General features: G+C 66.7%; 158 protein-coding genes, 1 tRNA gene, 1 rRNA gene and 4 pseudogenes. 73 read left to right on the top strand and 91 right to left on the bottom strand.

The annotated features are described in order from the left end of the window. A pseudogene (locus ASF53_RS26105) lies at positions 1-88 on the top strand (IS5/IS1182 family transposase); the annotation flags it as partial. A gap of 47 nt (positions 89-135) precedes the next feature. After that, a complete protein-coding gene (locus ASF53_RS24580) occupies positions 136-1,248 on the top strand; it encodes a hypothetical protein (protein ID WP_056205275.1) in 1,113 nt (370 codons plus the stop codon). Between the two features lie 92 nt (positions 1,249-1,340). Here the strand turns inward: ASF53_RS24580 and ASF53_RS24575 are convergent, their stop codons facing one another. The 28 genes from ASF53_RS24575 to ASF53_RS24450 form a co-directional block, all read right to left on the bottom strand. After that, positions 1,341-3,608: an AAA family ATPase gene (locus ASF53_RS24575; protein WP_056205271.1), complete on the bottom strand. Its 2,268-nt coding sequence runs from the start codon at positions 3,606-3,608 to the stop codon at positions 1,341-1,343. Further along, entirely contained in the window at positions 3,605-4,072 is a 468-nt protein-coding gene (locus ASF53_RS24570; RefSeq protein ID WP_056205268.1) for a hypothetical protein, read from the bottom strand. Before ASF53_RS24570 ends, ASF53_RS24575 begins: the two co-directional genes overlap by 4 nt. Beyond that, the gene (locus ASF53_RS24565) at positions 4,072-4,494 is read right to left on the bottom strand and encodes a hypothetical protein (RefSeq protein WP_056205265.1); all 423 of its coding nucleotides are present in this window, start codon (positions 4,492-4,494) and stop codon (positions 4,072-4,074) included. The genes ASF53_RS24570 and ASF53_RS24565 overlap by 1 nt, the downstream gene beginning before the upstream one ends. A gap of 111 nt (positions 4,495-4,605) precedes the next feature. Then, on the bottom strand, positions 4,606-6,648 hold the full coding sequence (locus ASF53_RS24560; RefSeq protein ID WP_082483076.1) for a site-specific integrase: 2,043 nt from the start codon (positions 6,646-6,648) through the stop codon (positions 4,606-4,608). Beyond that, complete coding sequence (locus ASF53_RS24555; RefSeq protein ID WP_056205261.1) at positions 6,629-8,629, bottom strand: hypothetical protein; 2,001 nt, start codon at positions 8,627-8,629, stop codon at positions 6,629-6,631. The genes ASF53_RS24560 and ASF53_RS24555 overlap by 20 nt, the downstream gene beginning before the upstream one ends. After that, a complete protein-coding gene (locus tag ASF53_RS24550; protein ID WP_162242251.1) occupies positions 8,626-9,852 on the bottom strand; it encodes a site-specific integrase in 1,227 nt (408 codons plus the stop codon). The genes ASF53_RS24555 and ASF53_RS24550 overlap by 4 nt, the downstream gene beginning before the upstream one ends. A gap of 982 nt (positions 9,853-10,834) precedes the next feature. After that, positions 10,835-12,817 (bottom strand): AAA family ATPase, encoded by a 1,983-nt coding sequence (locus ASF53_RS24545; protein WP_056205254.1) that lies wholly within the window; start codon positions 12,815-12,817, stop codon positions 10,835-10,837. A gap of 396 nt (positions 12,818-13,213) precedes the next feature. After that, entirely contained in the window at positions 13,214-13,903 is a 690-nt protein-coding gene (locus ASF53_RS24540) for a HEPN family nuclease (RefSeq protein ID WP_162242250.1), read from the bottom strand. Next, on the bottom strand, positions 13,843-14,370 hold the full coding sequence (locus ASF53_RS24535) for a hypothetical protein (protein ID WP_056205248.1): 528 nt from the start codon (positions 14,368-14,370) through the stop codon (positions 13,843-13,845). The genes ASF53_RS24540 and ASF53_RS24535 overlap by 61 nt, the downstream gene beginning before the upstream one ends. 94 nt (positions 14,371-14,464) lie before the next feature. Further along, on the bottom strand, positions 14,465-15,283 hold the full coding sequence (locus ASF53_RS24530) for a metallophosphoesterase (protein ID WP_056205245.1): 819 nt from the start codon (positions 15,281-15,283) through the stop codon (positions 14,465-14,467). Further along, positions 15,280-15,831, bottom strand: a complete 552-nt coding sequence (locus ASF53_RS24525; protein WP_056205242.1) for a metallophosphoesterase — start codon at positions 15,829-15,831, stop codon at positions 15,280-15,282. Before ASF53_RS24525 ends, ASF53_RS24530 begins: the two co-directional genes overlap by 4 nt. A 238-nt stretch (positions 15,832-16,069) precedes the next feature. Continuing rightward, positions 16,070-17,608 carry an SAVED domain-containing protein gene (locus tag ASF53_RS24520; RefSeq protein ID WP_056205239.1) on the bottom strand — a complete coding sequence of 513 codons (1,539 nt, stop codon included), beginning with the start codon at positions 17,606-17,608 and terminating at the stop codon, positions 16,070-16,072. A gap of 144 nt (positions 17,609-17,752) precedes the next feature. Next, entirely contained in the window at positions 17,753-18,481 is a 729-nt protein-coding gene (locus ASF53_RS24515) for a DUF6602 domain-containing protein (RefSeq protein ID WP_056205236.1), read from the bottom strand. 48 nt (positions 18,482-18,529) lie between these two features. Then, complete coding sequence (locus tag ASF53_RS24510) at positions 18,530-19,429, bottom strand: CBASS oligonucleotide cyclase (RefSeq protein ID WP_056205233.1); 900 nt, start codon at positions 19,427-19,429, stop codon at positions 18,530-18,532. Further along, complete coding sequence (locus ASF53_RS24505) at positions 19,429-19,932, bottom strand: hypothetical protein (RefSeq protein ID WP_056205232.1); 504 nt, start codon at positions 19,930-19,932, stop codon at positions 19,429-19,431. The genes ASF53_RS24510 and ASF53_RS24505 overlap by 1 nt, the downstream gene beginning before the upstream one ends. Continuing rightward, positions 19,929-20,381: a CBASS system Cap8 protein gene (locus ASF53_RS24500; protein ID WP_286134709.1), complete on the bottom strand. Its 453-nt coding sequence runs from the start codon at positions 20,379-20,381 to the stop codon at positions 19,929-19,931. Before ASF53_RS24500 ends, ASF53_RS24505 begins: the two co-directional genes overlap by 4 nt. A gap of 11 nt (positions 20,382-20,392) precedes the next feature. Then, positions 20,393-21,277, bottom strand: a complete 885-nt coding sequence (locus ASF53_RS24495) for an AAA family ATPase (RefSeq protein ID WP_502690599.1) — start codon at positions 21,275-21,277, stop codon at positions 20,393-20,395. A gap of 589 nt (positions 21,278-21,866) precedes the next feature. Continuing rightward, a complete protein-coding gene (locus tag ASF53_RS24490; protein WP_056205216.1) occupies positions 21,867-23,711 on the bottom strand; it encodes a TniQ family protein in 1,845 nt (614 codons plus the stop codon). Next, positions 23,708-24,931 carry an ATP-binding protein gene (locus tag ASF53_RS24485; RefSeq protein WP_056205209.1) on the bottom strand — a complete coding sequence of 408 codons (1,224 nt, stop codon included), beginning with the start codon at positions 24,929-24,931 and terminating at the stop codon, positions 23,708-23,710. The genes ASF53_RS24490 and ASF53_RS24485 overlap by 4 nt, the downstream gene beginning before the upstream one ends. A 1-nt stretch (position 24,932) precedes the next feature. Beyond that, positions 24,933-27,302, bottom strand: coding sequence for a TnsB C-terminal domain-containing protein (locus ASF53_RS24480; RefSeq protein WP_056205205.1), 2,370 nt, complete (start codon positions 27,300-27,302; stop codon positions 24,933-24,935). After that, a complete protein-coding gene (locus ASF53_RS24475) occupies positions 27,302-28,048 on the bottom strand; it encodes a hypothetical protein (protein WP_056205202.1) in 747 nt (248 codons plus the stop codon). Before ASF53_RS24475 ends, ASF53_RS24480 begins: the two co-directional genes overlap by 1 nt. A 748-nt stretch (positions 28,049-28,796) precedes the next feature. Beyond that, entirely contained in the window at positions 28,797-29,264 is a 468-nt protein-coding gene (locus tag ASF53_RS24470; protein WP_056205200.1) for a hypothetical protein, read from the bottom strand. Positions 29,265-29,766: 502 nt separating this feature from the next. Further along, a complete protein-coding gene (locus ASF53_RS26100; RefSeq protein ID WP_156635808.1) occupies positions 29,767-30,087 on the bottom strand; it encodes a helix-turn-helix domain-containing protein in 321 nt (106 codons plus the stop codon). 650 nt (positions 30,088-30,737) lie between these two features. Further along, complete coding sequence (locus tag ASF53_RS24465) at positions 30,738-30,932, bottom strand: hypothetical protein (protein WP_056205197.1); 195 nt, start codon at positions 30,930-30,932, stop codon at positions 30,738-30,740. Continuing rightward, a complete protein-coding gene (locus tag ASF53_RS24460; protein WP_056205194.1) occupies positions 30,932-33,091 on the bottom strand; it encodes an AAA family ATPase in 2,160 nt (719 codons plus the stop codon). Before ASF53_RS24460 ends, ASF53_RS24465 begins: the two co-directional genes overlap by 1 nt. 512 nt (positions 33,092-33,603) lie before the next feature. Continuing rightward, positions 33,604-34,971, bottom strand: coding sequence for a TadE/TadG family type IV pilus assembly protein (locus ASF53_RS24455; protein ID WP_286134705.1), 1,368 nt, complete (start codon positions 34,969-34,971; stop codon positions 33,604-33,606). Between the two features lie 399 nt (positions 34,972-35,370). After that, entirely contained in the window at positions 35,371-35,547 is a 177-nt protein-coding gene (locus ASF53_RS26095; RefSeq protein WP_156635806.1) for a hypothetical protein, read from the bottom strand. Between the two features lie 108 nt (positions 35,548-35,655). Beyond that, positions 35,656-36,717 carry an HD-GYP domain-containing protein gene (locus ASF53_RS24450; protein ID WP_056205192.1) on the bottom strand — a complete coding sequence of 354 codons (1,062 nt, stop codon included), beginning with the start codon at positions 36,715-36,717 and terminating at the stop codon, positions 35,656-35,658. Positions 36,718-37,140: 423 nt separating this feature from the next. Here ASF53_RS24450 and ASF53_RS24445 point away from each other — a divergent pair, with 423 nt between their 5' ends. Further along, a complete protein-coding gene (locus ASF53_RS24445; RefSeq protein WP_056205188.1) occupies positions 37,141-37,821 on the top strand; it encodes a sigma-70 family RNA polymerase sigma factor in 681 nt (226 codons plus the stop codon). Positions 37,822-38,082: 261 nt separating this feature from the next. On the opposite strand, the gene ASF53_RS24440 is transcribed toward ASF53_RS24445, so the two are convergent. Both ASF53_RS24440 and ASF53_RS24435 read right to left on the bottom strand, forming a co-directional pair. Beyond that, the gene (locus ASF53_RS24440; RefSeq protein WP_056113476.1) at positions 38,083-40,632 is read right to left on the bottom strand and encodes an HWE histidine kinase domain-containing protein; all 2,550 of its coding nucleotides are present in this window, start codon (positions 40,630-40,632) and stop codon (positions 38,083-38,085) included. 103 nt (positions 40,633-40,735) lie between these two features. Continuing rightward, positions 40,736-41,152 carry a response regulator gene (locus tag ASF53_RS24435; RefSeq protein WP_056205185.1) on the bottom strand — a complete coding sequence of 139 codons (417 nt, stop codon included), beginning with the start codon at positions 41,150-41,152 and terminating at the stop codon, positions 40,736-40,738. Between the two features lie 679 nt (positions 41,153-41,831). Between ASF53_RS24435 and ASF53_RS24430 the strand changes: the two genes are divergently transcribed. From ASF53_RS24430 to ASF53_RS24410, 6 genes are all read left to right on the top strand, one after another. Beyond that, positions 41,832-42,086, top strand: a complete 255-nt coding sequence (locus tag ASF53_RS24430) for a hypothetical protein (protein WP_056113481.1) — start codon at positions 41,832-41,834, stop codon at positions 42,084-42,086. Continuing rightward, positions 42,083-42,349, top strand: a complete 267-nt coding sequence (locus tag ASF53_RS24425; RefSeq protein ID WP_056205182.1) for a hypothetical protein — start codon at positions 42,083-42,085, stop codon at positions 42,347-42,349. The genes ASF53_RS24430 and ASF53_RS24425 overlap by 4 nt, the downstream gene beginning before the upstream one ends. A 294-nt stretch (positions 42,350-42,643) precedes the next feature. Then, on the top strand, positions 42,644-43,327 hold the full coding sequence (locus tag ASF53_RS24420; RefSeq protein WP_056205178.1) for a thermonuclease family protein: 684 nt from the start codon (positions 42,644-42,646) through the stop codon (positions 43,325-43,327). A gap of 642 nt (positions 43,328-43,969) precedes the next feature. Beyond that, a complete protein-coding gene (locus ASF53_RS26090; RefSeq protein ID WP_156635805.1) occupies positions 43,970-44,215 on the top strand; it encodes a hypothetical protein in 246 nt (81 codons plus the stop codon). 213 nt (positions 44,216-44,428) lie between these two features. Then, positions 44,429-44,836, top strand: a complete 408-nt coding sequence (locus ASF53_RS24415) for a helix-turn-helix domain-containing protein (protein WP_056205175.1) — start codon at positions 44,429-44,431, stop codon at positions 44,834-44,836. Positions 44,837-45,151: 315 nt separating this feature from the next. Next, entirely contained in the window at positions 45,152-45,556 is a 405-nt protein-coding gene (locus ASF53_RS24410; protein WP_056205173.1) for a helix-turn-helix domain-containing protein, read from the top strand. Positions 45,557-45,644: 88 nt separating this feature from the next. On the opposite strand, the gene ASF53_RS24405 is transcribed toward ASF53_RS24410, so the two are convergent. After that, positions 45,645-45,884: a DUF6894 family protein gene (locus ASF53_RS24405; RefSeq protein WP_056113493.1), complete on the bottom strand. Its 240-nt coding sequence runs from the start codon at positions 45,882-45,884 to the stop codon at positions 45,645-45,647. Positions 45,885-46,529: 645 nt separating this feature from the next. On the opposite strand from ASF53_RS24405, the gene ASF53_RS24400 reads away from it, so the two are divergent. Next, positions 46,530-46,925 carry a hypothetical protein gene (locus ASF53_RS24400; protein ID WP_015823779.1) on the top strand — a complete coding sequence of 132 codons (396 nt, stop codon included), beginning with the start codon at positions 46,530-46,532 and terminating at the stop codon, positions 46,923-46,925. Then, a pseudogene (locus tag ASF53_RS24395) lies at positions 46,912-47,811 on the top strand (sigma-70 family RNA polymerase sigma factor). Before ASF53_RS24400 ends, ASF53_RS24395 begins: the two are co-directional and overlap by 14 nt. Positions 47,812-47,814: 3 nt before the next feature. On the opposite strand, the gene ASF53_RS24390 reads toward ASF53_RS24395, so the two are convergent. The 4 genes from ASF53_RS24390 to ASF53_RS26195 all read right to left on the bottom strand — a co-directional run bounded on the left by ASF53_RS24390 (position 47,815) and on the right by ASF53_RS26195 (position 51,712). Further along, the gene (locus ASF53_RS24390; RefSeq protein ID WP_056205169.1) at positions 47,815-48,255 is read right to left on the bottom strand and encodes a hypothetical protein; all 441 of its coding nucleotides are present in this window, start codon (positions 48,253-48,255) and stop codon (positions 47,815-47,817) included. A gap of 12 nt (positions 48,256-48,267) precedes the next feature. Then, complete coding sequence (locus tag ASF53_RS24385) at positions 48,268-49,026, bottom strand: SDR family oxidoreductase (RefSeq protein WP_056205166.1); 759 nt, start codon at positions 49,024-49,026, stop codon at positions 48,268-48,270. Between the two features lie 309 nt (positions 49,027-49,335). After that, positions 49,336-50,283 (bottom strand): MBL fold metallo-hydrolase, encoded by a 948-nt coding sequence (locus ASF53_RS24380; protein WP_056205162.1) that lies wholly within the window; start codon positions 50,281-50,283, stop codon positions 49,336-49,338. Between the two features lie 379 nt (positions 50,284-50,662). Then, entirely contained in the window at positions 50,663-51,712 is a 1,050-nt protein-coding gene (locus ASF53_RS26195) for an adenylate/guanylate cyclase domain-containing protein (RefSeq protein WP_162242249.1), read from the bottom strand. Between the two features lie 630 nt (positions 51,713-52,342). Between ASF53_RS26195 and ASF53_RS24370 the strand changes: the two genes are divergently transcribed. The 3 genes from ASF53_RS24370 to ASF53_RS25470 are packed head-to-tail and all read left to right on the top strand — an operon-like array spanning position 52,343 to position 54,481. Next, positions 52,343-53,107 (top strand): SDR family oxidoreductase, encoded by a 765-nt coding sequence (locus tag ASF53_RS24370; RefSeq protein WP_041358056.1) that lies wholly within the window; start codon positions 52,343-52,345, stop codon positions 53,105-53,107. Beyond that, entirely contained in the window at positions 53,107-53,532 is a 426-nt protein-coding gene (locus ASF53_RS24365; protein WP_056205156.1) for a hypothetical protein, read from the top strand. Before ASF53_RS24370 ends, ASF53_RS24365 begins: the two co-directional genes overlap by 1 nt. Positions 53,533-53,578: 46 nt before the next feature. Then, positions 53,579-54,481, top strand: coding sequence for a sigma-70 family RNA polymerase sigma factor (locus ASF53_RS25470; protein ID WP_200943336.1), 903 nt, complete (start codon positions 53,579-53,581; stop codon positions 54,479-54,481). A gap of 192 nt (positions 54,482-54,673) precedes the next feature. Here the strand turns inward: ASF53_RS25470 and ASF53_RS24355 are convergent, their stop codons facing one another. Then, a complete protein-coding gene (locus ASF53_RS24355; RefSeq protein ID WP_056205154.1) occupies positions 54,674-55,420 on the bottom strand; it encodes an SDR family NAD(P)-dependent oxidoreductase in 747 nt (248 codons plus the stop codon). A gap of 100 nt (positions 55,421-55,520) precedes the next feature. Between ASF53_RS24355 and ASF53_RS25465 the strand changes: the two genes are divergently transcribed. Beyond that, positions 55,521-56,426, top strand: a complete 906-nt coding sequence (locus tag ASF53_RS25465) for a LysR family transcriptional regulator (RefSeq protein ID WP_015823770.1) — start codon at positions 55,521-55,523, stop codon at positions 56,424-56,426. Positions 56,427-56,494: 68 nt separating this feature from the next. Here ASF53_RS25465 and ASF53_RS24350 read toward each other — a convergent pair whose 3' ends face one another. Both ASF53_RS24350 and ASF53_RS24340 read right to left on the bottom strand, forming a co-directional pair. Beyond that, the gene (locus tag ASF53_RS24350) at positions 56,495-57,325 is read right to left on the bottom strand and encodes an alpha/beta fold hydrolase (protein WP_015823769.1); all 831 of its coding nucleotides are present in this window, start codon (positions 57,323-57,325) and stop codon (positions 56,495-56,497) included. 904 nt (positions 57,326-58,229) lie between these two features. Then, positions 58,230-59,153 carry a helix-turn-helix domain-containing protein gene (locus ASF53_RS24340; protein ID WP_232631983.1) on the bottom strand — a complete coding sequence of 308 codons (924 nt, stop codon included), beginning with the start codon at positions 59,151-59,153 and terminating at the stop codon, positions 58,230-58,232. Positions 59,154-59,370: 217 nt separating this feature from the next. Here ASF53_RS24340 and ASF53_RS24335 point away from each other — a divergent pair, with 217 nt between their 5' ends. The 5 genes from ASF53_RS24335 to ASF53_RS24315 all read left to right on the top strand — a co-directional run bounded on the left by ASF53_RS24335 (position 59,371) and on the right by ASF53_RS24315 (position 65,145). Next, positions 59,371-60,135, top strand: coding sequence for an SDR family oxidoreductase (locus ASF53_RS24335; RefSeq protein ID WP_056205150.1), 765 nt, complete (start codon positions 59,371-59,373; stop codon positions 60,133-60,135). 34 nt (positions 60,136-60,169) lie between these two features. After that, positions 60,170-60,598, top strand: a complete 429-nt coding sequence (locus ASF53_RS24330; RefSeq protein ID WP_082483018.1) for a cupin domain-containing protein — start codon at positions 60,170-60,172, stop codon at positions 60,596-60,598. Positions 60,599-60,672: 74 nt separating this feature from the next. Continuing rightward, a complete protein-coding gene (locus ASF53_RS24325) occupies positions 60,673-61,803 on the top strand; it encodes an HlyD family secretion protein (protein ID WP_442919195.1) in 1,131 nt (376 codons plus the stop codon). Next, positions 61,803-63,374, top strand: a complete 1,572-nt coding sequence (locus tag ASF53_RS24320; RefSeq protein WP_056205146.1) for an MFS transporter — start codon at positions 61,803-61,805, stop codon at positions 63,372-63,374. The genes ASF53_RS24325 and ASF53_RS24320 overlap by 1 nt, the downstream gene beginning before the upstream one ends. 181 nt (positions 63,375-63,555) lie before the next feature. Then, entirely contained in the window at positions 63,556-65,145 is a 1,590-nt protein-coding gene (locus tag ASF53_RS24315) for a cation:proton antiporter (RefSeq protein ID WP_286134700.1), read from the top strand. 382 nt (positions 65,146-65,527) lie between these two features. Here the strand turns inward: ASF53_RS24315 and ASF53_RS24310 are convergent, their stop codons facing one another. Then, entirely contained in the window at positions 65,528-66,385 is an 858-nt protein-coding gene (locus ASF53_RS24310) for a sigma-70 family RNA polymerase sigma factor (protein WP_056205143.1), read from the bottom strand. Between the two features lie 209 nt (positions 66,386-66,594). Between ASF53_RS24310 and ASF53_RS24305 the strand changes: the two genes are divergently transcribed. Then, entirely contained in the window at positions 66,595-67,050 is a 456-nt protein-coding gene (locus ASF53_RS24305) for a carboxymuconolactone decarboxylase family protein (protein WP_056205141.1), read from the top strand. A 345-nt stretch (positions 67,051-67,395) separates the two neighbouring features. Here the strand turns inward: ASF53_RS24305 and ASF53_RS24300 are convergent, their stop codons facing one another. The 4 genes from ASF53_RS24300 to ASF53_RS24285 form a co-directional block, all read right to left on the bottom strand. Next, positions 67,396-68,703, bottom strand: coding sequence for a PQQ-dependent sugar dehydrogenase (locus tag ASF53_RS24300; RefSeq protein ID WP_200943334.1), 1,308 nt, complete (start codon positions 68,701-68,703; stop codon positions 67,396-67,398). Beyond that, positions 68,700-69,977, bottom strand: a complete 1,278-nt coding sequence (locus tag ASF53_RS24295; protein WP_082483016.1) for an MFS transporter — start codon at positions 69,975-69,977, stop codon at positions 68,700-68,702. The genes ASF53_RS24300 and ASF53_RS24295 overlap by 4 nt, the downstream gene beginning before the upstream one ends. 152 nt (positions 69,978-70,129) lie before the next feature. Next, entirely contained in the window at positions 70,130-70,525 is a 396-nt protein-coding gene (locus ASF53_RS24290; RefSeq protein WP_056205138.1) for a (R)-mandelonitrile lyase, read from the bottom strand. 183 nt (positions 70,526-70,708) lie between these two features. Further along, the gene (locus ASF53_RS24285) at positions 70,709-71,602 is read right to left on the bottom strand and encodes a LysR family transcriptional regulator (protein WP_056205135.1); all 894 of its coding nucleotides are present in this window, start codon (positions 71,600-71,602) and stop codon (positions 70,709-70,711) included. A gap of 102 nt (positions 71,603-71,704) precedes the next feature. Between ASF53_RS24285 and ASF53_RS24280 the strand changes: the two genes are divergently transcribed. From ASF53_RS24280 to ASF53_RS24265, 4 genes are all read left to right on the top strand, one after another. Then, the gene (locus tag ASF53_RS24280) at positions 71,705-72,766 is read left to right on the top strand and encodes an NAD(P)-dependent alcohol dehydrogenase (RefSeq protein ID WP_056205302.1); all 1,062 of its coding nucleotides are present in this window, start codon (positions 71,705-71,707) and stop codon (positions 72,764-72,766) included. A 38-nt stretch (positions 72,767-72,804) separates the two neighbouring features. Further along, the gene (locus tag ASF53_RS24275; protein ID WP_056205132.1) at positions 72,805-73,572 is read left to right on the top strand and encodes a glucose 1-dehydrogenase; all 768 of its coding nucleotides are present in this window, start codon (positions 72,805-72,807) and stop codon (positions 73,570-73,572) included. An 85-nt stretch (positions 73,573-73,657) separates the two neighbouring features. Further along, positions 73,658-74,098 (top strand): VOC family protein, encoded by a 441-nt coding sequence (locus ASF53_RS24270; protein WP_056205128.1) that lies wholly within the window; start codon positions 73,658-73,660, stop codon positions 74,096-74,098. Between the two features lie 86 nt (positions 74,099-74,184). Next, positions 74,185-74,742: a cupin domain-containing protein gene (locus ASF53_RS24265; protein ID WP_056205125.1), complete on the top strand. Its 558-nt coding sequence runs from the start codon at positions 74,185-74,187 to the stop codon at positions 74,740-74,742. 36 nt (positions 74,743-74,778) lie between these two features. Here ASF53_RS24265 and ASF53_RS24260 read toward each other — a convergent pair whose 3' ends face one another. Genes ASF53_RS24260 through ASF53_RS24250 form a run of 3 tightly spaced genes read right to left on the bottom strand, consistent with a single transcriptional unit; the run spans position 74,779 to position 76,357 of the window. Then, positions 74,779-75,177, bottom strand: a complete 399-nt coding sequence (locus tag ASF53_RS24260; RefSeq protein ID WP_056205122.1) for an MAPEG family protein — start codon at positions 75,175-75,177, stop codon at positions 74,779-74,781. A gap of 5 nt (positions 75,178-75,182) precedes the next feature. Beyond that, positions 75,183-75,926, bottom strand: coding sequence for an SDR family NAD(P)-dependent oxidoreductase (locus tag ASF53_RS24255; protein WP_056205119.1), 744 nt, complete (start codon positions 75,924-75,926; stop codon positions 75,183-75,185). A 41-nt stretch (positions 75,927-75,967) separates the two neighbouring features. Further along, positions 75,968-76,357, bottom strand: a complete 390-nt coding sequence (locus ASF53_RS24250) for a DoxX family protein (protein ID WP_056205115.1) — start codon at positions 76,355-76,357, stop codon at positions 75,968-75,970. A gap of 154 nt (positions 76,358-76,511) precedes the next feature. Here ASF53_RS24250 and ASF53_RS24245 point away from each other — a divergent pair, with 154 nt between their 5' ends. After that, positions 76,512-76,898, top strand: coding sequence for a winged helix-turn-helix transcriptional regulator (locus tag ASF53_RS24245; protein ID WP_056205113.1), 387 nt, complete (start codon positions 76,512-76,514; stop codon positions 76,896-76,898). Positions 76,899-76,901: 3 nt separating this feature from the next. On the opposite strand, the gene ASF53_RS26960 is transcribed toward ASF53_RS24245, so the two are convergent. Next, the gene (locus ASF53_RS26960; protein WP_056205110.1) at positions 76,902-77,159 is read right to left on the bottom strand and encodes an aspartate/glutamate racemase family protein; all 258 of its coding nucleotides are present in this window, start codon (positions 77,157-77,159) and stop codon (positions 76,902-76,904) included. Between the two features lie 83 nt (positions 77,160-77,242). Between ASF53_RS26960 and ASF53_RS26470 the strand changes: the two genes are divergently transcribed. The 3 genes and pseudogenes from ASF53_RS26470 to ASF53_RS26955 all read left to right on the top strand — a co-directional run. After that, complete coding sequence (locus tag ASF53_RS26470; RefSeq protein ID WP_210168544.1) at positions 77,243-77,587, top strand: hypothetical protein; 345 nt, start codon at positions 77,243-77,245, stop codon at positions 77,585-77,587. Between the two features lie 3 nt (positions 77,588-77,590). Then, positions 77,591-78,784 (top strand): annotated as a pseudogene (locus ASF53_RS24230) (putative bifunctional diguanylate cyclase/phosphodiesterase); the annotation flags it as partial. Positions 78,785-78,805: 21 nt separating this feature from the next. Beyond that, positions 78,806-78,949, top strand: a pseudogene (locus tag ASF53_RS26955) (integrase core domain-containing protein); the annotation flags it as partial. 366 nt (positions 78,950-79,315) lie between these two features. Here ASF53_RS26955 and ASF53_RS26950 read toward each other — a convergent pair. The 4 genes from ASF53_RS26950 to ASF53_RS24205 all read right to left on the bottom strand — a co-directional run bounded on the left by ASF53_RS26950 (position 79,316) and on the right by ASF53_RS24205 (position 88,116). Then, on the bottom strand, positions 79,316-81,139 hold the full coding sequence (locus ASF53_RS26950; RefSeq protein ID WP_286134699.1) for a ThiF family adenylyltransferase: 1,824 nt from the start codon (positions 81,137-81,139) through the stop codon (positions 79,316-79,318). Continuing rightward, positions 81,132-82,655 (bottom strand): adenylate/guanylate cyclase domain-containing protein, encoded by a 1,524-nt coding sequence (locus ASF53_RS24215; RefSeq protein WP_286134698.1) that lies wholly within the window; start codon positions 82,653-82,655, stop codon positions 81,132-81,134. The genes ASF53_RS26950 and ASF53_RS24215 overlap by 8 nt, the downstream gene beginning before the upstream one ends. A gap of 116 nt (positions 82,656-82,771) precedes the next feature. Beyond that, positions 82,772-83,857, bottom strand: a complete 1,086-nt coding sequence (locus ASF53_RS25455; RefSeq protein ID WP_245517605.1) for an adenylate/guanylate cyclase domain-containing protein — start codon at positions 83,855-83,857, stop codon at positions 82,772-82,774. Between the two features lie 527 nt (positions 83,858-84,384). Next, on the bottom strand, positions 84,385-88,116 hold the full coding sequence (locus ASF53_RS24205) for a vitamin B12-dependent ribonucleotide reductase (protein ID WP_056205293.1): 3,732 nt from the start codon (positions 88,114-88,116) through the stop codon (positions 84,385-84,387). A gap of 518 nt (positions 88,117-88,634) precedes the next feature. On the opposite strand from ASF53_RS24205, the gene ASF53_RS24200 reads away from it, so the two are divergent. Both ASF53_RS24200 and ASF53_RS24195 read left to right on the top strand, forming a co-directional pair. After that, entirely contained in the window at positions 88,635-89,051 is a 417-nt protein-coding gene (locus ASF53_RS24200; RefSeq protein WP_012752230.1) for an NADH:ubiquinone oxidoreductase subunit NDUFA12, read from the top strand. Between the two features lie 178 nt (positions 89,052-89,229). Beyond that, positions 89,230-89,889: a DUF2155 domain-containing protein gene (locus ASF53_RS24195; protein WP_056205103.1), complete on the top strand. Its 660-nt coding sequence runs from the start codon at positions 89,230-89,232 to the stop codon at positions 89,887-89,889. Positions 89,890-89,999: 110 nt separating this feature from the next. On the opposite strand, the gene ASF53_RS24190 is transcribed toward ASF53_RS24195, so the two are convergent. Further along, entirely contained in the window at positions 90,000-90,479 is a 480-nt protein-coding gene (locus tag ASF53_RS24190) for a DUF4188 domain-containing protein (RefSeq protein ID WP_056205100.1), read from the bottom strand. Positions 90,480-90,526: 47 nt separating this feature from the next. On the opposite strand from ASF53_RS24190, the gene ASF53_RS24185 reads away from it, so the two are divergent. Further along, the gene (locus tag ASF53_RS24185) at positions 90,527-91,135 is read left to right on the top strand and encodes a TetR/AcrR family transcriptional regulator (RefSeq protein ID WP_056205096.1); all 609 of its coding nucleotides are present in this window, start codon (positions 90,527-90,529) and stop codon (positions 91,133-91,135) included. Between the two features lie 115 nt (positions 91,136-91,250). On the opposite strand, the gene aat is transcribed toward ASF53_RS24185, so the two are convergent. The 10 genes from aat to carB form a co-directional block, all read right to left on the bottom strand. Continuing rightward, a complete protein-coding gene (gene aat / locus ASF53_RS24180; RefSeq protein WP_056205291.1) occupies positions 91,251-91,925 on the bottom strand; it encodes a leucyl/phenylalanyl-tRNA--protein transferase in 675 nt (224 codons plus the stop codon). A gap of 85 nt (positions 91,926-92,010) precedes the next feature. Next, positions 92,011-93,378, bottom strand: a complete 1,368-nt coding sequence (gene accC / locus ASF53_RS24175) for an acetyl-CoA carboxylase biotin carboxylase subunit (protein ID WP_056205092.1) — start codon at positions 93,376-93,378, stop codon at positions 92,011-92,013. A gap of 10 nt (positions 93,379-93,388) precedes the next feature. Then, on the bottom strand, positions 93,389-93,859 hold the full coding sequence (gene accB, locus ASF53_RS24170; protein ID WP_056205090.1) for an acetyl-CoA carboxylase biotin carboxyl carrier protein: 471 nt from the start codon (positions 93,857-93,859) through the stop codon (positions 93,389-93,391). Positions 93,860-93,877: 18 nt separating this feature from the next. Continuing rightward, on the bottom strand, positions 93,878-94,333 hold the full coding sequence (gene aroQ / locus ASF53_RS24165) for a type II 3-dehydroquinate dehydratase (protein ID WP_056205087.1): 456 nt from the start codon (positions 94,331-94,333) through the stop codon (positions 93,878-93,880). A 116-nt stretch (positions 94,334-94,449) separates the two neighbouring features. After that, a complete protein-coding gene (locus ASF53_RS24160) occupies positions 94,450-95,340 on the bottom strand; it encodes a LysR family transcriptional regulator (RefSeq protein WP_003598214.1) in 891 nt (296 codons plus the stop codon). A gap of 340 nt (positions 95,341-95,680) precedes the next feature. Beyond that, on the bottom strand, positions 95,681-96,655 hold the full coding sequence (gene trxB, locus ASF53_RS24155) for a thioredoxin-disulfide reductase (protein ID WP_056205084.1): 975 nt from the start codon (positions 96,653-96,655) through the stop codon (positions 95,681-95,683). A 137-nt stretch (positions 96,656-96,792) separates the two neighbouring features. Further along, on the bottom strand, positions 96,793-97,872 hold the full coding sequence (locus ASF53_RS24150; RefSeq protein ID WP_156635811.1) for a mitochondrial fission ELM1 family protein: 1,080 nt from the start codon (positions 97,870-97,872) through the stop codon (positions 96,793-96,795). Between the two features lie 33 nt (positions 97,873-97,905). Further along, complete coding sequence (locus ASF53_RS24145; RefSeq protein WP_056205072.1) at positions 97,906-98,406, bottom strand: hypothetical protein; 501 nt, start codon at positions 98,404-98,406, stop codon at positions 97,906-97,908. A gap of 5 nt (positions 98,407-98,411) precedes the next feature. Further along, positions 98,412-98,888 carry a transcription elongation factor GreA gene (gene greA, locus ASF53_RS24140; RefSeq protein ID WP_173390180.1) on the bottom strand — a complete coding sequence of 159 codons (477 nt, stop codon included), beginning with the start codon at positions 98,886-98,888 and terminating at the stop codon, positions 98,412-98,414. Positions 98,889-99,025: 137 nt separating this feature from the next. Continuing rightward, positions 99,026-102,499: a carbamoyl-phosphate synthase large subunit gene (gene carB, locus ASF53_RS24135; RefSeq protein WP_056205069.1), complete on the bottom strand. Its 3,474-nt coding sequence runs from the start codon at positions 102,497-102,499 to the stop codon at positions 99,026-99,028. Between the two features lie 295 nt (positions 102,500-102,794). On the opposite strand from carB, the gene ASF53_RS24130 reads away from it, so the two are divergent. After that, on the top strand, positions 102,795-103,229 hold the full coding sequence (locus tag ASF53_RS24130) for a pseudoazurin (protein ID WP_056205066.1): 435 nt from the start codon (positions 102,795-102,797) through the stop codon (positions 103,227-103,229). Between the two features lie 39 nt (positions 103,230-103,268). On the opposite strand, the gene ASF53_RS24125 is transcribed toward ASF53_RS24130, so the two are convergent. Then, entirely contained in the window at positions 103,269-103,757 is a 489-nt protein-coding gene (locus tag ASF53_RS24125; protein ID WP_056205063.1) for a CAP domain-containing protein, read from the bottom strand. A 211-nt stretch (positions 103,758-103,968) separates the two neighbouring features. After that, positions 103,969-104,045 (bottom strand) — tRNA-Asp (locus ASF53_RS24120). 530 nt (positions 104,046-104,575) lie between these two features. On the opposite strand from ASF53_RS24120, the gene ASF53_RS24115 reads away from it, so the two are divergent. From ASF53_RS24115 to ASF53_RS24015, 21 genes are all read left to right on the top strand, one after another. Next, complete coding sequence (locus ASF53_RS24115) at positions 104,576-104,941, top strand: NADH-quinone oxidoreductase subunit A (RefSeq protein ID WP_015821657.1); 366 nt, start codon at positions 104,576-104,578, stop codon at positions 104,939-104,941. Positions 104,942-104,993: 52 nt separating this feature from the next. Then, complete coding sequence (locus tag ASF53_RS24110; protein WP_003598199.1) at positions 104,994-105,581, top strand: NuoB/complex I 20 kDa subunit family protein; 588 nt, start codon at positions 104,994-104,996, stop codon at positions 105,579-105,581. A gap of 11 nt (positions 105,582-105,592) precedes the next feature. Further along, the gene (locus ASF53_RS24105) at positions 105,593-106,252 is read left to right on the top strand and encodes an NADH-quinone oxidoreductase subunit C (protein WP_056205059.1); all 660 of its coding nucleotides are present in this window, start codon (positions 105,593-105,595) and stop codon (positions 106,250-106,252) included. An 11-nt stretch (positions 106,253-106,263) separates the two neighbouring features. Beyond that, on the top strand, positions 106,264-107,454 hold the full coding sequence (locus ASF53_RS24100) for an NADH-quinone oxidoreductase subunit D (RefSeq protein ID WP_015950019.1): 1,191 nt from the start codon (positions 106,264-106,266) through the stop codon (positions 107,452-107,454). An 18-nt stretch (positions 107,455-107,472) separates the two neighbouring features. After that, complete coding sequence (gene nuoE, locus ASF53_RS24095; protein ID WP_056205057.1) at positions 107,473-108,705, top strand: NADH-quinone oxidoreductase subunit NuoE; 1,233 nt, start codon at positions 107,473-107,475, stop codon at positions 108,703-108,705. A gap of 10 nt (positions 108,706-108,715) precedes the next feature. Beyond that, complete coding sequence (nuoF, locus tag ASF53_RS24090; RefSeq protein ID WP_056205049.1) at positions 108,716-110,017, top strand: NADH-quinone oxidoreductase subunit NuoF; 1,302 nt, start codon at positions 108,716-108,718, stop codon at positions 110,015-110,017. Positions 110,018-110,051: 34 nt separating this feature from the next. After that, the gene (nuoG, locus tag ASF53_RS24085; protein ID WP_056205046.1) at positions 110,052-112,118 is read left to right on the top strand and encodes an NADH-quinone oxidoreductase subunit NuoG; all 2,067 of its coding nucleotides are present in this window, start codon (positions 110,052-110,054) and stop codon (positions 112,116-112,118) included. A 12-nt stretch (positions 112,119-112,130) separates the two neighbouring features. Next, positions 112,131-113,153, top strand: coding sequence for an NADH-quinone oxidoreductase subunit NuoH (gene nuoH, locus ASF53_RS24080; RefSeq protein ID WP_003598188.1), 1,023 nt, complete (start codon positions 112,131-112,133; stop codon positions 113,151-113,153). Between the two features lie 86 nt (positions 113,154-113,239). Further along, on the top strand, positions 113,240-113,728 hold the full coding sequence (gene nuoI / locus ASF53_RS24075; protein ID WP_056205043.1) for an NADH-quinone oxidoreductase subunit NuoI: 489 nt from the start codon (positions 113,240-113,242) through the stop codon (positions 113,726-113,728). A gap of 209 nt (positions 113,729-113,937) precedes the next feature. Next, positions 113,938-114,558, top strand: coding sequence for an NADH-quinone oxidoreductase subunit J (locus tag ASF53_RS24070; protein WP_056205041.1), 621 nt, complete (start codon positions 113,938-113,940; stop codon positions 114,556-114,558). A gap of 5 nt (positions 114,559-114,563) precedes the next feature. Continuing rightward, positions 114,564-114,869, top strand: a complete 306-nt coding sequence (gene nuoK / locus ASF53_RS24065) for an NADH-quinone oxidoreductase subunit NuoK (protein ID WP_003598182.1) — start codon at positions 114,564-114,566, stop codon at positions 114,867-114,869. Positions 114,870-114,927: 58 nt separating this feature from the next. Next, the gene (nuoL, locus tag ASF53_RS24060) at positions 114,928-117,018 is read left to right on the top strand and encodes an NADH-quinone oxidoreductase subunit L (RefSeq protein WP_056205038.1); all 2,091 of its coding nucleotides are present in this window, start codon (positions 114,928-114,930) and stop codon (positions 117,016-117,018) included. Beyond that, positions 117,018-118,601, top strand: a complete 1,584-nt coding sequence (locus ASF53_RS24055) for an NADH-quinone oxidoreductase subunit M (RefSeq protein ID WP_056205035.1) — start codon at positions 117,018-117,020, stop codon at positions 118,599-118,601. Before nuoL ends, ASF53_RS24055 begins: the two co-directional genes overlap by 1 nt. Continuing rightward, positions 118,598-120,037 carry an NADH-quinone oxidoreductase subunit NuoN gene (gene nuoN, locus ASF53_RS24050; RefSeq protein WP_056205033.1) on the top strand — a complete coding sequence of 480 codons (1,440 nt, stop codon included), beginning with the start codon at positions 118,598-118,600 and terminating at the stop codon, positions 120,035-120,037. The genes ASF53_RS24055 and nuoN overlap by 4 nt, the downstream gene beginning before the upstream one ends. Positions 120,038-120,056: 19 nt before the next feature. Further along, positions 120,057-120,896: a biotin--[acetyl-CoA-carboxylase] ligase gene (locus tag ASF53_RS24045; protein WP_056205031.1), complete on the top strand. Its 840-nt coding sequence runs from the start codon at positions 120,057-120,059 to the stop codon at positions 120,894-120,896. Between the two features lie 19 nt (positions 120,897-120,915). Next, positions 120,916-122,589 (top strand): ribonuclease J, encoded by a 1,674-nt coding sequence (locus tag ASF53_RS24040; RefSeq protein WP_056205022.1) that lies wholly within the window; start codon positions 120,916-120,918, stop codon positions 122,587-122,589. 146 nt (positions 122,590-122,735) lie between these two features. Beyond that, positions 122,736-123,140, top strand: a complete 405-nt coding sequence (mce, locus tag ASF53_RS24035) for a methylmalonyl-CoA epimerase (protein WP_003598176.1) — start codon at positions 122,736-122,738, stop codon at positions 123,138-123,140. Positions 123,141-123,212: 72 nt separating this feature from the next. Further along, positions 123,213-123,551, top strand: coding sequence for a DUF1467 family protein (locus ASF53_RS24030; protein ID WP_056205020.1), 339 nt, complete (start codon positions 123,213-123,215; stop codon positions 123,549-123,551). 468 nt (positions 123,552-124,019) lie between these two features. Continuing rightward, complete coding sequence (gene proS, locus ASF53_RS24025) at positions 124,020-125,345, top strand: proline--tRNA ligase (protein WP_056205017.1); 1,326 nt, start codon at positions 124,020-124,022, stop codon at positions 125,343-125,345. 12 nt (positions 125,346-125,357) lie between these two features. Then, the gene (locus tag ASF53_RS24020; RefSeq protein ID WP_056205014.1) at positions 125,358-126,677 is read left to right on the top strand and encodes a lipoprotein-releasing ABC transporter permease subunit; all 1,320 of its coding nucleotides are present in this window, start codon (positions 125,358-125,360) and stop codon (positions 126,675-126,677) included. A gap of 15 nt (positions 126,678-126,692) precedes the next feature. Further along, complete coding sequence (locus tag ASF53_RS24015; RefSeq protein ID WP_003598168.1) at positions 126,693-127,403, top strand: ABC transporter ATP-binding protein; 711 nt, start codon at positions 126,693-126,695, stop codon at positions 127,401-127,403. Positions 127,404-127,602: 199 nt separating this feature from the next. Here the strand turns inward: ASF53_RS24015 and ASF53_RS24010 are convergent, their stop codons facing one another. Then, complete coding sequence (locus ASF53_RS24010) at positions 127,603-128,235, bottom strand: exopolysaccharide biosynthesis protein (RefSeq protein ID WP_286134693.1); 633 nt, start codon at positions 128,233-128,235, stop codon at positions 127,603-127,605. A gap of 251 nt (positions 128,236-128,486) precedes the next feature. Here ASF53_RS24010 and bcsS point away from each other — a divergent pair, with 251 nt between their 5' ends. After that, on the top strand, positions 128,487-129,248 hold the full coding sequence (gene bcsS, locus ASF53_RS27055) for a cellulose biosynthesis protein BcsS (RefSeq protein WP_056205011.1): 762 nt from the start codon (positions 128,487-128,489) through the stop codon (positions 129,246-129,248). Positions 129,249-129,301: 53 nt separating this feature from the next. Here the strand turns inward: bcsS and ASF53_RS24000 are convergent, their stop codons facing one another. Next, complete coding sequence (locus ASF53_RS24000; RefSeq protein ID WP_056205008.1) at positions 129,302-130,036, bottom strand: SDR family NAD(P)-dependent oxidoreductase; 735 nt, start codon at positions 130,034-130,036, stop codon at positions 129,302-129,304. 154 nt (positions 130,037-130,190) lie between these two features. Between ASF53_RS24000 and ASF53_RS23995 the strand changes: the two genes are divergently transcribed. Both ASF53_RS23995 and ASF53_RS25450 read left to right on the top strand, forming a co-directional pair. Continuing rightward, complete coding sequence (locus ASF53_RS23995) at positions 130,191-131,057, top strand: methionyl-tRNA formyltransferase (protein ID WP_056205006.1); 867 nt, start codon at positions 130,191-130,193, stop codon at positions 131,055-131,057. Between the two features lie 103 nt (positions 131,058-131,160). After that, on the top strand, positions 131,161-131,322 hold the full coding sequence (locus ASF53_RS25450; protein WP_200943338.1) for a DUF2256 domain-containing protein: 162 nt from the start codon (positions 131,161-131,163) through the stop codon (positions 131,320-131,322). A gap of 1 nt (position 131,323) precedes the next feature. Here ASF53_RS25450 and ASF53_RS23990 read toward each other — a convergent pair whose 3' ends face one another. The 4 genes from ASF53_RS23990 to ASF53_RS23975 form a co-directional block, all read right to left on the bottom strand. Continuing rightward, positions 131,324-131,917 (bottom strand): nucleotidyltransferase family protein, encoded by a 594-nt coding sequence (locus tag ASF53_RS23990; RefSeq protein ID WP_056205003.1) that lies wholly within the window; start codon positions 131,915-131,917, stop codon positions 131,324-131,326. Then, on the bottom strand, positions 131,904-132,914 hold the full coding sequence (locus ASF53_RS23985; protein WP_056204999.1) for a molybdopterin-binding protein: 1,011 nt from the start codon (positions 132,912-132,914) through the stop codon (positions 131,904-131,906). The genes ASF53_RS23990 and ASF53_RS23985 overlap by 14 nt, the downstream gene beginning before the upstream one ends. A 4-nt stretch (positions 132,915-132,918) precedes the next feature. Then, positions 132,919-133,635 carry an XdhC family protein gene (locus ASF53_RS23980; protein ID WP_056204996.1) on the bottom strand — a complete coding sequence of 239 codons (717 nt, stop codon included), beginning with the start codon at positions 133,633-133,635 and terminating at the stop codon, positions 132,919-132,921. Between the two features lie 223 nt (positions 133,636-133,858). Then, positions 133,859-134,182 carry an XdhC family protein gene (locus ASF53_RS23975; RefSeq protein ID WP_056204992.1) on the bottom strand — a complete coding sequence of 108 codons (324 nt, stop codon included), beginning with the start codon at positions 134,180-134,182 and terminating at the stop codon, positions 133,859-133,861. A 169-nt stretch (positions 134,183-134,351) separates the two neighbouring features. Here ASF53_RS23975 and ASF53_RS23970 point away from each other — a divergent pair, with 169 nt between their 5' ends. After that, positions 134,352-135,464: a branched-chain amino acid ABC transporter substrate-binding protein gene (locus ASF53_RS23970; RefSeq protein ID WP_056204987.1), complete on the top strand. Its 1,113-nt coding sequence runs from the start codon at positions 134,352-134,354 to the stop codon at positions 135,462-135,464. 316 nt (positions 135,465-135,780) lie between these two features. Further along, on the top strand, positions 135,781-136,056 hold the full coding sequence (gene infA / locus ASF53_RS23965) for a translation initiation factor IF-1 (protein ID WP_003600463.1): 276 nt from the start codon (positions 135,781-135,783) through the stop codon (positions 136,054-136,056). Positions 136,057-136,132: 76 nt separating this feature from the next. Here infA and parC read toward each other — a convergent pair whose 3' ends face one another. Together parC and recO are read right to left on the bottom strand one after the other, a co-directional pair. Further along, positions 136,133-138,379 (bottom strand): DNA topoisomerase IV subunit A, encoded by a 2,247-nt coding sequence (gene parC / locus ASF53_RS23960; protein WP_056204984.1) that lies wholly within the window; start codon positions 138,377-138,379, stop codon positions 136,133-136,135. Positions 138,380-138,500: 121 nt separating this feature from the next. After that, on the bottom strand, positions 138,501-139,241 hold the full coding sequence (gene recO, locus ASF53_RS23955; protein ID WP_056204982.1) for a DNA repair protein RecO: 741 nt from the start codon (positions 139,239-139,241) through the stop codon (positions 138,501-138,503). Between the two features lie 130 nt (positions 139,242-139,371). Between recO and ASF53_RS23950 the strand changes: the two genes are divergently transcribed. The 4 genes from ASF53_RS23950 (at position 139,372) to ASF53_RS23935 (ending at position 142,608) form a co-directional block, all read left to right on the top strand. Beyond that, positions 139,372-139,767, top strand: coding sequence for a hypothetical protein (locus ASF53_RS23950; protein ID WP_056204979.1), 396 nt, complete (start codon positions 139,372-139,374; stop codon positions 139,765-139,767). Between the two features lie 210 nt (positions 139,768-139,977). Continuing rightward, positions 139,978-140,925 carry a peptidoglycan-binding domain-containing protein gene (locus ASF53_RS23945; protein WP_056204977.1) on the top strand — a complete coding sequence of 316 codons (948 nt, stop codon included), beginning with the start codon at positions 139,978-139,980 and terminating at the stop codon, positions 140,923-140,925. A gap of 65 nt (positions 140,926-140,990) precedes the next feature. Next, a protein-coding gene (locus ASF53_RS23940) for an IS5 family transposase (RefSeq protein WP_153876776.1) occupies positions 140,991-141,757 on the top strand; the annotation gives its coding sequence in 2 pieces (ribosomal slippage) (positions 140,991-141,306 and positions 141,306-141,757; 768 coding nt in all). A 155-nt stretch (positions 141,758-141,912) separates the two neighbouring features. Beyond that, on the top strand, positions 141,913-142,608 hold the full coding sequence (locus ASF53_RS23935) for a gamma-glutamylcyclotransferase (RefSeq protein WP_056204970.1): 696 nt from the start codon (positions 141,913-141,915) through the stop codon (positions 142,606-142,608). 110 nt (positions 142,609-142,718) lie between these two features. On the opposite strand, the gene ASF53_RS23930 is transcribed toward ASF53_RS23935, so the two are convergent. The 5 genes from ASF53_RS23930 to ASF53_RS26940 all read right to left on the bottom strand — a co-directional run bounded on the left by ASF53_RS23930 (position 142,719) and on the right by ASF53_RS26940 (position 149,775). Continuing rightward, positions 142,719-143,504, bottom strand: coding sequence for a lytic murein transglycosylase (locus tag ASF53_RS23930; protein WP_056204968.1), 786 nt, complete (start codon positions 143,502-143,504; stop codon positions 142,719-142,721). A 302-nt stretch (positions 143,505-143,806) separates the two neighbouring features. Next, positions 143,807-147,328, bottom strand: a complete 3,522-nt coding sequence (gene dnaE / locus ASF53_RS23925; RefSeq protein WP_056204965.1) for a DNA polymerase III subunit alpha — start codon at positions 147,326-147,328, stop codon at positions 143,807-143,809. A 544-nt stretch (positions 147,329-147,872) separates the two neighbouring features. Beyond that, the gene (locus ASF53_RS23920) at positions 147,873-148,760 is read right to left on the bottom strand and encodes a metal ABC transporter permease (RefSeq protein ID WP_186813007.1); all 888 of its coding nucleotides are present in this window, start codon (positions 148,758-148,760) and stop codon (positions 147,873-147,875) included. Further along, a complete protein-coding gene (aztA, locus tag ASF53_RS23915; RefSeq protein ID WP_056204962.1) occupies positions 148,757-149,647 on the bottom strand; it encodes a zinc ABC transporter ATP-binding protein AztA in 891 nt (296 codons plus the stop codon). Before aztA ends, ASF53_RS23920 begins: the two co-directional genes overlap by 4 nt. Then, entirely contained in the window at positions 149,644-149,775 is a 132-nt protein-coding gene (locus ASF53_RS26940) for a hypothetical protein (protein WP_286134691.1), read from the bottom strand. The genes aztA and ASF53_RS26940 overlap by 4 nt, the downstream gene beginning before the upstream one ends. Positions 149,776-150,006: 231 nt before the next feature. Between ASF53_RS26940 and ASF53_RS23910 the strand changes: the two genes are divergently transcribed. Continuing rightward, positions 150,007-150,576, top strand: a complete 570-nt coding sequence (locus tag ASF53_RS23910; RefSeq protein ID WP_056204961.1) for a Fur family transcriptional regulator — start codon at positions 150,007-150,009, stop codon at positions 150,574-150,576. A gap of 6 nt (positions 150,577-150,582) precedes the next feature. Here the strand turns inward: ASF53_RS23910 and ASF53_RS23905 are convergent, their stop codons facing one another. Continuing rightward, the gene (locus tag ASF53_RS23905) at positions 150,583-152,088 is read right to left on the bottom strand and encodes a sugar transferase (RefSeq protein ID WP_056204958.1); all 1,506 of its coding nucleotides are present in this window, start codon (positions 152,086-152,088) and stop codon (positions 150,583-150,585) included. Between the two features lie 406 nt (positions 152,089-152,494). Between ASF53_RS23905 and ASF53_RS23900 the strand changes: the two genes are divergently transcribed. Beyond that, positions 152,495-153,742 (top strand): MFS transporter, encoded by a 1,248-nt coding sequence (locus ASF53_RS23900; protein WP_056204954.1) that lies wholly within the window; start codon positions 152,495-152,497, stop codon positions 153,740-153,742. Positions 153,743-153,880: 138 nt separating this feature from the next. Here the strand turns inward: ASF53_RS23900 and hmuQ are convergent, their stop codons facing one another. Next, a complete protein-coding gene (gene hmuQ / locus ASF53_RS23895) occupies positions 153,881-154,216 on the bottom strand; it encodes a heme-degrading protein HmuQ (protein WP_056204951.1) in 336 nt (111 codons plus the stop codon). Between the two features lie 451 nt (positions 154,217-154,667). Between hmuQ and ASF53_RS23890 the strand changes: the two genes are divergently transcribed. Further along, positions 154,668-155,093: a helix-turn-helix domain-containing protein gene (locus tag ASF53_RS23890; protein WP_056204950.1), complete on the top strand. Its 426-nt coding sequence runs from the start codon at positions 154,668-154,670 to the stop codon at positions 155,091-155,093. Between the two features lie 170 nt (positions 155,094-155,263). Here the strand turns inward: ASF53_RS23890 and ASF53_RS23885 are convergent, their stop codons facing one another. From ASF53_RS23885 to ASF53_RS23875, 3 genes are all read right to left on the bottom strand, one after another. Next, a complete protein-coding gene (locus tag ASF53_RS23885) occupies positions 155,264-156,589 on the bottom strand; it encodes a cobyrinic acid a,c-diamide synthase CobB (RefSeq protein WP_056204946.1) in 1,326 nt (441 codons plus the stop codon). After that, positions 156,586-157,386, bottom strand: coding sequence for a precorrin-4 C(11)-methyltransferase (cobM, locus tag ASF53_RS23880; protein ID WP_056204944.1), 801 nt, complete (start codon positions 157,384-157,386; stop codon positions 156,586-156,588). The genes ASF53_RS23885 and cobM overlap by 4 nt, the downstream gene beginning before the upstream one ends. Before the next feature lie 77 nt (positions 157,387-157,463). Beyond that, positions 157,464-157,907 (bottom strand): PACE efflux transporter, encoded by a 444-nt coding sequence (locus ASF53_RS23875; RefSeq protein ID WP_056204941.1) that lies wholly within the window; start codon positions 157,905-157,907, stop codon positions 157,464-157,466. A gap of 89 nt (positions 157,908-157,996) precedes the next feature. On the opposite strand from ASF53_RS23875, the gene ASF53_RS23870 reads away from it, so the two are divergent. Then, positions 157,997-158,905 (top strand): LysR family transcriptional regulator, encoded by a 909-nt coding sequence (locus ASF53_RS23870; protein ID WP_056204938.1) that lies wholly within the window; start codon positions 157,997-157,999, stop codon positions 158,903-158,905. Positions 158,906-158,967: 62 nt separating this feature from the next. On the opposite strand, the gene ASF53_RS23865 is transcribed toward ASF53_RS23870, so the two are convergent. The 7 genes from ASF53_RS23865 to ASF53_RS23835 form a co-directional block, all read right to left on the bottom strand. Next, positions 158,968-160,059, bottom strand: coding sequence for a GGDEF domain-containing protein (locus ASF53_RS23865; protein ID WP_056204935.1), 1,092 nt, complete (start codon positions 160,057-160,059; stop codon positions 158,968-158,970). A gap of 87 nt (positions 160,060-160,146) precedes the next feature. Next, positions 160,147-160,572 carry a cobalamin biosynthesis protein gene (locus tag ASF53_RS23860; protein WP_056204931.1) on the bottom strand — a complete coding sequence of 142 codons (426 nt, stop codon included), beginning with the start codon at positions 160,570-160,572 and terminating at the stop codon, positions 160,147-160,149. Continuing rightward, a complete protein-coding gene (locus ASF53_RS23855; protein ID WP_056204930.1) occupies positions 160,551-161,786 on the bottom strand; it encodes a bifunctional cobalt-precorrin-7 (C(5))-methyltransferase/cobalt-precorrin-6B (C(15))-methyltransferase in 1,236 nt (411 codons plus the stop codon). Before ASF53_RS23855 ends, ASF53_RS23860 begins: the two co-directional genes overlap by 22 nt. Positions 161,787-161,906: 120 nt before the next feature. Further along, positions 161,907-163,199 (bottom strand): oxalate/formate MFS antiporter, encoded by a 1,293-nt coding sequence (oxlT, locus tag ASF53_RS23850; RefSeq protein ID WP_056205282.1) that lies wholly within the window; start codon positions 163,197-163,199, stop codon positions 161,907-161,909. A 54-nt stretch (positions 163,200-163,253) separates the two neighbouring features. After that, on the bottom strand, positions 163,254-164,099 hold the full coding sequence (locus tag ASF53_RS23845) for a class I SAM-dependent methyltransferase (RefSeq protein WP_056204920.1): 846 nt from the start codon (positions 164,097-164,099) through the stop codon (positions 163,254-163,256). Between the two features lie 11 nt (positions 164,100-164,110). Then, the gene (locus ASF53_RS23840; RefSeq protein WP_056204917.1) at positions 164,111-165,748 is read right to left on the bottom strand and encodes a dihydroxyacetone kinase subunit DhaK; all 1,638 of its coding nucleotides are present in this window, start codon (positions 165,746-165,748) and stop codon (positions 164,111-164,113) included. 89 nt (positions 165,749-165,837) lie between these two features. Then, positions 165,838-167,433: a gamma-glutamyltransferase family protein gene (locus ASF53_RS23835; protein ID WP_056204914.1), complete on the bottom strand. Its 1,596-nt coding sequence runs from the start codon at positions 167,431-167,433 to the stop codon at positions 165,838-165,840. A gap of 314 nt (positions 167,434-167,747) precedes the next feature. Between ASF53_RS23835 and ASF53_RS23830 the strand changes: the two genes are divergently transcribed. Together ASF53_RS23830 and htpG are read left to right on the top strand one after the other, a co-directional pair. Then, on the top strand, positions 167,748-168,062 hold the full coding sequence (locus tag ASF53_RS23830) for a hypothetical protein (RefSeq protein ID WP_056205278.1): 315 nt from the start codon (positions 167,748-167,750) through the stop codon (positions 168,060-168,062). Positions 168,063-168,216: 154 nt separating this feature from the next. Then, positions 168,217-170,097, top strand: coding sequence for a molecular chaperone HtpG (htpG, locus tag ASF53_RS23825; protein ID WP_056204912.1), 1,881 nt, complete (start codon positions 168,217-168,219; stop codon positions 170,095-170,097). Between the two features lie 22 nt (positions 170,098-170,119). On the opposite strand, the gene ASF53_RS23820 is transcribed toward htpG, so the two are convergent. Next, on the bottom strand, positions 170,120-170,338 hold the full coding sequence (locus ASF53_RS23820) for a hypothetical protein (RefSeq protein ID WP_056204910.1): 219 nt from the start codon (positions 170,336-170,338) through the stop codon (positions 170,120-170,122). Positions 170,339-170,556: 218 nt separating this feature from the next. Between ASF53_RS23820 and ASF53_RS23815 the strand changes: the two genes are divergently transcribed. The 3 genes from ASF53_RS23815 (at position 170,557) to ASF53_RS23805 (ending at position 172,374) form a co-directional block, all read left to right on the top strand. After that, a complete protein-coding gene (locus ASF53_RS23815; RefSeq protein WP_056204905.1) occupies positions 170,557-170,856 on the top strand; it encodes a hypothetical protein in 300 nt (99 codons plus the stop codon). 48 nt (positions 170,857-170,904) lie between these two features. Continuing rightward, positions 170,905-171,783 (top strand): tRNA glutamyl-Q(34) synthetase GluQRS, encoded by an 879-nt coding sequence (gene gluQRS / locus ASF53_RS23810; RefSeq protein WP_056204903.1) that lies wholly within the window; start codon positions 170,905-170,907, stop codon positions 171,781-171,783. 123 nt (positions 171,784-171,906) lie between these two features. Further along, on the top strand, positions 171,907-172,374 hold the full coding sequence (locus tag ASF53_RS23805) for a lysozyme inhibitor LprI family protein (protein WP_286134686.1): 468 nt from the start codon (positions 171,907-171,909) through the stop codon (positions 172,372-172,374). Between the two features lie 22 nt (positions 172,375-172,396). On the opposite strand, the gene ASF53_RS23800 is transcribed toward ASF53_RS23805, so the two are convergent. Next, positions 172,397-174,490 (bottom strand): M23 family metallopeptidase, encoded by a 2,094-nt coding sequence (locus ASF53_RS23800; RefSeq protein ID WP_056204898.1) that lies wholly within the window; start codon positions 174,488-174,490, stop codon positions 172,397-172,399. Positions 174,491-175,375: 885 nt separating this feature from the next. On the opposite strand from ASF53_RS23800, the gene ASF53_RS26390 reads away from it, so the two are divergent. After that, positions 175,376-175,609 (top strand): 16S ribosomal RNA (locus ASF53_RS26390); the annotation flags it as partial.

The following is a 175,609-nucleotide window of genomic DNA, read 5'->3' as shown; positions in this document are numbered from 1 at the left end:
CCCGGAGGCGACCCTCGCCTCGGCCCAGGCCTTCCTCTACGCCGCCGCCGTCATGATCCTCGTCCGAAGGCTCGGGCGAGCATCATGACTTATCGGACGGACTCTTAGCTTGATAGGTGAGCGGCGAGGGGAAGCGTGATCGGGGACCAACACACCACATGGGGAAACCTGGCCGGACGACCGGCGCGCTGGTCACATCCGGTACGGCATAGCGGCGTCAACCGGCGCGAATACGAAGGCTTCATCAAGCTGCGTCTCGCGCACAGCGAAGGCCGCAGCTACCTGATCCCCGACGTTCTGATCGCTGTCGGCGGCCTCCGGTACTTCCTGCCAAGCTTCTTCTCGCCTCCGAGCCTCGCCTTCGATGCCGAGCCCGGTACGCACGTCGCCCAGATCAGCATCGACGTCGGCGGAGCCCGCGCGACCCGCCTCGAACGCCTACTGGTGCGCGTCAGGTCCGACGAGCGCGTCCATGTCTATGAGGATGGGGCCCAGCTTTATCGGTGCAGGTTCGAGGGGCCGCGCGGCATCGCCGGGCTCGCGAAAGGCGAGTGCCGCAGGGATCCCTCCGGCGACTTCCTGCTCAGGGTCTATCACCATACGACGCCCGCCAACGCGAGCAGCATCCGGGCTGCCGGCGAACTCTGGTCCTCCGCCTGGAATCTCGCCGGCACGCGCCGGCTCACCAACGTCTCGTACGGATATTTCACAACCCTCCCGCGCATCCGAGACGAGGAGGACCTGCGCCTGGTCGCCATGGCGTCCGGCGAGTTCATCCACCTCCAAACCACCTCGGATAGGCCGCGGGAGGAGGTCGTGGCGCTCAAGGTTTACCGCGGCGACACGCGGGACCGCACCGCGGCGCTGGCCTTCGACGTCCCATGCGGGCTGATCGCGCCTACCCACCTCTACCTGCATCCGTTCGTGGGAATGCAGGCCGCCTATTTCGAGGTGGTCAGCCCAGAGATCATCCGCGTCGGCGTTGTGCCGGCGGCGAAGCTGCGGGTGATCCAGGCCGGGATTCACGTGGCGGATGCCGACCGCCGACACTTCGGCTACGTCATCATCGGCGACACCCAGACGCCGAGTGGCCTGGCGGCGCCCTACGAGGAAGAGGAAACGCGGCAGGTCACGCACCTGGAACCGCTCGATGCCGCCACGGACTTCTTCGCGTTCTGGCTCGCACACGCGAACACGGACCAGGTTTCGGGGCGCGCGATCGATCCGCGGGAGCTGGCGCCGGCCTAGACGCTCCGAAACGGCCGAGGCGACGCCGGAGCCAGCCGCGCACGTCATGGCGCCGGGGCTGGCCCGGCCTGCGCTTCCACAGTCGACGGCGCTTAAGGGACTTGCGGCGGGCTGGAGACGCGCCGTGCGTCCCGAACGGTTCGCCCAACGCCTGGCCATCGGAAGCCGGTGGCGCGTCGGTCGACCGCCCAGGGCTGCCGCAGCGCCTGCCCCAACGTTTCCGTGTCGCCAACGAGCACGACCTGCTGCTCGCCCCGCGTGAGGGCAGTGTAGACCCATGACGGATCGAGCAGGCGACAGGGAGTGAGCGCGATGATCACCCGGGCGGCCTGCGAGCCTTGGGCGCGGTGGCACGTTAATGCGTAGCCAAGCTCAAGGTCCAGCAGTTCCTCGCGTCCGAAGTGGTGCGCCGTGCCCTCGAACTGCGCCACCAGCCCGTCCCGCGCGACGGTGACCACCCGGCCGAGGCTGCCGTTGAACAGACCGCGGTTGTAGTCGGTGCGCGCATGGACCACCGGTTCTCCCGGCGAGAAGCGTTGCCCGAGGGGACCCGCGATCTCGTCGAGCCGGTCCGCCTCCACGTGGAGGTCGTGGAGCGCCTCGTTCAGTTCCCGGATCCCGGAAGGGCCGCCCTTGGTCGGGGCGACCACGAGCGGGTCGTCGGCGGCGAGATCCTGATACACCCGCAGGATGCGTTCCCGGATCGCCGCCGCGTCCTTCGCGGGAAGAAACGAGACGCCCTCCGCCAAGCCGCCGTAGGGCGTGAGCGGCGGGACCGTACGCTCGCGAAGGACCGAGGCGACGCGGGGGATGCCGCTGGTCTCCGTCTGCCGATGCACGACGGTCAGGCTTGCGGTGATGCCGGGATCCGTGACGAGGGCGTGGAAGATCACGCCGAAGCCTACCGGCGGCAGCTGACGCTCGTCGCCGACGAGGACAAGCCGCGCGCCGGCGGGCATGCGCCGGAGAAGGCCGTGCATGGAAGCGAGGTCGACCATCGAACTCTCGTCGACGATGACGAGGCTGTGCGGCGTCACCTCCGCCAACTGCGAGCGTCGGCCCAGCAGGATCACCTCCTCGTCGGCCTCGACGACTTCCAGCAGCCGTCGGTCGATCTCCGCGCGCTCGTCGAGCTCGCGGGTCAGGCGGAACAGCGTGCGCGCGAGCCGGCCGGCTCCCTTCGAGAGGCGGAGCGCGGCCTTGCCCGCGATCGCGGCCAAAATGACGTCGCCGCCGGTTCGGTCCCAAAGGTCGCAGAGCGTGCGCACGACGGTCGTTTTCCCGACCCCCGCCCCGCCACGCAGGCAGGCGAAGGGCGTCGACAGCACCTTCAGCACGGCCTCGCGCTGCTCCGGGTGGAGCGTCCGGGCGCCCGGGTAGGCGGCGAGCGCGCTGCGGAAATCGAGGGGCGTCGCCGACGTGCCCCTGACATGCCGCAGTGCGAGGATGTCGCCCAGCCGGTCGAGGACGGCCTGCTCTAGGACCGCGCAGCCGGGTGCCCGCCAGCGGCCGCCGGGAGCGGCGACCATGGCGCCGTTGCGCAGGCCCGCGGCCAGGGCCGCGGCGAGGCGAGGATGCGCCACCTCCACCGCGAGGCGGGACGCGACCGCGGCCCTGAGATTTCGGTCGCGGATCGCGGTCGCCCCCGAGGCGATTACGGCCTTCATCGTGGCGTCCACGGCGCCGACCAGCCGCTCGGGCGCGTCCTCGGGCCTGCGGCGCCCGGCTTGCGCGAGCAGGCGGCGGCCGAGCGCGTCCAGGCTCGTCCAGGGCAGGAAGGGCACCAGGATGAAGGGATTGCGTTCGAGTGTCTCGACCGCCTTGCCGCCGAGGATCGCCGCGATGCGGCGGGTCGCGCGGATGTCCGCGACGCCCTGTGCCTGGAGCCAGGCTACCAAGGCGGCCTCCTCCGCCGCGTCCTTCCAAGCGCGCACGGCCGCGGCGGCGATGCGGGGACCAAGGAGCGGGCGGTCGGGCGCGAGGGCGGCCGCGAGGGTGGCGACGTCACCCTCCAGGAGTGCGCGTGGCAGGTCTGTTCCGAAGGCCCGCCACAGGCGGTTGGCCCGCTCCCGTCCGATCCCCGGCACATGATCGGCCAGGTATTCGCGGATCAGCGCACCCTCGGGGAGCGCCCGGACGGCGCCGGTGGCATCGACCTGCCGTCCCCAACGCGTCGCCCGGGCCGGCCCGTCCACGGTCCAGGTCTCCCCGACCATCGGGTCCTCCCGCAGCAGCCGGCGCGGCACCCGCACGCGCAGCTCCGTTCCCGCCGGCGGTGGCCCCCCGTCGACGACAATGGCTGCCAGGATGACGCCGGCCGGCCGAACCGAGACGAGGGCGGTGACGCGCACGATCATCATCGCAAGTCCCCCCGCCGCAACACCATGCCCGTCTCCTCCAGCAGACGCATCTGCTCGCGCAAGGCGTGGTTCTCGCGGCGAAGCGCGTCGATCAGCCCCTCGCGCTCGACCAGGACCTGCCGCAGCCCGGAGGCTTCCCGCGCGACCCGTCCGAGACGCGTGCGCAGCGCGTCGTCCTCGGCGCCGGGCGCGCGGCTGCCGATCGGGGCGAGGCCCTGCTCCGCGGCGATCGCGTTGACCGCCGAGCGGAGGGCGGGCTTGTCGAAGAAGTGCTGCTCATGGCTCGGGCGCAGACGCCCATCGCGGCGGATGAGCTGCCTGACCACGGCGCGGACGTTGACCTTCCCATCCGTCGCCGGGAGGGTCGGCGCCGTGCGGCCCGCGGCGTTCCAGGTTCGGTGCAGCTCCTCCAGGTAGGGCTCCAGAACCGACAGGATGACGGGCTCGACGGAGGGCATCGGCATCAGGCGTCTCCCTGCGGGCGTTTGGCGAGGCGGACGACGTTTCGGCCCGCGAGCTCGGCCTTCAGCCGCTCGACCTCCCGCTCAAGCTCGGCGTTGCGGGCGGCGAGCTTCGCGACCTCGACGCGGCCCTCGACGTATTCGAGCTCGGCCTCCACGGCCGCCTGCCGGTAGGCGGCGAGGGCATCGTGGGCGGCGTCCACGCGCTCGGTGACCGAGCGCCTGATCGTGCGGGCCCCGCGGTCGACTCGCGCGGTCACCGCCGCGACCCAGGCCGCGACCTCCGCCTTCAGTTCCCTGTGCCGGGGCTTCTCTAGCGCGGCCGCGCTCAAGCCCGCGCGCCGCAGGACCTCCTGGAGGCTAATCCGGCCGGCGTTCTGGGGATAGATCCCGTGCGGCTCGTAAGCGCGCTCGATCTCCCGCATGGCCGCTTGGCATCGGTCCCGGGTCGACGGCGCCCGAGTGACCGACGGGCGCCCGTGCTGATCGGGCAACGAACGCGGGCGAGAGGGGGGTAGGGACCGCCTCGCCATGGGTCACCGCCCGGCCCAGAGAGCTGCGGCGAGAGGGCTGCGCGCCAGCCAGCGCGTCCGGACGGACTCCCAGCGGTGCAGCTGTGCCAGGACCTGACCGCACAAGTGTTCAGCGAGGAGGTCGGCCCCGTCCGCGACGGCGGCTTCCGCCTCGGCTAGCAAGCTGGCGATGGCCGTGTCGCATTCTGCCTCGGCGGCCCGCGTCTCCAGGCGATGGTCGCAGGTGGTGCGGCAGGCGCCTGGGTCGGGGCGGCCGACGGCGCGCGTGCAGGGGCCGGCCTCGCCTGGGCCCTTGGTGCAGATCACGCCGGGACGGACGAGATGCCACTGGCGGCCGCTCATCGTGAGGACCTCGGCGAGTTCCCGGAGGCTGTCGGCGCCGAACTCGGTCTCGCCCCGCCGCATGCGGGCCCACGCGACGCCGCGCGCCAGGGGAGCCGCCGCCGGGCCCTCCGTCGCCCCCGCGAGGGTGTCCGATACCGCCTCCGTCGCGAGGGCCACGGCGGCCTCCTCGGCAACCCGCACGGCCTCCTCGGCGATCCGCGGATCCGACAGCATGTACCTGAGGGTCATCTCGACGTCGGCATGGCCGAAGAGGTCGACGAGCACCGTCGGCGCTTGGATCACGGACAGGCACACGATGCGGCCGACGGTGTGCCGCCAGCGGTGGGCGTGCGGACGATCCGGACCGGCCAACGCGGTCAGGCCGAGATGACGGACGGCGTAGACGAGCGGTTCCGTGGGGTTGGAGAGCGGCGAGCCGAACGGGTTGGCACCCGCGTGGCCGGCCAAGACCCAAAGGTGCCGCGCGCCCGCCGGTCGGACCCGGCGGGCGAGGTCATGCTGGATGATTAGGGCCCGCGCGGCGGCCGGATGCAGCGGCCAATCCCGCTCCCGACCTTCGACCGCGTCGACGAGCTTGAAGGTCCGGGCCACGAGCCGGCCGGCGGCGAAGTCCGGCAGGGCATCGTCGGTGGCCGAGAGGATCTCGCTGACGCGCGCGCCGACGCAGAATGCGACCGTCGCGAAGTTGAGCGCCTGGAGCACGCCGACGAGGAGGTTTACCGTGCGCGCGTCGCCGGGCGGCCAGGTGGCGGTCGGCACGAACCTCGCCCCGACCCGTTGGGAGACCGCGAAGGGCAGCCTGCCGATCGGGCGGCTCTCCGCATCCCGCCACGCGGTGGCGGCTATCAGCCGACGTCGTTCCGCGATCACCGCCGGGTGGGCTGTGCCGCGTCCCCGGCTCGCGGCCCGGGCGGCGATCTCCTTCAGGCCCGACCAGCAGTCCAGGAGCTGGCCCGCTAGGTTTCGCTGCATCCATAGGGCCCGCCAGAGCAGCTCCGTGACGAACCGGTCATCGAACGGGACCCATGAGCGGTCCTCCCGCTTGGCCGCTTGGCGGAGCGGGGCACCCCTGTTCGACGCCTCGATCCCCGGTTCGGGCGTCGCCTCGGCCCTCGGCCATCGGGGATAGTCGCCTAGGATTCCACGCTCGCCGGCGGCTCGAAGGTCGCGGAACAGGTTGCGCACGTCGGCGCGGCGGCCGCCGTTAAGGCAGAGCTCGTCTTCCATCGCCCGGAGGTCCGGCAGGGTCAGATGCCGCCAAACGTTGCCGTCCCTGGAGGGGCGGCAACGCACCTGCCAGGCGACGGCGCGCAGCAGGCGTCGGGCGTGCTGCAGCCAGCTCGCCGGCTTGTAGGCCCGGATGCCGGTTCCGGTCCGCCGCGGAAGCCACAGGGCGAGCAAGGCACGGCGGACGCTCTCGTCGCGCATGGCCGCGTGACAGGTCTCGCCGACCGCGAGCTGGCCACCAAAGCTCGGGTCTAGTCTCCGGAAGGAGAGCCGGCGCACGGCTCCCGCCGGCAGCCAGGCCTCGGGCACGACCAGGACGGCATCGCCGAGCCGCACGCCCGGAAACAGCTCGATGCGGCGAACATCGTCCCAGGAGCGCATGGCGAGCTTGCCGTGCGCGGCATCCGCTTGCACCGCGTTGCGCCAAGTTTCGGCATCGGTCGTCCGGGCGGACCTAGAGCGGATAGGTGTCATGGACCGCGACCTCCCCCGTGCGAAGCTTGGCAGACCAAGCTTCAGTCTCGACGCGAACCTCCTCGGGGGCGAAGGTCTCCAGGGTCAGCTCGATGGACCGGAGCTCCTCGCCGAAGCTCGGCGACTGTGCCCAGACCGCGAAGGGCAGGGTGCGCTGGAGCTCCAGCAGTTCCGCCCGCCGGCGGGCGAGGGGGCCGAGGCTGTCCTGGAAAACGACCCCATGCCGGCATCCCGTGCACCGTTGGATCCGGCAGAGCGAACCCTCGCGGTGGTCGGGCGCCAGGTGGCGCGGTGGGTGAGTGGGATCGAGGCAGCCCATGCCCAAGCGGGTCCGCATCCGATGGTCGAGCAGCCGCTTCTCCTGGGTCGGCGTGATGCCACCGGCCTCGACCAAGAGGCGAAGCCGCGTCGGATCGAGCGGGCGTCGCGCTGCGATCTCTGAGAAGCTCGCGTCCTGGACCCGCCGCATCGTTCGTTCCGAGTGGGTGCGGTAGCGGCGGCGCCGAAGATAGTGGAGGAGGCTGCGGGCGTCGGCGTGCTGGCCGGCGAGCTGCGCCATGACCACGCTGTAGCCGGACTGGTCGTAGGCGTGCGCCATCCACCCGTCCCGGGCCACGGTGGTCGTCATCGCGGCCAGGGCGGGATGCCGCTCCATCAGGCCTGCCCGCTGCGCCACGATACGGGCGATCCGATTGAGCTTCGCGCTGTCCTCGCTCGCGAAGCAGTTGACGGCGCCCACCGCGTTGACGACGTGGTACAGCCACGGGCTGCGGAGCGCCTGGCGCAGGCGCTCGATCTCGGCCTGCGCGGCGGGCGACGGCGCGGTCGCGCAGCGCTCCTGCTCGGCCGCGAGGCGGTGACGGAGCGTCTCCCGCAGGGGCGCCGTGCGGGTGATCATGTACCGGACGATCCGGTACGGGTGGAACTCGGGCTCGGTGGCGCTGTAGGCGAACACCTTCCGGCCGGCCCGCGCCTTGAAGGCGTGAAGCAGCTTGGCCGCCGATTTGTAAGGGTGGTCGGAGACCCAGCCCGCGTCGTTGCTCACGTCGAGGGCGAGGCAGGTCGCGAGGTTCCAGCCGGTGCCGAGGACCACGAGCCACAAGTAGATCGCCGTGTCGTGATAGCTCGGGTGGAACCACCGCAACTTCCCGACGATGCCGTCCCGGCCCCGCTCGGTCATGCCCGGTGCGAGGTAGGCGGGCCCGAGCTGCCGCTGTTCGGGCCGGTTGGCTTGGTTTAGCCCTCGGCCCCCGCGCTTGAGGATCTCCGCCTTCGGGGGGAGCCGCTGACCGGTGAGGTGCTCCACCAGCCAGGCATGGTTCCGCCGATCGTCCCATGCCGACTCCGCCATGCCGGGCCCGAAGGGTGCGCCGCGCGGGTCCCGGCCGGACCTGGCCAGCCGCTCGCCTTCGGCGAACATTGCCTTGACGGCCCGGGCCTCGTGCCGGAAGGCGTGAAAGAGGCGGCGCAGGGCCGGTTGGTCGACATCGTCGAGCAGCGGCGGCACGTTGCGGCCGCGGGCTGGCCAGACCAGGGGCGGGCATCCTTCCAGCTCCCGCATCCGCCCGACCGCTGTCCGGACGCTGCCGTAGTAGTGCGAAGCCCCGGCCCCTTCCGTCCAGCGCAGGAACCCGACGCCGTGCGCATCGGTCAGGTGGCCGACCCCGGCCACGCCTCGATCCGTGACGTCGAGGAATCGGAGTAGGCACCGAAGCCCTGCGCGCAGGGTGCTCTCGCTGCTGGCCGACGGCGGCTCTAGGCGGAACAGCGTGGCGATCTGCGCGGCAAGGCAGGGCCGACCGCGGAAGTCGCCGCTCCAGCCTGCTTGCCCCGGGGCGCGCAGGTCCGCGCCGCGGCCGCCCTCCGCGAACTCGCGGAGGTCGACCTCGTAATGAAGCCCTCGGCCCGGCGCGACCCAGAACCGAAGCCCGGGCGAGGCGGGGGCCCGGCCGTCGTCGGGATTTTGCGGCCGGCTGGTCACTGGACCGGCTCCGCATCACCCGCTCCCCCATTCAGGGCCTCGTGCCAGCCAGAGGCGAGATCGGCGATGCCGACGGCGGAGGCGAGCCAGCGCAGGTACTGGCCGGTCGTCTCGACGCCCAGATGCCCGAGCTGCCGCCGGAGGATATCGAGCCAGAAGGATCCGCGGGCCCGCACCCAATCGGCGCCCATGGCGTCCAGGGGACGCGCCGCAGCCGCGGCGTCCTTCCGCATCGCGTGGAGGAGGAAGTTGCAGGCATAGGTGTGCCGCCCCAGGTGCGCCGACCACGCCGCCGTCCCGAGGGGCATCTCGCGAAAAAGACGCTGGACCGTATGGCGTTGCAGTGGGACGCCCTCGTGGCCGGGCGCGTCGGATATGAACAGGCGCTCGCCGGCCAAGTGCCCGGTGCGGTGCCTGTGCCGATGGGCGGCGACCAGCCGGCGCGTGTCGATCCAGAGCCGGATCTCGGCCGCGAGCGGCGCCGGCATGTCGATGGTGCGCGGCCTGCCGCCCTTCGTCACGCTCAGGTGGACCGGCGCCATGGCGCGACCCGAGGCCCGCAGGGCGGCCAGCGTCTCGGCCGAGGGGATCTGGTCGGTCGTCAGCGCGACGACTTCCTTGAGCCGGACCCCGGTCTGGAGGATCGTCGAGGCCAGCAGGGCCTTGGCGGATCCGCGACGTCGGCGGACTTGATCGAGCCACGCCGCTGTTTCCGCCGCAGAGGGGATGAGGAGCACGCGCCGAACATCGCCGGGACGCGCTTCCCGGGCCCGCCCCGCGCGCGCGACCGCGACGCAGGCCGATCCTCCCGAGGCAGTCACCGCTCGGCGCTTGGTCACGCGGGGGTACGGGAAGGGCTCGCGCAGGGCGCGGAAGGAGGCCCAGGCCAGGAAGTGGGTGGCCTCGTCGGCGCGCGCGTTCGCCGTGCCGGGCTGGAGCTTGCGGCCCTTTCGCGCCGACCAAAGGCCCTGGAGCTGTTCCCGCTGATAGCACAGGACGTCGTCGTAGCAGGCGGTGCGCCAGTCGAGCCCGCGAGCCTCGCCCCACGACAGGAAATGCGCCACGGCGTAGGCGATGTGCCGGAGGGTGGCGGGCGTCGGATAGTCACGGCCCCCGGAGCCGAGCTCGTTGCGCGAGGGGTGCCATTGAAGCGTCGCCCGCTCGCGGAGGTACCGGGACGGGTGCCGGAGGACGCGGCCGCGTCCGTCGAATAGGACGGGCACGGCGGCGACGCGCCCGAATCCGAGCTGGGCCAGACGCGCGGCGTCCGGGACGAAGACGACGGTGCGTCCCGGGCCGGGCCGCGCGTCGCGTCGAGGGCGTTCCGATGAGCCGGATCCGCGGAGCGGAGACCGCCGCCCAAGTGTAACGGTGCCCTCGCTCGGCGCCTGCTCGATGCACATGGAACGGCCGTCCTCTCCGTGGTCGCGGCACACGCCCGATCGTGCGTGCCGTCCGCCTTGACGCGCAGGTCTCCTATGCCTCTGATCCAGTCAGAAGCGTCTGCCGCGGAAGTCGCAGACGATGATCCGCCGTCAAAGGCGGTTAGGTCGTAGAATACAATGGTCTAGAAGCGGTCTTGGCGGTCGTAGAGATTGAGCATTTTCGAATAGCAGCCGCCATTCTCTCGCATTAACGGCTCATCTGCTTTCATACATCGCCGCCGGTACCGGATATTGACATACAGAGCTTCGCAATCCGTCGTCCAGAGGGGCGCGAACGTTGAAAGGCCCATTCCAAACTCTCTGTCGGCGACGGACTTGACTCGCGGATACGCCGGCCAAGTTCGCGCGATAACCCTGTTCTCCGACACGGTAGGCTCGGAATGGGTCTTCGGCGCGGGCTCCGATTCCGTTCCCGATATGCCTAATTTCCACCTTTGTTTAAGAATTGATTCCTCATTCATCTGGGAGAAAATATATTTTTTGGGGGACGACTAGGCGGCGCCAGGGGTGGGCCGGGTCTCATGGATCATCCTCCATCGGCTCACGCGGCCGCCGGGCCGGGAACGGTGTCACGCGCACGTCGGTCGGTCGGGGGCGGCCGCTCTCATCCAACGTCCTGGCTCGATGCTCCGCCTCGCGGAGGGCGGATGCGCCGAGCGCTTGCAAGAGGTCCCGTACCGTACGGTCATAGGAATTTTCACCAAGCTCGGAGCGTAGAAGGGCCAGGCGCCGGAAGATCTCTCCAAGCCGGGTATCGGCGTCATCGCGCATCGGACCCTCCCCGAACGGCGTGGGCGCCGCCCTGCCGGTGCACTCGGATCAGCGCGGCGATCGCATCGCCGGAGAGCGAGCGCTCGGAGACCAGTCGCTTCGCGACCGCCTCGACGAGGGGCCTATGCTGGCTCACGAAGGCCGAGGCCTGGACGAACAGGCGTTGCAGGTCCCGCTCGACGGTCCGCCTGAGCGCGGGATCCTCGCGCAGGAGGCGCGAGATCTCGTCGATTCCGCCCCGGTAGGAGAGGGTCTCGCCGAGGCCGAGCGACGCGTGCGCGGCGGCTATCGCCGCAGTCGCCCGGCCGAGGTCCGAGCGCGGGTCACCGCCGGCCCCGCTGTTCGGAGCTCCGCAGAGCGCGTCCATCGCGCGCCCAGCGAGGCAGACGAGCGCGTAGGCCTCGGTGTCAGCTCGGGTCATCAGGAGCTTGGGGGCCGCGGCGGCGCGGACGACGCCCGCGTTGGTGAGGCCGAGCGCGATCGAGACGCAGGACACGCGCGCCACGTCTAGGAGCTCGGCCGCGATCGCGTGTGCGGCCTCGTGGCGTGCACAGATAAGAATTTCTTCCTGAGTGCGGTCGTCAGGCGGCGCGAGTTGGAGGACGAGGTCGGCGAGGATCATGCGCCGACCCGCGGCGCGGGCGGCGGCGCGGGCGGCCTTGACCCAGGCCGTCACGTCGGCCCCGGTGCCGCCGGCGCCGAGCCGGGCCACCGGTGTCAGATCGATACCGGGCAGGTCAGCCCCGAGGTGCTGGCGCAGGATGCCGGCCAGGGCCGGCACGTCGGGAGGAGCGATGCGGATGATGGGGTGCAGCCGCCCCGGCCGGACCAGGGCCGCGTCTAGGGCCTCCGGGTGGTTCGTCGCACCGATCACGACGAGCCGCGACGTGGGTCCCGACGTGGTCGAGTCCAGGGCGGTGAGGATGCCGTTGACGACCGGGGTCCACCAGTCCCGGCCTCGGTTGTCCATCGTGGCCCGATTGGGAAGGGCGTCGATCTCGTCGAGGAACAGTAGGGCCGGGGCCTGGGCCGCCGCCCGCATCATCGTCTGCTCGGCGAAGCGCAGTACTGTATCGATGTGTCCCGAGGATCCCGTGAACCAATCGCCGACGCTGGTCGCCACGAGGGGGAGGCGCGCGGCCCGGGCGATCGCCCGGACCAGCGTGCTCTTGCCCAACCCGGGGGCACTCGCCAGGACGCAAGTTCGCGACAGGGCCTCCCAGGCCAGACGCCCCTCGCGCCAGGCGTCGAGATCTCGGACTAAATTCTGAGCCCAGGACATTGCGTCGCCGTAGCCGCACAACTCCTCCAGCGGGGGGACATCCGCCAGGCGCACGTCGTCGCCGCAGACGGCGCGCTGCGCGACCTGGAGCCGGTCGAGGCAGGCCCTCGGCGTACTCGCCAGCCGAATCGAGGCGGTGATCGCGTCGAAATCCAGGCCGGCCGCGGCCGCGGGCGGCATGCGACGCGGACGCTTGCCCGTCGCGGCGCGGATGACGGCGTTGATGATCCGGTTCGACGGCGGTCCGATCCGGACGAGGAGATCGGCGCCCGCCACGAGCGAGGCCGGCAGGTAGCGTTCCGGCGCCTGGGAAATCCCAAGCACCCGCGCGCCCTCGGCCAGCAGGCTGGCGGCCTTGTCGTTGCCCTCGCTGGGGCGGTCGAGATTGCGCTGGGAGCCGATCCGGACGAAGGCGTACGCGAATGCCGAGAACTCGCGGATGGCGAGATCAATGTGCGGCGCCCAGTCCGGCGAGGGAATTTGGACGACGACCGCGAGGCCGCCCGGCTCACGCAGGCGCCGGAGCCCGGCCGGGCCGAGCGCCTCCAGGAGGGCGGCAACCGGCAGGACGTCCCGGGCAGAGCGCAGGCCGGCCAGGGCGGCCCGCACATAGGCGTCGTCGGCGTGATCGGCCGGATGGTCGGCAGGGCCGTCGATGTCCGCCACGTCGTGGGGAGCGTCGACGGCCATCGTGGTCTTCCTAGCTGACATGGCTGCCTCCGCACGCGAGGCAGCCGGGCGCTCGCGGCGCCGGTCAGGCCTCGGGGGTAAGGGTCGGGACGGGACGGACGGGGTCGCCCCGGCCTATCGGGCAGGGCGGAACCACGGGCCAGCCGTAATACCGGCGCTGTGCCCGTTTTCGCGGGGGACGAGCTGTCATCACGGCTGCCTTATGGATTGGGGCCGCCCGAGCATCAGCTACGAGGGCGGGAGGTGTGGGGCGGTATCGAGACGCCTCGGAACGAATACAGAACAAGTCCGAATCGGCGTCAACTGGGCCGCCAGATTTTTTTTCGCAATTCGCCGCCGGCTGTGGACAACGCTGATCGGCCCGCCCGGCGCAGGTTCAACGGGAATCGTTCCGGATCAGCGATCCGGCCGCGCTGCCAGCGTTTCGGCCGCCCGTGTCAGGGCACGGTCCTTCTCGCGGTGCGCCCGATCCGCGTCCCCGCCGCAAGCCTCTACGAGCCGAGCCCAGATCGTATCGGAGATCCGCACCTGAGGCCGCCGACCGGTGGGCGACGGGTTCCCGGCTTCCAGACGCTCCAGTGGATCGACCGGGTTCTCGAAGCGTTCATCGTCGTCGGCCAGCTTGGTCAGCACGTGCTGCGCGAGGCGGCGTACCTCCCTGAAGTCGAGATCCGCCACGAAGGTGATGTGGCCGCGGTCCTCGTTCCACACACGGATCCCGGCGAAGCGGTCCCCGTCCGGAATTGGGAGGAGGTTGAAGTGCGCGAGGCCGTTCCGGAGCATGCGCGGGAGCATCTCGACATGCTCGGGATCGAGGTCCTCGGGCAATCCGCCCGGCGGCTTCAGATGATGAATGGTGACGGCGGTCGGCAGAGGCGCGTAGTCGCGCAGGATCTGGCCGAGAGCCTCGTCGGACCGCTGCTGCGGGAACACCAGGACGCCGAGAAGCGAAACCAGGAGCTGGGTCTCCGGGTACAGTCCCGGGGCGCCGTCCGCTCCGGCCGAGGCAAGCTCATCGATCCGGTTCAGGTTTGCCAGGATGCGCGGCGCGAGGGCGCGCAACAACGGTCCGTCCGGGTGGGCCATCCGTAAGTCTCCTTGTCCGGGTATCGGCGGCTCTCAGGTTGGAGCCCCGCCACTGCCGAAAGGCGATCGTTCAGCCCGCCGCCGCGTAGGTCGCTTTGTCGTCCGGTCCGGAGGCGTGATTGATCAGGCCGCAGGCGCTCGACAGCGCGAGCGCCGTCGACAGCCTGTCCGGGGTCGTGCAGTTCAGCCATGAGGGCGAAGATGTCCGCCTCTCCCGCGAGCCCGCAAGCGGCCGGCCATCCATGGCCGTCGGTCCGCGCCGTCACCAGGTCCAGATAGCTGCCTAGGGTCGCGGCGTCCGCTCCCTCTTCCGTCTCGCGCGCCGCCGCCTCGGCGTCGTCGGCCAAGCTCTCCGACGAGGCGCCGCCATCATCGATGCGCGTCTCGATCCAGCGCAGCAGGCTCTCCAGCGCCAAGCGCTGTAACTGGCGCGCCTGCATCGCAGCCCAGTGGAGCTGCGTCGGCACCAGGCTGCTCGGCAAGTCCAGGGTGTGCCGGCGGACACAATCGCATTTGCTGACACGCTGCTCTCCGCACGGAAAGCAGGGCGCCCCCTTCCCCCTAGTCGGGCGGCCCGAGGATGATCGTCTTGCACGGCTCGAAGTCGGTGCGCTCGCCGGCATGGCCGCGCGGGTTGCAGACAATGCGGGTGGGCCCGACCGTGTAGTCGACGGCGTGGTGGACGTGGCCGTGCACCCAGAGCTCGGGTCCCCGGGCGTGGAGGAGGTCGCGCAAGTCGGAGGCGTCGCACCAGCGCAGGTGGCCGTGCGGGTCGGGCAGGCTGCGGGGGTGCGGGGCGTGGTGGGTGACGACCACGGTCGGGCCGGCGTGTGGGGTCGCGAGGGTGGCGTCGAGGAAGGCCCGGGTGCGCCGGTGCCGGGCGAGGATCTCCTCCGGCTCGACGCGCTCGCGGGACCGGGGCCCCGTACGGATCCGGCGATAGTCGACCATGCCTTCGCGGCCCTGGGCAGAGCGCATGGCCTGGGTCAGGCTGGTCGAGCCGAGACGAAAGTCGGTCCAGAGCGTGCCGCCGGCGAAGCGGGTAACGCCGATCGTGACCGCGTCGTCCATGAGGAGGTGGATGCCGTGGCGTGCGGCGACCTCGCGGCCGCGGGCCGCTTGGTCCGCGAGGGTGTAACGCTCCTCACCGCGGTCCCACCAGAAGTCGTGGTTGCCCGGCACGTAGACGACCGGCACGCCTGGCAGACGCTCGGCCAGCCAGACGAGGGCGCGGGTGAGCGGCATGTGCACGTCCCCCGCAACGACGGCCACGTCGAACCCTCCCGTCGGCGCGTGCGCGGCCGGGTCCCAGGCGTTCTCAAGCCATTCCTGGTGCAGGTCGCTGAAAACCCATAGGAGTCGGGCCGGGGCAGCTGTCATGGCGCGCCTCCCTCACGGGCAGCGTTCTCGGCGAGGCGGACCAGGATCTCGGCGAGGGTGACCGGGCGGAAGTCGAAGCAGTCGACCCCGACGTCGGTGCTCCTGGCGGTGCCGGGCAGCGTGCCGTGCGAGTGGCCGAAAAGGTGCAGGTCACCCCGGTGCTGGCGCGGCCAAACGCGGTGGGCGTAGTGGCTGCACCACACGCCCGTAACGGTGCCGTCCGGGTTCGGGACGAGGACGTGGGCGACGTCGACGACGCCGTCCCAGGGCAGGCGCGCGCCGATGCGGTCGTGGTTGCCCCGGACGAGGAAGCGACGGCCGTTGAGGCGCGCGAAGATCGCGCGGGCACGGTCCTCGGGGCAGCGGTAGCAGAAGTCGCCAAGGTGCCAGACTGTGTCCTCGGGACGGACGACGGCGTTCCAGCGGGTGATGAGGGTTTCGTCGTGCGCCTCGATCGTGGCGAAGGGCCTGTTCAGGCCAAGGCGGGGGCCCAGCACGGCCTGGTGGGACCAGTGCGTGTCCGCGGTGAACAGAATTCGGGTGGGCATGCGAGCCTCGCGCGCGTTTGCGGAGGCTCGGGCGCGGGCCGCGGCGCTCCGGGGTCAGGCGAAGGGGGGCGGCGACAAGCGTTTCATGATGACCATCTCCTCCTGCGCGAGGATCCTCGCTCGGCGGTCCTATCGCAACTGGGCATCGCGGGCGGCTGTGCAAAGCGAGGATATCGACCCGGATGCGAGCGTGCTGAGTTCGGTCGAGCGGCAGCCGAACCAGCCGACCGGGGTCGATTCAGGCTCCCGCTCTGAGATCGGGAATGGGTAAGGTCAAGGCTGGAGCATAGGATCGGTCACGGCCTCCCTCAAAATCAAACTCATACAAGCAAACGCGCCCCAGGAGGGGCTGACGCTGACCCAAGAAAAAAGTGAAGGCATTTGGCGCCGCTACGAAGAGATGGATCATCGCCGATGCGGCGCCGCCGCGCTCGGTCCTAATCTGTGCTGCAAGGGCCGTAGCAAGTTCGCAGGCATGCCGTCCGCAGGCGACAGACTGCCAACCGGGCCCTGAGCTTGGCTTCACAGCCAGGATGCGACCGATGCTCGGAACTGCGCGCTCGACATAGCGCTGCACGTCTCGGAGAACTTCATGGGTCAGCCCGACGGCCACGGCCAAGTCCGGCTGGCCTGGAGCGACATCGACCACCTCCGACGTCAAGCCAGGCCACTTAGGGTCCGGAGGCAGATCGTCCGCCGACCAAATCCGTTTGTCGGCTGTCCTCTGCTCCAACTCCACCCGGCGTCCGGATTTGACGTTCAGGACGGACCCCGCCGCGAAGGCCAAGGTGACATGGGCGTCGAGTGCCAACCGCAGCGCCGATTGGCCGTTCGCGGCCTTCAGCAGAAATGCCCTCAACCGAGGGTAGAGGACACCGGTCCAGTCGCCATCGCAGCGGATGGAGCGCTCGTCGAATGCCGGAACGAGATTGAGCACGCTGGTGCAGCGATCTTCCAGCCGATCGATCGCGTGCTCGAAGGACTTCACTCCATAGATCAGGGGGCGCCCTTGACCTTGTCCAAGCAGGCCCTCCCTGGAACAGGCGGCTCTGAAGCTCTCCCGATCAAATACTAGGCTGTCTTGCCCCATCCATTGGTAGATGAGGTCGTCATATGGGAACGCGCTCTCGTTCGCACGGATCCGCCGCAATCCGACCAGGGCGAAGAGCGTATCGAGTCCCTCGCGAAGATCATCGAGATTGTCGGTCACCTCGCCGAACGCCAGGGTTCGTGCCAACACTCGAAGCTCGGCCTCGCTGATTTTGAGGTGCTCGCGCCAAGCCTTGCGGATCCCACCTGCCTTGCTGTTGTCCGTAGCGGTTTTGTAAAGGCGTTCAATCCGAAGTGCACCGGATCTGGTGCTCACCATTTCGCGCAGCGCGTCGGAACGATCGAGGCGCCAGTTGGTCAGAAGCTTGAAACGGACGCCATTGCCGTCCGGAGCATAAGCCCGCTGAGCGTCGAGCGCCCGTTGCAGTAGGGATCGCGCGTTCGCGTTGATGAATTCCGGATCGATGAGCTGCCTGAAACCATAATAATCGGGCGTCACGTGCCACTTGCATTGGATGTGGTCGCGACGAAGCGTGTTTCCATGTGAATCAGAGGCACTCCTGGTGAGGTCATACTCGACCCACATGTCGTCAAAACTCTTGGGGCCGCTTTCGAAGCCAACTCTTACAATCGGGCTTTCTGGATCGAGTAAACGTGCGGCGTGGCGCCAGAACATTCTAGCTTGGAAGGTATCGCCGTCGCGGCGAACTGTGACAGCCTGCGTCATCGATTGCCCGAGATGTTCCGCGTGAGACCCACGCAAGCGAAATAAATCCTGCAACCTTCATTAGAAATTCCTCCAGACCGGAATATGGTAAGTTCGATATAATTTTGAAATTCCATAAATAACCGGAGGAGTAGGTGCGGAATTTTAGCGCGGATCGTTGAGCCATTTCGCGTATGCCCGGATGTCGATCATCGGGACGGTAGCCGTGCTCTGCAGCCGCGCGATGAGCTCGAATAGGAAGGCCGTTGCTGGTCTGCCCTCCGAGGTCACAATGTAGTTCCCGGTCGCGTCATCTCTCGCGAAATGCCCATGAGCTGCGACGCATCCCAAATCCAGCCTGTTGTCGGGATCGCCCTTGGACAAAGCTTGCGTGAGTGGATCCCCCAACGCCGGAGCCCAGGCGCTTTCGAATGTGAGAAGACCGCCCATGATGTGGTGGGGCGGCTTCGGAGGATACGTTCCACCCGCATGCGGGATGGGCAGGCTCGTCCGGCGCAGCTTCCGCACGCTGGCGATTTTGGCTTGTGCGTAGGCGACTTGACCCGCGTCGATGGCCTGCTTCGCTTCGAAGACCGCGTAGACGCTTTCAGCGGGTATGACGGCGTGACCATCCTGCTTCAGGATGAAGGGAGTGTATTGGCGATCGAAAATAACGATATCAATCTGATCGCTGAAGTTGCCGTCGCTATCCACGACAAACGCGGTGTCTGATTGGTAGCGCGAGGGCAGGTACTTAAGCAGCTCAAGCCAGACGGTCTCGCTGGCCTCGCCTTTTGCGACAGGGTGGCCGTAAAGCTTTCGAGCACGCTCCAGCCGACCCTGGATGTCATCGTGCAGGCCTGCCAACAGCACAGGCAAAGACCACCCGCTCATCGATTTGCTCCTTTTTCGAAGGGGTGACGGACCAGTGGGCTGACCTGTTCAGGACAGCGGGAACTTCGGCCCGAATAGCGCTCGCCAGGCCTTCAGGGCCTCACCATTCTGGCCGCGCCGTGTCAGGTGTATTGCCGAACTGGCGTCTCGGCTCGCCTCGCGGAGAAGTCTCGCTGCCCTATCCTTGCGAGCGGTATCCATGCCGTCGCTGATCGGGGGGCCGAGGCCCGCGGGGTCCGGCCAGGTCTCGTGGATCCGGTCTGCCAGGGTCGAGAACAATCCCTGGATCTCCCGATCGAAGTTCCCGCCCCAGGGGGCGTGCAGGCACTGCAGGCTCATGACCTCCAGCAGGAAGGAGGGCTTTACCGGCTTCTCGCCATGCCTGGGGTTGTTGTTCCAATATTTGATCATCCTGACCAAGCCCTTCCATTCACAGGCAAAGGCTTGATGCGCTTCCACGGCTTTCTTTGCGTGGACCTGCGGATTTGTGCCGATCCACTTCCCGAGCGTGTCGTCGGGAATCTCAAAATTATCGTCCTTATCGAAAGCCGGGACGACATCGAGGCTGATGACTCGATAGTCGGTGTTGTCATCGGCATCGGCCTTTACGCCGAAATCTACGTTGATCGAGCGATTCTGCCGCTTGGCGTTGCTGCTGCCGTATTTATCGACCAGTGCGGAGTGAAAGTCATTAAGTACGACCGCCGGCGCCTTGTTGCGGTAGTGATTTTCCGACGGCTTCAGGACAAAGAAGATGTCGACATCCTTAAGCGGCTTGGTCTTCGTCCAACGCGCGTAGGAGCCCGTCAGGAAGCTGCGGTCGATCTTGAACTTGGTTTCAATGTATTCGCGAACCTCTTTCTGGCGGGCTGACGCGTTGGCTTGCTCTTTATCATTCAGCTCAAGCCGGCTTTTGAACTTGCGAAACGCCTCGTCGACGTTGAGCATCAGAGCTTCCTCCAATATGCGCTGTTCGCGCCCAGTCCGTAATGCTCAACGGTCGAGCCCAGGCTCTGGCGAACCATCCCGTCGGTGGACCTCATGCTGCACGACGACCACCCGATGACGTCGGGGCGGTTCGGCTTGCACCTGAGTATCAGCTCGTAGCTTGCGTTCTCGGGTGCGACGCCGGCCTTTTGGATCGCGTATTTCAGCTGTTCTGTGTCGGTCCAGAAGTTGCCTTCACCGCTCGACCAGCCGTAGACGATGTCGATGTCCCAACGGATAATCAGCGCTCCGGTGACCGGATTGTAGATTTCGAGGACGACTGTTTCGAGATCCTTGGTCTCCAACCAAGTCCGCAAACCCCGGCTATTGACCTCCCAGTTGTTGATAAAATTTTGCGGATTAAGCCCGCTCAAGCGAATGATGTCTTTGAGGGTTCTTTGGATGTTGTCGGCGACGTAGGTGACGGAATGCGTGTAGGTGTTGACTGTAACCGATGTCGTCATCCGAGGAGACCTTTCAGGTTCAGAACCAAGCTCTCGCTTGCCTCGGCCTTCTCGGCCGGTGCATCGTCGGCTTGGTTCCGGGCCGTGACCCGAGAGGTCTTCTCCTTGAGGGCTGTCTGGACCCAGGTCAGATCTTCCTCCTGACACGGGATCGAGACCCTCCAATCGCCTTTCGTCGCGTCATGCGACAGGCCGGACTCGTTGTAGGTATCGGCCTCCAGAGCATCGTCGTCGTACAGGCAGTAGAATCGTGTCCTGGGCCCGTCGCAGGTCGCGATGATCGGTGCGCCCTGCGGGCACTGATCCGCGATGACGCTCGCGACGATGCCAGTCACGGAGTTCATCTCGGTCCGGGCTTCCGGAGCGCCACCGGCGGTCAGGATGTTGACGATCGCCTCCCAGGTCTCTCGGGCGTCGCGGTAGGGGGTGCTGCGAATGGTGCGTCTCACCACCGAACTCATCACGCGCCTCCCTTCTTGCGATTGGCCTTGGCGGCCTTCAGGGCTTCGAGCAGCATGTCGGCCGACATCGAGTTCGGATTTGCCGCTGTCTCAACGGTAGCCGCCATGGCGTTGGCGACCGTCTTTCGAATGGCTCGACCGTCCAATCCGACGCATTCCGCGGCGCATCGGGAGAAGAGCGGGGAAGCGGCAATTGAGCCGATGGCCGGGTAAGCTTCGCCGATCCGCGTGAGGCAATCCTTCAGGATCTGCTTGCAGGCGTCCGCATTCGGGAGAGGCACCTCCAGGATGAGGTCGCACCGGGACGAGAAGGCGGCATCAACGGCATCCGGGAAGTTGCTCGTGGCGACGAAGAGGATGTCCGGGTACTTTTCTGCTAAGTCGTCAAGCTGGGTTAGCACCGCGTCGGTCGCCCGATGGATGTCGACCGGATTCGCATCCAGGCTGAGCTTGGTACGATCGGTTGCAAGGGTCTCGACCTCATCCAGCAGGACGATGATCGGACCTGCCATCGCGGCTTCTGCGATGGTTTGCGAGAACAGCTCAGAGACGGCCTTCTGCGTTTTGCCCATGGCCGAACTGCCGAGCACGTGCGGGTCGACCTCAAGCAGCCTGATCTTGGCGCCATCGAAAGACCGGGCGACGCGGTCGGCCAGACCTCTCGCCAGAGAGGTCTTGCCAGTACCCGGTGGTCCGACCAGGAAAATGATACCGTGCAGGGGGAGGACCGTGCGCGGGACCCTTTTCCTGACCGTGAAATTCAGGATGGCCTGGGCGTGCAGCTGCTTCTTCGTCTCGGCCTCGATGACAATCGAGTCCCAGAGTTGGCGGAGGGTCGCATCTGGCAGATTGCGTATCCGGTGAATGCCCTTGGGTGTATCCACGAATGTCTCCTCAAGGTTAAAAGATAACCTTACCATTAGGTTCGAAGGGCGAGTCGAAATCCCTCTCCAATCAGGAGTCGCCTTGAATGGACGCCTGATATTGAGTTCTGTTTGCTGGAAATTTTTCCCACAGCGGTTTCGCTCAGGCGAAATTATGGTCTTTGCTCTAATTCGACGATATTTATCCAAGAAGATCTTTTGGGGGGGCGCAGTATGAATCCTGGCAAACTGTGGCCTAATGGAAATTGAATCTTTCGGGGCGCCCTATGAGCAGAGCGCCCCGAACTTTAAGGTCGCCGACTTGGCTGGTTCACGACAGGCGAAGTCCGATTACGGAAAAACTTCGCCTACCGTTTCTGTGGCTTGAGGCAAAACATGGAATCTACGTAGCCGCTAAGTCATTGATTTGTTGAAATAATTTCGGAGATCGATCTGGAGAAACAACGAAAGATGCTCATTCCAGCACAATAAGATGCTCGGCAGGCCGGCCATTGGATCGCCGAAGGCCCACATGAATTACGATCGACGCGACGAAAAAGCCCCCGCGGATTTCTCGGCGGGGGCTTGTGAGCTCGTTCACGCGATCTCTTTAGATGCGCGCCAAGTCCGATCTTCGATAGAAGGCGGCCCCTACCTCCTCGCGCCGGATCCGTGGCTCGATGCCGAGTGCGGTCAGTCGCTTCTGGAGCTGTCGGAAGTGAGTTCCCGTCGTTGCCATCGCTTCGAACAGGGTGACGTGCTCCGCACGGAATGCCTCGAGGTCGGCTTCCCTGATCACGTTCACGGGGCATCGGTTCAAAGGACTGACGATCGTTGTCGTCTGGAGAAAGCCTAAATCGATCAGCTTGCGGACGACCGCGGAGCTCGTGCGCATCACCTTCTCAACCGCTCGGGCGGTCGTACAGCCGTCCATGGATCCCCGCGTCCGATCACGAACCTCGGACACCCGGACGAGCAGAGCCGAGAAGCCGTGAGCGTCTCTCTGTCGACCGACCCAGGCCAGCTTGCGCCCGAGGACGAGATCGAGGATCTCGGCGGTGCTGCAGCAGACTTTTTTCACCGCTCTCTGAATGTCGACCATGTCCTCGTCGGGCTCCGCGACGGGCACGGCATCGGCGAACAGCCTGGTCAGGAACGTGTCGAGGTCGCGGCGCCTGAATAGGTGATCGAGTTCCGGCCGCTTTGGGAACATGGGCTTGATGAACCCGCCGTCGACGAGCAGCTTCGTCTGGACGCGGCCAGCGCCGAGGTACTCCTTGACCTCCGTCATGAACAAGCCGTCGGCGGCGTCCGCGAGAGTCGGGGATGCTGCCACGGCGTCGAACAATGCACTACCGTTTGGAAGCTCAGCCTGCTCCTTCGTTAGGATGCCGGTCGCCTGGAGGATCTTTCGCAGACGTTTGGGATGTATCCGCAACTCCTGGGACGCGGTGTACACGGAGTGCAGGACGCGGCGCTGGACCGGCTTTCCGAAAATCGTGTCTCCCGGACCGAACGGCATCCTCTCGGCGATGAACTCCGCGACGAGATCCCGGACCACGTCGAAGTCGGGGTGCAACTTCTCGAATGACAGAACCTTGAACCACCGCCCGAGAACAGCCTGTGGTCCCTCGGTCGCGCTGCGGGTGTAGGGATAGGAGCAGACGAGCCCGTCCATGAACTCGCGGATGCCGGCCTCGCCCTTTTCCGCGATCGCGATACCCGTCGTTCCGGCTGCGCACCAGTCGTCGTCCGAGAGGGTGTTGAAACGGACGTCGCGGCCGAAGCGTGCAACGGCGCCGATGGTCTCACAAACCCCGATGCCGACATGCAGAGGCAGTGTGTCCAACCAGTGGCTGTTTCCGTGTCCTTCGTCGAGGCGGTCGAGCACATAGGTTTCGAGGCTCGAGGCGGTACGGCAGGTGGCCCTCTCGGAAAGCGCTCCGAGATCCGGCAGGTGTGGCTTCAGAAGCCTCGCGAAGTCGTGGTTTCGCGAGGTCTCCTGATGCTCGAGCTTGACCAGTGCCATGCCGTGTTTCTGGCAAGTCTTAATCGCTGCGATCGACCAGAGGGCTCGCCCATAGGCGGCGGTTTCGGGCTTCGACGCCTGGGCGCAGTCCTCGAGAAGGCAGGCCGGGCACACGCGTAGAGCCGTCCTGAGAAGGTGCCTGCCCGGGAAGAGCTCGGTTCTGAACGTCTGGCCGTCGGGTACTCGCCGGTAGGCATCCGCCGCGAGACGATCCGGATCAACGCCCGCGAGACTCGCGAGGGCATCCAAGGCATCCTGGTCTCCGTCGATGATGCCCCGGAAATCAAGCCCCATGTCCGCACAGAAGAACGGGGCACTCGCGTCCCGGCCGAGATGGAGCTGTGCCAGCCGCGAGACGAAGGAGGCCGGAGCCTCCCCCGCCAGATGCGGCAGCGACGGGCGAAGCCGTGCCTTGAGAAGTTTCATTTCGAGCCTTCAGCCGTCCTGCCTCCCCGTCCCCGCTTCGGCTTCGCCGCCTTGCGCGGCTTCGGCGCTGTGTTGGGCTTCGGCGCCATTTTCTGCGGATCGACGTCGGTGCGCGGGCGATCCAAGACCTGCGTGGGATCCGTATCGGTCCAGTGCTGGACCCGGAACGGGTTCATGGTATTCCGGCAACCAGTGCGCAACCAGAACGCGGTCGCGAAGTGGTCGGGGAGAAGGTGCGTATCTCCGAAGCGCAGCGCCTCCTCGATGGCCTCGCAGGTCAGCTCGATCGCGATGCCCAGCGCGTAGTTCGCCGCGTGCACGAGCCGGCCAGCCAGCTCGTCGGCAACCTTGGGTTCAATCGTAAGAGGCGTGAAGGCCACGAGATTCTCGATTGTCTCCGCGATAGGATCCGTCGACTCGGGAAGCGTCAGGCGCCCGAACTCCACGAACCTGCATCTCCTCATCACCTGCCTGTCGGTACGCAGGAAGTCCGCGAGGTCGCAGGTGCCGGAGAGAACGAGGATCATCGGATCGCGGCGACGCTGCACCAAGCTCTTGATTGTGTTGAGGATGCGCTTCTGCTGGTCGATGTTCGCGGTCTGCGTGACGTGCTGCATCTCGTCGATGTGCAGCACCCGCTTGTCCTCCGTCTCGAGCCGGCGCCTGACTTCCTCCCAGATCAGGTGCTCCTTCCTGTCGCGCTGGATCGGATACCCCAGCTGCGGAAGAAGCGTACGCCCGAGCTGCATAAGGGTGCAGGGCGACGGTGCGGTAATCGAAAGGAGCCGACCCCCGAGTTTGTCGTGGCGTTTACGGAATAGACGCTTGAGGGCACGCGTCTTACCTGCGCCGCTCTCACCAGTCAGCACCAGGATCCGGCCCTCCGGCATGAGAGCGTCGTCGTCCATGTCGTCGACATCGTCGATGAGCTGTCCGCCGAGGTCGTCGACCTCGTTGACAGGCTGCTCGTCGAGGTCCGCGGCGAGCCGACCCGTGCACTCGGTCGCGCCGCCGCCGTCCGTCGCGTCGGACAACGGTCCGTCGATTCCGTCAATCGCCGGGTCGAGGAGCTCGAGCATCCTGTCGAATTGCATCGATAGATGCTCGAAGGAGCTGGTCGTCAGGAATTGACGTCGCACGCCGGACATCAGGTCGCGGCGCAGGGCAGGGGACATCGGAGCGCTAGGGTTGTCGGCCAGGATATCGATTTCGGTGGACATGCTACTTCTCCAGTTTCCAGGTGGACTGCCTCCGGTGCGGCCGGGCGGGCTCGGTTGCATCCGAACGGCGCGCGGGCTGAGGTGTGGCGTCCTCGCCGGGCGTCGGGTCGTTCGGACCGCAGGGCTGAACGGGCGGAGCAGCCGGCCGGTCGGACACCGGAGCTTCAGCTGCGGGCGTTGCCCGGATTGGGGAATTGGGTTCAGGCCGCTGCACGGGGCTGGTTGCGCGCGGAGCGCCGGCGGCGAAGCTGCGGCTGCCCGGCAGCGCGAAGCTCGTGGGCAGCGTGCCCGTCCGAGCCGCAGGTGCCGCTAATCCGCCCGAAGTCGCCGATGACGCGTCGATGCCATCGTCGGTCGGCGGAACCGCGAAGCCGAGCCTAAGCTTGCGCTCGTGGAGTGCAATCTCATCGGCGTCGTACTGCTCGTCGCCGATCTGCGCGATCCCAACGGCATGCTTGTGTGTACGTTCGATTGCTTCGATCGCCGCGAGGGCGATCGGCCATCTCATCTGCGCGACATCATCAAACCGGCGCGCGAGTTCCTCGGAAGCCGAAAGCCAGTCGCGGAGACGGCGCCCCTCCATGAACCTGGTCCGGCACGGTACGGTCATCCAGTCCGTGCTTCTCGGATCGAAGCGGACGGAGATCGCGCCGAGGTTGTAGGGATCGAGCTTGATTTCGACCTCAGCATCGCCCTGCTTGCGGCACCGTGCCTGGAATTTCTCCGAGCTGTAATCCAAGCCCAGAATGCGGACGCCTGTCCTCCGCGTCGTTCTGGTGAGGTCGATCCCGAAGCTGATCCGCACCCGGTCGCGATCCGGTGCCGGTCCCGGCGGCATAAGCTTCGTGAGCCGAATCCATGCGTCGCGAGGCGTTTCGCCGCCCAGGCCTGCATGCCGCTTGTTGTGATAGACATCGACGCACCAGCGTACGAGTAGATCGGCGAACTGGTCGACCGTCAGCACAGCCCGCATCTGAGCTGGGTAGTCTCCAAGTTCCGCGACGCTTCCGCCGGTATTGCCCTCGAAGCGGCTTAGGAGACCCTCCTTCACCGTCCTGAAGAACCGTTCGACGAAAGCGCGGAGTTGCGGCTGCGCCGCCGGTGGATTGAAGACGTCCATGAGCAGCGACAGGGCGCGACTCTGGAAGAAGGTACTGACGAATGCCGAACCTTGATCCGTCGCCAACTGCCAGGGCGGCCCGTGCTGATCCCAGGGCGTGAGAGCACCGGCGGCATGGCCGATGCTGCTCTTGTCTTGGTAGATCATGCGCAACGTTTCGAGCGCGACCCTCGCGTCCTCCTGCTCCGCCAGCCTCATCGCGAGAACGCATCGCGTCGCTACGTCGAGTGCGACGCAGAGGTACCAGGAGCCGCGCTCGATCTGCGCGCGCAGCCGCGGCGACAGGCTTTGCCAGATCTTCGTGTCGGCGAAGACGACGTGCAAATCGACCTTGTAGAAGTCCATCTCGACGCGCTCGAGCGCGTGCGTGACGTCCTGTCCGATGCCGAGAATTTTCCACCTACGGTGGGCCTTGTCGCGCCCCAGACGCGCGAGATCGACCTCGAAACGATCGAGTTTCGCGACCTCCAAGCAGAATCGGGAAAAGCTCGGCTTGTGGTCGGGCTCGCGCCCCTCGCGCTTGAACCGTCTGTTCTGCCATCTGAACGCGATTTCGAAGCGTTCGTAGATCTCGCACCGGGTGGGGCGTTTCGCGCTGGCGAACTTGTGGGCGAACTTGTCCAGCAGATCGTAGGTCTCGTCCGTGAACCAGCCCTTCGTGTTGCCGGAGTTGTGCCTGCCGTCCCGGAGCGCCGTCAGGTCCCAGTCGCACGCCTCGAGCCGCTCGATCCAGCGCCGCAGCGACGATCCACTAGGGATGGCTTTGACGTTGTTTCGGCATCCACGTTTCTTGGGTGCTGGACTAGGATCGTTAACGTTCCAGTTGATGCGTGGTTTGACGAGCCCGAATTCGTCGGCGATGAGTTTGACGGCTAAGTCGAAGCCCTTCGTGCTCCGATCGGCCTGGCCATTTCTATACAACTCATAGAACTTTTGGATGCAGTAGATCTTGAAGATGACGTCGGCCTGATCCTGCTTGGGCAGATGGGCGATCGAGAGATGATGCTTCTTGCTGCGCTCAAGGACGCAGTCGATGCGGAAGAAATTGGGCTCGTAATGGAAGTCCGTCCGCTGCGCCTCCGTGTTGTAGTCGAGATGGGAGACGAACATCTTCGACGCGGGATCATATACCTGCGAGAGCAAATGACCTTTCGGCGTCGACCTACTCAGGCGCCATACGTCTCCGAAGCCGTGGATCCTGGCATCGAGATCGAGCCGGGTGATCTTCGCGAGCGGATTGCGGGCGGCCATCAGACGTCGGCCTCCGCCTCGCCGGGAGCAGGTTCCGCGACGCGGACACGGCTTCCGTATCCGATGCGGCCTTCGTCCAGGACGACGAGACGGCCACAGTCGACCAAGCGCAGGGCAGCGACGAAGGCGATCCCGTCGAGACCGCTCGATGCGACCAAGTCGCCGATCGTCGCGAAGCCGGAAGAGTTTTCTGCAAGGTCGAGGACAACGTTCTCCGCTTCAAGGGGGAAGCAACGGCGCACATGGCGTAGTAGCTTCGCATTCGCGATAGTGTCGGGGTGCAGTTCCGCGTCCGTCAGCAGCAGAACCTCGTCGACGTCGTCCGCCGACATCTGCGACGCGATCAGCTCGATGGTCGGTTCCCAGAGATGCCGTTCGACAATCTCCATCGGCTTGACTTGTATGTAGATCCGCCGTCCAGTACTCGTCAGCAAGAAGAAGTCGAAGGTGTGCTGGCGCAGCGTTCCATCGAAGTCGTAGAACTGTACCGTGTCCGGTTGCTCGACCAAGTACTGCGGATTCATCAGGCCGTCGATCACGACGGCCCAATTGTATTCGAGGCCGCTTTCGACATGCAGGATGCGGAGGACGTCTCCAGAGCCGACGGCCAGAGAAGCGCGAGCCGAGCCACGCGAGCGGGTGGAGGGGCGGCGGGATCCGTCGCTCGCGTCGGGATCGTTCCAGAAGGCCGGTGCGAAAGCCGGCAGGTACGCCGGTAGGGTCGAAATCGAGGTTTCGAGATCCATAAATCGGGTCAACTATGGCAAAGCCATCCCATCGACCGGGACTGAGAGGTCCGCTGGTCCGGATCGGGCTGTTCATCGATGCGGCGATTGTCGGCGCGGAGGCTGCCGCTTGAATGCGGCTGTGGATAGCGCTCGACCGTCACGGCGGCGGCTCTTGCAGGAGCCCTCGGCTGATGGCACCCTGAGGCGTGCTTGACGGCACGACTCTGCCTTCCTCGTCCCCGTAAGGGTTGAGGTTCGATGGGACATCAGATCCGAGAGGATCCTGCTGGTGGATGGAACAGTAGCCAGGGTTTCGTAGGCCGGTCGGCGACAGTTCCAATTCAAACGGGGTGCGGTGGTGACATCGCGCCCCCTTCATTTCTAGATTTTCATCTCGTTCTCCGTATCGGACAAGTTTTCATAGTTCGCGCACAGTGTATCCATGCAGATGCACTGTACTGCGAGGCTAATAATGCAGATTGAGATTTAAGAGCCCTGGTCCGGACCGAAGCGTGGCTGTTTGGCGACGCAGGTAGTCGGTCTCTGGCCGCAGGCCGCCGGGGCGGATGCGACTGCGTATCGCTGGGGAGTGGCAATCCCCATCCATCGCCCGAGTCCCAAAGGACGCACTCCCTACCAAGGAGTGATGACGGGCGACCGCATTGATCAGACAGCCAGGCTCGATTTCCTAAGACAAGAGGAAATCGGCGCGGCAGTAGGTTGTCCGCTTGGTTTCTGTGGACAACTGCAGGGCGGGATCAACCGTTCAAGGATGGGCGTCCACGTCAACTACGGGTCGCGCACGCCGTCTCCGCACCTTTGTATGCGGGCAGATGCCGTCCGAAAGCGAGACTGAGAGCTCGCCGGCGCAGGCCATGCCGAGGACGGTTTCGACACCGTCGGCGGGCTCCCTGACGAGGGCTGCCAGATCGCACAACTCCGCCTCCGAGACTCGGTCGAGGTGGGCCAGAATCCTGACGCGGTCGCTGGCGGCGATTGGACAATGTCGCGTCGCCCAGACCGCGCGGGCGTCGCTCAGGAAGGGCTCCATCAAGACAGTCGCCCTGCAGACGAGAACGGCCGGCTCCCGGGCGACGATCTCCGGTCGGGGCGAGCCGTCGTGGACGCCGACGACGAGCATCCGGCTGGACGCCCGTCGAACGACGAACGCGAGCGAGCCGGGAACGTCCAACTTGGCGGGCTCCATCGCATCGATTTCGGGATCGAGGGCCACCTGAATGAGGAGATCGCGATGCCATCGATGCCGATAGCGAATCGGGGAGCGGCACACGCCGCCTCGAAATCCTGGATATCGTGCTTCTGGTTCGCGACCGATATTTGATAATAGATGTCGCGATGATAATTGTAGCATTGCCTGACCGTCCTAGATCGGTTTCGCATGGACGGGAAGCGCAGCGTAACTGCCCATCTATGCAGATATCAGCCGTGTCATTTATTGTTTCCTGCTAGATCCCGTTCGCGGACCAAGGGGAATGGCCGAGCTCCTGCTTGCCGGCTTGCGGCCATAAAGGGGCTATAAATGCCCCTTTTGCAAGCGCTCTCGCATGTCTTCGCCGGCTAGATACGGTGGATAACGGGCATCGCGCAACTCAATTCTGATAGTGATCTGAATCATTAGCGCGCGTAATCAATGGCTTGGTTCATGAATGAAAATATATGTAAGTCATTATGCAGGCTTGGAGGTTTTTTGCTGTCGTGGCAAACTGTTCGGTGGGCTAAATCTTGCCCTTCTTGTGCCTCTGTAGCCAATGCTCGACTGCGCCAACGAAGCTAGGCCCGTCACTGGTCGAGATAGCTTGCGTATACATACCACTCAGGACGCGAGCAGGGTCTGTCGGGATCGGTGTTGCCTGATCGTTCTGCGCTGCTTTCACGCCATACCGTTCGATCAGTGTCAGCAGATAGACCGCATAGGCTGGGGGGCCTCGCTCGGCCCAGAGATGGACGGTGCGACGAGAGACGCCGATCTCCAGCGCGAAGCCGATCTGTGTCCGGCCAAGTCTGCGTAGCGCCGTTTTGAATTCGTCAGGCGTCATGCTGGCGGCCCGTCATCAGGGATTGCGCTCCTATGTCAGCTCCAATCGGTGTTCCTGTCGTCGGAGCCCACTTCAAAGTCGTACCTTCAGAACCGGCTGAAACCTCGCCGCTCGAAGGAACGGTAACGCCTTGTACAGCGCCGTCCGATAGGAGCGAAGCGAGTGTCGGCAAGCACGGTCGGATGGATCCGCGCACATGGGATTTAAGAACAGGCCCGATGACGAGCCATTGCAGGAAGAGTCTCCTGAACTCCCACGTAGCGTGAGGCAGCGGACGGTCACCATTGAAATCAAGGGGAAGCGTCCAGGCAGGACCGCCTCAGGCGTGTCACCGCGCGCCTCCTCGGCCAATACCATTGATGTTGTTCAAAAGGTGAGAACACGGAAGCTCTCGACGGAGGCGATTGAGAAGAAGCCTCCGCCCAAGGTGAAGGTCTCTCTCGTCGTCCTTCCTCGCGGCAAGAAGTAGTGCGCCTGACTTGTCCTCCCTTTGCCGGGAGATGGTGCCAGCTGGATGCCCTCCCGGTGAGGCTCCGCCCCTGGATAAGGGCGGAACCGAACCAGCTTTTCTAGCCATTCCCTTCGCCAAGGTGACAGCTTAGCTTCGCAGTGAAGATTTGCTTGGTCGTCCAGTTGCTCGGATGACAGGCCTATCGTCGAGTGCTTCGACGATCTACCGACATCATCCTGAGGTCCTCGAACTCCGCGCGTTTCCGCACGATCTCGGCTAAGCCAGCGATGACGGTCTCGCGATCGCTTTTGAGGATCTTGCAGAGCGTGTCGATCGCGTCGGAAAGCGGCTGCAGATCGCCCAAGTCCGGGGCGTCAGGCATCAGCGCGAACATCACAACACCTCTGCGGCAGTCGTGGAACACACATCGGATTCGCAGTCTGTCTCCGGCTTTAGCGCGAGGTCGATCTCGTCCCGAGAAAGGTAGCCGCTTTCCTCGAGCATTCCTGTGAGCGCCTGTAGTGCCGGTCTGCGCTCAGTTAGGATTCTTCGCGCTCGCTCGCTCGCGTGCCGTAGGCGCTCGACGACAGCCGGGAGAACGCCCGCGATCAGGACTGTGTCAGCCGCAGCCTCCAGATGCACGTTCCCGAGTTGCCCGAGGCCGAATGTCAACTCGATGTCGCGTGCGATAGCCGTCGCCATCGCGAGGTCCGAGTTAGCGCCGAAGCCTGCGCCGATCGACCCTGCACCGAGTTCGATCTCCTCTGCGATCCGGCCGGCTAGAAGCGACGCCATGGCCGCCTCCAGCTCGTGCAGGGTCGCAGCTCCCTCCATAGCCAGTTGCAGGCAGGCCTGCCCGCCATTGTCGTGCAGGGAGAGGTCCATGAGCATACCGAAGCCAACGGCGTGGCTGACGACCGCGTGCCCTGCCTCATGGACGGCGACGCGGTGCCTGATGGTGGCCGGGAGTGGACGGCGCCCCTGTCGAACCTCGGCCAGTACATCCTCCACAGTCACGGCTCTGGCTTTACGGCGCGCGGTCCCCTTGGCACGCCGAATGAAGGCCTCGACATCCGCCCCCGTCATGCCGCGAGCCGCCAGGGCCAGCGGCAGCATCGACGCGCTCGGCAAGATCTCGCGCCCGAGATGGTGGCGGAAGATCTGGGCTAGAGCCGCCGTATCCGGTTTCGCGATTGCGATCTCTCGGTCCAGACGTCCCGCTCGCTTCACGGCGGGATCGATCTTTTCTGGGTAATTCGTGGCGGCCACCACCACAACGCCAGGCCGCTCGTCCACCCCGGCGAGCAGCTCGAGGAATAGGTTCACGATCTGGGTCCAGTACTGCACATATTCGCCCCGAATCTGCCCACGGTCGGAGATGCCGTCGATCTCGTCGATAAACAGGATACAGGGTGCTTGCGCCTTTGCCTGCGCGAAGACCTTGCGGATCGCCTGGAGCGTCCCCGACAGGTAGTCGGCGCTGTTCCACTCTGCGACCGAGGTCCCGACCAACGGGACGCGTGCGGACTTGGCCAATGCACGGGCAAAGCTCGTCTTGCCGACGCCAGGCGGTCCCGAGAGCAGCAGACCGCGATGGTCGAATTCGGCCCAACTCAACCGGCCGCTCCGGTAGGCTTGCAGGTCGGCTGCGGCGGCGAGCCCCCAGGTCTTGGCCTCGCCGTAGCCGTCGAGCTCCTCCAGTGCAGTTCCTTCGCCGAGATAGTCGGCCTTGGCTGCAACGATGCGCTCCAGCGCTTCGATGCATGAATCGGAGGACGTCGCCCTCCGGAGAGCGACAGGCAGATCGACGATGTCGATCATGCGCAGCAGATCCTGATCGATCCCCCGCGATGGCCGGCTGCCGACCACGGCTTCAACAACGAGTGCGAGTCCAGACTGATCCAGGCTCGGCAGAGTGATCCGATGTTCGGCAGAGCGCATCAGGTCGCGCGGCAATTGACGCTTCGGATCCGGGGCAATTCCAACGATCGGAACCCGCACATGCAGTGCGGTGCCGATCACATCGTTGCCCTTCTCGGGCCGAGCATCGCGACCGACCCCGTCGCAAACGAACAGGGCGGCATTTCTGCGGGTCAGCTCACGGGCTCTCCCGCTTGAGAGCTCTACGACCAACGTGTCCGGCCGGAACAGGCACTTCTCCGCGACGATGCGGACAGGTTCGACAAGATCGGTCACGTGCGTGGCGAGCGTGACGACGGGCGCCTCGCGGCGCAGCCGGCGAACAAGACCGGGCTCTGCCTCGATCGCACGAGCGAGCATTACGGCCACGGCGGCGAGATCCGCTGGAACCGGGACATGCGTGGCCTCCGGTCGGTTCTCTTCATCCTGGATGACGATCTGCTCGATGGCGTCGTTCTCGTCGAGGAGAGGGTCATCCCCGAAGCCGAACGGGTTGGAACGTTGGTCGGCCTTGAGGCGCTTGCGTTCATCCTGGGCGAGTTGTTGCAGGAAGGCGCGTGCGAGTTGATCGGAGGATGTGCCGTCATGGGCACGCGGATCCGTGGATGGAAGCAACGAGGATGGAGCGAGCATGCGAGATCTCCCACGGCCGAGCCACAGGGGTGCTGGCCGTCAGCGTAAGTGCTGGATTGGGCGCGGCGACGCGGCTGGCTCGACGGATTGGGAGCACTCGGCAGGCGTCGGGTTCGGGAGATCGCCTGCTTCATAGGCGACGACAAGGCTTAGAACATAACTAGAACATGTGCGCTAGCGGGGAAAATGACTCGTGCACAGCCGCGGAGTATTTGCGCTTTCGCATTGATGCGCCAGAAGCCGACATCGAATCGGCAGGCGCCGAACCGCCGCTCTCGATTGCTCTCGGACATTCGGAACGCAGGCTTGCAATCCACGCTGTTGACCCCGAGCGGACATTCGTGGCGCTGTCGCTGAAGGTCCGGATGGGGTGGATAGCGGTCATTCGTTGATTGCGAGGTCAACGTCTGGATTGCAGCTCGAAGCAGACGATACGGCATTTCGCCCTGCCTCCCACAATCCGAAGAAGCCTGAGAGAGCACAACCAGTATGGTGGCGCGCTACGGTCCATGTCACTGGCTAAGCAGGAGCCGTCCCGAGACAGGGCCAACCCCCTTCGGCACCGGCACGCTGGAGTTGCCGTAGTTGGCGTTGAGAACGAGGTTCGGCCCCTCGTAGAGATTGATCTGCTGGGCCACAACGACGGTGTAGGCCGACATATCAGCCACTGGGCGGCTGGCGTCGATCACCAAGCGCCCGCTCGGCAAATAGATGGTGCCAAGCACGTTGCGGGCATTGTCGCTGATGATGCGGTAGATGCGCATCGGCTTGGTCGCAGCCAAGGGCGGAGGGGTTGGCGTAATCACGTCACCGAGCAGAGTATCGACTAGGTCGGCCGGGTCGGTCGGAGCCATCACCGTCCGCTCCTCACTCATCAGCAGCCCGGCCATGACACCAGTGGTCGGCGCCGACAGGCTGATGGTGGTCCTCTTGTCGAACAGGAGCCCCGCGTTGTCGCCGGTGAAGTAGAACGCCACGCCGGTGCCGGTCAGCGTGGCCTTTTTGTCCACGATCAGCGGACCGTCCTTCATCACGTAGATGCCCGGCCGCAGGGTCACCACGGAGTCCTTGGTGATCTTAAGGCCGCCGCAGTAGGTGCCGGGGCTGAGCGTGTAGTTCGTCGGGACCGGGTTCTTCCCCTTGCTTTTGCCGGTCATGGCATCGAGGGTCTGCATAAGGTTAGGCAAGTTCAGGCAACTGCCGACAGGCGGCGCGGGACGATCGGCCAGCGGATCGGCGATGACGGGGCAGTTGGTCTGCGGATTGGGCGTGAAATTGGCCCGGTCGTCCTTGAAGCCACCGGCCGAGCAGATGGTCTGCGCCCGCGCCATCGAGTTGTTGCGCCCGACCATCCCACCCGAGTTGCTAGAGTTGGAGTAGAGCGCACAATCGTAGGCCGTGACCTGCGCACTCTTTTCGAGGTTGAACGCACCGGCCGCAGCGGGGTCGAGCGCGAGCATGCATAGCCGCATCTTGCCGACGACGCTGGCCTTCGCTTTGGCCGAAACCTTGGACTCCGACATGCCGACGAACGGCCCGAAGGAGAGGTGGACGGTTTGTTCGACAACGGCCGTCACGCTGGTTTTGTCGCTGGCGACGTCAACCTGGATTGTGACGGGGTTTTTGGCGCTGTCCTTGATCTCGTCCTGGATGGTCTGGGTGGTCAAGCCGATGACCGAGGCGGTGTTGGAGACGACGAGCTTGAGGGCGTTGCCACCGGCCATCACACCGGCGTCGGTGGCCTGCTGAATGTGGCTCTGGGCCGAGACCAGCCGGGCATAGTCGATCGCCCCACCCACGAGTCCCATCAGGGTCGTTGCGGCGAGCGCAACGATGACGGTGACTGTGCCGTCGCGATCCTGATGGAAGGTGCTGGCCACGCGGTAGGTCGGCGCCAGTCTGCTCCACAAACGTCCGAAACCGTGAACCAAGGTGACCCGCCGAGTGCCTTCTATTCAGCTTCGGGCTAGCATCACCAAGTTAACAGGGTGCCTACGACTCTCTGCTGCTCGGTCATTTATGAATCAAGCGTTAGCGCATAACCCAAGTTAGGCATGTCGGAACCGCCGTTATCCGGTGCATGATTTGCTTTCGGCGCAGCGAAGTCTGGGAGGCACATGCCCGCCGCTTCACTCCCATTCTGAACTGTCGTTAGCGGCCAGTTTCGCAGATCGACATAAGCGTCCGCTAGGAAAGAGGCCCGCAGGGTTTGCCAAATGCCTTTGGCACATGCTGCAGGTTCGATCGGAGACTACCTACGGATGAGGAACATCGGTTCCTCAGGCGAGGGTCCCAAGCAGGGTCATGATTCCGACGACGCCGACGGTCGACGCGGCAAAGCCGAGAAAGGCGATCAGCAGGGAAGGCACCGTGACTTCGGACCGGCTCGAAACGTCGACCTGCGGCTGCATTAACTCGTCTCCAGGATCAGGAATGAGCCCGTAACGCAGCGCCAAGCGAGACAGTTCCGGGAGTAGACCGACGCGCGTCCGGACCGTGACGTGCTCCACCTGAATCGACGCATGTGTTGTCGCTGATGCCGGTGCCGGTGCCGGTGCCGGCGTTTAGGCGGCGACCGGCACCGAATGCAGCGCTGTTCGCAGACGCAGGTTCGCCTCAACCTGGGCCCACCGGCTCAAGGATGCTGTGACCACCGCCGGGTCGAAATGGGAGCCGGCGTTCTCCTGCAGAAAGGCCCGTGCATGCTCCGGTGACCAAGCCGGCTTGTAGGGACGCTGGGTCGTCAGCGCGTCGAAGACGTCGGCCACCGCGACGATGCGGCCGGACAGGGGGATGGCCTCGCCCTTCAGGCGATAGGGGTAACCGGTCCCGTCCCAGCGCTCGTGATGGCTTCCCGCGATCTCGGCGGCGAGGCGCATGACGGGCGAGTCGCTGCCGCCCAGGATGCGCCGTCCCCGGTCGGCGTGCTGCTCCATCTCCCGGCGCTCCTCGGGGGTGAGAGCGCCCGGCTTGAGCAGGATCGCGTCCGGCACGGCGATCTTGCCGACGTCGTGCATGGTCGCGGCCAGACAGAGCTGCCGGGCGTCGGATGCGGGCATCCGCATCGCCTCGGCGATGAGCCCGACATAGGCGGAGACGCGGGCGATGTGATCGCCGGTGTCGGAGTCGCGGTGCTCGGCGGCGCGCATGAGCGTCGAGACGATCTCGCGCTCGCGCTCTTCGACCAGGGCCACCGCCGCCGCGACCTCGCGGGCGAGCTGCGCGGCATGGTCGCGCTGCGCCCGGTGGGCCGCGGAGAGGGCGAGCAGGTTCGTGACGCGGGCACGGATCTCGACCGCGTCGGCGGGCTTGGTGAGGAAGTCGGTCGCCCCCGCCTCCAGTGCCTCGCGGCGCAGGCTCCGCTGGTCGTGGCTCGTCACCATGACCGTGGGAACGTTGGTGAGGCCGGGAATGCGCCGCACCGCCCGGATGAACGCGACGCCGTTCATGCCCGGCATCTCGTAATCGGTGATGACGACCCCGATTTCGGACGCCCGCGCCTCTGCGAAGGCGAGCGCCTCGGCCGGCACGGTGAAGGCCTGCGGCGTGCAGCCGGCGAGCGGCCGCAACGAGGCGACCATCACCAGGTTGTTCATCTCGGCATCGTCGAGGACGAGAGCGAGCATCGAGCTTTGTCCCAGGCCTGTTCGACCCCCATTGCCCGTCCGGCTGCTCTGATGGCGGCCCGATGACGAACTGTGCCAGCAAGGCCCCGGCACGTTGCCGAACAATGAAGCCGTCGCGTCTTTCCGCAAGGCACAGCGGGCATTATGCTCAAGGGTTAGCAGAACCTTGTCCTGGGGTTCGAAACCAGCTTCTAGCGAAGCATTGTCAAGCGAAATGCTTGAAGCTTGAAGGCTTCGACACGGCCTGTCGCGGCTAGCCGCAGCCCGCGAAAAGGAACTCGGCCGTGTACTGCCCAGCTCTTTCGACAATCTGATGAAGACTTCGTTAGCTCGCATTCAGCATGAGCCTGCCAGAAGCTCCCTCGCCAGGTGCCGATCCGTCCCGGACCAAGCGGCATATGAGGGGAGGCGAAAGGGACAGGCATGGCCGAAGGAACTTCCCGGACAGCTCCGTCCCGCTCGCGTGAGGGCCGAATTCCCGAGGGCGCGCGCCAACACCTAGGCTCCGAGTTGCGCAGCTACTACGCCTCCATGTTGGCCGAGGTGCAGCCATCGACACTGCTGGACCTGATCGCGCGGCTCGACGGCGCTTCGTACGACAGGGAGGCTGCAGACTTCCGAGACGGGCTCCTCGCGTCTCTTCCGAGCCTGCGTGCCTTCGCGCTGTCTCTCGCCATGAACCATGCTGTTGCCGACGACCTGGTGCAGGAGACCTTGCTCAAGGCGTGGAAGAACCAGGACAGGTTCGAGCCCGGCAGCAACTTGCAGGCATGGCTCTGCACCATCCTGCGCAACCATTTCTACACTGACATCCGCAAGCGGAAGCGCGAGGTCGAGGACGCCGACGGGACTATGGCCGGCCAAATGGTGGCATCCGCTGCCCAGGAAGCCAACAGCGAGTTGCAGCAGGTCAAGCAGCACCTTGCTAAGCTGCCAGCGGCCATGCGCGAGGCGCTGCTTCTCGTGGGCGCCCAGGGCCTGACCTACGAGGACGCCGCCGAGCTCATCGGCTGCCAAGTCGGCACTGTGAAGAGCCGCGTGAGCCGGGCCCGTGCCCTTCTGGCAAGATCGCTGGGCATGGACACGCGCAGCACTGCGCTTTGAGCTGTCCGTTCCCACGCATACCAAGGACGTCGCCATCAGGTCCCCTTCAGCTTCCGAAACGGACGCCCGAACCGGAAAGGCCAAGGGTCCGATAGGGGTCGGAAGCTGACCCATCACGCATGGGCTATTGGCAACTCGCCTACCGTAGCGCCGCGCCGAAACAGCAATTTTGTACAGCTCGGCGCCTCGACAACTCGGAGCGCCGCCGCGCGAGCCTTAGCATCGGCATCGGCATCGGCTTCTGCCTGCGCCATAGCGGGTTCAGTGGGTTCGGGAGCGGCCAAATGCTTGCCGCAAGCTGTCGGCTCCGTAGGGCTTCTTGATCACCGGCACGTCGCCCAGGTCGGGCGGGACCTGGAAGCTCTCGCCGTAGCCGGTTGCGAACGCAAACGGGATACCGAGTTCCGCCAAGCGCCGAGCAACGGCGATGCTCGTCTCTGACCCGAGGTTCACATCGAGAAGCGCCCGGTCCGGCGGCGAAGCGTCGATCACCCGGAGCGCCTCCCGGACTGAGGCCGCCATGTCGACCGAATCGGCCCCCAGCGCGGTGAGCGCCTCCTCCGCCTCCAAGGCGATGATCATGTTGTCCTCGACCACAAGCGCTGTCCCACTGAGCAAGAAGGACGGGACCGCTTCGGGCTGGACGACGCGGACCGCCCGCGGCGGCGCTGCGCGGACGAAGGCGGCCGGGATCGAGAACCGCGCGGTCAGGCCGGTCAACGCGTAACGTACCTCGGCCTCGCCCTTCAGTTCATAGGGGACGGAACGCTCGATGATGGTCGAGCCGAACCCGCGCCGGGTCGGAGCCTTGACAACGGGGCCGCCCGTCTCGGTCCAATGCACCAAGAGGCTGTCGAAGCCATCCCGCTCCCAGCGCACATCGACCCGACCGCCGCTGTCGCTGAGTGCACCGTACTTGGCCGAGTTCGTCATCAGCTCGTGCACGACGAGCGCCATGGTCGTGAAGGCCTGCGGTTCGAGCAGAATGTCGACGCCGTCGAGGACGACGCGGTCGGCCTTGGCGCCGAGGTAGGCTGAGGCTTCGACGGTGAGGAGCTCGGCGAGCGAGCCGGGTCCCCAGTTGGCCGAGGTGACCTGGTCGTGGGCCCGGGCGAGCGCCTGGATGCGGTCGCCGACCACTTCGGTGAAGTCGTCCGCGTCGCCGGCGTTGGCCCGGCTCTGGGTGACCACGCCCCGGATCAGGTTCAGGATGTTGCGCACCCGGTGGTTCAACTCGGCGATGAGGAGTTCTTGCCGCTCCTGCGCCTCCTTGCGCTCGCGCTCGGCCGTGTCGCTGAGCCGGAGGATCACCTCAAGGAGCGTGACCCTCAGCGCCTCGGCGGTGCGGGCTTCCGCCTCCGACCAGGGGAGCGAACGGCCATGGACGACCTCGCGCCACGTCTCGAAGCTCTTGCGCGGCGTCAGGCGGACACCGTTCGGGCCGAGGCTTGCGGGCTTCTCCGGATTGCCCGCCCACGTCACGGTCCGCGCCACCTCCTTGCGGAAGAACACCAAGAAGTCTCGGGGCGTGCGTGACACGGGCACGGCCAGCATCCCGGCCGCCCGCTCGGTGAAGTCGCGGCCAGGCTCGTGGAACCGCCCGATCTCTTCCGTGGCGTAGACCCTGCTCGCCGCCGTGCGGTTGAGGAAGCGCACGAGGCCGGTAAACTCCTCCCGCGTCGGCGTCATGCCTTGCAGGGTGATCTCGCCGTCGACCCATAGGCCCAGCCCGTCGCAGGCGACGATGCCCGACAACTCTTCGGCGAAGTCGGCCAGCCCCTCCAAACCGGTGCCGCCCGCGGCCATGGCGCTCATCAGGCGGTTGTGGGTTTCGCGGGCGAGTGCCTCCTGGGCGGCGAGGACCTCCCGCTCGCGGCTCTCCAGGATCCAGGAGAACATCTGCCCGAATAGCTCGGCGGCGGTCCGGCGCTCCAGGGAGATGTGCCGCGGCTCCGTGTGGTGGCAAGCGAACAGGCCCCAGAGGCGGCCCCCGCGCAGGATGGAGACCGACAGCGAGGCGGCGACGCCCATGTTGCGTAGGTATTCGAGGTGGATTGGCGACACCGTGCGCAGGGTCGAGAGCGACAGGTCGAGGGGCTCGCCCATGGGGTCACGCGCCGGGACCACCGGGATGGCCGGGGCATCGATGTCGGCGATGATGCGCAGCCAGTTCCGTTCGTAGAGGGCGCGAGCCTGTTTGGGGATGTCGGAGGCCGGGTAGTGCAGGCCGAGGTAGCGGTCGAGGCCCGAGCGTACGGCCTCGGCGATGACCTCGCCCGAGCCATCGGGGGCGAAGCGATAGACCATGACCCGGTCGAAGCCGGTGAGTGCACGCATTTGCCTTGCGGCCTCGCGGCAGAGCGGCTCCAACTCCACCGTATGCTGCAGGCGGGAGACAATGTTGCGCACGAGGTTGCCGGCGCTGAGGTGCTCGGGCGCGCTCGGCTCGGCCTCCATGACGATGGCGCCGCCGGACACGTGCAGGGCGATGTCGAAGACGGGCTTGTCTGGCACGAGGCGGACGCCGAAGACCCTATCCACGGCGTCGGGACCGCGCAGGGTCTGCAGGTGGCCGCGTAACAGGTGGATGGCCTCCTGATCGACTAGGATGTCGAGCGGAAGTCCGAGAAGGTCCTCGGCCGGCCGTCCGAGCCACTCCGGGGCGTTGGCGCTGGCGCGCACCACGATCCAGTCCGACGAGACGCCAAGGAGGAAGCCGAACGGCTGCACCGCGCCGAGAATGTGGATCGGCTCGCGGTCGCAGGATGTCAGGTCGACGGGCTGCCCCTGGTCTTCCGTGCTCGCCTCCATGCGCCCTGCGTCGTCCCGAGGATTCTGGTCGACACCCGACCTTCGACCCCCAATAATGCGGAACGCCGGCAAATGTATCCGGCAAACTGCGGCGACTGGCCGGTCAAGCCATGTCGCGCAACGGGGCCGGCTTAAGCCCGTCTGGCAGGATCTCCTTGAGATGGTCGTGCACCATTTCGGCAGTGAACGGCTTGCCGATGAAGCGAGCCCCTTCGGGCATGTCGCCGGGTCCCGGATGCGCTTGGCCTGAGGCTACGACGATGGCGATGTGTGGCCATCGTTGAGCGGTCTCGCGGGCCACGGCGAAGCCATCGCGGGAGGTGGGCATCTGGACGTCGGTGAACACCAGGACGATGAGGGCGTGCTCACGGGCCAGCAGCGCTATGGCCTTGTCGCCGTCGCCGGCCTCGAAGGTGCGGAACCCCACCTCCTGCAAGATGTCCATCGCATCCATGCGGATGAGGCCCTCGTCGTCGACGACGAGGGCATAGGGAATTGAGGGATCGGCTGGATCGGTCATCGGCACATAAGTCCCGATTCTTGCAAAAGGTCCCGTCCGCCCAGCGCTGCAGGCTACCGACGGCTCACGGGCGGTCGCAGGATCATGCGCATCTGTGGCGGACCATACCCGAACCAAATGTACCGCCTTCGGTTGCAGCCAGTCGAACGTCGAGCGTCAGCTTTCGAAGTCCGACGCTCAAGAGCGGATTGGCAGAAATCCACCCAACCCAGTACTACTTGTCCGCTACCAGACCGCCGGTGAGCGGCCTTTTTGAGAGGCCGCAAAGGGTCGGGAGCGGCGGTTTGGCACCTGCCGCTTCAAGGTCGGCTCATGGCGCATTGTTGAACCTCGACATGCCTCCGATCAAGCTCAAAGAGCAAAAACGCGCTGCCTTTCAGCTGCCTGTGGATTGCAAGATGGCACCCTCGGCAATGAGCGCAGGATCGTATCCACTGCGTGTGCGCAAGAAGCTAAAGCGCTCGCAATTGCAATAACTTAGTTGATGCGCTCTTCTGAGGTCATGCTGGGTGAGAATCCAGGCGCACCAGCCAATTCATTCAAGCAAATCAGTGTTGAAGCAGCCCAGACATGTCGGACACACCGGAACAAACGGTGTAAGGGCGCTGCACAAGAGTCGGCACAGTCGCGAGGCGTCCCCGCCCTAGCTGTGCGGAGGCCGGCGCGATAGATTTGCCGCATGGCCGATTCGCCTCCGTTCCGACCCGATACCGCCAAGGATGCAGTCGAGGGTGACGGCGATTTCCTGCTGCCGATCTGTGTGCCAAAGCCTGGCCTGCTCATGGGCGAATCGCTTGCTGTGATCGTCCTGACGACGGTCGAGGGACAGCGTGTCGGCGTGCCGCTCGGGATGCAGGGGCTCTCCGACCTGCACGAAGTTACGCGCGAGGCGCTGCGGCTGATGCAGGCGACGGACGAAGACACCTTGCAGTGAGCGAATCGTCACCGACCGTCGGCGAACTGTTCAAGGCCAAGGCCGTCACCGACGAGCAGGTGAGCGCGGCGGTCGAGATGTACCTTTCGGATTTAGAAGCGGGCATCTTTCCGATTGCCGCTGGCTATGTCGTCGATGTCGATGCGGCGGTCGTCAGGCACCTATGGGCTAGCCACGTCATCGCCAACGAAGAGTCGAGCCCCGGCCTGATGCGCGCTGCCGTCCGGACTGCGATCCTGCTGGCACGCGCGCAAAAGGCTTGAGGAAGTCCGATCGGTAAGCCTGAAGCAACCCGGCAACCCTATGCCGTCGGCCCCGTCATCAGCCGGCAGCCGTGATGCTCCTTCCCGAACTTGCGCCCGATCTGCTCCCGCCTGAGGCCGCCGAGTTGCGGAAAGCCTTCGGCGCCCTGCGCCCCAACGCCTCGCCGTGCCGGTATCTTGGTGCTGCCGCTTGGGCGAACATCCACAAGGCCTAAGCGACTTCATCTAGCGTTCCGGCGCCGAGGCCTTGCGCCTGGGCTGAGGCGACCTGCGACGGTGTGATAGAGTGGTGAGATGCGCTCCCGGTCCTGGCTCCTTGTCCTGCTTCTCGCCACGCCAGCCCACGCTGAGCCGTTCGTTGGCCGAGCCTCGATTGTCGATGGCGACACGCTCGACGTTCGTGGAACGCGCATCCGCCTCCACGGCATCGATGCGCCGGAAAGCGCCCAGCTCTGCAAGGACGCCGCTGGCAAGGACTATCGCTGCGGACAGGCGGCCGCCCTGGCTCTCGCCGATCACATCGGCAAACGCCTCGTGATATGTGATCCGCGCGAGACCGACCGCTACGGCCGAGTCGTCGCCGTCTGCCGTGCTGACGCGGAGGACCTGAACGCCTGGATGGTCGGGCAAGGGCACGCTGTTGCGTACCGGCGCTACACCGAGGACTACGTCAACACTGAACTCACCGCGAAGGCGCTGCGGCACGGCATCTGGGCAGGCAAGTTCCAAGATCCATCCGAGTGGCGACGCGCGAAGCGTGCCGGCGGTGAACGCTCGAGGCCTGAGACTGTCACGCCACCGAACAAGGCGAGTGGCTGCAACATCAAGGGCAACATTTCAGCCGGCGGAGAGCGTATCTATCACTTGCCCGGCTCGCGCGACTACGAGCGCACCCGCATCAACGACCGCGCTGGCGAGCGCCTGTTCTGCTCGGAGGACGAGGCGAAGGCGGCCGGCTGGCGGGCGCCGCGGGGATAAGCATTGGCCCGCAGGGCACGCAGCTACGAAGTAACCGGCCACCTCGCTTGCTCGACAGCAAACGGAACGTACGCTGCTCCGCGAAGCACGGCGACGTTGCAACCAAGGTCGAGTGTAGGATTGGGCGCTGACCCAGGAGGGGCGAGCCGATGCGACGTTGTACACCGATCTCGGTTATATTCGGAGCGGCCATACACGGTGTAGGACGGTTCCTGCTGAACAAATTCACCCGATAAGAGGAGTAATCGGATGCCCATCTTCCTTCCAATCACAATCGGCATCGCTATGATGGCCGGTGCGCTTGTAGGATTACTCCATTTCGAGTCAAGTCGGCTAGACGACTGGAAGCGCGCGAAGCGGAATCGGAAATCAACGCACGGCTGAGCCGTTCCTTGGATAGGCCAGCTATATACTGGGAGATGGCGAGTACCCCGGTATTTGGGTCAATGCGGATCAGTACGGGGTCTCATAGGCTGCTCGGCCACGCGCGAGCAGGGCGCCGAGTTCTTGGCCGCATGGTTCGTAGCCGTTGACGAGGATCGGACATGAGCGCGAGCGAAACCACCGAACAATCCACCGCCGAGATGCGCGGCCTGCTCCGTTTCGCGCAGGGACTCGGTCTGGACGAAGAGACACGTTGTTGTGACTCGCGTTCTGCGCAAACTTCGTCATTTAGACGGCATGCGTTCCGCAGCTTCCTATTTCCGCCAGCAGGCTGAGCTTTGCCGCGACTTGGCAGAAGCGCTGGGCTCCCAGCACAACCAGGTCGTATTGAAGCTCCGCGACATGGCTGACGAGTTTGACGAGAACGCGCGCATTCTTGAACGATGGAACGCGAGATACGAAGCGGAAGCGGATGTCTCCAGCGGTGCCGGCAACGTTCACTGACCTGTCGCGTCGGCGCTGAGCATTGCTAGACGGGCTGCAGAGGCAATACGCCAGAGATGACGGCCGCATGGCCGAAGCGGGAAAGTAGATGCTTTCGGCCGACATCTGATTTTATTATATAATTGCATAAACTAATCACAATACTTAGGGGCGCTGGAAGCGATCGGGTCGCAGTAAATTTGCCCTGTCGCTCGCAATGCAGAGCATGAACTCATGTACGACCATAGTGCATCGCCGAAGCAGGCATTCAAAGAGGACATCATCGTCGGCCTGCGCATCCAGACCCTACGCAAGTCCAGGGGCTTCTCACAGACTGCGCTCGGCATCGCCATTGGCGTATCGTTCCGGCAGATCCAAAAATATGAGAACGGCGCCAACCGCGTCGGCGCCGACCGCCTGAGTGATATCGCTCGGGTACTCGGAGCGTCGGTCTCCACTTTCTTTGAGGAAGGGGATGACACCGCTGCGCAGGAAAAGACAGAGGTTTCCGATTTGCTGCGCGCCCCGGGCGCCGTCGATCTGCTGAATGCCTTCATTACGATCGAGGATGACCGGCTGCGCCGCGAGGTTCTGGCCCTCGTTCGCAGCGCCACTCGCATGCAGCAGGATCGGGGCGCTTGAGCCGGCGGAGCCACGTGTGTCCGGCCAAGTCGAGCATCGAGAGGACGGAGATCCCTACAGCTCAGGTCACAAAGCCATGGTGACAGGCGCCAGTGATGACGAGCGCATGGCTGAAATCCGGAAGCCGATGCTCCTGGCGGTTGCTTGATACGAGACGTCGCCGAGCATGACCGGCGGAAGTTCTACAAGAGCGGGTTCAGGTACTGACGCCCGTTTGGCTCCCGCAACGAAAATCTTCACGTGGGAGTTGCTAAGGCCCCTCGGCTAGCTCGGTCACAAGCCTGGCCGGCCGCTCTCCGATAAAGGGCCTGAGGCATGGACACTCCAAACGCACGACCAAAGTGTGCCACCGATCAGGACCGTCTTGTCGGAGAGCGCATCCACGTGCTGCGCAAATCCAAGGGTCTTACGCAGACCGAACTCGGTAGGGCCATCGGCGTGACGTTCCAGCAGGTTCAGAAATACGAGAACGGCATGAACCGCGTCGGCGCTAGCCGTCTGAGCGACATCGCTCGCGTGCTCGAAGTGCGAGTCTCGTCCTTCTACGATGGAGACGAGGGCGAGGGTGAGGACCGGGCTGAAGTGTTTGATTTTCTACGCACCCATGGTGCCATTGATCTCCTGCGCGCCTTCAGCGAGATCGAGGATGATCAAACGCGCCGCGATGTTCTTGCGATTGTACGCGGGGTGGCTCGCCTCAAGCAGGCGCAGGACGCTTGATTGAATGCCATGCGAGAGTTCAGACCGGACGAGGCGACCATGCGGGAGATCGACGAAGCCGTCGGGCGGGAAGGTGCCGCGGCCGGCGTCAGCGAAGCAACCAAGTACCGACAAAGCAAAGAGCGGCCGAGTAGACGGGATGCCCTTCCTCGTCGGTCACCAGCACCGTGATGGTCTGGCGCTCGCCGTCCTTCGGTACCTCGTGTCTTGCGATCTCCGGCAGCAGGAGTTTTGCTTCCAAGGCAGCGGCCTGCACGTCGGCACAGACGGTGCCTTCGTCGTCGCGCTCGTTGCGACCGTCATGAACGTCGAAGAAAAAGCGAGGCACAGGGCTCTCCACTCATTGGGCGGGAGCACATCTGTCTCGCAAGCGCGGGTTCGCCAGGATCTCGGCCGCGACAGCATCACCTTAGAACGCAGATCGAGCGGCAGCTACAACATAATCGGTCCCCGACAAATACGCCGGCATCAACGACGACACCCGCATGGCCGAGGTGCGGAAGCGGATGCTCGCTGCGACACGCGGAGCCTGAAACGGAAAACACTGCTGCTCCTGAGGCGGGCGAGGAGGCGCCTGATTGAGAACGGACCCGACGTAGGCGGTGGATTGATGAGCCGCGATCAGTGAAGGCGGGCGCTCAAGCGGCGCCCCATCTCCCTTCCGATCTCCTTCAGAAGATCTTGCATCGCCTCGTGGAGGCGCGGCGTCTCGGCCGGATCAATGATCTGCGCGGCTTCAGTGCAGAGCCTGAAGTGCGCTCAATCGCCGGGCCGATGTCTGCTGAGGGTGGGGAGCGGACCCTTGCCCATTTCAACGTGACACTCGACCGTCAGCTCAGCCGACTCGAATTCAATGAGGAGGGCTGTGCAAGGCTGAGGCTTTAACGAGAGCCCCAAGATAAAATTGATCCCATGTCACATCCAGCCTAGGCGCGTCGTCACCCTCGTGGACCAATCACGTGGGGAGAGTGCAATGAGCAAATCTATTCCGGTGCTGGCCGGCCTTCTCGGTGCCGGACTAGCCGGCAACGGAATCTTCATGCTCGCCTCACCGGAGGCGTGGTACTTCGCGGTGCCGGGCGTGACTACGACAGGCCCATACAATCAGCACTTCCTGCGCGACATCGGCCTGATCTTCGTGCTGATCGGGTCGGGATTTATATACGGCGCGGTGAGGCCCAGATCGCGTGTACTGCTTTGGAGCATGGGTGCAATCTGGCTCTCAGGGCATGCGCTGTTCCACTTCTGGGAGGTTGCAGTCGGCATTTGCGGGCCGGAGGTTCTGCCCCGCGACTTCCCCGCGGTGACACTTCCTGCGCTTATCGCGGTTGCCCTCAGCATCTGGTCGTTCCGCCATGCCGACCATTGATGATCCAACTCTCGCTTTCGAACATGAGCGGGCGCGGCTCGTGAGGCTTGCCTATCGCATGCTCGGTTCCCTCGGCGAGGCCGAGGATGTCGTGCAGGATGCCTGGCTCCGCTGGCGCCAGTCGACCATGCTGGTGTGGCGTCGGCTGGTGCCTTCCTGTCGCGCACGGTCACTCGGCTCTGCCTGGACGTCATGAAGTCAGCCCGGATGCGGCGAGAGACCTACTTTGGAACGTGGTTGCCCGAACCCGTTGCCATGGCTCCAGACGAAGCCCCTGGCGATGACCTGACGCTCACGCTGATGCTCGCCTTGGGGCGCCTCTCACCCTTGGAGCGAGCAGCGTTCCTCCTGCATGACGTCTTCGCGGTTCCGCTTGCGGAGATCGCGGCGACACTTCAGCGTGAGCCGCCAGCTGTCCGTCAGCTCGCAGCGAGAGCCAGGAAACATGTGCCGTTGGCACGTCCGCGCTTCCCCGTCGAAAGGGAAGAGGGGGCACGCATCGCCAAAGCCTTCTTCGAGGCGTCGGCGGCAGGCGACATTTCGGCGCTCCGCAGCATGCTCGCCGATGCCGTCATCGTGCACTCCGATGGTGGCGGAAAGGTCCACGCATTCCCCCGGCCCATCGTCGGGATCGACAAGGTCAGGCGCATGTTCGAGGGGGCTGCGCGGAAGTCGTGGATCCAGCGTGCTCAGAAGCTGCGAGACCTCTGGATCGATGGCCTACCGGGCTACTTCAGCCTTGGGGCCGGGCGGAACATTCCAGACCGTCACCCTGGATATCCAGGGCGGCCTGATCGGTGGCATCTACTTCACCCGCAACCCGGACAAGCTCGAACGTATGGCCACGCTGTTCGGAGGAGCAGCAGGAGCGCCGATGCTTCACTGAGCCTCAACGCCGGGCGATTGCGAGTTCCCTGCGGCAGACCATCGAAAACGCGCAGAGCGGGTCAAGACCTCTGGCGTGGTGGATGTCCGCGAAGGCGGAGAGATCCTTGTTCGGGGCGAAGTAAGTCTCGCCGATGCGCTGCATGACACGCTCCGCCTCGTGGAGAGTCTCCGGCTCTCCGAAGAGCCGGATCTTGTTGACGATGGCATAGAGGTTCACCAGTTTGGCCGGGTCGTCGAGGTCATGCCGGAAGGCGTCGCCGAACAGGGTCGACGCCTCCCGGATGAACTCGCCGTAAAGCGCTTCCCGTCGCGCGCGATCCTGCACCAGCAGAGTTGCACTCTCTTGACTGTGTTGCGTCAGCCATGTGGTCGCGAACGAGGCCATCGCGCCGATGGCGGAACCCGCAAGCGCGGAGAGCGCCGAAACGTAGGCCGCATCCATCGGCCGGGTCCCTCAGGCCACGCGCTTAGGCTGCGCTGCCAGCCAGTCGCTATAGCGCCGGTTCGACAGCCACGCGTCACCGGTGGGTGTCAGCCAGCGGTCTTCGAGAAGCACCCCAAAATATGGTGCGGTGTCGTCCGTGATGACATCACGCGCTTCGCCGATGCCGTCGAAGTAGCGCTTCACCAACTCGACCATCGGAAGCCGCTCAGGGCCGGCGATCTCGACCACGCCGTTTCGGGGTGGTGCGAGCGCGGCTTCGGCGACCTTCGCGGCCACGTCAGCCGATGCGATCGGCTGGATCGACGCGGAGGTCACTCGCGCAACACCGTCGATGATTGCCGCGTTCGCAATCGTGCCGACGAACTCGAAGAACTGCGTGGCGCGGACCACAGTCCAGGGCACGCCCGCCGAGGCGATCAATTCCTCTTGGGCAAGCTTGGCTCGGAAGTAGCCACTGTCGAGCAGGTGCTCGGTCCCCACCACCGAGAGCGCCACGTGATGCGTTACGCCCGCAGCTTTCTCAGCCTCTGCGAGATTCCGTCCGGCGCGGACGAAGAAGTCCATCACCGCGTCGTCGGCAAAGGAGGGCGAGTTGGCGACATCGACGACGACGTCGGCGCCCTGCAACGCATCCGCGAGCCCCTCGCCCGTAACAGCGTTCACCCCTGTATTAGGCGAGGCCGCAAGCACCTCGTGGCCAACGCTCCTCAGGTCGGCGACGACCTGCGAGCCAATTAGCCCAGTGCCACCGATGACGACGATCTTCATGTGACGCTCCATCTTGAGTCCAGTCCCATCGGGACCGTCGTGGACATGACGAGAAGCGCTCCTCGCATTGTGACATCGGCGCGGAAAATTTATGCGCCTGATGTGGGCCTAGCGAGGACTTGGCCTTGTGGGATGCCTGGGACGAGGCGGCCCTGGAAAAAAGTTCCGGTTCAAACCTGCTGGGAAGGCGCGCCATGACACGGAAGCGCATCCTCGGGAGAAATCCCGAGGATGAACGATTGTCGATGAGTCACCCGTGCGCGGACCCCGCTTTCAACTGAGGACTGGGGCAGCACAGGCTCCATCCAATCAGTAGTCCCAGAACACGGGAACCCACCGAAATGCGTCGCCATCAACCGCGACCCGACCGACGGACGGGAACGGCAGGTGCGTGGCGATCAACTGCTCGCCGGTCGCCGCCAGTTCCCGCAGGAGCCGGATGCGAACGCGAGCCGCCTCCTCGGGATCGTGTTCGAAGCCGTTGTGCCAGTCGGGGTGCTCGAACCCGACCGTGAACACGGCATCGCCGGCGAACGTCAGCCGGTCGCCGCCGGATGCCAAGCGGACCACACTGTGCCCAGGAGTGTGGCCGCCGGTGCGCTGGACGATCACCCCCGGCGCGACCTGGTGCTCCTCGTCGAACAGCCGCAACTGGCTGCGGTACTCTTGCGCGAACCGCTTGGCGGCCGCCCGAAGCGCGTCAGGGAATCCCTGTGGCATGTTGACGTGAGTAAAGTCGGGCGCCTCCCAGAATTTGACCTCGGCAGCCGCCACGTGGATCCGCAGGTCCGAGCGCAGCCGCTCCTTCACTCCGTCGACGAGGAGGCCGCCGACATGGTCCATGTGCATGTGAGTTAGCACCACGTCCGTCACAGCCGCGAGATCAATGCCAACGGCCTCCAATCGCCTGAACAGTTGCCCGGCCCGCGGCAGGTTCAGGTTCGGATCCAGCCCCAACCCGGCGTCGATGAGGACAGTCTGGCCGCCGCTGCGGACCACAACCACGTTCAGCGACCAGTCGAACGCGTCCTGCGGCAGGAACATATCGTTCAACCAAGCTGCCCTTACGGCCGGTTCGACGTTGTGTCCCAGCATCTTGGTCGGGAGCGGCAGCACTCCATCGCTGACAACTAGCACGTCGATATCACCGATCCGCACCGCGTAGCGCGAGGGCACCAACTCCTCACCCCCCACACGCGGAGGGCCAGCATATCCTGGATCGGTTCGTCCGGCATTGGCAGGTACTACAGTAGTCATCGTTATCCCTTTCGTGGGACACGCGTGCGCCTAGCTCGTTAGGATCGCGAAACGCGCGTCATCCACAGGGACGAGACTGGGTCGGCGGATGTGACATGTGCGATGAGAAGTCGAACTTATCGCCAGTGGATGACCGTTTCCCCTCGACGAATTCCTAGAGCGAATGGTCTCTTTCGACCTGTTTCAGTCGTCCGAAGCTGCTTCTCCAAGAGCCTGAGAGCGAACGTTTGCAGCAGCTGCAAAGGGTGGCTTCCGGACCTTGGCCATTGGTCAGGAGGCGGACCTTCAGCTTAACGCTTGATCTGCTCATTCGAAGCCTATGCGAGCTTTTCTCAAAACGGACATGCCGCTTCAAGAATGATCTCGGGTTTGAAAATGTTCAGGCCGCGGTTGTGACCTCGGTCTCGGAGATCGGAGGACAAGCCTTGCACACGCGCTCGGCCAAGATCCAGACGTCTGTTGCCTGCTCCCGCCCCCGGACGACTACAGGTGCATGTCGCTGCATGCCTACAACGGTGCACTCGCCGACCTCAAGGCGGATCTGTTCGATTAGGGTATGACTGATTACGAGCGACGTCTGGAGATCTCGGCTTAACGCTTCAAGACGGCTCGCAACGTTCACCGTGTCGCCGAGCACCGCGTATTCGAGCCTCTGCTCGTGGCCAACGTTGCCAAGCACGACCGGCCCGAAATGGAGTCCGATTCCGATGTGCAGAACAGGTTCGTCGTTGGCGCGACGCTCGTTGTTCCAGGCGTCGAGACTAGCCAGCATCTTGCGAGCACAGGCGAGCGCGTTGGTGGCGTCTCGTGGACCTGGTTTAGGGGTCCCGAAAGTCGCCATAACGCTGTCACCTACGAACTTGTCGAGTGTTCCTCCGGCCGCGAATACACAACCGGCCATGCGCTCGTGGAAGCCGCGCAGCATCGCCATGACAGCCTGCGGCGAGCGTCCTTCGCACAGGCCCGTGAACCCGATCACGTCGGCGAAAAGGATTGCGGCGTCCTGAACGCGAGGAGGGCCGAACGGCTCGTCAAGTTCGGCCAATTCTTCGACGAGATTAGCAGAGACGTGACGTGCAAGATTATCGCGGGCGCGCTCGACACGTGCCTGAGCTGCAACCAGTTTTTGCGTATGGTGCACGACAACGGCAAGGATTCCTGTAATCAAACAGGCTGTAAATACGCTTGTTGCCCATGCAGCGGCATCAATGAACGTCGGATCAAGGTAGTGTGCCAAAGCCGTGGGATCCGCGCCCGGCAATCCAAAGCCGAGTTGTGCATCGGGCCGGAGCGCCACGATGCCGATCCCAACACTCCATGTCACGACAACGATCAGCCCTGAGCCGACCACCAGCCGCGGTGATAGCGCGAAGGTTGACCAAGCCACCAGCATCAAAAAGAACGGGAACGCGGGCGGCCGCAGTTTCATTTGTATGGGCCAGGGTGGCGGTTCGAAAGGGTTCGGGACAAGCAGAGTGGCCGTTAGTAGGGCGGCGTTCGCCAGGACAAAGCCAAGGATCATGAGCGACGGCATAGGCCGTAGTGAGAGACGCCGCCATGCAAGTGCCAGCAAAATGAAGCCGGCCACGAGACCAAGGTAGAAGACAGCCCCAGGCCAAGGATGGACTAAGGCACACCAAATAGCGATGCTGACATATGCTAGGGTCAGCGCGTGCGCGCCAAGCCGCCCGCTCCGCTGCCGCTCCTCGGTGAGCGCCGCTGCAACGCGTCGCCCGAGTGTGCCTGCGTCGGGACTTCGGGCCCAGAGCTCACCGCGTGCCATTGACCTCATCAGGCGGGTGCCAGTGCTCAATTTCATGGTGCTTACTAGGTTGCCGACCGAGACTGTTTTTACCCGGCGCGCAGAACATGGACGAGGCGCTCGTCTCACCTGTGACATCGAGCGATGATCGGAGACAGCAGTTCCGATGTCATTGAGGCCGAGTAGGTTGCGTTCGGCCGGACAGACACCGTCGGCAGTCGATGTCACAATGCTGTCTGCTACCTCGTCAGCGCACGAGCCGGCCTCGATATCGGCGTGCGCAGACGAGAGACAACCATGAAGATCGTCGTCATCGGTGGGACCGGGCTGATTGGCCGTCAAGTCGTCGCCCTTCTTCGCAGGCTAGGCCATGACGCAGTACCCGCTTCGCCTGCCTCGGGTGTGAACACGCTGACCGGCGAGGGGCTCGCTGCAGCGCTGCACGGCGCGCAAGGCGTTATCGATGTCGCTAACTCGCCGTCCTTCGAGGATGCTGACGTAATGGCGTTCTTTCGGACCTCGGGACGCAACCTTCTCCGGGCTGAATCAGTGGCTGGCGTTTGCCGCCACGTCGCTCTGTCGGTTGTTGGCTCTGACAGACCACAAGCCCCAGCCTACTTACGAGCCAAGCTAGCGCAGGAGGAACTGATCGCGGCGGCGAGCGTCCCCTACACAATTATTCGCGCGACGCAGTTCTTCGAATTCATGGGATCTATCGCGGACGAGGGGACGGAAGGCGGCCTCGTCCGCCTTTCTCCGGCAGCTATGCAACCGATCGCCTCGCGCGACGTCGCTCAGGCGCTTGCAGAAGCCGTAGTTGCCGAACCCGTGAACGGCATCGTTGAGATTGCTGGACCGGAACGCGCACCTTTTGCCGAGTTCGTTGGCACCTGGCTCGGTCACCGAGACGATCCACGCAGGATCGTGGTCGATCCGGCGGCTCCCTATTTTGGCGTCCCGATAACGGACACCACGCTGACGCCGGGCGTAAATGCGCGCATCATGCCGACGCGATTCGATGCCTGGTTAACCGCCTCGACCGGGAACGGTAGGAGCGCCTGATGCGTGCCTCATCTTCCTGCCTGTCCTTCGCAGCCTTGTACGGGCTGATCCTGGCGGCAAACGGCCTTTCGATGCATGTTGCACCTGTGACCAGGTACGACAATGTGTCCGGCGTTCCCGCCACCGGCCCATTCAATCAGCATATCCTGCGCGAAATTGGCCTGATTTTCGCACTGCTTGCCGGAGCCGTGCTTGTCGGAGGCTTGAAGCTGGCGACGCGGAGTCTGCTCTGGAGTGCCAGTGCGGTCTGGCTCGCCGGTCACGCTCTCTTCCATATCTGGGAGGTGCTCGTCGGAATCTGTGCGCCGTACGCCCTTGCCCGCAACTTCCCAGGCGTGTCGCTGACGGCAATTTTCGCTAGCACGTTGGTCCTCTGGGCTCGGCGCGAAATGACATCCGCCCGAAAGCGTCATGTCCTCACGTAGCGACCTGCATGCGAGGTATCTCGCGACGTCACCGTGGAGCGCGGGCATGCTCTCTGGATCCTCAGACAAACCAATTGCGCGGAACAGCGGGCGAATTTCCGAGTTCGAGGCACAGAAGCCGAGACTGCTGCGCCTCTGCTACCGCATGCTTGGCTCATTGAGCGAGGCCGAAGATATTCTTCAAGAGGCTTGGCTGCGCTGGTCCAGCGTTCAGGCTGAGGTTGCGACGCCAGCCGCCTACCTCACACGTATTGTGACACGACTATGTCTCGATCAAATGAAATCGGCACGGGCTCGGCGTGAAACCTACGTCGGCGCTTGGCTTCCAGAACCGCTTATGGGCACTATTGAGCCAAATGAGACAGTCTCCGACGACATAACAATGACGCTGATGTTAGCGCTGGAACGGCTATCCCCACTAGAACGAGCGGCATTTCTCCTGCACGATGTATTTGAGGTTGCTCTGTCCGAGGTGGCAACAGCGTTAGATCGTGAGCCAACTGCCGTGCGCCAGCTCGCAGTGCGCGCGCGGAAACATGTCGAGTCTGGGCGCCAACGATATCACGTGGATCCGGAGGAGGCCGATCGTATCGCGCGTGCCTTCTTCGCCGCATCGCGTGATGGCGACACAGCGGCGCTCACACGACTGCTCGCCGCCGATGTAGAACTCAGGTCGGACGGTGGCGGCCGCGTTCTCGCCTATCCTAATGTAATTCACGGCATGGATCGACTCCTTCGTCTTTTCGCAGGACTCTCAACCAAGGCGTACTTCGAGCCCGTCCTTCTTCGCACTGCGATCATTGACGGATTGCCTGGTTATGTCAGCTCCGATCGGGGCGGTGTGCTTCAGGCCACGGCTCTTGATGTCCGCAATGGACGCATTGCCGCGATTTACATGGTGCGCAATCCCGACAAGCTTCGGCACGTCGCCGCTACGCTCGGCATGTGATCCAAGACAGACTGCGCTTTGACGAAAATGTACTCTTTCCATACTCCTGACAATCGATCGGTGCTGAACATGGGTTCCCGAGCGTGGGTCGGGAACCCTAATTTTCCATCCGTCTTCAGACCTAAATAAGTGCCGACATGAAGACGCCAATACTGGAGTCCGAGATATTGAACATCATGCTCTTTTTTACATTCAGGCAAGTGAGATGCCGCCATCGACTCGGAGGTTGATCCCAGTGATGAAGCTGGACTGATCGGATGCGAGGAAGAGTGCGGCGCGCCCCAGTTCCTCCGCGGTGCCAAGCCGCCCCAGAGGGATAATCGTGGCGAGCTGCGCCTCAAGTGCAGGACGCGCCTCTGCGGCAATGCCCAGCTTGCCGAGGATGGGCGTGTCGGTCGGGCCGGGACTGAGCACGTTGACGCGGATGCGCCGGTCCTTAAGCTCCAACGCCCAGCTGCGTGCAAATGCTTCCGTCGCAGCCTTTGCACCGGCATAGGCTGCGTGGCCGTCGAGTACCTTTGCGGTTGCGATCGAGCTGGTCAAAATGATGCTGCCGCCGTCGCGGATATGCGGCAAGATGGCCTGAACGCCGAAGAAGACACCGCGTGCATTTGTAGCGAACTGCCTATCATATTCATCGACCGACACGTCCAATGTCGTCGCGATGACATTGGTGCCGGCGTTGGCAACATAGATGTCCGCTTTTCCGAATCGCTTGGTTACGAAGTCGGCGACACGCTGATGGGTCGCGAGCTCGGCCACATCGCCGATAATGCCATATGCGGATGCACCGAGCTGTGCTGCAATCTCATCTACTGCATTCTGGCGGCGCCCGACGATGACGACTTGTGCGCCTTCATCCACGAATGTGCGGGCAATGGCAAAGCCGATCCCGCTGTTACCTCCGGTGACGATTGCTACTTTGTCTTTGAGATGCATGGCCGCTCCTTTTGTTGGCTGTTGCAATCTCGTCTGTTTTTAGCGGCGTGCTAAGCCCGTCACTGAGCCATGCACTTGTTCCAAAAGGCGAGTAGTAGCGATGGATCGTATGCATGGTCTCGGCGCCTTCGTCCGAGCAGTGGAGGCAGGCTCCTTCACCGCAGGTGCTCGATTGCTAGAGACGACGCCTTCGGCCATTTCGAAGAGCATCGCCCGGCTCGAGCGGCGCTTAAAAGTCCGGTTGTTTCATCGTTCGACGCGATCACTGGCGCTTACCGAAGAAGGCCAAGCTTATTATGACCGCATTGCCCCACTTGTGCATGCCATTGAGGACGCGAGCGGCATGATTGGTGAGCAGGCTTCTAACGGCAGGATCAAGGTGACCATGCCGGCGGAACTAGGTCGCGCGTTGTTGGAGCCGATCACGCGCGTGTTTTTGCCCTGTCATCCTCGGATGAGGCTTGAGGCAAATCTGAGTGATCGGCGGGTTGACCTTATTCACGAGGGCTATGACGTCGCGATCCGGGCAGGTACGCCGCCGGACACGGAACTGACCGCACGGTTACTCGGGACGCTGGAGCTCGTGCTAGTCGCCGCTCCCGCTTATCTAGACCGCGTTGGTACACCCAACACCCTGGCAGACCTGCAAAGACACACGCATGCCCGCTACAGGCTTGGTGGTTTGCCTTATCCGGTGCGGTCGGCATGGGGGCCATCGGTGGCGCTGCCACCTGGCTGTTTCGATGCCGATGATGGCGAGGCGCTGCGCATCGCCGCTGTGAGCGGGCTCGGGATTACGCAAATTCTTCACAGGTCCGTGAGCCACGACCTGGCGTCAGGACGCCTACGACGCGTCCTCTCCGACGTACCGTTGGCAACTGTGCCGGTGTACGCGCTTCACGCCTATGCTCGCTTAGCGCCCGAACGCCTGCGAATTTTTCTCGACTTTGTTGCCGACACGCTTCGGGCTTGGGATACTCGAAGCGTGCCCGACAAGGCTCGATAGAAGGAGGTCACCAAAATCTGAACGATGCTCCGAACCACTTCCCAGCCCACGGAACCTCGCTGAGCAGATCAGCTGCGTACAAAGGCAAGCAACTCGGAGTTTACTAGGTCCGGATGCGTCTGGCACAGACCGTGCGGTAGCCCTGGGTAGGTCTTGAGCGTGCCGCTCCTAAGCAGCTTGATCGACTTCATAGCGGAGTTGTGGATTGGAACGATCTGATCGTCCTCGCCATGCATCACCAATACGGGCACCTGGATCGCGTTCAGATCCTCGGTGAAGTCAGTCGCACTGAAAGCCTCGATGCAGTCGTACTGCGCCTTGGCTCCCCCCATCATGCCCTGCCGCCACCAGTTGTCGATCAACGCTTGGCTGGTTGTTGCGCCATCGCGGTTGAAACCATAGAAGGGGCCACCGGGAACGTCGACGTAGAATTGTGCGCGATTATCGGCCAAGGCCGCCCGGAAACCGTCGAACACCTGCCGCGACAGCCCTTCAGGATTGGTGTCGGTATTGACCATGATCGGCGGCACCGCGCCTATCAGAATGGCCTTGGCGACTCGGCCGATCTCGGCGCGCGCGACGTAGCGGGCGACCTCGCCGCCGCCGGTCGAGTGACCGACGTGTACAGCGTTCCATAGATCCAGTGCCGTTGCCAGATCCGCGACGTCGGCGGCATAGGTGTCCATGTCATTGCCGGTGTCCGTCTGGCTTGATCGTCCATGGCCGCGGCGGTCATGGGCGATCACGCGGAAACCCTCTCCTAGGAAGAACAGCATCTGGTTGTCCCAATCGTCTGCCGACAGCGGCCAGCCATGATGGAAGACGATCGGCTGCGCGGTCCTATCGCCCCAATCTTTGTAGAAGATTGTGGTCCCATCCCTGGCGATGAACGTATTCATTTCTTGCTCCTCGTTCAGACGAGCGGAGGCCCGTCACGAGCAAGACGATGCAGGGTGTATGAATGTGACATGCTCAAATTCAAAAAGGGTGAGCACCCCACATCAAATTACTTCGACTTACACAGTGACTCGGCCGGCTGCCAAGCTTACGTCGCGGCGGTCTGTACCGACGGGAAGGTCTTCAGCGAAGCCCCGGATTGGGGCGGCGCGCCGATCGGAGACTGGTACATCCAAGCCCACAGGTTCTGAGCCGTGATGCGCCCAGGCTTCGGAGTTCGTTGCCCAGCCGGAACGCAGACGTCGGTGGCCGCGATTCTTGGATCGCGTTGGATCTGGTCTAAGCAAGGGTAGCTTGATCGACTGAGACACCGCTCAGGCGCGAATGGGCAAGCTGGTGGTTCAGGGTCGCTCAGATGGCCCGCAAGCGGACGTTCCTAGGTCCGAGTAGGGTCCAGGCTGTGTGAAAACGCAGGCAGGCTCCGAAATCATAGAACAATCTTCTACGCGACGTACATGGAGCATGCCGGGCAGCGGCTTCGGTGATATCAGACGGCCAACTCAGTCGCTGCTCAGGCTGTGCGGGAGAAAAATCTTCTTACGAGACTGCGTTTTCACACAGCCTCGGTCGTAAGCGGCGGTTCAGCTCCTGACGGCCGAAGGTCGGCTCGTGGCGCACAGCAGAACAAGCGGCATGCTAACTCCTGACCCTTTTCGGACCTTCCGTCTTTCCTATTCGGATGTCCGCACGGAAGGCAGAAGCGGACGTGAGAGCGGCGACAGGACATAAGATTACGGGCTCGATCGAGTGTCTGCGGCGTCTGTCTAGGGGCAAAAGTCGGCGCTCTTGAGGGCAACTGGGAGCAGCTGCGCCGCCGCTCCTATCGAGGCATGCAACGCAGTATTTTCAGACAGCGTGCGCCTGACGGCGGAATACGGAGGGGGTTGATCCCGTCATCTTGCGGAAGGCCGCCGCGAATGCGGACGGCGTTTCATACCCCACCTCCAGGGCGACGTTGACGATCGGCCAGTCGGTCGCAGCCAGAAGATGTTTTGCACGCTGCATCCGAAGGTTCGTCAGCCATTCGTGCGGCGTCATTCCGGTAGCGAGCTTGAACGAAGCGCAAAAGTGAAACCGACTGAGGTCAACGAGGGCAGCGAGCTCGTCGAGCCCGATCAACCGATCGAGCGAGGTCGTCATATACTCCGTGACGCGCTTCACCTGCCAGTCGGCCAGACCTCGGCGAGGTGCCGTCGAGGTGACGGCGCCGTGTGACGAATGTGATCTGATCAGCTGCGTGCATAGAAGATCGATGGCCTGCTCAACGAACAGCGAGGAGGAAGCGTCGGTGCGTTCGGCTTCCTTCCCGAGGAGTTGCATGATCTGCGCCGAGGTCGGATCGTCGAAGCCGGTGCGGCCGACCAACTCCACGTTCGTGGACAACGCCATCGCCTCGGCTGCGGCCTGAAGGCGCTGATGAGGCAGGTAGACCTGGGAGACCTCGACCGGTCCCTCGATGTCCCAGCGCCCATCGCGTCCGATTGGGATTAGGGTAATCGAACCACGGCGGGTGCGCGAAGCCAGTCGTTGAGAACCCGTGCGCCAGGAAGCCTGCTGGGCAGTTCCCCAGTAGGTCATCACAACGTGCGCATTGAGGGCCGGCAACGCGGCGTGCAACGCTCCGTGTGACCACGGCCGGGTCAACTGCGCGCCGCCCTTCAGATCATGCTCGGCGAGCGGAGGGGGCGTATCGAGGATCCGCTCCATCTCGATGCTCGGTCGTCCATTCTCGTCTCGCGACCGAACCAGGCTGCGCTTGTCTCCGAGCATCGAACCATCTCGGCCATCGGTCGCGCGGACAAGCGAAGCAATCCGGGATTCGGCGGACGTCGCCCCTCCGTGGACAGCGTCACTCGTCACTGCGCACCTCTCGTTCACTCACCGCAAGATCGCGATGATCGGCGCAATCCCAAGACAGAAGCAAGGCTCCGCTTCCCGTACCTGATCCTCATCCACGGCGCAGGTGGCGCCGCAGTGGGAGATTGGAATGATGTCAAAGAAGATCGTCATCATCGGTGGAACGGGTTTGATCGGCGCAAAGCTTGCGCGACTGCTTGCACTTGCCGGGCATACCGTCGTTGCTGCTTCCCCGGGCATGGGCGTCAACAGCGTCACAGGCCAGGGCCTTTCCGAGGTCATGCACGGCGCGGACGTCCTCGTCGACGTGTCGAACATCATGTCGTTCGACCCCGCGGAAGTGCGGGAGTTCTTCGAGACATCCGGAAGGAATCTCGTTGCCGCCGCTGCAGATGCGGGCGTCGCACACCACGTCGTCCTTTCGATCGTCGGCGTCGACCGCATGCTCGACAACGGCTACTTCCAGGGCAAGCTGCTGCAGGAGCAGATCGCCGCCACGGGCGGCCTGCCGTACACCATCGTGCGCTCCACGCAGTTCTTCGAGTTTCTCGGCACCTTGGCCGATGCCTACACGAAGGACGGCCGCGTCACGCTGCCGGGTAGCCAGATCCAGCCCATTGCAGCGGACGATGTCGCTGCCATCCTGGCCAACGTCGCGACCAGCGAGCCGCGCAACGGTGTCATCGAGATCGGCGGGCCGGAGCGGGCGCCCTTCGACCGGGTCATCGCACACTACCTGCAAGCTCGCGCGGACCTGCGCGCTGTGAGCCGCGGTCAGGAAGCCAGCTACTTCGGTGGTCGCCTGGAGGAGTTGAGCCTCGTCCCGATCGGGCAGCAGAAGCTCGGCGGCCGTGACCTCGACAGCTGGCTGAGCGCTCAGCCGACCCAGCACTAACCCCCTTTTTCACCTCGACCCAAGGAGAATTCCCATGACCTCCATCCTCGGCCGGATGGCGCTGATCGTCGTCTTATCCGGATCCGCTTCGATCCAGGACGCCCAAGCCCACGACACGGCAGCTCCAGGCGCCAAAGCGACGCTCGTCTACCAGCATGAACTCCCCAACGCGCCGGGCAAGAGCCTGAAAGCCGTGCTCGTCGAGTACGAACCGGGTGCCGGGAACCCCGCCCACCGACACGCTCCGTCCGCCTTCATCTACGCCACGGTCCTCGAGGGCACGATCAAGAGTCAGGTGAACGGCGGCGAACTCCGCATCTACCGGAAGGGCGAGAGTTTCACCGAGCTTCCCGGCAGCCTCCACAACGTCAGCGCCAACGGCAGCCCGAGCGAGCCAGCGAAGCTGCTTGCGGTGTTCGTCGTGGACACCGGCGACACCGTCCTGACCACGCCGGTCCAATAGGCAAAATCAGACCTTGCCACTACCGGCGGCGGTCGGAGCCAGGCCGGGAACGTCAGATCTATCAGGAGCTTGAAATGTCGGTTGCCACATCCGATGCGGATGTCATTCCCGTTCCTGTTGCCGCTCTGCGCGTCCTAAAGATGCCTGGCCGAACGGGACAGCTCGTGAGGAAATGGGCAGTACCGATCACGTCGGTGGTTTTGGTCGGTTCGCTCATGTCGGCTGCTCTCGGTCAGTGGGACTATCTGGTCAGCAACACCGCCATCCAGGTCACAAACGATGCTACGGTGCGGTCCGAACTGACAGGCTTGTCTGCGAGAGTATCAGGCAACATCGTCAAGGTGGCTGTTCAAGACTTCCAATCGGTTCGCGCCGGCGATCTTCTGATGGTCATCGATCCGTCGGATTATCAGGTCGCCGTCGCCCAGGCCCGAGCAAGCGTAACCGGCGCCAAGGCGGCGACGAGGAATCTGGACAATCAGATTGCGCTCCAGCGGGCCGTCATCTTGCAGGCGGAGGCACAGATTGCCTCAGCGCGGGCCAAGGTTTTGCAGGCCACGCAAGAGGAGCAGCGGCAACAGGCCCTCCTTCGCTCGACCTTCGCAACGGCCCAGCGGGTCGAGCAGGCCGTCGCGGACCTAGCGAGCGCGCGCGCCGGTGTTCAAGCCGCCGAGGCGGCGGCCCAGGCCCAACGGGAGCAGCTCAATGTGCTCGACGGGACCCGTGCCCAGCGGGAGGCCGACCTCGCCGCCGCCGAGGCCGCCTTGGCCGGTGCCGAGCTTCGGTTGGGCTACACGCGCATCGTCGCGCCGTTCGATGGGGTCGCCAGCCAAAGGCAGGTGCAGGCCGGTGACTACGTTACCGTCGGCGGAAATCTTATCAGTGTTGTGCCGCTCCCTCAGATCCACGTCATCGCAAACTACAAGGAAACCCAACTAACGAACGTCGAGCCAGGACAAGCCGTCGAGGTCACCGTCGATACCTACCCGGGCGTTGTCCTGGCCGGGCGCGTCGAGAGGCTCTCGCCAGCATCGGGTTCGCAGTTCGCGTTGCTGCCTCCCGACAACGCCACAGGCAACTTCACGAAGGTCGTTCAGCGCATCCCCGTCCGAATCGCCCTCAATCCCGGTCAGGCCCTGTTGGATCGCCTTCGCCCGGGCATGTCGGTCGTCACGAGGATCAAGACCGCTCGGGAGGGCATGTGATGACCGCAATGGTCCTCAACGGCAGCGCTCCGACGGTTGCATGGAAGGCCAATCCGTATGCCGCGGTCGCCGCGGCCCTGACCGGATGCTTTCTTGCAAGCTATCACACCCGGTATGTCGGCATCGGCCTGCCGGACATTCGAGGTGCCTTCAGCCTCTCGGCCGACGAGGCTTCCTGGCTTTCAACGGTTGCGAATGCCCCCCAGATCCTCACCGCCCCAGCGGTGCCGTGGTTGGTGATGGTCTTCGGGATCCGACCGATCCTTCTCTGGCCCGGCTTCCTATACGCCGCCGTCGTCGCGCTGATCCCGCTTGTGCGTGAGCCGGCGACCCTGTTCGCTCTGCACGCGTCCGCCGGCCTGCTGCTCGGCTTGTTCGTGCCCGCCACAATGCTGGTGATCGTGCGAAACCTGCCCCCGGCGCTCTGGCTGCCGGCCTTCGCGGCGTACGCGTTTCGGCTTGCCTTCACCTTGAACACGGGTCCGGGCCTGGTCGGGTACTACGTGCAGGAACTCGGCTGGGAGTGGCTGTACTGGTCGGATATCCCGCTGGCCCTTCTTATGGCGGCCCTCGCCGCCTTTGGATCGACGTCCCAGCACCCCAACATGAAAATGGTTCGCGACGCCGATTGGGGCGGAATGCTGCTGTTCGGCCTCGGACTGATGTTGATCTATATCGGCCTCGACCAGGGCAACCGGCTGGACTGGCAAGAGTCTGGAACGATCGTTGTGATCTTAGCCGGCGGCGGCGCCTTGATGGTCTGCTTCTTAATCCACGAAGCATGTGCACCAAATCCGTGGGCGACACCGCGGATCCTATACCAGTGGAACACGATTCTCGGCCTGTCGACAGGCATCAGTTTCAGCCTCGTCGCGGTCTCGAACAGTGTCCTAGTCCCGAATTTTCTCCTCAATGTGGCTCAGCTCCGTCCCGAGCAGATCGGCTGGTTCCTGTTTGCCTGGATCGGGATCCCGCTGGCGTTCTGCGCGTGGTTGGGGGTGATCCTCCTGCGGCGCATCGATTTTCGGCTCGTGATGATGCTGGGGTTTTCCAGTTTTGCGGCCGCGAGCCTGTGGGCCACTCAGCTGACGAGTGCGTGGCGTGTGGATGACTTCATTCCCGTCGCCCTGCTGCAATCTGTCGGCCTCGGCATGACCTTCACCGCGGTGATGGTCGGGAACTTCACGAGCATCAAGCCGGAGGTCGCCGCATCTTTCTCGGCCTATATTCAGATCCTCCGCCTTCTCGCAGTGGAGTTCGGCGCGGCTCTGATGATCACCCTTATCCGGCTCCGCGAGCAGATTCACTCGAATCTGATGGGCTTGCATTTGGTAAGAGGCAACGGGAGCGTCCTGCAGGCAATTGCTGAAAGGATCTCCTGTTTTTCAGACAACAAATTCGCTCTAGCGAAGGATAGATCCCTTGTTTCGATTGTCGTAGATGTACAGCGTGAAGCAAACACGTTAGCTTTCATTGACGGCTTCGAGTTGACGTTTATCTTCGCAATTGTGGGCATCGTAGCGGCCGGTGCAATGCGGAGAGCTCCATCTGGCCCACTGACTCACCAGTAAGCCGGCGCTCGTAGCAATCATATCAATATGTCTCTGTATTTATTTCGAAAGTTTCTTATTCATAGATAATAAATCGGAATATTATTGATTATTTTTTTCGAACATATGGTGCGACGCCGGCTTTGAGCGCGCCCGATGCTTGCGGTTGATGCAGCGCGGAGAAGGATCGGATCTAAGAGCTATGATGTCACCGGTCGCGACCTTCGAGTTTATCCTAATCCTTCTCGTCGCTACGCTTGGCCTAGAGGTTCTAGCCCGAGTTACCCGTCTCCCGCCAACTGCAGCCCTCATCATCGGAGGAATCGCTCTGGCCTTTACGCCAGGATTGCCAGCATTCAGCCTCGATCCCGACTTTATCCTAGTTCTCTTTCTGCCACCGCTTTTAATCCACGGTGCTTATTCCACCGCATGGACAGCGTTTGTGCGGGACCTGCCCAGCATCCTCGCTCTGGCCATCGGTGCGGTTGCTTTCACGACGCTCGCTGTTGGACTTGCAACACACTGGCTCGTACCAAGTCTGCCGTGGGCCGCATGCTTTACTCTAGGAGCAGTGGTCTCGCCGCCCGATGCAGTCGCTGCGAAGGCGCTACTCACGCGCGTAAGGCTACCGATGCGTCTCGCTGTGCTTCTGGAGGGCGAGAGCCTGCTCAACGACGCAGCCGGCTTGGTCCTCTACCGCTTCGCAGTTGCTGCGACACTATCAGGCAATTTCAGCGCTACTGAAGCTGGCTTGGCGTTCGGGGGCTTGGCCTTTGGCGGCATCGCGGTCGGTGTTGGGATCGGTTTAGTTTGGGTGCAACTCCTGCGTCTACTGAAAGACGTCCACCTAACGATTGCCGCGACCTTTGTTTTGCCTTGGGCGGCCTACGTCGGTGGAGAGGCAGCTCATGTCTCCGGTGTTATAGCCACTGTGGTTGCGGGGCTGATCCTAGGTTGGCATCAGCACACTGTGTTCACGGCCGGGGTCCGCCTCCGAACGACCGCCACTTGGCACGTGATGATCTATTTGTTGGAGGCCTTCGTCTTTGTTTTGATTGGCTTATCGTTCCGCGGTGTCGCGGAGCGGCTGGGCAGTGCGCACGAGGAGGTTCTGTTCCTCGTCGGCCCAGTGACTGGAATCGTGGCGGCGGTCGTCTTATCGCGCTTCGCCTGGGTCTTCGGCGTGTATGGTTTCAAGCATATCACTGGCCGTCTACTGCGCACCACATGGGCTCCTTTATCCCCAGCGGCGGCGACCACGCTTGCCTGGAGCGGCATGCGAGGTGTGGTGACCCTGGCAATCGCCATCGCTCTGCCGGACGCCGTGCCTGGGCGAGACCTAATCCTCGCTTCGGCTTTTGCGGTGATATTGGTGACGAATCTGCTGCAAGGCACTACGCTTGGCCCATTGATCCGGCTGCTGAGCTTGCAGGCGGATCCCGACAGCGACGCGGCACACCTTAGTCGAGCTCAGGCCCACTCGCACATTGTCCACGTTCAATTAAAAGAAGCGGAGAAGCTCACGCATGCTAATGACGGAAAAATTGTGTATTCGTGGATGCTGGAATATGCTCCACATCCTTCTGCCCTGGACAGTGAATTCAGCAATATTTCGCTTGATTGCGCAAACAATCATTCAATGGACCGCCGTGACTTGCTTGCCGTGATCGCTGTCGGCCGCGCAGAAGCTCTTCGACTTCATCGCTCTGGGCGGATCCGTGACGAAATATTGCAAGAAATCGAGTACGAATTTGATCTCCAAGAGTTATCGGCAGATGTGGCGCACAAATAATCGATTTGGTTCAACACATATCTTCTCTCAGGCCAAGATATGATCCGCTCGCACTGAAGCGTTCCGCCTCAAGGTATGGTTTCGAGCCGGGACGAGGGCGGGCAGATGGGAGCGAAGCTGCACAAACCGGAGGACGCAGTCGCCAAGCTGCAGCAGATGGATGTCCTGGTCTCGCACTCCTAACGCCGAACGGACATTTAAGGTGAGGCTGTAGAAAGTCAGAATGTGGTGACAAGCGCCTTTTGACTTTTTACCCCAAAGTGGACGTTCATCCGTGAATAAGCCATGCAGGCCGCCTGCCAAACGGTAATTTACATTATTATATTCACTTGGGAGGCGCTGCAGTATGCTCGTTTTGGTGCGAAGCATTTGTGCATTTTTTCTAAACCGTCAAGTGGGCCAGCTTTTCCGGATTTTTAACAATGTATATCGCGGAAATGCCGTCTTCATGAATATCGAGTGCGGTCGTCTGAAGGAGGCCGCGTCCGTCAATGCTGATATAGCCCGATAGGCCGTGGATAGTGACAACGCGAAGCAGCCTTGGCGGCACGGAATTTTTGCGTCCTTGGCTGGCAAAGAGACGCAGAACTCGCTCAATGCCGCGAATGATATTGCGGAAAGCAAGAACTTTGCCTCCGCCATCGGTATGGATCTCGACATTCTTCGCCAGCAGCGACGACAGGGCTGCAACGTCCCCGTCGCGTGCGGCGGCGAAGAAGGCACGGGTGATCCGCTCTGCATCTGCCGGTTCGATATCGAACCGGGGACGCGCGCCTCGCACGTGCTTGCGGGCGCGTGATGCGAGCTGGCGGACCGCGGCTGGCTCGCGGTCGAGGATGATGGCTACCTCGGACAGCGGCACGTCAAAAACATCGTGCAGGAGGAAGGCCGCTCGTTCCAGGGGCGACAAACGCTCCAGGGCCAGCATCAGCGTGACCGTGATGTCGTCCGAGACGGTCTCGCTCAGTTCCACGGTTCCGACCAGGGGATCGGGCAGCCAGGGTCCGACGTAGGTTTCCCGCTGGGCCCGTGCCGAGCGGCTCCGGTCGAGGCAAAGACGCGTGACGATGCGGGTGAGATAGGCGGGAGGCGATTCGATGCCGCCATCAACCCCAGCCCACCTCAGCCACGCGTCCTGCACGACGTCCTCCGCCTCGGTAAGCGAGCCCGTCATCCGGTAGGCCAGTCGCGTCAGGCGCCTGCGCTCCGCTTCGAAGTCGGCCGTCCGCGGACTGTCCATCGCCTACACCCGCACCGTTTTGTCAGCGACCATATCCGCTGTCCCGATCGCTCGGGCACCTTGATCGCAAGGATAAGACGATCGGAGGTGCCTTGATGTGACATCGGCCGCATCAGGCAGAAATGCCGCTTGGCATGTCACACCTCGACCGGTCGGCCCGTCATAGCTTCGAACGTCGATCTTCGGCGCTCCAAGCATGGAAAAATGTTATGAGTGAGAACAAGCGATTGGTCTGGAACGAGGTGGCACCGCAGGGTGCGAAGGCGCTCTTCGGCATCCACCACTACATCACCACGGGCACCGACCTGCCCCACGAACTGATCCACCTCGTCTTCCTGCGCGTGTCACAAATCAATGGCTGCGCGCACTGCATCGACTTACACACCCGTGACCTCCTCAAGACGATGCCGTTCGAGAAGGTTGCCCTGGTTCCGGTCTGGGCTGAGGTGCCTCACCTGTTCTCCGACCAATATCGCGCTGCGCTCGCATGGGCGGAAGAAGTCACGCTTGTCAGCGAGACGCACGCTTCCGACGAAGCCTATGCGGCTGCAAGCGCGGCCTTTGCGTCCAAGGATCTCGTGGATCTCACCATCACGATCGCGGCGATGAATGCGTTCAACCGGCTCGGCGCACCCTTTCGGCTCCCGGTCAAGGCAAGGGCCTGATCTCAGGCTGTAGGCGGCGGCCACGTCACCAGGAGGTGGTGGTCATCGTACTTGGCTTATCCGACCAACGGCCGCTGTAGGGTGACGAGCGGCCATTACGATTGTTTTGGCCAACGGTCTGCAAGTGGCGCACAGCCTAACAAGCCGGGGGCGAACTCCTGACCCTAAGCAGGCATTAGGAACGTCCGCTTCCTGGCAGCTAAATCTAAGCTCGGATAACCGGCATGGGTGGAATTCGGAACGTCCGCTCCGGATTGGATCAGTGTCGAAGCGGACGAAGGTGTTCCGCGGGCGTCGTACTTGTTTGAAGTGCTTGCCCGCCCCGTAAGCGTTGAGGTCGGACCCTCAACGAGGGGTTAGGCGGATCAGTCGACCCGCTGCGGCATCGGTGACGACCCATAAGGCGCCATCGGGCCCCTGGGCGACGTGCCGGATGCGTTGGTGCTGGTCTTGGAGCAGGCGCTCCTCTCCAACGATTTTGTCACCCTGTACCACGAGCCGGGCCAGGTGCTGTCCGGTCATCGCGGCGACGAACAGGTTGCCCTTCCATTCCGGGATGAGGTCGCCAGCGTAGAAGGTCATGCCGCCCGGGCCGATGGCGGCCTCCCAGACGTAGCGGGGCTGGACCGTGCCGGACCTTTCCGTCTGCCCGTCGCTGATCAGCGAGCGGTCGTAGTTGGTCCCGTAGGCCACCAGGGGCCAGCCGTAGTTCGAGCCGCGCTCGATCCGGTTCACCTCGTCCCCGCCGTCCGGCCCGTGCTCTGCGTCCCAGAGCTTGCCGTCCGCGGGGTTGATCGCCAGCCCCTGCGGGTTGCGATGGCCATAGCTCCAGATCTCGGCGCGGTTGTGGTTCTCGGCGTCCTGGTCCCGGTCGAACGGGTTGCCCGGCGCGGGCTTTCCGGTCGTGTCGATGCGAAGCACCTTGCCGAGCCAGGAGAAGAGCGACTGGGCCTCGCCGCGGGTGGGGTAGAAGAAGCGCTCGCCCAGGGACACGAACAGGTAGCCCTCGCGGTCGAACAGCAGTCGCGACCCGTAATGCGCCCGCTGCGCCAGGCCCGGATCGACCCGGAGGAGCACGCTCACGTCCTCCAGGCGGTACATCGGCGCCTGGTTGCCGCCCTTCGGAGGCTGGAGGCGCCCCTTCGCGATCACCAGCCCGCTGTCATGCTCGCCGCGCGGCTCGACATAGGTGAAGTAGATCGTCCGATTCCGCGCAAAGTCCGGGTCGGTGACGACGTCGAGCAGCCCCGCGTCGCCGCCATACACCACCGTGGGTACGCCGCTCACCCCGGCAACGGGCTCCCCGCTCGCCATGTCGACGATGCGCATCGCGCCGGGCTTCTCCGTGACCAGGAGCTTGCCTTCGCCGAGGAAGGCGATGCCCCAGGGATGGTCGAGGGCCCGCGTCTTGACCTCAACGGAGATGGGCGTCGCGGTGACGACCGCCGGGGCGCGCACCTGCCCGTCGAAGGCCGGCTTCTGGTCCGGCGCGGTCGGTGGGTTCGTCTGCAGCGGCTGGCCCAGCGTGACGGGTCCGTCCGGCGCTCGACCGCCCCGGTTGGGCAAGCCGACGCCGTTGGTCTGTTGGGCCAGGGCCGGCGTGGCGAGGAGCAGGGACGCGGCGAGGAGGAGACAGGGGCGGGACTGGATCAATGGAAACTCCTGATCGATGGGGCGGTGGAGCTGTCGGTCGGGACGCGGGCCGCCGCATCGCCGGCGCTTCGCGCGTGTCGGCGCCATGCCAGGACCGTCACGAGGGCCGAGGCGCCTAAGGCGACGATGCTGAGGGAGAAGGTGCTCCGGTAGCCTCCCGCGTCGTAGAGAAGGCCTCCGAACGTCGCGCCAAGCGCGATGGCGAGCTGGACCACGGCGACCATGAGGCCACCGCCGGCCTCGGCATCGTCGGGGAGCGCCTTGCTCAGCCACGTCCACCACGCGACAGGGGCGGCGGTCCCGATGAGGCCCCATCCGGCGAGCAGGACCGCCACCGCGGGCACCGATCCCCCGACCGTCATGAGGGCGACGGCGATGGCCGCCATTGCGACGGGCATCGCCACCAGCAGGCTGTGGAGCCGGTTCGTGAGGAGCAGCCCGATCAGGTAGGTGCCGAGCACGCCGGCCCCGCCGATGACGAGCAGGATCAGGGACAGCGTCGAGACGTCGACCCTGGTAACCGTCTCAAGGAAGGGCCGCAGGTAGGTGTAAAGCGCGAACTGGCCGAGGAAGAACAGCGAGACCGCCAGCATGCCGAGGGGGACCTGGGGGCGGCGCAGGACGCGGAACACCGTGCCGCCACGGGTCGTCCAGTCAGCCGGCATCCGTGGGAGGCTCGCCAAGAACCATGCGAACGTCAGGGCCCCGAGGGGCACGACCGAGAAGAAGGCCCCGCGCCAGCCGATGTACTGCCCGAGGAAGCTGCCGAACGGAGCGGCGACCGTGGTGGCGAGCGCGTTCCCGCCGTTAAGCAACCCCAGGGCGCGTGGGACCCCATCCTTTGGGACCAGGCGCATGACGATGGCGGCCGACATCGACCAGAAGCCGCCTATGACGACGCCCACGAGCGCCCGCCCGGCCATGAACACCGCGGCGTTCGGCGCGAAGGCCACCATCGCGCCCGAGACCATCATCAGCACGGTGAGTGTCAGCAGGACGGTGCGGCGGTCGATGCCGCGCGTGACCGTCGAGATGACGAGGCTGGTCAGGAGGGCGAAGAGGCCGGAAACGGCGATGGCCTGCCCGGCATGCCCCTCGGTGATGCGCAGGTCGGAGGCGATGGGCGTCAGCAGGCTGACGGGCATGAACTCGGACGCGACAAGGGTGGCGGAGCACAGGCTCAGGGCGAACACGGCGCCCCAACTGTGGCGTGTCGGGGCGATTGCCTCGGCGGCGAAGGTCGCTCCCTCCGCACCGGCTTCATTCGCATTCATAGGTTTGCGTTCGTCCGTGAGGTTGGGGAGGGGCAGACGCCCCGCGCGGTCGACCGACCCGCGCCTGGGCATCTGTGGCCCGTCGAAACGATGGGGAAACGGATGGGTCTCGGGCCGGACTATCGCCAGCGAAGGCGGAGGGCGCCGGTGCATCAGGCCCCGTACTGGGCGTCCGAGACCTTCTCCAGCCAATCGACCGTGCTGCCGTCGCGTGCTTCCTGAATGGCGATGTGGCTCATCGCGGCGGTCTGATTGGCGCCGTGCCAGTGCTTCTCGCCCGGAGGGAACCAGACCACGTCGCCGGCGCGGATAACCTCGATGGGGCCACCCTCACGCTGGACCCTGCCCACCCCCGCGGTGACGATTAGGGTCTGGCCGAGCGGGTGGATGTGCCAGGCCGTGCGAGCCCCCGGCTCGAAGGTCACGAGGGCTCCGCCGGTGCGGGCGGGCTCGGAGGCGCTGAACAATGGATCGACGCGGACCCTGCCGGTGAACCACGCCTCCGGACCTTCGGCGGAAGGCTGCGAGCCGGCGCGCTTGATGTCCATGGTGGTGCTCCGCGCGAGTTCGGGCCCCGGCACGAAACGCTCGCAGGGCCGCCTTGGACCTGATCTAGCCCTCGGTCGCCGTTCGGATTAGCCACCTGAATCCGCATGGACCTATAAACGAATTTTATGAATGTCGGGTCCTCGCGGTCGCCGCCCATTCCGGAACGGACGGCGAGGATCGCCTCATCCCCGGTGCCGAAGGGCATCCACCAGAAGGGTGAAGGCCGCCGAAGGCTGGCGACGGCTCGGATAATAGAGATGGTAGCCCGCGAAGGGCAGGCACCAATCCTCCAGGACACGCACGAGGCGACCCTCGGCGACGGCGGAGGCGATGTGGTCCTCCATGACGAAGGCGAGCCCGAACCCGTCCAGAGCCGCCCTCAGGATCATCTCGTCGTCGTTGAAGGCAACCTGGCCCTCCACGCGGACGCGGACCTCGCGGCCATCCTTCTCGAGTTCCCAGGCATAGAGCCCGCCCGAGCTGATGTGCCGTTGGTTGATGCAGCGGTGCTCGGCGAGATCCTGCGGCGCCTTCGGGATGGCGCGCTCCGCGAAGTAGGCAGGTGCCCCGACGACGGCCATGCGCAGGTCCGGGCCGATCCGCACCGCGACCATGTCCTTGGCGACCGCCTCCCCGAGCCGGACCCCGGCCTCGAAGCGGTCGGACACGACGTCCGCGAGCCCGGCATCCAGGCTGAGCTCGACGTGCACGTCGGGGTAGTCCGGCAGGAGGCGCGCCAGCCTCGGCCAAAGCACGGTCAGGGCGGCGTGCTTCGACGTCGTGATCCGGATCGTCCCGGACGGCTTGTCACGCAACTCGCTCAGGGACGAGAGTTCGGCGTAGACGTCCGCGAGCGCCGGGCCGAGCTTGGCCAGCAACCGCTCGCCGGCCTCGGTCGGGGCGACGTTACGGGTGGTCCGGGTGAGCAGCCGCAACCCCAGCCGTGCCTCCAGCCTGCGCATCGCGTAGCTGAGTGCCGGCTGGGAGGTCCCGAGCCTTGCGGCGGCGCGGGTGAAGCTGCGCTCCTCGGCGACGGTCATGAAGGCGGTGAGGTCGACCAGATCGTCTCGGCGCATCCATAAACGATAGATATAAGTCCTAGATCGTTCCACCCCGTAGTTTCATCGGCCGGGCGACCGTACGTGTTCGTCAACAGCGAACATCTTGGAATGCCCCGCATGAGAACGACCGGTTACGCGGCGCTCGACGCCGCCTCGCCCCTGGCGCGCTTCGACTTCGAACGACGTGGCCTTCGCCCGAACGACGTGGCCTTCGAGGTGCTCTATTGCGGCATCTGCCACAGCGACCTGCACCAGGCCCGCAACGACTGGGGCTGGAGCGAGTACCCGATGGTACCCGGCCACGAGATCGTCGGGCGGGTGACGCAGGTCGGCGCCGCGGTGACCCGGTACAGGGAGGGCGACCACGTCGCGGTCGGGTGCATGGTCGACAGCTGCCGGAGCTGCGACCAGTGCCGCAAGGGCGAGGAGCAGCTCTGCCGCGAGGGCAACACCCAGACCTACAACGGACGCGACCGGATCACGTGCGAGGCGACCCAAGGGGGGTACTCCAAGCACATGGTGGTCCGCGAGGAGTTCGCGCTGCGCGTTCCCGACGGCCTCGACCTGTCGCGCACGGCGCCGCTCCTCTGCGCAGGGATCACGACCTACTCGCCCATGCGGACCTGGAACGTCGTGCCCGGGTCCCGCGTCGGGGTCGTCGGACTGGGCGGGCTCGGCCACATGGCGGTGAAGATCGCCGCCGGCATGGGCGCGGACGTGACCGTCCTGAGCCGGACCCGCGACAAGGAGGGGGACGCCCTGTCGCTCGGGGCCAACCGCCTCCTGGCCTCGTCGGACGAGGAGGCGATGGCCCAGGCAGCGAACAGCCTCGACCTCATCATCGACACGGTGCCGGTCAAGCACGACGTCACCCCGTACCTTCCGCTCCTCGACATCGACGGCACGCTGGTCCTCGTCGGGCAGATCGGGCCGCTCGCGGAACCGTCGACGGTCCCCCTTCTCCTCGGTCGCCGTCGCATCGCCGGCTCGCCCATCGGCGGCATCGCCGAGACCCAGGAGATGCTCGATTTCTGCGCGGCCAAGAACATCCTGCCCGACTGCGAGATGATCCGCATGGACGAGATCAACCACGCCTTCGAACGCATGGAGAAGGCGGACGTGCGCTACCGCTTCGTCATCGACATGGCGACCCTGGACCAGCCGGCGGACGCCGCCTGACCGGCGTACTCAGCCCATCCACGCATCAGGAATCGAGCATGAACCCGACCTACGACTTCAGGGGACAGGTGGCCCTGGTGACGGGCGCCGGCGCCGGCATGGGGCTGGCCACGGCGCGGGCGTTCGCGGCGGCCGGGGCGGCCGTCGTCCTCGCCGACGTCAAGGAGGACGGCGTCGTCGAGGCGGCCCGTGCCCTGTCGGCCTCGGGTCACCGCGCCTTCGGGTTGGCCTGCGACGTGAGCAACGACGCCCAGGTCGCGGTGATGGTGGAGCGCACCGTCTCCGAGTTCGGCCGGCTCGACGCCGCCTTCAACAACGCCGGCGTCATGGCCAAGCCCGCCCCACTGGGCGATGGGACCTCCGAGGATTGGGACCGCGTCATCGGCGTGAACCTGCGCGGCGTCTGGAACTGCATGCGGCACCAGTTGCGGCAGATGCAGCGCCAGGGCGGTGGCGCCATCGTCAACAACGGGTCGGTCGGCGCGATCAAGGGCGACCCCGGCATCGCCGCGTACACCGCTTCCAAGCACGGCGTCGTCGGGCTGACCCGGACGGCGGCGATGGACTACGTGAGGCACGGCATCCGCGTGAACGCGATCAACCCCGGCCTGATCGATACGCAGATCGCCCGCGACGTCGATGCCGGCGACCCGGACGCCTACGCCGAACGCGTGAAGGGCGTCCCCATGGGACGCGCGGGCAACCCCGACGAGATCGCCTCGGCCGTGCTTTGGCTCTGCAGCCCGGGAGCGAGCTACGTCGTCGGGCAGGCCATCACCGTCGATGGCGGCCTCACCGTGCCGTGATCCTTCACGGGGCATGGGACGGATACGTTGCCCGTCCTCGATAGGGGACGGGTTCGGCAGGTTGGCGACAGGGTCGGGATTCCGGATGATCGAGGACTTCATACACGTCAGCATCACGTCCCGTGATCTGGAACGGAGCATCCGGTTCTACGAGACCCTCGGCCTCAAGGCGATCAAACGGTTCGGCGTCGTCGACGAGGACGGCATCGCCCGGGCCTTCCGCCTGCCGAAGGGCCGGCTCGCCGTGGCGTACCTGGCCGCCTCGGAGGCGCAGGGCAGGATGTTCATCGACCTGGTGCAGTGGCTCGATCCCGCGCCCGAGGGTGAGCCGTACGCCGTGCCCAACAACGTCGGGCTCAACCGGATCGCGTTCCGCGTGAGAGATCTCGATGCGAGCGTCGCTGAGATGAAGGCGAAGGGCATCGCGTTCCTGACCGAGGCGCCCCAAGACTTCGGGCCCGGCATCCGATGCATCGTCACCACCGATCCGGATGGGGTCTTCGTCCAGCTCATCGAGGGCCTGTAGCGCCGGTCCCGAGCCACCCATCGCCTCGAACCGCGTCGGTCGTGTGCCGCTGTAGTTCCCCCTACGAACGCCAACCGGACCGTCCCATGCAACATCCCGACGAGACGAGGGTCATCCTCTCCCACATCGCGACGGACGGGTCCTCGGATTGCGAGCACCGGGTGGTGCGTGCCGAGGTCATCACGGACCCCGCCGGGACGCCGGTCTTCAAGGCCAGCCATCTCTGGGGCACGGCCGGCGGGATCGCGTCCGTGGGGACGGGCTTGGCACCGGGGCGGGTGGCGGAGCCGTGGTTCCCCGTTCCCGGAGGTGTCCGGTTCCGCCTCTTCACGATCATGCCGGCGCCGAGGGATGCGGGTGACGGTCGGGCCGCATCGGGTCCCGGGGATCTCAAAGGCGGCAGCGTGGCCGGCTTCTCCGACGCCTTCGACCTGGGACATCCGGGCATGCACCGGTCCGATACCGTCGATTACGCCTTCGTGGTCTCCGGCGAGATCGTGCTCGAAGTCGAACGCCGCGAGACCCGTGTCGGTCAGGGTGACCTCGTCGTCCTTCACGGGGGCTGGCACAACTGGCGCAACGATACCGACCGGCCGGCAACGCTCGTCGCGGTCATGGTCGGTGCGCATCGCGTTACCCCCTGAGGGATACCCGAAGCGCACCGAAGAGGGTTCCAGGGGTCAGGATGCGGGCCCGGACCAAGCATCGATGCCGAGGCGGACCGCGACCGAGACGAGCGCCAGATAGGTCAGGATCATCCCGAATCCGCGCAATGGTCCGTGCGCGCGATACATGCCGACGGCGTGGAGCAGGCGGCCGCCGGCGAGCATCACCCCGATGACGAGAACAAGCGATGTCGGGGCTTGTCGAGCCTCGACCAGGGCCATTCCGATCACGCCGAGCGGGATGTACTCGATGAAGTTCCCCTGCGCCCGGATACGCCGGCGCAGGGCTTCGTCCACGGCGTCCCCGACCAACTCCCCGACCGTGAGCCGACGCAGGGTGACCGGAACCGACAGGGCGATCAGGGCGATGGCGAAGACCGCCACGAACTGGGAGGTGATGGGAAGGGCGGACATGGATCTCAGCGCGCGCTGTCGATGATCATCCCGCCGTCCGGCGTGAGGGTGTAGCCCGTCAGGAATTGTGCGTCCTTGCTTGCGAGGAACAAGACGACGGGCGCGATGTCCTCCTCCGGCGAGCCGTAGCGACCGAGGGGATTGGTCGGCGGCGGCACGTTGGCCTCGGCCCCCCAGGTCTCCGCGACGGGCAGGACGTTGTTCACGGTGATCTTGTCGGCACCCCATTCGCGGGCGGCCGTCCGCGTCAGGGCACGCACCGCCTCCTTGGCCATGTTGTAGGGCCCCATGCCGGCGAGGCCGGAGACGCCGGCCATTGAGCCGAAGTTGATGACGCGCCCTTCGCCGCTCGCCTTGAGGTGGGGGTGGCAGGCCTGCATGGTCCGCAGGTAGGCGACCGGGCCCATCTCGAAGTTGCGCTGGAGCTGCTCGACCGAGAGGTCGATGATCGACGAGTACGGCGCGGTGGGATCGAAGGCGTTGTTCACAAGGATGTTGATCCGGCCGTAGGAGGCGACCACTTTGGCGACGCCCGCCTCGATCTGCCCGGCATCGGCGAGGTCGCAGACGACGCCGAGGGCGGTGCCGCCGGCGGCCTCGATGTCGGCGACCACGGCATCGACGTTTGCGGCGGTGCGGGAGAGGACCGCCACCCTGGCGCCTTCCGCGGCGAACAGCTTGGCGGTGGCACGCCCGATGCCGCGGCCGGCACCGGTCACGAGGGCGATCTTTCCGTCGAGTCGGTTCATGGATTTCTCCTTGGGTTTCGTTTCGTTCGAGGGGCGGGGCGTCAGAAGGCAGCCGCCAGGGGGTACGGCGAAGGGATGGCGCGGGCGGCGTTCTGGGTGGTGAAGGACGCGGCCAGCAGGGCGAGCCCGATCACCGCGGGAAGCGCGCCGAGGGGCTTGCGGACGCCGAGATGGGCGAGGCCGGACAGCACGAGATGATAGAACAGGCCGGCATAGGCGAGGTCGCTGAGCGCCACGCTGAACCGCGATAGGATCACGACTGGGCCGGCGATCTTCACCGCGGCCATGAACGGCACGAGGTATGCGGGATAACCGAGGTCGGCTAGCGCCTGCCGGGTCCAGGTCCCCTTGGTGACGTAGAGGAAGGCGGAGGTCAGGTAGAGTAGGCACAGCAATGCTGTGTTGGACCAGTAGACATAGATTTCAGGCATGGCTCATCCACTCCTGTCGCCGGGGCGGCAGGTTTTTTTGGCATCGACGGGATTGTTTGGGAAAACCCGTTCTTCGGTTGCGCGATTGAGGCGCAAGTCGAAAATGTCAGCTAAGATGGATAGCGACAAGTAGGATGAATAAGCAGTGTCTAGTATGGAAAATCAGACCAAGCCTCATGGGGCGGTCAACATGCATGAGGAGATGCGGCGCGCCTTCTCGCTTCTCTCAGGCAAGTGGAAGCTTGAGATCATGTGGCTGCTCAACCAGCGGGTCTACCGCTTCGGGGAGCTGCGAAAGGCCATACCCGGCGTCACCCAGCACATGCTGACCGCGCAGTTGCGGGAGTTGGAGGCCGACGGCTTGGTGGACCGCACCGTGTTCGCCGAGGTGCCGCCGCGGGTCGAGTACGCCATCACGGAGAAGGCGCGGGGCCTCGGTCCGACGATGGAGGCGTTGAACGCGTGGTGGCAGACCTACGGAGGCAGCCTGCCGCAGCGGCCGACCTCCCGCGGTCGCAAGGGTGCGGGTGGCGAGATTTGAGGGTCAGGCGGCGAGCGCCGCGCTCGGGGTCAGAGCTTCGGCCTTGCAAGCGCGGACGCAGGCACGGGCGAGCGCCTCGGTCGCGTCCACCAATTTGGTACGCATCTCCCCTTCGACCCCGGCGAGCGCCACAGGGATCTCGGTGCATGCCATCACGACCTCGTCACAGCCCGCGGCGACCAAGGCCTCGGCCTGTGCGGACAGGATCTCCGTGGCTTGGGTCTCATCAGCGAAAGGCCGTTTCGACGCCTGAACCCACACTCTTGGATATGAAATGGACGAGCGGCCGGCGTGAGTTCGTCGGCGTCGTACCCATAGCCGCTCAACCCGGAGCCCCCTTCGTCGTGGCGGTCGGCGTCGACTACGAACAGGCCCTTGCCGGCGCTCACCAGCGGGGATCGTGGGTGCTGAGTGTCTCAGCAGCCGCGTTGGCGGCCGCCCTGCTCGGGACCTGGTGGTTCGCCGTGAGGTTCATTCGCAGACCGCTCGCCCGCCTGATCGAGGTTGTGGAAGGCTGGCGTAGAGGCGATGGCCAAGCCTGCGCAGGTGCAGTCGAGGCCGTAAGTGAAATCGCGCAACTCGGGCGCGCCTTCGACGACATGGCTGAAGCGGTCGCCAAGCGGAAGAAGCGGCTTCGCGATGCCCTCGAGAGCACGACTGACAGCGTCTGGGCCATCGACAAGACCTAGCATGTGACCTTCATCAACGGGCGCGCCCGCGCGCACCTAGAAGGCCGAGAGCTGGTCGGTAAGCATCTTTGGGAAGCGTTCCCGGAGCTGGTCGGCGGTCCGGTCTGGGACGCCTTCCGGAGGGTCATGAGCGAACGTGCTCCCACAAAAGTCACCTTCCATAACGAGACCGTCGGCGGCCACCTCGAAGCCAATGTCTTCCCTTCATCGAACGGCGGCATTGTCACCTTCACCAGGAACGTGACCGAGCAGGTTCGAGCACAGGAGGAGCTCCGCCGCCTTGCCTATCAGGACCCGCTGACAGACCTGCCGAACCGCAGGAGCTTCTGGGAGATGACGGCAAGTGCCTTAGCGAGCGGTGAGCCACTCGCCGTGGTCCTGCTGGATCTGGATGGCTTCAAGCACGTCAACGACACCTTCGGCCATGGCGCAGGCGACGAGTTGCTGCGCGAGGCGGCGACGCGCTTGGCTCATGCCCTCGGCAGTGACGGAACGCTCGCACGCCTTGGGGGAGATGAGTTCGTGGCCTTAATTTCCGGAGCGTCGGTGGGTGCATCCGCCGAGACTACCGCCCGGCGGATGCTGGGAAGCCTAGGTGAGCGATCCTTCCTGGTCAGAGGGCATGTGCTGCCGATCGTCGCGAGTGCCGGCGTCGTCGCCGCCACCGCCGGTGAATACGACAGTCCGGAGAAGCTGCTCGCCAACGCTGACCTGGCGCTCTACGCGGCGAAGGCCGCTGGGGGCGGGGTAGTGCGGACTTTCACGGCGCGTGACCGGGAGGAGTATGAAGCCCGGCGCCTCTTGGAGGATGAGGTCGAACGAGCGGCTCTGTGTGGCGAGTTCGAACTCCACTACCAGCCGCAGGTTCGCCTCGCTGATGGCATGCTCGTGGGAGCGGAAGCCCTCATCCGCTGGCGGCATCCTGAGCGTGGCTTGCTGACGCCCGCGGTATTCCTGGAGACGCTCGAAGCAAGCCGGCACGCTCGCACAGTAGGGGCGTGGATCATCGGCGAGGCTTGCCGACAGGCCGCGTCCTGGCGCAAGGCTGGGTTCGAGTTGCGCCTGGGCGTGAACCTCTTCGCCGAGCAGTTGGTGGCTGGCGACCTCGTCGAGGTCGTCGAGGACGCACTCCGCTCCGCCGGCTTGCCTGCGGCAGCGCTTGAGATTGAGTTGACGGAAAACATCGCACTGCGACAGCAGTCGGCCATGCTCATACTGTGGTTCCTGTCGCTGGCCGATGCCCGCGAGCGCATCGAGGACTGGAGGTGCCACTACAACGAAGATCGCCCCCACACGGCCCTGGGCGGCTTGACGCCCCGAGCCTTCGCCAACCAAGCTGTCACAGCCCGAGAACTTGCATAGGCCGTGGACCACAAACCGGGGCAACTCCATTCGGACCTTAAAGCCATACCTCAGGGCGGACCACTTCAGTGGGGGCGGATCACAAGCCCAACGACAAACGCCCATTCCGTCCGACGGTGATCGCGGCAGCCATCAAGTGTTTCAACGGAATCACCTCCCAAGCCGACATCCGAACAGGCAGGGTGAACGGTCCGGAAGAGGTCAAACTGTGGATCGGCGTTGAGGCGTCTCATCATACGCTTCTTCTAAAGGCTGTAATCTATGTCTAGATTGTTCTGGGCATGGTTGCGATCGGCATCGTCCGACAGGCAAACTACATGCGGCAGTACAGTCGCCCGCCCGACGTTGCCAGGTACTCAATACCCGTCACGCGATCTTGGATGCCGAACACGCCGCGCAGGTTCCGGATAACCATTCCCGCTCGACCTGCACTCCACCCTCGGTCATGGTGGGGTACTGGTCGATCCACCGGTCGGACCAACGGCCGCCCGCCTCGGTGAGCGAAGCACGCCGCGCGGCATGAATCCTATGGCACGGACGCGTCACCTTCCCCAGGAGGCAGTCCAGGGCCAGCTGGGCGACCAGCGACGTGACGAACCCGAGCTCGACAGGCCCGTACGGCTGATAGTGGGCGCCGCAAGCGGGCTCTTCAAAAGCGACTGCCCGCTCGTCGGGCCAAGCCACCACCCGGAAATGGGGTACCCCCGTCCGGTCCAGCCCGCACCTGAGGCAGCCACCCCCAGGCGTGATGGCCACCGCATGCCCCGCGACAGCGTGCGCCTCGGTCCAGCCGTAGACGACGGGCATCGGCCTGCCCAGCCGGCACTGCCAGTCATTGAGTTGGCTTTCCGCGCGCCAATCCCCCATCGCCGACACGATGAGGTGACTTCCCCGGAGCGTTCCTTCATCGACGGCCAACATCGCCTGCGCCACGACCGGGAAGGCATCGAATTTCCCGTGCGGGTAGTCAATCCGCAGCTTCGCAGCCAGCCCTTCCGCCTTGTTCCCGCGCACGCAGGCGGCGCCGAGCGGATGGCGCCCGACGTTGGCCCAATCAAGTGCATCATGGTCGATAAGATTCAGGTGCCCGACGCCCGCCTGCGCGAGCGCGACCGCCACCGGCGCGCCGACCGATCCACAGCCCAAGACCGTGACCGTCGCGCCTGTCAGCCGTTCCGTGCGCAGATCGTGCCCGCGACCGTGGATCCAAGGGGCATCCGCTCGCGCCGGCTCGTCGCGCACGACGGGATCGCTGCCAAGGTATCGCCGTACCAGCAGTCCGCTCGGCAGGCGTGAGGGCCGGAAGCCGTCGTAAAGTGGCGCTGTCGAGCCGCCGCAGCTGCGTGCGCCCCGCGGGGGCGCGATAGCGGCCGTCACAATCCCAGGGCCGAACCGTCCCTCCGCGGCGATGACCGTGACGATGCTGTCCGGCCGCGCGGAGACGAGGTCCGATAGGAGACGCGGTGCCTCGCCGCCACACTTCTCCACCAAGACCTGCACGTCCCGCGCCGTCCTCGGGTACTCGGACGGCAGCATCGGCCGGTCGAGCCACACGAGCAGGCCCTTTTGCAGTCGCGACGGGCGGAGGACTTTGTCTCCATAACGGTTCCGCAGCCAACCCGTGACCTGCTCCTCGGTGTCTCCGAGCAGGCGGATGCCCGTGGTCTGCCAGACGGCGATCTCGCGTGACGGCCGCTCTAGCCGCAGGATGCTCGTCAGGCGTCCGTCCGAGGCGTTCCGATCGTAGCGCCAGTAGGTGAGGAACTCATCGAGGAAGTCCCTCTCCACCATGCCCCCTTCCAAGAGGTCCCGAACGAGGGTGCAGCTCTTTCCGAGCAGCCGGACCACCACTCCGGCCGGATCGTCGGGATCGAATTCGCTCATGTTGGCGAGTAGGCACAGGCTGCCATCGCGCTCGACGTGGGGCCACGTGAGGAACGGCGGCCGTTCCAGCAGGCCGAACTGCGGTCGTACGAGCGGGAAACCCTCGGGTATCAGCACGTCGATGTGCCGTGGATGCGGTTCGCCGAAGTCGACGGGCAGTCGCCAACCCGACTTTATCCGGAAACGGTGGTGGTATGCGGCGAGGGCCCTTCGTCCCAACGGTGTCGGGTCGACACCGTGCAGTTCCCGGAGGCACTCGCGAACCCTCTCGACAGCCGCATGCCGCCGGATCGACGCCTCATGCATGGCGTCCGCTGCCTCGCTCCCGCACAGATCCGGCAGCGGTCGCGCCCTGGGAGATCAGCAGGCCGGACGAGAGCGCCGCCGGCCTCGCCACCGACGGGGCAGGGGCCGGCGTGACGACGTGACCGGCCCGGTCGTGGTCCATGTCATAGACCGGTCCGGCCCCGAATGCCCGCCTGACCGCCGGGGAGGCGTTGGCGAGTGCGTTCGGCCCGAGGGCAGTCTGCCGTCCGTTCAGGTCGGACTGGATGGCCTCGGAGGTCGAGACTGCCTTGCTGGTGGCGCAACGGACGCTCCTGTCGCCCCGGATGCCCACCCTGCTGACCGGGGTCTCCCCGAACTCCGAGCCTATTGCGATGCCCATCTCGCGGATGCCGGGCAGCGTCGCCTTGCAGAGGTTGAACGAGGAGCGAAGGCCCCCGGAGAGCATGACGGCGGCGTCCACCGTACTCGCCGGCTCGGTCGCCAGCCGCGTGCCCACGGCCACAAGGCCGTGGAGGCAATCGCCGATGAAGCGTACCTTCCTGGCGCCGAAGTCGTCCCGGGCGCAGGCCGCCAGCTCGCCCCGGATGACGTGCAGGTTCGCCGTCATCTCGGCGATGCGTCGACCCCTGATGCACGCGTCCACGTAGGCGGTGAAGCCGGATAGATCGGCGAAGACCGAGGCGAGCCCCATCCTGATCGAACGGCTCGGCATCAACTCGGCGAAGTCGATGGTCTTGAGCGGCGGCTCGTGGCGGTGGAAGCGGAACGTCGCCTCGGGGGAGGTGAGCGCGGTCAGATCCATGTCCGTTTGCAGAGCGCGGACCGCGGCGAGCACCCGTGCCCGGATCGGCGCCGGATCGAGGCCGGACCACGCCTGGCCGTAGCCCGCGTTGGCAAGCCCGTATTGACGGTCCTCCGCGAGCGAGGTGGAGCGCTCCGAGGCCCAGCCGACGCTTGGTTCGCCCAGAACCTCGCGGGCGCGGTCGCTGAGATAGATGCCGGGATGGTCACCCTCTGCCAGCTTGGCTGCTTGGTTGGCCGGGCTGCCGAGGAAGAGCGGCTCCATATCCGCGCCCCGACCGCTGCTCACGGCGACCGCACGCCCCGTGTCGATACCAATCCTGACCCGGGTCTGGAGGCGGGCGCCGCCGATGTTCTGGCCGGCGGCCTCAATCGTCTCCTTCAAGGTCACTGCGAATGCGACGGCCCGGAGGACGCGTTGGCGCTCGTCCCCGACGGGCGTCACCAGGACGGCGTGCAGCCGGGGGCCGTGGTAGTCGACGCGCTGCGCCTCGAACTCCTCCACGACCCTATCGGTTGCCGAGTAGTGGAGGTGCAGGAACTGTAGGACGCGCTTATGGCTGGCTTCGGTCTCGCGGCCCTGATCCTGAAGCCGATCGTGGTAGTCGAGCAACTGGACGTAGACGTGCACACCATCGACGAGAACCGCGCGGTTCCGCGGGACGGCAAAGATAGGCGACTCATCGAAGCCGAGCCTCTTGCCGCGGGCCTGCGCGTCCCGAACACGCTGCAAGAGGTACGTTTGGTCAAAGGTTCGCACGTCGATGGCCGACTGCGGTACGGTCGTCATGAACCGCGCGATGCGGTTTCGGCTTCGGATCGGATCCCAGGCCATGTCGGCACCCAAGGCTAATTCGAGGACAGGAAGGCGACGAAGCGCTTGCGGTGCTTGTCGAAGAATTCGACCGGGCTCGGCAGAAAGGAGGCGCGAACGTCATTGGGGAGTAGCTCGAAGACCGCGTCGCTGACGCGGACCCGCCCGCCCGACTGTTGGGTGTCGGGCTTGAACTGCTCGTATCGCGCCGCCTCGTTGACGGGTTGGCCGACGATGGTGAAGGCGATGCGGTCGCCGCCACCGAAGTCGCCGACGGATACCTCCCCCAGGTGCAGGCCGATCCGGATGCCTACTGGCGCCGAGGCTTCCGCTGCTGCCGCCTGGACGCGGCGGGCGGCCTCGAGCGCCGCCCTTGTGGCTCCGGCAACGCCCTTACTGAGGCGAGGGGCGTCCGGGCATAGCCAGAAAGCCATCACCGCATCGCCCATATGCTTATCGACCTGCCCGTTCGACCGCTGAATCTCCTCCACCTGCGGGTCCGTAAGCCGACGGAGGGTGGCTCCCACCTCGACGGCGTCCCGCCCCTCGGAGTGGGCGGAGAAGCCCGAGAGGTCGCTGAACCAGATCACGGCCATCCTCTTGACCGGCGGGATGGCCTCCGCGCCATTGAGTAGGATGGCGCTGGTCGCCTGCACGCCCTCCGGGCAGACCAAGCGCGCGATAGCCCGGTCACCCCTGTTGAGATCCCGCGCCTGGCTCGCCCTCTGCAGGCTCGCCTCGTCGAGTTTCGCGACCAGGGCCCGCGCGACGGTCTCGTACCAAAGGGCCCTGGTTTCCCCGGCGAGTGCGTCGATTGTCGATCGGTCGATCCTCCACACCTTGGATCGGTAGGCTGCCACAACGTCGTTGCCGCGTACGGGTGAGGAGCCGGGCGCGCCCCGTAGGAATGCCATCTCGCCGATTATCTCGCCCCGTTCGCGGCGGGCGATGGGGCCGCCGGCCATGACCTGAAGCAGTCCCTCCTCGACGATCCAGAGGCAGTCCGCCTCTTCACTGCCTGAACAGAGGGCTTGGCCCTCGTGGAGCGTCTGAACCCGAAGCTCGTCGTGGAGGGCGGCTGTTAACACAGCCGGGTCGGGACAATATTTCTCAAGGAACATACTTATTCCAAGGCTACGGTTTTGCATGATTATTCCTAGAAATCGTAATGGCTGCGATGCCACAATGATTGGCTGAGCCCGACACTGGAAACCCAGGCTGCGCGAGCGACGATGACGCTCGTCCAGCTTCGGCCGGGCGCAACAGCTAAGCTTTCACGTTTTGTTCCCCGCGCCGTTCCAGGCTGCCATCCCAATGGCAGCCTGGAACCTATTCAGTCGAAGCTATTAACCTCTGCTCAAGAGGAGACTGGATGAAGGTGAGCTCAAACTTTCATCACACGACCCGCTCTACGGAAGCCTGTCGGTCGAGGTGAATGTACTTCGACCGACAGGCTTCCTGCATCGGCACATGCTGTGAGAATAAACCTAAGGGCAGGCTCGGAAAATTTTGCCTCTCAAGCAGGGCCTCCCAAGAAGCAATTCCAAACATCTTATGCCTCGCGCCGCAGGAGGGGCGCTTGAAAACCATCTATTCTCCTACAGTGCTCATCTTTTGCCTCAGGCTACATTCAGAGTGCCCGGAATAATCAGGAGCACCCCGTGGTTTGCCCGCAGGTGTCGCACTTCAGGCAGGTGCCGTTGCGGACCAGCGTGAAGTTCGCGCATTCGGGGCAGGCCTCGCCGACATAGCCCTTCATCTTCGCTTCGGCCCGGCGGTCGGCGACGCTCCGCTCCGCTTTGGGCTCCGGCTTGGCGAAGGGCAGCGCTTCGATGCTGCCGAGGCTCTGCGGCTCCGCCTTGAGGGCGGTCGCGCCCCGCACGGCGTGGACCGTGCCGCCGGCCGGGGCCGTCTGGCCCGTGGCGGCGGCGGCGACGCCCGTCGTGGCGCCGGCCGGGCCGCCCTGGATCAGGGTGAGCCGGTCAGCCGAGCCGCGCAGCAGGCCGCGGGAGACGACCGTGGAGGCCGCGGGCGCCGGCTTGCCGGCTTCGCGGGTGGTGTCGCCCTCGCCGCCGCCGAGCACCGTGCCGCCGATCTCGGCCGGGTTGACGTGGGCGAGGTCGGTCCGGCCGAGATACGAGACCGCCAGTTCGCGGAACACGTAGTCGAGCAGCGAGGTCGCGTTCTTGATCGCGTCGTTGCCCTGCACGAAGCCCGCCGGCTCGAAGCGGGTGAAGGTGAAGGCCTCGACGTATTCCTCCAGCGGCACGCCGTATTGGAGGCCGAGCGAGATCGCGATGGCGAAGTTGTTCATCAGGCTTCGGAAGGTCGCGCCTTCCTTGTGCATGTCGATGAAGATCTCGCCGAGGCGCCCGTCATCGTACTCGCCGGTGCGCAGGTAGACCTTGTGCCCGCCGACGACCGCCTTCTGGGTGTAGCCCTTGCGGCGGTCCGGCATCTTTTCGCGCGAGCGGATCCGCTCGATGCGCTCGATCACCCGCTCGACGATCTTCTCGGCGGCTGCCGTCGCCTTGGCGGCGGCCGGAGCCTGGATGATCGCCTCCAGAGCCTCGTCGGCCTCCTCCTCGTCATCGGCGATCAGCGCCGAGTTGAGCGGCTGCGAGAGCTTGGAGCCGTCGCGGTAGAGGGCGTTCGCCTTGAGCGCGAGGCGCCAGGACAGCAGGTAGGCCGCCTTGCAATCCTCGACCGTGGCGTCGTTGGGCATGTTGATGGTCTTGGAGATCGCCCCCGAGATGAAGGGCTGCGCCGCGGCCATCATGTGGATGTGGCTCTCGACCGAGAGGTAGCGCTTGCCGGTGCGCCCACACGGGTTGGCGCAATCGAACACCGCGTAATGCTCGGGCTTGAGGAAGGGCGCGCCCTCCAGCGTCATCGCTCCGCAGACATGGGTGTTGGCGGCCTCGATCTCGCGCTTCGAGAAGCCGAGGAAGGGCAGCAGCTCGAAGGTCGGGTCGGCGAGCTTCTCCGCCGGCACCTTGAGGGTGTCCTTGAGGAAGTCGTCGCCGAGGTTCCAGCGGTTGAACACGAACTTGATGTCGAAGGCCGACTTCAACCCCGCTTCCACCGCCGCGATCTTGTCGTCCGGGAAGCCCTTGGCGCGCAGCGACCCCGGATTGACCGCGGGCGCCTGGCCCATGGAGCCGTGGCCGACGGCGTAAGCCTCGATCTCGGCGATCTCGGATTCGCGGTAGCCCAGCGCCCGCAGGGCGTCCGGCACGGCGCGGTTGATGATCTTGAAGTAGCCGCCGCCTGCGAGCTTCTTGAACTTCACCAGGGCGAAATCGGGCTCGATGCCGGTGGTGTCGCAATCCATCACGAGGCCGATCGTGCCGGTCGGCGCGATCACGGTGGCCTGCGCGTTGCGGTAGCCGTGCTGCTCGCCGAGCGACAGCGCCCGGTCCCAGGCCGCGCGGGCATGGGCGCCGATATCGGCCTGCGGGATGTTGGCGTGGTCGAGCGGCACGGGGCTGACGTTCAGGCCCTCGTAGCCGGTGGCCTCGCCATGCGCCGCGCGGCGATGGTTGCGGATCACCCGCAGCATGTGCGCGGCGTTGTCCGGGTAGGCCTCGAAGGTGCCGAGTTCGGCCGCCATCTCGGCGGAGGTGGCATAGGCCACGCCCGTCATGATCGCGGTCAGCGCGCCGGCCAGCGCTCGGCCCTTATCGGAATCGTAGGGCAGGCCCATGGTCATCAGCAGGCCGCCGATATTGGCGTAGCCGAGGCCCAGCGTCCGGTACTTGTAGGAAAGCTCGGCGATCTCCTTCGAGGGAAACTGCGCCATCATCACCGAGATTTCGAGCACCACGGTCCAGAGCCGGTTGAGGTGCTCGAAGGCCGCGACGTCGAAATGCTTGGCCTGACGATCGTACATCGTCAGCAGGTTGGCGCTGGCGAGGTTACAGGCCGTGTCGTCGAGGAACATGTACTCGGAGCACGGGTTCGAGGCCCGGATCCGCCCGCCCTCCGGGCAGGTGTGCCAGTCATTCATCGTGGTGTTGAAGTGCAGGCCCGGATCGGCCGAGGCCCAGGCCGCCTCACCGATCTTCTCCCACAGGTCGCGCGCCTGGGGGGTCTTCACGACCTTGCCCGTGGTGCGCGAGGTCAGGCTCCACGGCCCGTCCGCTTCCACCGCGCGCAGAAACTCGTCGGTCAGCGAGACCGAGTTGTTGGAGTTCTGGCCGGCGACCGTGAGGTAGGCCTCCGAATCCCAATCGGTGTCGTAGACGGGGAAATCGATCTTGGTGAAGCCCTGGCGGGCGAACTGCACGACGCGCTTGATGTAGGAGTCCGGCACCATCGCCTTGCGGGCGGCCTTGATCTCGCGCTTGAGCGCCGGGTTGCGCTCGGGGTCGAAGCAGGCGTCGCCCTCAGCCTCGCACTGGGTGCAGGCCTTCATCACCGCGGTGAGGTGCTTGGAGACGACCTTGGAGCCGGTCACCAGCGCGGCGACCTTCTGCTCTTCCTTGACCTTCCAGTCGATGAAGTTCTCGACATCGGGATGGTCGATATCGACGATCACCATCTTGGCGGCGCGCCGCGTGGTGCCGCCCGACTTGATCGCGCCCGCCGCGCGGTCACCGATCTTGAGGAAGGACATCAGGCCGGACGACTTGCCGCCGCCGCCGAGTTTTTCGTTCTCCCCGCGCAGCATCGAAAAATTCGAGCCGGTGCCCGAGCCGTACTTGAACAGGCGCGCTTCGCGCACCCACAGATCCATGATGCCGCCCTCGTTCACGAGGTCGTCCTGCACGGACTGGATGAAGCAGGCATGCGGCTGCGGGTGCTCGTAGGCGGTGGCCGACTTCGTCAGCACGCCGGTCTTCGGGTCGCAGTAGAAGTGGCCCTGGCTCGGCCCGTCGATGCCGTAGGCCCAGTGCAGGCCGGTGTTGAACCATTGCGGCGAGTTCGGCGCCACCATCTGGCGGGCGAGCATGAAGCGCAGCTCGTCCATGAAGGCGGCGGCGTCTTCCTCGGAGGAGAAGTAGCCGCCCTTCCAGCCCCAATAGGTCCAGCAGCCGGCGAGCCGGTCGAACACCTGGGTGGACGAGATCTCGGAGACGAAGCGCTCCTCCTCGGGCAGTTCGGCAAGAGCGGCCTCATCCGGCACGGCGCGCCAGAGGAAGGAGGGAACGCTGTTCTCCTCCACCTTCTTCAGGCGGGCCGGGACGCCGGCCTTGCGGAAATACTTTTGCGCCAGCACGTCGGCGGCGACCTGGCTCCAGCTCTCCGGCACGGAAATGTCGTCGAGCCGGAAGACGATCGAGCCGTCCGGGTTGCGAATCTCGCTCACCGCCTTGCGGAAGGCGATGGTTGCGTAGGGCGATTGGCCTGCCGTGGTGTAGCGCCGCTCGAACCGCATGAATCCCTCTCCCTCGGAGCCAAGCGACCCCGTGCCGCGGCGCAGGCCGCGGATCATGGATGAAAAACTGGATGTGCCTCGGCCGGTTCGGGGCCCGCAGCAGACGACGTGGGACCCTGTCCGATCATGCGGAAACGGGGTTTTCCCAAACCCCGCCGAACCGTTCGAAGCGATGCACGGACCTTACGTCCGAGCGGCCATCTGCGTCAATAACTAGTGCCGGCTACCCGTGTTCCGCGCTAGATGTTGTGTCCTGCGTCATAAACCTGTGGATATTCCAGTCGGTTCGCTAAGTGGCCTTTCGGCTTGATCGAATCCGCCGGGAAATTTTTTCGGTCCACAGGGAAGGCGGTGGGTTTGGCCGCCCGCGACAGGGCCGGACAGGGTTAACGGGTGCGCGAGACAGGGGGAGCGTGCCGTAAATGCGACAGCGGCCCGGAGTGCTGGACTCATACGCGCGTGACGACCATAACGACCGCGGCGACGGCACCGCGGGTCCGTCGCTCGCCGGAGGAATCATGGCCCTCAAGGACACGCTGCTGCGCATCTTCACCTGGTGGAACGGGCAGACGATGTCGCTCGCGCTCTATACCGCGCGCAGCGGCCAGTTCGTCGGCTCGGACGAGCTGGGCAACAAATACTACAAGGCGCTGGGCCCGCTGATCGACCGCTCGGTCGGCCCGGAGCGGCGCTGGGTCGTCTATAACGGCTATGCCGACGCCTCCCGCGTGCCGCCGGGCTGGCGGGCGTGGCTGTGCCACAACGGCGACGTCGCCCCGAGCGAGGAGGATTATCAGCCTCGCGAGTGGCAGAAGGCCCATGAGGAGAACCTCACCGGCACGGCAGCCGCCTACCGGCCGAAGGGCTCGCAGCTCTCCTGGGGCCAGCGCCCGGCCGCGACCGGCGACTACGTGCCGTGGACGCCCGCCGAGTAGTCGAAGCCTCGCCGCGCGCCGGGCCGACCGCGCTTCGCCGCAGGGCGGTCGCTGTGCAGCCCGGTTGGAACTTCAGAGCATCCCGGCCCGGCCGCCCTTTTTCCACCACCCTTGGGGTGTTGGAACGGCCGCACCGTTTGCCGGCCACGATGGCCGGCGCCAGACTCAAGAGGGCGCCTTGAGCCGCATCCCCGCAACGATCCTGCGCCGGACCGCGCTCGGCACGCTCGCCCTGGTGCTCTGCGCGCTGCCGGCCTCCGCCGACAAGATCAAGAACCCGACCGCGGTGTTCTCCGGCCTCGACAAGATCACCGGCCGGATCGTGACCTTCGAGGTCGCCATCGACGAGACGGTGCAGTTCGGCGCGCTGCAGATGACGCCGCGGGTCTGCTACTCGCGGCCCCCTACCGAGACGCCGAAGACCACGGCCTTCCTCGAGGTCGATGAGGTGACGCTGGACAGCAAGTACCGGCGCATCTTCACCGGCTGGATGTTCGCGTCGAGCCCCGGTCTGCACGCCATCGAGCACCCGATCTACGATGTGTGGCTGACCGATTGTAAGGGCGGCAGCGACGTGATCGCCGAGGCGAAGGAGCAGGAGGACGTGCCCGCGCTCGCCTCGCGTCAGGACAAACCAAAGAAGAAGGGCGCGGACCCGACCAAGACGGCCTCGCAGGTCAACCAGAACGGTCAGGTCGATGTCGAGGGGCCGCGCGGCGTGCCGGTCCAGCCCAAGCAGAAGCCCTCGCGCAAGTTCTTCCCGAACAACGAGGGTCCGGCCGCGGCCCCGCCGCCGCCGCGCGAGCCGCAATCGATCTTCGACGCGATCTTCCGCTAAGCAGCCCAGGAGCCGTTCCGACCTGATGGCATCAGGTCGAAACGGCTCTCGGTCTGTGGTTTGACGCGCATTCTTTCGACGAACCGGTGACCACTTCGTCGGAATACGCTCTACGACGCCAGCCGCTGCCGCGAGGTCATGAAGGGACCGAGTGGCGGGCGGGTGGCGGCGAAGGAGGCGAGCCCGATCGGGCGCGGCATGCCGACATAGATCGCCTCCATCCCGCCCGAGAGCCGGTAGGCCTCGTGCCAGAAGCCGTTGCCGGCCGGATCGCGGCCGAAATCCCGCCACCACGTCTTGTGCGGGTCCGAGCGGGTGAAGGACTCCAGGCTGTCCAGATCGCGCCAGTACTGCCGCATGCCGATATGGTTAAGGCCGTAGACAAGGTTCTCGTGCGCCAGCAGCCCATCCGGCCGCTCGCGCTGCATCTGGGCCAGCCCGCGCCCGATGCCGAGCAACGCCTTCAAGCCCCGCAGCCGTCCGACGCGAAAGCCGAGATAGACCACGACGAGGCCCGGATAGGCCGAGAGATCGACCGAATCCCGTGCGGGGCGGCCGTTCGCGGCCGCTTGCGTATCCGATGTCTGCATGGCACCAATTTCATGTTTACGGTGTAATCATAGGCGGGCTGCTTACAGTGTCAACATCTAAGGGCGAGGCCAACCCTAGCAAGGGCAGCTACCATCACGGCGACCTGCGCGAGGCCCTGGTCGCGGCGGGTCTGTCGATCTTGGAGGAGGGGGGCGATCCGGCCTCGCTCGGCCTGCGCGAAACCGCGCGCCGGGCGGGTGTCTCGGCGATGGCGCCCTATCGGCACTTCCCGGACAAGGACGCCCTGCTCGCAGCGGTGGCCATCGTCGGCTTCGAGCGGCTGCGCGCGGCCCTGGAGGCGGCGGATCGGGGAGGGGCGGGACGCGAGGCCCTCTACGCGCAAGGGGCGGCCTACGTCGCCTTCGCCTGTGCGCAGCCCGGATTGTTTCGCCTGATGTTCGGCGGCGCGCGTTCCGAACGGCCTCAAGCGTTGTGCGAGGCTTCCGCCGCCGCCTACGCGGTGCTGGCCGAGCGGGTTGCGACGCTGGTGCCGGGGGCAGCCGCCGCCGACGAAGCCCTGCGATCCTGGGCGATCGTCCATGGCATCGCCGCGCTCGTCATCGACGGCTTGCTCGGTGAGGCTGTACGGACCGACCCGCAGGCGGCCGCGGCGCTCGCGAGCCGCCTGCTGCGGCTCGAACCTATCCCTGCCTGAAAGAACGGGATCCCAAAGGGATCATCCCTTTGGCGGGGTATCGGGGCAGCGCCCCTATGTTGTTCCAGGGCTCTGCCCTGGACCCGCGAAAGGACTTGTCCTTTCGAAACCTCGATTAGGACGCGCCGCTCCCGATCCCGAGGGCGGCCAGGGCTTCGGCGCCGCGAAAGACCCGGTCCGGCGGCCCCCACTCGGCCCGCTCGGTGATCGCGGCGGCGAGGTGACGCTTGTAGACGTGCCGCGGCATTTCCTCGACGCCGAACTGGCTCAGGTGCTCGGTCAGGAACTGCGTGTCGGCGAGCCGATAGCCGCCGGAGCGCAGTCGGGCGACGAGGTGGACCAGGGCGACCTTCGAGGCGTCGCGCACCTCGTGGAACATGCTCTCGCCGAAGAAGGCCGCCCCGAGCGAGACACCGTAGAGCCCGCCCGCGAGGCGCCCTTCGTGGTAGACCTCGATCGTGTGGCAATGCCCGAGATCGAACAGCGCGCCGTAGAGGTCGCGGATGCGGGCGTTGATCCAGGTGCGGTCGGTATCCCGGCGCGGGGCGGCGCAGCCCTCGATCACCGCCTCGAAATCCCGGTCGCTGACGACTTCGAACCCGTCGGAGCGCACGGTGCGGGCGAGGCGCTTGGGCACGTGGAAACGGTCGAGGGGCAGCACCCCGCGGGCGCGGGGCTCGACCCAGTAGATCGTCGGATCGTCCGCATCCTCGGCCATCGGGAAGATCCCGGCGGCATAGGCCTTGAGCAGGATGTCGGGCGTGATGTCCACGGTCGGCCTGTCGTGCATCGAAGCGTTGTCGCGCGCTCCGGGCGCGAACACCAGCCGTCCGGAGGCCGCGGGCGTGCCGGTGAGAGCCAGCCGCCCCGCTTTCTCAGCGCCGCGTCTCGACGCCGTTCAGCTCCTCGCGGGCCAGGAAGCCTTCGAGCCAGTGGATGTCGTAGAGGCCGTTCTGCACGTCGGCATTGCGCACCAGCGTGCGGAACAGCGGCAGGGTGGTGTCGATGCCATCGACCACGAACTCGTCGAGGGCCCGGCGCAGGCGCATCAGGCACTCGTTGCGGGTGCGCCCGTGCACGATCAGCTTGCCGATCAGCGAGTCGTAGTTCGACGGAATCCGGTAGCCCTGGAAGGCGGCCGAATCGACCCGAACCCCGAGGCCGCCCGGCGGGTGGAAATAGGTGATCAGCCCCGGCGAGGGTCGGAAGGTCGACGGGTGCTCGGCGTTGATCCGGCACTCGATGGCATGGCCCTCGACCTTGATATCCTCCTGAGCCACCGACAGGCCGCCGCCGGCGGCGACCCGGATCTGCTCGTTCACGAGATCGATCCCGGTGATCATCTCGGTGACGGGGTGCTCCACCTGGATGCGGGTGTTCATCTCGATGAAGTAGAACCGCCCGTCCTCGTAGAGGAACTCGATGGTGCCGGCGCCGAGATAGCCGAGTTCGCGCATGGCGTTGGCGCAGATGCCGCCGATCTCGGCGCGCATCTCTTCGTTGAGGGCGGGCGAGCCGCCTTCCTCCCAGACCTTCTGGTGGCGGCGCTGCAGCGAGCAGTCGCGCTCGGCCAGATGCACCGCCTGCCCATGCCCGTCGCCGAGGATCTGCACCTCGATATGGCGGGGCTTGGTCAGGTACTTCTCGAGATAGACCGCATCGTCGCCGAAGGCGGCCTTGGCCTCGGTGCGGGCCATGTCGAGGGCCTGCTCCAGCTCGCTTTCGGAGCGGGCGACCTTCATGCCGCGCCCACCGCCGCCCGAGGCGGCCTTCACCAGCACGGGATAGCCGATCTCGGCGGCCACGCGCTTGGCTTCGTCCGGATCGGTGACGCCACCCTCCGAGCCCGGCACGCAGGGAATGCCGAGGCGCTTGGCGGTGCGCTTGGCCTCGATCTTGTCGCCCATGATGCGGATATGCTCCGCCTTGGGGCCGATGAAGCCGATATTGTGATGCGCCAGAACCTCGGCGAACCGGGCGTTCTCCGACAGGAAGCCGTAGCCGGGATGCACGGCGTCCGCCCCGGTGATCTCGCAGGCGGCGATGATCGAGGGGATATTGAGGTAGCTGTCGCGGGCGGCCGGCGGGCCGATGCAGACGCTCTCGTCGGCCAGCCGCACATGCATGGCGTCGGCGTCGGCGGTCGAGTGGACCGCCACGGTGGCGATACCGAGCTCCTTCGCGGCCCGCAGAATGCGGAGTGCGATCTCGCCGCGGTTGGCGATCAGGATCTTGTCGAACATCGCGGGGCGGCTACTCGAGAACGAGGAGGGCTTCGCCGTACTCGACCGGCATCCCATCCTCGATGAAGATGGCGGTCACCGTACCGGCGCGGGGCGCGACGATTTCGTTGAAGGTCTTCATGGCCTCGACCAGCAGCAGCTTGTCGCCCGCCTGGACCTTCGTGCCGATCTCGATGAACGGCTTCGCGTCCGGCGAGGGGCGCAGATAGGCGGTGCCGACCATAGGCGAGGGCACGGCGCCGGGATGGCCCGCGCCGGATTTGGCGGGGGCCGGCGCCAGGGCGGCGGGCGGCGCCGCGACCGGTGCCGCCGCAGCGGCCGGGGCCGAGGGCGCCACCTGAACCGAGACCGTCTCGATCTTTCGGGCGACGCGGATGCGCAGATCGCCCTTCTCGACCTCGATCTCGGTCAGATCGGTCTCGGCGACCATCCGGGCGAGTTCGCGCACCAATTCGGGATCGAAGGGTTCGTTCTTGGCCATCGGCTCGTAGTTCTGAGGTCAGGAGGCGGACGGGGTGCGTCCGCGCAGGAGATGGGCGAGGGCGTCGAGCCCCAGGACGTAACTGTGGGCACCGAAGCCCGAAATCAAACCGGCGCAGACCGGTGCAATCCGCGAGACGTGGCGGAAGTCCTCGCGGGCATGGACGTTGGAGAGGTGGATCTCCACCGCCGTCACCCCCGACCCCTTGATCGCGTCACGGAGCGCGATCGAGGTGTGCGTGTAGGCGGCGGCGTTGATGAGCACCCCGGCCCCGGCGGCGCCGGCCTCCTGCACGAACGTCACGAGTTCGCCCTCGTGATTCGTCTGACGGAAGGTCAGGGCGATATCGAGGCGAGCCGCCTGCTCCCGCAGGTTTTGCTCGATGTCGGCGAGCGTGGCGGCGCCGTAGATCCCCGGCTCGCGCTGGCCCAGGAGATTGAGGTTCGGCCCATTGAGGCAGTGAATCGCGATCATGCCGTCCGGCTGCGTCGGCCGGAGGCTTCGCGAACCGCCCGGCAGGAGGGGCGGTCTTAGACGAGTGCGTCGGTGCGCGACAAGGGCGGTTGCCGGCCGGTGGCTCGGCCACGCTTTCAATAAGTCCAGCGTTGTGCCTTGTTCACGAGGAAATCGCGAAACGCCTGGACGCGGGCGACCGAGCGCATCTCCTCGGCATAGACGAGATAGCTCTCCATCGTCGGCATCTCGCTCTCGCGCAGCACCTGGACGAGGCTCTCGTTCCCGTCGACGGCGTAGTCCGGCAGGATGCCGACGCCGACGCCCGCCTCCATCGCCTTGTGAAGGGCGGTGATGTTGTTGACCGTGAAGTGGACCGGACGGCGCTCGTCCCCCTCGCGGCCGATGCTGGCGAGATAGTGGGTCGCGAGCAGATAAGACGGCTCGTTGCCGCCAAACGAGACGAGGCGGTGCTCGTCGAGGTCGCTGATGGTTTTGGGCTCACCGAAACGCTTGACGTAATCGGGGCTCGCGAAGGCGTGATAATGCACCGTGAACAGCCGACGCTGGATCAGGTCGGGCTGGGCCGGGCGGCGCATGCGGATCGCGATATCGGCCTCGCGCATGGCGAGGTCCAGCTCCTCGTTGGTGAGGACCAGCTCGATCCGCACATCCGGATAGAGGTCGAGGAACTCGGAGACGCGCTGCGACAGCCAGGAGGTGCCCAGACCCACCGTCGTCGTCACCCGCAGGTCGCCCGAGGGGCGCTCGCTGGTCTCGACGAGGCGGGCGCGGGTGTTCTCCAGCCTGAGCTTCATGTCGCGCGCGGCGCGAAACAGCAGGTCGCCCTGCTCGGTCAGGATCAGGCCGCGGGCATGCCGGTGGAACAGCGGCGCCTTCAACTCCCGCTCGAGGGCGCTGATCTGCCGGCTCACCGCCGACTGGCTGAGGCCGATGTCGTCGCCCGCCCGCGTGAAGCTCCCGGCCTCCGCGACGTTGAGGAAAATCCGGATCTTGTCCCAATCCAAGGCCGTCACTCCCGCCCGTCGAGGTCGGCCCGTCGCAGTCCACCCCGACGGGAGGCCACGACCTTCGGGCGTTGCACGACGCCAGTCTGTTGCCCTGCCGTGCCCGGCGAAAGGCTTCTTCGCGAAACCTGCCGGCTCCCGCAGCTTTCAGGTTAGGACGGCAAGCTTACAATTTGGTTGCGTCATTTCCGCCATCAACAGGGAAATGCGTATCGAACAACGTCTTGAATGCTTCGACAGCGCCTGATCCCGGCCGGTCTCGGTGTCCGAGACGATGGCGAAGCGGGCGTTCTTTTGAATAGTACTTGAAACGCCCGCGAAACGCCCAGAAGCCGGGCGCCTACTCCGCCGCCGCCTTGGCCGGGCTCTCGCCGACATCGAGATTGGCCAGGAACTTCTCCGCCTCCAACGCGGCCATGCAGCCCATGCCGGCCGCGGTGATCGCCTGACGGTAGACGTCGTCGGTGACGTCGCCGGCCGCGAACACGCCCGGGATTTCGGTCTCGGTGGTGCCCGGCGTCACGGTGATGTAGCCGCCGTGGCGCATCGGCAATTGGCCCTCGAAGATCCCCGTGGCGGGCTGGTGGCCGATCGCCACGAACAGACCGTCGGTGGGCTGCTCGACGATCTGGCCGGAGCGCAGATCCTTCAGGCGCAGATGCGTGACGGAGGGCGGCGTGTCGGAGCCGCAGATCTCCTCCACCGCGTGGTGCCACTTCACCGTGACGTTGGCATGCTTGAACAGGCGCTCCTGCAGGATGCGCTCGGCCCGGAACTCGCCGCGGCGGTGGATCACGGTGACCGACTTGGCGAGGTTGGCCAGATACAGCGCCTCCTCCACCGCGGTATTGCCGCCGCCGACCACGGTCACGTCCTTGCCGCGGAAGAAGAAGCCGTCGCAGGTGGCGCAGGCGGAGACGCCGAAACCCTGGAACTTCGCCTCCGAGGGCAGGCCGAGCCACTTCGCCTGGGCGCCGGTGGCGATGATCAGCGCGTCGCAGGTGTATGTCTCGCCGGAATCGGCCTCGAGCCGGAACGGACGGACCTTGAGATCGACCGCCGTGATGTATTCCGAGACGATCTTGGTGCCGACATGCTCGGCCTGGAGCCGCATCTGCTCCATCAGCCAGGGGCCCTGGATCGCGTCGGCGAAGCCCGGATAATTCTCGACATCGGTCGTGATCATCAGTTGGCCGCCGGGCTGGAAGCCCGAGATCAGCAGGGGCTCGACCATGGCGCGGGCGGCGTAGATCGCGGCGGTGTAGCCGGCCGGCCCGGAACCGATGATGACGAGCCTCGCATGGGTATGGGCCATCTGTGCCGTCTCCTATCAGCGGCGTCCCGATCCTTGGGCGCCGGCTGTTCGTTGTTTGTGTAGCCTCGCACAGAGTCTGACACGAGGAAGGCAAAAATTTCTTCCCAAAGCCGAGAGCGCTGGGAAAACTGCCCGTCTCAGAACGGCCCGCGCGGGGCGGATGTCGGTTCGGCCGCGCGCGGCGCCGCCGCCACAGCGTCGCCTGCCAAGCGCGCGCGGTGCCGCTGGTAAGCCTCCGCCAGGGCCGCGGCGATCTCCGGTGTTGCGTCGATCGGGGCGTAGCGCAGCGCCTCCAGGCGCCCGATGAACGGCTTCAGCGCGCCGGCCATGGCGAGGCCCGCGAACATCCGCCGATGGCGGATATAGGTACGCGGCAGGTCGAACAGCAGGAGGGGCACGCCGGTGCTGGCGGCCTCGCCGACCATGTTGGCGGAATCGGAGGTGACGACGATGTGGTCGGCGATCGCCAGCATGCCGACATAGGGGTTCGCGCCGCTGCCGTCCCAGAAGAAGCCGCCCTTCTCCTTCACTAGGTTTTCGAGGGCCGTGCGCAGGTCCGGCGGCGTGCGCCGGGAGACCGTCAGCATCAGCGAGCAGCCGCCATCGGCCAGCTTGGTGAGATCGCGCACGAGCCGCTGCATGTCGGCTTTGCGGTAGCGCAGATGCCGGCTGTCTCCGCCGATCAGCACGGCGATGCGCGGCCAGGGCAGGCGCGCGAGACGCGGATCGGGCGTCGTGCGGGCCGCGTCGAGCCGGGCGCGGGAGACGGGATGCGGCGCGGTGAGCGTCGTGAAGACATTGGGGCCGCGCAGGTCGTCGTAGTCGGGAACCCAGATGAAATCCGCGGTCTCGTGGCCGGTGCGCGGATCCTTGAGGAAGGCGGTAAAGGTCGTCTCGTCCGAGGCGCGGCGCACGGCGCGCAGATAGGGCACGGCGCGCCGCCCCGACGCGATCAGCAGATCGGGGAGCGGGCCTTGCAGCAGGCCGCCGGCCCGGCCCGGCGCGTCCCGTGGGTCGATCGGCCCCCAGGGGGCCATCCAGGTCAGGGGCCGGCCGTCCGGAATCCGTCGGGTCTCGTAGGGGACGCCGAGCGCCTCGGCGATGCCGATGCACTGGTTCTCGTCGCCGGCCTTGCCGTCGGTGAGGATCCAGGCGCGGGCCCGCGCGAGTTCCGGCGGTACGCGGCCGTCGGCCTTTGCCGGCCCCTGTTCGTTCACGCGACGCAAACCTTCGATCCCACCAAACCCGGCCTACTGTGCCGGGAGCCTGCGCCGAAGCCACTGCGCGTAGTGCTCGGCCAGGGCCGCGACCCGCCGCCGCTCGGAGGCCGGATCGTACCACGCGCCGCCGGAACTCGCTGGCAGGGCCGAGAGCTGGGGATGGCGCGCGAGGATCTCGCCCCCACGGCTGACCAGCAAAGCCTCGCCGTCGAGATAGTCCGTCGTGCCGCTGCCGCCGAGGCTGCTGCGGTCGCCACCCTGCGCACCGCCATAGGCGGCCAGCGACAGGCCGCTCACGCGCACCACCAGCGTCGGCGCGCCGCGGACGATGCGGTCACTGAAGCTGCGCCGCATCGCCTCGGTCAGAACCGCGCGCAGAAGCTCCGTCTGCGGACCGCGGGCATAGACTTCTAGGGGGCGCACATCGACGGCGATGGCGCCGACCCGGTCGAAGTCCTGCGCCGCGGCCGGAACGCTGAGCACGACCCCGGCCAGGAGGCCGAACGCGGCCGCGAGGCTGGGGACGCGCATGAGGGTCAGGCTCCCCACTCGACGGCGACAACCTCGTAGGACTTGCCGCCGCCGGGGGTCGTGACCTCCACCGTGTCGCCGACGGCCTTGCCGATCAGGGCGCGGGCGATGGGCGAGGAGATCGAGACGCGGCCCTCGCGCACATCCGCCTCCGGCTCGCCGACGAGCTGGTAGGTCTTCTCCTCCTCGGTATCCTCGTCCAGCAGCTTCACGCGGGCACCGAACTTGATCTTGGAGCCGGACAGCTTCGAGGTGTCGATGATCTCGGCGCGCGCGATCATGCTCTCCAGTTCGAGCACCCGGCCCTCGTTGTGGGACTGGGCCTCCTTGGCGGCATGATACTCGGCGTTCTCGGAGAGGTCGCCCAGCGCGCGGGCTTCGGAGATCGCCTGGATGATCCGGGGGCGTTCCACCTGCTGGCGACGCTTCAGCTCCTCCTCGAGGGCTGCGTAGCCGCGTGCCGTGATGGGAAGCTTGTCGATGCTCATGGTCTCGCGCCACAATGAAGAGGCCCGGCCGGAGCGACATGCTCCTTCCGGGCCGGGATAACGGCTCTCGATTGCGTGCTCTTGGGCCGCCCGCTTCCGCTCGGCGGGCCGCCCGGCACACGAACGTCTATTTAGGCCGCGAAGTATTCCTGCAAGGCGCGAACCTGAAGATCGCCTTCAAGGTAGGCCTTGATCCCCTCGGCCGCCGCCATCGCGCCGGCGAGAGTGGTGTAGTACGGCACTTTATGCAAGAGGGCCGCCCGCCTCAGGGAGCGTGAGTCGGACAGCGCACCGGCACCCTCGGTCGTGTTGATGACCAGTGCGATATCGCCGTTCTTGATCGAGTCGACGATGTGGGGACGGCCCTCCAGCACCTTGTTGATGCGCTGGGTCGGGATGCCCTCGTCCGCGAGGTAGCGCTGCGTGCCGCCGGTCGCCAGGATGGTGAAGCCGAGGCCGGCGAGCTGCCGGATCGCCGGCAGCACGCGGGGCTTGTCGTCGTCGCGCACGGAGACGAACACCGTGCCGGTGCGCGGCACCGCCGTGCCCGAACCGAGCTGGCTCTTGGCGAAGGCCACGCCGAACCCGGCATCCAGCCCGATCACCTCGCCGGTCGAGCGCATCTCCGGTCCGAGCAGCACATCGACGCCGGGGAAGCGGGCGAAGGGGAACACCGCCTCCTTCACCGCGATATGGTCGAGCCGCTTCGGCTTGAGGCCGAAGGCGTCGAGGGGCTCGCCGGCCATGATCCGCGCGGCGATCTTGGCGATCGGCTCGCCGATCACCTTGGCGACGAAGGGCACCGTGCGCGAGGCACGCGGGTTCACCTCCAGCACGTAGATCGTGCCGTCCTTGATCGCGTATTGCACGTTCATCAGGCCGCCGACCTTGAGGGCCAGCGCCATCGCCTTCGTCTGCCGCTCCAACTCGGCGAGGATCTCGGGCGAAAGCGTGCGCGGCGGCAGCGAGCAGGCGCTGTCCCCCGAGTGGATGCCCGCTTCCTCGATGTGCTCCATGATGCCGGCGATGAACACCGTCTGCCCGTCGCAGACCGCATCGACATCGACCTCGGTCGCATCCGACAGGTAGCGGTCGAACAGCAGCGGGTTCTTGCCCAGCACCGTGTTGATCTGCCCCGTCTTGTCGTTGGGGTAGCGCGACTTGATGTCGGAGGGGATCAGGCTCGGCAGCGTGCCGAGCAGGTACTCGGCGAACTGCGCCTCGTCATGGATAATCGCCATGGCCCGCCCGCCGAGCACGTAGCTCGGGCGCACCACGAAGGGCAGGCCGAGTTCGGCCGCGACGAGCCGGCTCTGCTCCACCGAGTAGGCGATGCCGTTCTTGGGCTGCTTGAGGCCGAGCTTGTCCAGCAGGCGCTTGAACTGGTCGCGGTCCTCGGCGAGGTCGATGGCGTCGGGCGAGGTACCGAGGATCGGCACGCCGGCGGCCTCGAGGGCGCGAGCGAGCTTGAGCGGGGTCTGGCCGCCGAACTGCACGATCACGCCGTGCAGCGTGCCCGCCTGCCGCTCGGTCTCGACGATCTCCAGGACATCCTCTTCGGTGAGCGGCTCGAAATAGAGCCGATCGGAGGTGTCGTAGTCGGTCGAGACCGTCTCCGGGTTGCAGTTGACCATGATGGTCTCGTAGCCGGCTTCCGTCAGCGCGAAGCAGGCGTGGCAGCAGCAATAGTCGAACTCGATGCCCTGGCCGATCCGGTTCGGGCCGCCGCCGAGGATGATGACCTTCTTCTTGTCCGACGGGTACGCCTCGTCCGCGGTTTGGCCGGCGAAGGGGGCGACATAGGTCGAGTACATGTAGGCGGTCGGCGCCTTGAACTCGGCGGCGCAGGTGTCGATCCGCTTGAAGACCGGGCGCACGCCGAGGCCCCGGCGGGCGGCGCGCACGGCGCCCTCGTCGGTGTCGGTCAGCACGGCCAGCCGCGCATCGGAGAAGCCGGCCGCCTTGAGCTGGCGGAAGGCGCCCGGGGTCTTGGGCAGGCCATGCGCCTTTACCCGGTTCTCCAGATCGACGATGGCCTGGAGCTGTTCGAGGAACCACGGATCGATCGCGCAGGAGGCGTAGATCTCCTCGTGGCTGATCCCGAGCCGCATCGCCTGCGCGACCTTGAGAAGCCGGTCCGGCGTCGGCGTGCCGAGCGCGGCCTTGATCGCGTTGTGGTCGTCGCCCTTGCCGAGCCCCTCGATCTCGATCTCGTCGAGGCCGGTCAGCCCCGTCTCCAGCGAGCGCAGGGCCTTCTGCAGGGATTCCGCGAAGCAGCGGCCGATCGCCATGGCCTCGCCCACCGACTTCATCGCGGTGGTCAGCGTTGGCTCGGCGCCGGGGAATTTTTCAAAGGCGAAGCGCGGGATCTTGGTGACGACGTAGTCGATCGTCGGCTCGAACGAGGCCGGGGTCGCGCCGCCGGTGATGTCGTTGGCGATCTCGTCGAGTGTGTAGCCGACGGCGAGCTTGGCCGCGACCTTGGCGATCGGGAAGCCGGTGGCCTTCGAGGCCAGCGCCGAGGAGCGCGACACGCGCGGGTTCATCTCGATCACGATCATCCGGCCCGTCTTCGGGTCGATCGCGAACTGGACGTTCGAGCCGCCGGTCTCGACGCCGATCTCGCGCAGAACCGCGAGCGAGGCGTCGCGCATCACCTGATATTCTTTGTCGGTGAGCGTCAGCGCCGGGGCGACGGTGATCGAGTCGCCGGTATGGACGCCCATCGGATCGAGGTTCTCGATGGAGCAGACGATGATGCAGTTATCCGCCTTATCGCGGACGACCTCCATCTCGTACTCCTTCCAGCCGAGCACGCTTTCCTCGATCAGCACCTCGTTGGTCGGCGAGGCATCGATGCCGCGCTCGACGATCTCGAGGAATTCCTCCCGGTTGTAGGCGATGCCGCCACCGGTGCCGCCCATGGTGAAGGAGGGGCGGATGATCGCCGGCAGGCCGACTTCGGCGAGCGCGATCAGCGCCTGACCCAGCGCGTGCTCGATGTAGCGCCGCCGCCGGTCGCCCTCGCCGCCGCTCCATTGCCGATCGAATTCGGCGAGCGCCGCCGCGCGGACGGCCGGATCCGACTGTGCCGCCTCGATGCGCGCCTTCTCGGCGAGATAGCGGTCGCGGTCGGCCTTCTTGGCGGCCGAGGCGTTGGCGAGCGCCGATTTCGGGGTCTCCAGGCCGATCTTGGTCATCGCGTCGCGGAAGAGGTTGCGGTCCTCCGCCTTGTCGATGGCCTCCGCGGTCGCGCCGATCATCTGCACGCCGAACTTTTCCAGCACGCCCATGCGCTTCAGCGAGAGCGCGCAGTTGAGCGCCGTCTGTCCGCCCATGGTGGGCAGCAGCGCGTCGGGCCGCTCCTTCTCGATGATCTTGGCGACGATCTCCGGGGTGATCGGCTCGACATAGGTGGCGTCGGCCATGTCCGGGTCGGTCATGATCGTCGCCGGGTTCGAGTTCACCAGAACGATCCGGTAGCCCTCTTCCCGCAGGGCCTTGCAGGCCTGGGTGCCGGAATAATCGAATTCGCAGGCCTGCCCGATGATGATGGGGCCCGCACCGATGATGAGAATGGAGGAGATGTCGGTGCGTTTCGGCATTGAGCGCCTTGAAGCGAGTTCGCGCGCGCTCGCCCTCGCGCACCGCCGTTTCGAAGGCGGCGCCAAGGGGGCGCAGGCGCTGGGATGATCGTCAAGCCCCGCGTTTACACGCAGCCGCGCAGGTTTGAAAGGCCCGCCGCGTTCGGCCCCGCGCCGCTTCTCGCGATCCGTATCTCAAAATGTAATAATTCGATTTATTAAATAATGACCGATTTGATGCTCGGAGAAAGACTCGATATTACGCATTCGTCGATATCGATCGTCGATTATATCAAGAGTCATTACGAGGAAACGAATGATGATCTTCAGAGCCCTGATCGCGGCGGCTGCGCTCGCCATCGCCCTGCCGGCGGCGGCCGACGAGGTGTCGGTCAAGATGCTCAACAGCGGGCCGGGCGGGATGATGGTGTTCGATCCTGCACTCGTGCGGCTGAAGCCCGGCGACAGCATCAAGTTCCTGCCGACCGACAAGGGGCACAACGTCGAGACGATCAAGGGCATGGCCCCGGACGGCGCCGAATACGTCAAGACGACCGTGGGTCAGGAAGCCGTGGTCAAGTTCGACAAGGAGGGCGTCTACGGCTTCAAATGCGCGCCGCACTACATGATGGGGATGGTCGCCCTCGTGGTGGTCGGCGACAAGCGCGACAACCTGGAAGCCGCCAAGAGCGTCCAGCACAGCAAGCTGACGCAGAAGCGCCTGGATCCGCTCTTCGCGCAGATTCAGTAAAGGTGACCGGCGGCCCGGCCGCGTCCGGGCCGCTTCGCCTCAGTCGCCCGCCATCACCAGCGCCCAGAAGCGCTTGTAGCGCGTTGCCGGAGCGTCGAACCGGGCGATGCCGACGCGCCGGAGCTGCGGCATCAGCATGTTGCGGTTGTGCTCGGGCGAGGCCTTCCAGCGGGCGAGCACTTGATCGAAGGTCTCGGAGCCGGCGCTCAGGTTCTCCGAGGCGTAGCGCCTGCCGAAACCGGCGCCCGCCATGCGGCTGTCGAAGCTTCCGGCGATCTCGTGGCTGAGCCGCCCGGCCCGCGCATTGGCCTGTGCCTGGAACGAGGCCGCGGAGATCAGGCGGGAATCGATGACGACGGAGCTCAGCCCGTGCTGCGCCCTGTAACGGGAGATCGCGGCGGCGGCAGCCTGTTCGTCGAGAATCACCGGCACGGCCGGCACGCCCGCATCGAGAACGGGTGATCCCCCGCAGCCGGCCAATGTCAGGGTGATGAGAGCCGCGGCAGCGGACAGGCGCAGATTCGGCATCGAACGGTGGGGGCTGCAGCGTGAGTCGGATGCGCCCGCTTCCCTGGCCGTTGCGGCAAAACCGGGGCGCCCACGGCTCGCACTCGCCAAAGCGCGCGGCTTGTGGCGCATCAGCTACGCCAGGCGAGGCACGCAGATCGAGCAATGATTACGACTGATTGTCTGAGGGGGGTGGAATTCTCATGTCCCGGTCGGATCGACATCGGTGACATGGCGCGGGCGACGGGGCTCGAACCCGCGACCTCCGGCGTGACAGGCCGGCACTCTAACCAACTGAGCTACGCCCGCGTTCTGCGTCGCCGGCCGGCTGGGCTCGTGTCGGCGACGAGGCGGGGTTTATGTGGGGCGCCCCGGACTGTCAAGCAGCTGATTGAGGAAATGCGACGGTCAAACGACGGTTCTCGGAAACGCCGCTCGAAACACCGAAGGAGAACAGGCGCGTCGCACCGCCGCTGCCGTTGAAGCTCTGGGTCGAGACTTCCTGGCCGCCACCGCACCGGCTTGCGACCCAGGGCTCTGGTATGCCAAATGCCAAAGTGGGCGCTCGATGATACGACGGGGATGAAACGGCGATGCTCAACCGTGCGGGGCATGCGCCGATCCGTCCCGTGGTCCGGTGCACGGATACCCCCATCTGTCAGCCAAAGAGGTGATTGTGCGACGCGCAATGCCCTTGTTTCGCCGGGGGGGCTCGTCTAAGCCTCGCCCGCGCTCAGTCTGGCATTGGAGGAATTCCATCCGGGGGATTCCACGGGCCGGAAGCCGTCGCGAGGGCCGTCGTTCATGATCCTCACGCGCAACCACATGAGAGGTGCGGCATGACCGGCCTATTGGCGGACTACCTGCCGCTCATCATCTTCCTTGGCGTGTCGCTGTTCATCGCGGCGGCGCTGCTGATTGCGCCCTTCATCGTGGCCTATTCGAGCCCCGATCCGGAGAAGCTCTCGGCCTACGAATGTGGTTTCAACGCCTTCGATGACGCGCGCATGAAGTTCGACGTGCGCTTCTATCTCGTGGCGATCCTGTTCATCATCTTCGACCTCGAGGTCGCCTTCCTGTTCCCCTGGGCGATCACCTTCGGGGAACTCGGCTGGTTCGGCTTCTGGTCGATGATGATCTTCCTCGGCGTTCTCACCGTCGGCTTCGTCTACGAGTGGCGCAAGGGCGCCCTCGAATGGGATTAGTGGCGCGGTCCTGCCCGCGTCGTTTCCCTCCCGCTCTCGCTCAGAGGCAGAGATGGCCCTGACTCCGACCTTCTCCCGGGCGCCCGACATCGCGCCGGCGCCCAAAGGGATCATCGATCCCGCGACCGGGCGTCCGATCGGCGCGAACGATCCGACCTTCCTGTCGATCAACGACGAGTTGGCGGATCGCGGCTTCCTCGTCACCAGCGCCGACGAGCTCATCAACTGGGCCCGCACCGGCTCGCTGATGTGGATGACCTTCGGCCTCGCCTGCTGCGCGGTCGAGATGATGCAGATGTCGATGCCGCGCTACGATTGCGAGCGCTTCGGCTTCGCCCCGCGCGGGTCGCCGCGGCAATCCGACGTGATGATCGTCGCCGGCACGCTGACCAACAAGATGGCCCCCGCGCTCCGCAAGGTCTACGACCAGATGCCGGAGCCGCGCTACGTCATCTCCATGGGCTCCTGCGCCAACGGCGGCGGCTACTATCACTACTCCTACTCGGTGGTGCGCGGCTGCGACCGCGTGGTGCCGGTGGATATCTACGTGCCGGGCTGCCCGCCGAGCGCCGAGGCCCTGCTCTACGGCGTCCTGCTGCTGCAGCGGAAGATCCGCCGCATCGGCACGATCGAGCGGTGAGGGAGGGCGCGATGGAGGCGATCACCACCAACGGCATCACACTCCGCCGCACCGTCGCGGCCGCTCAGGGCGAGGACGCCCTGCGGGCCATGGGCGAGCGGATCGCCGGCGCGCTCGGCCCGGCGGTCACCGAATGGGCCATCACCCATGGCGAGCTGACGCTCGTCGTCCAGGGCAGCGACATCGTCTACGCGCTGACCTACCTGCGCGACGAGCCGGCTTGCGCCTTCCGCTGCTTCATCGACATCTGCGGCGTCGATTACCCGCAGCGGGCGCGCCGTTTCGACGTCGTCTACCACCTGCTCTCCTTGCGCCATAACATGCGGGTCCGCGTGAAGGTGCAGACCGACGCCGCGACCCCGGTACCCTCCGCGATCCCGGTCTTCCCGGCAGCCAACTGGTACGAGCGCGAGACCTACGACCTCTACGGCATCCTGTTCTCGGGCCATCCCGATCTGCGCCGGCTGCTCACCGATTACGGTTTCGAGGGCCATCCGCTGCGCAAGGACTTCCCGCTGACCGGCTTCGTCGAGGTCCGCTACGACCAGGACGAGGCCCGGGTGGTCTACGAGCCGGTCAAGCTGACCCAGGAGTTCCGCAACTTCGACTTCCTGTCGCCGTGGGAGGGCACGGACTACGTGCTGCCAGGCGACGAGAAGACGTCGAGCTGAAGGCTGCGGCGATGACCGAACACAACATCCGCAACTTCTCGATCAATTTCGGGCCGCAGCACCCGGCGGCGCACGGCGTGCTGCGCCTCGTGCTCGAACTCGATGGCGAGGTGGTCGAGCGCGTCGATCCGCATATCGGGCTCCTGCACCGGGGCACCGAGAAGCTGATCGAGCACAAGACCTACCTCCAGGCGACGCCCTATTTCGACCGGCTCGACTACGTCGCGCCGATGAATCAGGAGCACGCCTTCTGCCTCGCGATCGAGCGGCTCGCCGGCATCGAGGTGCCGCGCCGCGCCCAGCTCATCCGCACGCTGTTCTGCGAGATCGGGCGGCTGCTCTCCCACCTCCTCAACGTCACCACGCAGGCGATGGACGTCGGCGCGCTGACGCCGCCCCTGTGGGGCTTCGAGGAGCGTGAGAAGCTGATGATCTTCTACGAGCGCGCATCCGGCGCTCGGCTCCACGCCAACTACTTCCGGCCCGGCGGCGTGCATCAGGATCTGCCGCCCGCGCTGATCGACGACATCGAGGCGTTCTGCGATCCGTTCCTGAAGGTGGTCGACGACCTCGACAACCTCGTCATGGCCAACCGCATCTTCAAGCAACGCAACGTCGACATCGGCATCGTTTCGGTGGACGAGGCGATGGCCTGGGGCTTCTCCGGCGTCATGGTGCGCGGCTCGGGCATCCCGTGGGATCTGCGCAAGTCGCAGCCCTACGAACTCTACGAGGAGATGGAGTTCGACATCCCCGTGGGGAAGAACGGCGATACCTACGATCGCCAGGTGATCCGCATGGAAGAGATGCGGGAATCCGTGAAGATCATGCGGCAATGCGTGACCAAGCTGCGTGAGCCCGCCGGCCAGGGCCCGATCGCCTCGATCGACGGCAAGTTCGCGCCCCCGCCGCGCCGGGAGATGAAGCGCTCGATGGAAGCGCTCATCCACCACTTCAAGCTCTATACCGAGGGCTTCCACGTGCCCGAGGGCGAGGTCTACGCTGCGGTCGAAGCGCCCAAGGGCGAGTTCGGCGTCTACCTCGTCTCGGATGGCACCAACAAACCCTACCGCTGCAAGATCCGCGCTCCGGGCTTCGCCCATCTTCAAGCGATGGATTGGATGTGCCGCGGCCACCTGCTCGCCGACGTGTCTTGCGTGCTCGGCACGCTCGACATCGTGTTCGGCGAAGTGGACCGCTGAGGAGACGGGTCGAACGTCATGGCCAATCGCAGGCTAGCCCCCGCCGCCGAGCAGCCCCAGGATTTCGCGTTCACGCCTGAGAACGCGGACTGGGCGCGCGGCCAGATCGCAAAATACCCGGAGGGCCGGCAGGCTTCGGCCGTCATCCCGCTCCTGTGGAAGGCGCAGGAGCAGAATGGCGGCTGGCTGCCGCAGAAGGCGATCGAGGCCGTCGCCGACGAACTCGGCATGCCGCATATCCGCGTGCTGGAAGTCGCGACCTTCTACACGATGTTCGCCCTGGAGCCGGTCGGCCGGTTCTGGATCCAGCTCTGCGGCACCGTGCCGTGCGATTGCTGCGGAGCGAAGGAGCTGAAGGCCGCGCTCCATGAGCGCCTCGGCCCCGCCGGCCACGTCTCGCCGGACGGCAACTTCTCTTGGCTCGAAGTGGAATGCCTCGGCGCATGCTGCAACGCGCCGATGGTCCAGATCAATCAGGACTATTACGAGGACCTGACGCCCGAGAGCCTAAACAAGCTCATGGACGACCTCGCCGCCGGCCGCCCCGTGAAGGTCGGCTCGCAGATCGGCCGGGTGTCCTCAGAGCCCAAGGATGCGGTCAACACCCTAACCGACGAGAGCCTGTTCGACGGCTCCCGCGTCGGTGCCTGGCGCAAGCGCTTCGAGCAAACCGAAGGCGCCGGCGACGAGGGCGTGAAGAAGGACGAGGCCGCCTCGACCGAAGCCCGCGTCAAGGACGAGACCAAGCCGGCCCGTCCCTCGGCCGGGCGCGCCAACGAGTCGAACGCCGTCGATGCGCCCGCCGAGCGGGCGAGCGCGGGTCAGACCCCGGTGAAGTCGGAGGACGAGGCGCAGGCCCGTGACGCGAAGGCGCCGCCCGCCCAGGATCCGGCCGTCGTGGAAGACAAAGTCCTGCGCACCGAGCCGCCGCAGCATCCGGCGACGGTTGGTGCCGGTGACGACGTGCCCGAGGGCGAGAGCCCCGAGGCGCGTGCCGACGCTGCGGGCACCCGGCCGAAGGGGCTCGATGCCCCGCGCGACGACCGTCCGGACGACCTGACCAAGATCAAGGGCATCGGCCCGATCAACGGGCGCCGTCTCAACGATCTCGGCGTCTGGCACTACGATCAGGTCGCCGCCTGGTCGCCGAAGGAAGTCGCTTGGGTGAGCGCCTACCTCGCCCTCCCGGGACGGATCGACCGGGAGAATTGGGTCGGACAGGCGTCCGATCTCGCCGGCAGCAGGGGCTGAGGAGCGGATCATGCTCGCCGATCAGGATCGCATCTTCACCAATCTCTACGGCCTTCACTCGCCGGGGCTGGACGCCGCGAAGAAGCGCGGCGCGTGGGACGGAACCAAGTTCCTCCTCGACATGGGCCGCGACTGGATCATCGACGAGATGAAGGGCTCCGGCCTGCGCGGCCGCGGCGGCGCCGGCTTCCCGACCGGCCTCAAATGGTCGTTCATGCCCAAGAAATCCGACGGGCGCCCGCACTACCTCGTCGTCAACGCCGACGAATCGGAGCCGGGCACCTGCAAGGACCGGGAGATCATGCGGCACGATCCGCATCTCCTGATCGAGGGCTGCCTGCTGGCCTCCTTCGCCATGGGCGCGCATGCCTGCTACATCTACATCCGCGGCGAGTACGTGGCGGAGAAGTTCGCGCTACAGCGCGCAGTGGACGAGGCTTACGAGGCGCGCCTCGTCGGTCCCTCGAACGTCCACGACTACCCGTTCGACATCTACGTCCACCACGGCGCCGGTGCGTATATCTGCGGCGAGGAGACGGCGCTCATCGAGAGCCTTGAGGGCAAGAAGGGGATGCCGCGGCTGAAGCCGCCCTTCCCGGCCAATATGGGCCTCTATGGGTGCCCCACGACGGTCAACAACGTCGAGTCGATCGCGGTGGCCGGCACGATCCTACGCCGCGGCGGCGCGTGGTTCGCGGGGCTCGGCGGCAAGAACAACACCGGCACCAAGCTGTTCTGCGTGTCGGGCCACGTCAACAAGCCCTGCAACGTCGAGGAAGAACTCGGCATCACCTTCCGCGAGCTGATCGACAAGCATTGCGGCGGTATGCGCGGTGGCTGGGACAACCTGCTCTGCTCGATCCCCGGCGGCTCCTCGGTGCCGCTGGTGCCGGCCGAGCAGATCATCGACGCCAAGATGGACTTCGACACCCTGCGCAACCTGGGCTCCGGCCTCGGTACGGCGGCGGTGATCGTGCTCGACAAATCGACCGACATTGTCGGCGCGATCGCCCGCATCTCCTACTTCTACAAGCACGAGAGCTGCGGCCAGTGCACGCCCTGCCGCGAGGGCACCGGCTGGATGTGGCGCGTGCTGACCCGCATGGCTGCCGGCCGGGCGCAGAAGCGCGAGATCGACATGCTCTTGGAAGTCACCAAGCAGGTCGAGGGCCACACGATCTGCGCGCTGGGCGATGCCGCGGCATGGCCGATCCAGGGCCTGATCCGGCACTTCCGGCCCGAGATCGAGAAGCGGATCGACCAGTACAGCGCCAACCCGCACATGGATGCGGTGCCGATGGCGGCGGAGTGAGTGCCGCCCCGATGCTCACCTTCGAGATGACCCGATGACCAAAATCCTCATCGACGGCACCGAGGTCGATGTTCCGGCCGACTACACCCTGCTGCAGGCCTGCGAGATCGCGGGCGCGGAGATCCCGCGCTTCTGCTTCCACGAGCGGCTGTCGATCGCCGGCAATTGCCGCATGTGCCTGGTCGAGCTAAAGGGCGCCCCCAAGCCCGTGGCCTCCTGCGCCTACGCGGTGAAGGATTGCCGACCGGGGCCGAACGGCGAGCCGCCGGAGGTTCTGACGCGCTCAGGGACCACGAAGAAGGCGCGTGAGGGGGTGATGGAGTTCCTCCTCATCAACCACCCGCTCGATTGCCCGATCTGCGACCAGGGCGGCCATTGCGACCTGCAGGATCAGGCGATGGCCTACGGCGTCGACTCGACCCGCTACAGTGAGAACAAGCGGGCGGTCGAGGAGAAGTATATCGGCCCGCTGGTGCGCACGGCGATGAACCGCTGCATCCACTGCACCCGCTGCGTCCGCTTTCTGGCGGAAGTGGCCGGCGTGCCGGATCTCGGCGCAATCGGCCGCGGCGAGGATATGGAGATCACGAGCTACCTCGAAGAGGCGATGGGCTCGGAGCTTCAGGGCAACGTCGCCGATCTCTGCCCCGTCGGCGCGCTGGTGCACAAGCCGCAGAGCTACAATGTGCGCCCGTGGGAGCTGCACAAGACCGAGTCCGTCGATGTGATGGACGCGGTCGGCTCGGCGATCCGCATCGATGCCCGCGGCCGCGAGGTCATGCAGATCGAGCCGCGCATCAGCGAGGAGATCAACGAGGAGTGGATCTCCGACAAGACGCGCCATGTTGTCGATGGTCTGCGGCTTCAGCGCCTCGACCGTCCCTTCCTGCGCGAGAACGGCCGTCTGCGCCCCGCCTCCTGGGGTGAGGCGTTCTCAGCGATCGCCGCCAAGGTGAAGGGCGCCGATCCCAAGCGCGTCGGCGCGCTCGTCGGCGACCTCGCCGGTGCCGAGGAGATCTTCGCCCTCAAGGCGCTGATGGGCTCGCTCGGCGTCACGAACCTCGACGCGCGCCAGACCGGCGAGGCGATCGATCCGGCCTGGGGCCGGGCCGCCTACACCCTCGGCGCGACCATCCCCGGCATCGAGCAGGCGGATGCGATCCTGATCGTCGGCGCCAACCCGCGCACCGAGGCGTCGCTGCTCAACGTGCGCATCCGCAAGCGCTGGCGCATGGCGCCGGTCTCGATCGGCCTGATCCTCGACGAGCAGCCGGACCTGACCTACCCCTACACCTATCTCGGCGCGGGCAACGACACGCTCGACTCCATCGCCAAGGGCGAGCACAGCTTCCTCGACGTGCTGAGACAAGCCCAGCGTCCGCTCGTCATCGTCGGCGAGGGCGGGCTCGGTTCGCTCGCCGCCGCCGCAGCGCTGGCCAAGGCCGTCGGCGCGGTGACCGATGGCTGGAACGGCTTCGGCGTGCTCAACACGGCGGCCGCCCGCGTCGGCGCGCTCGATCTCGGCTTCGTACCGGGGGAGGGGGGCTTGCGCTTCTCGCAGATGCTGGAGCCGGGTGCGCTGGACGTCGTGTTCAATCTCGGCGCCGACGAGCGGGTGATCGGGCCGGGCGCCTTCGTGATCTACCAGGGCACCCACGGCGATGCCGGCGCGAGCCGCGCCGACGTGATCCTGCCGGGCGCGGCCTATACCGAGAAGAGCGCGACCTACGTCAACCTCGAGGGCCGGGTGCAGATGGCCAACCGCGCGGGCTTCCCGCCGGGCGACGCCCGCGAGGATTGGGCGATCCTGCGCGCGCTCTCCGACGTGCTCGGCAAGCGCCTGCCCTACGATTCGCTCGCCGCGTTGCGCAAGGCGATGTATGCCGCCCATCCGCATCTCGCGGCGGTCGGGCAGGTCGAGCCCTCTGATGCGGCTGCAACGCTCGATCGGCTTGCCGCGCTTCCGGCCGCGACGGAGAAGGCGACTTTCTCTTCGCCGGTCGCCGATTTCTACCTCACCAACCCGATCGCCCGCGCCTCGCGGGTGCTCGCCGAGTGTTCCGGCCTCGCCCGAGGCCGTGCCCTCGAAGCGGCGGAATAGGGGACGCCACCGATGACCTTCTGGGAAGTGCTCGGCACCGTCCTGCTGATCGCGTTGAAGAGCTTCGTGCTCCTCGCCGCGCTCCTCGTCTTCATCGCCTACGCGCTGCTGGCCGACCGCAAGATTTGGGCGGCGGTGCAGTTGCGCCGCGGCCCGAACGTGGTCGGGCCCTGGGGTCTGTTCCAGTCCTTTGCCGACTTGCTCAAGTTCGTTCTGAAGGAGCCGGTGATCCCGGCGGGCGCCAACAAGGCGATCTTCCTGCTGGCGCCGCTGGTCTTCGCGATGCTGGCGCTGGCGTCCTGGGCGGTGATCCCGCTCGCCGACGGCTGGGCGATCGCCGACATCAATGTCGGCATCACCTACATTTTCGCGATCTCGTCGCTCGGCGTCTACGGCGTCATCATGGGCGGCTGGGCCTCGAACTCGAAATACGCCTTCCTCGGCGCGCTCCGCTCGGCCGCGCAGATGATCTCCTACGAAGTCTCGCTCGGCTTCGTCATCATCTGCGTGCTGCTCTGCGCCGGCTCGCTCAACCTCTCGCGCATCGTGATGGCGCAGGACACGGCGCTCGGCCTGTTCGGCTGGTACTGGCTCTGGCTGTTCCCGATGTTCGGCGTGTTCTTCGTCTCGGCTTTGGCCGAGACCAACCGCCCGCCCTTCGATCTGCCTGAGGCCGAGTCGGAGCTCGTGGCGGGTTACATGGTCGAGTATTCCTCCACCCCGTACCTGCTGTTCATGCTCGGCGAGTACGTGGCGATCATGACCATGTGCGCGCTCGGCACGGTCCTGTTCCTCGGCGGCTGGCTCTCGCCGATCCCGTTCGTGCCCTTCACCTGGGTGCCCGGCGTGATCTGGTTCACGCTGAAGGCCAGCTTCCTGTTCTTCATGATCGCCATGGTGAAAGCCATGGTACCCCGCTACCGCTATGACCAGCTCATGCGGCTCGGCTGGAAGGTCTTCCTCCCGCTCTCGCTGATCTCGGTCATCGTCGTCGCCTTCGTCCTCAAGCTCACCGGACTCGCGCCGGGCGCCTGAGCCATCCCTTGTGAGGTCGCCTTTCCGTCACGCGAGCGGGTCATACCTTCGCGCGGCAAGGCTTCCAACGAATCGGAGATCGCGCCGTGAAGCTCGATCAGGTCGCCAGAAGCCTCCTCCTGAAGGAGTTCGTGTCGGGGTTCTTCCTCGCCATGAAATACTTCTTCAAGCCGAAGGCTACGATCAATTACCCCTTCGAGATGGGCCATCGCGGGCCGCGTTTCCGCGGTGAGCACGCCCTGCGCCGTTATCCCAACGGCGAAGAGCGCTGCATCGCCTGCAAGCTCTGCGAGGCGATCTGCCCGGCCCAGGCCATCACCATCGAGGCGGGGCCGCGCCGCAACGACGGCACGCGGCGCACCACGCGCTACGACATCGACATGGTGAAGTGCATCTATTGCGGCATGTGCCAGGAAGCCTGCCCGGTGGATGCCATCGTCGAGGGGCCGAACTTCGAGTTCTCGGTCGAGACCCGTGAGGAGCTGCTCTACGACAAGCAGAAGCTCCTCGAGAACGGCGATCGCTGGGAACGCGAGATCGCCCGCAACATCGCGGTCGACGCGCCTTACCGCTAGTTCGGCCGCCGACATCGGTTGTGCGCCGCACAGCCCAGTTCTATAGAGCATCGTCCCGAACGGCGGCTTCCGGCCTTCGGAAAAGGACGATGCGGAAACAGGAACCTAGCGCCTCGCTCTCGATGCGCTAGACGGGCCGCCGCCTGCGGCCGAGGGTCCACCGAGGCAGAAGGGAGCCGCTCGCTTGGGCGGCCGATGCTGAAAATCGCATGACCGCAGCCGCCGCCTTCTTCTATCTCTTCGCGGGCTTCGCCGTGGCCTCGGGCTTCATGGTGATCGCTGCCAGGAACCCCGTCACCTCGGTGTTGTTCCTGATCCTCGCCTTCGTGAACGCCGCCGGGCTGTTCGTGCTGATGGGCGCCGAATTCCTGGCGATGATCCTCGTCGTCGTCTATGTCGGCGCCGTCGCGGTGCTGTTCCTCTTCGTCGTGATGATGCTCGACGTGGACTTCGCCGCCCTCCGCCAGGGCTTCCAGCGCTACCTGCCGATCGGTGGGTTGATCGGCGCGATCTTCCTGATCGAGCTGGTCCTCGTCGTCGGCACCTGGACCATCGATCCGGGCCTCGTTCAGGCGCCGCTCGGCCGTGCCGCCCACGGTGAGACCGCCACCAACACCGAGGCGTTGGGCCGGGTGCTCTACACGGACTACGTCTACGCCTTCCAGATCGCCGGCCTGATCCTGCTGGTGGCGATGATCGGGGCCATCGTGCTCACCCTGCGCGAGCGCACCGGCGTGAAACGCCAGAACATCACCGTGCAGAACGCCCGCACGCAGGGCATGGCGGTCGATACCATCAAGGTGCCCTCGCGGCAGGGCGTGGAGGTCTGAGGCCGATGATCGGATTGAGCCACTACCTGACGGTTGCCGCGATCCTGTTCACGCTCGGCGTGCTCGGCATCTTCATCAACCGCAAGAACGTCATCGTCATCCTGATGTCGGTCGAGCTGATCCTGCTCGCCGTGAACATCAACCTCGTCGCCTTCTCGACCCACCTCAACGACATCACCGGACAGGTCTTCGCCCTGTTCGTGCTGACGGTCGCCGCGGCCGAGGCTGCGATCGGCCTCGCGATCCTGGTGGTGTTCTTCCGCAACCGCGGCTCCATCGCCGTCGAGGACGTGAGCATGATGAAGGGCTGACGCTCCCTCCGAGAGAGCCCCGACCCTTCGTCCGCCTGCTGCGAGGCACGACCGACCCATGTATCACGCGATCGTCTTTTTCCCGCTCATTGGCGCCTTGATCGCCGGCCTGTTCGGCCGGTTCATCGGAGCGCGGATGAGCGAGCTCGTGACGACGGGCTGCCTCGCCTTCGCGGCGCTGCTCTCTTGGGGGGCGTTCTTCCTCGTCACCGGCGACGGGCAGGCGAAGACCGAGCAGGTCGTCCAGTGGTTCAGCGCCGGTGACCTCGTGGTCGATTGGGCCTTCAAGGTCGATACGCTGACCGCGGTGATGCTGGTGGTCGTGACCTCGGTCTCGACCCTCGTGCACCTCTACTCCATCGGCTACATGCACGAGGATCCGCACCGGCCGCGCTTCTTCGCCTACCTGTCGCTGTTCACCTTCGCCATGCTGATGCTGGTGACGGCCGACAACCTCGTGCAGATGTTCTTCGGCTGGGAGGGCGTCGGCCTCGCCTCCTACCTCCTGATCAGCTTCTGGTACGAGAAGCCCTCGGCCAACGCCGCGGCGATGAAAGCCTTCATCGTCAACCGCGTCGGCGATTTCGGCTTCTCGCTCGGCATCTTCCTCGTCTTCGTCCTGACCGGCTCGGTCGGCTTCGACGCGATCTTCGCCAAGGCCCCGGAGCTGAAGGACGCGAGTTTCCACTTCCTCGGCCATGACTGGCACGCTCTGACGCTGGCCTGCCTGCTCCTGTTCATGGGCGCGATGGGCAAGTCGGCGCAGTTCCTGCTGCACACTTGGCTCCCCGACGCGATGGAGGGCCCGACCCCGGTCTCCGCGCTGATCCACGCCGCCACCATGGTGACGGCCGGCGTGTTCATGGTCGCGCGCCTGTCGCCGCTGTTCGAGCTGGCCCCGACCGCGCTCACCGTCGTCACGGTCATCGGCGGCATCACCGCCTTCTTCGCGGCGACCGTCGGCCTCGTGCAGAACGACATCAAGCGGGTCATCGCCTACTCGACCTGCTCGCAACTCGGCTACATGTTCGTCGGCCTCGGCGTCGGCGCCTACGCCACGGGCGTGTTCCACCTCTTCACCCACGCCTTCTTCAAGGCGCTGCTGTTCCTCGGTGCCGGCTCGGTCATCCACGCGATGCACCACGAGCAGGACATGCGGAACATGGGGGGGCTACGCCGCTACATCCCCTTCACCACGGCGATGATGACGATCGGCACCATCGCGCTGATCGGCTTCCCTTTCACCTCAGGCTACTACTCGAAGGATGCGATCATCGAGGCGGCCTACATGTCGGACCGCCCCGGCCACGTGCTGGCGTTCCTCGCCACCGTGATCGCCGCGCTGATGACCTCGTTCTACTCCTGGCGCCTGTTCTTCCTCACCTTCGAGGGACCACAGCGCTGGGTGGCGAATGGCGCCCATGGTCACGACGACCATGCCCACGCCGCTACGGCGCACGCGGCGGACGGCGCGCCGGGACACCACGAGGGCGTCGCCCACGACGATCAAGGCCACGACGTCGAGCCCGCTTCGCACAGCGCGATCGAGCACCACGACGACCATGCCCACACGCCGCACGAGAGCCCGCTCGTGATGACGATCCCTCTGGCGATCCTGGCTTTCGGTGCGCTGTTCGCCGGCCTGATCTTCAAGGAGCGCTTCATCGGGCACGACATGGACAAGTTCTGGGGCAACGCGCTCCCGCACGGGTCCGGCAACGACATCATGCACAAGATCCACGACGCGCCGGGCTGGGTCGCCGCCTCGCCCTTCGTGATGCTGGTGCTCGGCTTCCTGCTGGCCTTCTGGATGTATCTGCGCCGGCCCGATCTGCCGCATCGCCTCGCGGAGTCGCAGCCGATCCTGTACCGCTTCCTGCTCAACAAGTGGTACTTCGACGAGATCTACGACCGGATCTTCGTGCGGCCGGCCAAGAACTTCGGCCTGTTCCTCTGGAAGGAGGGTGACGGGCGCGTCATCGACGGCCTCGGCCCCGACGGCATCTCGGCTCGGGTGGTCGACATCACCCGCGGCGTGGTCCGCTTCCAGACCGGCTACGTCTACCACTACGCCTTCGTGATGCTCGTCGGGGTCGCCGGCCTGATCACGTGGTACCTCGTCTCCGGCGTGCCTGGGGGGACCCATTGATGCTCGGCCTCGGCATACTCTCCGGGCTTCTGATCGTCCCGCTTGCGGGCGCCGCCTTCATCCTGACGCTGGGTGAGGAGACGGCGGCCGTGAAGCGCAACGCCCGCTGGGCGGCGCTGATCACGACGATCGTCACCTTCCTGCTCTCGCTGGCCGCCTGGGCCCGTTACGACATCGCCTCCCCGAGCTTCCAGCTCATCGAGAGCCATGCCTGGCTCGCCGAAACGATCCGGTTCAAGCTCGGCGTCGACGGCTTCTCGATGCCGCTGATCCTGCTGACCACCTTCCTGATGCCGTTCTGCATCGGGGCGTCGTGGCTCTCGGTCGAGAACCGGGTGAAGGAGTACTTCGTCGCCTTCCTCGTCCTTGAGACGACGATGATCGGCGTGTTCTGCGCCCTCGATCTCGTCCTGTTCTACCTGTTCTTCGAGGCAGGCCTGATCCCGATGTTCCTCATCATCGGCATCTGGGGCGGCAAGCGGCGCATCTACGCCAGCTTCAAGTTCTTCCTCTACACCCTGCTCGGCTCGGTGCTGATGCTGCTCGCCATCATGGCGATGTACTGGGAGGCTTGCACCACCGACATCCCGACGCTGCTGGCGCACCGCTTCCCCGTGCACATGCAGACCTGGCTCTGGCTCGCCTTCTTCGCCTCCTTCGCGGTGAAGATGCCGATGTGGCCGGTCCATACCTGGCTCCCCGACGCCCACGTCGAGGCGCCGACCGCGGGCTCGGTGATCCTGGCGGGTATCCTGCTGAAGATGGGCGGCTACGGCTTCATCCGGATATCACTGCCGATGCTGCCGGACGCCTCCACGGAGTTCGCGCCGCTGGTCTTCGCGCTCTCGGTGATCGCGATCATCTTCACCTCGCTCACCGCGATGATGCAGACCGACATCAAGAAGCTGATCGCCTACTCATCGGTGGCGCATATGGGCTTCGTGACGCTCGGCCTGTTCACCCTGAATGAGCAGGGCATCCAGGGCGCGCTGTTCCTGATGATCTCGCACGGCATCGTCTCGGGGGCGCTCTTCCTCTGCGTCGGCGTCGTCTACGACCGGATGCACACCCGCGAAATCGCGGCCTATGGCGGCCTCGTGAAGCGGATGCCGCTCTACGCCGCCGCGATGATGGTCTTCACCATGGCCAATGTCGGCCTTCCCGGCACGTCGGGCTTCGTCGGCGAGTTCCTGGCGATGATGGGGGCCTTCAAGGCCAATCCGACGGTCGCCTTCTTCTCGGTGTTCGGCATCATCCTCTCGGCGGGCTACGCGCTGTGGCTCTACGCCCGGGTGATCTACGGGAAGCTCGACAAGCCCAACCTCCAGGGCATCCTCGACCTCGACACCCGTGAGAAGATCATCATCGCGCCGCTCGTCGCGCTGACGATCTGGTACGGCGTCCACCCGGCGCCCGTGCTCGACACCTTCGCGCCGTCCACCGAGGCGCTGGTGCAGAACATGCGCGGGGCGCTTGCCAACACGCAGACCGCCGAGGCCGCCGCCAAGGCCGCGAAATCCGCCGCCGCGGAGAAGACGGCCGCCCTCGAGTCCCAGAAAACCGTCGAGGCCGCCGCGCGATGACCCCGATCCAGTCCGTCCTGCCGGCGATCACGCCGGTCCTGCCGGAGATCGTCCTGAGCGTCGGCGCTCTGCTGCTCGTCCTCTACGGGGCGTGGCGCGGCGAGCGCTCGTCCGAGGGCGTCAATGTCGGCGCGCTGATCCTGCTGATCTTCACCTTCTTCCTCGTCGTCTCCCAGACGGGCAGCGTGACGACGTTGAACGGCGCCTTCATCGCCGATCCCTTCGCACGGATCATGAAGGCGCTGATCCTGATCGGCTCGGCGGCGACCATCCTGCTGTCTCGCGACTATTTCCAGCGCGAGCGCATCGACCGGTTCGAGTACCCGATCCTGATCGTGCTCTGCACCATCGGCATGCTGGTCATGGCCTCGGCCAACGACCTCATCTCGCTCTATCTCGGGCTGGAGCTGCAATCGCTTGCGGCCTACGTCATCGCCGCCTTCCACCGCGACGACGTGAAGTCCACGGAAGCCGGCCTGAAGTACTTCGTGCTCGGCGCGCTCTCCTCGGGCATGCTGCTCTACGGCGCCTCGCTGGTCTACGGCTTCACGGGCACCGTCTCCTTCCCCGGCATCGTCACGGCGCTCGACGGCCCGTCGAGCTTCGGCATCGTGCTCGGCATCGTGTTCGTGGCCGCCGGCGTCGCCTTCAAGCTCGCGGCCGTGCCGTTCCATATGTGGACGCCGGACGTCTACGAGGGCTCGCCGACGCCGGTCACCGCCTTCTTCGGCTCCGCGCCGAAGATCGCCGCCATGGCGATGACGGTGCGCGTCTTCATCGGCGCCTTCCCCGACGTCACGGCGGTCTGGCAGCAGATCATCGTGTTCATTTCGATCGCCTCGATGGCGCTCGGCTCGTTCGCCGCGATCGGCCAGCGCAACATCAAGCGCCTGATGGCCTATTCCTCCATCGGCAATGTCGGCTACGCCCTGATCGGCCTCGCGGCCGGCTCGGAGGAGGGCATCCGCGGCGTGGTGATCTACATGATCATCTACCTCGCGATGACGCTCGGGGCCTTCGCGGTGCTGCTCTCCATGCGCCGCAAGGATCAGATGTTCGAGACGATCGACGATCTCTCGGGCCTCTCGCGCACCCATCCGTGGCTGGCCTTCTGCCTGGCCGCGATGATGTTCTCGCTCGCCGGCATTCCGCCGCTCGCCGGGTTCTTCGCCAAGTTCTACGTCTTCGCCGCCGCCATCAAGGCCGGCCTCGTGACGCTCGCCGTCGTCGGCGTGGTGACCTCGGTCGTCGGTGCCTTTTACTACCTGCGCCTCGTCAAGGTGATGTACTTCGACGAGCCCAAGGCGCCCTACGAGCGGATCCCGCCGGGCTCGGCCATCGTGCTCGGCGTGTCGAGCGCGGTCGTGGTGCTGTTCTTCCTCATCCCGGCCCCGCTGGTCTCGGCAGCCGGCGACGCTGCCAAATCGCTGTTCTGAGGTTGCTGTTCTGAGGCGGATGCAGTTCCGGCTGAGTCCGGCGGCCCGGTCCGAGGGACACCGGCTCCACAGCCACGACCGGCTCGACTCGACCAACAGCGAGGCCATGCGCCTCGCCCATGGCGGCGAGACCGGCCCGCTCTGGGTCGCGACCCATCGCCAGGAGGCGGGCCGCGGCCGACGCGGCAACGCCTGGACCTCGCCGGAGGGCAACCTCGCCGCGAGCCTGCTGATGCCGGTAGCCGGTGTGGCGCCGGACATGGTCGCGACGCTGGGCTTCGTGGCCGGCGTGGCACTGGTGGACGCCTTACGCGATGCGTGCAGGCCAGCCCAATCCCCGCACGCGGAGCCTGAGGGTGCGCCGCTGCCGCACGGTCTTGCTCCGGCCTCGGCCACCATCCATCTGAAATGGCCCAACGACGTCCTCGCCGAGGGCAAAAAGCTCGCCGGCATCCTGTTGGAAGCCGAGACGCTCCCCGGCGGGCGGCGGGCGGTGGTGGTGGGTTTCGGCGTCAACGTCGCGGCCGCGCCGGACGGTTTGCCCTATCCGGCGGCGGCGCTGAGCGCTTTTTCCGCGGCGGATGCGCCGATGCTGCTCGAATTCCTGTCGGAACGGTTTGTCGAAGCCGTCCGGATCTGGAACAAGGGGCGCGGATTCTCGAATATCCGGCGGCGGTGGCTGGAGCGCGCGGCGGGGGTAGGCGCCCCCGTGTCGGTTCGCATGGCCGAGGCTACGCTGACGGGCATCTTTGAAACGATCGACGAGGGGGGGCGGCTCGTGATCCTCGCCCCGGACGGAACCCGACGAACCGTGACGGCGGGCGAGGTGCATTTCGGAAGTGCCGCGACGGCGGCCTGAGACTGGATAGACGAACAAGATGACGACACGGCAGGACGAACTCGTCTTCGTGCCGCTCGGCGGCGTGGGCGAGATCGGCATGAATGCGGGCCTCTACGGGATCGGACCCGAGAAGCAGCGCAAATGGATCATGGTCGATTGCGGAATGGGCTTTGCCGGCGAGGAGGGATTGCCCGGCATCGACCTGATGTTCCCCGATCTCACCTTCATCGAGGAGCGCAAGAAGGACCTTCTCGCGATCTTCATCACCCACGCGCACGAGGACCATATCGGCGCGATCTCCGAGCTGTGGCCGCGCATCAAGGCGCCGGTCTACGCTACGCGGTTCGCCAAGAACCTGCTCGAGACCCGCCGCCTCTCCGAGCCCGGCGCGCCGAAGGTGGATCTCCGCGAGATCAAGCCGGGCCGGCGCGTGACCGTCGGGCCGTTCGAGATCGAGTTCGTGCCGGTGGCGCACTCGATCCCGGAATCGAACGCGGTGGCGATCCGCACCGAGCACGGCCTCGTGCTCCATACCGGCGACTGGAAGCTCGACGACACCCCGGTGGCCGGCGACTCGACCTCCCCAGAGGCGTTCACGGCGCTTGGCGACGAGGGCATCCTCGCCCTCATCTGTGACTCCACCAACGTGCTGCGCGAGGGCCGCTCGCCGAGCGAGTCCGAGGTCTCCGCGACCCTGCACAAGCTGATCGAGAATGCGCCCCACCGCGTGGCGGTGACGACCTTCGCCTCCAACGTCGCGCGCATCCGTGCCGTGGCGGAAGCGGCGCAGGCCTGCGGGCGTCAGGTGATCGCCGTCGGCCGCGCCATGGACCGGGTGATCGATGTCGCCCGCGAATGCGGTTACCTCGACGGACTGCCGGACTTCCTCTCGGCCGAGTCCTACTCCCACATCCCGCGCGACAAGGTGGTCTGCCTGCTCACCGGTTCGCAGGGTGAGCCGCGGGCGGCGATGTCGCGGGTCTCGCGCCACGACCATCCGGCGATCTCGCTCACGGCCGGCGACCGGGTGATCTTCTCGTCGCGCGCCATTCCCGGCAATGAGCGCGATGTCGGCTCCATCATCAACGACCTGATCGAGGACGGCATCGAGGTCATCACCGACCGCACCGAACTCGTCCACGTCTCCGGCCATCCCCGCCGCGAGGAGATGGTGACGATGTATTCCTGGGCGCGGCCGAAGGCCGTGGTTCCGGTGCACGGCGAGGCTTTGCATCTCGACGAGCATGCGCGCTTTGCCCGTTCGCAGGGCGTCGAGTCAGTGGTGAAGGCCCGCAACGGCGCGGTGGTCCGCCTCGCGCCGGGCAAGCCGGAGGTGGTCGAGCATGTCCGCGCCGGGCGGCTCTACAAGGATGGCAACGTCCTCATCGATTCCAAGGACCGGGCGATCCCTGAGCGGCGCAAGCTCTCGCAGACGGGCATCGTCTCGGTGGCCATCGCCATCGACGAGCGTGGTGAGGTGATCGGCGATCCGGCGGTCGACATCATGGGCCTGCCCAATCGCGGCCGGAGCGGCGAGCCGCTGCTCGACACCGTGGTCGATACGGTCAACCGCACCCTCAACGGCCTGTCGCGCGGCAAGATGAAGGATTCGGAGGCCGTCGAGAACGCGGTCGATCGCGCCGTGCGCTCGGCCGTCAACGAGGCCTGGGGCAAGAAGCCCGCCTGCCACGTGCAGGTGGTCGAGGTGTGATCGCGGCGCGCCCGCTTCGCCTCGGCGAGCGGGCGCGCATTGTGAGCAAGCGCGACTGTTCCGGAGAGAGCGGCGCGCGGGATCGCATCCATCACGCCGGGCTCAGGATGGCCGGGCGTGATGTTCGAGACAACAGGGAGGCAGCAATGATCGGACGGCTCAATCACGTCGCCATCGCGGTGAAGGATCTCGACGCGGCGACGGCGGTCTACCGCGATACGCTCGGCGCCAAGGTGACCGAGCCGCTGCCGCAGCCGGAGCACGGCGTGACGGTGGTGTTCGTGGAACTGCCCAACAGCAAGGTCGAGCTGATGTCGCCGCTGGGCGAGAACTCGACCATCCAGGGCTTCGTCGACAAGAACCCGGCCGGCGGCATCCACCATGTCTGCTACGAGGTCGAGGACATCATCGCTGCCCGCGACCAGATGAAGGCGGCCGGCGCCCGTGTGCTCGGCACCGGCGAGCCGCGGATCGGTGCGCACGGCAAGCCGGTGATCTTCCTCCACCCCAAGGACTTCCTGGGGACGCTGGTGGAGCTGGAGCAGGTCTGAGGGACGGTTGCCCGTTCCCATCGATCGATCGGTCGGGCATTGGCCCGGCCGTTTCATGCCGTTTTGAAAATGATGACCCGCTTGTCCCTTCGCACCCTGACCGCCTCGACCCCGCTGACCCTTCTGACGGTGGCCCTTCTGACGGCGCTGTTCGCGACGGTGGCCGTGAAGGGGTTCGAGCTGACGGTGTTCGGCGCGCTGGCGCTCTACTTCGTGCTGTGGTGGACCTTCCTGTTCGCGATCCTGCCGCTGGGCAATGCCGCCGAGGCCGATCCGCAGCGGCTGGTGCCGGGCCAGGATCCGGGGGCGCCCGCGAGCCCGCGCCTGCGTGAGAAGGCGTTGCTGACGACGCTTCTGGCCGCCATCGCATTCTTCGCGGCGCTTCTGATCTTCCCGCTCGCCCGCCTGTAAAGGCGACAGGGCGCTCCGGAGTAGAGGAAAGCCGCGCTCAAGAAGAGGCTCAGTCCAAAAACAAAAAGCAAGGCACAAGGCCTTGCTTTGGATAACCGAAGTATTTTTCAGCCTGATTTATGTCGCGCATTGCTTGCGGCGCGTTGGCTGATTGTTCCTCCCAAGACCCGGACCGTGCGCTGCCTCGTGGGCTGCGACCATCACGGCGCTGCTTATAGGAAGAACATTTCCCTTTGTCATCAGGCGAGAGAGGGTTCGCGGCGCTTTTTTGCAAGCGACGCGTCAAACAGCCTCCACGGTTCGTCGAGAACGCTGCACGCCGCTGCTTCGCCGGCTTCGTTCCGCCGCATTGCCGGCCGACCCTGTGTTCGCAGGGCGCTTGTGTTTTGCGGGGGCAATGTGTTGTGTGCCTCCGCACGCTGGCCTAGCTCCTCTCCGGCTGCGCCCGCCCGCTTCCAAGGTCGAACGATGCGTCTCTCCCGCTACTTCCTGCCGATCCTGCGCGAGACGCCGAAGGAAGCGGAGATCATCTCGCACCGGCTGATGCTGCGCGCCGGCATGATCCGCCAGGAGGCGGCCGGCATCTATGCGTGGCTGCCGCTGGGTCTGCGCGTCCTCAACAAGGTCTGCGACGTGATCCGCGCCGAGCAGGACCGCGCGGGCGCCATCGAGATCCTGATGCCGACGATCCAGGCCGCCGACCTCTGGCGCGAATCCGGCCGCTACGAGGCCTACGGCAAGGAGATGCTGCGCCTGAAGGACAGGCACGAGCGCGAATTGCTCTACGGGCCGACCGCGGAAGAGGTCGTCACCGAGATCTTCCGGGCCAGCACCCGCTCCTACAAGGATCTGCCGAAGAACCTCTACCAGATCTCGTGGAAGTTCCGCGACGAGGTGCGCCCGCGCTTCGGCACCATGCGCTCGCGCGAGTTCCTGATGAAGGACGGCTACTCGTTCGACATCGATCAGGCCGCGGCACGCCACTCCTACAACAAGGTCTTCGTCTCCTACCTCCGGACCTTCGAGACGCTCGGCCTGCGGGCGATCCCGATGCGCGCCGATACGGGGCCGATCGGCGGCGATCTCAGCCACGAGTTCATCATCCTCGCCAAGACCGGTGAGAGCGAGGTCTTCTGCGATCAGGCCTATCTCGACATGCCGGTGCCGCCGCCTTCCGTCGATTTCGACGACGTGGCCGGGCTGCAGGGCGTCGTCGATGCCTGGACCTCGCACTACGCCGCCACCGACGAGATGCATGACGAGGCGGTCTTCGCCGAGGTGCCGGAGGCCTCGCGCCTCTCCGCCCGCGGCATCGAGGTCGGCCATATCTTCTATTTCGGCACCAAGTACTCGACCCCGATGAAGGCGGTCGTCACCGGCCCCGACGGAAGCGAGCGCCCGGTCCATATGGGCTCTTACGGCATCGGCCCGAGCCGGCTCGTGGCCGCGACCATCGAGGCGAGCCATGACGAGGCCGGCATCATCTGGCCGGACGCGATCGCTCCCTTCGACGTGGCGCTGATCAACCTCAAGGTCGGGGATGGCGCCTGCGACACGGCCTGCGCCGAGATCCAGGCGGCCTTGGAGACGGCGGGCCTGTCGGTGCTCTACGACGACCGCGACGAGCGGCCGGGCGCCAAATTCGCCACCGCCGACCTGATCGGCCTGCCCTGGCAGGTGATCGTCGGCCCGAAGGGTCTGGCCGAGGGCAAGATCGAGCTGAAGCGCCGCGCCAGCGGGGAGCGCGAGACCCTCGATTCCGTCGATCTTCCCGCCCGCATCCGGCGCCTCTGAGGACCGGCCGCGATGGCGCTTGCGTTGGGTAAGGCCGGTGTCTCCTTGAAAGGCGTCCTCGCACGGCTGAAGAACGCCCGCGCGAGCGCTTCCACGCCGCCCTTCGCGGGGTTCGAGTGGATCATTGCCGGCCGCTATCTGCGGGCCCGCCGCCGGGGCGGCGGCGTCTCGGTAGTGGCCCTGTTCTCGGTGCTCGGCATCGCGGTGGGTGTGGCCACGCTCATCATCGTGCTCTCGGTGATGAACGGCTTCCGCTCGGAACTGCGCTCCAAGATCATCGGGCTCAACGGCCACGTCTTCGCCGCGCCGATCGACCGGCTCTTCACCGACTACGTCGATCTCTCCGACCGGCTCGAAAAGGTCGCGGGCGTGCGCGCCGTGGTGCCGATGGTGCAGGGGCAGGCCTTTGCCTCCTCGCCCTATGGCGGCTCCGGCGTGCTGGTGCGTGGCGTGCGCGAGGCCGACCTGCCGAAGATCCCCGCCGTTTCCGGCGCGATCAAGGGTGGGACGCTCGAAGGCTTCGACGATGGCCAGGGGGTGGCGCTCGGCAAGCGGCTCGCCGATTCCCTCGGTCTCCAAGCGGGCGATCAGGTGACGCTCTCGACGCCGAAGGGCGCGAGCACGCCGTTCGGCACCGCGCCGCGCACCAAGACCTACGCCGTCAAGGCGATCTTCGAGATCGGCGTGACCGATTTCGACACCACCATGGCCTTCATGCCGCTGGCCGAGGCGCAGGCCTTCTTCAACCGCGACGGCGATGTGAGCGTGATCGAGATCTATCTCGAGAATGCCGACGCGGTGGGCGAGATGCGTGAACCGCTCGAAATGGCGGCCGAGCGCCCGGTGCTGCTCACCGACTGGCGCCAGACCAACCGCACCTTCTTCGGGGCGCTTGAGGTGGAGCGGAACGTGATGTTCCTGATCCTCAACCTCATCGTCATCGTGGCGACCCTCAACATCATCTCGGGCCTGATCCTGCTCGTGCGCGACAAGTCCTCGGACATCGCGATCCTGCGCACGATGGGGGCGACACCGGGCACGATCATGCGGGTCTTCCTCATCAACGGGGCGCTGATCGGCCTCGTCGGCACGGCGATCGGGCTGATCGGCGGCGTGCTGTTCACGCTCAACATCAAGCCGATCCAGCGCACCCTGTTTCCCACCGCCTGGGACCCCACCGTGCGCTTCCTCGCCGAGATCCCGGCCGAGATGAACACGAGCGAGGTCGTCATCATCGTGATCACCTCGGTGCTGCTGTCGCTGGCGGCGACCCTCTATCCCTCCTGGCGCGCCGCCCGGCTCGATCCGGTGCAGGCCCTGCGCTACGGCTGACGGAACGCCCTCGATATGGCTCAGACGAATGCCGGCGGCGCCCAGCCCGTGCCGGCCCTGTTCTTCGCGGGCGTCCAGCGCCGCTACCACCAAGGCGAGGGGACGCTCGAAATCCTGCGCGGCACCGATCTCGCGATCTGGCCAGGCGAGTTGGTCGCCCTGGTCGCGCCGTCGGGCGCGGGCAAATCGACCCTGCTCCACGTCGCCGGCCTGTTGGAGCGGCCGGATGGCGGCGAGGTCTATATCGGCGGCCAGCCGACGGCCGGCATGTCGGATGGCGAGCGCACCCGTCTGCGGCGCGAGGAGATGGGCTTCGTCTACCAGTTCCACCACCTGCTGCCGGAGTTCTCGGCGCTGGAGAACGTGGTGCTGCCGCAGCTCATCCGCGGCTTGGCCCGCAAGGAGGCGGAAGCGCGCGCCGCCGAACTGCTCGGCTTTCTCGGCCTGAAGGAACGGCTGCCGCATCGCCCGGCCGAATTGTCGGGCGGCGAGCAGCAGCGCGTCGCCATCGCCCGTGCGGTTGCCAACGGACCCCGCCTGCTGCTCGCCGACGAGCCGACGGGCAACCTCGACCCCCAGACCGCGGGCCGAGTCTTCAGCATCCTGCTCCAGCTCGTGCGCGCCTCCGGCCTCGCGGCGCTGATCGCGACCCACAACATGGACCTCGCCGCCCGCATGGATCGCCGCGTGACGATCCGCGACGGGATGATCGAGCAGTTGGCATAGGGCGGGGATCGGAAACGTCCGGCCGCGGATGCGTCGGTGCGCGTGATCCCGTTTCCGACGATTTCGCCCCGGGCCACCGCAATCACCTCGCCGACGCGCGCGGATCGCGACAAGCGGCGTCGTCCCGATCGAGGGCGCGGGGCACCTGTCGGCAAAGCGGTCTTATTCAGGAAAGGGGCCGAGCGCGGCTTTGTGAGGGCTACAGCCCGAGGCCGGGGATCGCCTGGGAGAGCCAAGCGAAGGCGCCCATGACGCTGGCGAACAGGGTGTAGACGAAGCCGATCGAGATCCCGACGCCAACGCCGCCGATCAGCAGCCCGATCAGCACCACGAATCCGTCGCGTTCCACCAGCCCGAGTCCGATCAGCGAGACTGCGAGCCCGAGCGGGATCTGGCCGAAGAAGGGCGGGGCCACGATGAGCGCCAGCGACAGCGCGAGGATCAGCACGCCCATGCCGCGCATGCCGATGGCCCCGTCGAACACGGTCAGGCGCGGGCGCGACCAGCGCTCCAGCCGGCGCAGCAGGGGCACCGCCCGCTTCACCGCCTTCGCCACCGTCTCGCGGGCGATCGATTGATCGAGCAGCCGCCGCGGCAGCCACGGGGACGACATCCCGGCCACGATCTGGATGGCGATGACGAGCAGAACCACACCGCAGATCAGCGGAATCGGCGGCGGCATCGGCAGGCAGTTGGGCAGGCCGAGCAGAACCACGAGCAGCGCGAAGGCGCGATCCCGCAGCACAGCGATGATATCGCCGACGGTCAGACGCTCGCTCTCCTGGCTCGCGAGCATGGTGAGAACGTCGGAAGTGCGCGCAGCGGAGGACAAACCGGCTCGGCCGTTGGTTTTTTCGGTAAGCGCGGCTCTAGCCCAACCCGGCTCATCCGCCAAGCGTCGCCACGGGTGCGCGCGTGCCGTGCCACACGGGGCCCGCCCACGTTCAGGTTGTCGCAATCATCGTGCTCATTATTTCAAGTAAATCCACACGACGAACTTATCCTAAGTTGTAAATTTCTCTTAACCACGGCCATCTGCTGTGACAACCATTGGTCGTTCCGCCGATTCCTGCGCGACCTCCCATGTCGAAACGCGCATCCTCTCGTAATGGCTCGCGCCGCCCGGCCTTGTCCCGGCGGGCCTCACGCCGTCGCGCCCTCGCTGTCGTTGTTCCGGCCGTCATCCTCGCTTGTGGCCCGGCCCGCGGTGACGATGCGACCCTCCGGACGGTCCTGTTCGGCAGCATGGAGGCCGGCCCGTCCGCCTTTTCCGCAGCCGGAGCGAAGCTCGTCTTCGATCGGTTCGACCGCGATGGCCCCGTCGCCCTGGTGACGGCCGGGGGCGGCGTGCGGCCGGAAGGCGGAGGCGGCATGCCGGTTCTGATGCGCTTTACCGCCCTCGGGGCCGCCCTCGGCGGCTATCAGTTCATCCGGGAATGGGGGGCGGTGACGGTGTTCGCCGGCCCCGAAGCCTCCTGGGAGGCGCTGTCCGGCCCCGGCTTCGTCCAGGCGCTTCCCCTGCGGGCGGGTTTTCGCCTGCACGGCGAGGTCTGGGCGCGGCCGACCGAGACGACGCTGGCGACCGCGACGGTGATCCTCGGCTCGGCCCGCGGCGACGCTTATATCCGGCTGTCCTGGGGTGCTGCCTTGTTCGGCGCGTATCTCGGCCCCGAGGCGGCCGTCTACGGCGACCGGACCGATTACCGGAAATGGAGCGTCGGACTGCACATCACCGACTACGCGATGGGGGACTACCGCTTCCGCATCTCCGCCGGAGGCCAGCTCGAGACGCCGCTCAACCAGTGGAGCCCCTACGTCTCCCTCGCTGTCTGGAGCGCGCTTTAGAACCTTGTCCCGAAAGCCGCCAACCACCGTTCGGGACGATGCGGGAGGGCCGCCTACCCCTTGGTGCGCAGCGAGGAGCGCCCGCCATCGACGCCGATCACCTGACCGGTGATGTAGCCCGCCTCAGGACCGGCGAGGAAGGCGGCGAGTGCCGCCACATCCTCGGGCTCGCCGACGCGCTGGAGCGCGTGCATCGACGCGATGCCGGAGGCCAGCGTCGCGTTGCGGGTGATGGTTTCGGCGAGCGGCGTCCGGGTCAGCGAGGGGGCGACCACGTTCACCCGGATCGCGGGCGCGAGTTCGGCGGCCAGCGAGAGGGCCAGCCCCTCGACCGCCCCCTTGGCCATAGCGACCGAGGCATGGTGCGAGAACCCCTGCGCGACGGCGACGGTGGAGAACAGCACCACGCCCGCGCTGGCCTCGCCCGCTCCGGCCTTGAGCGCGGGGGCCGCCGCCTGCACCGCGAGAAAGGCGCCGAGGGCGTTGATGCGGAAATCCGCCTCGATGCGCGCCGGGTCGAGCTTGGCCAGAGGCGCGAGCTGAATCGTGCCGACCGCGTAGACGAGGCCGCCGAGGCGCGGGCCCGCCTCCGAGGCGACGCGGGGGAACAGGGCCGGATCGGTGACGTCGCCCGCGGTGAAGCCGGTCTCGCCGAGTTCGGAGGCGGCCCGTTCCAGGCGCTCCGGATCGCGGCCGACGAGGTGGAGGGCCGCGCCCCGTTCGCGCAGGGCCCGCGCCGTGGCGAGGCCGATGCCGCCGGTTCCGCCGTAGATCACGACCCGTTCCATGAAGCCCCCCCTGTCGGGCGGTGTCCGCCCGACGATTTCGCCCGTGCTCGAAATCCACTAGCTAAGGCGGAGCCGGTCGGCGTGGAGCCGGCCAACGCCGCCGCTGACCTGCGCCGAACGTCGCAGGGCGGCCAGCCACGGGACGTCTCTGCCCATGAAATTCGCCTTTGCCGGCATCGACTTCCTCGGCGGCGTGTTCGACGGGCTGATCGAAGCCGGCTGGACGCCGGTGAAGCTGTTCACCCGGCCCTGCGACGGCATCTACGATCACAACGAGGTCGTGGTGGCCCAGGCCCGGCGCCACCGCATCCCGATCCAGCTCTCGCGGTTGCTGCCCGACGACATCGAGCGCCTCGCCCACGAGCACGGCCGCGACGTGGTCCTCGTCGTCTCCGGCTATCCCTGGCTCGTGCGGGGCTGGCACGGGCGGGTGCGCTACGCCCTGAACCTCCACCCCTCGCCGCTGCCGACGGGGCGCGGGCCGTACCCGCTCTTCAAGGCGGTTCTCGACGGCTACGAGAGCTGGGGCGTCACCGCCCACGTCCTCGCCGAGCAGGGCTTCGACACCGGCGACATCCTCGCCCAGGACATCTTCCCCCTCGACGGTCACGAGACTCACGAGACGCTGCTCACCAAGTGCCAGATGGCGGCCCGCCGCCTCGCCCTCGGGCCGATCGGGAAGGATCTGGCCGAGCGCTGGCGCAAGGCGGAACCGCAGGGCGACGGTTCCTACTGGCCGCGGGTGAACGATGCCGACCGCACCCTCGACTTCCGCAAGGACGTCGCCGAGGTGCTGCGCCGCGTGCGCGCCTTCGGCACGATCGAGACCATCGCCCGGCTCGGCAATGCCCGCGTCTTCGTCGCCGCCGCCGATGGCTGGCAGGAGGCCCATCGCCACGCCCCCGGCACCGTGGTGCACCGCTACCGCCGCCAGATCGTGGTAGCCGCCCGCGACGGCTACGTGCAGTTCACCCGCTGGAGCCAGGTGGCGCTCAACGAGGCCGGGCAGATCGGGCGCTAGACCTTCGTCCTGGATGGATCCAGGATGAGGCTCTCGCCTTTTGGTTTTGCATCGTCTTTTTCGAAAAAGCCGGTGGCCAGCTTTCGGGACGATGCTCCAGCCGATGCCGCCGATGCGCCGTAAGGGCGATCTCCCTGAAAAGATCTGTGCCCAGTGCGGCCGCCCCTTCGCGTGGCGCAAGAAGTGGGAGCGGGTCTGGGACGAGGTGCGCTACTGCTCCGACCGCTGCCGGACGGAGGCGAAGCGCGCGGCGCACAAGGGCTGAATTAGCCCCCCAGTGCCTCCGGGGTGTCGACGTCGAAGATCACCGCCGGATCGGCCGGCAGCTCCAGCACGTCGCCGCGCCGCTTCAGGATCGGCCCTGCGCCGTGGTCGCCGGTCAGCGCGGCGAGGTCGGCACCGAGGCGGACGAGGTTGAGCAGCACCGGGTTGCCGCGGCGCCCCTCGCTCACCGGCACCACGGCGGAGGGACGCGGCATCGCGCCGGCATAGGCCGCGATCAGCGCATCGAGATGAGCCGGCCCGATCCGCGGCATGTCGCCGAGCAGCACCAAGGCTGCCTCGGTGCCCGGCGGCAGGGCGGCAAGCCCGATCCGCAGCGAGGTCGAGAGGCCGGCGGCGGGATCGGGGTTCTCGACGAGCCTCAGGTCGAGGCCGGCCAGCGCGGCCCGCACCGCCTCGGCATGGGCGCCGAGCACCGCGACGACCGGTCCGGCGTGCGAGGCCAGGGCGGCTTCGGCGGCGCGGCGCACCATCGGCCGGCCGGCATAGGGCGCGAGCATCTTCGCGGCCTGCCCGAAGCGGGAGCCGAGGCCGGCGGCGAGGAGCACCGCGCCGATGCGCGGCTCAGAGCCCATCACCGCCCGACCTCGGCTGGCCCCGCAAGGGGATCTCGGTGAGCAGGCCGCCGACGCCGAGGCGCACGATGTCGGCCCGCGTCACGGGAAGGCCCGCGAGGAGGCGGTGCAGGACGAAGTCGAAGCCGTTCTCCTTGGGCGAGCGGGCGCAGCCCGGCGCACCGATCACCGGCACGGCGCCGAGGGCGCCGAGGAGCAGCAGGTTGCCGGGATCGACCGGCATGCCGAATTGCTCGACCCGGCCGCCTGCCGCCTCCAGCCCGGCCGGGATCACGTCGCGCCGGTCGGCGATGGCCGAGGCGCCGAACACCACGACCAGCTCCGCTCCCTCCGCCACCGCCCCGGCGATGGCGCCCGCGACCGCGCCAGCCTCGTGGCGCACGCGGGTCTCGGCGACGATCCGCGCACCCGTCGGGGCCAATCGCTCGGCGAGCACCCGTAGGGTCTTGGCGACGGTCGCCGCCTTCAGGCCGGGCAGCAGCGTCGAGACCACGCCGATCCGTTCCAGACGATAGGGCGCGAGCCGCATCGGCGGCGTCTCGGCGGCGGCGAGCGCCCGCTCCAGCGGTGCGGCGGCGACCGCGTAGGGGATGATTTTCACCGTCGCGACCATCTCGCCCGCCGCCACCGGCCGGAAGGCCGGCAGGGTCGCCACCGTGATCGCCTCGTCAACGGCGTTGACCGCGTCGATCCCGGCCGGCTCGACCACGAACACGCCCGCGGCTTGCGCGAACAGATTGCAGCGCCCGGTGAACGGGGCTTCCGCGCGCAGTCCCTCCCCGGCGAGATGCCCGGCGAGGCGAGCCGCCGCCGCATCCTCGCCGACATCGCCGGGGTCGAGCCGGACGGCCAGAATCTCGGGGATTCCGGACTCGGCGAGGCGCAGGGCCTCCTCGGCGGGGATCGGCCGGCCCTTCTTCAGGCTGGCGCCCTCGGCGCGCACGGTATGGGCGGCGATGAGCCCTGCGCTGTCGCGGGTCGCGACGGGTCCGAACTGCATCGGCTCAGCGTCCCGCCGCCGCGTTGCTGCCTTTGATGCGGTCCTGACGCAGGGTCGCGACGACCTGGGCGAGGATCGACAGCGCGATCTCGGCGGGCGAGACCGCGCCGATATCGAGCCCGATCGGCGCGTGGATCCGGCCGATCGCCGCCGCGTCGAATCCCGCCGCCTGTAGCCGCTCGACGCGCCGGGCATGGGTCTTTCGCGAGCCCAGGGCGCCGATATAGGCGCAGTCCGCCCGCAGCGCCGCGACGAGGGCGGGGTCGTCGATCTTCGGATCGTGGGTCAGCGCCGCCACCGCCGTGTAGGCGTCGAGCGGCCCGAATTCTCGAAGCGCCTCGGCCGGCCATTCGGCAATCAGGCGCACGCCGGGAAACCGCTCCGGGCTGGCGAAGGCCGTGCGCGGATCGATCACGGTGAGGTCGAGGCCGAGTTGGCTCGCGAGCGGTACCAGGGCCTGGGAGATGTGCACCGCGCCGATGACGACGAAGCGCACCGGCGGGGCGTGGACGGCTACGAAGACCGGGCGCCCGTCGGGCCCCTCGCCGAGGCCGCTGCGGCCGCTGTGCAGGCGCTCGCGCAGCAGGGGGCCAAGCGGGTCGGCATCGATCTCGGCGGCGCGCACAAGGCGCTGGCCGCCATCCTCGGGATCGGTGACGATCAGGGCCGGGCGGCGCGCCGCGCGCTCCGCGTTGAGGGCCGACAGGGTGTCGAGGCGCATGGGGGTCTCGGGAAGCGATAGAGCAAGTCGGGTTTCGGCTCGAAGAACCGGCGGAGCCACGCGACCTTCGTTCCAACTCACGTCCTCATCCTGAGGTGCCGCGAAGCGGCCTCGAAGGATCCTCCAGGGATCGCGAGGCTTCTGGAGGATCCTTCGAGGCCACCGCTTCGCTGCGGCACCTCAGGATGAGGCGGTGGGTGGGATCGGCACGGGCGCCTATGGCTCAGTCGATGCGTTCGACGAAGACGCGGATGCGGCCGCCGCAGGAGAGGCCGGCCCGCCACGCGGTCTCGTCAGCGACGCCGAACTCCAAGGTGCGCGGGCGCCCGTCCTCGATCACCTCCAGCGCCTCGGTGATGACCGCGCCCTCGACGCAGCCGCCGGAGACCGAGCCGAGGAAGCGGCTGTCACCGTCGATGACGAGATGGCTGCCGACCGGGCGCGGCGCCGAGCCCCAGGTCTCGATCACGGTGGCGAGTGCGACCGCGCGGCCCTCGCGTCGCCAGCCCTCGGCGGCGCGCAGGATGTCGTCGTCGGTGGAGAGCATGGGATTCACGTCCTGAAACTACCGGTTCCGCCGCTCCCGACCGTCCCGTCACGAGAGAGGTAGGCCTGTCGGCTCGTTCCGCAATGCGGCCAACCGCGGCGCTTGCAAGCCCGCGAGGCGGACTTCATCAAGGACGGCGGATTTTCCAGTGGCCGGACGGGAGCGTGGTGTGTCGAAGCGGAGTGCGTTGGCGACCCTTCTCGCCCTCACCCTCGCAGGTCCTGCCAGCGCCGCCGAGCCGCTGAAGATCGGGCTCGCCGCGCCGTTGAGCGGGCCGGATGCCGGGTTCGGCCAGGGGGCGCGGCTCGGGGTCGAGCAGGCGGTCGCCGAGATCAACCGCGCCGGTGGAGTCATGGGGCGCAAGCTCCAGCTCGTGGTGCAGGACGATGCCGCCGACCCCAAACAGGCGGTGGCGGTCGCGCGCAAATTCGCCGGCAGCGGCGTGCGCTTCGTCATCGGCCCGCTCACCTCGGGCGCCGCCGCCGCGGCAAGTTCGGTCTACGAGGAGGCCGGCATCGTCTCGGTCACGCCTGGCGCGACCTGGGCGCCGCTGACCCGCCGTGGCGCCGGCCTGCTGTTCCGGCTCTCGGGCAGCGACGCGCAGCAGGGCGCACTCGGCGGCACGCTGCTGGCCGAGCGGTTCCGCGGCAAGCCGGTCGCCATCGTCCATGACAAGACCAGCTTCGGTCGCGGGCTCGCCGACGAGGCCGCCCGCGCCCTCAAGGCCCGCGGCGGGCAGGAACGCCTGTTCGAGGGCGTCTCCCGCGACGATCGCGAGATCGCGGCGCTCGTCGCCAAGCTGCGGGCGCTCGGGATCGAGGCGATCTATTTCGGCGGCCTGTCCGCCCCGGCCGGCGCGCTGGTCCGGGCGATGCGCGAGGCCGGCCTGTCGACGCAGGTGATCGGCAGCGACGGGCTGCTCGACCGGGACTTTTCGCAAATTGCCGGCGCCGAGGGCACGCTGATGACGGTGGCGCCCGCCCCGCCGCGCCTGCCCGAACCGAGGGGCGCCAAGGCGCCGCGGAATGCGGAGGCCGAGATGTTCGCCGGCCCCGCCTACGCGGCGGTCGAAGTCGTGCGGCAGGGGATCGAGGGTGCGCGCTCGGTCGAGCCGGCCAAGGTCGCCGCCTTTCTCCATAGCGGTGCCGCCCTGCGCACGGTGCTTGGCGAGGTGGCGTTCGACGCAGGTGGCGATCTTGTGAAGCCGCCGTTCTCGGTCGCCGCGTGGCGCCGGCTTCCCGACGGGCGGCTCGACTTTGCCGGCAACGACGTCTCGCCATGAGGCGGCGGAGGCCACGAGATTCCACCCGGCGTTGAGGTTAAGCGGGCATTCCGGGGCGGATATTCTTGCACAAAGCGCGTCCGACGCTTAAGTCGCAGGATTGGTGCCCTTCGCGAAACACCCGTCGTGCCGCTTGTCCGGCCGAAGGGAGGACTCCCCGATCCGGGAGTTTCGCGAAAGGCACCCGACGCCCGGCATCGCTGACGCCTCTCGTCCCGAGCGGATCGGACCCGCAGCGCCGCGCGTTTCGCACGATAGACCGATTTTTGATTTTGCCGGAGCGCCCCGTGCAGGCAGCCCGGCCGGAGATAGATGTATGGCAAAAGAGGAATTGATGCAGTTCGACGGCTTGGTCGTCGAGATCCTGCCGGACGCGCGCTACCGCGTGCAGCTCGACCAGGGTCACGAGATCGTCGCCTACACGGCCGGCAAGATGAAGAAGAACCGCATCAAGACTCTGGCCGGAGACCGCGTCACCGTCGAGATGTCCCCCTACGACCTGGAGAAGGGTCGCCTCGTGTTCCGTCACAAGGACGAGCGCTCCGGTCCGCGTCCGCCCCAGCGCGGCGGCCAGCAGTTCCGTCGCCGCTAAAGGCGTCGAACCGCCCTTCGTTCGATCGAGCTTGCCGAGCGGCGCCCCACAGGGCACCGCCCGAAAGTCGAAAACCCTACTTCCCGAACCGCTCGAATTTCGGGAAGCTGCGGGTCATCAGCGTGCCGGCATCGGACCGGTGGCCCATCCACTTCTCCAGCATGCCTGCATTGGCGAGCCGCGCCTGACCCGAGCCATCGCGCCAGGGCAGGCCTTCCGCCAGGGTGAAGACGCAGGCATCCGCGAGCTGGCTCTGGCGGCAGCGCTGCAGGCGCACGCCCTTGCCGCGGCCGAGCTCCGTGACTTCGGAGGCTGGGAAGACCAGCATCAGCTTGTCGGATGAGCAGACGGCGACATGGTCGCCCTCGGCCGGCACCAGCAGCACCGCGTGCGTCCCCTCATCGAGGCCGAGGATCGCCTTGCCCTTGCGGGTGTTGGCGACCAGCGCGTCGGAGGGCGCGATGAAGCCGCGGCCGTCCGAGCCGGCGACGAGCAGCTTGCTCTCCGGTTTGTAGGGCAGGGCCGCCACGATCTCGGTGCCGTCGTCGAGATCGACCATCAGCCGCACCGGATCGCCGAAGCCACGCCCGCCGGGCAGCTTCGAGGCTTCCAGGGTGAAGACCTTGCCGTTCGAGGCGAGCAGCAGGATCTTGGCCGTCGTCTCGCTGAGGAAGGCGACCTTCAGGCTGTCGTCGCCTTTGAAGGTGACGCCCGACAGGTCGGCGACGTGCCCCTTGAGCGCCCGGATCCAGCCCTTCTCGGACAGGATCACGGTGATCGGCTCACGCTCGACCATGGCGGCGGTGAAGTCGATCCCGGCGGTGTCCGGCGGATTTTCGAGCGTAGTGCGCCGCTTGCCGAGCTTGGTCTCGGGGCCGAAGGTCTTCTTCACCGCGCGGATCTGCTTGGTGATCTCCGTCCATTGGAGCTTCTCGGAGGCCAGCAATCCCTCGATCCCCTCCTTCTCCGCGGTCAGCGCCTCGAACTCGCGCTTCAGCTCCATCTCTTCGAGCTTGCGCAGGGAGCGCAGACGGGTGTCGAGGATGGCGTTGGCCTGGACCTCGGTGAGTTCGAACCGCGCCATGAGCGCGGCCTTCGGCTCGTCCTCCTCGCGGATGATGCGGATCACCTCGTCGAGGTCGAGATAGACGATGAGCAGGCCGCCGAGGATTTCGAGGCGCCGTTCGATCTGGCCTAGGCGGTAGCTCGACCGGCGCTGGAGCACGACGCGGCGGTGATCGACCCACTCGCGCAGGCATTCGGCAAGGCCGATCACCCGGGGTACGACGCCGCCGACGAGGACGTTGAGGTTCAGCGGAATCCGCGATTCCAGCTCGGAGAGCCGGAACAGCGATTCCATCAGCATCACCGGATCGACCGAGCGCGAACGCGGCTCCAGCACGACGCGCACATCCTCCGCCGATTCGTCGCGCACGTCGGCGAGCAGCGGCAGCTTCTTCTCCTGGAGCAGGTCGGCGAGCTTCTCGATCAGCCGCGCCTTCGGCACGCCGTAGGGAATCTCGGTGACGACGATGTTCCAGGTGCCGCGGCCGAGATCCTCCTTGGCCCAGCGGGCGCGCACGCGGAAACCGCCGCGGCCGGTGCGGTAGGCCTCGCGGATGCTCTCGGCTGAGTCGATCAGGATGCCGCCGGTGGGGAAGTCCGGCCCCTGCACGAAGGTGCAGAGCTGTTCCGACGTCGCCTCGCGGTTCTGGATCAGGTAGAGCGCCGCGTCGCAGAGTTCGGCGGCGTTGTGCGGCGGGATCGAGGTCGCCATGCCGACCGCGATGCCCTGGCTGCCATTGGCGAGCAGGTTCGGGAAGGCCGCCGGCAGGACGATCGGCTCCTCCTTCTCGCCGTTATAGGAGGCGCGGAAATCGACCGTGTCCTCGTCGATCCCGTCGAGCAGCAGGCGGGCGACTTCCGTCAGCCGCGCCTCGGTGTAGCGGTAGGCCGCCGGACCATCGCCATCGATATTGCCGAAATTCCCCTGGCCATCGACCAGAGGGTAGCGCTGGGCGAAATCCTGGGAGAGGCGCACCAGCGCGTCGTAGATCGCTTGGTCGCCGTGCGGGTGGAAGTCACCCATCACGTCGCCGACGATCTTCGCGCATTTCTTGAACGCCGAGGTCGGGTCGAGCCGCAGCAGGCGCATGCCGTAGAGGATGCGCCGGTGCACGGGCTTCAAGCCGTCGCGGGCATCGGGCAGCGCGCGCTGCATGATCGTGGAGAGCGCATAGGCATAGTAGCGCTCCTCCAGCGCCGTCTTCAGCTCGACGCTCTCGATGCCGTCGCTCGGCGGCGGCAGGACGGGCTGGCCCATCACTCACTCCACATCGTCAGTTCAGTCCGGGCGCCGACCTTGCGTTGGCGTCCGCTACCGCGCCCCGTCCCGACGGGTCACGGCGCTTCTCGAAATAAACCGGAACATAACACGAACACGGTCAACTCTGGCCAGTGCCGAGTGCGACGAATCGTGCGCGTTCCTCCGGCGTCGCCTGCGCCCGCGGACGCCAGACATGCTGATCGAGGAAGTACCCCGTCAAGGTAAACCCCTCCCGAACGTCGTGGGCGTCGGGCGTGCGCCAGCCGCTGCCGGGCTGGTCGCGGTCGCGCAGGAAGGGCGGCAGCGCCAGCAGGCGGTCACGATAGGGCTCGCCCGCCGAGGCGCTGACCGCGCGCCCGCTCTTCGGGGAGACGTAGACCAGGGCGTCGTTGGCGCCCGTGGCCGCACAATGCGACAGGTCGAGGCCGAAGCCGAGCCCCGCGAGCAGCGCCAGTTCGAACCGCACCATCAGCGCAGGCGCGATCTCGGGATCGTCGAGATGGGCGAGCAGGATCTGCGCCGCCTCGTAGAGCGCCGGATGCGGGTCGCGCTCCGGCAGGAGCCGCAGCAGCGCCGAGAGATGCGCGACCCCGTAGAGCGCGAGGCCCGAATCCATCAGCCGCGAGGCGTTCAGGGTCAGGGGCTCGACCGCGTAGGAGCCGAGCGACCCGTCGAGCCGGGCCCGCCACGTCGCGCGCAGGGTGTTGCCGGGCTGGAGCATCGGCTGCATCCGCCGCGAGCGGCCGCCATGGACCAGCCCGAGATGGCGCCCGTGCGCCGGCGTCATCAGTTCGAGCACGATCCCGGTCTCGCCGTGCTTGCGCAGGCCGATCACCAGGCCATCGTCGATCCATTGCATGGAAGACAGATAGTCATTTTTCTCGGCCTGTGGGAGCACTGCAGGCGGAAGAGAGGGCCCGTGCGAACCGCACCCCGTTTCACGCCCTGATCGAAACCGCTACGCTTTTCCCGCAACGGGAGATTCGGTGATGCTCGGGCGGCGCAGCGGGGTGATGCTGGCAATGGTCCTCGCGGTCGGCGGCTGCACCGCGACCGCTGCCCCGCCTTCGCCTTCCGCCGCCACCGGCACGGTCCGCGAGCGGATCGCCGCGCTGGCTCGGCGCCAGGTCGCCTTCGGTTCGGTCTCGCTGATCCCGGTGCGGTTCGCCCACAGCCGGATCGCCGGCCCGTTCGAGGATGGCGGGCGCCAGCTCACCTGCATCTCGACCCGGATGAGCGGACGCACCTTCGGCAAGCCGGAACGGCCCAAGCTCGTGGTGCGGGAGGAGGCCGGGGCGCTCACCGTCCTGCGGGACGAGGAGGATGTCTGCGAGGGGCATCGCAGCGAGCCGTTTGCGGAGCTTGATTCGGGCTTGGCCAATTAACCCTTCCCTTCTTTTGCAAGAAGAAAGCGCATTGATTCTGCAGTCATCGTACGCTCGCCTGCCATGACGGCAGTCCATATAATGGACTGCGGAGCGGGCTTGGCTCCCGGTACAATCTACAGATGGTTTAAACTGCGAAATCGAATGGTGCCGCATTGATTTTTCTGCGTATAATGCAATTCTCGGACGACTGAAAATTTGGAGGGTGCCATGACTCTCGAGAAGGGCGCTAAAGGCGAGGAAGTTCGTTCTATTCAGGAAGCTCTGAATTTTCTCCACTTTCAGGGCAGAATCTCCGCAAGCTCTTCCGCAGACTTCCAGCCTTTGGAGACGGACGGGATTTTCGGAAATGACACCGAGGATGCGGTCACTCGTTTTCAGGAAGACCGCGGCCTATACACGGATGGCCGTGTTGGCCTCGTGACGATCGAAGCTTTGCAGGCAGCGCTTAGCTCACGCAATCTGGAACTCAGCGCGCCTCTTGTACTCCCGACAGACAACAAACTCACGATCGCCACGAGATCAGGCGACAAGTACGGCGACGGTTATGACCGGATCCGCTTGCGCAGCGACGTGATGATCGCATTCGATCAAGTCTGTGACGAAGTTCATAAGCATGGCGGCCTGATCACATCCTCGGGCGGAATCCGCGATTTATACTTCAAAGTCGGACCGAATCAGAGTGCGACCTCATTCCATTATTCAGGCCGGGCGCATGACCTGATGATCTATAGCGGGATGATGAAGCCCGATACCGACCCTTACGTCGTTGAGCGTCTTGGGGATCGTCGCTATCGAGTCTACGCACGCTGCGCGGCGAAAAGCGCAGCAAGTGGCGCTCTTCCTCCGAGTACGACGGTTAGGAACGTCGTCACGCATAAGAGCCGTGTCAAAGGCGTGTCGGTCACCGACCACCTCTTGGACCTGACGGCAGTGTTCGAGAAACACGGTTTCAGGCCTATCCGCGCGCGAAAGGCTTTCGAGGGCGGCGGTGACTATCTTGGCGCGGAGTGGTGGCATTTCCAATACGAGGTTGGCCTGATCCGAGGCGTCACGACCTTCGGCAGCGAGCTTTCGAAGCTTTATTCCGAGGCAAAACTCAAGCCTTCGCCTCCATGGAAGTACCGAGATTACATATTCGGAAAGGACTGGAACTAGGGTCTGTCGTCGCCTGAACGTCTTGGGGGTGTGAGCATTTTCCGTCCTCTGGATGGAGCGGGCTGATGCTGAACGACGCGCAGTGGGCGGCTCTAGAGCCGCTGGTGCATGCCTGCCGGCCGAAGGCGAAGACCCCGCCGCAGGACCTGCAACGCACGCTCTCGGCCATCCTGTGGCGGCACCAGAACGGGGCCAAGTGGCGCGCCATTCCAGACGAGTTCGGGCCGTGGTGGCGGGCGGCGCAGATCTTCATCCGCTGGGCGCGTGCCGGGGTGTGGGAGCGCCTGCTCGCCCTGGTGCAGGAGCGCGGCGTGCAGCTCGGCATGGTGTTCCTCGACGGCACCAACATGCGGGCGCACCAGAAGGCGGCAGGTGCGGCCAAAAGGGGGGATCTGCGACCGAGCGAGACGGTCGTGAAGCGCTTGGCCGGTCTCGTGGCGGGTATGGCACCAAGGCCTGCGTGATCGCCGACGGCGCGGGCCGCGCCGTCGCCTTCCGCCTCGCGCCGGGACAGGCGCACGAACTGCCCCACGCCGTGCCGTTGCTCGACCAGTTGCCCGGCGTGCCGCTGTGGGTCGTGGCCGACCGCGGCTACTCCAGTCACGGCTTCCGTCAGCACATCCGCGACGTGGGCGCCAAGCCAGCCGTCCCCACCAAGCGCAACGAAGCACCCACCCGCTGCCCGGACTGGATCTACACCAACCGCAACCGCGTCGAGCGCCTCTGGGCGCGGCTGAAGGAATGGCGGGCGGTGGCCACCCGCTACGAGAAGACCGCCGCCAGCTTCACAGGCGTCCTCTGCCTCGCCGCAGCCTGCGATTGGATCAAGTGACAACAGGCCCTAGAACTCTCTGAAGTCCGCATTTCGTACTAAGCGGGAGGCCCTCGTCAACCCGGAAATGCCTCAATGGGACGTGGAGGTGAGGCGTGTCTCCCTTCCGCCTGCGGCTGTTGCTTAATACGTCCTGCGAAGGTGATCCTGGCATCATGCCGCCTCGTTCCCTGTCGCTCTCCCTCGACCTCATCGCCCGTGCCCATCCCGACACCGTCCCCGACGATGAGACCGCGCTGACGCTGCTTTCCGACGCCGACCTCGCGCCCGAGCTTGCGGCGATGCTGACGCGTCGCGCCTCCTCCGAGGGCGGCCTGTGGGTGTTCGCCTACGGCTCGCTGCTGTGGAACCCGGAATTCGCCTTCACCGAGCAACGGCTCGGCACGCTGCGGGGCTGGCACCGCCGGTTCTGCCTGTTGCAGCGGCGGTTTCGCGGCACGCCGGAGAATCCGGGCTTCGTGCTGGGGCTCGACCGGGGCGGGATCTGCCGCGGCGTCGCCTTCCGCCTGGACGATGCCGACCCGCATGGCATCCTGATGCCGGTCTGGCGGCGGGAGATGAAGGGCAAGGGCTATGAGGGCCGCTGGGTCACCGTCGAGACGGAGACCGGGCCGGTCACGGCGCTGACCTTCATGGTGAACCGGCAGAGCGACCGCTACACCGGCCGCCTCTCCGACACCGAGATCGCGGACAAGATCGCCGCCGCCTGCGGGCATCTGGGCCCGAGCGCCGAGTATCTGTTCCGCACCGTGGAGGCCTGCGCCCGGCTCGGCATCCACGACCGGCATCTGTGGTCGCTTCAGGCGCTCGTGGCCGAGCGCCTGCGGGAGCGGCGCGCCGCCTGCGCGTAGTGCTCGCCACCGTCATCGCGAGCCGGAGCCGAAACCATCCGGGGGCAGGCGTGCCGGATCGGGCACGCCGCGGGACGGCTTCGCTCCGCTCGCCCTGACGGACGCGAAGACTACTGCCCGTCGATCCGGGCGCCGAGGAGCGCGATGGCGCGCTGGTAGACGCCGGCGGCGTTCCAGCCCTGGATCGCGGCGAAGTTCGGCTCGCCGGGCTGGTAGCCCGCGCCGCGCTGCCAACCGTGACCCTTCAGGAAGTTGGCGGTGGAGTTCAGCGCGACCGGCGCGCTGTCGAGGCTGCCGCCCACGCCGTAGGTCAGGACGTTCTTCGGGAGGAACTGGGTGTGGCCGACCTCGCCATGGGCTGCACCCCGGGTCGCCGGCGTCAGGACGCCGCTATCGACGAGCTTGAGCGCCGCGTAGAGCTGATCGGTGAAGTAGGCCGAGCGGCGGCAATCGTAGGCCAGCGTCGCCACCGCCGAGAGGGTGTTGACGTTGCCCTTCACGGCACCGAAGCCGGTCTCCATGCCCCAGATCGCCAGCAGCGGGCCCGGCGGCACGCCGTAGCGCTGCTCGATCGAGGCGAAGAGCGCCGCGTTCTGCGCTTTGAGGGCGCGCCCGCGGGAGACGATGGTGTTGCCGCCGCGCTTGGCCAGGAACTGGTCGAGCGAGAGCTTGAAGCTCTTCTGGCCGCGATCGGCCGAGATGGTCGCGGTGGAGTAGGAGGTGTTGGCGAGGGCTGCGAGCGAGGCCGGGCTCGCTCGGCCCTTGGCCTCGGCGGCGAATTCGTCCTTCCAGGCCTCGAAGCCGGCGGCATTGTTGCCGCACTGCGCCGCCTGCGCCGTGCCGGCCAGCCCCATCAGGGCGGCGATGGCCACCATTCTCAAACCGTGTCCGGTCATCCCACACTCCATCAGGCGGCGGCCTTACGCGGCGCCGCGGCAATCACAGGACTTCGGCCGTTGCGCGGCACCGGGCGAGCCCCGCGATCGGAGCCCATGCCCGTTACCTTGAGTTCGGACGAACCATACCTTGGCAGAATCACCGAGCTGTGGCGGCGGTGAGGCACAAACGGCGCTGCAACGCCATGATTCTGCGGACGTGATCGGATTGGTTACCGGCCGATTGCAGCCGATCCCGCTCCGAATGCCTCATGAAACGCCCGCTGGGCACGGCGGCGCAGCGGGCGTTTCACGAGCGACACTCAGTTCACCTCGACCTGAACCACCCCCGGCACGGCGCGCAGCGCACCCGCAACCTGCGGGGTCGCCTGGTAGCGATCCTTCAGTCGCACCTCGACCTCGCGCTCGCCGCCATCGAGGATGAGGATCAGCGACACCTCGCCCTCGCCGCGCAGGGTCAGGCGCTGCTGCACCGAACTCAAGGCGCGGTCATCGCGCAGGAAGATACGCATGCCCTTCTGGTGGCGGGCGGCGGCCTGATCGAGGGGTTCGGCGGTGGTGATGCGGGCGCGCACGTCCTCGCCCTCCAGATTGGCCTGGATCGTCAGCACCAGCGGGCGGCCGGGTTCGAGGATGTCGCGGTACTGGTTGAGCCCTTCGGAGAAGATGATCGCCTCGAAATGCCCGGTCTGGTCCGAGAGGATGACGATGCCGAGCTTGTTGCCGCTCTTGGTGCGCCGCTCCGAGCGGTCGAGCACCGAGGCCGCGATCCGCCCGACGCTGGCCGTGCCCGCCCGCACCGCCCGGCAGAAATCCGCCCAGGACTGGACCCGCAGCTTTTCGAGGATCGGCCCGTACTCGTCGAGCGGATGGCCCGAGAGGAAGAAGCCGATGGCATCGCACTCGCGTTTCAGCTTGTCGGTGTGGGTCCAGAACTCGTGGGCTGGGATGCGCAGCGCCACATCCACCGAGGCGACGCCGCCGAACATGTCGGTGATGCCCGAGGTCTCGGCCTCGGCCGCGCCCTGGGCCATCTTCATCATCGGCTCGACCGCGGCCCAGGCGCGTGCCCGGTCGGGCTCGATGCAATCCAGCGCCCCGGCCGCGATCAGGTTCTCCAGCGTGCGCTTGTTGACGTGGCGCGGGTTCAGGCGCCGGGCAAAGCAGGCGAGATCCTTGAACGGTGTGTCACCGCGGGCGGCGACGATCGATTCCACCGCCGAGCGGCCGACGCCCTTGATCGCGGCGAGCGCGTAGAGGATGCGCCCCTCCCGCACGTCGAACACCACGCCGGAGGTGTTCACCGACGGCGGCTCGACGGTGATCTTCAGGCGCTGCGCGTCCTGGCGGAATTCGGCGAGCTTGTCGGTGTTGTCGATGTCGAGCGTCATGGCCGCGGCCAGGAACTCGACCGGATGGTTCGCCTTCAGATAGGCGGTCTGGTAGGTCACCAGCGCGTAGGCCGCGGCGTGGGACTTGTTGAAGCCATAATCGGCGAACTTCGCGAGCAGGTCGAAGATCTCGTCGGCCTTGGCTTTGGTCAGGCCGTTCTCGGTGCAGCCCTTCACGAAGCGGTCGCGCTGGGCGTCCATCTCCGCCTTGATCTTCTTACCCATGGCGCGGCGGAGCATGTCGGCCTCGCCCAGCGTGTAGCCGGCGAGAACCTTGGCGACCTCCATCACCTGCTCTTGGTAGACGATGATCCCGAAGGTCTCCTTCAGGATCGGCTCCAGCATCGGGTGCGAGTACCAGCTCGCCTCGTTGCCGGCGTCGCGCCCGAGCTTGCGCTCGCAATAGACCGGGATGTTGGCCATCGGGCCCGGCCGGTAGAGCGCCACCAGGGCGATGATGTCCTCCAGGCGGTCGGCCTGCATCTCGCAGAGCGCTTTCCGCATGCCGGCGGATTCCACCTGGAACACCGCGACGGTCTCGCCCCGGCCCATCGGCTCGTAGGTTTTCTTGTCATCCAGCGGGATCTGGGCGAGATCGACCTCGATGCCGCGCTGCTTGAGCAGATCGGTGCAGCACCGCAGCATGGTGAGGGTCTTGAGGCCAAGGAAGTCGAACTTTACCAAGCCGGCTTGCTCGACCCATTTCATGTTGAACTGGGTCACCCGCATGCCCGTCTTCGGGTCTCGGTAGAGCGGCACCAGTTCTTCGAGTGGGCGGTCGCCGATCACCACGCCGGCGGCGTGGGTCGAGGCGTGGCGGTGCAGGCCCTCCAGCTTCTTCGAGATCTCGATGAGGCGCGCGACGATCGGCTCCTCCTCGATCGCCTGCTGGAGCTTGGGCTCGCCCTCGATCGCCTGGGCCAGGGTCACGGGGTTGGCCGGGTTCTGCGGCACGAGCTTGGTCAGCTTGTCGACCTGCCCGTAGGGCATTTCCAGCACGCGGCCGACGTCGCGCAGCACGCCGCGGGCGAGCAGCGTACCGAAGGTGATGATCTGCCCGACCTGCCGCTCGCCGTAGCGCTGCTGCACGTAGCGGATCACCCGCTCGCGGCCCTCGACGCAGAAGTCGATGTCGAAGTCCGGCATCGAGACGCGCTCAGGATTGAGGAAGCGCTCGAACAGCAGGCCGAAGCGGAGGGGGTCAAGATCGGTGATGAGGAGCGACCACGCCACCAGCGAGCCCGCGCCCGAGCCGCGGCCCGGCCCCACGGGGATGTCGTGGTCCTTGGCCCATTTGATGAAGTCCGAGACGATCAGGAAGTAGCCCGGGAACTTCATCTTGACGATGACGTCGAGCTCGAACTTCAGCCGCGCGCGGTAATCCTCCTCTGTGAAGCCGGGGGCGGTGCCGTGCTGCTTCAGGCGCAGCTCCAGCCCGGCCTCGGCCTGCCGGCACAGCTCCGTCGGCTCGTCGGCGGCGACCGCCTGAACCGGCGTCTCGGCGGCTTCGGCCAGGGCCTCGGCCATGGGCGGCGCCTCGCCCGCAGCGACGCTGGCGAAATTCGGCAGGATGGGTTTGCGGGTGCGCGCCCGGTAGGAGCAACGCATGGCGATCTCGACGGAGGCCGAGAGCGCGTCCGGCAGATCGCGGAACAGCTCCATCATCGCGGCGCGCGTGGTGAAGGCGTGGCGCGGGGTCAGCCGGCGGCGGCGCTCGTCGGAGACGAGACGGCCCTCTGCGATGGCGAGCAGCGCGTCGTGCGCGTCGTAATCGCCGGGCTTGGCGAAGAACGGTTCGTTGGTGGCGACGATGCCGAGGCCGTTCGTGTCCGCGAGCCGCAGCAATTCGCGCTCGACCGCGCGCTCGTCATCAAGGCCGTGGCGCTGGATCTCGACGTAGAGCCGGTCCTCGCCGAACGCCCCTTTCAGGATCTCCAGGCGGCGCGCGGCCTGATCGGCGCGGCCGGCGCGCAGGCTGGTATCGAGCGGCCCCGTGAGCCCGCCGGTGAGGCCGATCAGCCCCTCGACATTGCCCTCCAGTGCCGAGACGGCGAGGTTGGGGGCGGCGCCGAGCGGACCGTCGAAATGGGCCCGGCTGCCGAGCCGCAGCAGGTTGCCGTATCCGGTCTCGTCCTGGGCGAGCAGCACGATGTTGGCGCAGCCGGCCTGGGGCAGGCGCGCCATCGGGTCGGGCGCCTCGAAGCAGATCGTGAGCTGGAGCCCGGCGATCGGCTGGATCCCCGCCTTGGCGGCGTATTCGGAGAATTCCAGCGCCCCGAACAGGTTGTTGGTGTCGGTGAGCGCGAGCGCAGGCTGCCGGTCGGCCGCGGCCGCCTTGACGAGATCGCCCGCCTTCACGCCGCCTTCGAGCAGCGAGTAAGACGAGTGGACATGGAGGTGGACGAAGCCGACCTCTTTGAGTGTGCGCGCCATGAAGGACCCTGCTCGGAGCCCGCTAAGATCGCCGCTCCATGCCTTCCGAGTCTGTCACCAAGGCGCCGCACTGCGCCCGATATCCACCGCTCTTCGCGCCCGACGCCGTGCGGATCGGCGCGGCGGGCCGAAAACGCCGGCTCGATGCCCTTTCCTGTGAGCAACGCAGCCGAGGCCGGAACAAACCGCGCTCGAACGCGAACCTTTAATGGATCGGCGCCAAGGCTACCGCCCAGAGCGCGACCGCTCCGAAGAGCAGGCCAAAGGCGGTGAACTCGACGAGGCTGGTGAAGAGCACACGCTTGGTCATCGCTTCCACTCCCTGTTGATGGAGTGATCTTTGTTCCTGTTTTGTTCTGTGTAAAGCCTCGGGGCCGAACGACGCGTTGGAATGGTGAACGATGTGTTGCCGGCGCCACGGTGGCCGTCGGCAGACGGCGCCTTCACGCCTGGAGACGCATCAGGTCGATGCCTTCGCGCCGCGGGGCGCATCCTCCCGGCCATGATGAATCGGGGCCGCTCCGGCGCGCCGGAGCGATTCGCCTCACGCCTCCAAGTGGCGCCGCCGCACGAGGCGGTGGAGCAGGCCGCCGCGGGGGCCGACCAGCATCGAGACGAGGTAGAGCGCGCCCGCCGCCAGCACGATCGCCGGTCCCGTCGGGAGCCGGATGCCGGCATGGTATGAGACGAGCAGGCCGGTCACGCTGGAGAGCATCGAGACCAGCATCGCCACCGGGATCAGACCCGACAGGTCGGCGGCCCAGAACCGGGCGGTGATCGCCGGCAGCAGCATCAGGCCGACCGCCAGCAGCGTGCCGAGCGCCTGGAAGCCGCCGACGAGGTTGACCACCACCAGCGCGAGGAAGGCCGAATGCACCGGACCGCCGGCGCGGCTGACCGTGCGCAGGAACAACGGATCGACGCACTCGATCACCAGCGGGCGGTAGAGCAGGGCGAGCGCCACCAGCGTGAGGCTGGCGATGCCTCCGAGCAGCGTGAGCGCGTCGTCGTCGAGCGCCAGCACGGTGCCGAACAGGATGTGCAGCAGATCGACCTGCGAGCCGCGCAGCGACACGAGGAACACCCCACCCGCTAGCGAGATCAGGTAGAAGGCGGCCAGACTGGCATCCTCCTTCAGCACGGTCGAGCGGGTGACGAGCCCGGCGGCCAGCGCCACCGCGAGCCCGGCCACGAGCCCGCCCAGCGTCATCGCCGGCAGCGACAGCCCGGCGACGAGGAAGCCCGCGGCGGCGCCGGGCAGGATGGCGTGGCTCATCGCCTCGCTCATCAGGCTCATCCGGCGCAGCATCAGGAAGACGCCGAGCGGCGGGGCCGAGAGGGACAGCGCGAGGCACCCGGCGAGCGCCCGGCGCATGAAGCCGAACTCGACGAAGGGGCCGATCAGGAAATCAAGACAATCGGCAAACGTCACGAGACGGCCCCGTGATGCGCGCGGCCATGGTCGTGATCATGATGGCCGTGCTCGTGATGATCGTGGCCGTGACCGTGCCCGGCATGGCCGTGCCCCGGCGCGGGGGTCTCCGGGGAGCCGCCGTGATGCGCCTCGTGCGCCTCATGGCGGCAGATCGCGGCGGCCTCGTCCCAGGCCTCCGACAGGCGCAGCGCCCGGGCCAGCACCGGCGGCGTCAGCACCTCGCGCGTCGGGCCCCAGGCGATGGGCCGGCGGGCGAGAACGAGGGTCGAGGCGAAATGCGCGCGCACCTGACCGAGGTCGTGCAGGGCCGCGACCACGGTCCGGCCCTCGCGGTGCCAGCCGCGGATCAGGGTGAGCAAGTCGGCGGTGGTGCGCTCGTCGATGCCGGTGAAGGGCTCGTCGAGCAGGATGATCCGCGCATCCTGCAGGATCAGCCGGGCGAACAGGGCGCGCTGGAACTGGCCGCCGGAGAGGGTGCCGATCGGCCGGTCCTCGAAGCCGTTGAGCCCGACCGCCGCGAGCGCCTCGATCAGGCGGCTGCGCTGGCGGGTGAGGCTGCGCCACGCGCCGAGCGGGCGCCACAGCCCCATCGCCACGAGGTCGAGGACGCTCAAGGGAAAGCTGCGGTCGATCTCGGCGGCCTGCGGCAGGTAGGCGATGGCGCCGGAGCGCGGCCCCGCCTCGACGCTGCCATCGAGCGGGCGGATCTCGCCGACGATGCCCTTCAGCAGCGTCGACTTGCCCGCGCCGTTCGGCCCGACCACGGCGAGCAGGTCGCCGGCCGCGATGGTGCCGTCGAGATGGTGGACCGCCGGATGCCGGTCGTAGCCGAGCGTCAGGCCCTGAAATCGGATCGCGCCGGCGCGCGCGGCCTCGCCGCTCATGATTTGGCCCACAGGATCACGGCCCAGAGCAGGCTCGACAGGATGAGGGCGGCCACGAGACGCGGGCCGACTCCGCTGCGGAACAGCGAGCGGCGCGGGAGGCGGACGGTCCCGCCGGCACGGGTCATGGGATCTCCGAGGATGGACCGGCGCGGGCGGTGTCGCGGAGGCCGGGCGCGGGGCCGGGACTATCGCGGCCCGCGCCGTTGCCCGCCTCGTTGCCCGATTGCGGCCGGACGCCTATCTTGGTCGGGCTGATACACTGTAACATGGGCCGAGTTCAATCGGCCCGTGCCGAGTGTCGATACGAGCGGCAACGATAAACGGCGACACCGGGCGCCGGGACCGGGGAGGTCGGGATGCGCGGTCACGCGCAGCAGGAGCACGGCCAAGGCGACGGCGCCCACGGGGACGGCCACACGCATGACCATCACGGTCATGGCGCGTCCGGCTGCGGCGGGCATGCCGTCTCGGTCGAGGCGATGATCGAGCGGGCGGAGCGGCTCTGCCAGGCGCGCGCCCTTCAATTCACGCGGCTGCGGCGGGACGTGCTCGCGGCGGTGGCCGCGGAGCATAAGCCGCTCGGCGCCTACGACATCGCCGAGCGGATGAGCGCCCCCGGGCGCCGGGTCGCGGCGGTGTCGGTCTACCGGGCGCTCGATTTCCTCACCGAGCAGGGCTTCGTCCACCGCATCTCCAGCCGCAACGCCTTCGTCTCGTGCGGGCACGAGCACGGCGCGGGGGCGGGCCTCGTCTTCCTGATCTGCCGCACCTGCGGCGGCATCGACGAGATGACCGCCCCGGCGGTCGAGAGCGCCCTCGACCAGACGCTGGCCGGGGCCGGTTTCACCCCGACGAGCCGGATTCTGGAGGTCGAGGGGGAGTGCGGCGCCTGTCGCGGGCGCGGGGACGCGCCCGAGGCGTCATAGTCGTGGTCAGCAGGCGTTGCGGTAGGCGCGCGGCGAGGCGATCGTCCGGAACAGGATCGTGATGTCGAGCCAGAGCGACCAGTTGTCGATGTAGTGCAGATCGGCCTGGACGCGGCTCTCCATCGCCGCGTCGGTCAGGGTCTCGCCGCGAAAGCCGTTCACCTGCGCCCAGCCGGTGATGCCCGGCTTCACGTTGTGGCGGCGGGCATAGAGGGCGATGCGGCGCTCGAAGCTGCGGTCATGCGCCAGCGCGTGCGGGCGGGGGCCGACGAGCGACATGTCGCCCCGGATCACATTTAGGAGCTGTGGCAGCTCGTCGAGATTGGTCCGGCGCAGCAGGGCGCCGACGCGGGTGATGCGCTCGTCGTTGCGCGAGGCCTGCCGGAAGGGGGCGTCGGGAGCCGCCTTCATGCTGCGGAACTTGAAGACGCCGAAGGCCTCCTGGTTGAAGCCGTAGCGCCGCTGCCGGAAGAAGACCGGGCCGGGGCTGTCGAGCTTGATCAGTACGGCGAGCGCGACGAAGAGCGGCGCGAGCATCAGGAGCCCGATCCCGGCCAGCGTCACGTCGAAGGCGCGCTTGAGCAGGATCTCGCCCACCGAGAGCGGACGGCGACCGATATTGATGCCCGAGAGCCGGCCGACCCGAGCCACTTGCAGGTCGGGAAAGCGGTCCATCATCGTGCCGGGCCGCAGATGCAGGGCGGCCGGCACCCGCAGGAAGGCATCGATGCAGCGCTCGATGTCGGCGGGCTCCGACCACGGCACCAGCACGAACACGTCGTCGGGCCGCAGGAAACGCACCACCGAGACCGCGAGGTCGAGATCCTCGGCGAGCAAGGACTCCGCGTTCCCCAGGCCGGATGTCGGCTCGGGGCGGCGCAGGTAGCTCGTCCCGACGATGCGCAATCCCAACGCCTCGACATCGTTGTTGGCGTAGAAGTTCGTCACGTCCTCCTCGTAGCCGACGAGGTGGACGCGGCTGGCGGAGGGCGAGCCGGAGGTGCTGCTGCGGCGCACCAGCGCCACCGTCGCCGCGCGGACGAGGATCGTGACGGGCAGGCCGGCGAGGAAGAAGGCGGCCGAGGCGACGCGGGAGAAGTCCTGAGTCGTCTTCGTCGCGAAGCCGACCAGCAGGGCGACCGCCCAGGCCATGAGCCAGAGCGTCGCCCGGCGCTGCAGATGCGGCGTCTGCGACAGGCAGCGCTCGATGCTGTACTCGCCGCGGGCGAGGTTGGTCAGCACGACGATCACGGACAGGAAGCCAGCCGTCTGAAGGTTCATGCTGTTGGTGAGCGGGATCAGCTCCCCGTCGCCGATATAGGCGTGGTAGGCGACATCCACCGCGAAGCCGACCGCGAAGATCGCCACGAGATCGGCCGCCAGCAGCGAGGCCGAGATGCCCACGCGCAGGGCCATGCGCCGCCGACGCGGCAGAAGCGAAGCCCAGACGGAGCGGCTCACCCCGTCATCGGGCAGCCGCTGGTACTGCTGAGGGGGGCGCTGGTGAAACATGTGTCCCGCGCTGTGCTGCCCTGGGGCGGTGAAGTGTCCCGACGCGGGACGTTTTCGGTCGCCGCGCCCGGTTCTGCGGCGTCCCGCGCAAGCTGCGCACCGGATGCGTGACGGTGCCGTTGCTCGGGCGAAACGGGACTGACATACGAGCCCGCGGACGAAAGCCCGGCTTCCCGAAGGATTGATCCTCCGGAGGGCCTGACCCGTCGCGGTGCGCGACCCGAACGCCGATCGGCCCCGGATCGATCCCCCCGGACACGATCAGCAGCCGATGTGAAACGAAAGACGCGTTTTCTACGAGGGAATCACTGGTCTCGCGGTGCGAGAGCTTGAAAGATCAGCACTTATTTTTTGAACAAAGCAATGCGGGAGGGCCGTCCAGTCGTCGGTCCGGACGGAGTGCGGCATGCGAGCCGAAGCAGTTGAGAATCCAGGATTGCCCGGCCCGCCCGAGGTCGCCGTGACGGCGCCGGCCCAAGCGCGCGGACAAGCCTCCCCGGCCCTGGCGGTGCTGATCGGCCTCAGCCTCTCGCACCTCCTCAACGATCTCGTGCAGTCGCTTCTGCCGGCGCTCTATCCGCTGCTCAAGGCCGGCTTCCACCTCGATTTCGGGCAGATCGGCCTCATCACCTTCGTGTTCCAGGGGACGGCCTCGCTGCTTCAGCCGGCCGTCGGCCTCTACACCGACCGGCGCCCGCTGCCCTATTCGCTCGCCATCGGCATGGTGCTGTCCCTGGCCGGGCTCGCCCTGTTGTCGGTGGCGTCGGCCTACGGCGCCTTGCTCGCCGCCGCGGCGCTGATCGGGCTCGGCTCCGCCATCTTCCATCCCGAGGCGAGCCGGGTGGCGCGGCTCGCATCCGGCGGCCGCTACGGACTGGCGCAGTCGGTGTTCCAGGTCGGCGGCAATGCCGGCACGGCCCTCGGGCCGTTGCTCGCCGCCTTCGTCGTGGTGCCGCATGGCCAGGGCAGCGTCGCGTGGTTCTGCCTCGCCGCGCTTGCCGGCATCCTCATGCTCGGCACGGTCGGTCGCTGGTACGCGCAGCGGCTCGCCACGACGCCGAGAACCGCCCGGAAGAGCACGGGCGCCGCCTCCGGCAGCCTGAGCCGGGTGCGGATCGTGGTGACGATCGCGATCCTGCTGGGGCTGATCTTCTCCAAATACTTCTACATGGCGAGCTTTTCGTCGTACTACACGTTCTACTTGATCCACCGTTTCGACGTGCCGGTGGCGCTCGCCCAGGTCTACCTGTTCGTCTTCCTCGGCGCGGTGGCGGCGGGGACGATTCTCGGCGGCCCGATCGGGGACCGATTCGGGCGCAAGTTCGTGATCTGGATCTCGATTCTCGGCGTGCTGCCGTTCTCGCTGACTTTGCCGCACGTGAATCTGTTCTGGACGGTGATTCTGTCGGTGCCGATCGGACTGATCCTGGCATCCGCCATGCCGGCGATCTTGGTCTATGCACAGGAATTATTACCGGGCCGGATCGGGCTCGTCGGCGGCCTGTTCTTCGGCTTCGCCTTCGGTATGGGCGGCCTCGGTGCCGCGCTGCTCGGGGAGATGGCCGACCATGTCGGCATCGAGCGCGTCTACGATCTCTGCGCCTTCCTCCCCGCACTCGGGCTAATGGCGGTGTTCCTGCCGCGGCTGCGGTGATGCCTTTGCCGAGCCGGGTCAGTGCGCATCCGTTTGGAGCTTAGCCGCGTAACCTCTCGGTCGATTTTCCTAACGCCGGACGAGGGCAACGAACGGGCGCCTCGCCCCGGATCCGATGTCCGGGGCGAGGCGCTTGGGTCAGGCGGCCTGCTCGCTCTGCGGCCGGGCGAGGGTCTGGATCGACTCGAAGCCCTCGAATTGCGGGTGGCCGAGATAGAGCGGCTTGGTGCCGGGCACCCGGCCATGCGCCTTGCGGAACTGTTCCGAGCGGGTCCACGCCTCGAAATCGTCGCGCGAGCGCCAGACGGTGTGCGAGGCGTAGAGGATGTGGTCCTCGGCCTCCGGCCCCCTGAGCATATGAAACTCCACGAAGCCCTCCATCTCGCCGAGGTGACTGTCGCGTCCGAGCCAGACCTGCTCGAAATCTTCCGCCGATTCCTTGATGACCTTGAACCGGTTCATTGCGATGAACATGCCGTGACGCTCCCGATCTGAGCGAGCCGGCCCCAACGCGACCGCTCGAACATGATGACTCTACGTAGTTTCGCTCGTAGGCTGAGGCAGAGCCATCAGCACCGCCTGTGGTGCGGATGGCTCTGCCTCAGCGAATTCGTGAGAAATCCCACCAAACTCCGGACGGCGTTGACGTTTTCGCTGCAGGAACGTTCGGTGAACAGAAACTTGCTGGAAAACTGAAAACTTTCAGTTGGCTACAGGTAGGCTCTTGCATTGCGTATGCACTTCATGGTGATGCTGCGGCTAGGCTAAACCACTGCGATACGGTTGCCTCTAAAACGCATCTGCCCGACCTGCTCCGGTAGTAGAAGCGTTTCGAGATGCCCGAAGACGCTGGCAAAAGCTCAAGCGCTGCCGACCTGAGGTCCTTGGGTCGGTCCGCGACATCGCACAGGGACCGTGCCGTAAGATGATGCCGAAACAGACAACCGATGTCGACCGCCTCGTCGGGCTCCGGATCACCGCGCTGCGCAAGGCACGCGGATTGAGCCAGACCGCGCTCGGGACCGCGGTGGGTGTGACCTTCCAGCAGGTCCAGAAATACGAGAAGGGCCAGAATCGCGTTGGCGCCGGGCGCCTGCGCGAAATCGCCCGTCTGCTCGAAGTCCCCGTCTCCGCCTTCTTCGAGGAAGGCGACGGCGCCGCCGCCCAGGAGCAGACGGAGGTGTTCGGCTTCCTGCGCGCGCACGGGGCCGTCGATCTGCTGCGCGCCTTCGCGACGATCGAGGACGATCAGATGCGCCGCGAGGTTCTGGCGATCGTGCGCAGCGCCGCCCGCCTCGGCCGCAAGAAAGAGCCGGACGTCGTCGAGGCCGTCGAGGTGCGCCCGAGCTGAAGGCATCGGGTCGGCCTGTCGTGGCCCTCGCGGGCCGCGGGCCTTCCCTCGCCGAACCGGCATCGACTTCGAAGAGCGCATCGTCCCGCGCGCTCTCGGCCGATGGTGCGAGGGGCTGAGACAGGTGCCGCTCGATCGATGCTTCGACGGGGCGGCGATGCCGGCCCGCGTCACGCCTCCGCCGTCCCGGCGATCAGGTGGAAGAAGCTGCCCGTGACACGGCCCCGGCGATGGCCGGCGAGGCCGAGCGGCACCCCTTCCGCATCCGTCACCCGCGCCAGCGCGATTTCGTCCCCCGGCGTGGGTGTGAGTTCGCTTGCATAGTGGAATTCGTGCCCGACGAGGCGCGTGCCGGCGGGGCCGAGCAGCCCGTCGTCGAGCAGATGCGCGACGCGGTAGCCGAGATGGAGCTTGCGCCGCCGATACGAGGTCGCAACCGGCAGCAGGCCGCACATCGGATGAGTGAGCCCGTCGGCATCCTCCAGGCTCTCGCCCAGAACCATGTAGCCGCCGCACTCGCCATGGACCGGCCGCGTCTGCGCGAAATCCCGCAGGCCGCCGAGGAAGCCCTGTGCCGCCGCGAGCTGCCCCGCATGCAGTTCGGGGTAGCCACCGGGCAGCCAGCAGGCCTCGCAATCGGCCCCCGGCGCCTCGTCGGCCAGGGGCGAGAACGGCACGATCTCGGCACCGGCCGCGCGCCAGCCCGCCAGCATATGCGGGTAGAGGAACGAGAAGGCGGCGTCCCGCGCCACCGCGATCCGCTGCGCCGGCGGCTTCGGCAGGCCGTCGGTGGCGGCAGGGGCATGCCCGCCGGCCACGGCCAGAATCGCGTCGAGGTCGAGGGCGGTTTCCGCGAGGTCGGCGAGCCGGTCGAGCCGGGCGTGGAGGTCGGCGGTCTCGCCTGCCTGGACGAGGCCGAGATGGCGCTCGGGCAGGACGAGGCTCGCCTCGCGCGGGAAGGCGCCGAGCACCGGCAGCCCCACCCGCGACAGTCCCGCCTCGACGAGGCGGCGATGGCGCGGGCTTGCGACCTTGTTGAGGATCACGCCCGCGATCCGGATCCGCGAATCGTAGGCCGCGCAGCCGAGCGCCACGGCCGCCGCTGATTGCGCGGCGCCCGATACGTCGAGCACCAGAACCACCGGCCAGCCGTAGCGCGCGGCGATGTCGGCGTTGGCGCCCGTGCGGCCCTCACCCGCGACGATGCCGTCATGCAGCCCCATCGAGCCCTCGGCGACGACGAGATCGGCCGCGCGCGCGCTCAGGCCCGCGCAGGCATCGAGCAGCGCGTCGGGCATGGCGAAGCTGTCGAGGTTGAGGCTGGGCAGGCCCGTCGCCGCCTCGTGGAAGGCGGGGTCGATGTAGTCCGGCCCGCATTTCGCGCCGCGGATCGCCACGCCCCGGCGGCGCAGGGCCCGCATCAGCGCGAGCGTCACCGTGGTCTTGCCGGAGCCGGAGCGGGGTGCGGCGATGAGGAGGCCGGGGGCGGGGGTCACGATGCGGCCTCGTCCGATGCTGCGCCGGGCGCGCCGACCGCGCCGCGGGGGCGGAAGCGGCGGTCGTAATCGGGGGCGTAGAGCGCGCTCTCGCGGAAATCCGACGGGTCGAGCGCCGGTCCGACCAGGATCAGCGCGGTGCGCTCGATGTTTTCCGCCCGGACCCGCTCAGGGAGCGTGGCGAGCGTGCCCGTTAGCACCCGCTCGTCGGGCCATGTCGCGCGAAACACCACCGCGGCGGGGCAGTCCGGCCCGTAGAACGGGACGAGATCAGTGCACGCCTGCTCGACGACGTGGATCGAGAGATGCAGCGCCAAGGTCGCCCCGGTGGCCGCAAAAGCGGAGAGTTTTTCGCGCTCCGGCATCGGGCTCGCCCGGCCCGAGGTGCGGGTGAGCACCACCGATTGGGTGAGCCCCGGCACCGTCAACTCGCGCCGCAACAGGGCGGCGGCGGCGGCGAAGGAGGGGACGCCGGGCGTCACGGTATAGGGGATGCCCAGCGCGTCGAGCCGGCGGGTCTGCTCGGCCAGCGCGCTCCAGACCGACAGGTCGCCGGAATGCAGCCGCGCCACGTCCTGGCCGGCGGCATGCGCGCGCCCGATCTCGTCCATGATCGCATCGAGGTCGAGGGGCGCGGTGTCGACGATGCGCGCCCCGTCCGGGCACCATGACAGGATCTCGGGTGCCACCAGCGAGCCCGCATAGAGGCAGACGGGGCAGGCCGCGATCCGGTCGCGGCCGCGCACGGTGATGAGGTCGGCGGCGCCCGGCCCGGCGCCGATAAAATGGACGGTCATGACGCCCGCTTACAGCATCGGGGCGCCGGTTGGGGAGTGACGATGACCGCGGTTGCCGCAAGGCAATGAGCGACGGCTCAGCGGGACGGCTCGGCCGCGACCTCGCCCCAGCCCGGCAGCGGGAAAGCCCGGTCGTAGGCCAGATTGAAGAGGAAGGCGTAGGCCACGTAGAAAGCCGCGATCGCGAGATCCATGACGAAGGCCTCTGCGAGGCCGATGCCGAGATACCAAGCGATCGGCGGCAGCAGGATCACGAGCAGCCCGGCCTCGAACAGCACGGCGTGGCCCACTCGCAGGGGTAGGCTCTTCTTCGTGTGCCCGGCCAGCCGCTGCATCGTGCGATCGAAGCCGAGATTGTAGGCGTAGTTCCACGCGGTCGCGGTGATGGCGCTGCCCACGCCGATCACTCCCATCTGGGAGGCGTGCAGGCCGAACAGCACCGTTCCGAACGGGATGATGAGCGCGAGGCCGAACAGCTCGAACAGGAGGGCGTGGCGGATACGGTCGCGGGTGGTGCGCATGGATAGGCTCGGAGGATCTGGGTTGGTCCGCCGCCTTCTATCTGCGATACCCCGGATGCCAAGTTGGAACGTATCTGGAAACCAGATGGATGTCCGTTTCACTCGACCAACTCCAGGCCTTCGTCGCAGCGGCCGAGGCCGGGTCCTTCTCGGGCGCCGCCCGCGTGCTGCGAAAGGCGCAATCGGCCGTCAGCACGCAGGTGGCCAATCTCGAGGCCGATCTGGGGCTGGCGCTGTTCAACCGGACGGGCCGGAATCCGGTGCTCACCCCGGCGGGGAAGCGGCTGCTCTCGGAAGCGCGGGTGGTGCTCGACCGGCGCGAGCACCTGATCGGCGTGGCGAGCAGTCTGGAGCAGCGGGTGGAGAACCGGCTGGTCGTCGCCATCGACGAACTCTACCCCGAACACGCCCTCGGCGCCCTCTTCGCCGATTTCGCCCAGGCCTTCCCCTTCGTGGAACTGGAGCTGCTCTTCCCGCTGATGGAGGATGTCAGCCGCATGGTGCAGTCGGGTGCTGCCGACCTCGGCGTGATGTGGCGCCAGGAGATCCTCCCGACGGAACTCGGCTTCCAGACCATCGGCTGGGTGCCGCTCAAGCTCGTCTGCGGGCGCGACCATCCGCTCGCCAAGGCGCGGGTGGAGTGGGAGGAGTTGAAGCGCCACCGCCAGATTCTCGTCGCGGCGCGCGGCGACGGGCCGGAAAAGCGCCGTCTGCGGGTGGCGGCCGAGGTGTGGTGGGTGGAGAGCCACTGGGTGATCCTGGAGATGGTGAAGCACGGGATCGGCTGGGCTTTCGTCACCGATCACGTCATCGCCTCGTCCCTCACCGCGCCGGACCTCGTCACGCCGGACCTGCAATTCGACAAGGGCGATTGGCCCATCGCCCTGGAACTGGTCTGGCACAAGCAGCGGCCCTGCGGCCCCGCCGCCGCATGGCTGCGTGAGCGCTTCGCGGCGGAGCGAATCGGCAGCGTGTCGCAAGGCGACCGGACAGGCTGAGCGGCGGGTTTCGCAAGGCGGCGGTGAGCGGTGCCGCTCACATTCCTTTTGGGCCGACGCGCTTACGCGACCCGGACGCGGTTCCGGCCGTCGGTCTTGGCGTCGTAGAGCGCCTTGTCGGCGCGCTCCAGGCTCTCGCTCAACGCCTCGCCGGCTCGGAGCATCGCGACACCGATGCTCACCGTGATCGGGACGGCCGATCCGTTCCAGGGGACGGGCACGCCGCCGACCGCGCGGCGCAGGCGCTCGGCGAGATAGGTCGTCGCGTTGTGATCGTGTCCGGGCAGCACGATCCCGAACTCCTCGCCGCCCAACCGCGCGAGATGGCCGCCCTCGGGCAGGAGTGCCGTCGCCCGCGCGGCGAAGTCGCGCAAAACCGCGTCGCCTGCGGCATGCCCGTACCGGTCGTTGACCGTTTTGAAATGGTCGAGATCCGCGATGATGATACCGGCCTCGGTCACCCCATCGGTCTCGGCCGCGAGGCCCTGCCGGTTCAGCGCGCCCGTCAACGCATCCGTCCGCGCCATCCGCGCGACGGCGGCATAGGCCCGCTCCGCCTCCAGGGCGAGAATCGCCGTGGTCAGGAGGATGGAGGTGATGTGATCGACGATGAAGATCGCGATGACGGACAGGCGGACCGACGCCTCGGACACCGGCAGCAGGGGCAGGCCGATCACGAGCGCGATCGCGAGCAGGGCCCCGGCGATCAGGTGGCGCAGCGGGGCTCGCCGCGGTGAGCTTTGGAACACGTAAACTGCCGCCGCAGCCTCGTGGATGGCATAGGCGATCGTGCTGCCGGCATTGACCGCAGCGGGGCTGGCGCCCGCGAGCGTGAGCCCGAGATGCGTGGCCGTGGGGAACAGGAACAGGCCGATCATCGGCCCCGTCACCGCCGGGCGCCCGTCGAACAGCCGGAGCCCGATCCAGAAGGTCGCCCCGGCGAGCGACCAGCCGAACGGCGACCAGATGCTGCCGTAAGAGCCGAAATCCACGAACCACACGGCCATGGCCGCGCAGACGGCGTAGCTCACCCCGAAGCAGAGGAAATAGGTCTTCTGCCGGTGCAGCAGCCAGGCGCAGAGGAAGATCGCGGCGCAGGCGCCGAACACGAGGAAGTCGGTGAATTGCAGGGTGGGAACCGACAAGTCCGTCACCGCCCCGCCCCTCCCTGCTGCAGGCGGCCATCTTGGCCCCATTGCGTGAAAGGTTCCCTTCGCTGTGCGGCCTCTTCGATGGTGTGGTTAAGAAAGGATTGACGCCCGGTCCGCAACGGCAAGGGCGCAGGTGGCGCCCGCGCTGGCGATGCGGGGCAGGAGGAGGCGTGCGGCCGGGCCGGCGCAGGCCAAAGCCGCCGCTTCCGCCACCGAGCCGACGCCGCGGCTCGCCTCGATCCGGTGCGAGCGGGTCACGACCCGCGCGTCCACCGCCATCAGGGCCGCCGCATCAAGCGCGGTGGGCGTGAGGCCGAAGACGGCGGCGGCCTCGCGGACCGCCGGTTCACCGGCCCGGTCCGCGGCGGTGGCGATGGCGGCAAGCTGTTCGGATGCGAGCCCGGCCTCGGCCAGCGCCCGGTTCAGCAGCGCGACGATCTCCGCGGCTGTCGTCGCTTGGCGGAAGCCGATGCCGGCGACGAGGCGGGGCGGAGTCACGGCTTCGTCCAGACCCATTGCGTGATCGGCATGGCCGGGCGCCAGCCGGTGAGGCCGCCGACCGGCACGGCGTGGGCGACCGAGAGCCGGCGCAGGGCGCCGCCGGCCTCGCTAAAGGCCGCGAGCAGGGCGGCCTCGCCCTCCAGGGTAACGGCGTTGGCGACGCAGCGGCCATCCTGCGGAAGCGCATCGCGGCACGCGGTGAGCAGGCCGGGCTCGGCGACGCCGCCCCCGACGAAGACGGCCCGAGGGGAGGGGAGGGCGGGCAGCGACGCGAGTGAGCCGCCGACAACGACCTGCACGCGGGGCGCGACGCCGAGCGCCCGCGCGTTGCGGGCGATCCGCTCGGCCCGGTCCGGGCGGCGCTCCACCGCGACGGCGCGGTTGGCGGGATGGCGCAGGCACCATTCGATCGAGACCGAGCCGGCGCCGGCTCCGAGATCCCACAGGGTCTCGCCGGCCCGCGGGCGCAGGGCCGCGAGTGTCACCGCGCGGATCTCGGCCTTGGTGAGTTGGCCGTCATTCTCGAACCACGCATCGTCGAGGCCGGGGCTCAGCGGCACGATCCGCGCGCCGGGGGCGGCTTCCACCGCGACCGCGACGGTGTTGAGAGCGGCGATCTCGCTCAGGTCGAAGTTTTGCGCGCGCGCCGCGCGCACCCGTTCGTTCGGGCCGCCCATCGCTTCGAGCACGGTGAGCCGCGAACCCCCGAACCCGCGCTCGGCGAGCAGCGCGGCGACGGCCGCAGGCGTCGCGCCGTCCCAGGACAGGGTGAGAATACGGGCACCGGGTTGGAGATGCGGCACGATGCCGAAAAGGTCGCGCCCGTGCAGCGTGAGGCAGGCGGTCTCGGGCAGCGACCAGCCGAGCCGGGCCGCGGCGAGGCTGAAGGCGGAGGGCTGCGGGAAGGCGCGGATCTCCTGCGCCGGCACCAGCCGGGCGAGTTCGGCGCCGATGCCGTAATGGAACGGGTCGCCGGTGGCGAGGATGCAGGTCGGCCGGCCGCGCCGGGCCAGGATTCCGGGATAGGCCGTGTCGATCGGGCTCGGCCAGGGCCGGGTCTCGGCGGCCAGCGGCGCGGCCAGCGCGAGATGGCGGCGCCCGCCATAGACCAACTCCGCCGCGTCGAGGGCGGCGGCGGCGGCCGGCGAGAGGCCCGCCCGCCCGTCCTCGCCGATGCCGACGATGGCGAGCCAGGGGGCGTGATCGGGCTCACGGGACGGTGCCGTCATGGCAGCGGCTGCCGCAGGGTCGATGGCATGCAAAAAAGTCCGCGATGACGGGAGCCGTCTCGCGGACTTCGTTACGCGCCCCCGGTCGGATCGGCCAGGGGGCTGGGATCGGCCGGCGCCTCAGCCCACCGCCGGGCGGACGGCGAGCGGCGCGGCCATCTCCGGCACGGCCGGGCCGGGCACGCCGAGATAGGCGCGGCGGGCGGGCTTGAGCACGAACCACGCGAGTGCCGCCACGACGAGGTCGAGGCCGATGGCGATGCCGAAGACCGGCACCCAGCTTCCGACCGCGTCGTGGATCAGCGCGGCGACGGGGCCGCCCAGCAGCGAGCCGACGCCCTGGGCCATGTAGAGGAAGCCGTAGTTGGTGGTCGCGTGCTTCGTGCCGAAGGTGTCGGTGAGGGTGGAGGGGAACAGCGAGAAGATCTCGCCCCAGGCGAAGAACACGACGCCCGAGAGCAGGGCGAAGGCGTAGGCGTTCTCACGGAACATCAGCAGCAGGCCGATGGCGACGGCTTCGAGCGCGAAGGCCACCGCCATGGTGTTCTCGCGGCCGACATGGTCCGAGACCCAGCCGAAGAAGGGTCGCGTCAGGCCGTTGGTGATGCGGTCGAAGGTAAGCGCGAAGGGGAGGGCGGCAAAGCCGAACACCATGGCGTCGGCGACGCCGAACTCCTTGGCGAAGGCGGAGAACTGCGCGACGACCATCAGGCCGCCGGTCGACATCATCGCCATCATGGCGAACATCAGCCAGAACAGCGGGGTCTTCAGCATCTGAGCCGGGGCCACGTCGCGGGCGGCGCTCGCCACCTTGTCGGCGGGGATGGCGGGGGTCTCGCGGGCCTTCGGGGTGCGCAGGCCGAGCGCGGCGGCGACACCGATCACGGCCATGACCGCGCCGAACACGAAGAGCGTGTGGCGATAGCCCGAGGCGGCGATCATGTCGGTGATGGGGAAGGTCGTGGCGATGGCGCCCATGCCGTAGCCCGCCGCCACGACGCCGGCCGCGAAGCCGCGCCGCTCGGGAAACCAGCGCACCATCAGCCCGACCACGCCGACATAGACGATGCCGGTGCCGAGGCCGCAAAGCAGGCCGTAGGTCGCGTAGAGGCCCCACAGCGTGTCGGTGTAGGAGGCCGCGACCCAGCCCAGCCCCGACAGGGCGGCGCCGAGGGCGATCATCGCCTTCGCGCTGAAGCGCTCGATCAGCCAGCCCTGCACCGGCGAGAAGAAGGTCTGGAGCACGATCAGCATCGTGAAGGCGACCTGCACGGCGGCGAGACTCGCGCCGGTGGTCGCCTGGAACGGCTTCACGAACAGCGTCCAGACATATTGCGGACTGGAGATCGTCATCATGACGAGGAGACCGAGGCCGAGCTGGATCCACCGCGTCCGATCGGAAATTGTATGCATCATTCACTCCCTTGCGGCGCCGGGGCTAGGCAAGGGATGTGCCAGGAGCAAACTTCAGGTTCGTGCGGTGACGAGCCAGCAGGCCGCACCGAGTTCGACGGGGCTGGCCCCGAAGCGATCGGTGAAAAGCTCCGTAATGATGTTCAAGGCAGCATCCTTCACGGCCGGCTCCCGCTCGCGCAGCAGGCGGGCGATAGGGCCGCGGGTCGCTACGAAGTCGGCTGCTGCCTCAGGGGTGTCGCCGACCCGCATCATCCGATCCACCGGCTCGCATTCGATGGTGTGAAAACCGGCTGCCTCAAGAATAGGCAGAAGCGTTTCCGGTGCGGCAAACCGGAAGGGGCCCGGCGCGCCCGGCTCCGGTGCCTCGGTCTCGGGCAGGATCGGCAGCACCGCGTCCCGCGCCAGCGTGACCCAGGCGTTCTCCGCCATGCTGCGCCAGCAGAGGAAGGTCATCCGCCCGCCCGCCACGAGGGAGCTGCGGATATTGGTGAAGGCGGCGACGGAAGCCTCGAAGAACATCACGCCGAAGCGCGAGAGCGCGTGATCGAAGCGGGCGCTGAAGGCGTGGTCCTGGGCGTCGGCCCGGAGCCAGTCGATCGGGGCGGCGCCCGGCGCCTCCCGTGCCGCCCGCTCGCGGCCGACGGCCAGCAGCGGCTCGGACAGGTCGGCCGCGGTGACGTGGCCGTCGCTGCCGACCTGCCGCGCGGCGCGGAGCGCGGTGTCGCCCGCCCCGCAGCCGATATCGAGCACGCGGGCACCGGGCGCGAGGGCGGCGCGGGCGAACAGCGCCTCGGTGAAGGGCGCGAAGGCGGTGTCGAGCGCCTCGTGGTAGAGGGCCCAGCGCTGCCCGACCTCGCCGTTCCAGTAGTCGCTCTGGTCCTGGTTCAGATGGCTCATCGTCGATCCCCTCATTTCGATTCCGCGGCCAGTGCCTCGAAGGCGGTCGCCACCGCAACGGCGCCCGGATCGGGATGGCCCTTGAGGTCGCTGCCGGCGAGGTAGCTGGAGCGGCCGGTGGCGGCCCGCTCCATCCCGGCGGTCGCCTCGGCGCCCGCGCGGGCCGCCCGCGCCGCCGCGTCGAGGCCCGAGGCGGCCAGCGCCGCGATTGCCGGAATCGCCGCGTCGAGCATGGTGCGGTCGCCGGGGCCGGCGCCGCCAACTTCGCGCACCCGCGCGACGCCCGCGGCGCAGGCGGCCGGCCAGTCCGCGCCCGTGGCGAGCGCCGCGCCGGCGGCGGCGAAGAATATTGAGAGCAGCACGCCGCTCGATCCGCCCGTGGCGCGCCCGAGGCGCTCGCCCAGCGCCCGGCACAGGGCGGCGGGCTCAGCTTGGGGCAGCCGGTCGAGATCGGCCAGCACGGCGCGGGCGCCCTCGGCGAAGGTCGAGCCGGTATCGCCGTCACCCACCCGTGCATCGAGGGCGTTGAGCGAGGCTTCCGCCGCGATCAGGGCCCGACCCACCGCCTCGATCCGCGCGGCGACGACCGCATCCCGCGAAGGCGTCGGTGCCGGTCCACCGGCGAGCCCCTCCGGCAGCGGCCGGACGATCGGCTCGCGCAAGGTCCGTGCGCGCGGCCAGGCGGCGACCGGGGTCTCGGCGAGAAGGGCGGCCTCGATTGTCTCGTCCAGGGCCAGGAAGCTGAGGGAGGCGCCGTGCATGTTGAGCGCAGTCATGACCGGGGCGGGGCCAAGGAGCAGCCGCACCCGCTGGCCGAGATCGGTCGCGAGCACCGCCTTCGTCAGCACCGCCATCTCCAGGGCCGTGGTCGAGCCGAGATTGTTGACGAGGAGGGCCAGCCGGTCGGCCCCCGCGATGGGCGCGGGGAAGCGCGCGGTCATGCGCGCGGCGAGCGCGTCGGCGCGGGGCAGGTCGATGCGCTCGATGCCGGGTTCGCCGTGAATGCCGAGGCCGAGTTCCGCCTGACCTTCGGCCAAGCGCGGCTCCGGTTTCGCGCCGGGGATCGTCGCAGTGGAGACGGCGATGCCGAGGGTGCGCACCGCGCCGGCCGTGCGCCGGGCCAACGCCGCCACCTCTTCGAGCGGCGCGCCGGAGGCGGCGGCGTGGCCCGCGGTCTTATGGACGAAGAGCGTGCCGGCGAGCCCCCGCGGCCGGGCCGCGTCGGGGAGGGCGATGTCGTCGGCGACCAGCACGGTCTCGACCCGGCGGCCGAGCGCCCGGGCGCGCTCGGCGGCGAGGCCGAAATTCAGGCGGTCGCCGGCATAGTTCTTCACGATGAGGACGCAGCCGGCCTCGCCCGTCACCGCCAGGATGCCGGCGAGCACGGCCTCGACGGAGGGCGAGGCGAAGACGTCGCCGCACACCGCCGCCGCGAGCAGCCCCGGCCCGACGAAGCCGGCATGGGCCGGCTCGTGCCCCGAACCACCGCCGGAGACGACGGCGACTTGGCCCGGCTCGGGCTCGGCCCGCAGCACGACGCGGATCTCGGGGTAGCCGTCGAGCCGTGCCAGCGCTCCGCCGCTGCCCGCGACGAGCCCGTCGATGGCATCGGTGACGAGCCCGGCGCGGTCGTTGATGAAGTGGGCCAAGGATCGCACCTCCCGTCACGCCCGCTTGTCAGGCGGGCCTTTGCGCGGAGGGTACCGCCCATGCTGAGCGGGGCAAGCCGCCTTTCAGCTCAGAGCCCCGCCGCGCCGCCGTCGGAACGCGGATCGTGCGTCGCCTCGATCCGCCCGTTCTTGCGGTGGCGCACCAGCATGCCGGCATGTCCCAGCGAGTCGATATAGGCGCCGCCCAACTCCTCGATGTCGTGGCCCAGGCGCCGGAGCGCCGCGATGCAGGCCGGATCGAAGCGGTCCTCGACCTTCACGCTCAGCGACTCCGCGCCCCAGGTGCGGCCGTAGAGCAGGCGCGGCGCGTCCACCGCATCGGCCACCGACATCCCGTAATCGGCGTAGCGGGTGAAGATCTGCGCCTGGAACTGCGGCTGCCCGTCGCCGCCCATGGAGCCGTAGGACATCACCCTTCCGTCGTCGAAGGCGGCGAGGGCCGGGATCAGGGTGTGGAACGGGCGCCGGCCCGGCTCCAGCGGGTTCACCGCGTTCGCATCGAGCGAGAACGACATGCCGCGGTTCTGCCAGCAGATGCCGGTGGTCGGCAGCACCGTGCCGGAGCCGTATTCCCAATAGACCGACTGGATGAAGGAGACGGCCATGCCCTCGTTGTCGATGGCGCCCATCCAGACGGTGTCGCCCTCGCCCGAGCGCACCGGGATGCTCGCCGCACGGCGCATGTCGATCAGGGCGGCCTCGCGGTCGAGGCGCTTCGGATCGAGGAAGGCGGCCGGGTCGCCCGTGAGGCGGTCGAAATCGGTGACGAAGCGGTCGCGGATGGCGAAGGCGCGCTTCGTCGCCTCGATCAGCCCGTGATAATGCGCGGTGGTCTCCGGCTCGGCGATGTTCAGCCGGTCGAAGAGGCCGAGGATGATCAGCGCCGCGAGACCCTGGGTCGGCGGCGGGAAGTTGTAGAGCGTGGCGTCGCGCCGCCGCAGGGTCAGCGGGGCCCGCTCCTTGGCCGCGTAGGCCTTCAGATCCTCGCGGCTGACGGGGGCGCCTAGGCGTTCCAGGTCGCTGGCGATCTCGCGGCCGATATCGCCCCGGTAGAAGTCGTCGAGCCCGGCATGGACGAGCTGGGCCAGGGTATCGGCGAGCTTGGGCTGCGCCCGGATCGCGCCGGCCGCGTAGGGCTTGCCGTCATCGAGATAGGTCGCGGCGAAATTCGGCGCGTCGTGGAGCGTGTCGAGTTCCTTCGGGACGTAGCGCGCTTCCGAGGCCGAGACCGGGCAGCCGGCGCGGGCGTGGCGGATGGCGTCGGCGAGGATCGCGTCGAGGGGGAGCCGGCCGCCGAAGGCGCGCGACATGTCCAGGGCGAGGCGCCAGCCGCCGACGGTGCCGGCGACCGTCACCGCCGCGTCGGGGCCGCGGGACGGGATCGCGTCGAGCTCCTTCTCCCGGTAGCGGGCGCGGGTCGCGAGCCGGCCGGCCGGACCGCAGGCCTCGATGCCGCGCACGCGGCCGTTCCGCTCGCGGATCAGCCAGAAGCCGTCGCCGCCAATGCCGTTCATATGCGGGTAGACCACCGCGATGGCGGCGGCCATGGCCACCATCGCCTCGATGGCGTTGCCGCCCTGCGCCAGCACATTCTGCCCGGCCGAAGCCGCCAGCGCATGAGGGGCGGCGACGGCCGCATGGGCGAAGACGGGCGTGTCGGGCATGACGGACTCTGACGAAACCTGAGGTCGGACGGGCCGAGAGGCTCGATCAGGACCACGCGTCGGCGCGAAGGGCAACTGCCGCGCTCCCCGCCACCGCGCACCCCCGGCATTCCGCGATCGCGCGACCGGTTTCCGTAGGGTCGCAGACGGCTTCGGATGCGCGCTGAGGGTGCGTCCGCGCGGGGCGGATTCCCACGACTCCGCAATGGTTCCAGGCGGCGTCTCTGCTTTTTGCAAATGTTGCAGAAAAGGAACTGCGCCGATGCGGGCGAGATGACATGGTCGTCCTCGCGAATCGGCAGGTATCTCCGCACATGAAGCAGAACGAACGGGCGATCCTTCAGGATCGCGTGAGAACACTTGTCTTGCGCCATGCTTTGGAAGCCACGCTACAGCGGTTGGCTCATCTTTCCGGCACGAGTGCCGAGGAAGAACTGTTGAGGCTCGAGCATTCCATTGTTGTCGCGACGCGCCGCGTCGGCGACGTTCCGGGCAATCTGCAGCTCGCCGCCCTGGTCGCCGTCGAGGACGCGGTGGTGGCCATCCGCACGGCGTTCGACACCGTGCACCAGCGCATCGAGGCCGTGCCGTCCGTGAACACGGCATCGCCGACGGCTTTGGCGGCCTGAAACGCGACAATTTCGCCGCGGGCGTGTGCCCGCGGCGATTGAATTGCCGTCGCGCCATGGGCATATCGCCCCCGCTTTTTCGCGTGTTCCTCCGAACACCCGCCGCATGGGCGCGGGTGCTCCGGGGTGGCACGCCAGACGGGGAGACAGGCCTTTGAGCGAGACGGTAGAGCGGCACGAATTCGGTGCCGAGGTCGGGCGCCTTTTGGACCTCGTGGTCCACGCGCTCTATTCCGACCGCGAGATTTTCTTGCGCGAGTTGGTGGCCAATGCGGCCGACGCGACCGACCGGCGCCGCTTCGAGGCGCTGACCAACGAGGCCTTGGCGCTCCCCTCCGACGCCCGGGTGCTGATCGCCCCCGACAAGGATGCGCGCACGCTCACGATCTCGGATGCCGGGATCGGCATGAGCAAGGAGGATCTGGCGCAGAACCTCGGCACCATCGCGCGTTCGGGCACGCGTGCCTTCTCGCAGGCGCTCGGCGAGCGGGCGGCGGAGGGCGGCGAGGATCAGCGCCCGAGCCTGATCGGCCAGTTCGGCGTCGGCTTCTACTCCGCCTTCATGGTGGCCGACCGCGTTACCGTCACCTCCCGCCGCGCGGGCAGCGAGGAGACCTGGACCTGGGCCTCGGACGGTAAGGGCAGCTACACCCTGGAGCCGGCGAGCCGCGAGCAGCCCGGCACCGACATCGTGCTGCACATGAAAGAGGACGCCGACGAGTACCTGGAGAGCTACCGGCTCGACCACGTCGTGCGCAAATGGGCCGACAACATCGCCGTGCCGATCGCGATCCGCGATGCGGAGGGCAAGGAGGAGGCGGCCAATCGCGGCACCGCGCTCTGGCGCAAGCCGAAATCCGAGATCACGGAAGAGCAGTACAAGGAGTTCTACCGCACCGTCAGCCACGGCTTCGACGAGCCTTGGGCGACGCTGCACTGGCGGGCCGAGGGCGCGCTCGAATTCACCGGCCTCCTGTTCGTGCCGAGCATGAAGCCGTTCATGCCGATGGAGGATGACCGCCGCTCCAAGGTGCGGCTGCATGTGCGGCGCATGTTTATCACCGACGAGGCCGAGTTGCTGCCGAACTGGCTGCGCTTCGTCCACGGCGTGGTCGACACCGATGACCTGCCGCTCAACGTCTCCCGCGAGATGCTGCAATCGACGCCGACGCTGCAGAAGATCCGTCGCGCCGTCACCACCCGCGTCATCAACGAGCTGTCGAGCCGCTCGAAGAATGCGGAGAAGGCGGACGAGTACCAGAAGTTCTTCGAGAATTTCGGGCCGGTGCTGAAGGAAGGCATCTACGAGGATTTCGAGCGCCGCGCCGAGATAGCACCGCTCCTGCGCTTCCGCTCCTCAACGCAGGAGGGCTGGACCTCGCTGCCCGAATACGTCTCGCGGATGAAGCCGGAGCAGGAGGCGATCTACTACCTCGTCGCCGACGATGTGGAGGCGCTGAAGAACTCCGCCCAGCTCGAAGGTTTCCGCGCCCGCGGCGTGGAGGTTCTGCTGTTGTCCGACCACGTCGATGCGTTCTGGCCGGAGCAGTTGGGCAAGTTCGAGGACAAGCCCCTGCGCTCGGTCACGCAGGGCTCGGCCGACCTCGCGAAGCTCAAGCCCGAGGGTGAGACGGCCGAGGTGGCGCCCGCGCTCGACAAACTCGTCGCCGCCCTCAAGCTCGCGCTGGAGCCGGAGGTCTCCGACGTGCGGACCACCGATCGCCTCGTGGACAGCGCCGTGGTGCTCGCCGCCTCCGGCATGGGGCCGGACCTCCAGATGCAGCGCCTGCTGCGCCGGGCCGGCCGCGGCTTCGGCGGTTCCGCGCCGATCCTGGAGATCAACCCGCGCCACGCCCTGATCCGTTCGCTCAACGAGCGGGCCGAGGCCGGCGAGGATCTGAAGGCCGAAGCCGGCACGCTGCTCGACCTCGCCCGCGTTCAGGACGGCGACACGCCCCGCGATCCGGTAGCCTTTGCCCGTGCCGTCGCGGCGGCGCTGGCGGGCACCGCCGCGAAGCCGGCAGAATCGGCCTGAGGAAAGGACGGGATGCGGGTGATCAGATCCGCGTCCCGTCATCCCGCGGGGGCGAGCCGCAGCGGAAGCGGGCCACGCGCCAGCGGTCGCCATGGGCGTTCTGCCATGCCGCCATCTGCGGCTGGGCCGCCGACAGGCATTGCTGCGGGGTGACGATGTCTTCGTTGAAGCGGTGAACCCGCATGACGCAATGGGTCGGGTTCGCGACCATGCAGGTCAGGAAGTAGAGGCCGTAGAGCATGCGTTGAGGCTCCGTTCTGGCGTAGAACTCTCCTCCCCAGGGCCGCTTCTTCATGTTCCTGCCGACGGCATCGCAATGAGCGTGCCGGATGTTCCCACTCTGGTTGCACGGAGCCTCGGCACCGCTTGCATTTCAGGCCCCGCCAGGTCTCGAGCAAGCCGCACCCGTCAGTCGCCGCAGCGTTGACAGTCCCGCCGCATCCGCGCCAACACCGGGCCATGGCCGCAGACCCTTCGACCGATCCGCAGACCGCCCGTCTCGACCGCACGGTGACATGGAGCGTGATCGCTCTCGTGGCGGCCACCGTGCTGATCGGCGCCCTGGCGCCGCGCGCGGCCCATCCACCCGCTCCAAGCGCCGTTCCGGCATCGGACCCAGCCCGGAATCAGAGCTGCGCCGAGTGGGGCGACGGCTGCAAGGTCTGCCGCCGGATCGGCGAGGAGATCGCCTGTTCCCTGCCGGGCATCGCCTGCACGCCCGGCCCCGAGACCTGCCTGCGCGGTGCCGGGGAGCCGTAACGGGAGCCTCGCCCCGAAAGCAGGTTGTCCGGCCTATCTGGAAGCACGATGCAACCCCCAGAACCGAGGCTCCGCTTCGCCCCGAGCCCGAATGGCCGCCTGCATCTCGGCCACGCCTATTCCGCCCTACTGAACGCCCGCATTGCCCGGACCCTCGGCGGAGACCTGCTCCTGCGGATCGAGGACATCGATCTCGGCCGCGCCCGGCCCGAATTCGTGGCGGGCATCCTGGCCGATCTCGACTGGCTCAGGCTCAGCTTCGACGAACCGATCCGCCGCCAATCCGAGTATTTTTCGGACTACGCCGCGGCGCGCGACGCCTTGGCGGCGCGGGACCTGATCTATCCCTGCTTCTGCTCACGGGGGCGGATCGCGGCAGAGGTCGCGGCCCGCCAAGCGCGAGGCGTCCCGGTTCCGCACGATCCCGATGGCGCCCCGCTCTATCCTGGCACCTGCCGCGCTCTGTCCGCCGACGAGCGACGCGCCCGCATCGAGCGAGGCGAGCCGCATACCTGGCGCCTCGACATGCCGGCCGCACTGCGAACGCTGGCCGATCCACCCCTCGTCCGCCGCTTCTCGCCGGAAGACGGTGCCGAGGAGACGGTCAGGGCCGATCCCGCCCGCTGGGGCGATGCGGTGATCGTCCGGCGCGACGTGCCGACGAGCTACCACCTCTCCGTGGTCTGCGACGACGCGGTGCAGGGGATCACGCATGTCGTGCGCGGGCAGGATCTGGAGGCGGCCACCGACCTGCACGCCCTGCTCCAGCACCTCCTGCGCCTTCCGGCCCCGGCCTATCACCACCATGCGTTGATCCGGGCGGAAGATGGCGAGAAGCTCGCCAAGTCGAAGGGCTCCGAGTCGCTCGCCGATCTGCGCGCCCAGGGCGTCACCGTCGAAGATGTGCGGGCGCGGCTCGGGTTCTGACGGTTGTGTTGATCCAGCGTCTCACGGGGCTTGTGTCGCAGCGACCCATCGGGAATTCGTGGGGAGCGGCGAGCGACCGTGAGGGGGCCGGGCACGATGCGATCGTTTCGTGCGATCTTGATTTTGTCGGCCTGGGCGCTCGCCGCACCCACCCTCGCGCAGGACGCGGACCGCCCCGCCTCATCGGCGAAGGATGCCGCGACGATCGAGGCATGCCTCAAGGGCAAGGAGACATCCGCCCAGCGGTGCGCCTGCATCGGCCGGGTGTCGGGGCCCTGCCAGGAAACGCCTGACGGCTCCGGCACGGTGGGGATGATGACCTGCTTCGACCGGGAGCACACGGTTTGGGATACGCTCCTGAACCGCGCCTACCGCGAGGCCATGGCCAAGTTCGATGAGGACGGCAAAGCGGACCTCAAGGGCGTCCAGCAGACCTGGCTGAAGTTTCGCGCGCAAGCCTGCGAGTGGCCGGGACGTGTCTATCCGGGCGGCACCATCGGCGGTCCGCTCTCGGGCGAGTGCATCATGGATCAGACGGCCCTGCGGGCGCTCGATCTGATGACGATCCGGGATTCGCTCGAGCCAAGGTGAGGATGCGGGCCGTTCTCCGGCCTCACCGCATCGCGTCGCGCTGCGCCATCGCCGTGGCGGTCTTCGATTTCTGCATCGTCGCCTCGGTCTGGTCGCGCTGGCGCTTGAATTCGGCGAGCAGGCGACCGTCGAGTTCGCGACCGCGCGGCACGCGGATCTTCATCGGATCGACGAAGTGCCCGTTGATGATCACCTCGTAGTGCAGGTGCGCGCCGGTGGAGAGGCCGGTCGAGCCGACATAGCCGATCACCTGCCCCTGCCGGACACGGCTGCCCGCGCTGACCCCGCGGGCAAAGCGCGACATGTGGTTGTAGGTCGTGACGTAGCCGTTGATGTGCTGGACCTCGACCCGGCGGCCGTAGCCCGAATCCCATTCCGCCTTGATCACCGTGCCGTTGCCGGCGGCCACGATCGGCGTGCCGATCGGGTTGGCCCAATCGACGCCGGTATGGAGCTTGGCATAGCCGAGGATCGGGTGGCGCCGGTAGCCGAAGCCCGAGCGCATGATGCCGTCGGCGATGGGCTTGCGGATCAGGAACTTCTTCAGCGAGCGGCCCTGTTCGTCGAGATAGTCGATCGAGCCGTCATCCGGTGATTGGAAACGGTAGACCTTGCGCGACTCGCCCCCGAGATTGAGCGCGGCATAGAGCAGTTCCGGCCGCTCGGCGGCGCTGGGGCCGGCTTCCTCGTCGTAGGTGTAGAACAGATCGATCCCGTCGCCCGAAGAGATCCGGCGCTGGAAGTCGATGTCGTAGCTGAAGATCCGGATGATGTCCTCGATCGTCGGGCGCGGCACCTCGTGGCGCGCACCGGTCTCGTAGAGGCTCTGGTAGAGCCGCGGACCGCTGCCCTCATCTTCTTCGTCGTCGTCCGGCGCCTCGGCCTGGGCCTGCTCCCGGTTGCGCCCCCGCGACTCGTCCACCGGCGGCGCCACGGGCACGAAGGCCCCGTGATCGTTGATCGCGGCGATCGCCTGGACGCCGCTCTCGCCGAACAGCACCACGCGGGTCACTTGCCGCCCGTCTCCGGGTTTCGGGCCGGGCGCGAACTGCACGCGGAATTGCTGGCCCTCCGACAGGGCCGCGACCTTGGCCTTCCCGCCGAGCGCGGTGACGATGCCCGCGATCGCCGGATCGGAGGCATGCCCCGTTGCCTTGAGAACGCCGTCGAGGGTCTCCCCGCGCTTGAGCGCGAGGTCACGCTCCTCGACCAGCGGGGCTTCGCCGGCGCGCAGCTCCACCTTGGCGAGCTTCGTCACGTTCTCGGGGACGACGAGCACCTCGATCGACTTGAACGGGCTGTTGTCCTCGCCGAGCTTGCCCTTCCCCTGGCCGTTGGCTTCACCGAACCCGGCGAAGGCCGAGCCGTGCTGCAGGGTGCGCGAAAGCAGGATCTGGGGCGCCAGCGGCAGGGCGGTGCGGCGCCCGGCTTCCGCCGCGAGGCGCCGCTCTTCCTCGATCTGCGCGGTCACGTCCTCGTCCGAGAGCGCGGGGGCGCCGGGATCGACGGCGACCTCGGCGAGGTCGCGTTTCACCACCGTGACTTCGGCGCCCGGTGCGTCCGCGGCGCCGGGATCGGGCGCGCGCTCCTGTGGCTCGTCGGAGACGAACTTCATCGGATCGAAACGCGGGATATCGCTGGCGAACACGCCGGTCGACATCGACAGGTTGGAAGAGATCCGGACGAAGGGCCGGACCTTGATGATCTCCCGCTCGCCGAGACGCACCGTCACCGGGGTGCGAAAGCTCTGCTTGGCCGAGGCGATCATCAGGTTACGGACGAGGCGATCCCCCTTGTGCGCCGAGGCGATCCCGGCCTCCTCGATGGCGGGGGCCTGCGTCTGCGGACGGGGGCCGAGATTCGGCCGATCCGAGACGGCCGCGAGCGACGCATCGCCCTGAAGGGAGACATGGATCGCCGCGCCCATCAGGAGTGCGCCGGTAATGCCGGTGAGCGCGCTGGCACAGAGCCAGCGCAGATTGACGTCGCGCCGGTCGATCTGCCGGGCATCCGCACCGAGCAGGTTCAGCGGCGGTTCGACGCCTCGCGGCAGAGTCGGCGGGCGTTGCTTCGCCGTGGCCGCCGTTCCCCCGATCTTCAGTCGCTCGCGCGTCACGGACTTCCTCTGCGTCGGCGCTTCGGACCGGTTCTCCCGCTCTGTCCTACCAGACTCGCGCGGGGCGAGCGACATGGGACTTCGCGGTACGACGCGCGGCCGACGGGACCGATGTCCGGGGCCAGCATGTCCAGATTGAGGCGGTTGGGCCCCTACTGATGACGGCCTGCAAAGAGGCTGTCGTAAGGCTGTGATGTCGACGTGGTGGGGTGTCGAACTTTCTGCGATTTGGCCGTTGACGCCGGATCGGTCACCCCATAGAAGCTGCCTCACCGACGAGGCGCCGCGGTCCACCGCTTGGTGGCCGAGAGCTTCGAAGGTCTTCGGGATTGTTGGTGAGCGGAGCTGATCCGGGTGACTGGATCGGGCGATCGCTGTCCTTCTGGTTCCGGGGTGTCGGTTGATCCGGGCGCTGTTGGTCTTCGGGATTGTTGGTGAGCGGAGCTGATCCGGGTGACTGGATCGGGCGATCGCTGTCCTTCTRGTTCCGGGGTGTCGGTTGATCCGGGCGCTGTGGCGCTTGACTGGGTCGGTTGACAGAACGGTTCGCCGGMTCTAGACGCYGCGGACYGCYGGCGCCGGGTGAWCCCGCGCTGCGGACTTCATCGCTGAAGSGWGGGCTGGAKGGGCCGGGCAACCGGGCTGCYGRCGCGTCTTTGGCGAAGGGTTRGACCTTMGGGTGTGACCGCTGCTATTTGACAAGTGAATCATACGAGAAAGAGAAACGCGGGCGGCTTGTTTACGTCCTTGCGGGTCTGGCGARAGYCGGACCGTAAGAGATGAAGCTGGACCGACGTTTCGGAAGCTCACCGTTCATTCGTGGAAACGCGGRTGATACGGATGTGAGCACTCCGTTTATGTTGTGATCAGCTGAGATCAACTCTTCAACTTGAGAGTTTGATCCTGGCTCAGAGCGAACGCTGGCGGCAGGCTTAACACATGCAAGTCGAACGGGCAYCTTCGGRTGTCAGTGGCAGACGGGTGAGTAACACGTGGGAACGTACCCTTCGGTTCGGAATAACTCAGGGAAACTTGAGCTAATACCGGATACGCCCTTTTGGGGAAAGGTTTACTGCCGAAGGATCGGCAAGGGCAACCTCGCCAAGTGGCTCAAGAAGG

This window comes from Methylobacterium sp. Leaf123, from assembly GCF_001423405.1.
Classification (GTDB): domain Bacteria; phylum Pseudomonadota; class Alphaproteobacteria; order Rhizobiales; family Beijerinckiaceae; genus Methylobacterium.
This window is presented reverse-complemented; position numbering and strand designations above follow the sequence as displayed.

What these genes read in the sequence shown, in the direction of transcription:
- aat (WP_056205291.1), bottom strand. Translation starts at nt 91,925, where the DNA reads ATGCACGACAGGCCGACCGTGGACATCACGCCCGACATCCTGCTCAAG.
- ASF53_RS23830 (WP_056205278.1), top strand. Translation starts at nt 167,748, where the DNA reads ATGAAGCAGAACGAACGGGCGATCCTTCAGGATCGCGTGAGAACACTT.
- ASF53_RS24265 (WP_056205125.1), top strand. Translation starts at nt 74,185, where the DNA reads ATGCAACATCCCGACGAGACGAGGGTCATCCTCTCCCACATCGCGACG.
- ASF53_RS24355 (WP_056205154.1), bottom strand. Translation starts at nt 55,420, where the DNA reads ATGCATCTCAAAGACAAAGTAGCAATCGTCACCGGAGGTAACAGCGGG.
- ASF53_RS24400 (WP_015823779.1), top strand. Translation starts at nt 46,530, where the DNA reads ATGAGCAAATCTATTCCGGTGCTGGCCGGCCTTCTCGGTGCCGGACTA.
- ASF53_RS24460 (WP_056205194.1), bottom strand. Translation starts at nt 33,091, where the DNA reads ATGCTCGCTCCATCCTCGTTGCTTCCATCCACGGATCCGCGTGCCCAT.
- ASF53_RS23995 (WP_056205006.1), top strand. Translation starts at nt 130,191, where the DNA reads ATGAAATTCGCCTTTGCCGGCATCGACTTCCTCGGCGGCGTGTTCGAC.
- ASF53_RS24440 (WP_056113476.1), bottom strand. Translation starts at nt 40,632, where the DNA reads ATGGAGGCGAGCACGGAAGACCAGGGGCAGCCCGTCGACCTGACATCC.
- ASF53_RS24530 (WP_056205245.1), bottom strand. Translation starts at nt 15,283, where the DNA reads ATGACAGCTGCCCCGGCCCGACTCCTATGGGTTTTCAGCGACCTGCAC.
- ASF53_RS24540 (WP_162242250.1), bottom strand. Translation starts at nt 13,903, where the DNA reads ATGGCCCACCCGGACGGACCGTTGTTGCGCGCCCTCGCGCCGCGCATC.
- ASF53_RS26940 (WP_286134691.1), bottom strand. Translation starts at nt 149,775, where the DNA reads ATGACCCGTGCCGGCGGGACCGTCCGCCTCCCGCGCCGCTCGCTGTTC.
- ASF53_RS24305 (WP_056205141.1), top strand. Translation starts at nt 66,595, where the DNA reads ATGAGTGAGAACAAGCGATTGGTCTGGAACGAGGTGGCACCGCAGGGT.
- ASF53_RS24115 (WP_015821657.1), top strand. Translation starts at nt 104,576, where the DNA reads ATGACCGGCCTATTGGCGGACTACCTGCCGCTCATCATCTTCCTTGGC.
- ASF53_RS23980 (WP_056204996.1), bottom strand. Translation starts at nt 133,635, where the DNA reads ATGCGCCTCGACACCCTGTCGGCCCTCAACGCGGAGCGCGCGGCGCGC.
- ASF53_RS23975 (WP_056204992.1), bottom strand. Translation starts at nt 134,182, where the DNA reads ATGCTCTCCACCGACGACGACATCCTGCGCGCCGCCGAGGGCTGGCGA.
- gluQRS (WP_056204903.1), top strand. Translation starts at nt 170,905, where the DNA reads ATGCAACCCCCAGAACCGAGGCTCCGCTTCGCCCCGAGCCCGAATGGC.
- ASF53_RS24110 (WP_003598199.1), top strand. Translation starts at nt 104,994, where the DNA reads ATGGCCCTGACTCCGACCTTCTCCCGGGCGCCCGACATCGCGCCGGCG.
- dnaE (WP_056204965.1), bottom strand. Translation starts at nt 147,328, where the DNA reads ATGGCGCGCACACTCAAAGAGGTCGGCTTCGTCCACCTCCATGTCCAC.
- ASF53_RS24250 (WP_056205115.1), bottom strand. Translation starts at nt 76,357, where the DNA reads ATGCCTGAAATCTATGTCTACTGGTCCAACACAGCATTGCTGTGCCTA.
- ASF53_RS24105 (WP_056205059.1), top strand. Translation starts at nt 105,593, where the DNA reads ATGGAGGCGATCACCACCAACGGCATCACACTCCGCCGCACCGTCGCG.
- ASF53_RS24560 (WP_082483076.1), bottom strand. Translation starts at nt 6,648, where the DNA reads ATGACACCTATCCGCTCTAGGTCCGCCCGGACGACCGATGCCGAAACT.
- ASF53_RS24435 (WP_056205185.1), bottom strand. Translation starts at nt 41,152, where the DNA reads ATGACCGATCCAGCCGATCCCTCAATTCCCTATGCCCTCGTCGTCGAC.
- ASF53_RS24315 (WP_286134700.1), top strand. Translation starts at nt 63,556, where the DNA reads ATGATGTCACCGGTCGCGACCTTCGAGTTTATCCTAATCCTTCTCGTC.
- ASF53_RS24565 (WP_056205265.1), bottom strand. Translation starts at nt 4,494, where the DNA reads ATGCGGGAGATCGAGCGCGCTTACGAGCCGCACGGGATCTATCCCCAG.
- oxlT (WP_056205282.1), bottom strand. Translation starts at nt 163,199, where the DNA reads ATGCATACAATTTCCGATCGGACGCGGTGGATCCAGCTCGGCCTCGGT.
- ASF53_RS24420 (WP_056205178.1), top strand. Translation starts at nt 42,644, where the DNA reads ATGCGCTCCCGGTCCTGGCTCCTTGTCCTGCTTCTCGCCACGCCAGCC.
- ASF53_RS24205 (WP_056205293.1), bottom strand. Translation starts at nt 88,116, where the DNA reads ATGCGGTTCGAGCGGCGCTACACCACGGCAGGCCAATCGCCCTACGCA.
- ASF53_RS24275 (WP_056205132.1), top strand. Translation starts at nt 72,805, where the DNA reads ATGAACCCGACCTACGACTTCAGGGGACAGGTGGCCCTGGTGACGGGC.
- ASF53_RS24145 (WP_056205072.1), bottom strand. Translation starts at nt 98,406, where the DNA reads ATGCGCGTCCCCAGCCTCGCGGCCGCGTTCGGCCTCCTGGCCGGGGTC.
- ASF53_RS24125 (WP_056205063.1), bottom strand. Translation starts at nt 103,757, where the DNA reads ATGCCGAATCTGCGCCTGTCCGCTGCCGCGGCTCTCATCACCCTGACA.
- ASF53_RS24415 (WP_056205175.1), top strand. Translation starts at nt 44,429, where the DNA reads ATGTACGACCATAGTGCATCGCCGAAGCAGGCATTCAAAGAGGACATC.
- ASF53_RS24350 (WP_015823769.1), bottom strand. Translation starts at nt 57,325, where the DNA reads ATGAATACGTTCATCGCCAGGGATGGGACCACAATCTTCTACAAAGAT.
- accB (WP_056205090.1), bottom strand. Translation starts at nt 93,859, where the DNA reads ATGGCCAAGAACGAACCCTTCGATCCCGAATTGGTGCGCGAACTCGCC.
- ASF53_RS24545 (WP_056205254.1), bottom strand. Translation starts at nt 12,817, where the DNA reads ATGGCCGTCGACGCTCCCCACGACGTGGCGGACATCGACGGCCCTGCC.
- ASF53_RS24325 (WP_442919195.1), top strand. Translation starts at nt 60,673, where the DNA reads ATGTCGGTTGCCACATCCGATGCGGATGTCATTCCCGTTCCTGTTGCC.
- ASF53_RS24480 (WP_056205205.1), bottom strand. Translation starts at nt 27,302, where the DNA reads ATGGCCGCCCGCAATCCGCTCGCGAAGATCACCCGGCTCGATCTCGAT.
- nuoL (WP_056205038.1), top strand. Translation starts at nt 114,928, where the DNA reads ATGTATCACGCGATCGTCTTTTTCCCGCTCATTGGCGCCTTGATCGCC.
- ASF53_RS24445 (WP_056205188.1), top strand. Translation starts at nt 37,141, where the DNA reads ATGGCCGAAGGAACTTCCCGGACAGCTCCGTCCCGCTCGCGTGAGGGC.
- ASF53_RS24450 (WP_056205192.1), bottom strand. Translation starts at nt 36,717, where the DNA reads ATGCTCGCTCTCGTCCTCGACGATGCCGAGATGAACAACCTGGTGATG.
- ASF53_RS24100 (WP_015950019.1), top strand. Translation starts at nt 106,264, where the DNA reads ATGACCGAACACAACATCCGCAACTTCTCGATCAATTTCGGGCCGCAG.
- ASF53_RS26950 (WP_286134699.1), bottom strand. Translation starts at nt 81,139, where the DNA reads ATGCATGAGGCGTCGATCCGGCGGCATGCGGCTGTCGAGAGGGTTCGC.
- ASF53_RS24030 (WP_056205020.1), top strand. Translation starts at nt 123,213, where the DNA reads ATGACCCGCTTGTCCCTTCGCACCCTGACCGCCTCGACCCCGCTGACC.
- ASF53_RS25455 (WP_245517605.1), bottom strand. Translation starts at nt 83,857, where the DNA reads ATGTTCCTTGAGAAATATTGTCCCGACCCGGCTGTGTTAACAGCCGCC.
- ASF53_RS25470 (WP_200943336.1), top strand. Translation starts at nt 53,579, where the DNA reads ATGCTCTCTGGATCCTCAGACAAACCAATTGCGCGGAACAGCGGGCGA.
- ASF53_RS24385 (WP_056205166.1), bottom strand. Translation starts at nt 49,026, where the DNA reads ATGAAGATCGTCGTCATCGGTGGCACTGGGCTAATTGGCTCGCAGGTC.
- ASF53_RS24190 (WP_056205100.1), bottom strand. Translation starts at nt 90,479, where the DNA reads ATGCAGACATCGGATACGCAAGCGGCCGCGAACGGCCGCCCCGCACGG.
- ASF53_RS24365 (WP_056205156.1), top strand. Translation starts at nt 53,107, where the DNA reads ATGCGTGCCTCATCTTCCTGCCTGTCCTTCGCAGCCTTGTACGGGCTG.
- parC (WP_056204984.1), bottom strand. Translation starts at nt 138,379, where the DNA reads ATGGGCCAGCCCGTCCTGCCGCCGCCGAGCGACGGCATCGAGAGCGTC.
- ASF53_RS24040 (WP_056205022.1), top strand. Translation starts at nt 120,916, where the DNA reads ATGACGACACGGCAGGACGAACTCGTCTTCGTGCCGCTCGGCGGCGTG.
- ASF53_RS24370 (WP_041358056.1), top strand. Translation starts at nt 52,343, where the DNA reads ATGAAGATCGTCGTCATCGGTGGGACCGGGCTGATTGGCCGTCAAGTC.
- ASF53_RS24510 (WP_056205233.1), bottom strand. Translation starts at nt 19,429, where the DNA reads ATGCTCAACGTCGACGAGGCGTTTCGCAAGTTCAAAAGCCGGCTTGAG.
- ASF53_RS23860 (WP_056204931.1), bottom strand. Translation starts at nt 160,572, where the DNA reads ATGGGTCTGGACGAAGCCGTGACTCCGCCCCGCCTCGTCGCCGGCATC.
- ASF53_RS24410 (WP_056205173.1), top strand. Translation starts at nt 45,152, where the DNA reads ATGGACACTCCAAACGCACGACCAAAGTGTGCCACCGATCAGGACCGT.
- ASF53_RS24270 (WP_056205128.1), top strand. Translation starts at nt 73,658, where the DNA reads ATGATCGAGGACTTCATACACGTCAGCATCACGTCCCGTGATCTGGAA.
- ASF53_RS24070 (WP_056205041.1), top strand. Translation starts at nt 113,938, where the DNA reads ATGACCGCAGCCGCCGCCTTCTTCTATCTCTTCGCGGGCTTCGCCGTG.
- proS (WP_056205017.1), top strand. Translation starts at nt 124,020, where the DNA reads ATGCGTCTCTCCCGCTACTTCCTGCCGATCCTGCGCGAGACGCCGAAG.
- ASF53_RS24020 (WP_056205014.1), top strand. Translation starts at nt 125,358, where the DNA reads ATGGCGCTTGCGTTGGGTAAGGCCGGTGTCTCCTTGAAAGGCGTCCTC.
- hmuQ (WP_056204951.1), bottom strand. Translation starts at nt 154,216, where the DNA reads ATGTTCATCGCAATGAACCGGTTCAAGGTCATCAAGGAATCGGCGGAA.
- ASF53_RS24330 (WP_082483018.1), top strand. Translation starts at nt 60,170, where the DNA reads ATGACCTCCATCCTCGGCCGGATGGCGCTGATCGTCGTCTTATCCGGA.
- ASF53_RS24575 (WP_056205271.1), bottom strand. Translation starts at nt 3,608, where the DNA reads ATGATGATCGTGCGCGTCACCGCCCTCGTCTCGGTTCGGCCGGCCGGC.
- ASF53_RS24475 (WP_056205202.1), bottom strand. Translation starts at nt 28,048, where the DNA reads ATGGATCTCGAAACCTCGATTTCGACCCTACCGGCGTACCTGCCGGCT.
- ASF53_RS24380 (WP_056205162.1), bottom strand. Translation starts at nt 50,283, where the DNA reads ATGACTACTGTAGTACCTGCCAATGCCGGACGAACCGATCCAGGATAT.
- ASF53_RS23930 (WP_056204968.1), bottom strand. Translation starts at nt 143,504, where the DNA reads ATGACCGGACACGGTTTGAGAATGGTGGCCATCGCCGCCCTGATGGGG.
- ASF53_RS24280 (WP_056205302.1), top strand. Translation starts at nt 71,705, where the DNA reads ATGAGAACGACCGGTTACGCGGCGCTCGACGCCGCCTCGCCCCTGGCG.
- ASF53_RS24340 (WP_232631983.1), bottom strand. Translation starts at nt 59,153, where the DNA reads ATGCTCGGAGACAAGCGCAGCCTGGTTCGGTCGCGAGACGAGAATGGA.
- ASF53_RS23855 (WP_056204930.1), bottom strand. Translation starts at nt 161,786, where the DNA reads ATGACGGCACCGTCCCGTGAGCCCGATCACGCCCCCTGGCTCGCCATC.
- ASF53_RS23950 (WP_056204979.1), top strand. Translation starts at nt 139,372, where the DNA reads ATGCTCGGGCGGCGCAGCGGGGTGATGCTGGCAATGGTCCTCGCGGTC.
- ASF53_RS24290 (WP_056205138.1), bottom strand. Translation starts at nt 70,525, where the DNA reads ATGGACATCAAGCGCGCCGGCTCGCAGCCTTCCGCCGAAGGTCCGGAG.
- ASF53_RS24505 (WP_056205232.1), bottom strand. Translation starts at nt 19,932, where the DNA reads ATGACGACATCGGTTACAGTCAACACCTACACGCATTCCGTCACCTAC.
- ASF53_RS24310 (WP_056205143.1), bottom strand. Translation starts at nt 66,385, where the DNA reads ATGGACAGTCCGCGGACGGCCGACTTCGAAGCGGAGCGCAGGCGCCTG.
- ASF53_RS25465 (WP_015823770.1), top strand. Translation starts at nt 55,521, where the DNA reads ATGGATCGTATGCATGGTCTCGGCGCCTTCGTCCGAGCAGTGGAGGCA.
- nuoH (WP_003598188.1), top strand. Translation starts at nt 112,131, where the DNA reads ATGACCTTCTGGGAAGTGCTCGGCACCGTCCTGCTGATCGCGTTGAAG.
- ASF53_RS23905 (WP_056204958.1), bottom strand. Translation starts at nt 152,088, where the DNA reads ATGTTTCACCAGCGCCCCCCTCAGCAGTACCAGCGGCTGCCCGATGAC.
- ASF53_RS23815 (WP_056204905.1), top strand. Translation starts at nt 170,557, where the DNA reads ATGGCCGCAGACCCTTCGACCGATCCGCAGACCGCCCGTCTCGACCGC.
- ASF53_RS23875 (WP_056204941.1), bottom strand. Translation starts at nt 157,907, where the DNA reads ATGCGCACCACCCGCGACCGTATCCGCCACGCCCTCCTGTTCGAGCTG.
- nuoK (WP_003598182.1), top strand. Translation starts at nt 114,564, where the DNA reads ATGATCGGATTGAGCCACTACCTGACGGTTGCCGCGATCCTGTTCACG.
- ASF53_RS24255 (WP_056205119.1), bottom strand. Translation starts at nt 75,926, where the DNA reads ATGAACCGACTCGACGGAAAGATCGCCCTCGTGACCGGTGCCGGCCGC.
- nuoG (WP_056205046.1), top strand. Translation starts at nt 110,052, where the DNA reads ATGACCAAAATCCTCATCGACGGCACCGAGGTCGATGTTCCGGCCGAC.
- ASF53_RS23890 (WP_056204950.1), top strand. Translation starts at nt 154,668, where the DNA reads ATGATGCCGAAACAGACAACCGATGTCGACCGCCTCGTCGGGCTCCGG.
- nuoN (WP_056205033.1), top strand. Translation starts at nt 118,598, where the DNA reads ATGACCCCGATCCAGTCCGTCCTGCCGGCGATCACGCCGGTCCTGCCG.
- ASF53_RS23835 (WP_056204914.1), bottom strand. Translation starts at nt 167,433, where the DNA reads ATGCCCGACACGCCCGTCTTCGCCCATGCGGCCGTCGCCGCCCCTCAT.
- ASF53_RS26100 (WP_156635808.1), bottom strand. Translation starts at nt 30,087, where the DNA reads ATGACGCCTGACGAATTCAAAACGGCGCTACGCAGACTTGGCCGGACA.
- ASF53_RS23910 (WP_056204961.1), top strand. Translation starts at nt 150,007, where the DNA reads ATGCGCGGTCACGCGCAGCAGGAGCACGGCCAAGGCGACGGCGCCCAC.
- ASF53_RS24335 (WP_056205150.1), top strand. Translation starts at nt 59,371, where the DNA reads ATGATGTCAAAGAAGATCGTCATCATCGGTGGAACGGGTTTGATCGGC.
- ASF53_RS24015 (WP_003598168.1), top strand. Translation starts at nt 126,693, where the DNA reads ATGGCTCAGACGAATGCCGGCGGCGCCCAGCCCGTGCCGGCCCTGTTC.
- carB (WP_056205069.1), bottom strand. Translation starts at nt 102,499, where the DNA reads ATGCCGAAACGCACCGACATCTCCTCCATTCTCATCATCGGTGCGGGC.
- aroQ (WP_056205087.1), bottom strand. Translation starts at nt 94,333, where the DNA reads ATGATCGCGATTCACTGCCTCAATGGGCCGAACCTCAATCTCCTGGGC.
- bcsS (WP_056205011.1), top strand. Translation starts at nt 128,487, where the DNA reads ATGTCGAAACGCGCATCCTCTCGTAATGGCTCGCGCCGCCCGGCCTTG.
- infA (WP_003600463.1), top strand. Translation starts at nt 135,781, where the DNA reads ATGGCAAAAGAGGAATTGATGCAGTTCGACGGCTTGGTCGTCGAGATC.
- ASF53_RS23900 (WP_056204954.1), top strand. Translation starts at nt 152,495, where the DNA reads ATGCGAGCCGAAGCAGTTGAGAATCCAGGATTGCCCGGCCCGCCCGAG.
- nuoE (WP_056205057.1), top strand. Translation starts at nt 107,473, where the DNA reads ATGGCCAATCGCAGGCTAGCCCCCGCCGCCGAGCAGCCCCAGGATTTC.
- cobM (WP_056204944.1), bottom strand. Translation starts at nt 157,386, where the DNA reads ATGACCGTCCATTTTATCGGCGCCGGGCCGGGCGCCGCCGACCTCATC.
- ASF53_RS23870 (WP_056204938.1), top strand. Translation starts at nt 157,997, where the DNA reads ATGTCCGTTTCACTCGACCAACTCCAGGCCTTCGTCGCAGCGGCCGAG.
- ASF53_RS25450 (WP_200943338.1), top strand. Translation starts at nt 131,161, where the DNA reads ATGCCGCCGATGCGCCGTAAGGGCGATCTCCCTGAAAAGATCTGTGCC.
- ASF53_RS24525 (WP_056205242.1), bottom strand. Translation starts at nt 15,831, where the DNA reads ATGCCCACCCGAATTCTGTTCACCGCGGACACGCACTGGTCCCACCAG.
- ASF53_RS24130 (WP_056205066.1), top strand. Translation starts at nt 102,795, where the DNA reads ATGATGATCTTCAGAGCCCTGATCGCGGCGGCTGCGCTCGCCATCGCC.
- ASF53_RS23945 (WP_056204977.1), top strand. Translation starts at nt 139,978, where the DNA reads ATGACTCTCGAGAAGGGCGCTAAAGGCGAGGAAGTTCGTTCTATTCAG.
- ASF53_RS24520 (WP_056205239.1), bottom strand. Translation starts at nt 17,608, where the DNA reads ATGACGCAGGCTGTCACAGTTCGCCGCGACGGCGATACCTTCCAAGCT.
- accC (WP_056205092.1), bottom strand. Translation starts at nt 93,378, where the DNA reads ATGTTCGACAAGATCCTGATCGCCAACCGCGGCGAGATCGCACTCCGC.
- ASF53_RS24055 (WP_056205035.1), top strand. Translation starts at nt 117,018, where the DNA reads ATGCTCGGCCTCGGCATACTCTCCGGGCTTCTGATCGTCCCGCTTGCG.
- ASF53_RS23845 (WP_056204920.1), bottom strand. Translation starts at nt 164,099, where the DNA reads ATGAGCCATCTGAACCAGGACCAGAGCGACTACTGGAACGGCGAGGTC.
- ASF53_RS24485 (WP_056205209.1), bottom strand. Translation starts at nt 24,931, where the DNA reads ATGTCCACCGAAATCGATATCCTGGCCGACAACCCTAGCGCTCCGATG.
- trxB (WP_056205084.1), bottom strand. Translation starts at nt 96,655, where the DNA reads ATGGCCCATACCCATGCGAGGCTCGTCATCATCGGTTCCGGGCCGGCC.
- ASF53_RS24430 (WP_056113481.1), top strand. Translation starts at nt 41,832, where the DNA reads ATGGCCGATTCGCCTCCGTTCCGACCCGATACCGCCAAGGATGCAGTC.
- ASF53_RS23935 (WP_056204970.1), top strand. Translation starts at nt 141,913, where the DNA reads ATGCCGCCTCGTTCCCTGTCGCTCTCCCTCGACCTCATCGCCCGTGCC.
- ASF53_RS24515 (WP_056205236.1), bottom strand. Translation starts at nt 18,481, where the DNA reads ATGAGCGGGTGGTCTTTGCCTGTGCTGTTGGCAGGCCTGCACGATGAC.
- ASF53_RS23985 (WP_056204999.1), bottom strand. Translation starts at nt 132,914, where the DNA reads ATGCAGTTCGGACCCGTCGCGACCCGCGACAGCGCAGGGCTCATCGCC.
- ASF53_RS24285 (WP_056205135.1), bottom strand. Translation starts at nt 71,602, where the DNA reads ATGCGCCGAGACGATCTGGTCGACCTCACCGCCTTCATGACCGTCGCC.
- ASF53_RS24260 (WP_056205122.1), bottom strand. Translation starts at nt 75,177, where the DNA reads ATGTCCGCCCTTCCCATCACCTCCCAGTTCGTGGCGGTCTTCGCCATC.
- ASF53_RS23820 (WP_056204910.1), bottom strand. Translation starts at nt 170,338, where the DNA reads ATGCTCTACGGCCTCTACTTCCTGACCTGCATGGTCGCGAACCCGACC.
- ASF53_RS24295 (WP_082483016.1), bottom strand. Translation starts at nt 69,977, where the DNA reads ATGAATGCGAATGAAGCCGGTGCGGAGGGAGCGACCTTCGCCGCCGAG.
- nuoF (WP_056205049.1), top strand. Translation starts at nt 108,716, where the DNA reads ATGCTCGCCGATCAGGATCGCATCTTCACCAATCTCTACGGCCTTCAC.
- ASF53_RS24200 (WP_012752230.1), top strand. Translation starts at nt 88,635, where the DNA reads ATGGCCCTCAAGGACACGCTGCTGCGCATCTTCACCTGGTGGAACGGG.
- ASF53_RS24465 (WP_056205197.1), bottom strand. Translation starts at nt 30,932, where the DNA reads ATGTTCGCGCTGATGCCTGACGCCCCGGACTTGGGCGATCTGCAGCCG.
- ASF53_RS24320 (WP_056205146.1), top strand. Translation starts at nt 61,803, where the DNA reads ATGACCGCAATGGTCCTCAACGGCAGCGCTCCGACGGTTGCATGGAAG.
- ASF53_RS24390 (WP_056205169.1), bottom strand. Translation starts at nt 48,255, where the DNA reads ATGGATGCGGCCTACGTTTCGGCGCTCTCCGCGCTTGCGGGTTCCGCC.
- recO (WP_056204982.1), bottom strand. Translation starts at nt 139,241, where the DNA reads ATGCAATGGATCGACGATGGCCTGGTGATCGGCCTGCGCAAGCACGGC.
- ASF53_RS26195 (WP_162242249.1), bottom strand. Translation starts at nt 51,712, where the DNA reads ATGAAACTGCGGCCGCCCGCGTTCCCGTTCTTTTTGATGCTGGTGGCT.
- aztA (WP_056204962.1), bottom strand. Translation starts at nt 149,647, where the DNA reads ATGAGCGGCGAGGCCGCGCGCGCCGGCGCGATCCGATTTCAGGGCCTG.
- ASF53_RS24570 (WP_056205268.1), bottom strand. Translation starts at nt 4,072, where the DNA reads ATGCCGATGCCCTCCGTCGAGCCCGTCATCCTGTCGGTTCTGGAGCCC.
- mce (WP_003598176.1), top strand. Translation starts at nt 122,736, where the DNA reads ATGATCGGACGGCTCAATCACGTCGCCATCGCGGTGAAGGATCTCGAC.
- ASF53_RS24490 (WP_056205216.1), bottom strand. Translation starts at nt 23,711, where the DNA reads ATGAAACTTCTCAAGGCACGGCTTCGCCCGTCGCTGCCGCATCTGGCG.
- ASF53_RS24245 (WP_056205113.1), top strand. Translation starts at nt 76,512, where the DNA reads ATGGAAAATCAGACCAAGCCTCATGGGGCGGTCAACATGCATGAGGAG.
- ASF53_RS24045 (WP_056205031.1), top strand. Translation starts at nt 120,057, where the DNA reads ATGCAGTTCCGGCTGAGTCCGGCGGCCCGGTCCGAGGGACACCGGCTC.
- ASF53_RS24000 (WP_056205008.1), bottom strand. Translation starts at nt 130,036, where the DNA reads ATGGAACGGGTCGTGATCTACGGCGGAACCGGCGGCATCGGCCTCGCC.